Annotated in this window: 185 protein-coding genes, 5 tRNA genes and 1 pseudogene (2 of these 191 cut by a window edge); 99 read left to right on the forward strand and 92 right to left on the reverse strand. The window is 37.2% G+C overall.

Annotation, left to right across the window (positions count from 1 at the left end; all coding sequences use genetic code 11):
- Together DSM02_RS01990 and DSM02_RS01995 are read right to left on the reverse strand one after the other, a co-directional pair.
- A protein-coding gene (locus DSM02_RS01990) for a glycosyltransferase family 2 protein (protein ID WP_128764070.1) crosses the window boundary here: on the reverse strand, positions 1 to 734 show its 5' portion. The gene continues 37 nt to the left of window position 1, outside the view; 734 of the gene's 771 nt are visible here — the first part of the coding sequence; the start codon lies at positions 732 to 734; its stop codon lies off the left edge, out of view.
- Positions 712 to 2,064 carry an exopolysaccharide biosynthesis polyprenyl glycosylphosphotransferase gene (locus DSM02_RS01995; protein ID WP_128764071.1) on the reverse strand — a complete coding sequence of 451 codons (1,353 nt, stop codon included), beginning with the start codon at positions 2,062 to 2,064 and terminating at the stop codon, positions 712 to 714. The genes DSM02_RS01990 and DSM02_RS01995 overlap by 23 nt, the downstream gene beginning before the upstream one ends.
- 188 nt (positions 2,065 to 2,252) lie before the next feature.
- On the opposite strand from DSM02_RS01995, the gene DSM02_RS02000 reads away from it, so the two are divergent.
- A complete protein-coding gene (locus DSM02_RS02000; protein ID WP_128764072.1) occupies positions 2,253 to 3,332 on the forward strand; it encodes a glycosyltransferase in 1,080 nt (359 codons plus the stop codon).
- Here the strand turns inward: DSM02_RS02000 and DSM02_RS02005 are convergent.
- From DSM02_RS02005 to DSM02_RS02035, 7 genes are read right to left on the reverse strand one after another with little or no spacing between them, the layout of a single operon-like run.
- The gene (locus DSM02_RS02005; protein WP_128764073.1) at positions 3,310 to 4,593 is read right to left on the reverse strand and encodes an O-antigen ligase family protein; all 1,284 of its coding nucleotides are present in this window, start codon (positions 4,591 to 4,593) and stop codon (positions 3,310 to 3,312) included. The genes DSM02_RS02000 and DSM02_RS02005 overlap by 23 nt on opposite strands.
- A complete protein-coding gene (locus tag DSM02_RS02010; protein WP_128764074.1) occupies positions 4,562 to 5,629 on the reverse strand; it encodes a hypothetical protein in 1,068 nt (355 codons plus the stop codon). The genes DSM02_RS02005 and DSM02_RS02010 overlap by 32 nt, the downstream gene beginning before the upstream one ends.
- Entirely contained in the window at positions 5,629 to 6,939 is a 1,311-nt protein-coding gene (locus DSM02_RS02015) for an MATE family efflux transporter (RefSeq protein ID WP_128764075.1), read from the reverse strand. The genes DSM02_RS02010 and DSM02_RS02015 overlap by 1 nt, the downstream gene beginning before the upstream one ends.
- Before the next feature lie 42 nt (positions 6,940 to 6,981).
- On the reverse strand, positions 6,982 to 7,929 hold the full coding sequence (locus DSM02_RS02020) for a hypothetical protein (RefSeq protein WP_128764076.1): 948 nt from the start codon (positions 7,927 to 7,929) through the stop codon (positions 6,982 to 6,984).
- A complete protein-coding gene (locus DSM02_RS02025; RefSeq protein ID WP_128764077.1) occupies positions 7,930 to 9,621 on the reverse strand; it encodes a DUF6909 family protein in 1,692 nt (563 codons plus the stop codon).
- A gap of 18 nt (positions 9,622 to 9,639) precedes the next feature.
- Complete coding sequence (locus tag DSM02_RS02030) at positions 9,640 to 11,133, reverse strand: GH3 auxin-responsive promoter family protein (RefSeq protein ID WP_128764078.1); 1,494 nt, start codon at positions 11,131 to 11,133, stop codon at positions 9,640 to 9,642.
- Positions 11,133 to 11,999 (reverse strand): M23 family metallopeptidase, encoded by an 867-nt coding sequence (locus DSM02_RS02035; RefSeq protein WP_128764079.1) that lies wholly within the window; start codon positions 11,997 to 11,999, stop codon positions 11,133 to 11,135. Before DSM02_RS02035 ends, DSM02_RS02030 begins: the two co-directional genes overlap by 1 nt.
- A 119-nt stretch (positions 12,000 to 12,118) precedes the next feature.
- Here DSM02_RS02035 and DSM02_RS02040 point away from each other — a divergent pair, with 119 nt between their 5' ends.
- On the forward strand, positions 12,119 to 12,325 hold the full coding sequence (locus DSM02_RS02040) for a Sec-independent protein translocase subunit TatA/TatB (RefSeq protein WP_128759526.1): 207 nt from the start codon (positions 12,119 to 12,121) through the stop codon (positions 12,323 to 12,325).
- Positions 12,326 to 12,402: 77 nt separating this feature from the next.
- Here DSM02_RS02040 and DSM02_RS02045 read toward each other — a convergent pair whose 3' ends face one another.
- The 3 genes from DSM02_RS02045 to DSM02_RS02055 form a co-directional block, all read right to left on the reverse strand.
- A complete protein-coding gene (locus DSM02_RS02045; RefSeq protein WP_128764080.1) occupies positions 12,403 to 13,371 on the reverse strand; it encodes a DUF4837 family protein in 969 nt (322 codons plus the stop codon).
- A gap of 18 nt (positions 13,372 to 13,389) precedes the next feature.
- A complete protein-coding gene (locus DSM02_RS02050) occupies positions 13,390 to 15,000 on the reverse strand; it encodes a lytic transglycosylase domain-containing protein (protein ID WP_128764081.1) in 1,611 nt (536 codons plus the stop codon).
- Positions 15,001 to 15,085: 85 nt separating this feature from the next.
- Positions 15,086 to 16,273, reverse strand: coding sequence for a phosphoglycerate kinase (locus DSM02_RS02055; RefSeq protein ID WP_128764082.1), 1,188 nt, complete (start codon positions 16,271 to 16,273; stop codon positions 15,086 to 15,088).
- Between the two features lie 138 nt (positions 16,274 to 16,411).
- Here DSM02_RS02055 and DSM02_RS02060 point away from each other — a divergent pair, with 138 nt between their 5' ends.
- Positions 16,412 to 17,560 carry a DNA polymerase III subunit gene (locus tag DSM02_RS02060; protein WP_128764083.1) on the forward strand — a complete coding sequence of 383 codons (1,149 nt, stop codon included), beginning with the start codon at positions 16,412 to 16,414 and terminating at the stop codon, positions 17,558 to 17,560.
- 48 nt (positions 17,561 to 17,608) lie between these two features.
- Here the strand turns inward: DSM02_RS02060 and DSM02_RS02065 are convergent, their stop codons facing one another.
- The 5 genes from DSM02_RS02065 to DSM02_RS02085 all read right to left on the reverse strand — a co-directional run bounded on the left by DSM02_RS02065 (position 17,609) and on the right by DSM02_RS02085 (position 25,034).
- Positions 17,609 to 18,172, reverse strand: coding sequence for an OmpH family outer membrane protein (locus DSM02_RS02065; RefSeq protein WP_128764084.1), 564 nt, complete (start codon positions 18,170 to 18,172; stop codon positions 17,609 to 17,611).
- 211 nt (positions 18,173 to 18,383) lie between these two features.
- Positions 18,384 to 19,226 (reverse strand): class I SAM-dependent methyltransferase, encoded by an 843-nt coding sequence (locus DSM02_RS02070; protein ID WP_240673958.1) that lies wholly within the window; start codon positions 19,224 to 19,226, stop codon positions 18,384 to 18,386.
- A 55-nt stretch (positions 19,227 to 19,281) separates the two neighbouring features.
- Positions 19,282 to 21,159 carry a tRNA uridine-5-carboxymethylaminomethyl(34) synthesis enzyme MnmG gene (mnmG, locus tag DSM02_RS02075; RefSeq protein WP_128764085.1) on the reverse strand — a complete coding sequence of 626 codons (1,878 nt, stop codon included), beginning with the start codon at positions 21,157 to 21,159 and terminating at the stop codon, positions 19,282 to 19,284.
- A 79-nt stretch (positions 21,160 to 21,238) separates the two neighbouring features.
- A complete protein-coding gene (gene ybeY / locus DSM02_RS02080) occupies positions 21,239 to 21,652 on the reverse strand; it encodes an rRNA maturation RNase YbeY (RefSeq protein ID WP_128764086.1) in 414 nt (137 codons plus the stop codon).
- On the reverse strand, positions 21,645 to 25,034 hold the full coding sequence (locus DSM02_RS02085; protein WP_128764087.1) for a hypothetical protein: 3,390 nt from the start codon (positions 25,032 to 25,034) through the stop codon (positions 21,645 to 21,647). Before DSM02_RS02085 ends, ybeY begins: the two co-directional genes overlap by 8 nt.
- 213 nt (positions 25,035 to 25,247) lie before the next feature.
- Between DSM02_RS02085 and gltX the strand changes: the two genes are divergently transcribed.
- A complete protein-coding gene (gene gltX / locus DSM02_RS02090) occupies positions 25,248 to 26,762 on the forward strand; it encodes a glutamate--tRNA ligase (RefSeq protein ID WP_128764088.1) in 1,515 nt (504 codons plus the stop codon).
- On the opposite strand, the gene DSM02_RS02095 is transcribed toward gltX, so the two are convergent.
- A complete protein-coding gene (locus DSM02_RS02095) occupies positions 26,757 to 27,416 on the reverse strand; it encodes a hypothetical protein (protein WP_128764089.1) in 660 nt (219 codons plus the stop codon). The genes gltX and DSM02_RS02095 overlap by 6 nt on opposite strands.
- Before the next feature lie 90 nt (positions 27,417 to 27,506).
- On the opposite strand from DSM02_RS02095, the gene DSM02_RS02100 reads away from it, so the two are divergent.
- Entirely contained in the window at positions 27,507 to 28,526 is a 1,020-nt protein-coding gene (locus DSM02_RS02100) for an SPFH domain-containing protein (RefSeq protein ID WP_128764090.1), read from the forward strand.
- Positions 28,527 to 28,598: 72 nt separating this feature from the next.
- Here the strand turns inward: DSM02_RS02100 and DSM02_RS02105 are convergent, their stop codons facing one another.
- The 4 genes from DSM02_RS02105 to DSM02_RS02120 form a co-directional block, all read right to left on the reverse strand.
- Complete coding sequence (locus DSM02_RS02105; RefSeq protein WP_128759538.1) at positions 28,599 to 28,841, reverse strand: DUF6327 family protein; 243 nt, start codon at positions 28,839 to 28,841, stop codon at positions 28,599 to 28,601.
- A 2-nt stretch (positions 28,842 to 28,843) separates the two neighbouring features.
- Entirely contained in the window at positions 28,844 to 29,242 is a 399-nt protein-coding gene (locus DSM02_RS02110; RefSeq protein WP_128764091.1) for a hypothetical protein, read from the reverse strand.
- Positions 29,243 to 29,248: 6 nt separating this feature from the next.
- On the reverse strand, positions 29,249 to 29,623 hold the full coding sequence (locus tag DSM02_RS02115) for a YtxH domain-containing protein (protein WP_128764092.1): 375 nt from the start codon (positions 29,621 to 29,623) through the stop codon (positions 29,249 to 29,251).
- A 177-nt stretch (positions 29,624 to 29,800) separates the two neighbouring features.
- Positions 29,801 to 31,831, reverse strand: coding sequence for a glutamine--tRNA ligase/YqeY domain fusion protein (locus tag DSM02_RS02120; protein WP_128764093.1), 2,031 nt, complete (start codon positions 31,829 to 31,831; stop codon positions 29,801 to 29,803).
- Between the two features lie 277 nt (positions 31,832 to 32,108).
- Between DSM02_RS02120 and folB the strand changes: the two genes are divergently transcribed.
- Together folB and DSM02_RS02130 are read left to right on the forward strand one after the other, a co-directional pair.
- A complete protein-coding gene (gene folB, locus DSM02_RS02125) occupies positions 32,109 to 32,465 on the forward strand; it encodes a dihydroneopterin aldolase (RefSeq protein ID WP_128764094.1) in 357 nt (118 codons plus the stop codon).
- A 50-nt stretch (positions 32,466 to 32,515) separates the two neighbouring features.
- Positions 32,516 to 32,586 (forward strand) — tRNA-Cys (locus DSM02_RS02130).
- Positions 32,587 to 32,643: 57 nt separating this feature from the next.
- Here the strand turns inward: DSM02_RS02130 and DSM02_RS02135 are convergent.
- The 3 genes from DSM02_RS02135 to rnr form a co-directional block, all read right to left on the reverse strand.
- Positions 32,644 to 33,360: a LysE family translocator gene (locus DSM02_RS02135; protein WP_128764095.1), complete on the reverse strand. Its 717-nt coding sequence runs from the start codon at positions 33,358 to 33,360 to the stop codon at positions 32,644 to 32,646.
- A gap of 123 nt (positions 33,361 to 33,483) precedes the next feature.
- Positions 33,484 to 34,152 carry a head GIN domain-containing protein gene (locus tag DSM02_RS02140; protein WP_128764096.1) on the reverse strand — a complete coding sequence of 223 codons (669 nt, stop codon included), beginning with the start codon at positions 34,150 to 34,152 and terminating at the stop codon, positions 33,484 to 33,486.
- 148 nt (positions 34,153 to 34,300) lie between these two features.
- Positions 34,301 to 36,505, reverse strand: a complete 2,205-nt coding sequence (gene rnr, locus DSM02_RS02145) for a ribonuclease R (protein ID WP_128764097.1) — start codon at positions 36,503 to 36,505, stop codon at positions 34,301 to 34,303.
- Between the two features lie 1,106 nt (positions 36,506 to 37,611).
- On the opposite strand from rnr, the gene DSM02_RS02150 reads away from it, so the two are divergent.
- The gene (locus DSM02_RS02150) at positions 37,612 to 38,052 is read left to right on the forward strand and encodes a GNAT family N-acetyltransferase (protein ID WP_128764098.1); all 441 of its coding nucleotides are present in this window, start codon (positions 37,612 to 37,614) and stop codon (positions 38,050 to 38,052) included.
- 45 nt (positions 38,053 to 38,097) lie between these two features.
- Here the strand turns inward: DSM02_RS02150 and DSM02_RS02155 are convergent, their stop codons facing one another.
- The 8 genes from DSM02_RS02155 to DSM02_RS02190 all read right to left on the reverse strand — a co-directional run bounded on the left by DSM02_RS02155 (position 38,098) and on the right by DSM02_RS02190 (position 48,700).
- Positions 38,098 to 38,475: a hypothetical protein gene (locus tag DSM02_RS02155; RefSeq protein ID WP_128764099.1), complete on the reverse strand. Its 378-nt coding sequence runs from the start codon at positions 38,473 to 38,475 to the stop codon at positions 38,098 to 38,100.
- A gap of 143 nt (positions 38,476 to 38,618) precedes the next feature.
- Positions 38,619 to 40,244 carry a S41 family peptidase gene (locus DSM02_RS02160; RefSeq protein WP_128764100.1) on the reverse strand — a complete coding sequence of 542 codons (1,626 nt, stop codon included), beginning with the start codon at positions 40,242 to 40,244 and terminating at the stop codon, positions 38,619 to 38,621.
- A gap of 3 nt (positions 40,245 to 40,247) precedes the next feature.
- The gene (locus DSM02_RS02165) at positions 40,248 to 41,066 is read right to left on the reverse strand and encodes a DUF4349 domain-containing protein (RefSeq protein ID WP_128764101.1); all 819 of its coding nucleotides are present in this window, start codon (positions 41,064 to 41,066) and stop codon (positions 40,248 to 40,250) included.
- 17 nt (positions 41,067 to 41,083) lie between these two features.
- On the reverse strand, positions 41,084 to 41,467 hold the full coding sequence (gene rnpA / locus DSM02_RS02170) for a ribonuclease P protein component (protein ID WP_128764102.1): 384 nt from the start codon (positions 41,465 to 41,467) through the stop codon (positions 41,084 to 41,086).
- Positions 41,468 to 41,544: 77 nt separating this feature from the next.
- A complete protein-coding gene (locus DSM02_RS02175; protein WP_128764103.1) occupies positions 41,545 to 44,118 on the reverse strand; it encodes a M1 family metallopeptidase in 2,574 nt (857 codons plus the stop codon).
- Positions 44,119 to 44,245: 127 nt separating this feature from the next.
- On the reverse strand, positions 44,246 to 46,090 hold the full coding sequence (locus DSM02_RS02180; protein ID WP_128764104.1) for a M1 family metallopeptidase: 1,845 nt from the start codon (positions 46,088 to 46,090) through the stop codon (positions 44,246 to 44,248).
- A gap of 8 nt (positions 46,091 to 46,098) precedes the next feature.
- Positions 46,099 to 47,757, reverse strand: a complete 1,659-nt coding sequence (locus DSM02_RS02185) for a S8 family peptidase (protein ID WP_128764105.1) — start codon at positions 47,755 to 47,757, stop codon at positions 46,099 to 46,101.
- A gap of 85 nt (positions 47,758 to 47,842) precedes the next feature.
- A complete protein-coding gene (locus DSM02_RS02190) occupies positions 47,843 to 48,700 on the reverse strand; it encodes an MBL fold metallo-hydrolase (protein ID WP_128764106.1) in 858 nt (285 codons plus the stop codon).
- Positions 48,701 to 48,927: 227 nt separating this feature from the next.
- Between DSM02_RS02190 and DSM02_RS02195 the strand changes: the two genes are divergently transcribed.
- Positions 48,928 to 50,805, forward strand: coding sequence for a cation:proton antiporter (locus tag DSM02_RS02195; protein ID WP_128764107.1), 1,878 nt, complete (start codon positions 48,928 to 48,930; stop codon positions 50,803 to 50,805).
- Between the two features lie 148 nt (positions 50,806 to 50,953).
- A complete protein-coding gene (locus DSM02_RS02200) occupies positions 50,954 to 52,048 on the forward strand; it encodes a Gfo/Idh/MocA family protein (RefSeq protein ID WP_128764108.1) in 1,095 nt (364 codons plus the stop codon).
- A gap of 63 nt (positions 52,049 to 52,111) precedes the next feature.
- On the opposite strand, the gene DSM02_RS20280 is transcribed toward DSM02_RS02200, so the two are convergent.
- Both DSM02_RS20280 and lepA read right to left on the reverse strand, forming a co-directional pair.
- On the reverse strand, positions 52,112 to 52,279 hold the full coding sequence (locus DSM02_RS20280; RefSeq protein ID WP_161567043.1) for a hypothetical protein: 168 nt from the start codon (positions 52,277 to 52,279) through the stop codon (positions 52,112 to 52,114).
- Positions 52,280 to 54,076 carry a translation elongation factor 4 gene (gene lepA / locus DSM02_RS02205; protein WP_128764109.1) on the reverse strand — a complete coding sequence of 599 codons (1,797 nt, stop codon included), beginning with the start codon at positions 54,074 to 54,076 and terminating at the stop codon, positions 52,280 to 52,282.
- A 169-nt stretch (positions 54,077 to 54,245) separates the two neighbouring features.
- On the opposite strand from lepA, the gene DSM02_RS02210 reads away from it, so the two are divergent.
- Positions 54,246 to 56,657 carry an outer membrane beta-barrel protein gene (locus DSM02_RS02210; protein ID WP_128764110.1) on the forward strand — a complete coding sequence of 804 codons (2,412 nt, stop codon included), beginning with the start codon at positions 54,246 to 54,248 and terminating at the stop codon, positions 56,655 to 56,657.
- Positions 56,658 to 56,822: 165 nt separating this feature from the next.
- Entirely contained in the window at positions 56,823 to 57,827 is a 1,005-nt protein-coding gene (gene dusB, locus DSM02_RS02215) for a tRNA dihydrouridine synthase DusB (RefSeq protein WP_128764111.1), read from the forward strand.
- On the opposite strand, the gene DSM02_RS02220 is transcribed toward dusB, so the two are convergent.
- Entirely contained in the window at positions 57,824 to 59,026 is a 1,203-nt protein-coding gene (locus tag DSM02_RS02220) for an ABC transporter permease (RefSeq protein WP_128764112.1), read from the reverse strand. The two genes, dusB and DSM02_RS02220, sit on opposite strands and share 4 nt — an antisense overlap.
- A 10-nt stretch (positions 59,027 to 59,036) precedes the next feature.
- Positions 59,037 to 59,429 carry a 30S ribosome-binding factor RbfA gene (gene rbfA / locus DSM02_RS02225; RefSeq protein ID WP_073095826.1) on the reverse strand — a complete coding sequence of 131 codons (393 nt, stop codon included), beginning with the start codon at positions 59,427 to 59,429 and terminating at the stop codon, positions 59,037 to 59,039.
- A gap of 178 nt (positions 59,430 to 59,607) precedes the next feature.
- On the opposite strand from rbfA, the gene mce reads away from it, so the two are divergent.
- The 10 genes from mce to DSM02_RS02290 all read left to right on the forward strand — a co-directional run bounded on the left by mce (position 59,608) and on the right by DSM02_RS02290 (position 76,039).
- Positions 59,608 to 60,030: a methylmalonyl-CoA epimerase gene (mce, locus tag DSM02_RS02230; protein WP_128764113.1), complete on the forward strand. Its 423-nt coding sequence runs from the start codon at positions 59,608 to 59,610 to the stop codon at positions 60,028 to 60,030.
- A gap of 70 nt (positions 60,031 to 60,100) precedes the next feature.
- Positions 60,101 to 60,174, forward strand: a tRNA-Ile gene (locus DSM02_RS02235).
- Positions 60,175 to 60,726: 552 nt separating this feature from the next.
- On the forward strand, positions 60,727 to 61,845 hold the full coding sequence (locus DSM02_RS02245; protein ID WP_128764115.1) for a DUF2254 domain-containing protein: 1,119 nt from the start codon (positions 60,727 to 60,729) through the stop codon (positions 61,843 to 61,845).
- Positions 61,846 to 62,600: 755 nt separating this feature from the next.
- Positions 62,601 to 63,335 (forward strand): CPBP family intramembrane glutamic endopeptidase, encoded by a 735-nt coding sequence (locus DSM02_RS02255; protein ID WP_128764117.1) that lies wholly within the window; start codon positions 62,601 to 62,603, stop codon positions 63,333 to 63,335.
- A gap of 386 nt (positions 63,336 to 63,721) precedes the next feature.
- Positions 63,722 to 66,469 carry a glycoside hydrolase family 2 protein gene (locus tag DSM02_RS02265; protein ID WP_205875056.1) on the forward strand — a complete coding sequence of 916 codons (2,748 nt, stop codon included), beginning with the start codon at positions 63,722 to 63,724 and terminating at the stop codon, positions 66,467 to 66,469.
- Between the two features lie 26 nt (positions 66,470 to 66,495).
- The gene (locus DSM02_RS02270; protein WP_128764118.1) at positions 66,496 to 67,644 is read left to right on the forward strand and encodes a glycoside hydrolase family 130 protein; all 1,149 of its coding nucleotides are present in this window, start codon (positions 66,496 to 66,498) and stop codon (positions 67,642 to 67,644) included.
- A 12-nt stretch (positions 67,645 to 67,656) separates the two neighbouring features.
- Positions 67,657 to 69,528 (forward strand): FAD-dependent oxidoreductase, encoded by a 1,872-nt coding sequence (locus DSM02_RS02275; protein WP_128764119.1) that lies wholly within the window; start codon positions 67,657 to 67,659, stop codon positions 69,526 to 69,528.
- Positions 69,529 to 69,557: 29 nt separating this feature from the next.
- Positions 69,558 to 72,764: a SusC/RagA family TonB-linked outer membrane protein gene (locus tag DSM02_RS02280; protein WP_128764120.1), complete on the forward strand. Its 3,207-nt coding sequence runs from the start codon at positions 69,558 to 69,560 to the stop codon at positions 72,762 to 72,764.
- A 26-nt stretch (positions 72,765 to 72,790) separates the two neighbouring features.
- Entirely contained in the window at positions 72,791 to 74,827 is a 2,037-nt protein-coding gene (locus DSM02_RS02285; RefSeq protein WP_128764121.1) for a RagB/SusD family nutrient uptake outer membrane protein, read from the forward strand.
- 81 nt (positions 74,828 to 74,908) lie between these two features.
- Complete coding sequence (locus tag DSM02_RS02290; protein ID WP_128764122.1) at positions 74,909 to 76,039, forward strand: glycoside hydrolase family 43 protein; 1,131 nt, start codon at positions 74,909 to 74,911, stop codon at positions 76,037 to 76,039.
- Between the two features lie 83 nt (positions 76,040 to 76,122).
- On the opposite strand, the gene DSM02_RS02295 is transcribed toward DSM02_RS02290, so the two are convergent.
- The 3 genes from DSM02_RS02295 to DSM02_RS02305 all read right to left on the reverse strand — a co-directional run bounded on the left by DSM02_RS02295 (position 76,123) and on the right by DSM02_RS02305 (position 79,930).
- Positions 76,123 to 77,355: a glycoside hydrolase family 88/105 protein gene (locus DSM02_RS02295; RefSeq protein ID WP_128764123.1), complete on the reverse strand. Its 1,233-nt coding sequence runs from the start codon at positions 77,353 to 77,355 to the stop codon at positions 76,123 to 76,125.
- A 15-nt stretch (positions 77,356 to 77,370) separates the two neighbouring features.
- Positions 77,371 to 78,438, reverse strand: a complete 1,068-nt coding sequence (locus DSM02_RS02300) for a glycoside hydrolase family 88/105 protein (protein ID WP_205875060.1) — start codon at positions 78,436 to 78,438, stop codon at positions 77,371 to 77,373.
- A 121-nt stretch (positions 78,439 to 78,559) separates the two neighbouring features.
- Positions 78,560 to 79,930 (reverse strand): family 43 glycosylhydrolase, encoded by a 1,371-nt coding sequence (locus tag DSM02_RS02305; protein WP_128764125.1) that lies wholly within the window; start codon positions 79,928 to 79,930, stop codon positions 78,560 to 78,562.
- A 251-nt stretch (positions 79,931 to 80,181) separates the two neighbouring features.
- Between DSM02_RS02305 and DSM02_RS02310 the strand changes: the two genes are divergently transcribed.
- The 14 genes from DSM02_RS02310 (at position 80,182) to DSM02_RS02370 (ending at position 97,624) form a co-directional block, all read left to right on the forward strand.
- Entirely contained in the window at positions 80,182 to 84,300 is a 4,119-nt protein-coding gene (locus DSM02_RS02310) for a hybrid sensor histidine kinase/response regulator transcription factor (RefSeq protein WP_128764126.1), read from the forward strand.
- A gap of 39 nt (positions 84,301 to 84,339) precedes the next feature.
- Positions 84,340 to 85,503 carry an Ig-like domain-containing protein gene (locus DSM02_RS02315; RefSeq protein WP_128764127.1) on the forward strand — a complete coding sequence of 388 codons (1,164 nt, stop codon included), beginning with the start codon at positions 84,340 to 84,342 and terminating at the stop codon, positions 85,501 to 85,503.
- A 48-nt stretch (positions 85,504 to 85,551) separates the two neighbouring features.
- On the forward strand, positions 85,552 to 85,695 hold the full coding sequence (locus DSM02_RS20285; protein WP_164918210.1) for a hypothetical protein: 144 nt from the start codon (positions 85,552 to 85,554) through the stop codon (positions 85,693 to 85,695).
- A 120-nt stretch (positions 85,696 to 85,815) separates the two neighbouring features.
- Complete coding sequence (locus DSM02_RS02320) at positions 85,816 to 86,820, forward strand: DUF4861 family protein (RefSeq protein ID WP_128764128.1); 1,005 nt, start codon at positions 85,816 to 85,818, stop codon at positions 86,818 to 86,820.
- Positions 86,821 to 86,996: 176 nt separating this feature from the next.
- Entirely contained in the window at positions 86,997 to 87,830 is an 834-nt protein-coding gene (kduI, locus tag DSM02_RS02325; RefSeq protein ID WP_128764129.1) for a 5-dehydro-4-deoxy-D-glucuronate isomerase, read from the forward strand.
- A 6-nt stretch (positions 87,831 to 87,836) separates the two neighbouring features.
- A complete protein-coding gene (locus DSM02_RS02330; RefSeq protein ID WP_128764130.1) occupies positions 87,837 to 88,598 on the forward strand; it encodes an SDR family NAD(P)-dependent oxidoreductase in 762 nt (253 codons plus the stop codon).
- 52 nt (positions 88,599 to 88,650) lie between these two features.
- Positions 88,651 to 90,060, forward strand: coding sequence for a glucuronate isomerase (gene uxaC, locus DSM02_RS02335; RefSeq protein ID WP_128764333.1), 1,410 nt, complete (start codon positions 88,651 to 88,653; stop codon positions 90,058 to 90,060).
- Between the two features lie 6 nt (positions 90,061 to 90,066).
- Complete coding sequence (locus DSM02_RS02340; RefSeq protein WP_128764131.1) at positions 90,067 to 91,080, forward strand: sugar kinase; 1,014 nt, start codon at positions 90,067 to 90,069, stop codon at positions 91,078 to 91,080.
- Between the two features lie 11 nt (positions 91,081 to 91,091).
- Positions 91,092 to 91,763, forward strand: a complete 672-nt coding sequence (locus DSM02_RS02345; RefSeq protein ID WP_128764132.1) for a bifunctional 4-hydroxy-2-oxoglutarate aldolase/2-dehydro-3-deoxy-phosphogluconate aldolase — start codon at positions 91,092 to 91,094, stop codon at positions 91,761 to 91,763.
- Positions 91,760 to 92,752 (forward strand): TRAP transporter substrate-binding protein, encoded by a 993-nt coding sequence (locus tag DSM02_RS02350; RefSeq protein ID WP_128764133.1) that lies wholly within the window; start codon positions 91,760 to 91,762, stop codon positions 92,750 to 92,752. Before DSM02_RS02345 ends, DSM02_RS02350 begins: the two co-directional genes overlap by 4 nt.
- A 1-nt stretch (position 92,753) precedes the next feature.
- A complete protein-coding gene (locus tag DSM02_RS02355) occupies positions 92,754 to 93,224 on the forward strand; it encodes a TRAP transporter small permease (protein WP_128764134.1) in 471 nt (156 codons plus the stop codon).
- Positions 93,221 to 94,507: a TRAP transporter large permease gene (locus DSM02_RS02360; RefSeq protein ID WP_128764135.1), complete on the forward strand. Its 1,287-nt coding sequence runs from the start codon at positions 93,221 to 93,223 to the stop codon at positions 94,505 to 94,507. The genes DSM02_RS02355 and DSM02_RS02360 overlap by 4 nt, the downstream gene beginning before the upstream one ends.
- A 17-nt stretch (positions 94,508 to 94,524) precedes the next feature.
- A complete protein-coding gene (locus DSM02_RS02365) occupies positions 94,525 to 95,964 on the forward strand; it encodes a tagaturonate reductase (protein ID WP_128764136.1) in 1,440 nt (479 codons plus the stop codon).
- A gap of 43 nt (positions 95,965 to 96,007) precedes the next feature.
- On the forward strand, positions 96,008 to 97,624 hold the full coding sequence (locus tag DSM02_RS02370; protein WP_128764137.1) for a UxaA family hydrolase: 1,617 nt from the start codon (positions 96,008 to 96,010) through the stop codon (positions 97,622 to 97,624).
- Positions 97,625 to 97,660: 36 nt separating this feature from the next.
- Here DSM02_RS02370 and DSM02_RS02375 read toward each other — a convergent pair whose 3' ends face one another.
- The gene (locus DSM02_RS02375; protein WP_128764138.1) at positions 97,661 to 98,701 is read right to left on the reverse strand and encodes a LacI family DNA-binding transcriptional regulator; all 1,041 of its coding nucleotides are present in this window, start codon (positions 98,699 to 98,701) and stop codon (positions 97,661 to 97,663) included.
- A gap of 334 nt (positions 98,702 to 99,035) precedes the next feature.
- On the opposite strand from DSM02_RS02375, the gene DSM02_RS02380 reads away from it, so the two are divergent.
- From DSM02_RS02380 to DSM02_RS02455, 16 genes are all read left to right on the forward strand, one after another.
- Positions 99,036 to 100,427 carry a glycoside hydrolase family 28 protein gene (locus DSM02_RS02380; protein ID WP_240673959.1) on the forward strand — a complete coding sequence of 464 codons (1,392 nt, stop codon included), beginning with the start codon at positions 99,036 to 99,038 and terminating at the stop codon, positions 100,425 to 100,427.
- Between the two features lie 33 nt (positions 100,428 to 100,460).
- On the forward strand, positions 100,461 to 103,574 hold the full coding sequence (locus tag DSM02_RS02385) for a SusC/RagA family TonB-linked outer membrane protein (RefSeq protein WP_164918211.1): 3,114 nt from the start codon (positions 100,461 to 100,463) through the stop codon (positions 103,572 to 103,574).
- 4 nt (positions 103,575 to 103,578) lie between these two features.
- The gene (locus DSM02_RS02390) at positions 103,579 to 105,207 is read left to right on the forward strand and encodes a RagB/SusD family nutrient uptake outer membrane protein (RefSeq protein WP_128764140.1); all 1,629 of its coding nucleotides are present in this window, start codon (positions 103,579 to 103,581) and stop codon (positions 105,205 to 105,207) included.
- 92 nt (positions 105,208 to 105,299) lie between these two features.
- Positions 105,300 to 107,195, forward strand: a complete 1,896-nt coding sequence (locus DSM02_RS20535) for a pectinesterase family protein (RefSeq protein ID WP_240673960.1) — start codon at positions 105,300 to 105,302, stop codon at positions 107,193 to 107,195.
- 1 nt (position 107,196) lies between these two features.
- Positions 107,197 to 107,982, forward strand: coding sequence for a rhamnogalacturonan acetylesterase (locus DSM02_RS02400; RefSeq protein WP_240673961.1), 786 nt, complete (start codon positions 107,197 to 107,199; stop codon positions 107,980 to 107,982).
- Positions 107,983 to 108,003: 21 nt separating this feature from the next.
- Positions 108,004 to 108,819, forward strand: coding sequence for an SDR family oxidoreductase (locus tag DSM02_RS02405; protein WP_128764142.1), 816 nt, complete (start codon positions 108,004 to 108,006; stop codon positions 108,817 to 108,819).
- A 21-nt stretch (positions 108,820 to 108,840) separates the two neighbouring features.
- Positions 108,841 to 110,007, forward strand: coding sequence for a mannonate dehydratase (uxuA, locus tag DSM02_RS02410; RefSeq protein WP_128764143.1), 1,167 nt, complete (start codon positions 108,841 to 108,843; stop codon positions 110,005 to 110,007).
- A gap of 3 nt (positions 110,008 to 110,010) precedes the next feature.
- Positions 110,011 to 110,358 (forward strand): cupin domain-containing protein, encoded by a 348-nt coding sequence (locus tag DSM02_RS02415; protein WP_128764144.1) that lies wholly within the window; start codon positions 110,011 to 110,013, stop codon positions 110,356 to 110,358.
- 119 nt (positions 110,359 to 110,477) lie between these two features.
- Positions 110,478 to 111,185, forward strand: a complete 708-nt coding sequence (locus DSM02_RS02420) for a DsbA family oxidoreductase (RefSeq protein ID WP_240673962.1) — start codon at positions 110,478 to 110,480, stop codon at positions 111,183 to 111,185.
- A 160-nt stretch (positions 111,186 to 111,345) separates the two neighbouring features.
- The gene (locus DSM02_RS02425) at positions 111,346 to 111,831 is read left to right on the forward strand and encodes a MarR family winged helix-turn-helix transcriptional regulator (protein ID WP_128764145.1); all 486 of its coding nucleotides are present in this window, start codon (positions 111,346 to 111,348) and stop codon (positions 111,829 to 111,831) included.
- Between the two features lie 23 nt (positions 111,832 to 111,854).
- On the forward strand, positions 111,855 to 112,139 hold the full coding sequence (locus tag DSM02_RS02430) for a CBU_0592 family membrane protein (RefSeq protein WP_128764146.1): 285 nt from the start codon (positions 111,855 to 111,857) through the stop codon (positions 112,137 to 112,139).
- 42 nt (positions 112,140 to 112,181) lie between these two features.
- Complete coding sequence (locus DSM02_RS02435; RefSeq protein ID WP_128764147.1) at positions 112,182 to 112,592, forward strand: VOC family protein; 411 nt, start codon at positions 112,182 to 112,184, stop codon at positions 112,590 to 112,592.
- A 30-nt stretch (positions 112,593 to 112,622) separates the two neighbouring features.
- On the forward strand, positions 112,623 to 113,402 hold the full coding sequence (modA, locus tag DSM02_RS02440; RefSeq protein ID WP_128764148.1) for a molybdate ABC transporter substrate-binding protein: 780 nt from the start codon (positions 112,623 to 112,625) through the stop codon (positions 113,400 to 113,402).
- Positions 113,395 to 113,799, forward strand: a complete 405-nt coding sequence (locus DSM02_RS02445) for a TOBE domain-containing protein (RefSeq protein ID WP_128764149.1) — start codon at positions 113,395 to 113,397, stop codon at positions 113,797 to 113,799. The genes modA and DSM02_RS02445 overlap by 8 nt, the downstream gene beginning before the upstream one ends.
- Positions 113,796 to 114,467, forward strand: coding sequence for a molybdate ABC transporter permease subunit (gene modB / locus DSM02_RS02450; protein ID WP_128764150.1), 672 nt, complete (start codon positions 113,796 to 113,798; stop codon positions 114,465 to 114,467). Before DSM02_RS02445 ends, modB begins: the two co-directional genes overlap by 4 nt.
- Entirely contained in the window at positions 114,464 to 115,342 is an 879-nt protein-coding gene (locus DSM02_RS02455) for an ATP-binding cassette domain-containing protein (RefSeq protein ID WP_128764151.1), read from the forward strand. Before modB ends, DSM02_RS02455 begins: the two co-directional genes overlap by 4 nt.
- Before the next feature lie 77 nt (positions 115,343 to 115,419).
- Here the strand turns inward: DSM02_RS02455 and fbp are convergent, their stop codons facing one another.
- The gene (gene fbp / locus DSM02_RS02460) at positions 115,420 to 116,427 is read right to left on the reverse strand and encodes a class 1 fructose-bisphosphatase (RefSeq protein ID WP_128760175.1); all 1,008 of its coding nucleotides are present in this window, start codon (positions 116,425 to 116,427) and stop codon (positions 115,420 to 115,422) included.
- A 313-nt stretch (positions 116,428 to 116,740) separates the two neighbouring features.
- Between fbp and DSM02_RS02465 the strand changes: the two genes are divergently transcribed.
- From DSM02_RS02465 to DSM02_RS02480, 4 genes are all read left to right on the forward strand, one after another.
- Complete coding sequence (locus DSM02_RS02465; RefSeq protein WP_128764152.1) at positions 116,741 to 118,006, forward strand: NAD(P)/FAD-dependent oxidoreductase; 1,266 nt, start codon at positions 116,741 to 116,743, stop codon at positions 118,004 to 118,006.
- Positions 118,007 to 118,516: 510 nt separating this feature from the next.
- Positions 118,517 to 125,935 carry an Ig-like domain-containing protein gene (locus DSM02_RS02470; RefSeq protein WP_128764153.1) on the forward strand — a complete coding sequence of 2,473 codons (7,419 nt, stop codon included), beginning with the start codon at positions 118,517 to 118,519 and terminating at the stop codon, positions 125,933 to 125,935.
- A gap of 34 nt (positions 125,936 to 125,969) precedes the next feature.
- Positions 125,970 to 126,893 carry a PorP/SprF family type IX secretion system membrane protein gene (locus DSM02_RS02475; protein WP_128764154.1) on the forward strand — a complete coding sequence of 308 codons (924 nt, stop codon included), beginning with the start codon at positions 125,970 to 125,972 and terminating at the stop codon, positions 126,891 to 126,893.
- 12 nt (positions 126,894 to 126,905) lie between these two features.
- Complete coding sequence (locus DSM02_RS02480; RefSeq protein ID WP_128764155.1) at positions 126,906 to 128,825, forward strand: OmpA family protein; 1,920 nt, start codon at positions 126,906 to 126,908, stop codon at positions 128,823 to 128,825.
- A 905-nt stretch (positions 128,826 to 129,730) separates the two neighbouring features.
- Here the strand turns inward: DSM02_RS02480 and rpe are convergent.
- From rpe to tamL, 12 genes and pseudogenes are all read right to left on the reverse strand, one after another.
- Complete coding sequence (gene rpe, locus DSM02_RS02485) at positions 129,731 to 130,390, reverse strand: ribulose-phosphate 3-epimerase (RefSeq protein WP_128764156.1); 660 nt, start codon at positions 130,388 to 130,390, stop codon at positions 129,731 to 129,733.
- 42 nt (positions 130,391 to 130,432) lie between these two features.
- Positions 130,433 to 130,705 (reverse strand): annotated as a pseudogene (locus tag DSM02_RS02490) (BLUF domain-containing protein); the annotation flags it as partial.
- A 326-nt stretch (positions 130,706 to 131,031) separates the two neighbouring features.
- Positions 131,032 to 131,895, reverse strand: coding sequence for a sigma-70 family RNA polymerase sigma factor (locus tag DSM02_RS02495; RefSeq protein ID WP_128760182.1), 864 nt, complete (start codon positions 131,893 to 131,895; stop codon positions 131,032 to 131,034).
- Between the two features lie 234 nt (positions 131,896 to 132,129).
- A complete protein-coding gene (locus DSM02_RS02500; protein WP_128764158.1) occupies positions 132,130 to 134,853 on the reverse strand; it encodes an ATP-binding protein in 2,724 nt (907 codons plus the stop codon).
- 224 nt (positions 134,854 to 135,077) lie between these two features.
- Positions 135,078 to 136,277, reverse strand: coding sequence for a glutamate-5-semialdehyde dehydrogenase (locus DSM02_RS02505; RefSeq protein WP_128764159.1), 1,200 nt, complete (start codon positions 136,275 to 136,277; stop codon positions 135,078 to 135,080).
- Between the two features lie 57 nt (positions 136,278 to 136,334).
- On the reverse strand, positions 136,335 to 137,105 hold the full coding sequence (proB, locus tag DSM02_RS02510; RefSeq protein ID WP_128764160.1) for a glutamate 5-kinase: 771 nt from the start codon (positions 137,103 to 137,105) through the stop codon (positions 136,335 to 136,337).
- Positions 137,106 to 137,108: 3 nt separating this feature from the next.
- Positions 137,109 to 137,915, reverse strand: a complete 807-nt coding sequence (gene proC, locus DSM02_RS02515) for a pyrroline-5-carboxylate reductase (RefSeq protein ID WP_128760186.1) — start codon at positions 137,913 to 137,915, stop codon at positions 137,109 to 137,111.
- A 369-nt stretch (positions 137,916 to 138,284) separates the two neighbouring features.
- The gene (locus DSM02_RS02520; protein WP_128764161.1) at positions 138,285 to 140,507 is read right to left on the reverse strand and encodes a polyribonucleotide nucleotidyltransferase; all 2,223 of its coding nucleotides are present in this window, start codon (positions 140,505 to 140,507) and stop codon (positions 138,285 to 138,287) included.
- Between the two features lie 255 nt (positions 140,508 to 140,762).
- Positions 140,763 to 141,032: a 30S ribosomal protein S15 gene (rpsO, locus tag DSM02_RS02525; protein WP_128760188.1), complete on the reverse strand. Its 270-nt coding sequence runs from the start codon at positions 141,030 to 141,032 to the stop codon at positions 140,763 to 140,765.
- Between the two features lie 94 nt (positions 141,033 to 141,126).
- Positions 141,127 to 141,984: an acetyl-CoA carboxylase, carboxyltransferase subunit beta gene (gene accD, locus DSM02_RS02530; protein WP_128760189.1), complete on the reverse strand. Its 858-nt coding sequence runs from the start codon at positions 141,982 to 141,984 to the stop codon at positions 141,127 to 141,129.
- A 181-nt stretch (positions 141,985 to 142,165) separates the two neighbouring features.
- On the reverse strand, positions 142,166 to 143,233 hold the full coding sequence (gene fbaA / locus DSM02_RS02535; protein ID WP_128764162.1) for a class II fructose-bisphosphate aldolase: 1,068 nt from the start codon (positions 143,231 to 143,233) through the stop codon (positions 142,166 to 142,168).
- Positions 143,234 to 143,302: 69 nt separating this feature from the next.
- Positions 143,303 to 145,897: a translocation and assembly module lipoprotein TamL gene (gene tamL / locus DSM02_RS02540; RefSeq protein WP_128764163.1), complete on the reverse strand. Its 2,595-nt coding sequence runs from the start codon at positions 145,895 to 145,897 to the stop codon at positions 143,303 to 143,305.
- Between the two features lie 5 nt (positions 145,898 to 145,902).
- Between tamL and DSM02_RS02545 the strand changes: the two genes are divergently transcribed.
- The gene (locus DSM02_RS02545) at positions 145,903 to 146,616 is read left to right on the forward strand and encodes a TrmH family RNA methyltransferase (protein WP_128764164.1); all 714 of its coding nucleotides are present in this window, start codon (positions 145,903 to 145,905) and stop codon (positions 146,614 to 146,616) included.
- A 52-nt stretch (positions 146,617 to 146,668) separates the two neighbouring features.
- On the opposite strand, the gene DSM02_RS02550 is transcribed toward DSM02_RS02545, so the two are convergent.
- The 3 genes from DSM02_RS02550 to ubiE are packed head-to-tail and all read right to left on the reverse strand — an operon-like array spanning position 146,669 to position 148,852.
- Positions 146,669 to 147,418: a class I SAM-dependent methyltransferase gene (locus DSM02_RS02550; protein WP_128764165.1), complete on the reverse strand. Its 750-nt coding sequence runs from the start codon at positions 147,416 to 147,418 to the stop codon at positions 146,669 to 146,671.
- Entirely contained in the window at positions 147,418 to 148,119 is a 702-nt protein-coding gene (porT, locus tag DSM02_RS02555) for a type IX secretion/gliding motility protein PorT/SprT (RefSeq protein ID WP_128764166.1), read from the reverse strand. The genes DSM02_RS02550 and porT overlap by 1 nt, the downstream gene beginning before the upstream one ends.
- A gap of 4 nt (positions 148,120 to 148,123) precedes the next feature.
- The gene (gene ubiE, locus DSM02_RS02560) at positions 148,124 to 148,852 is read right to left on the reverse strand and encodes a bifunctional demethylmenaquinone methyltransferase/2-methoxy-6-polyprenyl-1,4-benzoquinol methylase UbiE (RefSeq protein WP_128764167.1); all 729 of its coding nucleotides are present in this window, start codon (positions 148,850 to 148,852) and stop codon (positions 148,124 to 148,126) included.
- A 217-nt stretch (positions 148,853 to 149,069) separates the two neighbouring features.
- Here ubiE and trkA point away from each other — a divergent pair, with 217 nt between their 5' ends.
- From trkA to DSM02_RS02580, 4 genes are all read left to right on the forward strand, one after another.
- Positions 149,070 to 150,419, forward strand: coding sequence for a Trk system potassium transporter TrkA (trkA, locus tag DSM02_RS02565; RefSeq protein ID WP_128760197.1), 1,350 nt, complete (start codon positions 149,070 to 149,072; stop codon positions 150,417 to 150,419).
- A 4-nt stretch (positions 150,420 to 150,423) separates the two neighbouring features.
- Positions 150,424 to 151,932: a TrkH family potassium uptake protein gene (locus DSM02_RS02570; protein ID WP_128764168.1), complete on the forward strand. Its 1,509-nt coding sequence runs from the start codon at positions 150,424 to 150,426 to the stop codon at positions 151,930 to 151,932.
- An 83-nt stretch (positions 151,933 to 152,015) separates the two neighbouring features.
- The gene (locus DSM02_RS02575; RefSeq protein ID WP_128764169.1) at positions 152,016 to 152,993 is read left to right on the forward strand and encodes a YpdA family putative bacillithiol disulfide reductase; all 978 of its coding nucleotides are present in this window, start codon (positions 152,016 to 152,018) and stop codon (positions 152,991 to 152,993) included.
- A 93-nt stretch (positions 152,994 to 153,086) separates the two neighbouring features.
- A complete protein-coding gene (locus DSM02_RS02580) occupies positions 153,087 to 153,647 on the forward strand; it encodes a fasciclin domain-containing protein (protein ID WP_128764170.1) in 561 nt (186 codons plus the stop codon).
- Positions 153,648 to 153,720: 73 nt separating this feature from the next.
- Here DSM02_RS02580 and DSM02_RS02585 read toward each other — a convergent pair whose 3' ends face one another.
- Both DSM02_RS02585 and DSM02_RS02590 read right to left on the reverse strand, forming a co-directional pair.
- Positions 153,721 to 154,917 carry a pyridoxal phosphate-dependent aminotransferase gene (locus tag DSM02_RS02585; RefSeq protein ID WP_128764171.1) on the reverse strand — a complete coding sequence of 399 codons (1,197 nt, stop codon included), beginning with the start codon at positions 154,915 to 154,917 and terminating at the stop codon, positions 153,721 to 153,723.
- 15 nt (positions 154,918 to 154,932) lie between these two features.
- Positions 154,933 to 156,039: a fatty acid desaturase family protein gene (locus tag DSM02_RS02590; RefSeq protein WP_128764172.1), complete on the reverse strand. Its 1,107-nt coding sequence runs from the start codon at positions 156,037 to 156,039 to the stop codon at positions 154,933 to 154,935.
- Positions 156,040 to 156,179: 140 nt separating this feature from the next.
- On the opposite strand from DSM02_RS02590, the gene rsmG reads away from it, so the two are divergent.
- A complete protein-coding gene (rsmG, locus tag DSM02_RS02595; protein WP_128764173.1) occupies positions 156,180 to 156,809 on the forward strand; it encodes a 16S rRNA (guanine(527)-N(7))-methyltransferase RsmG in 630 nt (209 codons plus the stop codon).
- A gap of 54 nt (positions 156,810 to 156,863) precedes the next feature.
- On the opposite strand, the gene DSM02_RS02600 is transcribed toward rsmG, so the two are convergent.
- From DSM02_RS02600 to DSM02_RS02620, 5 genes are all read right to left on the reverse strand, one after another.
- Entirely contained in the window at positions 156,864 to 157,142 is a 279-nt protein-coding gene (locus tag DSM02_RS02600) for a hypothetical protein (protein ID WP_128764174.1), read from the reverse strand.
- 151 nt (positions 157,143 to 157,293) lie between these two features.
- Positions 157,294 to 158,919 (reverse strand): L-glutamate gamma-semialdehyde dehydrogenase, encoded by a 1,626-nt coding sequence (pruA, locus tag DSM02_RS02605; protein WP_128764175.1) that lies wholly within the window; start codon positions 158,917 to 158,919, stop codon positions 157,294 to 157,296.
- Between the two features lie 132 nt (positions 158,920 to 159,051).
- Positions 159,052 to 159,438, reverse strand: coding sequence for a Co2+/Mg2+ efflux protein ApaG (apaG, locus tag DSM02_RS02610; RefSeq protein ID WP_128764176.1), 387 nt, complete (start codon positions 159,436 to 159,438; stop codon positions 159,052 to 159,054).
- Positions 159,439 to 159,440: 2 nt separating this feature from the next.
- On the reverse strand, positions 159,441 to 160,676 hold the full coding sequence (locus DSM02_RS02615) for a DUF3667 domain-containing protein (protein ID WP_164918212.1): 1,236 nt from the start codon (positions 160,674 to 160,676) through the stop codon (positions 159,441 to 159,443).
- Positions 160,677 to 160,775: 99 nt separating this feature from the next.
- A complete protein-coding gene (locus tag DSM02_RS02620; protein WP_128764178.1) occupies positions 160,776 to 162,035 on the reverse strand; it encodes a type IX secretion system plug protein in 1,260 nt (419 codons plus the stop codon).
- 243 nt (positions 162,036 to 162,278) lie between these two features.
- On the opposite strand from DSM02_RS02620, the gene DSM02_RS02625 reads away from it, so the two are divergent.
- From DSM02_RS02625 to DSM02_RS02660, 8 genes are all read left to right on the forward strand, one after another.
- Positions 162,279 to 163,631 carry a Na(+)-translocating NADH-quinone reductase subunit A gene (locus DSM02_RS02625; RefSeq protein WP_128764179.1) on the forward strand — a complete coding sequence of 451 codons (1,353 nt, stop codon included), beginning with the start codon at positions 162,279 to 162,281 and terminating at the stop codon, positions 163,629 to 163,631.
- 5 nt (positions 163,632 to 163,636) lie between these two features.
- Positions 163,637 to 164,848: an NADH:ubiquinone reductase (Na(+)-transporting) subunit B gene (locus tag DSM02_RS02630; RefSeq protein WP_128764180.1), complete on the forward strand. Its 1,212-nt coding sequence runs from the start codon at positions 163,637 to 163,639 to the stop codon at positions 164,846 to 164,848.
- The gene (locus tag DSM02_RS02635; RefSeq protein WP_128764181.1) at positions 164,848 to 165,585 is read left to right on the forward strand and encodes a Na(+)-translocating NADH-quinone reductase subunit C; all 738 of its coding nucleotides are present in this window, start codon (positions 164,848 to 164,850) and stop codon (positions 165,583 to 165,585) included. The genes DSM02_RS02630 and DSM02_RS02635 overlap by 1 nt, the downstream gene beginning before the upstream one ends.
- Before the next feature lie 2 nt (positions 165,586 to 165,587).
- A complete protein-coding gene (locus DSM02_RS02640) occupies positions 165,588 to 166,235 on the forward strand; it encodes an NADH:ubiquinone reductase (Na(+)-transporting) subunit D (protein WP_128760212.1) in 648 nt (215 codons plus the stop codon).
- Between the two features lie 51 nt (positions 166,236 to 166,286).
- The gene (gene nqrE / locus DSM02_RS02645; protein WP_128760213.1) at positions 166,287 to 167,018 is read left to right on the forward strand and encodes an NADH:ubiquinone reductase (Na(+)-transporting) subunit E; all 732 of its coding nucleotides are present in this window, start codon (positions 166,287 to 166,289) and stop codon (positions 167,016 to 167,018) included.
- Between the two features lies 1 nt (position 167,019).
- The gene (gene nqrF / locus DSM02_RS02650; RefSeq protein ID WP_128764182.1) at positions 167,020 to 168,327 is read left to right on the forward strand and encodes an NADH:ubiquinone reductase (Na(+)-transporting) subunit F; all 1,308 of its coding nucleotides are present in this window, start codon (positions 167,020 to 167,022) and stop codon (positions 168,325 to 168,327) included.
- Positions 168,328 to 168,413: 86 nt separating this feature from the next.
- Positions 168,414 to 168,773: a Na(+)-translocating NADH-quinone reductase subunit F gene (locus DSM02_RS02655; RefSeq protein ID WP_128764183.1), complete on the forward strand. Its 360-nt coding sequence runs from the start codon at positions 168,414 to 168,416 to the stop codon at positions 168,771 to 168,773.
- 3 nt (positions 168,774 to 168,776) lie between these two features.
- On the forward strand, positions 168,777 to 169,790 hold the full coding sequence (locus DSM02_RS02660; protein ID WP_128764184.1) for an FAD:protein FMN transferase: 1,014 nt from the start codon (positions 168,777 to 168,779) through the stop codon (positions 169,788 to 169,790).
- On the opposite strand, the gene DSM02_RS02665 is transcribed toward DSM02_RS02660, so the two are convergent.
- From DSM02_RS02665 to DSM02_RS02705, 9 genes are all read right to left on the reverse strand, one after another.
- Complete coding sequence (locus tag DSM02_RS02665; protein ID WP_164918213.1) at positions 169,783 to 171,873, reverse strand: T9SS type B sorting domain-containing protein; 2,091 nt, start codon at positions 171,871 to 171,873, stop codon at positions 169,783 to 169,785. The genes DSM02_RS02660 and DSM02_RS02665 overlap by 8 nt on opposite strands.
- 5 nt (positions 171,874 to 171,878) lie before the next feature.
- Positions 171,879 to 172,643, reverse strand: a complete 765-nt coding sequence (locus DSM02_RS02670) for a class I SAM-dependent methyltransferase (RefSeq protein ID WP_128764337.1) — start codon at positions 172,641 to 172,643, stop codon at positions 171,879 to 171,881.
- Positions 172,643 to 173,182 carry an HNH endonuclease gene (locus DSM02_RS02675; RefSeq protein ID WP_128764186.1) on the reverse strand — a complete coding sequence of 180 codons (540 nt, stop codon included), beginning with the start codon at positions 173,180 to 173,182 and terminating at the stop codon, positions 172,643 to 172,645. The genes DSM02_RS02670 and DSM02_RS02675 overlap by 1 nt, the downstream gene beginning before the upstream one ends.
- A 21-nt stretch (positions 173,183 to 173,203) precedes the next feature.
- On the reverse strand, positions 173,204 to 174,022 hold the full coding sequence (gene map / locus DSM02_RS02680) for a type I methionyl aminopeptidase (RefSeq protein WP_128764187.1): 819 nt from the start codon (positions 174,020 to 174,022) through the stop codon (positions 173,204 to 173,206).
- Between the two features lie 86 nt (positions 174,023 to 174,108).
- Positions 174,109 to 175,515 (reverse strand): TolC family protein, encoded by a 1,407-nt coding sequence (locus DSM02_RS02685; protein ID WP_128764188.1) that lies wholly within the window; start codon positions 175,513 to 175,515, stop codon positions 174,109 to 174,111.
- On the reverse strand, positions 175,512 to 176,861 hold the full coding sequence (locus DSM02_RS02690) for an HlyD family secretion protein (protein ID WP_128764189.1): 1,350 nt from the start codon (positions 176,859 to 176,861) through the stop codon (positions 175,512 to 175,514). The genes DSM02_RS02685 and DSM02_RS02690 overlap by 4 nt, the downstream gene beginning before the upstream one ends.
- Positions 176,862 to 176,866: 5 nt before the next feature.
- A complete protein-coding gene (locus tag DSM02_RS02695; protein WP_128764190.1) occupies positions 176,867 to 178,534 on the reverse strand; it encodes a peptidase domain-containing ABC transporter in 1,668 nt (555 codons plus the stop codon).
- Positions 178,535 to 178,540: 6 nt separating this feature from the next.
- On the reverse strand, positions 178,541 to 179,215 hold the full coding sequence (locus tag DSM02_RS02700; protein ID WP_128760223.1) for a TetR/AcrR family transcriptional regulator: 675 nt from the start codon (positions 179,213 to 179,215) through the stop codon (positions 178,541 to 178,543).
- Between the two features lie 139 nt (positions 179,216 to 179,354).
- Complete coding sequence (locus tag DSM02_RS02705) at positions 179,355 to 180,215, reverse strand: ChaN family lipoprotein (protein ID WP_128764191.1); 861 nt, start codon at positions 180,213 to 180,215, stop codon at positions 179,355 to 179,357.
- Between the two features lie 212 nt (positions 180,216 to 180,427).
- On the opposite strand from DSM02_RS02705, the gene DSM02_RS02710 reads away from it, so the two are divergent.
- Complete coding sequence (locus DSM02_RS02710; protein ID WP_128764192.1) at positions 180,428 to 181,546, forward strand: DEAD/DEAH box helicase; 1,119 nt, start codon at positions 180,428 to 180,430, stop codon at positions 181,544 to 181,546.
- A gap of 5 nt (positions 181,547 to 181,551) precedes the next feature.
- Here DSM02_RS02710 and trxA read toward each other — a convergent pair whose 3' ends face one another.
- Positions 181,552 to 181,848 carry a thioredoxin gene (gene trxA, locus DSM02_RS02715; protein ID WP_128760226.1) on the reverse strand — a complete coding sequence of 99 codons (297 nt, stop codon included), beginning with the start codon at positions 181,846 to 181,848 and terminating at the stop codon, positions 181,552 to 181,554.
- Positions 181,849 to 182,021: 173 nt separating this feature from the next.
- On the opposite strand from trxA, the gene DSM02_RS02720 reads away from it, so the two are divergent.
- Entirely contained in the window at positions 182,022 to 182,669 is a 648-nt protein-coding gene (locus DSM02_RS02720; RefSeq protein WP_128764193.1) for an SDR family oxidoreductase, read from the forward strand.
- 137 nt (positions 182,670 to 182,806) lie between these two features.
- Here DSM02_RS02720 and DSM02_RS02725 read toward each other — a convergent pair whose 3' ends face one another.
- Positions 182,807 to 183,433 carry a porin family protein gene (locus DSM02_RS02725; protein ID WP_128764194.1) on the reverse strand — a complete coding sequence of 209 codons (627 nt, stop codon included), beginning with the start codon at positions 183,431 to 183,433 and terminating at the stop codon, positions 182,807 to 182,809.
- Between the two features lie 502 nt (positions 183,434 to 183,935).
- Between DSM02_RS02725 and DSM02_RS02730 the strand changes: the two genes are divergently transcribed.
- Entirely contained in the window at positions 183,936 to 185,366 is a 1,431-nt protein-coding gene (locus DSM02_RS02730; protein WP_128764195.1) for a carbon starvation CstA family protein, read from the forward strand.
- Positions 185,367 to 185,720: 354 nt separating this feature from the next.
- Here DSM02_RS02730 and DSM02_RS02735 read toward each other — a convergent pair.
- From DSM02_RS02735 to DSM02_RS02745, 3 genes are all read right to left on the reverse strand, one after another.
- Positions 185,721 to 185,803: transfer RNA gene (locus DSM02_RS02735), tRNA-Leu, on the reverse strand.
- Between the two features lie 58 nt (positions 185,804 to 185,861).
- Positions 185,862 to 185,934 (reverse strand) — tRNA-Lys (locus DSM02_RS02740).
- A gap of 70 nt (positions 185,935 to 186,004) precedes the next feature.
- Positions 186,005 to 186,077: transfer RNA gene (locus DSM02_RS02745), tRNA-Lys, on the reverse strand.
- Positions 186,078 to 186,198: 121 nt separating this feature from the next.
- Between DSM02_RS02745 and DSM02_RS02750 the strand changes: the two genes are divergently transcribed.
- The gene (locus DSM02_RS02750; RefSeq protein ID WP_128764196.1) at positions 186,199 to 186,717 is read left to right on the forward strand and encodes a shikimate kinase; all 519 of its coding nucleotides are present in this window, start codon (positions 186,199 to 186,201) and stop codon (positions 186,715 to 186,717) included.
- Here DSM02_RS02750 and DSM02_RS02755 read toward each other — a convergent pair.
- From DSM02_RS02755 to DSM02_RS02765, 3 genes are read right to left on the reverse strand one after another with little or no spacing between them, the layout of a single operon-like run.
- Complete coding sequence (locus DSM02_RS02755; protein ID WP_128764197.1) at positions 186,709 to 187,212, reverse strand: phosphoribosyltransferase family protein; 504 nt, start codon at positions 187,210 to 187,212, stop codon at positions 186,709 to 186,711. The genes DSM02_RS02750 and DSM02_RS02755 overlap by 9 nt on opposite strands.
- On the reverse strand, positions 187,209 to 187,811 hold the full coding sequence (locus DSM02_RS02760; RefSeq protein ID WP_128764198.1) for a methyltransferase domain-containing protein: 603 nt from the start codon (positions 187,809 to 187,811) through the stop codon (positions 187,209 to 187,211). The genes DSM02_RS02755 and DSM02_RS02760 overlap by 4 nt, the downstream gene beginning before the upstream one ends.
- Positions 187,801 to 188,184: an RNA-binding S4 domain-containing protein gene (locus DSM02_RS02765; RefSeq protein ID WP_128764199.1), complete on the reverse strand. Its 384-nt coding sequence runs from the start codon at positions 188,182 to 188,184 to the stop codon at positions 187,801 to 187,803. Before DSM02_RS02765 ends, DSM02_RS02760 begins: the two co-directional genes overlap by 11 nt.
- A 49-nt stretch (positions 188,185 to 188,233) precedes the next feature.
- On the opposite strand from DSM02_RS02765, the gene DSM02_RS02770 reads away from it, so the two are divergent.
- Complete coding sequence (locus DSM02_RS02770) at positions 188,234 to 189,211, forward strand: FKBP-type peptidyl-prolyl cis-trans isomerase (protein WP_164918214.1); 978 nt, start codon at positions 188,234 to 188,236, stop codon at positions 189,209 to 189,211.
- A gap of 76 nt (positions 189,212 to 189,287) precedes the next feature.
- Here the strand turns inward: DSM02_RS02770 and DSM02_RS02775 are convergent, their stop codons facing one another.
- From DSM02_RS02775 to DSM02_RS02785, 3 genes are all read right to left on the reverse strand, one after another.
- Positions 189,288 to 189,872, reverse strand: coding sequence for an outer membrane beta-barrel protein (locus DSM02_RS02775; RefSeq protein WP_128764201.1), 585 nt, complete (start codon positions 189,870 to 189,872; stop codon positions 189,288 to 189,290).
- Between the two features lie 112 nt (positions 189,873 to 189,984).
- A complete protein-coding gene (locus tag DSM02_RS02780) occupies positions 189,985 to 190,938 on the reverse strand; it encodes a transketolase family protein (RefSeq protein ID WP_128764202.1) in 954 nt (317 codons plus the stop codon).
- Positions 190,939 to 191,021: 83 nt separating this feature from the next.
- Complete coding sequence (locus DSM02_RS02785) at positions 191,022 to 191,867, reverse strand: transketolase (RefSeq protein ID WP_128764203.1); 846 nt, start codon at positions 191,865 to 191,867, stop codon at positions 191,022 to 191,024.
- A 197-nt stretch (positions 191,868 to 192,064) separates the two neighbouring features.
- On the opposite strand from DSM02_RS02785, the gene tgt reads away from it, so the two are divergent.
- From tgt to DSM02_RS02835, 10 genes are all read left to right on the forward strand, one after another.
- Complete coding sequence (tgt, locus tag DSM02_RS02790; protein WP_128764204.1) at positions 192,065 to 193,195, forward strand: tRNA guanosine(34) transglycosylase Tgt; 1,131 nt, start codon at positions 192,065 to 192,067, stop codon at positions 193,193 to 193,195.
- Positions 193,196 to 194,272, forward strand: a complete 1,077-nt coding sequence (locus tag DSM02_RS02795; RefSeq protein WP_128764205.1) for an LptF/LptG family permease — start codon at positions 193,196 to 193,198, stop codon at positions 194,270 to 194,272.
- Positions 194,259 to 195,176, forward strand: coding sequence for a DMT family transporter (locus DSM02_RS02800; RefSeq protein ID WP_128764206.1), 918 nt, complete (start codon positions 194,259 to 194,261; stop codon positions 195,174 to 195,176). Before DSM02_RS02795 ends, DSM02_RS02800 begins: the two co-directional genes overlap by 14 nt.
- A gap of 94 nt (positions 195,177 to 195,270) precedes the next feature.
- Positions 195,271 to 196,224 carry an acetyl-CoA carboxylase carboxyltransferase subunit alpha gene (locus tag DSM02_RS02805; protein WP_128760253.1) on the forward strand — a complete coding sequence of 318 codons (954 nt, stop codon included), beginning with the start codon at positions 195,271 to 195,273 and terminating at the stop codon, positions 196,222 to 196,224.
- Between the two features lie 169 nt (positions 196,225 to 196,393).
- A complete protein-coding gene (dnaB, locus tag DSM02_RS02810; RefSeq protein ID WP_128764207.1) occupies positions 196,394 to 197,956 on the forward strand; it encodes a replicative DNA helicase in 1,563 nt (520 codons plus the stop codon).
- Between the two features lie 124 nt (positions 197,957 to 198,080).
- Positions 198,081 to 198,686 carry a hypothetical protein gene (locus DSM02_RS02815; protein ID WP_128764208.1) on the forward strand — a complete coding sequence of 202 codons (606 nt, stop codon included), beginning with the start codon at positions 198,081 to 198,083 and terminating at the stop codon, positions 198,684 to 198,686.
- A 96-nt stretch (positions 198,687 to 198,782) separates the two neighbouring features.
- On the forward strand, positions 198,783 to 200,033 hold the full coding sequence (locus tag DSM02_RS02820; protein ID WP_128764338.1) for an asparagine synthetase B: 1,251 nt from the start codon (positions 198,783 to 198,785) through the stop codon (positions 200,031 to 200,033).
- A complete protein-coding gene (locus DSM02_RS02825; RefSeq protein WP_128764209.1) occupies positions 200,033 to 200,569 on the forward strand; it encodes a DUF922 domain-containing protein in 537 nt (178 codons plus the stop codon). Before DSM02_RS02820 ends, DSM02_RS02825 begins: the two co-directional genes overlap by 1 nt.
- Before the next feature lie 94 nt (positions 200,570 to 200,663).
- Positions 200,664 to 200,873: a hypervirulence associated TUDOR domain-containing protein gene (locus DSM02_RS02830; protein WP_128764210.1), complete on the forward strand. Its 210-nt coding sequence runs from the start codon at positions 200,664 to 200,666 to the stop codon at positions 200,871 to 200,873.
- 3 nt (positions 200,874 to 200,876) lie between these two features.
- Positions 200,877 to 201,494: an L-threonylcarbamoyladenylate synthase gene (locus DSM02_RS02835; RefSeq protein ID WP_128764211.1), complete on the forward strand. Its 618-nt coding sequence runs from the start codon at positions 200,877 to 200,879 to the stop codon at positions 201,492 to 201,494.
- An 81-nt stretch (positions 201,495 to 201,575) separates the two neighbouring features.
- Here the strand turns inward: DSM02_RS02835 and DSM02_RS02840 are convergent, their stop codons facing one another.
- From DSM02_RS02840 to DSM02_RS02850, 3 genes are all read right to left on the reverse strand, one after another.
- A complete protein-coding gene (locus tag DSM02_RS02840) occupies positions 201,576 to 202,406 on the reverse strand; it encodes an OmpA family protein (protein WP_128764212.1) in 831 nt (276 codons plus the stop codon).
- Between the two features lie 90 nt (positions 202,407 to 202,496).
- On the reverse strand, positions 202,497 to 203,495 hold the full coding sequence (locus DSM02_RS02845; RefSeq protein WP_128764213.1) for a glycosyltransferase family 2 protein: 999 nt from the start codon (positions 203,493 to 203,495) through the stop codon (positions 202,497 to 202,499).
- 9 nt (positions 203,496 to 203,504) lie between these two features.
- A complete protein-coding gene (locus tag DSM02_RS02850) occupies positions 203,505 to 203,951 on the reverse strand; it encodes a type I restriction enzyme HsdR N-terminal domain-containing protein (protein ID WP_128764339.1) in 447 nt (148 codons plus the stop codon).
- 111 nt (positions 203,952 to 204,062) lie between these two features.
- Between DSM02_RS02850 and holA the strand changes: the two genes are divergently transcribed.
- Positions 204,063 to 205,091, forward strand: a complete 1,029-nt coding sequence (gene holA, locus DSM02_RS02855; RefSeq protein WP_128764214.1) for a DNA polymerase III subunit delta — start codon at positions 204,063 to 204,065, stop codon at positions 205,089 to 205,091.
- Between the two features lie 8 nt (positions 205,092 to 205,099).
- Here the strand turns inward: holA and DSM02_RS02860 are convergent, their stop codons facing one another.
- Both DSM02_RS02860 and tsaD read right to left on the reverse strand, forming a co-directional pair.
- A complete protein-coding gene (locus DSM02_RS02860) occupies positions 205,100 to 205,813 on the reverse strand; it encodes a 16S rRNA (uracil(1498)-N(3))-methyltransferase (RefSeq protein ID WP_128764215.1) in 714 nt (237 codons plus the stop codon).
- Between the two features lie 2 nt (positions 205,814 to 205,815).
- The gene (gene tsaD / locus DSM02_RS02865) at positions 205,816 to 206,853 is read right to left on the reverse strand and encodes a tRNA (adenosine(37)-N6)-threonylcarbamoyltransferase complex transferase subunit TsaD (RefSeq protein WP_128764216.1); all 1,038 of its coding nucleotides are present in this window, start codon (positions 206,851 to 206,853) and stop codon (positions 205,816 to 205,818) included.
- 250 nt (positions 206,854 to 207,103) lie between these two features.
- Here tsaD and DSM02_RS02870 point away from each other — a divergent pair, with 250 nt between their 5' ends.
- From DSM02_RS02870 to DSM02_RS02885, 4 genes are all read left to right on the forward strand, one after another.
- The gene (locus tag DSM02_RS02870) at positions 207,104 to 211,462 is read left to right on the forward strand and encodes a translocation/assembly module TamB domain-containing protein (protein WP_128764217.1); all 4,359 of its coding nucleotides are present in this window, start codon (positions 207,104 to 207,106) and stop codon (positions 211,460 to 211,462) included.
- Positions 211,463 to 211,683: 221 nt separating this feature from the next.
- Positions 211,684 to 212,670 (forward strand): 6-phosphofructokinase, encoded by a 987-nt coding sequence (pfkA, locus tag DSM02_RS02875; RefSeq protein WP_128764218.1) that lies wholly within the window; start codon positions 211,684 to 211,686, stop codon positions 212,668 to 212,670.
- A 29-nt stretch (positions 212,671 to 212,699) separates the two neighbouring features.
- On the forward strand, positions 212,700 to 213,701 hold the full coding sequence (gene gap, locus DSM02_RS02880) for a type I glyceraldehyde-3-phosphate dehydrogenase (RefSeq protein ID WP_128764219.1): 1,002 nt from the start codon (positions 212,700 to 212,702) through the stop codon (positions 213,699 to 213,701).
- Positions 213,702 to 213,768: 67 nt separating this feature from the next.
- Positions 213,769 to 214,629, forward strand: coding sequence for a BadF/BadG/BcrA/BcrD ATPase family protein (locus DSM02_RS02885; RefSeq protein WP_128764220.1), 861 nt, complete (start codon positions 213,769 to 213,771; stop codon positions 214,627 to 214,629).
- A 75-nt stretch (positions 214,630 to 214,704) separates the two neighbouring features.
- Here the strand turns inward: DSM02_RS02885 and DSM02_RS02890 are convergent, their stop codons facing one another.
- Both DSM02_RS02890 and DSM02_RS02895 read right to left on the reverse strand, forming a co-directional pair.
- A complete protein-coding gene (locus DSM02_RS02890; protein ID WP_128764221.1) occupies positions 214,705 to 215,085 on the reverse strand; it encodes a RidA family protein in 381 nt (126 codons plus the stop codon).
- 24 nt (positions 215,086 to 215,109) lie between these two features.
- Positions 215,110 to 217,827: a putative LPS assembly protein LptD gene (locus DSM02_RS02895; protein ID WP_240673964.1), complete on the reverse strand. Its 2,718-nt coding sequence runs from the start codon at positions 217,825 to 217,827 to the stop codon at positions 215,110 to 215,112.
- A gap of 229 nt (positions 217,828 to 218,056) precedes the next feature.
- On the opposite strand from DSM02_RS02895, the gene DSM02_RS02900 reads away from it, so the two are divergent.
- The 8 genes from DSM02_RS02900 to bshA all read left to right on the forward strand — a co-directional run bounded on the left by DSM02_RS02900 (position 218,057) and on the right by bshA (position 227,623).
- The gene (locus tag DSM02_RS02900; protein WP_128764222.1) at positions 218,057 to 219,154 is read left to right on the forward strand and encodes an N-acetylmuramoyl-L-alanine amidase family protein; all 1,098 of its coding nucleotides are present in this window, start codon (positions 218,057 to 218,059) and stop codon (positions 219,152 to 219,154) included.
- Between the two features lie 58 nt (positions 219,155 to 219,212).
- The gene (locus tag DSM02_RS02905; protein WP_128764223.1) at positions 219,213 to 220,163 is read left to right on the forward strand and encodes an MlaD family protein; all 951 of its coding nucleotides are present in this window, start codon (positions 219,213 to 219,215) and stop codon (positions 220,161 to 220,163) included.
- 5 nt (positions 220,164 to 220,168) lie between these two features.
- Positions 220,169 to 221,512: a (Fe-S)-binding protein gene (locus DSM02_RS02910; RefSeq protein ID WP_128764224.1), complete on the forward strand. Its 1,344-nt coding sequence runs from the start codon at positions 220,169 to 220,171 to the stop codon at positions 221,510 to 221,512.
- Positions 221,513 to 221,545: 33 nt separating this feature from the next.
- A complete protein-coding gene (locus tag DSM02_RS02915) occupies positions 221,546 to 221,980 on the forward strand; it encodes an LNS2 domain-containing protein (protein WP_073099969.1) in 435 nt (144 codons plus the stop codon).
- Between the two features lie 32 nt (positions 221,981 to 222,012).
- On the forward strand, positions 222,013 to 222,804 hold the full coding sequence (locus DSM02_RS02920; protein ID WP_128764225.1) for a (Fe-S)-binding protein: 792 nt from the start codon (positions 222,013 to 222,015) through the stop codon (positions 222,802 to 222,804).
- A 179-nt stretch (positions 222,805 to 222,983) separates the two neighbouring features.
- The gene (locus DSM02_RS02925) at positions 222,984 to 223,469 is read left to right on the forward strand and encodes an ABC transporter ATPase (RefSeq protein ID WP_128764226.1); all 486 of its coding nucleotides are present in this window, start codon (positions 222,984 to 222,986) and stop codon (positions 223,467 to 223,469) included.
- A gap of 10 nt (positions 223,470 to 223,479) precedes the next feature.
- Positions 223,480 to 226,395, forward strand: a complete 2,916-nt coding sequence (locus DSM02_RS02930; protein ID WP_128764227.1) for a glycoside hydrolase family 3 N-terminal domain-containing protein — start codon at positions 223,480 to 223,482, stop codon at positions 226,393 to 226,395.
- A 73-nt stretch (positions 226,396 to 226,468) separates the two neighbouring features.
- Positions 226,469 to 227,623 carry an N-acetyl-alpha-D-glucosaminyl L-malate synthase BshA gene (gene bshA / locus DSM02_RS02935; RefSeq protein ID WP_128764228.1) on the forward strand — a complete coding sequence of 385 codons (1,155 nt, stop codon included), beginning with the start codon at positions 226,469 to 226,471 and terminating at the stop codon, positions 227,621 to 227,623.
- 76 nt (positions 227,624 to 227,699) lie between these two features.
- Here bshA and DSM02_RS02940 read toward each other — a convergent pair whose 3' ends face one another.
- Entirely contained in the window at positions 227,700 to 228,191 is a 492-nt protein-coding gene (locus DSM02_RS02940; protein WP_128760276.1) for a hypothetical protein, read from the reverse strand.
- A gap of 140 nt (positions 228,192 to 228,331) precedes the next feature.
- Between DSM02_RS02940 and DSM02_RS02945 the strand changes: the two genes are divergently transcribed.
- Positions 228,332 to 230,686, forward strand: the 5' portion of a protein-coding gene (locus DSM02_RS02945; RefSeq protein WP_128764229.1) for an FAD-binding and (Fe-S)-binding domain-containing protein. 573 nt of this gene lie beyond the right edge of the window; only the first 2,355 of its 2,928 coding nucleotides appear in the window; the start codon lies at positions 228,332 to 228,334; the stop codon falls past the right edge of the window.

The following is a 230,686-nucleotide window of genomic DNA, read 5'->3' on the forward strand; positions in this document are numbered from 1 at the left end:
CAGATCATATAATAGGCAGATTCTACAACTGATAAATCTGCAACTTCCCGGTAAAATTTCCATTGATATTTGAGTAGGCTTTTTTTATTTCTGGAGAGCGAATTTCTTCTGATTCTATAAATCGCCAAAGGCTTTTGAATGCCGTAAGCAATATCTATTTCTTTTAAATATTGTAACCACAACCCCATATCCTGGCGTTTTTTAATAAGCGGCATATATTTTTTGCCCAACTTATCAATATCTAAAAAAGCCGTCAAACAACTGATGGAATTACTTTTTAAAATATCTGTGTAATTCACCTTTTTAGGCACGATAAAATCTGATAAATAAGGGTTCAGATTTTCATCTAAGCGTTGGTAGGAGGCAAAAACAAAATGGTGCTTTTTTGCTTCAGCAATGCTGGTTTCTAAAAACTCAGAAAACCAAATATCATCTGCATCTAGAAAAGTCAGGTATTTTCCCTGAGCATTTTTGATTCCTAAATTTCTAGCGTTAGCTGGACCTTTATTTTCAGTTAAGGGAAAACATTTTATCCGGACATCTTCAGTTTTTAATTTATTTATGTGCGTAACCGTATCATCTGACGAAGCATCATCAACAATGAGCAGTTCCCAGTCTGTGATCGTCTGATTTTGAACAGACGCAATGGTTTCAGCAATAAACTTTTCAGAATTAAAACTGGGTGTCACAATGGAAACCAACGGTGGGTCGCTAATAGGCTTTTTTATCGCCATAAATCACTTGGAAAAATGTTTTGGCTATAATACGCAGATCCATTAGAATAGACCAGTTTTCCACATAAAATATGTCAAAACGCACCCTGTTTTTAATATCTAGCTTGGTTTCTATTCCGCCGCGATAGCCGCTTACTTGTGCTAAGCCAGTAATTCCTGGTTTAACCAAATGACGCACCATAAACTTGTCTACCTGATTTTTAAAGGAATGTGTGTGACTTACCATATGCGGTCGTGGACCTACCACAGACATATCGCCTAGAAAAACATTGTAAAACTGGGGTAACTCATCAATACTGGTTCGTCTCAAAAATTTACCCAGTTTAGTGGTTCGCATATCATTTTTACAAGCCTGTAGATTATTAGCCTCTTTATTCACGGTCATAGACCGGAATTTATAACAGTAAAATTCTGTTCCGTCTATACCGTTACGCTTCTGCCTGAAGAAGAGTGGGCCTTTTGAAGTTGAAGGAATGATAATAGCCAACAACGGTGTAAGCCAAGATAGAATAAACACAATGACAAGAGATGAAACAACAATGTCCAAAAGACGTTTTAGAAATAAATTAATAGGCGTATCGATGGGCAAAGTTCTCAAGGCCAGTATGGGTGTGATTCCATAGTATTGGAAATCCATCTTTTTAGTAAAAATATCTTTGTTATCCGGTAGGAATTTTAATGCGACTAGATTGTTATCAGCAAACTGAATCAGTTTTTTTATTTCTTTATTCTTTAACTCTGCGACAGAACAATAGATCTGATGAACTGAATTCTTTACCGTAAAATTGATCACATCATCAACACTTACTTCTTTGCTTCTCAAATCAAAATTCTCAACAAACTGAAACCCGTATGCGGGGTTGTATCTGAAAAAGTTTTTGAGTTGTTCCGTTTTTGAGTTCTTGCCTAGAATAATTACCCGTATCGTATCTCTTCCTAATTGCTTTCGGTATTTCTTCCGCAGGTTAAATATTGAAATTTTTAGTAGTGTAATTATTCCCAGTGCTAAACACGCATATTCTAATACTGCTGAAGCAGCTATATCGATTTCGTTAAAGATGCCAAAAAAAGTAAACAGGCATAAAATCAATAGTAAAAATTGTCTAAAAAGCTTAGCAAGAATTTTTACTAAAGGTGTAAAGCGATATACTTTGTAAAAACCAAAACCCACCGTTGTGATCAGCCAAGCAAAAGTTATATATACCGCAAAAAGTTTATAATTAGCAGTAGAAAAGTCAAATAAAAGACTTAAAATGAGAAGGGTAACTATATCTATAAAACATACAACAGGTTGTAATAGATAATTATGCTTAGTTCCTTTTACGTTCATAAGCGGGCAGCTTGGAGCAAATTGGATTTGGTTAAACGAGTCAAATTTAATAAAAGAAATAGGTTTGTAAAGCTAATATTTGTCAATAGATAAAAAACGAAAGTTATCTATACTTATTTATTACTTGATTCTCTAGCAATCTTGTATGTTTACAGCAATAGAAACCCCAAAGATCTACCCTGTTTTACATGAATAAATTGAAAGTAGTTCATATTGTAGAAGCCTTAGGTGGTGGTGTTTACAGTTACTTTATCAATCTGACGCATGTACTGTGTAAAGATCCAAACCTTGAGGTTACGGTAATTTATAGCGATCAGCGTAAAGAAGTTAATCTCAAACAAATTGTGAAAGATTTTCATCCTGATACGCGATTAATCTGTTTGCCGATGCAACGCGAAATTAGTCTGAAAAAAGACTGGAATGCCTTTAAAGGTATCAGACAAGTCCTTCTTAAAATCAACCCAGATGTGTTGCACTTACATTCTTCTAAAGCGGGAATTCTTGGTAGATTTGCTCATATTTTTTTACCTTCAGTAAAGGCAAAATTATTTTATACACCACACGGATTTTCATTCTTGCGAAAAGATATTGGTGCTTTAAAAAGATCTGCTTTTTATCTCATCGAATTTTTGAGTCAAAAGTTAAGTGGCGGTACGCTCATCGCTTGTGGTGATACCGAATTAACTCATGCTAAAAAAATAGGATCTACGCTGCTGGTAAGAAATGGAATTAAGAACGATCCTGAACTCAGAAAGAATTTAAAGGTAAACACTGAAATTAAAACGATAGGTATTTTAGGCCGAATCACCTATGCCCGCAATCCTGATTTATTCAATCAAATTGCGCTTGCCTATCCCGATATTAAATTTATCTGGATAGGCGATGGCGAACTTAGAAAACGCTTAACTGCACCCAATATTAAAATCACAGGATGGTTTAACAAGCAAGCTGAAGGTTTACACAAATTGGAAAAGCTAGATCTGTATTTACAAACTTCCTTGTGGGAAGGTTTGCCCTTTGCGTTGCTTGAAGCTTCGGCACGTAAGATCCCTATTCTTGCAACAAATATTATTGGGAACAAAGACATTGTAGCTTCGGGGAAAACAGGATTTTTATTTGAAAATTTGGAGGAGTTTGATGAAGCTCTAAAGCTTCTAAAACCATTAGAAATACGAGAAAAAATGGGCAAAGCTGCGGCAAAGCGAACAAAACTTTTATTCAACAGCTGTATAAATTTTAAAAAGCTTATTTCAATTTATCAAGCTTAATATCTAAAGCATTTTTAGTGAAAATCGAAAGCCAGATTCCACTAAAAACAATACCGTCAAAACGAATTAAAAAATCATCTACAAAATTTGCGCTGGCAAAAAGTATAAAGAAGAATACACATAAAACCTGTCGCGAAGCAATACCTATGTACAAAAACAAGAACACATAAAGCAGGGAAACCGCAAGCCCGAGAATACCGAATTTTATCCAAAAATCAAGATACTGATTGTGAACAGGAAACTCATATTTTGCCAAAAACTGCTGGTTTGTATCTTTAAAATAGGCAACCACTTCCTGTTTCCCATCTGCTGCCCCTACTCCAATCACCGGATTTTTTAACGCAACTTCTAAACTGGATTTCCAAATGCTCAATCGGGTTACTAAGCCATTAAATGCTTCGGCTTCGGGATTTTCTAGCTGATCTAGTTTCCCCACCTTATCGAGATGTGCAAACGTAACATCAGAGAATTTTTGAATATTGTACGGAAAGAGTTTTACAAAACCGATTCCCAAAACTATAAAAACCGCTAAACCAACTGCTAGTTTTTTTAACGATTTAGCTGAAAAAACAGTTTTATTTCCGAAGAAACTGACTAAAATAATTCCGAAAAAAGCATTTACAATTGCCAGTCTAGTGTTAATATAAAACAACACGATTAATGAAAATAGAAAAAACACAAAACGCCAAACTATATGTGTTTTTCGAATCTGCCCCAGAGCTTCTTTAAAAAAGTAGAAGTTAATAACCATTACAAATGCCACGTGCATATTGAGTGCCGGCGCGTGCATATTTATCGATCTAGCAAATTCGTAGCCCATTTCCCAAAGGTCGATTCCGTTAAGGTATTTATTGAATAATTCCGGAGAAATTATCGCAAACCTAATCAGGCAAAAACTTAGAATTGCCGTAGTTGCCAAAGCGTAATAGCGTAAGATTAAAATTGTGTTGAGTCGGTGATTTTGGCTTAAAATAAATAATGGCAGAAGTAAGAGACTCACGCGCTTTTCGGCGTGCTTTATACCTTCAGTAAAGACCTCATTATTCCAAAAAAACAGGAGATCTAACAAAAACGGACTCGCAATCAGCAGCATAAAAAAGAGGCGTTTTCTGGTAAATTTCAGTCTCTTAAAAAACACAAGATTGTACACGATAAAAAGAATCAACAGTATCGTTGCCGGAACTCTAAAAATCAGAGAAACCGCAAGAATAGTAAGCCACGCATTGTAACTAAACCGGTATGTCCTTTCTGAAACTATCATAGTACAATGCAAAATAAAGCAACGGCAATATGCCTATTTTATGTTTAACTGCAGAACCTAAGTCGGGCTCAAAAATCCCTTGAATGATAAAATAAGCGAAAACAAGATAAAAAGCCCATATTTCATAGGAATAGCGTTTCCGCTTTGCAAGGCAATTTCGGTATAAAAACATCAGATACAGTGTAAGAATCAATTGCCAAAAAACAAACAACACGATTTGCGGCTCAAAAAGGTGTTTAAAACCATTTACAGGTACATTTACAGACACAAAACCATAAACGACACCGTAGGTCTCCCCATACCAGGTATCAGTCTTTAGCGGCGATGTAATTGCAGAATTTGTAGCTTCTTCTCCCAGACGTTCTTCATTAAGCGTTTCGCGAGTACTTTGAGACAAATATTCACCCTTTACAAGTCCGTATGACAGACTTAAAAAAATTGCGATTAACAATCCCGAAAAAATACCGGTAAGCACTTTTCGTTTAAAATTGATCAAACTCGTCACATAAATAACTCCTGCAATAATGGGTATCAAAACATAATACGGGCGATACCAAAAACCAAAAACAAACAGGCTCAAAAAAATTAAAATTATGGTTTTTGAAAAGCTGAAATACTGCTGTTTAAGAAGAAAAGGAACAAGCGCAATAAAGATAAATGTGATGAACTCTTTAGAAGGCATTGATACAAAAAAAGCCAGCATCAGTATCAAAGAATAGGCTAAAACATTACGTACAGTTAGCTTTGCAAAACGCTCAGGGATGCCCAATTTGTAAATGATTAACAACAACACCGGAAGCTGTAGCAATGCAACTAATGAAAAAGATAAACTACCCAACCCCGTAATATCGTAAAAGAGCATCGTCACCGGGTAACTGCGCCAAAAACCTTTCTCATTATAAAAATCTTCGGCAATAACTATTGCGTCATAAAAAAAGCGTTCGGGTAAATAAAAAGGTGCTAAAATACCAAGCATCAAAACCACTAGCCCTAAAAGCCAATAAACCAATTTTGATCTGGAAATTAAAAGCCTCATCAATGTAGAAAAAGTTTGATATTATCTTTTTTGTAAACCCAAAATGCCGCGAGTAAATTCCAAAAAATCACACTTAAAGCTGAAGCGATAGCAGCCCCTTCCATCCCATATTCTGATATCAATAAAAAATTTAAAAGCGCATTGAGCAACACAGCAAAAATTAAAATATACTGTAACGCTACTTGCTTCTTAGTCATATTGAGATACACCTGAGTTATACCAAATAAACTACTTAAAAAATGCCCAAAAATTAAAATTAATAAAGCACTATTGGCTTGTTCATAAGCATTCCCGAAAATGTGTAAAATAGGCTTTGAAAAAAGCATCAAAAAAACTGAAAGTACAGTTGTTAAAATCACAATAACACGTACTCCATTCTTTACCAATGCTTGTAATTTTTGCCTGTCTATCGCATACAAATTTGCAATTTTGACCGCGATAAACGAGCTGATCGTATTGACCACCGTAGAAATTAAAAAGATGATTTTTATAGAAGTCCCGTAATATGCAAGGGTTTCAAAATCTGTGTAGTGTTTCAAGAAAAAAACATCAATACTGATCAATAAATAAAAGCCCAGCGCACTTATTGCAATGGGAATCGTGGCTTTTAAAACGGTTTTAATAGGTATTTGTAAATTCTGAACGTGACGCTGAACACGTTTTTTATATTGAAAAAACACCTCTATCGAAGATATAATTGCCAGCACAAAATAACTGAGTAAAAACACCTCAACCACATACTGCTGCTCCCGAAGCAAAAATAGAATGAGTAAGCCAAGCCCAAATGGGAGTTGTTTAAAAATTCCGCGGTATAATTCTGATTTTTGATGCAATGCAAAACCCCTGAAAAATTCTGTATTCAACAGGGTGATGGCATAAAAAAACAAACACGCCGCTGCTTTAAGAATCAACGTGCCTGAAGTTTCATCATTAAAAATAGATTCATAAACTGAATCAGGAATATTCCAGGCTAAAATTAAAAGGACGATAGAACCTGCCAATAGCAGTAAAACCATTTTAAAATAAACCTTGAATAATGCGCCTAACTGTTCCTTTTTAGAAAACCTTCCGGAAAAAAATAAAATGGATTGATCTGTGCCAAGAATGGTAAAACCACCGATTAGGAAAAGTGCAGAACGTGTAAACTCATATGCTCCTACTTCTTCCGCAGGATAAAAATTGGTAAGAAAAACGGTAATCCCAAAAAGAAAAAGAACACCACAAACGCGTAATATCAACACTTCAAAACCACCCCGTAGAACCGAAAGACCTCCTAATTTGCTGAGCTGATTTTTGAATCCATTTCTCATAAAGTCTCATCAAATTATAAAAAGGTTTGGGGTTAGAATCTTTTACAATTCGTTTTTGAATCGCTTTTTAAATCGAATCAATAGGTGATAGCAAACAAACAAAAAAACCAGTAAAACCGGAATAATTAAAACTAATACACTTCTCAATGATGTCTTTTCAACCCAAGCCGATTTGGAATAAACCTTAAAAACAGCATCCAATTCGGGTATTTTTTGCTCTAAAATTCTATTCTCCAAAAGTAATTCTGTCTTAGAGTTGAGAATCGCACTTGTTGCAGAATTCTCATTTTTTGTTAAAACATTGAGGGATGTATTTCCTTGTTTTAAAGCTACTGACACATTGATAAGTACACTGTCTATCTGACGAATGGAAAAAGTATTGGCTTCAATTTTCTTTTTAATAGCTGCTAATGCTGCTGTTCTTTTTTGCTGTAAAAACGTATTGGACTCAAGATAGGCTGTTATTGCATCCAGGTCCATTAAAGAATCTGAAGCCACCACCACAATGCGATGAAGGTCATAAGCTGGTGCATATAAAGGCTTGTCATAAAATGCAGATTCATCTGAATAATTCTCAGAAATTCTGGGAATTATATCCTGCGGAAAGTCTTCAAGATTCTTTAAAACGCTCGTAATATCTTCAACGGGTTCAACCGAAATTTTCTTTAGATTCTCAGTTGAAAAATCAGCGGTTAGCTTGTAACCTTTATTTTTTAAGCTTTGATTGATTTGCTCAACTTTTCCGTAGAGATAAGCGGTGCTTTCTACGTTAGGAGCAACAAGGATTTCTGCAGTTTGTAAAGGTTTGATAAGCTTTGATAAGCCATACCCCACAACTACTCCCAGAACGAGCAGACCAATAATAATTAGTACATTTCTAACAATAAACCGACCAAAACGATAGGCATAAATCAAGCACTTTTTAAACAGATTGCGCATGCCTCTAAAAAGATCAAAAAGATCTATATCTTGGTTTGTGTCTTGGCTCATTTAGTCTTTAAATATCTGTTCTAGAATTTGCTCAGTGATCAAATAAGTGGGTTTTACACCCGTCGTTCCTAATCCGCCTGAAGCCAAAGTGCTACCGGTTTCTAACGGATTATCTGAAGCATAATACGCATAACGCACTTTAACCTCATCGCTGATGCTTCCGCGTAGTTTTGCAGCTGCCTGAATCGCTTTTTGATAATGCGCACCTTCCATCTCCAGACCTATAACATTCCATGTGCTTTCATAAAAGAAGCGTAAAATATCTCTGTTTTGAAGCGAAGTTCCCAGTACAGTTATCATGGCACCATCAAAAACCGAAATTCCATGACCTTCTAAGTCTTCTTTTTTCAGTTGGTTTTCAAATGGATAATTATCTGCCGTACCTTCAAATAAATGCGCAGAAGGAATCATAATATCGCCTTTCCCGCCTTCTAAAATTCCTGCTTTACCCATTATAGAAACCGACTTTACATCTAGATGTACCGTTTTACGTTTGTCTTCGTATGGTTTCAGCAACTCCTCCATAGTCTCATACGCCTGCTCGCCAAAAGCATAATCCATCACGATAATAACCGGCTCTTTTCCTTTAGGATATTCGGTTTTTGAACAGAAATTATTTTGATCTAAATCTAGCTTTGCCGTATCAAAAATCTGCACATCAATGTTGGTCCCACTCTGATCTGGAATGAAGATCATCCCATTTTGTTGAGCGGTTTTTTCTACACGAGAACGTAATTTACCACTACCGGCATTACTCAAGGTCTCGTAAATCTCCAGATTGTTCTTCTTAGCCATTTCTTTAGCTAATGCAACCGGAGCAAAAAGCGTATTCATCACACTGTGCATATTGGCACTTATGATGTGAATAGGTCTTCTTAAAAGATCTTTGCTTTCTAATTCTTTTTTGATGTTATCAGCCCAAACTTCACCGTGAATATGATGCCCTAAACGCTCCCTTAAAACCGGTGAAAACGTTACCAAACGCTTTTCATTCTCCACTATTTCTTCAATAGCACGTTTACCTAACCAATACACTAATTTTAAAAAGCGCTTTTCATTACTAGGTGCCGAAAATTTGCTGTAAATCGTAGAAACCTCGTGAAAGGTTCGGCCTAAAATATTTGCGGTATGGGTTAATGCAATCTCGCGGTCTTGCTGAGAAAGTGATTCTTCTGCAAGAACGGCTTTCTCGAGTTTTTGCCAATCGCGGGTGGTATGCCCTTCCTCATTGATCACCACCCTTTTCATAATCTTATGTGACTCTACAAAAAGAAACGTAAGGTGGGTCAAAATATCATAAATCTCAGAGCGTCCTCTGGTTATCTCTATATTCATCTGCTCATCGTCTATACGATAGCAATTGCGACGACGCTTAGGTGGAACAATAGGCTTAAAATGTGAATTTTTATAGCCTTCATCACTCGTGAGGTTGATGTACCTGCACTCTTCAATCCCTTCCGGAAGGCGGTCTATTACGTATAATAACCCATTCAATTCTACTTTTTCTTCGGCAATGGTGCCGTAGATCTCAGGACGCAGAATTAAAAGTGCTTCCCTTAAGGTTTCACCCGAAACACCCATAGGTTTATAAAAACCTCTGTTGAACAAATGCCGCATGGTAATGTACATACGCTCAATCGCAGCAGAGCTTTCTTGAGAACGGGTTCTATCTTGTTGTTTTATTAAACTCATTAAATCAAATATACTTTTTTAAAAATCAAGTTTGTTTAGGGCATCTGCAATACTGCGATCATTGGATAATCTAGGCAGTTTATTTTGACCGCCTAATTTTCCTTTTGACTTCATATACGCATTAAAGCCGCCCTGCGGAATTACTTTGATTTCTAATGTTTTTAAAATTTTTCCTGTTATTAAATCTTTATAATAACTGTTTTGTTTCTGAAGCTCTTTGTCAATCGCATTCGCGAATGCTTCTAAATTCTCTGGCTGTGAATCAAATTCTATAAACCACTCGTGATACGGTAAACCAGTTTCTGGGTTAATTTGTGGTGCTACGGTAAATTCACTCACCTGAGCCTTAAATTGACTCGCTGTGCTCGCCAGAGCTTCTTCTACCTCCTTGCCTATCACGTGCTCTCCAAAAGCCGAAATAAAGTGCTTTATACGCCCTGTAACTACAACTCTATGTGGTTTTATTGAAGTAAACATCACCGTGTCTCCTACATTGTAAGCCCATAAACCTGCTGTAGTAGAAATGATCATTACATAGTTTACACCAGTTTTGACTTCGCCAATGGTTAAACGCTGCGGATTCTCATTAAAAAATTCGTCTGCTTTTATAAACTCATAGAAAATACCCGAATTTAACAACAGCAACATTCCTTTTTCACGCTGTGAATCCTGAAAGGCAAAAAACCCTTCACTTGCTGGATACAGTTCAATACTGTCTACTTTGCGACCTATGAGGTTTTCAAACTTTTTACGGTATGGCTCGTAGTTCACACCGCCGTAAATAAACAGATTGAAATTAGGGAAAATGTCTCCTATTTCTTTTTCAGTTTTTGCCTGAAGTTTTTCAAAATACATTTGTACCCAAGGGGGAATACCGCTGATGACACTCATGTCTTCCGGTAGGGTTTCTGCTACAATCGCGTCAACTTTAGACTCCCAATCTTCAATACAATTGGTTTCCCAACTGGGCAGGCGGTTTTTCTGAAGATAACTCGGTACATAATGCGCCACAATCCCAGATAATCTTCCGGTTTTGATGCCGTTTTTTACCTGAAGTTTCGGACTTCCCTGTAAGAAAATCATCTTACCGTCTACAAATTTGCTGTTTCCGCTTTCTGCGATATAATGCAAAATTGCATCACGTGCTGCGTTAACATGCATCGGCATTGATTCACTCGTAATAGGAATATATTTTGCTCCGGAAGTAGTCCCCGAAGTTTTAGCAAAATACTCCGGTAATCCCGGCCATAAAACATCCCGTTTACCATTAACTACTTCTTCTACATAGTTTTTTAGAGCCTCATAATCCCTTAAAGGAACATGCTTTGCAAAATCTGAATAAGATTTTATTTTATCAAATTTATGGTCTTTTCCAAAGCTTGTATTTTTAGCATTTTTAATCAAATATTTAAAAACCTTCAGCTGGGTTTCTTTAGGATTTGCACTCCATTTTCGTGTCTGCTTAGCAATGTATTTAGCAAATATTTTTGCCGAAAAAGATTTAATAGACATTATTCAAATGAAATATAATTAGTAGGATCTACCGGGTACCCATTGTTCCAGAGTTCAAAATGCAGATGTGGCCCTGTAGATAATTTTCCGGTTGAGCCGGCAGTTGCGATTACCTCTCCAGCTTTTACCAAGTCGCCCTGATCTTTTGTGAGTGAAGCGTTGTGTTTATAAACCGAAATCAAATTATTACCGTGATCTAAAATAATCACATAACCGGTTTCTGCTGTCCATTCAGAAAAAATAACCGTTCCGTCTGCGGCTGCCTTTACTGCTTCATTCTTCGGTACAACTACGTCAACTCCATAATGCTTTTCTTCTGCATCATAACCTTCAGTAATATTTCCTTTTACCGGTGGAAATAATGAAAAGCTAACCGTTGAAGAGGCTGGTTCAAAAAGATTATAACGGTCTTCATTAGCAACCTGCTCTCGTAATAAACTATCTTCTTTAGAAATCTGCATATTGAGACCACCGGTATCTCTGGGTTCAATAAGTAAAATAGAATCTTTATTAAAATCAACCTCGTCTACATCACCGGTAAGAACCTTTTTTATACTCGCATAATATTGCTCGTTAATATCTAACTGGCGTTTTAAAGAATCGGTTTCAAACATCAATTCTGTCGCCTGGCGCTTCAGTTTTACAGAAGAATAACCGGGTATGTATTCGCGAAGTGGCGTATATGCAATCAAAATGGTGGTTAATGCAATAAGAATTATAATCGAAAAACCAACAACTATAAAAACATTGAGGCGCGTAAGTTTAAATGAAACACGTTCTTCAAACGTATCTTCATTAAGAATCAGCAACCTGTATTTGTGTAAGAGGCGCTTTTTAAACTTCTTTCTTTCTTTAGGTTTTGCCATAAAAATCAATAGTTAAGCAAATATAAAATTTAAAAGGCGTAACCCGACTGCTAAAGTTTTCAAAGGAAATGTCTATTCTTATGATTTCTTGTTATATTTACCATCTAAATTATCATGATATGAATGCATTAGCAATATTTTTAGGAATGATAGGGCCTTGGCAGATAGGACTTATCGTGGTTGTAATACTTTTACTTTTTGGAGGTAAGAAAATACCTGAGATGATGAGGGGATTAGGAAGCGGGATTAAAGAGTTTAAAGATGCTTCTAAAGATGACGATGCTCCACATAAATCTGACGAAACAATCGAAGAGAAAAAGTCTTAACCCTCACCAAGGTAAGAGTATAAAAAAAGTCCTTTAACTAAAACTTAAAGGACTTTTTTATTGTTTTCTATTTTAGGTTAGTCTACAAATTTTACTGAGCGTAAAATAGATTCTAATTCAAAAATATTATCTCTTTTATTTGCTGAAGGTTTAAACACAAAACCTTCTAAAACCAAATACCTGTCGTTCTCTTTATCATCAACAGTAAAGTTTACAAAAGGCCCTGCCATAAAGCGACCTTTTACTTCCCACATACCTTTCATTTGGTAAGCCGGTTTTCCGTCTATTGTAGTTTCGCTTAGATAAGGTGCAAAAGCTTCTTCTGTAATAAAACGCATTCCTTCGCTCACTGTAATGTTATCACCACCTATAGAATCACGCATTTTAATTAGTGAACCTATTGTATTAGAGTCCTTATCGATTAAGTTATAAGGCACTTCGTAAACCGTTATATTCATATCTCCGTTAGGAATATCTTTTCTAATCCAGTAGAAATTTGGATCTTCTTTTGCATAACGATACGCCGACGGAAACTTCATAGTAATCCCAAAAGCTTCAGTTAGAGGTTTATCATCTTTTAGCGATAAACTTATACGTCTGATTTTTTCTGTGAACTCTGTATCTTTATAGGTATCTACAATCTTCGCACTATCTTTTTTGATGAGATTTATAATGTCTTCTTCGGTAGGTCCTTTAAGAATAATACCCGTTTGAGGACGTGCATATTCATCGTGAACAATTTCTAATGATGCAGTATCTGCCTGCTCTACTTTTAAAAATGTACGTTGTTTTCGCATAAAACCAGAAAATGCCTCATTAGGCATCTGATTGATCTCAAACATAGGTTCTACCTGAGGCAACCCATTTACAGGACCTGCTAGTTTTTCTCTGATATTCTCCCCTACCTGCCCAGACCATAAATCATTAGGCATTACAACTGTAAGATTATTCAATCCACCAGAAGAAGCCGATAAAATCTTGCCTTGAGGTTTGTCATTACAAGCTACGAGAGCAAAAAGAAAGAAGGCTAAAAGTAATTTTTGCATAATAAAAATCTATTGTAGTTAGTTAGCTATAACCAAGGTCATTCCCGGTTTTAGTTTAGTACCACTAATATCGTTCCAAACTTTAAGATTTTCTGCACTTACACCTGGAAATTTACGGGCGATCTTCCACAAGCTATCACCACGCTGTACTACATATTTCTTTTCTCCACTACTTGTTACAGATTTTGAACTCCCTTTAGAAGAGCTTGTAGCAACCGGTTTATTTGGGTATAAGCTTAATCGCTGCCCTATTCTTAAATTATTAGATCTAAGATTGTTCCATCGTTTTATCTGCGAAACACCTACACCATAACGAGAAGCTATTTTTCCTAAATAATCACCGCTACGTACACGATAGGTAACGCTTGATGGAACTTCTAAATACTGCGGAAGTGTTTTCTCATCACGCTCAAGCTCTTTTTTGGCGGTATTGTAAATGTTTTCTTCATTAGCTACAAAAGGTCCAATTGCAGTAATAGGCAAGCGTAAATAATACTCTTTATCTTCAAGATAAGGAATCACATCTAACTTATAAGCCGGGTTTAAAAACTGAATTTCATCTAACGAAACTCCGGTATACGCTGAAACTTGTTGTAAAGTAATAGTTTCTTTAACCCGTATGGTATCAGTCTCAAAATAATTTACATCTGGTTGAGCCGGGTGATATCCATGCTCATCAGCGTATTCAAATATGTACATCGTGGCTAAAAATGCCGGAATATAACCTGCTGTTTCACGTGGTAAATGATGTCTAATATTCCAATAATTGGTGCGTCCACCACTACGACGTATCGCTTTACTCACATTACCAGGACCTGAGTTGTAAGAGGCTAATGCTAAATCCCAATCATCAAAAATCTCATAAAGCTTAGATAAATATTGTGCTGCAGCTTCAGTAGAAAGAATAGGGTCCATACGCTCATCAACATAAGAGCTAACATCTAAACCGTATAATTTACCGGTATTGAACATAAATTGCCACATACCTGTAGCTCCAACTCGAGATTTTGCGCGAGGTCTTAACGCAGATTCTACAATAGCCAAGTATTTTAATTCTAGTGGCATATTGTGCTTATCAAGCGTTTCTTCGAAACCCGGGAAATAGAATTGAGATAATCCCATTAAGCGCTCTAATGTGGGTTTATGGCGCTTTAAATAGCCTTTAATAACGTTTTCAAGAGAAGGATTGTACTCTACATTAAAAGGAGTACGTGCATCAAGCTCCGCTAAGCGTTCTTTAAGCACTTTAGTCGTGAGTTCTGGATAATCTACATCCTCATACTCCGTATCATCTACGAGAGCGGTGATAGAATCGTATAAGCTACCGTTTGTAAGCTCTTCCATCCAGAGTCTATCAATCTTTGCGGCGTATTTTCGATCATTCAGGTTTTGAAGGGTACTATCCCACTCCACTTCTTTATATAAAAAAGGCTGCTTTTTCCGGGCAGTATTGCTTCTCGCAATTTCCTGTTCCCTCAAAAGCAGCTTCTCTTTTAATTCTATAGTATCAACAACAGGAAGTGTTCTAGACACTTCATATGTTTCAAGATTTGACGATTTTTTCTGAGCATTTAAGCTCACTGCGGTCATGAGCATAAGTGCACAACCTAGACGATAACGTTTTTTCATACCTCTTTACAACGATAAAAACGCTAAAGTCGTATTTTTTAATCGAATTCTAAAACGCCAAATTTATTCTGTATGCTTATACTAATTAATCGCGTATAGCAGCAATACCCGGAAGCTCTTTACCTTCAAGCATTTCTAGCATTGCTCCACCACCTGTAGACACATAACTTACTTTATCTTCAAAGCCAAATTGTTTTACAGCAGCAACACTATCACCACCACCTACAAGAGAAAACGTTCCGTTTTTAGTAGCATCTGCAATTGCATTTCCTAAAGCGATTGTTCCTTTTGCAAAAGGTTCCATCTCAAAAACACCCAAAGGACCATTCCAAAGAATTGTTTTGCTGTTTGCAACAATCTGAGCAAAATTCTCTAAAGATTTTGGCCCAGCATCAAGACCTTGCCACCCGTCAGGAATGCTGTCTATAGGTTCTACTTTTGTGTTTGCGAATTCAGAAAAACTGTCTGCTGCAAGAACATCTACAGGCAAATGAACATTTACATTTTTCTCTTTTGCTTTTTTAAGAATTTCAAGAGCTAATTCTTGTTTATCATCTTCACAGATAGAACTTCCTATCTTTCCTCCTTGCGCTTTGATAAACGTATAAGCCATACCTCCACCTAAAATCAGGTCATCAACTTTATCCAGTACATTTTCAATAACTGTGATTTTAGAAGAAACTTTAGCTCCACCTAAAATAGCCAAAACCGGCTTTTCATTATCGTTAAGCACCTTATCTATACTCTCAATTTCTTTAGCTAAAAGATAGCCGAAACATTTATTTTCTGGAAAAAACTGAGCGATTATGGTTGTAGAAGCGTGTGCTCGGTGGGCTGTACCAAAGGCATCATTCACATAAATATCTCCTAATTTTGAAAGTTGTTCAGCAAAACCTTTATCTCCTTTTGTCTCTTCCTCGTGGTAACGCAGGTTTTCTAAAAGAAGAATCTCTCCCGGTTCTAATTCAGCAGCTGCTTTTTCAGCTGTTGCGCCTACACAGTTTTCAGCAAATTTAACCTGAACACCAATGATCTCAGAAACCTTAGCAGCGATATGCTTTAAAGAGAATTCTGGTTCGTTATCCTTCGGTCTACCTAAGTGAGACATTAAAATAGCAGAACCACCATCTTCTAAAACTTTTAAAATTGTAGGTTTTGCAGCTTCAATACGAGTAGCGTCTGTCACTTGGTGATTTTCATCTAAAGGAACATTAAAGTCTACACGTATTAGTGCTTTTTTATTTTCAAAATTAAAATCTTCGATGGTTTTCATGAATTCGTTATTTGTGATTTCAGTAATTAACTAGTTGTTTATCTTTATGGGAAAACACGGCATTAAGCACGTGATGTAGCTAACAAATATAACAGATAGGTTCAAAAAATACGTTACATTTCTGTTATATTTGAGCCCATGTTATTTCAATCTATACTCGGTCAGAATTTTATAAAAAAACACCTCACCACTAGTGTTGACCGCAAACGCGTGGCTCACGCCCAATTATTTATAGGTTCCAGCGGTAGCGGCGTCTTGCTCTGCGCCATCGCTTATGCTCAATATTTAATTTGTAGCAATACCAAAGGTGAGAATACCGGTGGCTCTACTTCGTGCAATTTAAAGTTTGACCATCTGGCACATCCTGATTTGCATTTTGCCTATCCTGTGGCAACCACAGATAGCATAAAATCTCATCCTGTCTCTGATAATTTTGCAAAAGAATGGCGCAGTTTTACAGAGCAAAACCCATACGGAAGCCTGTATGACTGGCATCAGCATATAGGTATTGAGAAAAAACAAGGAAAAATAGGTGTAGATGAAGCGCATGATATCGTAAAAAAACTTTCTTTAAAATCGTATGAAGGCGGTTTTAAAGTGATGATCATCTGGATGGCTGATAAGATGAATAGCGCTGCATCTAATAAATTGCTAAAGCTTATTGAAGAACCACCACAAAAAACAGTTTTTATACTCATTGCTGAAAATGAAGACCTCATATTAGACACGATAAAATCTCGCTGTCAAGTGCTACGATTTCCTCCTTTAGCTGCAGAAGCTTTAGAAGCAGCACTTATAAATGAGCACAATTGTAATGCTGCTGAAGCAAAAAAATTGGCAATAAAAGCACACGGAGACTACAACCTGGCAATGCATTTGCTAGATCACAGCAGTGATAAAGAAGAGTTTGAAACCTGGTTCGTAAGTTGGGTGCGTACCGCATTTAAAGCTCGCGGAAACAAGAAGTCTATAATTGATCTTATCTCCTGGAGTGAAAGCATTGCCTCAAAAGGAAGAGAAACTCAAAAGAACTTTTTAGGATACTGTGAAGATTTTTTTAGGCAAGCGATGTTATTGAATTATGGTGCTAAAGATCTCGTGTATTTACAACCGGTAACCCAGTTTGAACTTGCTAAATTTGCTCCATTTATTCATGGAAATAATATAGAATCACTTATTGAAGAACTGCAAACTGCTGCGTATCATATAGAACGCAATGGGAATGCTAAAATCATTCTTACCGATCTCTCGATAAAGCTTACTCGTTTATTGCATACTAAAGCATAAAAAAAGCAGCCAGTTGGCTGCTTTTTTAGTTATCTATTCTAAAACAAATTACTCTGCAGCTGTTGTATCTGCTGGAGATTCTGTTTTAACAGGTTCTGTTGATCCTGAAGAATATTCTTTATTTAAAGCTTCTAAAACTTTGTCTGTAATATCTAATTCAGATTTGCCATAAAGTACATTACCACTTTCATTTTTACCGTAAATAAAATCGTAACCGTTTTCTTCACCATAGGTATCAATAAACTTTCTCACTTTACTGATTACTGAATCTACAGCTGCCTGACTTTCTTGCTGAATCTGCCCACCACGATTTTGCTGCATTTGTTGAATTTCTTGTTGAAGTGCTCCAAGTTCCTGCTCCTTAGTCTGGCGTTCTGCCATACTCATAGATTGTGCATTTTTCTGATACAAATCTACTTTGATTTGAAATGCCTGAATTTTAGGTTGTAAATCAGCACGCACATCATCAGTAAGTTTTGTGTACTTATCTTGAACTTCTGTCATTTCTGTATAGTCCTCAAATAATTTTTGAGTATCAACAAAAGCTGATTTTGATTTTGAACAACCGATAAGGGTTAATGCAATTAATAAAATGCTAAATGTAGTTTTCATAAGTTTTCTAAAATTTGGCGTAAAAGTAATTAGTTGATTCAAATAAGAACGGAATTCTTCAGAAATAATAAATATTTATAAAATCTATAGTAATTAAATACTAAATAATAAATTTCTATTAAAAATAAATTCTTCAGCGCTTATTTAAGGGTCTTTTGAAATTTTCTAAACAAACGACAAGACTTAAACTTTAAAACGTCCTTAAATAGGCTTATTTAGCGAAATCGGTTCTTTTCAGTATATAAATTAAGGAAGAATACTCTCCAGAACTATTAGCCTTTAAATTGGAACGCAACCCATTAATAAATGCTGAAATAAATTTAAATTGAGATCCTTTATATTTTTCTGAAAGCAAGCTCACGTAAAATGAATCAAAGATTAAAGGTTTTTGATCTATCACTTCAAATCCATTTTTACTAAAAAGTGTTTTTATACTTTTTGCTGAAAGGTGATGCAAATGTCTAGGCACATCCCAGGCTGCCCAAAATTCTTTATACATTTTAGCGTCACAAGAATTAAAATTAGGAACTGCTATTATTAGTGTCCCATTTTTGTCAAGGTGCTCAGCTAACCAATTTATTTGTTTTTGAAGATTGGGTACATGTTCTAATACATGCCACATGGTAATCACATCAAAAGTTTGCTCCCCTACTCCACCTTCATCTGCATATAACAAAAGTTCTTTTGTCTCAGCATGAGTTCTTGCAATTTCGCTGGGTTCAATTCCTTCAACATCCCAACCTTTATTTTTTGCAACTTTTAAAAAATCACCGGTACCGGCACCAATATCTAAAAGCGATCCTGTTGCTGAATAATCAGAAACTAGTTTCAACTTTTTCTTCAGCATATAACTTTTTACTAGCTGATATAATTTTTCAACAATGCCCTTTTTAGAGTCTGTGTGAGAAATATAGTTTTCGCTTAAATAATACTTTTCTAAATTCTGAGGAATTGGATCTGTACTATACATATCTAATTCTTCATTATAAATAAGATCAAAATTCTCTTTAGTTACAGAGTGATCTTTGATATTGATTTTAGATTTTTTACTCAAGGAAGGCTTACTTTTTCTGAAATTTAATTTGATTGTTTCACGTGGAACTATAAAATTACCGCCCCATATAAACCAACATTACCGAAATATCGCTGGGTGAAACTCCACTAACCCGTGAAGCTTGTGAAATGGTTGTAGGTTGAATTTTGGTTAATTTTTCACGCGCTTCGTAAGACAATGATTTCAACTTAGTATAATCAAAATTATCAGGAATCTTTATATTCTCTAAGCGTTGCAATTTATCTGCGTTTGCTTTTTCTTTTGCGATATAACCAGAATATTTAATTCTGATTTCTGCTTGTTCCAAAACTTCAGTATCTAAATTATGTTCTGCAACATAATCTTGAACTTCATTAAAAGATAACATATCATCAAGATCAATCTGAGGGCGACTGAAGATTTTTACCATCTTATCAGATTGTTTCATTGGCGTTGTACCTTTTTCTGCTAAAACAGGATTTGCTTCTTCTGGAGTTATACTCGTGTTATTAAAGAAGTCAACAAGATTTTGAGCTTCGCTTTCTTTTTTATCCAATGCACGCATACGATCTTCACCTGCAAAACCTATAGCATAAGATAGAGGAGTTAATCTACTATCTGCATTATCTTGACGCAAAAGCGTTCTATATTCTGCCCGAGAAGTAAACATTCTATAGGGTTCTTTAGTTCCTTTAGTGATTAAATCATCAACTAAAACACCAATATAAGCTTCGTCTCTTTTTAAAATAAAAGGATCCTTTTCCTGAACTTTTAAACTAGCATTTACACCTGCAACTAATCCTTGAGAAGCTGCTTCTTCATAACCGGTGGTTCCGTTAATCTGACCTGCAAAATATAATCCTGAAACCAATTTTGTTTCTAAAGTATGACGCAATTGTGTAGGTGGAAAATAATCGTATTCTATTGCATAACCTGGTCTAAAAAACTTCACATTTTCAAAACCTGCAACTTGACGCAATGCTTTAAATTGAACTTCTTCAGGTAAGGAAGTAGAGAAACCATTTACATAATATTCAATCGTATTCCATCCTTCAGGTTCAACAAAAAGCTGGTGACGATCTTTATCTGCAAACCGATTAATTTTATCTTCGATCGAAGGACAATATCGAGGGCCTGTACTTTGAATTCTTCCGTTAAACATTGGAGACCGATCAAAGCCTTCACGAAGTAAATCATGAACTTCAGGACTTGTATAACTCATTTGACAAGAGCGTTGATTAGTGAGCGATTTAGTCACATTACTGAAACTAAACTTCTGTGGATTTTCATCCCCAGGTTGCTCAATCATTTTAGAAAAATCTAAACTTCTACCATCAACTCTCGGTGGTGTACCTGTCTTCATTCTACCAGAATCAAAGCCTAAATTAATAAGTTGTTCAGTAATTCCAGTTGAATTTCGTTCCCCTGCTCTTCCGCCTCCAAATTGCTTATCACCTATATGAATAAGTCCATTTAAAAAAGTACCATTAGTAAGAATAACGGACTTAGCTTTAATTTCAATTCCTAAAGAAGTACGAACACCAGTTACACGATCTCCTATAACTAAAAGACCATTTACCATCTCCTGATAAAAGTCAAGATTAGGTGTATTTTCTAACATCAAACGCCACTCTTCTGCAAAGCGCATACGATCACTTTGCACTCGAGGACTCCACATTGCGGGTCCTTTACTTTTATTGAGCATTTTAAATTGTATGGCCGTACGGTCTGAAACGATACCACTATAACCACCCATTGCATCGATCTCGCGTACAATTTGTCCCTTTGCGATACCTCCCATAGCAGGATTACAAGACATTTGTGCGATGTTTTGCAAATTCATAGTAACTAATAAGGTGCTGCTTCCAGTGTTTGCTGCGGCAGCTGCGGCTTCACAACCAGCGTGTCCCCCTCCTACTACAATAACGTCATATGTCTGATCAAAAAAACTCATTGTTCCACGTGAAACATTTAATTATACTTCCTTTAAAAATGGGCGCAAAGATACTTAAAATAAAGGCGCTAGCAATAAGCTAAGCATTCCAAAGAATAAGACACTCATCTTCCTTAGCACGCATCGTCTTCTTTTCTTCATCTGTTTTATCACCATAGCCACACATATGCAACAATCCGTGAGAGATTACACGTAATAATTCAGTATTAAATGATACTTTAAATTGCTCAGCGTTATCAGCTACACGATCTGTACTTATATAAATCTCACCATTTAAAATCTTGTCTTCTGTATAGTCAAAAGTCACTATATCGGTAAGTGTATCATGATCTAAAAACCGTTTATTAATGTCTAATAAGAAATCATCAGAACAAAAAATATAACCTAACGAATCGATACCATAAGACTCTTTAAGGGCGATCCCTTTTAACCATTTCTCGACGCGATCTTCATTATCAAGAACAAAATCATTTTGACTACTAAATTCAATCATTGCTTTCTTTAAAATATTCTTTTACTCTAAGTTTATAATATGGATCTAAAGGCAATTTATCACGGTTTAATATCTCTTGAGAATTGAAATAATTTTTCATTTCAGGAAGTTCATTATCCGTATTATTTTGAAATGATGACGTATTAGAATTAGACTCTCTTTGATTGTTTTTGTCCTTTTCATTTTCAGCATCGTTAAGTTTTAAAAATTGCTGAATAACATCACCCATACGTTTCTTTGCATTCTGAGAATTGCCCGATAAAAGATCTTCTTGAATCTGATCTAATTGTTCTAATGCCTTTTTTGCTTCTTCTCCTAAACCGTTCTTTTCAATCAAATCTTGTAATTGATTACGTATAGCTTCTTGCTGTTTATATACCTCATATTGTCTTGCTAATTCAGCTTCAGAAATACCATTTTCTCCTTCACCACCAGTACCATTTTGACCTCCCAATTTTTTTCCATTACTACCTTCCACTCCACTTCCATTGTCTCCAGAACTTCTTTTTTTTCCTTGTTCTTTACCGTCACCTTTTTTATTACCAGAGTCACTTTCTCCAAGTTTTTCTTGAAGCTCTTCTTGAGACATAATAATATCTGAAAGTTGTTTTCCTGCACCACCACCTTGTGGAAATGGCATAGGCATACCACTAGAACCAGAACCCATAGCTAGTGATAATTGCTGGTTCATATTATCTAAAATATCAGATAACATATCTGCTAATTTATTCGCGCCGGCAAAAACATACTGCTGACTAGAAACTCCTTTAACGACATCATTATCTGCTAATCGCTCTAAGGTGTGATCAAGATTATAAGTTATTGAAATCAATTCTTTATTGATATCTTCTTCTAGCATTGGGTTACGCAAAGAAAGTATAAACAAGCTATCATCTATATGCTTAAAATTCTCTTTCAACGTATTCTGACGAACCAGATATTTTGAGAATGCCGGATTTGAATTATTGATGTTTTGAAACTTATCTTTCAGATCTTCCTGATCAAAAGAGAACACCATAAGGTTATCTAATATTTGCCGAAGCATTTCAACATCTTCTTCTAATTGTTGAGCGCCTCCACCTCCAGCACTCATCTGTTGCATCATTTGCTCACCCATTTTTTGCATCTTCTTACCCGCATTTTTCTGGTTTGATTTTGCATCCTTTTGATCTTGTGATTGAGTATTCTTGGGATCAGACTCTAGTTTATCTAAAGCTTCCTGTTGTTCCTTTTCAATATCCTTTTTCTGATTTTCATTTTCAGGAAGCTTCATAGGTTGTTTCAACTCTTTATTTTCTGTATCAAGACTATTAAGTTCATCCTTTAAATCTTGAAATTCTTTATTTAATTCTTTTTGCTTTTCAGAAGAAGAAGCTTCTTTATTAAGACCTTCTTTAACTTGCTCTTCTCCTAATTTTTTAAGCTGTCTTCCTATACGATCAGCTTTAGTTTGAATAAAAAATCGCTTGGTTAATTCAAGTAATTGCTCCATACTTCTGCTGGAGTTTTTACTGTTCTTACTCATTTTATCAAGACGTTCTTTAAGCTCTTCGTTATCCATCATGTCTTGTAATTTATCGAGCTCTTCAAGTAATTTTTCTTGCTCTTCTAACTGCTTCTCATTATTCTCAATTCTCTTTTTTAAAAGTTGACTTGCAGGTGATTTTTCTTCACTTAGCTTATCAAGTTCGCTAAGACTATTCTTTAATTTCTCAGAATAGCTTTTCATTAAATCTTCCTGAGTTTTTTGTCGCTGTAAAAAAGACTTTAATTTGCGTTTATCATTAAAATCAAGACTGTTTTTTTCTTTTTGTAAATTTTGTAATTCCTTCAGATCGCGCTCCTGTTCCTGCATTTTAGAAACAGATTTATCTAAACCTTTAATACTGTTTTCCTGAAGTTCTAATTGTTTTTCTAGTGCTTCATCTTGAGACAAAGAAGCGTATGTTTGTACTTCTGAACGTGTAGCTTTATAACCGTGTGGTGCATCATTATCACGAACTTCAAAGTAATAACTATAGCTAACTCCTTTATCCAATTCTAAATTCCCAGGAAATGCAGCGTAAAATTGATCAACTGTACTTGGATTAATTGAAATAAGATTCGTTTTCTTACTATCTAATTGATTATCAATATAATAAACCATTTTCAAGTCTTTCAAGCCATAATCATCAGACACTATTCCTCTAAAATAGGTTTGAGTGTCATTAACACTATCTTTTTTTATAGTTAACTCCAACTCTGGATACGCATCTCTTATAACGTCAATTTTATAATTCAATTCTTCATAGCGCTGTAAGTTAGCATTGCTTGTTGCTATACTGTAAGTTGAATTATTGAAAAAACGTTTTGCAAAACCAAATGTTTCCTTTTGCTGATCAAACAAATAAATAGAATCACTAATCCATTCTAGCTTGTCAGCGTTACGTGTATAAATATTCCAAGAAATTTTAGTGCCTTCTGGTATCGTAACCGAACCTGTATTTTGAATAGTTTCTGAAATTCGATTTAAATAAGCCGGATAATCCAACTGCATTTTAAAATCTGAGATCAAAGGTGTTTTTACTACCGACAAATTAAAGGTAGAAGAATTAAAACCGTTACCAGAAAACTGAAAACTCAAATCTTCAGTAGCCTGTTCTACGGTATAAGCAAAACGACCTCCTCCTCTATTTTTCATTAAATACGTTATGCCATTAAGATCAAGACTTACCTCTTCAGGAATTTTATCGCCTTCAACTTTAGCGAGAATTTCAACAAACTTTCCTTCTATCACATTTCGTTCTTCATTCAATAACACAAATTGAAAAGGTGCCGGCGGAATATATTCGGTTTTATAATCCAGAACACGTTCTGCGCTTTCGCTAAAAAAAGAAGTGCCTTTGCTCAAACTGATCGCAACAAAAACCAAAACTGGAATCAGCGCATATTTAATATACTTTGCATTCTTTTTATAATTGATCGCAAGCGAAAAAGGAACGGGTTCAAGCTCTTTACTTTTTTGTAAAATGCTCGCCTCAATCAAATCTGAATCGCCAGATGTATTTTTAAGCTGTAAGGTATTTAATAATTTATCACGAACTTCAGGAAAATGATTTCCTATAAGTTTTGAAGCACTGTTGTAATCAATTCCTTTAGAAAGTTTGAATAATCTAAATAACGGAATTAAGATCAATCTAAAAATGAGAAGCAGTTCTACCCCAACAAAGGACCAAAACAAAAAGGCTCTTCCCCAAGTACTCAACCATAAAAAATATTCAATACCTACAACCAGTAAAACGTAAGTAAGCCCAATCGCAATAAAAAACAGCAAACCTCTAAGAATCTCATTCTTATAATATTTATTAATAAACTGTTCTAATTTTTGCTCTAAAGCTTCCATAAACCTCTTGGTTTTTATGCTTCGTTTATTTAATAACTAAAACTACAATTTTATAGTATAGCGAGTTATACTAAAAGTTACAAGATATTATTGCATAAAATGACTATAAAACATCCTTCCCTTTTTATAAATCTTGATTATCGTGCAAAACAGAAACGTTCTAGTGTGTGTCAATTAGGCTTATTAAGTACCTTTGCAGCCTAAAATTTTACTATGTCTCAAAATGTACGTGTGCGTTTTGCACCCAGTCCTACCGGTCCTTTGCATATAGGCGGTGTACGAACAGCTTTATATAATTATCTTTTTGCTAAAAAACACGGGGGAACCTTTGTTTTAAGAATAGAAGATACAGACCAGAACCGTTATGTTGAAGGTGCTGAAAATTATATCATTGAAGCTTTAAACTGGTGCGGAATTCCTTTTGAAGAAGGTCCTAGTAAAGAAGGTGGTTTTGGGCCATACAGACAGAGTGAACGTAAGGATAAATATTTCGCATTCGCGGAAAAATTAATCGCTTCTGGTGATGCATATTATGCATTTGATACTGCCGATGCCCTTGATGCGCATCGTAAAGAGCATGAAGAAAATGGTAAAACATTTATCTACAACTGGCATAACCGTAACAAATTAGATAATTCGCTTACGATTTCTGCTGAAGAAACACAGCAACGTATTGATGCAGGCGAAGACTATGTTATTCGTTTTAAATCTCCAGAAAATGAGATCTTAGAGTTAGAAGATATCATTAGAGGTTCTGTTGAAGTAGATACCAATCTTCTGGATGACAAAGTGCTTTTTAAAGCAGATGGGATGCCAACCTATCATCTGGCAAATATTGTAGATGACCATTTAATGGAAATCTCACACGTAATTCGTGGGGAAGAATGGTTACCCTCACTAGCCTTACATGTGATGTTATATCGTGCTTTTGGCTGGGAAGCGCCTCAATTTGCACACTTACCGTTAATAATGAAGCCGGTAGGAAAAGGAAAATTGAGTAAAAGAGATGGTGATAAAATGGGATTCCCTGTTTTTCCTTTAGAATGGAAAGATCCTAAAACAGGAGATACAGCTGCAGGCTACCGTGAAGATGGCTATTTACCGGAAGCGATGGTAAATATGCTGGCATTCTTAGGTTGGAATCCGGGAACTGAAAAGGAAATCTATACCCTTGAAGAACTGGTAAACGATTTTGATCTGGAACGTGTACATAAATCAGGAGCTAAATTTGATCCAGAAAAGACAAAATGGTTTCAACAGCAGCATTTGCATATAGCAACAGATGAATCTTTAGTTTCTGGTTTACAAGCTATTTTAACAGAAAAGCAAATAAGTTGTGATGATGCGTATGTACAACACGTTATTCATCTGGTAAAAGAGCGAGCAATTTTCATTGCAGATCTTTGGGAACAAGGTAGTTTCTTTTTTGAGAGACCTACATCTTATGATGAAAAAGCAGCTAAAAAAGCCTGGAAAGAAGATACCGGAATCATTATGACTTCCTTATCAAAAATCGTCGCAGAAACCGAAGATTTTACAGCAGAAAATCTATCTGCAAATGTAAAAGAATGGATTCAATCAGAAGGTCTTGGCTTTGGTAAAGTCATGCAACCGCTAAGACTGAGTCTTGTAGGATCTATGTCTGGACCAGATGTATTTGAGATTGCTTCAACTATAGGTCAAGAAAAGACCTTAGAACGCATCAGATTTGCAATAGAAACTTTATAGATACAAAACGATTCCTGCAGTTATAAGCCCTAGATTTCCTTTGAAGTTTGTTGCTGCAGGATCTTTTAATTGTAAATCCTGATCATTCAGTTTGTTCAATGCATTTGTAAATCCGTATTGATAATTTGCTGTCAAACGTACATGCGTAAATCCTACGCTTATACCAGCCATAACAATACCACTTACCCGAGACCATTCTTGTATATCTTCAGCTTGTAAGTTGGTATATCCCTTCACAATCAGATCGCTTTGGTCTGCATTGTCTAATTTCATTTTACTGTTTACCTGTAAAACATGTCCTGCTTCTATGCTTAAGTAATCTCCAGCAATCAAATAACTCAATATTAATTTTACCTGTGCCCCACTCCAAGTATATTCTACTTGTTCAATCGCTGTGGTATTTTCAGCATTCACAGCAATTGAAGTCTGCATAAAATCGACTCCAAAGATCAAATCAAAGTTGTTGTAAAAAGCAGAACGCTTAGATAAACCAACTAAAAATCCAGATTCTTGAATGGTTTCAAAATTAGACGTATTCAAGTCTAATAGAGCATATTGTCCTTGTAAACCTATTCTATTAGAAGAGTAATCTTTACGTTGAGCTTGAATTGAAATTGAACAGAAAATCAGTAGAAAAAAGAAAAATTGCTTCAAAGCGTTACATATTTTTAAAAAGGGCGACAAATGTATTGTATTATTGATAATTCTATTCTTTAATTTTTTCAATTAATTAAAACTTAAAATATGTCACCTACTTTTATCTTACCCATTATTCTCTTTTTTGGGTTAATCATTTTGATTTCAGCAGTATTCATTGTCAAGCAACAAACAGCTGCTATTATAGAGCGCTTCGGAAAATTTACCAGTGTACGTAATTCTGGTATTCAGTTAAAAATTCCTGTTATAGACAAAGTTGCCGGTCGTGTAAATTTGCGTATTCAGCAATTAGATGTGATCGTTGAAACCAAAACTAAAGATGACGTTTTTGTAAGACTGAAAATTTCGGTGCAATTTCAGGTGGTAAAATCTAATGTTTATGATGCTTTCTATAAACTTGAAGATCCTCAAAATCAGATAACATCTTATGTATTTGATGTGGTGCGTTCTGAGGTACCTAAAATGAAATTAGATGACGTTTTTGAACGCAAAGATGATATCGCAATTGCTGTAAAAAGTGAATTAAACCAGTCTATGACAGACTATGGTTACGACATCATTAAAACACTTGTTACCGATATTGATCCTGATCAACAAGTTAAAATCGCTATGAACCGTATTAATGCTTCTGAGCGGGAGAAAGTAGCTGCAGAGTATGAAGCGGAAGCAGAACGTATTAAAATAGTTGCTAAGGCGCGTGCAGAGGCCGAAAGTAAGCGTTTACAAGGTCAAGGGATAGCAGACCAACGTAGAGAGATTGCACGCGGTCTTGAAGAGTCTGTAGAGGTTTTAAACAATGTTGGTATCAATTCTCAAGAAGCTTCGGCTTTAATTGTAGTTACTCAGCATTATGATACGTTACAGTCTGTGGGAGAAAACACCAATTCTAATCTTATTTTAATGCCTAATTCTCCGCAAGCCGGTAGTGATATGCTCAACAATATGATCGCGAGTTTTGTCGCTTCTAACAAAATAGGAGAAGAAATGAAAAAGCGCAATGATGAATTAGGAATTAAAGCTAAAGCAAAAAAGAAATCTGAACCAAAACCACAATCGGGTTATGATGATGACTATACCGATCTAAATGATGATCTTTCAAGTCTATAGATTGATAAATATCCATAAAAAAACCGAGGCTTTCACCTCGGTTTTTTTATTTTTCTATTTTCAATAACAATTTTACTTATTCTCATCGATATTTTTGACCTTAACTTTTTTGATACCCAATATCTTATTTACTGCCTTTAAAACCACTGCTTTTTGAACAATAGCTCCTAATGAGCCTGCTACCAGACTTACAGGTGAGAAAGCATTTTTAGTATCATTTATACTCAGCTTCAGTTGCTCTTCATCAATCTGCTGTTGCAACTTTAGAATTTTAAGATCATTATCAATCTGATCAAATGATTTATATTCTTTCATACCTATTCTTTTAAGTGTTTAAATTCTTCATCTAAAACCTCTTCCTGAGTAGATTCATTAAAAAAGACTTTAGAGTATTTTCTTAAAACAATTTCTGTAATAAAAGATTTTCCAAAAAGTTTATAGAGTAGAAATATCAGTAGATATATTCCTGCAACAATAAAATAACCGTAGCTTAAACTTCCTAATGATTCCCCTATTGTGATTGCAACTCCAACAGAAATAAAAAGTATAAAAATAATAAATATACTACCGCTAACCATTAGGTTTACTAATGATACAGCACCATCCATCATTTTTTTAAAACTATCTAATTTGTAATATTCTAAACTACTATTTAGATATTTTTTTGCATCGTCTGATACTTTATTTATGTGTTCTGAAATATTGAATATAGACATGCACGCTTATGCTTTTGCAGTTGGTACGTCGATATCTTTTACTTCTTCAACAACCTCATCAGTTGCTTTAGCATTTTTCTTTCTCAATTCTTCTAATTTCCTTTCCATAGAAACTAAAATATTGTCTGCTTTAGAGCTTGCAGTCTTCAAAGTATCTTCTAATTTAGCATCAAAAGATTTTTTTGCATCTTTTGCAGAAGCAGACAAATGCTCAGAAGTTTCCTGAATTTGCTTTTCTAATTTCTTTTTAGCATCCTTAGCATTTTTAGAGATTTTTTTTCTTGTTTTATCTCCACTCTCTGGTGCATATAAAAGACCTAAACCTGCTCCGATTGCTGCTCCAGTTACTAATGCTAAAATGGTATTACTTGTTTTTGACATGGTGATTATTTTTTGTGATGACCAAAAGTAAGAATGTTAAAATCTAATCTCCGTTAATAACCGGTTAATAAATTGACTATTAACCTTAAAGGTATGCTAAAAAAGAGTCGTTATAGCTCTTTTTTAGTTGATACGATGATTTATAAGTAAAACTTAATGAAAATACTCTTAAGTTTATTAAAGCTGATTTAAAGATTCTAAGAGTAATTCATTATCAGACGTTTTCATTTCTTCTAAATAAGCTGCTACTTCTGATTCATTAGCATCTACTCTTTCTAATTTTATAAGTACAATCAATGTTTCTAAAACAGCTAAACGGGTACCTATCTTTTTTGCTGAAGTATTGAACAAGTCTTTTAATTCTTCAAAATCTACATCCTTTGCCAATTCTCTAATCCGAGTAATTGCTTTTACACGTTTTTCATCAGGAAGCTGAGCTAGTTTTTTACCTACTTTTTTTATTTCATTTAAAGCCGGTATCTGAGGAATATGCTTCTTTGGAGCTGCTTTTTGTTGATTTTGAGTAGTTGTCTTTGATTCGACCTTTGCCCAAGTATCCCGCAAACCTACCGTTCTGTTGAAAACTATATGATCTGTTGTACTATCCTTATCAACATTAAAATATCCTAAACGCTGAAATTGAAAAATATCACCCGGTTCTACATCACTTAAACTAGGCTCTACATAACCCGTAATCGTTTCTAGTGAATTAGGATTGAGATGTTGCATAAAATCAACATCTTTATCCCCATCTGGAGACTCGTGATTAAATAAACGGTCGTATAAACGTACTTCAGCTTTTACAGCTTGTTCGACAGAAACCCAATGCAACGTTCCTTTTACTTTGCGCAGGCTAGCTTCTGTACCGCTTCCACTTTGTGAATCAGGATCATAAGAACAATGTATTTCTGTGATCTTTCCTGCATCATCTTTAACTACAGATTCACCTTTTATGATATAAGCGTTTTTAAGACGAACTTCTTTACCTAAAGTAAGTCTAAAGTATTTGCTGTTTGCAGATTCCTTAAAGTCGTCTTTTTCTATATACAGTTCTTTAGAAAAAGGCACTTTTCTGTAACCTGCACGTTCATCTTCCTGATTATTTTCGGCATCTAACCATTCTACCTGATTTTCAGGATAATTATCTATAATCAGTTTTACAGGATCTAAAACCGCCATCACACGTGGAGCAGTCTTGTTTAGATCTTCGCGTACATTGAATTCTAGAAGCGAAACATCAATTACATTATCACGCTTTGCAACTCCTACGGTATCTATGAAATTACGTATTGCTGCCGGGGTATAACCCCGTCTGCGTATTCCCGAAATAGTAGGCATTCTAGGATCGTCCCAGCCGCTAACAATTCTCTCTTGTACGAGCTTAAGCAATTTACGCTTACTCATAATCGTATAGCTGAGATTTAAGCGCGCAAATTCACGTTGTTTAGGTTTTACCCCTTTTGTAAAAACATTGTCTACAAACCATTCATAAAGCGGTCTGTGCGGCTTAAATTCTAAGGAACATAAACTATGAGAAACTTGCTCAACATAATCACTTTCTCCATGAGCCCAATCATACATTGGGTAGATATTCCAGGTATTTCCGGTGCGGTGGTGTGCTTTGTTAATAACCCGATACATTATAGGATCACGTAAGAGCATATTAGGCGATTCCATATCTATTTTAGCACGTAAGACATGTACACCCTCAGCAAACTCACCTTTTGCCATTTTCTCAAACAACTCCAGATTTTCTGAAACAGAACGATCCCGGTACGGACTATTCTTACCCGGTTCTGTAGGAGTTCCTTTTTGTTCGGCCATCGCTTCACTAGATTGTGAGTCTATGTAGGCCTTCTTCTCTTTTATAAGCTGAATAGCCCAATCATATAATTGCTGAAAATAGTCTGAAGAATAACAAACTTTGTCCCATTTATAGCCTAGCCATTTAATATCTTCTTGAATAGCATCTACGTATTCTTGCTCTTCTTTTGAAGGATTAGTATCATCAAACCGAAGATTTACAGGAGCATTATATTTCTCACCAAGTCTAAAGCTTATACAAATCGCTTTACAATGGCCTAAATGTAAATAGCCGTTTGGCTCAGGAGGAAATCTAAATCGTAAATCAGACTTAGGAAAACCGTTGTTTATATCTTCTTCTACTATTTGCTCTAAAAAATTGAGCGCTACATATTCTTCTGCCATAGTTGTGTTGTGCTATACTTGAGCCCTTCTTAATTTTATTAAACTACCTCGGATCAAGCCCACGAAGCATCCCTTAAAAACAAATTTTCAATTTCAAGACAAGCCCCGGAGTATTAAACCCTTTGGCGGTGCCAATAAATTACAGACTCATTAAATGTGTAAAATTACTAAAAAATACACGTGTTTGCGGCTTTTAAAAAGGCTATTTAAAGCCATTCATTCTCTAATTTCTGTGATTAGAAATAATATCTTTACAGTCTTAAAGTGCTTAATAATTATGGGAACTATAAAACTAAACCGGGTAAAAGTATACGCCTATCACGGCTGTCTTATTGAAGAAGGACAGATAGGATCTGATTATCTGGTAGATTTAAAGATAAAAGCAGACCTTACTAAACCTGCCGTAACAGACAATTTAAGTGATACCGTAGATTATGTGCATCTCAATAAAATAATTAAAGAAGAAATGGCACAGCGCTCTAAACTTCTTGAACAGGTATGTGAAAGAATTCTAAATCGTTCATTATCAGAAATATTAGAAATAACTAAAGCTAAGGTTACGGTACGTAAAATAAACCCGCCTATAGGTGGAGATGTGGCTTCGGTAGGAGTTACTATGACTAAAAAACGTTAATAGCTTTTATATCTAAAGAAAAACCTTAAATTTGCAGTCCTAATAAAAAGGGTGTCGTGGCCGAGTGGCTAGGCAGTGGTCTGCAACACCATCTACAGCGGTTCGAATCCGCTCGACACCTCAACAAAGACTCTTCATTACTGAAGGGTCTTTTTTTATTTAATAAAGTTATAAATATTTAAAGCGTGATTGAATCAGTATCCAAATTAAACTGATTTTCTGGAGCAATCTCTTCAATACGCTTTTCTATCTCATGTATTTTAGAAGGAAACAAACCCTTTGAGATTAGTAACAATCCAAAAAGAAACATCAAAACACTGATAATTTTCTTGATCAATGCAATACGAGTAGGCGTTAATTTACTTCTCAACTTCTTAGCTAAAAGAATTTTAATGATATCTATAAATAGATAAGTAGCTAAAATTCCACCAAAAAATATAAGTAAGCGATCAGAATTCATATCGAGCTGTGGCCCGGCAGATATAAGGATAACCAGCCAAAATCCCAGAACTCCTATATTTATAAAATTCAATAGAAAACCTTTTACAAAAAGGCCTAAGTAATTGCGTTTACTCATTACAACGGTAGGATGCTCATCATCATCAAGTTTGTTTTTACGCACTCTTAAAAAGGAAATAACACCGTATACTGTTAGCAACATTCCTCCAAAAATGAACAAAGCCGGATCATCTTTGAGTTTATCAAGCAACTGATTGGTACTAAAATAGGCAATGAGAATAAAGATAGTATCTGCAGTTACAACACCTATATCAAATATAAAAGCTGCTCTAAAACCTTTTAAAGCAGCTGTTTCTAATAGTACAAAAAACACAGGTCCTACAAGAAATGCGAGTAGAAAACCCAGTGGTATTGCAGTTGATAAGTCTTGTAACATTTAGGAGTATGAAATCTTTTACCTGATTAGAGGTTAAAAGTATTCTAAGAATAATTCAGTTAAGATTCTCACTTCAGATAAACCTGAAGCCTATACTCACAAAAGTAACTAAATTGAATTAAATCACTTCATAACGGTCACACGACCTCCAATAAATTTATCTTTTATAAGCTCTGTAGGATTACCATAAACGTGTACATCACCACCGGCTCTGATCTTTACTTCTGCAGTTCTTCTAGCAAAAATATCTGCCTCTCCCCCTGCCTGAATACGTAAATAAGTATCTGTAGTCTCTAAAGATTTGCCTTCATAAATACCACCGGTATTCACTTCTACATTTTGATTTTTAGCAGTTCCACTAGCATTTATAATTCCGCCGGTTACAGCACGCATTTCGGCATTTTCTACTTCAAGACCAGCTTTTACTTGTGCTCCTTCCTGCACACGTATTTCTATTTTAGGTTGCTCTATAAGTTCGTTTACAACGATTTCTGCTCCTTCATTACCATCAATAACTCTTAAATTGTTATAATGTACTTCTACAAAAGTCTCATTACCATCAAATATTTTATCAATATCCATACGAATCTTGAGAACTCCGTCTTTGTTTACGAGTTCGATATCTTCAGTATCTTTTCCTTTTAAGATAACTTTATTCTCTAAAGATTTGATGAGATTTACACGCATACGGTCAAAAACTTTAACCTCGGTAAAATCTCCTACAGCCTTAGTTTCTTGTGCATAAGTAGCGGTTGTAGCAACCAGTAGTAATGCAATGATTAGTTTTTTCATAAGATTTTAATTTTAGTCAACTACCTCGAGGCAAGCCTACGAGACTTTGGTTAAAAACAAATTTTCAATTTTAAGGAAAGCCAAGGGAGCTAAACCCTTTGGCGGTGCCAATAGAGAGACAATACAAAACTCAATTTGTTACAGTTGCCTAAGCTTCTATTGCGCTCTTTACCTCTACTAACGTAAAATCTAAATGTTTCTTGACTAAATCTGCCTCTTTAACTTTCACTAACACTTCATCGCCTAACGTGATTACTTGTTTGGTCTTTCGACCTACTATTGCATATTGCTCCTGGTCAAAGTCAAAATGATCGCCTTTAATATCACGCAAGCGAATCATACCCTCACATTTATTATCTATGATCTCAACATAAATACCCCATTCTGTAACACCAGAAATAACCCCTAGGAAGGTTTCATCTTTGTGGTCTTGCATAAATTTGACCTGCATATACTTGATAGAATCACGCTCTGCACTAGTAGCTAGATATTCCATATCGCTGCTGTGCTTACATTTTTCTTCGTATTCTTCTTCATTTGCAGATTTTCCCTGATCCAGATAATGCTGTAATAATCTATGAACCATTACATCTGGATAACGACGTATGGGAGAAGTAAAGTGAGAATAATAATCAAAAGCCAAACCATAATGGCCAATATTATCTGTGCTGTACACCGCTTTACTCATCGTACGTATTGCAAGTGTATCTATTAAATTTTGTTCTTTTTTACCGGCAACATCAGTCAATAAATTATTTAAAGATGCTGTTGTGCTTTTTCGGTCTTTAAGATTCATTTTATAACCAAAACGACCTGCAATGGTTTGTAAAGCTGCAAGCTTTTCATCATTGGGTTCGTCGTGTATTCTATATACAAATGTTTTCTTAGGACTTTGCTTTCCTATAAATTCTGCTACTTTCTTATTGGCCAAAAGCATAAACTCTTCAATCAGTTTATTGGCATCTTTAGAAGTTTTAAAGAAAACTCCAACGGGATCATTTTCCTGATCCAATTCAAATTTAACTTCAACTTTATCAAAAGAAATAGCTCCATTTTTCATACGCTGTCTGCGCATAATTTTTGCTAATCTGTCTAATTCTAGAGTAGCATTAACAATAGCAGGATCTACGTTATATGATTTTCCGGTAAGGGAAATTTCTGCAGGAATGGTTGCTTCTCGAGTTTCTATAATTTGTTGCGCTTCTTCATAAGCAAAACGCGCATCGCTATACGTTACTGTACGACCAAACCACTGTTCTTTTACTTTACCTGAAGATTTATCTAATTCAAAAACTGCTGAAAATGTGTATTTTTCTTCATGAGGTCTCAACGAACACGCATTATTAGACAAAATCTCCGGAAGCATTGGAACCACACGATCTACCAGGTAAACCGAAGTAGCACGTTCATAAGCCTCATCATCTAAAATCGTTCCGGGAATTACGTAATGCGATACATCTGCAATGTGAATACCTACCTCATAATTTCCATTCTCTAAAACCTGAAAACTCAAAGCATCATCAAAATCTTTTGCATCCTTTGGGTCAATCGTAAAGGTGAGCACATCACGCATATCACGGCGTTTTGCAATCTCATCTGCTTTAATACTGGTATCTATATTATTAGCATATTCTTCTACCTCATTTGGGAAATCATGCGGTAAACCATACTGAGCTAAAATAGAGTGAATCTCTGTATTGTGCTCACCAGGCATCCCTAAAACCTTAATGACTTTGCCAAAGGGTGAATCTGCTTTCTCTGGCCAGTCTTCAATCTTTACTAAAACTTTCTCACCATCTTCAGCGCCATTCAATTTATTCTTCGGAACAAAAACATCAGTACGCATTTTTCCTTCTGCAGAAGTATTTACAAAGGCAAAGTTTTTTTGCATTTGAACTACACCTACAAATTCATCAGTCTTGCGTTCTACTATTTCTACAATCTCTCCTTCATGTTTCTTGCTTCTGCGTTGTTTGTAAACGTAAACTTTTACAATGTCACCGTTTAAGGCTTTATTCATGTTATTTTTAGGAATGTAAATATCATTTTCCATTCCTTCAACAATTACATAACCATCACCTTTACTGGTACAATCTAATTTACCAGTGTGATAATGAGATTCTGCGCTAAATACATATTTACCGCGTTCTTTCTCTTCGATATGTTTTTTTGCTGTAAGCTGTGCTAATTCTCTAACGATCTCATTGCGGCTGTTAGGATCGTCTACTTGAAGTTTTGCCGCAATCTGTTTATGGTTGAATAATTTACCGGGTTCCCGTTTTAAAATAGAGATAATTTTCTGAGTAAGGTTACCGATTTTTGTATTGGATCTTCGTCTTTTTTTATTTGGCATTCAATGCTTTGTATTAATTAGTGCAAAATTAGCTTTAAAAGCTGAAAAACTTAGATGTATTACGTGAACTTTAAGTTAATCTTAGTCCTTAAAAATCAAATAAATACAGATTTAACTGTTATATAACCAATATTTAATTTAAAAAAGGTCTCACTTGTTAAATAAATACTAAATTTGTTCTATTCATTAATCAAACTTTTTCGATATGAAAACGTTTTTGTTGAAGCGCTATACGGTCATCATCCTCTTTCTTAGTATTTTTATACTAGGATTCTTAGGAGTCTTATCGTACGTCAATTCAATTTTTTAAAAGATACATCAATTTTAAAGTCAAAAAAAGGAACTCTCTAAAAAGGGTTCTTTTTTTTTGAGTTCACTTTAAGTTTTCTAAAAAATTCAAATTTTCTTTCAATCTTATTTCAGTTGTTAACAGTATATATAATTATCATTTTTCTTTTTTAAAATTTAAATTAAAACTGATGCTTATTATTGTTTGTTAATAGCGGTATAAATTTACATATCTAAAGTTTGGATTTTTAATTATTGGTAGATATTAACGACTTATACAGATCTTTTCAGATTAGATAAGTCTTAATTATCAACGAATTTCAAAACGCTGTTAACAATTGTTGATAACAGTAATCAATAGTATTTTTTGAATAAAATCTTACTAACATTTATTAAAAATGAACGTTTGAATTGCTCATAAACTGCCAACAAAATTTAGAAAGATTTTCTTGCATGGTATTACCCATGATCTGCTTTGTAATTTTTTTGATAGAAAGCAATTTTGATTTTACTTTTTTGATGACAACTTATAAACATTTATGTTAACTAAGTGTTAACTCATTTGATTCGAGATCGTTAAGTTCAATAAAGAGCTGCAAGCCCTTTAGAACTAGTAATCAAAGTAAATACGGTTATTCACACAGTGTTTTACTCGATATTCGAGATTTAAATATTCCTAGGCTTGCTTCTATATATAAACTAGTTCGCCTTAATTCCTCACAGTATTACCTAAAACAGTTTTACCAGAGTTTAAAGCGTTGTTTTCTAAGGAATATTTTTAAAAGATGCAGATATTGCATCACCTCTAAAAGTAACTTATGGAAATTAAAATACTAAGCTTTGAGCAATTAACAATTCATTCACTATATGAATTACTACAGCTACGTGCTGAAGTATTTGTTGTTGAACAAAACTGCCCGTATCAAGATGTAGACGGTAAAGATCAGAAAGCTTTACATGTTTTAGGATATAAAGAAGGTTCACTAGTTGCTTATACGCGATTGTTTGAACCCGGTGCATATTTTAACAATGCAAGTATAGGTAGAGTTCTGGTTAAAGAAAACCAGCGTCAATATGGTTATGGTAAAGTAATAATGCAAGCTTCTATAACTCATATAGAAACTGATTTAAATACAAAAACTATAGAGTTATCTGCGCAAACGTATCTTAAGAAATTTTATAACGAACTCGGTTTTCAAGAAGTTGGAGAAGGATATCTCGAAGATGATATACCACACATACGTATGATTAAAGTATAAAAAAACCGCCAACTGGCGGTTTTTTTATGTTATGTAAGATGCCTTTTAAATCTTAACAGGGGTTTTATTTAAGTTGATACTATTTAAAGTCTCATCGGTAAATTTATAATGTCCTCTTGTGGTAAAAATTTTAAATTTAAAATTCTTCATACCGCTCAAAGTGTCTAAAAATAACCACTTAGACTTTAATAGTCTGGGTTTCTTAGATTTTAAACTCAATTCAAAAATGTGTTTCTCGCCATCGCGTTCAGCTACTATGTCTGGTGTTATAGACACTTCACTTCCGCGTCTGATATACGATTTAGGAGATTCAAATCCGTCTGTATCGGCTTTGATATTTTCAAATCCTCTATCTTCTAAATAGCTTATCGCGGTTCCTAAAATTTCTGTGTTCTTATCGGTATCCTTATCTATAGTTATCATAACTATAATGTAAGAGATAGGTATTAAATAACTCTTAAATTAAGGTTAAATACTTGATTTTCAATGTTAATTATTAAATTAATTATACTATATTCTAAAAAAATTCTAGTATATTTCACTTTTTTGGTTAATTAAGCATAGAATTAGCGATTCAATACTTTTAAGTATTTACTGCTATTATTTAAAATAGATTTAGCTTCGGCAATTTCTTCGTTGTGTGTAAGTTGATATTTATACAAACCTTCTCTGTAAAAATATCTTTTGACCAATTCGTCAATGATTAATTTTGAAATTTCGCGTTCCTTTTTATCCAACTGCTGTTTTTTAGCAGCATCTATTGTCTTCATGATATTGGCATATTCGGTACTGATGTCACTTTGTAGATTGTCTTTTTCAGCAATGATATACGCTTTTTCCAGATCTCTTTCGGTTTGGGTTTGATAGGCAAATCCTTGTTTATCGAGAAAATTTTTAAAGGCAGCATAATCTGAAGCAGAAAAATCAAAATCTTCCAAATTACTGTAATTATGCTTGTATAAGTAATCTGTAGCGAAATCAAAAATCGCCTGATCCCTTAATAAAGCTTCTGTAATGGCGCTCATTCCTGCAGATTCTATCTGAATATCCGGTAAGACTCCACCCCCATCGTAAACTTTTCTACCTGTACTGGTTTTAAACTCATTATAATCAGCCACATTTGTACGCACTGCGTTTCCGCTTTCATCACGATTCCAATAATCTAAGGCCTGTATGCAGCGTCCACTAGGTGTATAATATCTTGAGATAGTAATCTTCAATTGGGTGCCGTAAGTAAGCTCTTTAGGCCGTTGTACAAGACCTTTACCAAAACTACGAGCACCTACAATTACCGCACGGTCATAATCTTGCAGAGAACCCGAAACAATCTCACTTGCAGAGGCACTGCGACCATTTATTAACACAGCAACCGGTATTTGTGTATCTAAAGGCTCGTTGCGTGTATAATATTCCTGATTGTATTTCTCAATTACTGATTTTGTGGTGGTAATTAATTTTCCTTTTGGTAAAAATAAATTACTCACATTTATGGCTTCGGTTAATAAACCACCGGGATTTCCTCTCAGATCTAAAATGATCGAAGTTGCTCCTTCACTTTTCAATTCTTTTACTGCAGCAGCAGTTTCTGAAGATGCTTTTTTATTGAACTTAGACAAAACAATATATCCTACTTTAGTGTCAATAAGTGTGTAAAAAGGTACAGCTTCAATATCAATTTCTTCACGCTTCAAAGAGGTGGTTTGCAATTTTCCCTGGCGTTTATAGGTGATAGGAATACTGGTACCGGGAGCACCTTGTAAAAGGTCACCTGCATCATCTTCAAAATCTGCAATGTTGATATCTCCTATTTTTATCAACTCATCACCCGCTTGTAATCCGGCTTTATCAGCAGGATAATCTTTATAAGTTTCGAGAATAGTAATGGTTTTATTACGCGTCAACACCGAAGCACCAATGCCGGTATATTCACCGGTGTTGCTGATGCGAGCATCTTCTACTTCTTGTTCTGTCCAGTATTTAGTGTAGGGATCCAGATCTGCAAGCATACCTTCAATCGCGCTATCCATCAACTCAGCAGGGTTTACTTCATCAACATAATTCATGTTGAGTTCTTTAAACAGCGTGGTAAAAATTTCGATTTGCTTAGCGATTTCAAAAAAATCACTTTTAAAACTAACGGTCGTAAACAAGATCACTACAGCAGTTGCTGATATGAGTATGCGCTTTTTCATATATTATTTTTTTAATGCTTTTTTACGCTGCCAGCGTCGTATTAGAAAGATAGCAAGAATCAATAAGATTATAAAGGGCCATATATAAAGTATGCCCAATAAAAAGGTTGAAATACCTTGCCAGCCCCCTTTTAAAGCCTGAATAATTTTAGAACCATAAGAATGTGTTATGCCACTTTCTACAGTAGTTTTATAAAAATAAACAGTGAGCGTACTGTATGAAACCTGCTTTTTTAGGTAATTGAGTCTTCCTTCTTTGGCTTCTATTTCTTCACGTATTGTGGAAAGTTCCCGTTCAATTTCAAGGATTTCTTTTACTGATCTGGCTTTTTCTAAAAGTTGAAGATACCTGTTTTCAAGTTCTCGTTTTGCTTTTAAGCGCGCTTCTAAATCAATAAATTCTTCGGTTACATCACGTTGACTGATTGATTTCTCATCATAAAATTCAACGCCTTTTGAGATGATCGTTAATGCCTGCTGAAAATTTTTAGAAGGAATGCGTAACTGTAACTCCTGATAATTGCTTTGATAATCTTTACCCGAACGTTCATTCTGAATATATCCATCTGTAGCTTCAACTGCTTTTAAAATAGTTGATTTGGTTTCAGAAAGATTTTGAGTTTCAAAACGCAGATTACCGGTTTTGATAATTTGCTGCTCTAAATTTTTATCAGAATCTGTTGATGAATCGTGTTCTTGATACGATACATCATCATATGCAGCTTCTTCCATTTCCAGAGATGCAAGTTCAGTATTACTTTCTGAACCACCACTTGAGCACATATAAACCATACTCAACATTAAAAAACCAAGTATTTTCATAGGTGCTTCATTTTAATTTAAAGATTTTCGGGCAGGTGTAGTTTATTAAATTTCTCAGCTAGTTTCAACATCGCTTTATCAAGTTCTTCAATAGCCATCACTTCTCTGCCGGTATAGATAAACATAAACGCAAAAGTCTTGTCATTTGTTTGAAACTGTGTCTTGTTTTTTCGGTAAACTTCGCGCATTAAGCGTTTTATGCGGTTGCGGGTAACGGCAAGTTTGTGATTGCGTTTTGCTACCGAAACCCCGGCTTGTATAGCAATATTTTCTTCTGGCAATGGAGTTTCTACATAAAAAAGCAGCAGCGGATAAGCACTCACTTTTTTACCGGTACTGAATAATTCATCCAGCAATTTCTTACGCTTTAAATGCTCTTTTTTAGGAAAGGTTTGCTTCATTTTTTTGCCGAAGGCGAAATTTTAAAGTGTAAAGATAACCAACTTCCCGGGCAATCCTTAGAAGCTTGTATTGCTCATTAATCTTCAAGTTGTGAACGCATACGATGCAAACGGTCCAGATCATCAGTAGCTTGATACAATTTGTTTTTCAACACAGGATTTAAATCAGGATTATTCTCTAAAAACGCTTCTCGTATTTGATAGGCTTCTTCTGAAGAATAATTACCTATAGTTGCATTCAACCAGTTTTTAGGAAAGAAAATATCACCCGTCAATTGTATTTCTTCTAGCAATTCTAAGCTTGTTTTAAGATGTTTTATGCTGCTTTCTTGACGCAAGGGATGATTGATATACCCCAGAGCAGAAAGTACCCAGGATTCTTTTTCTCTATTTTTAGAATCCTTCAGGCTTTCAAAAAATCCATCTCGTGTAGCTTCATCAGCAGACAAGGCAAGTTGTAAAAACTGAAACCTTTTTTTCTTATCTGGATTTGTGATTGAAGCTTCTGCTTTTTGTAGAATTTCAGTTGTATTCTCGTGACCGTAAAGCGCCAGAGTCATTGCCATACTGGTATAATCGTCTTCGTTGAGTTTGAGATTAGTTATTTTAGTTTCTTGATTCCAGATAGCATACAAACGCTCTTTTCCACTTTTTGAAGAGGCCACAGATTTAAACAGACCAAAAAGTGTTTTTTTACTATTTGCAGGCAGGTCTTTTTGAAGTTGGTTATAAACTAAATCTTCCAGTTCTTGTTGATGACTTTCCCGTTGCATTTCGGTAAAATAAGTCCAGAATAAATTTTGAGTCTGACTTGAAATTCGGTTGAGGATCAGCGCATTTTTTTCGGCAATTAATCCATTTTTATACAGATCAAAAACTGCTACCGGATCAAGGCGATCATTCAATAGATTTTCGTGCGTGTTGATGTAGCTGTAACCGCGGGCCACCTCATCGTTTAAAGAAGTAATTTTTAATAAATCTTCTTCTTGCAGCGGAAAAACACCATAACCCATCCCGTCATAATTGTAGATGATCTGCTGAGGTTTGGGTAAACCTTCAGCTTTTTTCAACTGTAGTTTTTGATCAACAAATGTAGCAGTAATAACTTGAGTAGAGTCTAGGTATACCAAGCCTATTTTAAATGTTTGAGGCCAGATTTTGTCACTCCCATCTTCGGCTTGTTGCGTTAAATGAAAAGACTGAATACTTCCATCTTCAGCATAGATCAATTCTTCAGAAATAACAGGTCTTCCACTTTGATTAACCCAGACTTCACTCCATTTCTTGAGATCAATATCGGTCTTTGTATCTAGAATCGTAACGAGATCATTCCATACTGCATTGTCATTTGCATAGGTTTTTATATACGCTTGAATTCCTTCTTGAAATGCTTCTTTACCAGTTGCAAGTTCGAGCTGGCGCATCATAATTGGCGCTTTGTTGTAGATGATACTTCCGTATAAAGAACCGGCATTTTTTAGGTTATCCAGTTGCTGCCTTATGGGATTAGAACCTTGTGTGCGGTCTTCCCCATATGCACTGGGATAGTGGCTCAATACAAAAAGCAGCTCGTGATTCACATCAGGAAAAGCCGGATTCACAATTTTATCTGCCATAAAATTAGCAAAGACTTCTTTCATCCAGACGTCGTTAAACCAGTTCATCGTTACCAAGTCGCCAAACCACATATGTGAGGTTTCGTGGGCGATGAGTTTCGCTCTACTGAGTTTTTGACTTTCAGTAGCAGTATTGTCTAAAAACAACGAAGATTCGCGGTATTGAATAGCACCTACGTGTTCCATACCTCCGTATTGAAAAATAGGAATTGCAGCAAAATCTAATTTCTGAAATGGAAAATCATAAGCGGTATAATCTTCTAAAAAATCTACAGCACCGGCGTGAAGTTCAAAAATAGGATTGAGACTTGCTTGTATCTTGGCACTATCGGTCTCGCGGTAGAGCATGTTCATATCCAGATCAGCTATTTTCTGATTAGCTACGCTGAATTTACCGGCGACAAATGAAAACAAATACGAGCTCATTTTATCTGAAGTGCCAAAGTTGTGCGTTATAAAATCCCCTTCTGAAATTTGATCAACCTCAGGAGCTCCTGCCAGTACTTCCCAGTCTTTTGGTGCGGTAATGCTTAAGTTATAAACCGCTTTTAAATTAGGCTGATCAAAAACCGGAAACAACGTGCTCGCACGATCTGGAACCAATAAGGTGTATAAGAAATCTTCGTTACGGTTTAGGGATTGTTCGCCTGCAATAAATTCAATAATAACGTTATTAACACCGTTTTTTAAATGTTCTGAAGGAATGATAATGTGCTCTTCTTTATGCTGAATAGTGATTTCTTCAGCATTTGCCACTACTCTATTTACGTGACCTTTTTCAACATTAAAATCAAGATAAAGCAGTTGTGAAGTATCGCTAATAGTAACTTCTAAATCTAGTCTTGCCGGGATTGAATCTTCAATTTTTTCAGGAATGGAAAAACTCAAATTGTAGATAATAGCACTCAGTTGTTCTTTTCTAAAATCTGCCAGTTCTTTAGAAATACCGGGACTGAGAAGTGTTTTTACTTCTGAAGCATTCTGGCAAGAAAACAGGCTTAAAACTAAAATTGGAACTAAAATTCGGGTTATCATTAGGGAAGCATAAAGTTTAATGAGCTAAATATCGGGAAAACTCGTGGTTCTAAGAATTAAAAAAGCCGCTTTCAATTTTGAAAGCGGCTTTTAAATTATTTGCTAAAATAAATATCGATTACCGAGTTTACTCAGTTTCTTTTGACCAGCTGTTGTTAGTTCGGTCAATATCTGCCATCAATTGCTGTGCATCTATTGTCATTGCCTTGATCTCAGCAAGAGGTTTGTCTATCGTAAATGTATAAGTAGGACTAGCCCAAGTCCAATCTTCTAATTGCATACGCTTCATTTCAGGAAATGGATTTGCCTTCTCAGCACGCATCATACGTAAGGGAATATAATAAGCTTCATTCTCATCGTTTGTAGTGTTGATGTAAAAATCTATAGGCATAGGCATAAGCCCTTTGCGCTCCAGGGTTACCTGGGTTTTACCATCTACTTCTTCAACGTTTTTAATAGCATAATCTATGGTGTTTGTAGTCTGTGTCCAGTCTACTAAATACCAGTCTAACTGCATCCCGCTCACTTTTTCTGCTACACGCTTAAAATCGTTAGGCGTAGGATGTTTAAAATGCCATTTGTCAAAATATTGCTTGAGCGTTTCATCAAGGTTCTCTTTACCAATAATATAACCTAATTGTGCTAAAAAGACTGCACCTTTAGAATAAGCAGAAGCTCCATAAGCTGCATTTAAAGCATAACGATCTGCATAGGTAGTTTGTGGTTGTTCAAAACCACTTTTAGCCAATCTGAAGTATGAATTGTAATTACCTGCTTGAGGATTAGGGTTGTTTTGTTCCATAACGGTATTCATCGCTTCATCAGAAATGTAAGAAGTAAAGCCTTCGTCCATCCACTCATGTTTTTGCTCATTGGTAGCCATTAAAAACTGAAACCACGTATGCGCAAATTCGTGAGCAGTAACGCCTACTAAACTTCCAAAGCTTCTTTCACCGGTAATAAGTGTACACATTGCATACTCCATACCTCCATCACCACCTTGTATCACCGAATATTGATCGTAAGGATACTGACCAATATGCTCGTTGTAATAGGCTAAAAGTTCTGCAGTTTTAGGCTGTAATTTTTTCCAGTTATCAATAATCTCTTTATTGTCTTTGTAGAAAAAGTGTAGAACGGTACCGTCTTCAGCAGTTAGTTTATCATGAATATACTCAGGATCTGCCGCCCAGGTAAAATCGTGTACATTAGGCGCAACAAAATGCCAGGTATATTTTCCTTTTGTAGGCTTCACCGCTTTTTGACCCGGCTCGCCGTAACCGTGACCTATTTCCGTATTTTGTAAATACCCGGTACCTCCTATTGTATAATCTGAATCAATTGTGATCTTCACATCAAAATCTCCCCAAACTCCATGAAATTCACGCGCGATATAAGGATCTGCATGCCATCCTTCAAAATCATACTCCGCTAATTTAGGATACCATTGAGTCATAGACAGTGCTACACCTTCAGCGTTATTGCGACCACTTCTTCTGATTTGAACCGGCACCTGACCGTTAAAATCCATTTTAAAAGTAGTGCTTTCGCCGGGTGCGATAGGTTTTGCAAGATTTACTTCAAGAACAGTTCCGGCAACATTATACGTTAGCGCAGAGCCATCCTGAGAAAGTGTATTTACTTTTAAAAACCCAATTTCATCCGGCTCTAATTTAGAGATGCGATCTACCACACGACGATCTGGATCTTTGATCGTTAATGATCGTACATCCATCTCACTACCTGGCTGAAATGCATTAAAATATAAATGGTAAAACACCTGATCTAAGGTATCTGGAGAATTGTTAGTATAAACCAGTTCTTGTTTTCCGGTGTAATTATAGTCTTCAACATTCATATCAACTTCCATCTTATAGTCAACATGCTGTTGCCAGTAAGCGGTATTATTTTGTGCTTGCGTCAATGCGAAAACACTAAAGAACGAAAGACTTAATAACGTTTTTAGCTTCATATTACATTTTAGTTTTTACTTGATAATTCAGCCATTTTAAAGGCGTTATACATGTTAACCATTTTTCCTGATTTTGAAAGGCTAGAAAATGATTTTACATTTTCAGCATCGCCACCCGCAGCAACCTGAATGTTAGTACTTACACCGGTTTGCATAATGATTTGTTTGATCTGAGCTGCAGAAAACTGTGGGTAGTATGAGCGCAACATAGCTGCTACACCTGCAACTTCTGGAGCTGCCATTGAAGTACCTTGTAAAAAGCGATATTCATTTCCCGGTACTGTTGACCAGATTTGAACCCCCGGTGCAAAAACATCAACGTTAGATTTACCGTAGTTTGAGAAACTAGCAACCAACTTACCACCATAAATATCATTTAATGCACCTACCGAAATTACATTGTCAGCAAACTCGGTAACATTGTCTAACTGATCGTTAGGGTAAACAGTATCACCATTATCCAGGTCAACACCCTCATTACCGGCAGCATTTACAATCAACACATCTTTTTTAGCTGCATATTTGATTGCGTCATAAACCCACTCGGGATTGGTTGCAAAATACTTACCAAAACTGGTGTTGATCACTTTTGCCCCATTATCAACAGCATAACGTATTGCCAATGCGATGTCTTTATCACGCTCATCACCGTCTGGCACTGCACGTACACTCATGATCTGTACATTGTTTGCAACACCGTTCATCCCTACACCATTATCACGCTCTGCCGCAATAATACCGGCAACGTGCGTTCCGTGCATCGCAGATTCAGGATCTGGACCGATAACATTATTATTACCATAGTTGGTATCTTTTATATCATCAGGATTGTCTCCAAGAGCCGCACGGTAATTTCCGTTTAAATTGTAGTTGTTATTCAAACGATCTGCCATACTCTCTAATTGCTCACCTATCATAGTGATAAACTCAGGGATCGTATCTTCATAATTAAGCATCTGTGTTAAGATAGCTTGGTTACGCTGCTCCATATCTGTTGCAGCTTCTAAAGCCTCCACTTCTTCTGCAGTATAATCTTCTTTACCTAATTTTTGAGAAACAGCGGTATGCGCACTCTTAACAGCAGCAAGTATTTGCTCATATTGTGTTTTTTGCTGAATTAGCTCCTCTTTTTCGGTTTCAACTTCTTTTTTCGCTTTGGTATAGGTCTTAAAAACTTCTTTTTGTGCCGAAGGAATCTGTTCTAAAGTTTTCCCTTTAAACTGCGCATCGTATTTCTGAACGATTCTACTTTTTTCTAACTGCTCCTGAACGATATCTCCTAAGAAATTCCATCCATGTACGTCATCTATATATCCGTTTTTATCGTCATCGATTCCGTTTCCGGGAATTTCATCAGTATTGGTCCAGATTACTGCTTTAAGATCTTCATGCTCAATATCTACACCGCTATCAACAACTGCAACAATTACCGAAGCACCTTTTTCTTTTATAAGTTCGTCATAGGTTTTTTCAACACTCATTCCGGGGATGGTGTCTTCTTGAATGTCTTTTGCAGGCCAATCTTTAAGTTGATCTTCAGATAAATCTGAAACTTTTAAAGGAAGTTGATCTACGTTTTCTGCAGGGATGCTTATTAAAGGTGCTGTAGTATCACAGCTTGACATAAGCAAAGCAGCGCTAAAGGCTGCAAGAAATATTCTTTTCATTTCTTAGGGTTATTTGTTTAAATTTTGATTCTTAAACCTGAAATAGGTTGAGGTATTTTTCTATAATTTCTTTAAAGCCTCACTTTTAAAGAACTTCTGCAATATTAAATTTTTCAGATAAGCGCACGCCTTTTTCAGTATGTTTTACCGTTATTATAGGATTATGTGCATCGTGCTGTAACCAGAGGTAATACTCTTGATCTGCTGCTTTATTCAGAAAGGATTCTTTTTCGCCCAAAGTCAACAAAGGTCTGGTATCAAAACCCATCACATACGGTAAAGGTAAATGTCCTGCAGTAGGTAATAAATCTGCTGCAAAAACCAGAGTCATATCATTGTAGGTTATATGGGGAATCATTTGCTTATCAGTATGACCATCTATAAATAAGATACCAAAATCTAATTCTGACGTTTCGGTGAAGCCCTTTTCAGGCTTATCTACAAAACGAAGCTGGCCGCTTGCTTCGATAGGTAAAATGTTTTCTTTTAAGAAGGAAGCTTTCTCACGGGCATTGGGTTTTGTAGCCCATTCCCAATGATCTTTATTACTCCAGTAGATAGCATTTTTAAAAACAGGAACTAATGTTTTACCATCTTCTGCCCATTTTATACAACCGCCGGAGTGGTCAAAATGCAAATGTGTTAGAAAAACATCGGTAATATCATCTGGGTGAAACCCTTTTTCTTTCAGTGAATTTTCTAATGTAGCTCCACCCCAGGGATGATAATAACCAAAGAATTTTTCGCTTTGTTTATCACCCATTCCGGTATCTATTAAAATAAGTCTGTTGCTGTGTTCTATAAGCATACAACGTGCACCAATATCTATCATATTGTTGCTGTCTGCAGGATTTGTACGCGTCCACAACGTCTTAGGAACTACACCAAACATAGCACCGCCGTCTAATTTGAAGCTGCCGGCATCTATCTCGTGTATTGTCATAAAGTATTGATTCTAGAACTTATGATAAGTTCGTCTATTAGAAGTTTTATTTTTCTGAGGAAAACCTCAAATTATCCCTATTCACAAGGGTAAAGTCTTGCAAATTACTAAAACGGCGTTAAATCAAATTTTCTGACCGGTGTAATTAAGCTATATTTAACAAAGAATGAATCGTATGAGCTTTAAAATCGAGTAATAAAGCCGTATCATAGCAAAAAATTGAATTCATGTTAGAATTAGGAGGAATCATTATTTTGGGCATACTGGCTCAATGGGTTGCCTGGAAATTTAAAATACCGGCAATTTTACCCCTTATATTAATCGGACTTTTTGTGGGTCCTATATCCACACTTTTTACCTACGATGGGTCTAAGTGGATAGAACCGATCTGGGATGGTGAAGTAGGTATTTTTCCCGGGGAGCGGCTGTTTAACTTTGTATCACTCGCTATTGGAATAATACTTTTTGAAGGCGGACTTACCTTACGCTTTAGCGAGATTAAAAATGTAGGGCCGGTTATTACCAAACTTATTATCATAGGTTCGCTGGTTACCTTTTTTGGAGCCGGCGCTGCTGCGTATTATATTTTTGACCTAAGCTTAAGAATTTCTTTTCTTTTTGCAGCCTTGATCATTGTAACGGGACCTACCGTTATTACCCCCATTCTGCGTAACATTCCACTTAAAAAAGATATATCTACCATTTTAAAATGGGAAGGAATTCTCATAGATCCAATTGGTGCACTCGTTGCCGTATTGGTTTTTGAATTTATCAGCGTAGGTGCCGGTAGCGAGTTTACGTTGACGGCATTAGAAGAGTTTGGTAAGATTGTTCTTTTTGGTTTCACCTTCGGTTTTACGTTTGCACATGCTTTAGCGCTGTGTATCAAACGCAATGTGATTCCACATTATTTATTAAATGTATTTACGCTGGCTTGTGTGCTGGGCGTTTTTGTACTTTCAGATATGTTTGCCCATGAGAGTGGATTACTTTCTGTAGTAGTTATGGGGATGGTTATGGGAAATATGAAATTGCCCAACATCAAAGAACTGCTTTACTTTAAAGAATCATTGAGTGTTCTACTAATATCACTTTTATTCATCCTGCTTTCTGCTAATATTGAAATGCAAGACCTGTATCTGGTTTATACCTGGAAGGCAGCCTTGCTCTTTGCAGTTGTAGTTTTTGTACTTCGACCAATAGGAGTTTTCCTGAGTGCAAAAGGTTCTGGTTTAAAGTTTAATGAGAAACTTTTTGTGAGTTGGGTAGGACCACGTGGTATTGTTGCTGCGGGTATTGCTTCTCTCTTTGGTTTGCAACTGGTGAGCGAAGGTGTAGAAGGAGCAGAATACATCACACCATTAGTATTTATGATCGTGCTGGGAACCGTTTTATTAAATGCGACCACTGCCCGACTTTTTGCAAAAATAGTAGGTGTTTTCCTTACAGAATCTAAAGGTATTGTGATCATAGGTGCTTCTAAAGCTTCTCGTATTATAGGTGAATATCTAATGCAAAACGGGCGTCACGTTGTACTTGTAGACAGCAACAGTTATAATATCGAAAAAGCAAAAGAACGCGGTCTGGAAGCTATTGAAGAAAGTATTTATTCTGATAGTTTGATGAATAATATTGAGCTGAATGATGTGGGGTATTTAATGGCCTTGACCGGAAACGGAGATATTAACGATTATGCGATAAACCGCTTTAAAGATGTCTTTGGAGAAAACGGATCGTTTAGACTGATCACACCAGAAGAAATGAGAAGTTCTGATGCTTCCCCACAAGAAGGACTCTTCTCTCCTACTGACGATTTTATACGTCTTACTGAAGTTGCCCGTGCACATCCTACAATCCAGGAAATTGAAATCGAATCTAAAGAAGCCTTTGAAAGACTGGTCAAAAGCACGCGAGCTGACAAAAATAGTATTCCGATTTTCTTGAAGAAAGAATCTGGTGAACTCGAAATTCTTAAGTCTAATCTGGATGAGGTAGATGTAGATAGTTTTACGGATACGAAGTTGGTTTATTTGGGTAAACCTTTTGATCCTGAAAAAGTAGCCGTGGCTAAAAAAGAAGTTGAAGAGTCAGATATTGATTTGTAAGAAATAGATTGGCTTTGAAGTTTTAAAGGGTGCTCACGAGCATCCTTTTTTTGATATATCAGATTTTCAGTCTATTAAAATTTTATTAACGCTTGGTTTTTAAGTATTTGATTAAAAATAGTTGAGTAACTTTCTACAAAACATTGTCATGAAAAACAGACGTACTTTTCTTAAAAACACCACACTTGCGTTAGCCGCAACCACCTTGCCACTACCTTACTTTGCCTGTTCAAAACCTCAGAAAAAGCTTGGTATTGCGCTTTTAGGTTTAGGGGGTTATGCAACTAATAATCTCGCTCCTGCCTTGATGCAAACAGAGTATATAGAATTGCGCGGTATCGTAACCGGAAGCCCTGAAAAGATTCCGGTTTGGCAAGATAAATATGATATTAAAGATGAGAATATTTATAACTATGATACCTTACCTGAGATTGCAAACAATCCCGAAATAGATGTTGTGTATATTGTAACACCTACTTTTCTTCATAAAAAATACGCTGTGATGGCTGCTAACGCGGTTAAACATGTTTTTTGCGAAAAACCGATGGCAATGACGGTAGAAGAATGTGAGGAAATTATCGCAGCTTGTGATCAAAACAAAGTTAAGCTCGCTATCGGGTATCGTATGCAACATGAAGAGAATACCCAAACCATTATAAAATGGGCAGACACAAAACCTTATGGAACTTTAGAAAATGTACATACCGAAGCTGGATTTAGAATTGGTTCAAGCGGTGGCTGGCGTTTAGATGGTGCTAAAGGTGGTGGTGCGATTTATGATATGGGCGTATACCCTATAAATGCGATGCGTTACGCAACGGGATTAGAGCCTGTCTCCCTTACTGCCACACATGAAACAGAGCGACCCGATTTGTTCTTAAATGGTGCTCCTGAGATTACGTACTTTGATCTGGAATTTCCTAACGGAATAACAGCTAAAGGTCGGGTTACCTATGCAGATAACGTCAATTTTCTAAAAGTGAATTGTGCTGATGGAAACTATGAGTTATCACCTTTTCAGAGTTATAACGGCGTTCAGGGAAGTACAAGCGATGGTAAAACGCTGGCTCCGTGTAACTGCAATCAACAAGCGATACAAATGGATGACGATGCGCTGTCAATACTGAATGGTAAACCTGTGATAGCTCCCGGTATTGAAGGATTACGCGATATTCAAATTGTAGAAGCTGCTTTAGAATCCGGTCGTAATGGTGGTAAAAAAATAGAACTGAAACAGTACTAAATAGAAACACCCTTACAGAACTACCGTAAGGGTGTTTTTTTAGATTGTATTATTTCAAAAAGATTATTCTTTCTTAGCGGAAAAATATTCTGAGATTACCATTAAAATCCCCACTACTGCACCAATGGCTAATAACCAAACCGCAAGCTGATTTTGATTTGCAGCCGTCCATTGACTGATAGCTCCGCAAATAATGATCAGGCCAAGCCCTATGAGTTGAATACGCTTCATTTAATCGTTCAGTTTCAATACCGCCATAAATGCTTCCTGAGGAATTTCAACATTACCTACCTGACGCATACGTTTCTTACCTTTTTTCTGCTTTTCTAAGAGCTTTCGCTTACGCGAAATATCACCACCATAACATTTTGCGGTAACATCTTTACGAAGTGCTTTTACGGTCTCTCTTGCAATAATTTTTGCTCCGATAGCCGCCTGAATAGGAATATCAAATTGTTGACGTGGAATGAGTTCTTTCAATTTTTCACACATCTTTTTACCAATGTCGTATGCATTGTCTTTATGCAGTAAAGCCGAAAGAGCATCCACAACATTTGCATTCAACAGGACGTCAACTTTTACAAGGTGTGAAGCACGCATTCCTATTGGGGCGTAATCAAATGATGCATAGCCTTTAGACACCGTTTTAAGACGATCGTAGAAGTCAAAAACGATTTCTGCCAGAGGCATATCAAAGTTCAATTCAACACGCTCTGGAGTCAGATATGTTTGGTTTGTGATCTGGCCACGTTTTTCAATACAAAGTGACATAACGGGTCCTACAAAATCTGCTTTGGTAATGATCGAAGCTTTAATAAAAGGCTCCTCTACACGATCCATTCCAGAAGGGTCTGGTAGATCTGAAGGGTTATTAACCAGTATCGGTGTTTCTTTATCTTTTATAGTATAGGCTTGATACGATACGTTAGGTACCGTAGTGATCACGGTCATATCAAACTCACGTTCCAGACGTTCCTGAATGATTTCTAAGTGCAACATTCCTAAGAATCCACAACGGAAACCAAAACCTAAAGCAGCAGAACTTTCGGGTTGAAAAACCAGAGAAGCATCGTTTAGCTGTAGTTTTTCCATAGAAGAGCGTAAATCTTCATAATCTTCAGTATCTACAGGATAAATACCGGCAAATACCATAGGTTTTACGTCTTCAAAACCTTCAATCATATTGGTAGTAGGATTTTTAGCATCGGTGATGGTGTCCCCTACTTTTACTTCTTTTGCTTCTTTTATACCGGTAATGAGGTACCCCACATCACCTGTTTTAATCACTTTTTTAGGAGTTTGTTTCAGGTTTAACGTTCCTACTTCATCTGCATAATACGTTTTTCCGGTAGCCATAAACTTGATATGCTGCCCTTTTGTGATCTCCCCATTAAGCACTCTAAAATAAGTTTCTACTCCTCTAAACGGGTTGTAAACCGAATCAAAGATAAGCGCCTGCAAGGGTTCATCAACAACACCTTTAGGAGCCGGAATACGCTCGATAATAGCATTTAATATTTCCTGAATTCCCAAACCGGTTTTTGCACTGGCAGGTATCACATCTGAAGCATTACAACCTAGAAGATCTACAATATCATCGGTAACTTCTTCAGGATTTGCACTAGGTAAATCTACCTTGTTCAACACCGGAATAATTTCTAGATCATTCTCTAAAGCCAGGTATAAATTAGAAATAGTCTGCGCCTGTATACTTTGTGCAGCATCTACGATAAGCAACGCTCCTTCACAAGCAGCGATACTTCTAGAAACCTCATACGAGAAATCTACGTGACCCGGAGTGTCAATAAGATTTAAAATATAAGGCTCACCGTTGTGCATATAATTCATCTGAATGGCGTGCGATTTAATGGTAATACCGCGCTCACGCTCCAGATCCATACTATCTAATAATTGCTCTTGTTTTTCACGTACAGTTACAGAGCCGGTAGCATCGAGTAAGCGATCTGCCAGAGTACTTTTACCGTGATCAATGTGAGCGATAATGCAAAAATTGCGAATGTTCTTCATAGACGTTCTTCATCAATGTTCGCACTAAGCGAACTTTAGCCTGCAAATATACAGTTTAGGTTATGCATTTTCTAATAAATATATTTTCAAACGAAATAGGGGCTTTATTGCTAAAAATCTGTTGTTTAATTTTACTTTAACACTGATTTTACATTAGTTTTGAAAATATATGAAGTATCCCATATTATTCTCCATTTTCATTACGCCTTTTGCTCTTTTTGCTCAGTCAAATGATGTAGAAAGCAAGGTCTTAGATGATAAAAAAAAGGCCATTGGTTATGCAAACGTACTGCTCCTCAAGGCAGCAGATTCCAGTTTTGTTAAGGGTACTATTAGTGAAGAAAATGGAAGCTTTATTTTTAATGATATTGCTCAGGGTAGTTACATTATTAAAGCCAGTTTTATTGGCTACACAGATGTATATAGTGACATTTTTGAAGTTCAAAATACAGTTGAGCATCCTCCCTTAATTTTAGCAGAGAATCCAGAGTTTTTAGACGCTGTGACCGTTACAGCAAAACGCCCTGTGATACAGCGTAAAATTGACCGCTATATTTATAATGTTGAGAATACTGTTGTATCATCGGGTACTACTTTCGATATTTTAAAACGCACTCCCGGAGTTATCGTCAATCAGGGACAACTTTTAGTAAAAAACAGCCCAGCCCAGGTATATATAAATGATAGAAAGGTTTATTTAACCAGTGATGAATTGCAACAACTGTTAGAAGGTTTTGCAGGAGTTAATGTAAAATCTGTTGAGGTAATAACCACGCCTCCGGCAAAATACGATGCAGAAGGAGGAGCGATCCTAAATATTGTTACCTCAAAAAATCTTTCAATAGGCTATAAGGGAAGCATTAACGCTTCTAATACAGTTGGAATCAAACCAAAATATAATGCAGGAACCAGCCAGTACTACAAAACCGACTGGTTGAATGCGTATGCCAGTTATAATTTTAATTCGCGTTTTGACGTAAAAACAGACGAAGGATTTGTTCAGTTTTACAATGCTAACGGAAGTGAAAAAGCAACTTGGGTAGATCTTTTTAGACGGGATACCCGCACCATCTCGCACAGTTTAAATACGATTTTAGATTTCACATTGAGTAAGACCGAATTGTTGAGTTTTAGTGCCAATGTGTTACACACACCAAAGGCAAATTCAGACATTACCGGAAAAACCGAAACGTATAATCCGCAAGGACAATTAGATTCATTATACACTACGAAGAGCAGATTAGAGAATCAAAACGATAATTTGCTATTGAATCTGAGTTATGAAAAACAGTTGGGTGAAAACGGTGCGAGTTTATCTGCAATTGCCAATTATATAGATTATACTAACGACCAGACCCAAACTGTTGCTACGCGCTATCTTTCGCCGCAAGGCAATCTCTTAAATGCGAATGCATTCAATACCATACCTACTCAAAATTCTAAGATTTATACCGGTCAGTTAGATTATACCGGTAATTTAGGCAGCTGGGCATTTGAAGCCGGCGGAAAGTTTTCCGGGATTAATTCTGAAAGCAGACAAGAGTTTTTTAATACTGCAGGAAACGTAAGGGATACTGATGCGATACTCAATGATAATTTTGACTATACCGAAGCTATTTACGCATCCTATTTCAGCTTTGCTAAAGATTGGGAAAAATGGAGTATTAAAGCCGGTCTGCGCGGAGAATACACCGATGCAAACGGAAACTCCAGGACTCTGGGTATTGTAAATACTCAGGAATATTTTGAGCTTTTCCCAACTATTTACCTGATAAATACTCCTTCTGATAATCATTCTTTTGGAGTTGAATACAGCCGTAGAATTGACCGACCGCGTTTTCAGAGTTTAAACCCGTACCGGTATTTCTTAAATGAAAATAATTTTCAAGAAGGAAACCCTAATATTCAACCGGCAATCGCAAACAAAGTTAAACTATCGTATTCTTATAAAAACAAGTTGAGTTTTGAATTGTATTGGGATCGTATTGATAATGCAATGAGTGTATTGCCTTTTCAGGATAATGAGAATTTGGCACTAAGAAGTGTAAACACCAATCTTAATTATGAACAGCAATTTAGTTTTGATGTAAGGTATTCAGAATTTGTAAATAATTGGATGTGGATGAGCGTTTACGCATCATTTTTTAATATGGAAAATGAATTTGCTGCACTTGAGAGTAATGGTACAAATGTAAAGCAAGACATTAACGGAGCTTATTTACAGACTTTAAATTATTTTATACTTGAAGAGGGTTTGACAGCAACAATTACAAATGTTCTAACCTCAAACTTATTGGTAGGTTCTTATCAATACGATCGTCCGCAATATGCTTTAAATATTGATATTCAGAAGACTTTTATGAATGGTCGTTTAATAGTTAATTTAGGTTCTGAGGATGTTTTCAATACCAACAATATTCCGCTTACTTCAAGATATTTAAATCAGAATAATTCTTTTTTTGCAATGCCTGAATCTCAAAAGATACGCGTAGGATTGCGGTATAAATTCGGAAATTTTAAGTTGAACGATAACAGCAGAGAAACTTCTGTAGAAGAAGAAACGCGCCTTCAAACAAATTAGAAGGCTTCCTTATAATTTTTCAACTGCTATACTTACCGAAACATTGCTTAATTTTGCCCCCGATAATCGGGATTTAAATAGTTTAAGGTTGGTCTTGAACTAAAAACTTCACGGTATTAACAGCTTCGGCTCTGCGTCGAGGCATTTCATTTAAAAAGTATTGCTTTGGCTAAAATAGGAGATATAGATGTAGGAGACTTCCCGTTGCTTTTAGCACCGATGGAAGATGTGAGTGATCCACCTTTTCGTGCACTTTGTAAAGAACAGGGAGCAGATGTGGTGTATACAGAGTTTATTTCTAGTGAAGGTTTGATACGTGACGCGGCAAAAAGCGTTATGAAGCTAGATATCTATGAGAAAGAGCGCCCTGTGGGCATTCAGATTTTTGGAGCTAATCTGGAATCCATGCTTCAAAGCGTGGAGATTGTTGAAGCGTCAAAGCCAGATATTATTGATATCAACTTCGGTTGCCCGGTAAAGAAAGTAGTTTCTAAAGGTGCCGGCGCCGGAATTTTAAAAGACATCGATTTGATGGTTTCTCTAACGGAAGCTATGGTGAAACACACCAACTTACCCATAACCGTTAAAACCCGTTTAGGTTGGGATCACGACTCGATCAAAATCGTTGAGGTTGCTGAACGTTTACAAGACGTAGGTTGTAAAGCGATCGCTATTCACGGTCGTACGCGAGCCCAGATGTATAAAGGTGATGCCGACTGGAGACCAATTGCTGAAGTTAAAAACAATCAACGTATGCATATTCCGGTATTTGGTAACGGAGATGTTGATACTCCAGAACGTGCTGTAGCAATGCGCGATGAATATGGTTTAGATGGCGCAATGATAGGTCGTGCAAGTATTGGCTACCCTTGGTTTTTTAGAGAGGTTAAGCATTATTTTAATACCGGTGAGCATCTTGCTCCACCCACAATGCAAGAACGTGTAGACGCTGCCCGAAGACATTTACAAATGTCTATAGATTGGAAAGGAGAGAAGCTAGGTGTTTTTGAAACCCGTCGCCATTATACCAATTACTTTAAAGGCATTCCCGATTTTAAACCGTATCGTATGAAAATGGTGACCAGCGATGCTCCTGAAGATGTTTTTGCAGCTTTTGATGAAGTTGAAACGCTTTTTGCTGATTACGATTTTGCTCAACAAACTATTTAATCTACGAGCAATTTAGGTCGTATTGTAGACGAAGCCAAATACGAGGCTAGAATTCCTAAAATTGAAATGGTAAAGAAGACTGCTAAGAAGTTCATCAGTGTAAATTCCATAGGATAGGGAAGTGTAGGTGTGATCATTTTAAGCTGAAATTGTAATTGAGCCCCCACGATCAATGCCCCTAAAAAGATGCCTATAAGTCCACCAAAAACTGTCATCATAGCTCCTTGTAAAAAATAGATTTTCTTGATCTCTTTTAATGAGGCACCCAGACTGTGCAAGGTTTTGATATTCGCTTTCTTATCAATGATGATCATAATAATACTTCCCACAAGATTGAAGAGCGCAATAATCAATACCAGTGTAAAAATCAGATAAACCGCGAGGTTTTCAGCATTCAACATCTTATAAAGCTTGTCATTTAGCTGAAAGCGGGTTTTTACTTCAACTTGATCTCCAAAGAGTTTTTGAACGGAATCTTTAACCGCCAGTGGATCTGCATTTGGCTTGATTTTGAGTTCTAGTGCACTAAGTGTAGAATCATTATACCGCAACAATTGACGCACATATTCCAAATTGGTAAAGATGTATTTCTGGTCAATTTCTTCATTCACCTGAAAGATATCTGAAACTACTAATTGCGAACTGTTAAATGCCTGACTAGGGTCTGTAAACTGGCCGGTTCCCGGTTTAGGAACCATAATGCGTAGTAAGTCTGTATAATTATTAACGCCAAGTGAAAGTATACGAGAAATACCAAAACCTATAGCAGCTACAGGTTCTTCAGGCGTGATCCAGTTTCCGTAAAGTAAGGTACTGTCTATGTTATTGACACGCATATAATTTTCGTCAACACCTTTTACATAAGCGATGTGATTTTTTCCTCTAAATTCAAGAAAAGCCCGTTCTTCAATGATTTGCGTATAGTAAGCTACACCTTCAATATTCTTAAGATCTTCAGCTTGTTTTTTAGAAAAAGAAATGGTTTTTCCGCTTGCGGGAATCACTTTTAAATCCGGGTCAAAAATTGATGAAAAAGATAGGCTGAAATCTTTCAACCCTGAAAACCCAGATAACACGATAAATAGTGCAGCAGAGCCGGCAATAATACTTATAGCCGAAATCAGGGTAATGATATTTATAGCATTGTTACTGCTTTTTGTAAACAGGTAACGTTTTGCGATAAATACTGAAAACTTCAAAAATGTGGTCTTATGATTTTTTACGACGCGGAAGCAAATCGGGATTTTCTATAGGATCTTCAGTTCCTTTTAAAGACTTGTCAATACCGTCTATATACTCCAAAGAGTCATCTATAAAAAACTGAAGTTCAGGCATACGACGCAACTGATGTCTGGTACGGTTTGCAATTTCGTGTTTGATAAAAGGCTTTACAGCTTTAACCTCTTTGAGCATAGCTTCGGCCTGAGTATGCGGAAAAACACTCATATACACTTTAGCCTGAGATAAATCTGTAGTTACATTTACTTTACTAACAGAAACAATGATGCTTTTAGCGCCGGCTTGCATCAATGCTTTTTGAATCACATCTACCAAGTCACGTTGCAGAACACCTGCTACCTTTTTTTGTCTGTTTGTTTCCATACTGCAAAAGTACGTTTTTTCTTATTGCATTTACTTTTGCACTTGTGTCATTTACTCGATGATCGAGATTTAAATGCTCCGATTCCCAATAGCTACCGGTATGTTTCGTTCAATTTGATGTTTGGTGGGCTTGCTCTAATGTAGTTTACTATCTTTCTACAGTTTTAATACCGTCAAGATGAAAAAAATAGAACATATAGGGATTGCAGTAAAAAGTCTTAAGGACTCTAATTTGATGTATGAGAAGTTACTGGGGGTAAAGCCCTATAAAGTTGAAGAAGTTCCTTCTGAAGGCGTAAATACTTCGTTTTTTAAAATGGGAGAAAGCAAGATAGAATTGCTTGAAGCGACTGCAGATACTAGTGCAATAGCAAAATTTTTAGAAAAGCGTGGGCCTGGAGTACACCATATTGCCTATGCGGTAGAAGACATCAAGCGGGAGTTGAAACGCCTGAAATCTGAAGGTTTTGAATTGATTAACGATGAGCCTAAGAAAGGAGCAGATGATAAATGGGTAGCTTTTTTGCATCCCAAAAGTACAGATGGTGTTTTAATAGAATTATGCCAAGAAAGAACACCTGAAAAAGATAAGGACGAATAAATGCTTGTAGTAAATAAAAAATAATGTTATTTTTGCGCCCGCTTTGATGCTGAAATATGCATTGCAAGCTGGTCCTATAGCTCAGTTGGTTAGAGCACCTGACTCATAATCAGGTGGTCCCTGGTTCGAGCCCAGGTGGGACCACTAGTAAATACTAAGCCTCAGAAGATTTTGTCTTCTGAGGCTTTTTTCATGTGCAAGTGATTTGCAAACAACTTCATTTTTAATAAAAATCCAACTTATTTAGGGTCAATTGATTATTAATTCAATCAACTCTACTGAAAAGTTGATTTCACTTCTGTGGAATTACTACATTAGACTGGACATAGCGTTGAATGAATATTATTGCAAGTTGTTAATTTATTAATTAGGAGACGTAAAGCCAAACAGTACACCTTAGAGTTTAAGCAAAAAGCAGTAGAATTAAGTTATGCCTCATTAGTACCCCAGGCCTCAGACAGCCAAATGTCATTTCCAGTATCATTACCTTCCTCAAAACCCGGAATACTGCTGTGGAACCCGACACCAATGCTAAGCTTTAATTGGCTTTGTATTAACACCCAAAACGTTAGTAAGGATTATTTTTGATGCGCTCAGAAACCAAAAATTAAGGGATAGGGTAGTTTTAGAGCGGTCGTGCAAAAGGCTGTAGCTGTTTGCCGGGATCCCATCGAATAGAACGCTTAAAATACGGTTATGCTCTCGACGCTTAAGAAAATTTTAAACAGTATCGCTTTAATACCTTCGGTATTGGCACTGTGTTTTATGCTTATCGCGATTCTTCAAATTGGGATCGCTATTCCCGTCCCCGAGGATTCCATGTTGAGCGGTTTGGTTATTACCGAAAAGGCTGATGTACAGTTTATACTCGCGTTTATCATTGGAGGGATTTTTACCCTTACCATTTTTAGCTATACTATGGTGATGAATGTATTAAACCGAAACATCAGTAATTATTCGCCACGCCTTATTCCCCTGCTACTTGCTGAAAAACACCATCAGTTGGTTCTGGGTTTCAGTTCGGGTACCATCATTTACGCCTTGATCCTGGCAATCCCCATCGCCAGTTCCCATACCGACAGCTTTCCCAAACTGGCAGCGAGTCTGGGTGTATTTTTTGCCATTATCTGTGTGTTTTTGTTTATCTACTTTATACATACGGTTTCCCAGAGTATTCACATCAATTATGTTTTAAGTCAGGTATTTATACGTACCGAAAAAAACATGTTGAAGCAGCACAAGACCCACGAGGATTTTCGCATTCCCGCAGGAGACGCTCCCTATAAAAACAGGTTTTCTTTAGGGAAGGCAGGCTATCTGCATCAGCCGGAATTTGATAAACTCCTCACTTTTTGTCAAAAGGAAACTATTGAACTCTGCTTGCTCCCCTTCCCGGGTCAGTTTATAAATCGGGAGAAGGTGCTGTTTACCTATAAGGGCGATCTTTCCAGAGAAATATTGCAGCAGCTTTCTGAGTATTTTGCGGTAGATCACGAGGTGCCTTTAAGTGTTCCCGAAACCGGATTTAAACATCTGGTGGAAGTGGCGGTAAAAGCCATGTCCCCGGCCATTAACGATCCGGGAACTGCTAAATCGGCTCTGGATTACTTTGCGCAGCTGCTGGAGTTACGCAATGCCTATCCCTATTATGCTTACGATACCCTAAAAATATCTCAGGAGGTCACCCGTAGCCTGGTATCTCAACAGAAATTGTTGAAGTACTGCTTTACAGAACTGGAACCGTATTTAAAAGACGATCCTCTTCTGATGGATTATTTACAGCATATAAAACACCGCAACGACTTAGCGGAATAAAAACGGAAGGCCGATTAAAGTGATCTCCCCCTGAAGTTCGGTGTACATGCATCGCTTTATATCCATCCAATTGCGGGAACAGAAACTATGTTAATGAATTCTTAAATTCAGGCGTTTAAAATGCCGTTTTCATACACTCTTCATACACTATCCTAGGCTTTGCTATGCCTTTGCCTGGGAGTTGCCTTGCTTCAGCCTTGATTTTGACCTGTCTTTTACGCTAACCTGTTCTCTCATACACCAGCTCTGCAACAACCATCTCGAAGCCAGAAAACCACTATATGCTTCAACATTTTTACCATTATGAACCCACATTCACCCACAAAAAGTGTGGTAAGCTGTGGTTGGAGTGTGGTTGCACTGTGGTAGCAGTGTGGTTGCACTCGACCTTATCTAAGAAGTCAGATATCTCTAATCAGCTATCAAATCATCACGATGCGTTCATTATAACCGTCTAAAACCGTACTGGGTATGGGTTAAACAAATTTGGTAGTCATTAAACTAGTATGCCCTAGCATCTCCGATATTGCTTGCAACGGCACATCTTGAAGCATAGCCTCTGTGGCAAAGCTGTGTGGGGCTACGTATGCTGTTAATGTCTGTTGAATCTGGCTTTTTTTACCGATTTCTTGTGATCCTAATCTATAGATTCTCACTCACTGATGTAAAACAAATTCTTTTAGGTGATTTGGAAACTCCTGTAACAAAGAGCGGAGTGACTCGTCATAAGGATAGTACGAATAAAAAAAGAGTTTATGTCATTATGGACGCCAGTAATCTGGTTAAGCATTATCATTCCTTTATTACTTGTAGCACAACTTACCACAAAGCAAACCCAACCTAAATACATAATATTCTTTTGCGGGTACTTTCTTATCGATTCGTATACCCGAATATTGGGGTATAAATGGATAAAACTCGACGCAATGGGCTTAACCGGAAATTGGAGCGGAATGTTGTTAAGTCTTGCTATTGCTCTGGTTTTTATCTTATATCATTCGAAAGCTATTAGAAAAGATATAGGTTTTACCACCGTATTCAACAAAAGGACGATTAAGCTTGGGATTCTGATTTTTCTGGGGTTTCTCGTTTTTGATTTTGTCTTTAAAATGATATTGTTCCCAAAGGGAGGGGCGTTTGATCTGGAGCAGTTTGTATTTCAAGCTACCTTACCGGGGTTGACGGAGGAAATCGTTTACAGAGGGATTCTTTTATGGTTGTTGAGTAAAGCCTTTGTTCCCACGAAACAAGTGAAAGGTATATTTTTTGGCTGGGGATTTATAATCGTAACCTTTCTGTTCGCAATGATTCATGGTGTCGTATTAACGGAAGCTATGGAGTTTAAAGTAGATTCTATTACGATTGTCTACATTACCCTAATTACATCCCTGAGTTTGGGGATTCTGAGAAAATTCACGGGAAACTTGATTTTACCAACTGTAGGACATAATATGGTTAATTTGATGAATTTTTGTATTCGGTTACTCTAGTCCTAATTTTTAAAATGCCTGCTAAATCATCACAATCCGTTCATTATAGTCAACCAATACGGTACTTGGAAGCGATTTTAAATTAACCTGAGTGGTATTCAAGCTGGTATGCCCTAGTATCTCCGATATTGCTTGCAACGGCACATCCTGAAGCATAGCCTGTGTGGGGCTAGGTATGCTGATGAGCAAAGGTCTTTGGGGGTATACTTTATCAGATTAAACCCTGTCAAGATATAAATTCAAATTTTTGATTTAGCGTCTGGTGGTACTTTTCTTTTGCCAAAAGTGTTTTCAACCAAAATTATCCACAAGAGGTTAAGTTTGGCAAATACGAGAACAATTCTTAGCTGCGTGACTGTATATATTTGGCTGTATTAACTACAACTATGCCGAATAAGATTAAAAAAGTACTATTACTAATTGTATGTTCTGTTATAACGATTTCTTCTTTTTCACAAGAAGAGATTCAAGAACGTACGTATAATTATACGTTAAGTTCAGTGGAAGGTCATAACGGAATGTATGACTGGAAAATGAAAAAAGCCGATGAATTGCCTACGCGTTCTGAAGCTATTTCAACACTTGAAGTAAGCACAAAAGATTGGATGCCGGCTATAGTTCCGGGAACCGTTTTAAATTCTCTTGTCTACAACGATGTATATCCTGAACCTTACTATGGGTTGAATAATAAACTGGAGTCTCAACGCATTCCGGATTTATACCATGCCGGCAGGGATTTTTACACCTATTGGTTTCGAACCGAATTTAATGCTGATGAAAGCTTGTTTAAAAACCAAAAGGTTTGGATGCAGGTTGATGGTATTAACTATCGAGCTGAAATATGGTTAAACGGAAAGATGGTAGGCAATCTCTCGGGCATGTTTTTGCAAAAGCAACTTGAGATTACTGATTATTTGGTTTATGATCAGCAAAATGTACTTGCTGTAAAGGTTTATCCCGTGGATTCTCCGGGAACCATCAAGCCTAAAGGCGGAAAATCTTTCGGAGCTGAAGGAGAATTCCAAAACGGAGGGAATGGTGAGATAGGTAGAAATGTAACACAGTTAATGACTGTAGGTTGGGATTTTACCTTTCTGGATGGCATCAGGGATAGAAATACCGGTGTATGGAAAGACATCAAGATTTTCACAACCGGTAAAACCATTTTAAATCATCCTTTTGTAAAATCAGAACTGGCAAAACCTAATTACGATAGCTCCAAGCAGACGATTTCAGTAGAGGTGGCTTACCCTAATTATCTTCCCCAAAACAAGCGACAAAAAGTTAAAATTATCGGAGCGATCAAAGGGGAGAATATCCATTTTGAAAAAGAGGTAGCTCTCTATAGGGAAGAAGTAAAGGAGGTAGTATTTACCCCGGAAGAGTTTCCGCAACTAATCATAGCTAATCCCCGCTTGTGGTGGCCCGTAAATAAAGGAAAACAAGAATTATATGATTTGGTCTTAAAGACCGAAATCGATGGAGTAGTGACCGATTCTATTTTTACACGCTTTGGCATACGGGAAATTACCTCAACTACAGACACTCCAGACCAATCCAGGACTTTCCATGTTAACGGCAAACCTATGTTTATTAGAGGAACGAATTGGTTGCCTGAAAATATGCTGCGTACCTCAAAGGAGCGGACTTATGCTCAATTAAGATACTCCGCACAGTCTGGGATAAACCTCATTCGCTTTTGGGGAGGTGGCATTACTGAATCTGATTATTTTTTCCAGTTGTGTGATGAACTGGGTATACTGGTTTGGCAGGAGTTCTGGATGACAGGTGATACCCAACATCCGCAAGATGTGGGATTATACCTGTCTAATGTTACGTCAACGGTAAAAAGGATACGCAACCATCCCAGCCTTGCTTATTATGTGTCGTCTAATGAAAGCACACAAATGCCCCATATCGAATCGCTGCTGAATTATTTAGATGGTAGCAGAGGGTATCAAATGCAATCTGAAACTGATGGAATTCATGATGGAAGCCCTTATAAGCAGGTAAATATTATGAATCATTATGAAAATACCGCCTCAGAACGAGGAAGCCGTATTGATGGGTTCAATCCGGAATATGGAGCGCCTTGCCTTCCAACAGTAGAGTGTCTTCGAGAGATGATGGATGAAGAAGACCTTTGGCCCATTAACAAAGAAGTTTGGGATTATTTAGATGGTAATGGGTTTCACTTAATGACCTCCATGTATACAGATATGACCAATGAATACGGTGTATCTGGCAGCATTGATGAATTTGCCATGAAGGCTCAGTTTGTAGGAGCTATGAATTATAAGAGCATTTGGGAGGTCTGGAACTATAATAAATTGAATTATGGTGATCGATATGCTTCAGGTTTTCTGTACTGGTATCATAATTCTCCTATTCGGCAGGTATGTGGGCGTATGTGGGATTGGTCCTTAGAACCTACAGCGGCATTATACACCGCGCAAAATGCTTGTGAGCCGTTGCACCCCCAGTTTGATTATTTAAAAAACACCGTGTCAGTAGTTAATGACTACTACCAGTCTTTTGAAAATTATAGGGTGACAGCAGATGTGTATGATTTAAATATGAATAAACTATTTACCAAATCTGTAACAATAGATTTACCGGAGGCTGCTGTGGCAAATGATATTTTTAAAATTGAATTTCCGGCTAAAACAACTTCCATTCAATTTATTAAACTCAGGTTGTTTGATGCTCATAATAATCAGGTAGGAAGTAATTTTTATTGGCGATCAAGCAATACTTATAAAGGTCGAAATACACTTACCGGGCCCGCTACAGCTGGATTTCAGGATATCAATAAACTGGATCAAACCACAATAGATGTGAACTATACCACTTCGGTAGAATCCGGCAAACATTTCATCACTCTCGATTTAAAAAACACGGGAAAGACCCTTTCCTTTTTCACACAAATACAATGGTTGGATGACAAAGGGAGACCCGTAAGACCCTCTTTTTATTCCGATAATTTTATGAGTTTACTGCCAGGAGAGTCCCAATCTGTAACTATAGAAACAGCTGTTGCTAATCTTTCTGAAGCATCATACTCCCTGGTTGTAAAGGGAATTAATATCAGCACCAAAAAATTTAAGATAAAACCCTGTGCAGATTGCTTTTGATAAAATCAAACTAAGAATACAAGTACATGAAAAAGCAGATCATTTCTATTAGTGTTTCAATACTATTCTTACTCAGTGTTTCATGTACCACAATGAAACCAACTAAAGAGGAGAAAAGTGATCGTATACCCGCTTGGGCACTGGGTGAATTTGTTCGGCCTGATATAGATCATCCGGTCATTTCACCGGATCCTGCCAGTGCGTTTTATTGCCCTATGAATCAGGCTGAAGTTAAATGGGAAGAAAGTGAGACCTTCAATCCAGGGGCCATCACACATAATGGTAAAATAGTCGTTCTCTATCGGGCAGAAGATAATTCAGGGCAAGGGATCGGTAAACGTACTTCGCGTATAGGATATGCCGAAAGCAGTGATGGCATCAGTATGGAAAGAAGGGGAGAGCCGGTGCTTTTTCCTGCTAATGATGCTTATGCAGATTTAGAGTGGCGCGGAGGCTGTGAAGACCCCAGGGTTACCATGACTGAAGACGGTTTGTACGTGATGCTCTACACCGCCTGGAACCGTAAATTGGCCCGTTTAGCAGTGGCTACTTCAAGGGATCTCATTCATTGGGAAAAGCATGGTCTAGCATTTGAAAAGGCTTACAACGGGCGGTTTAAAAATCTGTTCTGTAAATCAGCCTCTATGTTAACAGCCATTAAGGATGACAAAATACGTATTCAAAAACTCAACGGCCAATACTTCATGTACTGGGGAGAACATGCAATCTACGCGGCTACATCGAAGGATCTGATCAACTGGGAGCCTGTATTAGATGATAATGAGGAGCTCAAGGTAATAGCGAAACCCCGTAAAGGCTTTTTTGACAGCATCTTTACAGAATGCGGCCCCCCTGCCTTGATGACTGATAACGGAATTGTTTTACTGTATAATGGTAAGAATGCACGAACTGATGGTAACGGGGATCCTAACTATCCTTCGGGCGCTTATTGCTCCGGTCAACTATTGATGGATGCCCGTGATCCCCTCAAAGTATTGGACCGTTTAGATAAACCGTTTTTCTATCCGGAAGCACCTTACGAAAAAAGCGGACAATATGCCCAGGGTACCGTATTCATTCAGGGCTTGGCTTATTTAAATAATACCCTGTATCTCTATTACGGTTGTGCCGATTCTAAAGTTGGGGTCGCTATGTGCAGCTATAGGAATAAGTAAAAACTAATTGAATTGAAACAGATAATCAACCTTATAATCATCTTAATCGTTTGCACGCACACTATGTTTGCATACGAGTATGATGTTGTTATTGTAGGCGGAACACCTGCTGGAATAACCGCAGCCATTGCAGCAGCCCGGGAAGGCAAACACTGTCTTATTTTAGAACGAACGGGACATATAGGAGGGCTTCCGGTAAATGGTCTGGGGGCAACTGATATCGCAACAAGAGATGCCACTACCGGTTTGTTTAAGCAATTTGTTAGCTTGAATAAAGAGTACTATAAAGCTCAATTTGGTATGGACTCCCCACAGGTAAAACAAAGTAGTGATGGCTACCATTTTGAGCCGCATGTGGCCGCTGCATCATTTGATAAAATGATAGGGATGGCCGGGCCGGGAAAGATAGAGGTTTTAGTATTCAGACAATTTGATTCTGCACCTAAATATGTAAACAAAGAAGGGAATACCATTCAATCCATTCGAATACTCAACAGGCAAACCGGACACGAGGAGTATTATAGTGCTCAAGTATTTATTGATGCAACTTATGAAGGGGATCTTGGAGCTGCTGCTGGTGTCCCGTATCGGTTAGGGAGAGAAGGAATAGATGAATTTGACGAACCTTGTGCGGGTAAAATTTACCGTTGGTGGAAACATGGACCTGATGAAGAGGGAACTACCTATCAAGGTGATAATGCCATACAGGCATATAATTACCGTTTATGCCTGACCAACAATCCTAATAATCGTTTGCCAGTGGTTAAACCAGAAGCTTATGACCGGGAAGAATTCGTGTCATTAATTGAAGATGTGCTTACCGGGCAAAACACCGATATCCGTTTCAGTCCGGTAGATAGTGCCCAAATACAGGCAAATAGAAGAAAAATTCTTGCAGGAGAGAAAACTGCCATTCCCGGAGACCCCTGGGGTATTTGGAAACTTTGCAGCATGACCTCCTTACCAAACAGAAAGGTAGATGCCAATAATCAGCACCTTGCCTTGCTATCTACAGATCTTCCCGAAGAAAATTGGCCTTGGCCCACATCGGGATGGGCATGGCGTGATCAATATGCTAAGCGACTTAAGTCATATACGTTAGGGTTATTGTGGTTTGCTCAAAATGATAAAGTCCTTCCTGAACATTTTCGGGAGGCATGTAAATCGTGGGGCTTTGCTAAAGATGAGTATCAGGATAATCATGGATTTCCACGTCAGGTTTATGTGCGCGAAGGCAGGCGCCTTGAAGGAATGCACCTCTTTACCGCCCATGATGCGCTACCTTTAGAGAAAGGAGGTCGACCACCTGTTTACAGTACCTCTGTCACTGCCAGTCATTATGCGCTCGATTCGCACGGGGTACGTAAGCGAGAGCCAGAGCGTGTGCATCTGGATGGGTTTTTTAGTCATCCATCAGCTCCTTATACCGTTCCTTATGGGGTGATGGTACCCAAGTTGATAAACAACTTGCTTTTTCCTGTTGCGGTATCTGGGAGTCACGTGGGTTTTTCAACCTTACGTATGGAACCCTGTTGGATGGCTCTGGGTGAAGCAGCAGGTATTGCAGCAGCTTTGACCATAAATAATGAGGTGAGCGTAAGGGAAATCCCCATTAATCTGCTCCAGGAAACGCTCCTCAATAACGGGGCTACATTAATTTATTTTAATGATCTCAAGGCTACAGATGTTGAGTTTAAAGAGATCCAGAAATTAGCTCTTCTTGGATTTTTTCCAGAATGGGAGGCCTCACTTGATGAAGATCTCGATATCAATACAGGGCATTTGTGGAATAAGCTAACACACAAAAACATACCGTATAACGGAAAAGCTAAAAGGGAATTAATTAAAACACTTCTAACAGAGTGGAGCCAAATTGAAAACTAAATATGATTACTAAACTTAAATTCAAATGTATGATTTCAAAAACAAAGTATTGTTTGCTTATGTTTCTCTGTATGTTTATGTGCGTTTCTGTAAAGGCGCAAACGGGAGATAAAGATATATCGGGTGTTGTTGTTGACGCAAACAACATGCCTTTGATGGGAGTAACTATTGCAATAAAGAACACTAATAAAGGTACCGTAACTGATTTTGACGGAGCCTTTAGTTTATCGGTTCCCGAAGATGCAACTCTTCTAGTTTCTTATGTGGGCTTCGCTACAAAGGAGGTTGAGGTAACTGAAAATGCTACCTATACGATAACGTTGGAGGAAGATTCATTTGATTTAAATGAAGTTGTCGTGGTAGGATATGGATCTATGAGAAAAAAAGATCTTACAGGAGCTATCACGCAGATTCGTCCTGATGATATAGCCAATGAAAATCCAAATACGGTTCAGGATATTTTAAGAGGAACTCCCGGTGTCCAGGTGGGTTTTAGCAATTCAGCAAAAGGAGGAGGAAGTATACAGATTCGAGGTCAACGCTCTGTTTATACTGCAGGAAATCATAACAGTCCATTACTGGTTCTTGATGGGATGATTTTTTATGGAGAGTTATCTGAAATTAATCCAGATGATATAGGGCAAATTGATATTCTAAAAGATGCTTCTGCGGCAGCTGTTTATGGAGCTAAAGCAGCTAACGGAGTTATTATTATCACCACTAAGAAAGGGAAAAAGGGCAAGCCCAAAATCAATTTGAGTATGAATACCGGAGTTTCACAGGTAGCAGCCCTACGGGATAGATGGGGGCCTGATGATTATTTGCGTCATCGTCAGGACTGGTTTGAAACGGCCACCTATGGGGTTAATTACCTGACTGAAGGTTATGAGAGGTATCAAGTAGGTCAGATGGCTTCTAAACCGGCATATTATACAAATCCAAATAACCTTCCGGGCGATGTTGCTGTAGAAGACTGGCGGGCCTATACTCAAAATGCTGGGGATGAGTCCGATTTAAGTATCTGGGCTCAAAGACTGGGCATCACCGGGAACGCCCTCGAGAATTTATTAGCAGGAAAAACAGTTGACTGGAAAGATCATGCTTTTAGAGCAGGCTTCAATCAGGATTATAATGTAAGTGTAAGTGGAGCCGGGGATAATGCAGATTACTATTTCTCTATGGGTTATTTAAGTAATGAAGGCGTTGTAAGAACCGATAATTACAGTGCGATACGAAGTAATTTAAAAGTGAACTTAGATGTTACAGACTGGTTACAGATTGGGGCTAATGTGAATTTTCAGGACAGATCTGATGATAATATTGGTTTGAATGTAGGGTCTACCTTAAACAATAGTCCATTTGCTGATTATGCTGATGAAAATGGTAACCCGGTTCAATATCCTTTTGATGATAGCTACAGCAGAAGAGGGTATAACTTTGATTTTGAAAGAAAATATGCCCAACAGGAAAGTGGTTATACTACGCTTAATAGCATTTTCAATGTTAAGGTCAAATTACCTCTCGATATTACGTATACATTTAATGCTTCACCTCGATATCAGTTCTATTATAATCGAAAGTTTACTTCAGCAGACTTACCTTTTTCAAACCCCAAAGACCGTGGTGTAGACAGGAACCAGGCAAAGCGTTTCAACTGGTCGTTGAACAATACAATAGAATGGAATCATATTTTTAACAAAAAACACCATTTCATTTTAACACTCGTGCAAGAAGCAGAAGAGCTTCAGTATTGGAGTGATGATATCTATGCACGCAATATACAGCCTTCTGATGCTTTGGGCTTTCATAATACACAAAACGGTACCAAAGAAGATAGTTCGTTCTCTTCTTCCGATAGTTACCAGACAGCAGACGCACTATTGGCACGCTTATTTTATTCTTTTGATAATCGTTATTTGATTACCGGATCTATACGTAGAGATGGTTATTCTGCTTTTGGATCATCTAATCCACACGCCATTTTTCCTTCTGTGTCTCTGGCATGGACATTTACCAATGAAAAGTTTTATAACTGGAATCGTATTATGGATTATGGGAAATTACGCCTTTCGTATGGTAAAAACGGAAACCGTTCATTAAGCAGTCCGTATTTGGCATTAGCAAATTTATCTTCCGGTGCTGGTAAAATGCAAGGATATCTAAACGGTAGCGGGGACGAAGAGCTTTATCGTTATTTAATTGTTGACCGTATGGCAAATCCTGGCTTGCAATGGGAAAAGACAGCTTCATGGAATGTTGGTCTCGATTTTGGCTTTTTGGATGGCCGCATAGGAGGTAGCCTGGATTTGTATTATGCAGAAACTCAAGATATGATTATGGCACAGCGCCTACCTGAGTTTACCGGATTCTCTGATATTACAACAAACTTAGGACAGGTTAATAACTCTGGTATTGAATTCACACTGAATACAAGAAATATTGATAAAGAAAACTTTCAATGGAATACTACTGTAGGCTTTTTCTATAATAAAAATGAAATCAAGCACCTGTATTACGAATATGAAAATGGGGTAGAAGTAGATGACGTGAGTAACGGTTGGTTTATTGGAGAACCTATTAGCGCAATCTGGGATTATAAAGTAACCGGTATCTGGCAAAAAGATGAAGTGGAAGCAGCAGCGGAGTTCGGACAAAAACCGGGAGATCCTAAAGTTGCCAATATTTATACTGAAGATGATATCATAAACAGCGACGGTTCTGTAACACCGGTATATAACGATAACGATAAAGTAATCCTGGGTCAGTCTGCGCCACCTATTAACTGGTCGTTACGCAATGATTTTACATTCTGGAAAAATCTGACAGTCTCCTTTAATATGTATTCCTATATGGGACATAAAAGTTTAAATAACGAATATTTAAATGATGATGATCACGGTTCTAATATGTCTTTAGGTTTTATAAATCTTCCTGAAAAAGAATATTGGACAGTCGATAACCCTTCAAACACTTACGGACGGATTGGAGCAGTAGGTCCCACTGGTGCTCAAGCACCTGGAAGACTTATTGATCGTTCGTTTATTCGTCTCGAAAATATCACTGTAGGATATTCATTCCCAAAAAAGATGATATCAAAATATAGTTTAGATCGGCTTAAAGTTTACGCCGCTGTACGTAATGTGGCAACCTGGGAGAAAGAATGGGAATATGGAGACCCCGAAACCGGATCATTTGCACCCCGCATTGGAACTTTAGGATTGAATATTACTTTTTAAAACTTAATTAAAATAAGATATAGAGTATGAAAAATAGAATAAAAAAAACAAAATATGCAGTAGTGCTGTTGGCCTTAGTGGGCTTTCTGGTAGTGCTTAACGGGTGTTCTGATGATTTCCTGGAACCCGATCCCGTATCTATCTATGAACCGGGCCAAACCTTTTCGACAGAGTCAGGATTAAGATCCCTATTAGCTTTTTGTGATCGCCATTTAAAACTGTTCTACACTTCAGGAGATAATAATGCAATAAACCCAATTGGAACGGAGTATATTTTCTCTGATTTGATGGTTCCTGGAGCACATAATTATGAAACGATGCTACACAATATGGCAGAGGGTCTTACACCTACTAGTGTTGGCATTGGTAGCGGAAGATTATTTACATCTTTACAACAAAACCATAGTATATGGCATTTTTGGCATGAGAGTTATTATACCATAATGCAGGCCAATACCATCATTCAATATGTAGATGATATAGAGTCTCTGGATGAGGAAACCCGAAATGCTTACAAAGGAAGGGCCTATTTTCATCGTGCTTTCCGTTACTATAATTTGGTATTTCAGTTTGGAGATGTACCCTTGTTAACTAAGGTTACCGAAGTTCCTAAGCAGAATTACAGGAGTACTGAGCGGGAAGAGATATTGGAGATGTTGATTCAGGATATGGAAAAGGCTGTTGAATGGGTTCCAAACCAGTCTGAAATGGCCTTGGTGGGTATGGTTAATAAAGGAGCTTGCCGCATGTTGCTGTCTAAATTATATTTGGCGATGGGTGAGTATGGCTTAGCTGAAGATCAACTCGACGTGTTGATTGATGGCTCCCAATATGCATTGATTAGAGGGGATAGTTTTGGTTCGTTTAATGATGGAGGTGAGCCAGAGGCCTGGCCAATTGAGCGTAATGTAATTTGGGACATGCACCGGGCAGAAAACAAATTAATTCCTTCAAATAGTGAGGTAATATTGGGAATTGTAAATCGGGGATCAGATACCGAAGGTTTTGTTCCTATGCATACTATGCGTATCTATTACCCATTTTATTTTGAAAATACCACAAGCGCCCCCAAAACCAAAGATGGTAAGCAGGCGTTGTTAAATCTATCCAGAACTAATGGAGACTATGTTGAGGAGTATGATTATTTACGGGCTTTAGGTCGTGGTATAGGGACATTTCGCCCTACGTATTATCAAACCCATACACTGTGGAAAGTTAATGGCATAATGGATGCTACTGACTTACGTCACAGCTCTGAAACTGGAAACTGGGTGCGTATGGAAAATCTTAAGGTTAATAACAAAGCATCCGCTCAGTATGGGCAACCGCTAACCTTACGTGATGATTCTGGAAATCTACTATGTACAGATACCATTAGACGCTGGTATGATGTGCCGCATTACAAATTTTTTCTTAATGATCCCATAAATGAAGCTCAATTGAACAGCACGAGTTATAATGGTGCGACCAACGGAGGTAATGCCGATTGGTATTTGTACCGTTTGGCAGAGGCCTATCTGTTACGTGCAGAGGCTAAATTTTATCAGGGTAATCTGGGTGGCGCAGCATCAGATGTGAATGAAATTCGTATGCGGGCACAATGTACCGAGCTTTATCAAGGTTCGGTTACCATAGGCGATATTATGGATGAACGCGCTCGTGAATTATACATGGAAGAATGGCGTAATGTTGAATTAACCCGGGTATCATTGTGTCTTGCCCGTAGCGGTATGCCAGACGAGTGGGGCAATACCTATAGTCTGGATAATTTTGATAAACAACAGGGAACAGATCCTAATGGGGGTAGCTATTGGTATCAGCGGGTTACTAGATGTGGTAAAATTTATAATGGAGAACCCATTAGTGTAGAAGGTGGAAAAATAAACCCGATAAATTATACTATGGATAAGAAAAATATTTACTGGCCTATTTTTAATCAATCTATTACCGCTAACAGAAAGGGTAATCTGGCACAAAATTATGGCTATGACGGTTATAACCCTGCTACTCCTAAATGGAATACGTGGGAGGAAGCCATTGCAGATGAAGATAAAATAGAGTAGATAGAAAATTATAATACTATATAAAATAGACTGGCCATTCAGAGATGTGGCCAGTCTATTTTGTAACTAATCTAAAAATAAATGAATAAATTAAAGAACTCACTGAGATTACTTGTTCTAATAACTATATCTACATTCGTCATATCTTGTGGAAATAGGAAGAATAATAAGAACGATAGCGGAGTAACCTACTCAAATCCATTAGATGTCAAATATGGCGACCCTTTTATACTTAAAGCCTCTGATGGTAAATACTATATGTACGGAACCGATGGCAGCGCTCCGGGCTTTAAGGTTTATGAGTCTCAGGACTTGGCAGCGTGGAAATATGTAAAAATGGCTTATGAGGGTGGTAAAGAAGACTCTTGGACTAAAGATAGTTATTGGGCACCTGAAGTTTATGAACGCAAGGGTAAATATTATATGTTTTTTAGTGCTAATTGGAAATACAATCCCAATAATGAAGAAGAAGTATTTAGGATAGGTGTTGCAGTATCTAATACTCCTACCGGCCCTTTTAAAGATTTGGGAGATCGCCCCATATTTGATCCCGGCTACCCCATTATAGATGCAAATGTTTTATTTGACGACGTTCATAATAAAACCTATTTGTATTATTCCAGATGTTGTTACAAACACCCTGTTGAGAGCGAGATTGCCGATTGGGCAAAAGACAAAGGCTGGTATGATGAAATTGAAGAAAGTTGGGTTTATGGTGTTGAAATGGCTTCTGATTTTTCGGGTGTTATTGGCGAACCCGAACTACTGTTACGTCCTCCGCTTAAAATGAATAATGTTCAGGCAGAATGGGAAAGTCGTTCCGTAACGGCCAGAGAGACCAACCGCAGATGGACCGAAGGCTCCTATATTTTTGAACATCAGGATACCTATTATATGCTTTACTCTGCAAACTATTTTGGGGGGCAGTATTATGCCATGGGTTACGCGACATCCAAAAATCCATTGGGTCCATTTAAAAAGGCTGAGAATAACCCGATACTACAGAAAAACAATGACCAAGGAGGTGGCGTTACCGGTACCGGACATGGTATGGTACTCGATGTAGCAGATTCAAAAAAGTTGTGTGTATATCACGCTCGTACAGCAGAAACCGGAAATGATCGGGTTGTATTTATGGATGAGTTGGAGATTTTAGAAGATGGTACATTAGTGGTTCACGGTCCAAAAAGTGGTAATGTAGCTGTAAAATAAATAGAAAAATGAAATCAAAGAAATTCAAAAAGCCATTCTTAATTCTAAAGAATGGCTTTTTGAATTAAGCGTAAAACCAAAAATCAAGGTTTATCTAATAAAGCATAGGCACACCATATCAAGGCTGCCTGTCCATGAAGATCGCCCACCCATCTGCGACGGTCTCTATAGTATTCATAAGAGTAGCCTATACCTGTTCCTTCACATACTTCGGTTATATCATTTTTGCTATCAAGATACGTAAGTAATGCTAACCAACCCTTACGTGCAACCGTTCCATATTTTTCTTCTTCAAGCCAACCTTTTTTCACTCCCGTAATCATTGCATATGTAAACATAGCGCTTCCGGAGCTCTCGGCCCACATGTCACTGGTATTGGGGTGATCTACCAGCTGTGACCACATCCCATCAGGACGTTGATATTTTGCCAATTCGCTCATCATTTTGAGGTAGGCATTCATAATTCTTGAACGGTCAGGATGATTTTCGGGGAGTAATTTAAGCACTTCTACCATACCTACAGCCATCCAGCCATTCCCTCTTGCCCAATAATACGGAGCAGAAGGAGCGTGATAAAACAAGCCATTATCCCGTTGTATTCGGTCAAGATAGAGTACCATTTCATCGGCTGTTCGCTCCCTGTATTTCTCATCTTTAGTAACCTGATAGGCCTGAGCTTGTAGTGCGGTAATCATAAACATATCATCAATCCATAGACGTGTTTGCCACGAGAACCCCTGGTCATGCCATTCTTTTTCTGTTGAGCTGGCGTTGTTGGGTAAAGTCCACTGCCGGTCTGCATACGTCATCCCCAAATCAAAATAGTTGGCTTCTTTCTTTCGCTGATATATCTGTAAAGGAATAGCTCCAAAAACATAGTAATCTACTTTGTTACTAGCCGTAGGTGTTAGCGTGGGTTGTAGATCTTTATCTGTTGTAAAAAGAGGGGCAAATTTGTTAACCACATCATTATACAACAAATCATCGTCTACAGCATCTGCAAACCACAATGCGCCGAGCCAGGCGCAGGCATCTGGGTAAGTGACGTGGTCTGCAGTATAATTAGAGTATATGTTTCCCCAAAAAGAATAGTCAACATTTATAAATCTTTGGGTCAACTTTTTGCCTACTTCTACAGGTCCCTGACCTTTACGGAAATCAATTAGATTGTAACTGGTAGTATCTTTCTCTTCTACGATGGGGGTGTCATCATCAGTAGCTATGGGTTCATCTGTTGAATCACTGCCGCAAGCACCCAATAGCAATAATAAGTGCAAAACGATAATTATCGAGGCTAATAATTTTATAGTTTTCATGGGGTCAGCTTATCGTTACTTGCTTAACGCGTATGAACACCAGATCAGGGCTGCCTGACCGTGAAGGTCTCCGGTTAATTTTTTACGGTTGAGGTAATAATCATAATCATTCTTAGTTCCTGTACCTTCACAAACATTCCGCAGATTATAATCCTCGTCCAGGTAGGTCAACAATGCAGACCATCCTTTACGTGCTGCCGCCCCATACACTTTTTTGTCAAGCCACCCGTTTTTAACACCGGTAATCATGGCATAAGTAAACATCCCCGTACATGATGTTTCTTTCCAAGAATTAGGATCGTCTATTAACTGGTGCCACATCCCGTCATAACTTTGATAGCGCAGCAACGTCTGCATCATGCTTTTATATGCTGTTTCTATTTTTTCTCGGTTAGGATTGTCTTTAGGCATTAGACGTAGCATCTCGGTCATTCCAACCGCCATCCAGCCATTACCCCGCCCCCAAAAAAACGGAGCATCTGGTGCGTGATAGAAAAGACCATTGGGGCGTTGTATATTATCTAAGTACAGCACCATTTCATCGACAGCCCGATTTATGTATTTCTCATCACCTGTAACCAGATAAGCTTGGGCTTGTACGGCAGTAATCATGAACATATCGTCAATCCAAAGACGTGTTTGCCAGGAATGCCCCTGGTCATGCCATTTTTTTTCATCTCCCCTGGGAGTGTCAGGAAGTATCCATTGTTTATCTGCATAAGCTAACCCCAGATCCAAATATTTCTTATCTTTTTCTTTCTTATATATCTCTAAAGGAACAGCGCCAAAAACATACCAATCCACTACATTATGAGGTTTAGGACGAAATTCGGGTAGCATATCCTTTTGTGTGTTAAAGAGGGGATCAAACCGATCTACTAATTGGTCATATAAAACTTCATTATCAGTAGCTTTTGTGAACCATAGACCTCCCAACCAGGCACATACATCTGGATAGGTGACAAATGGGGCTTCGTTTTTTGAGTTGATGCGTCCCCAGTCAGAGAAAGGTGTCTCAAGTAAATGCTCAACAAGTTTAGCACCTATTTCTTCCGGCTGACTACCTTTAGGAAATTTATTCAAATCTGAACTTTGAGAGTGAGCACTGAAAACAACCGTGACGAAAAATAAAATGTTTAGAATAAGAGGACGAATTTTCATTTTTAGGAATATAATGTGTTTAATAGTATTGATTAATAGGTTTCTAGCGACTTTCTCCAGAGGGTAAGGCTATGGGCTCTTCCCATCCTACGGGTCTGCCAAAATAGGGAGTACCGTCTTGCTCATCCCATGTAAATCTCTGAAGAAAGGTATACCGGTTAGACCATCCACTTTCATTGAAAGCTTTAACGTGGTAAGCAATCCAATCTTCAGTACCGTCGGGTGACTTGGTAAAACTGCAATGTCCTACTCCATTTACTCCGCTGGTAGGGTTTACGGTTTCATCATTACGGAAGAAGACTTCGTTGGCCGATTTTGTCCAGTTGGAAGCAACAAGAGGATCAGATAGAGTATCACTAAGTTGTAAATAACCTAGTCTGTATTGTTTTGTCCAGGACCCGTTAGTGGAGTACACGACAAAGAATTTTCCTTTCTCCTTATTTTTAAGAAATGCAGGTCCTTCATTTACTTTCCCGGAAAAAAGTTCCCAGGGTTTATCTGGTTTTGATATGGCAACTCGAGAAGATGATATCGTATAGGGGTTGTCCATTTTTGCTATATAGAGCCATTGGTCCCCGCTATCTTCCGGGTTTCCAGACCATACAGCATATAACTGGTTGTTTAATTTAAAAACACCTAAATCAATAGCATAATTGGTGTTTTCGGTGGTAGCTATAATTCCTGGCTCATAATTATCTCCTGTATAAAGCATTCCTAAATCTTCCCATTCACCCTGCGGGTCATTAGTTTTAGACCTTAGAACCCCACTGCGTTGCTTGGTATAGGAACCGTTAGATTCACTGGTAGGCCTGCCAGCGGCATAGTAAATGTACCATTGCCCTTCAATGAAATGCAGCTCGGGTGCCCAAATATTGGTAGGGTTCCATACTTTATTGTCATTAGAATCAGTAGGGGCATCCCACACCTTACTGGTTAATGGGAAGCTGGTAAGTTTATCCGATTTAGCAATGTTGATACCATTACCCTGAGCTTTGCATATATAGTAACTGGTGCCATTTTTAATAATCCACGGGTCTGGGATGCCTGCAATAGGATTTGTGAAAGTAAGTTCAGTCTGAATAATTTCAAGTTCAACAGCAGGTAATCCGTTCGTAGTAAATTTTACTATGCCCGAACGCTCGTTCGTAGTATTATCACTATAACTAATCTTAACAGCCATTTCACCTTCTCCTTTGTTCTTATCAGGCGTCAACCAGTTGGCCTCTGATTCAACCGTCCAAGAAGTATTAGAAACCACATAGACGGTTATGTTTCCTGAAGAGTTGGTTATAGTTAGATTAGTATCGCTTAATCGCAGGCTGGGATCTGGGATGTTTTCTGATAGTTCGTCACCACCACACGATCCTACTGCTAGAGCTATCAAAAAAATAAAAAGGGAATGGACATTTTTCATAAGTACCTATTTAGTTTACGGGTATTAATTACCGTGATTTGTGCATGCTCATTTTATTCTCTAACGATTTCGAGTATAGTGTAAAGCACGAAAGACGAATATAGGTTGAACTCCTAAAAACCTATAATCTCGTTTTTGCCAAATGTGCTCTATCTAGTATAATTGTATTCAAGGACACTTTTGGCTATAAACGGTACGTTTTAGGGCTTTGAAAACATCCTATTAACCTATAATTCTTTATTTATTTGCGTATGGCTCAGTATAGACCTAAAATATCTATTGCTTTTGTGAAAGGCTTTAAGTTGATATTAGTAGTTATTATTTCCATAGGTCAGTCATATGGAAATAACATACGAAATATCAACAGTAGGCATGGTTTGTCTAATAGTGCGGTGACCTGTCTGTTTCAAGATAGTGAGCGGTACTTATGGATGGGGACTTATGACGGTCTCAATAAGTATAATGGTATTGATATAAAAGTATATAAACCAAGTATTAATAATACTCATAGTCTTTCTGGCAATATTGTGAAATCTATAATAGAGTCAAAAGATGGGTATTTATGGGTATTAACCAAATCTGGCTTAGATCGATATTCAAAGAAAAGCGACCGGGTGGAAGCTCATTTTTCAGACTTTGGCGTAAACAGCTTGATGGCCATCGACGGCGATGGAACATTTTATGTAATGACTCAAGAGGGTAAGCTGTATTGGTTTGATTTAGAAGAGGAGGTATTTAATGAAATAAGGCTTCCAGATACGAAACAATATAAAAATTGCGAAAATTTTATTATTGATTCACATAATAACATCTGGATTTCTAATAATGGGATTATCAAAAAATTTGCTATTGGCTATTCTCAAAATTCAAAACCTCTTTTGACCCCAATGGATGATTTTAGACATGACCAAGCCATTTCTGACACATTCTATGATGCCGCTGAAGAGCGTGTCATTTTCATTGATGAAAAAAGAGATCTATATGTTGTTAGGCCAGGTGGTGTGGAGTATATCAAGAATATTTCATCTTTAATTGCTCAATATGGAGGTATAACATCTATTCTATATGATGGTAACGATATATTAATAGCATTTAGGGTAAGCGGATTAATCAAGCTGATCCATAAAAATGGTTATCAGGTAGAAAAAATGCTTATGAACTGCGGTGTTTTTTCATTATTGATAGATAAAACACAAGATATAATATGGGTGGGGACAGATGGACATGGGGTCTACGCTTATATAAATGAGGAGTTTGTATTTAATGGGATTAATTTTAATGAGTTACCCATAAATATACAGAGACCCGTACGTGCTATTTATACCGATAGTAATGATGACTTATGGCTGGGTACTAAAGGAAATGGTATTGTAAGGATAGAAGATTATGAGAAAGGTATAGGAGCAGACAATAGATCAAATACTGAACACATTACAACTGCTGAGGGTTTAAGCGGCAATGCTGTTTACGCGTTTGAAATGAGTACAAAAAACAATTTGCTATGGATCGGCTCAAATGGCCCCCAACTTGACTATTATTCTTATAAAGACCGAAAAATCCACCGCCTTATAAACAAGACTTCCACTCGGTTTGTTGACGTACACAGTTTACTTGAAACATCTGATTCTACACTGTGGGTAGCCTCATATTATGATTTGCTAAGGGTTAAAATTCAAAAAAGAGGTAATGAATTAGAAGTTAGTGAAGTTAAGAAATATGAATTTGACAGGGCTAAAGGACATCAATACAATCAGGTATTTTCAATTAAACAGGAAAACGATTCTATTTTGTGGCTTGGAATGCGCGGTAGTGGAGCTTTACGGCTAAACTATAATACCGGTAATTATCGACTCGTGACTTTTGAAAAAAATGGAATTGCACCTATGAATGATATTTTGAGTGTATGTGTGGGCAGGGATGGCAGTAAATGGTTTGGGTCTAGTTATGGTCTCGTTGAAATAGAAAAAAATCATGAGAGTGTTTTTCAATATAACAATTACAATGAAAGCGATGGATTGCCAAACAATACTATACATGGAATACTTGAAAACACTGATGGTAAGCTATGGTTAAGTACAAATTCAGGTATTGTACTTTATAATCCAGAAGAACACGCTTTTAGAAATTTTGACCAAAGAACAGGCTTAAAAGTCATTGAGTTTAGTGATAATGCCTACTATGAAGATAAAGCGGCATCAACTTATTTCTTTGGAGGCATTGATGGTGTAGTTTGGGTAAAACACGGACAAAAACCTGAAAACGATTATGTGCCGCCTGTATATTTCACGAATCTTCGATTTTTTAATGAAGACCATAATATAAATGATTTTATGGTCGATGAAGATAATCAAGAACAGCTTCGGTTGAACTATAGTCAAAACTTCTTTACCGTTTCATTTGTAGTAAATGACTTTATCAATGGGAAGAATGGGAAATACTCTTATAAATTAGAAAATTTCAGTGAGACCTGGATGGATGCAAAGAACAGAGAAGCTCAATTTACAAATATACCTCCAGGAGACTATGTTTTAAAAGTTAAATATCAGGGCGGTGTTACCGGTCAAACCCAGAAAGCCAGTTTGCATATTTCTATATTACCGCCGTGGTATTTAAGTATCTATGCAAAAATTGCGTATGGCTTAGTGTTAATAAGCTTGTTATTTTTATTTGATTACTATAAAAGAAGTAAATACGAAGAAAAGCAGCGTAAGATAGCGCAGGTTTTAGATCAAAAGTACAAGGAAAAGGCCTATGAAAGTAAGCTTCGCTTTTTTACAAACATAACTCACGAGTTTTGTACTCCTCTAACTCTTATTAATACTCCTAGTGAACGAATCATAAGTTATGAAGGAAGTGATTCTTTCATAAAAAAACATGCTTTAACTATAAAAGCTAATGCAGCAAGGCTCAATAATTTAGTTCAGGAAATTATTGATTTTCGGCGTATTGAAACAGGCAATAGAGTTTATATAATAAAGAGTTGCAATATCAATACGATCTGCAATGAAATAGTAGAATCTTTTGCTGATTTGGCAGAGGAAAATAATGTAACACTAAGTTTGAACTTGGAGTCCGATATTATATGGAATCTGGATCAAAACAGTTTGACCAAAACCCTTACCAACCTCATTTCGAATGCTTTCAAATATACTCCTAAAAATGGTTTGATACGTGTAGAGGGGTTTACCGAGAAAAATCAGCTCATTTTGAAAGTCTATAATACAGGGAAGGGTATTGATTCTAAAGATATACCTTATATTTTTAATAGATACTCTGTCTTGGACAATGTTGATTCTAACTCAATTCAAGGCATTTCTTCTAGAAACGGTTTAGGACTTGCGATTTGTAAAAGTCTAGTAACTAAGCTTGGTGGTTCTATAGATGTAAAAAGTCAGATTGGGCAGTATGCTGAGTTTATAGTAAAGCTACCTGTAGCAAAACCATCTATAGTGACGGGAAAAGATACCTCAGTACAAGTGAGGGAACAAGTTGAAGTAAATGATTTGAAACACCAAGTTCCGCAATCGTTTGAGCAATCTGTTGATAGCACCCCTCTCAGAAAGCCTTCAGAACATATTAAGAACTCCTCCACTATACTCATCGTAGACGATAATAAAGAGGTTGTTGAAATATTACACGAGATCTTATCTGAGGGCTATAATATAGAGGTGGCTGAAAGTGGAAATGTAGCGTTTGAAAAATTAAAAAAAGAGACTCCTGATCTTGTTATTACAGATGTGATGATGCCAGATATGGATGGAATATCGTTCACAAAAAAAATAAAAGGTAATCCCCATATTAATCACATCCCTGTTATTATGCTCTCAGCAAAAACTGCACTTAATGATAAAATTGTCGGTATAGAATCTGGGGCTGATGCATACATAGCAAAGCCTTTTGATACACACTATTTAAAAAGTGTAGTGCAGCAATTGTTAGATAAAAATTTAAACCTCAAAAAGTATTATAACAGTGCAGTAAGCGGGTATGACTATCTCAATGGGCAGCTATTGGCTAGAGAAGATAAGGATTTTATTAGTTCAGCTGTGGAAATAATAGAGGACAATATCAGTAATGGTGATTTTAACCAAGATGACCTGGCTGCGAGTTTAAGAGTGAGTTTGAGAAGCCTGTATAGGAAATTTAAGGAGCTTGACCTTCCTTCCCCTAAAGATTTTATAAAAGAGCAACGTATAACCTATGCGGCTAAAATCATCTTAAAAACAAACCTCACCATTCAGGAAATCATGTACAATACAGGATTTACCACACGCTCCCATTTTTATAACGAATTCAAAAAAAGATATAAACAATCCCCCACAAAATATAGAAAAAGCGGAGGTGTCAAAACCCCCGAAAAAAAAGTGTAATCTAAAAACAATCAATTAAACTAAACTTTTAAGAATATTATGAAAACAATTAGACTCGAAAGAAAAAGGAATTTTCCAACATTTTTTTTATTCACGCTTATGTTTTGTGTATTAGCCTTTATGAGTTGTGATACAGAGGATGAGGGAAATTTTACAGAAGAAAATGAAGAGAATATCAGGGTTGATAATGTAGAATGGAAAAGTGACCTAAAAAGCGGATATGAGATCGCTATTGATGATAAATCATTGAATATCGCTAACAGAGTTACTATTTCTCCGGAAGATGCATCAAATCAGGAGCAAGCATTTTCGTCTTCCAATCAAAGTATTGCTACTGTTTCAGAGCAAGGACAGGTAACACCCTTGTCTTTGGGCACCACAACAATCACAGTGACTGTTGATGAAATGACCGATGAATTTACTTTAAAAGTGATGGCTCAAAAAGTAATAAATGTTTCTTCCATAACCGTGGAGGAAGCCAATATAGAATTGGAATTAAACGCTACTGTTAATTTAGCTTCTAAGTACAACATATTACCTGTTGATGCAACCAACAAAGAGGTTACCTACAGCTCTTCAGAGCCATCCATAGTATCTATTGATGATCAAGGGGTTATTGAAGGTCTTGAAAAAGGATCGACAACTATTACCGTAACCTCAGTAGATAACCCTGCTGCTAAAGGAGAATTTAATGTAACCGTAATTGAAGTTTCTTTTAAAGGGGATTATTCAAGAGAAGGATGGACATTAAAGTCTTCGCAGGATGTTTTTGACGAAGGAAGCAATTCACTAACTAGTCCATTAGACGATGATATTGATACCTGGTTTGGCTTAGTAAAACCCGGAAAGTCTTGGAAAGAAGTTTCTATCCCAGATAGCGAGGGCGTCTATTTTATTGTAGATATGAAAGAGGAAAAGACTGTTAATTACTTCAAAATACGCCATAGAAATGATAGTCAAATCTTCTTACGATACAGACTTATTGAAGAGGTTTACGGAAGCAATGATGGAGAGAATTTTACTCTTATAGCAAGTGATGTTTCTGTTACAGACTATGAGCTGCCGGAGCCTATGTCTCCTAATCTGTCAATACCAGAATCTACATACAGATATTTTAAATTCTATTGTAAAAAAGAGGCTTGTTTTGATCCTTCACGTGGATCTACTGCTCAAATGTCTGAGTTCTATTTGGGAGTTGAATAAGACTATTTAAAAACAGCTTAATGGGTCAATAAGATTCATTTATTACCTATGGATTCACAAAATGATGAATCTATAAATCTGTCTTTAATAAAATGGTCAGAACAAATGGGAGAATCTATTAAGTATCGTAATGCCTGTAATTACCGGATTGACGTTGAAGATGCTGATTACGTTTACGATTTGGTGTTATAGGCATTTCTTTACCTAATAGTGATACTTGGGTTCAACCTATTTCAACTCGGCAGCAGAATGTGCAGATGTTCTTATTAACGATTACAATTAGATCGCTAACCACAACAAAAAAAAACAGAAATGAATTCCAGAATTGTTTTAGGAGCATTGGCTCTAACTGCACTAGTAGCTTGTAAAGAGAAAGAAAATAAAAATGTAGTTGAAGAAATTATTGAAATAGAAGAAGTACAACCCGCTACTTACGCAGAGATATCTGTTAAAGAAGGAGGAAGCTGGAAGGAAGGTACCCGTGAATACATTGACGGAAGTTTTGTAAATGTTGAGGAGATGGAAGTTCCAGAGCAACACACAGATCACTCTTGGTATATTCGCTACGAAGGGCCGGGTTGGGAAAATAAGCAAACCGCATATCGCCTGTATTTAGACTGGAGAAACGCTATAGATATTTTTGGTAAAAAGGTAGATACTCTTGTTTTACCCTATGTAGGTACAGATGGTTTTGATTCTTATCATAATGATGCGCCTTGGGGACAAGATATTTTAAAGGCAGGTCAATCTATGGGTATAGGCGGCTATGGTCGCTTTACGGGAGATACCATCGCGCATTTTAATGAAGTCGAAAAAACACAGGTTAAGGTTGATAATTCTAACTCCAGTTCTAGTATAACAATAGATTATAAAGGTTGGAAGACCGGCGATGTAACAACAGATTTAGAATCTGTGATTCGTATTTTTCCTGAAGATCGGTTCTTAAAAGCCGAATTGACACCGAGTGTTTCTTTTGACGGTCTGGCTACAGGGATTGTGAAATTTGATGATGTTCCATTAATGCAAGAGACCAGTGAGACTGGAGAGTGGGCATATATCGCGACGTATGGAGTGCAAACTTTAGCAGGTGAAAATGATAAGCTGGGTATGGCTATTTTTTATAAAACAGATGAGGCAAAGGCTGTTGAAGGGCCACACGATCATTTGGTGGTATTTAACCCTTCAACAGAAAAACAGACTTATTACATTCATAGCGCCTGGGACCAAGAAAAAGATGGTATTAAATCTGAAGAAGCTTTTAAGCAAGATTTACAGGCTAAGTTGTCAGAGTTAGATAACAACGGCAAATTAGAATAAACTCTACCATATAGTACAGGATAAGTTTGAGAAAGGAGCTCTTTAATTTTGAGTACGATCCCTATTTGATATAAAATCTTTTCAGAAATTTTAAAATGTAAGTTTTACGTTTAAAAATAGGAATCGTAAGTTTGAGAAGTAACATTTTTAATTTTTATCCAAAAAACATATCAAAAATGACAAAGTCAGAATTTAGATACGCACATCATCCAGAAGATGTAAAAAGATATACAACCAGTGAATTACGAGAACATTTCTTGATTCCTGAGTTATTTGTTAAGAATGAGATCAACCTTACCTATACAATGTACGATCGCTATATCGCAGGTGGTGCATTTCCAGTAGATAAAGCGTTAAAGCTAGAAGCTATTGATGAGCTCAAAGCCGAAAACTTCTTAGATCGTCGTGAATTAGGTGTGATCAATGTGGGAGGAAAAGGTAAAGTGACCGTTGATGGAGAGACTTACGAACTAGGTCACCGTGAAGCAATCTATGTAGGTAGAGGAGCTAAAGATGTTACTTTTGAAGCAACTGAAGAGCAACCGTATTTTTATATAAATTCTGCTCCGGCTCACAAATCTTACCCTACTAAAAAGGTTACTAAAGCTGATGCAGAAGTAGTAGAGTTAGGAGATACAAAAACTTCTAACAAACGTGTGATCAATAAATTGCTCGTGAACAGTGTTGTTGAAACTTGCCAACTTCAAATGGGAATGACTGAGCTTCAGGAAGGTAATGTTTGGAATACAATGCCTCCACATACACACGAGCGCCGTATGGAAGTTTACTTCTATTTCGATCTGGAAGAAGGTCAGTCTATCAGTCACTTTATGGGGCAGCCACACGAGACCCGTCATATTTTTATGAAAAATCATCAAGCTGTAATTTCTCCGGAATGGTCTATTCACGCAGGAGCAGGGACTTCAAATTACACATTTATTTGGGGTATGGCCGGTGAGAATTTAGATTATGGTGATATGGATAAAGTAACTCCAGACGAATTAAAATAAGAATATATGAGTCTATTTAATTTAGAAGGAAAAACAGCATTAGTTACCGGTTGTAAGCGTGGTATTGGTTTCGCAATGGCAGAAGCTTTAGCAGAAGCCGGAGCTGATATTCTTGGGGTTTCAGCATCATTAGAAACCTCAGGGTCAGCTATACAAAAAGCAGTTGAAGCAACTGGTAAATCTTTTAAAGGGTATCAGTGTGATTTTTCAGATCGTAAATCACTTTATGCTTTTATTGAAAAAGTAAAGTCAGAAAATCCAACCATAGATATTCTAGTGAATAATGCAGGTACAATTTTACGTGCACCAGCAGCAGAGCACAGCGATGAATATTGGGATAAAGTGATTGAAGTTAACCAAAACGCTCAGTTTATTCTGAGTCGTGAGCTGGGGAAAGAGATGATTAAAAGAGGTAGTGGTAAAGTGATATTTACAGCATCTCTTTTAACATTCCAAGGAGGTATTACTGTTCCGGGATATGCAGCTTCTAAAGGAGCAATTGGGCAGTTGACTATGGCATTGTCTAACGAATGGGCCGGAAAAGGTGTGCAGGTAAATGCTATCGCTCCGGGTTATATAGCTACAGACAATACTGAAGCATTACGTGATGATCCTGATCGCAGTTCTTCTATTCTTGCCAGAATTCCGGCAGGTAGATGGGGGAAGCCAGAGGATTTTAAAGGACCAATTACTTTTTTAGCTTCTAAAGCTAGTGATTATATGAGTGGGACTGTTATGACCGTAGATGGCGGTTGGATGGGTAGATAATTTAAATCTACAAAGCATAAAAATAGAAAATAGTATTAGTACAGCAGATACAATGGCACAGGAAAATAACACATTCATAAAAGACAGCTTTCTTTTATCAAACAAATATGCAGAAGAGCTTTATCATAAGTATGCTGCTCCCCAGCCTATAATAGATTACCACAATCATCTGTTACCTGCAGAGATTGTGGCCGATCGTCAGTTTGAGAATATTTCTAAAGTATGGCTAAGTGGCGATCATTATAAATGGCGGGCTATGCGTGCGTTGGGTGTGAATGAGCTTTTTATTACCGGTGAGGCCTCTGATGAAGAGAAATTTTTAGCTTGGGCTAAAACTGTTCCGCACACATTACGCAATCCATTGTTTCACTGGACACACTTAGAATTGAAGCGTTATTTCGGTATTGATGAATTGCTCAATGAAAAGTCGGGTCCTGAAATTTATAAAGAAGTAAACCGCCAATTGCAACTTAAAGAGAACAGCTGCCGCGGACTTCTAAAGCAAATGAATGTAGAGGCGGTGTGTACTACCGAAGATCCATTGGATACACTAGATCAGCACAGAGCTTATGATAGTAAAGTTGGTGGTGTTAAAATGAGTACTGCTTTTCGTCCTGATAAAGCAATTTTAATTGATGCCGAAGGGTTCAACGACTATCTCAATCAGCTCGAAGAAGTTTCCGGGATTACTATAGCCACGTATGATGATCTAAAGGAAGCACTGCGTCAACGTATAGATTTCTTTAATGAAAACGGTTGCAGATTGTGTGATCACGGCTTAAATCAAATCTCGTGGGTTACAGCTACTGAAACCGAGATCAAAGAATTCTTTAAAAAACGAAGAGGCGGAGCAAGCCTTTCAGCAAAAGAAGCAGAGCAATTTAAAACAGCTATTCTGTTGTTTTTAGGAGAAACGTATCATGAGCTTGGGTGGGTGCAACAGTTTCATTTAGGCGCGCTGCGTAACAATAATAAGCGTATGCTGGCTCAGTTAGGCCCAGATACAGGTTGGGATTCTATTGGTGATTATACACAAGCTGAATCCTTATCAAATTTCTTAAATGCATTAGACAGCAAAGATAAACTCACTAAAACCATTATTTATAACTTGAATCCTTCAGATAACGAAGTGATGGCTACGATGATTGGTAATTTTAATGATGGTAGTGTAAAAGGTAAAGTACAGTTGGGTTCCGGCTGGTGGTTTTTAGACCAGAAAGACGGTATGGAAAAGCAAATGAATGCGCTTTCTAACATGGGGCTTATCAGTTGTTTTGTAGGTATGCTTACAGACAGCCGAAGCTTTTTATCATTTCCACGTCATGAATATTTCAGACGCGTGCTGTGTAATCTTTTTGGTAAAGAGATGGCTTCTGGTGAATTGCCTAACGATATGGATCTTGTAGGTAAAACCATTGCAGATGTCAGTTATAATAATGCTAAAGAATACTTCAATTTTTAAGGTTCTATGGCTAAAGCTCAAAAAATAATAACATTTGGAGAAGTATTACTGCGCCTCTCTCCTGCTGAGAATCGTAAATTATCTCAGGCCAAATCCTTAGACTTTTTCTTTGGAGGTACCGAAATGAACGTAGGTGCTTCCCTTGCAGTTATGGGAGAATCAGTAAAACACATCACTGCGGTATCTAATGATATTGTGGGAGATGCAGCACTGAGCAGTATGCTTCAATACGGCCTTGATGTTTCTTCAGTGCAACAGGTTGATCATCCTATTGGTCAGTATTTGCTAGAAGTAGGTTCTGGTATGCGTAGTAGTCAGATTGCTTACAATCGGTTAAACGGCTCGTTTGCTAATATCCAGCCAGATCAAATAAACTGGAATTTTGAATTTGAAGATGCAAGTCTTTTTCATTGGACGGGTATTACCCCTGCTATTTCAGAGAATGCATATCAAGCATTAAAAGCAGCTTTGATTTCTGCGAATGCAAAAGGATTAGATATTACAGCAGACCCGGCCTATCGAAGCAATCTTTGGCAATACGGTCGTAATGGTCAAGAGGTTTTAAAAGAACTGGTAAGTTTGTCAACCATATTCATTGGAGGGGTTAACGAGATCAATGAAATCTTAGGAACCAGCTTTGGTTTAGATAGGGATGGATTTATTGAGGCGAGTAAATATCTAATGACAGAATGTCCCAATATCAAACAGGTTTTTGACAAGATCAGAACAGGTTTGAGTGCTTCCTGGCAAAAGATTTACGGGAGAGCATTTGTAGATAATACCTACCTGGAAACAGACGAACTGGAAATCACACAAGTGATTGATCGTATAGGAACAGGAGATGCCTATGCAGCCGGTTTGATTTATGGTTTGCATCATCTTAATGCAGAAAAAGCCCTGAATTTCGCTAATGCAGCCTGCGCTTTAAAACATACGATTCTGGGAGATGTAAATCTGGTTTCTGTAGCAGAAATAACTGAAGTTATGCAAGGAAATATCGGAGGACGAATTAAAAGATAAAACACAAATTAATGGCAAAATATACCCGAATAGAGGTGGTGCTTCAGATGAAAGAAAACGGAATCGTTCCGGTTTTTTACAATCCTGATGTTGAAGTTTGTAAACAGGTTTTAAAAGCTTGTTATGATGGCGGCTTGCGCACCTTTGAGTTTACCAACCGTGGCGATTATGCGCACGAGGTTTTTAGTGAGCTCAACAAATATGCTAAAGCAGAATTAAACGGAATGATGATGGGGGTAGGCTCTGTTCTGGACGCCGGCACATCATCGTTATACCTTCAGTTGGGAGCAGATTTTATCGTGTCTCCTGTTGTAAATGCAGAAATGGCAAAGGCATGTAATCGTCGTAAGGTAGCCTGGATGCCGGGTTGTGGTTCAGTTACGGAAATTTCATTTGCTGAAGAACTAGGAGCCGAAGTAGTTAAGATATTTCCTGGAGCACAAGTAGGAGGCCCTGCCTTTGTAAAAGGTGTAAAAGGTCCGTTGCCGTGGGCAAGTATAATGCCTACTGGTGGAGTAAGTCCTACGGAAGAAAATCTAAAAACTTGGTTTGATGCAGGAGTACATTGCGTAGGTATTGGCTCTAAACTTTTTGTAAAAGACGCTTCAGGTAAATATGATCTGGACGCTGTGACTTCGACTATAAAAAATGCGCTGGATATTGTTAAAAAACTACGCGCATGAGAAGTATTCAAAACTATTATTTGATTGCTTTAAGCTTTGTTCTATTACTAGCAGTAACGAGTTGCGGCGAAGTATCTGATAAACGAGTTATAAAATTAGCACATGGTTTAGATGTGACGCATCCGGTTCATAAAGCGATGGTTTTTATGGGCGAGCGCCTTGAGGAAAAGTCAGGCGGTAAAATGAGTTTAGATATCTATCCCAGTCAGCAATTGGGATCAGAGCGTGAATGTCTGGAGCTTTTACAAATAGGAAGTCTTGGAATGACTAAAGTTTCAACAGGAGTATTAGAGAATTTTGCACCACAGCTTAAAGTTTTTGGTCTTCCGTTCTTATTTAGAGATGCAGAACATCGTTTTGAAGTTTTAGAGGGACAAATAGGAGAAGAATTACTCAACTCGAGCGTCAAGCAACGTCTTAAAGGGCTAACCTTTTACGATGCAGGAAGCCGTAGTTTTTATACTAAAGAGCCCGTACAAACACCTGAAGATCTTAAAGGTCTTAAACTTCGTGTTATGGAGAGCCAAACAGCTATAAATATGGTTAAAAATCTGGGAGGCTCACCCACACCCATTGCTTGGGGAGAATTATACACAGCCCTGCAACAAGGTGTTGTGGATGGCGCAGAAAACAATTTACCCAGTTTTTACCTATCTCATCATTATGAAGTGTGTAAGTACTATATCGTTGATGAACATACGGCTTTACCAGATGAGTTATTGATCAGCACATTGATCTGGGATGATCTTTCTGACCAAGAACAAAAGTGGGTTAAAGAAGCAGCGATGGAGTCTCTGGAGTTTGAAAAGAAAATTTGGCATGAGGCAGAAATGGAAGCACTCGCGGAAATTAAGAAAGCTGGAGTAGAGGTCATTTACCCGGACAAAGAGCCTTTTCGCAATCGTGTGAAATCTATGTATGAAGAGTTTTCTGAGAATGAAGAGATGAAGAATTTGATTGAAAAAATACAAGCGGTTAAATCCAATTAATATGAAAAAAAGACTCGATAAAATATTAGGGGCTATTTTGGTTTTCCTAATGGCTTCAATCGTTATAGCTGTTTTGTGGCAAGTTTTTTCACGATACGTATTACAATCTGCAAGTTCGTTTACCGAAGAAATAGCTCGGTTTTTATTGATTTGGATAGGAATTTTAGGAGCTGCGTATGCTGCAGGTCAGCAAGATCATTTAGCTATTAATGTGCTGCCTCCAAAACTTAATGAGTCAAACCGAATCAAACTGAGAATAGGTATCAATATTCTTATTATGCTTTTTTCATTTTTCGCTTTAATAATAGGCGGTGGAAATCTGGTGTATGTCAATTTTGAACTGGGACAAAACTCAGCGGCTTTAGGCATTCCGTTAGGTTATGTTTATGTAGTACTTCCCTTAAGTGGAGCCTTAATAATCTGGTATAAAGCAATCGAACTGGCAAACCCTAAAAAATATTTAGCATCATGATAGAAGTTTTAATTCTCGTACTGGTATTTTTTGTGTTGCTGGGAATAGGTGTACCGGTAGCCTGGTCTATAGGTATTTCTTGTTTGCTAACCATAATGGTATCGATAGATTCACTGGCCAGTTTTACAACAATCGCTCAGCGAATGGCGACCGGTCTAGATAGTTTTTCTCTCTTGGCAATACCGTTATTTGTGCTTGCAGGTCAAATTATGAATCAAGGGGGAATCGCCCTGCGGCTCATTAATTTTGCAAAAGCTTTAATCGGTTCACTTCCTGGTGGACTCATTTATGTAAATGTAATTGCAGCGATGCTTTTTGGAGCGATTTCTGGTTCGGCAGTAGCGGCTACTTCGGCGATAGGAGGTATTTTAGGTCCATTTATGGAAAAAGAAAACTATTCTAAGGAGTTTGGAGCTGCAATCAATATAACAGCATCTACCACCGGACTTATTATTCCACCATCTAATGTTTTAATTGTGTATTCATTAGCCAGTGGTGGTGTTTCAATCGCGTCTTTGTTTTTAGCGGGATATGTTCCCGGTATTTTAATGGGGCTTGCATTGATGCTGGTAGCAGCTTTTTGGATCAAGAAAAAAGGATATCCTGCTGGTGAACGCAGCAGTATGAAAACTGTAATTAAAACCTTTTTAGATGCCTTTCCTAGTTTATTGCTTTTAGTTGTTGTGATCGGCGGTATTGTTACGGGTATTTTTACAGCAACAGAAGCTTCTGGGATTGCTGTTTTATATTGCTTGGCGTTATCATTTTTGTATCGTGAACTTAAAGTTTCAAGCTTAAAAAGTATTTTCCTGAGTTCTGTAGGAACCACAGCAATTGTGATGTTACTTATTGCAACATCAATGAGTATGTCTTGGGTAATGTCTTTTGAAAACATCCCTCAAAATGTAAGTTCGGCTTTGCTTTCACTTAGCGAGAACAAATTTGTGATTCTTATCATCATCAACATTCTACTCTTATTTGTAGGGACGTTTATGGATATGACCCCTGCAGTACTGATTTTTACACCTATATTTTTACCGGTGGTAACCAGTATGGGGGTAGAGCCGGTTCAGTTTGGGATTATGATGGTAATGAATCTTTGTGTAGGCTTGTGTACGCCTCCTGTAGGAGCTGTATTATTTATTGGGGTTGGTGTGGCAAAAACATCAATTCAAAAAATTATGAAGCCACTTTTGCCACTTTACGCCGTGATGGCACTTGTTTTACTTATGGTAACTTTTATACCGGCAATCAGCCTGTGGTTACCTTCACTTTTTGAATAATTTATCAATTACAACCTATGAAAAACCTTAACAGAGCAAATGCTGGTTATAAAGAGAGTTTACCCTTAAAAGTCATTCAATACGGCGAGGGAAATTTTTTACGAGCCTTTGTAGATTATATTATAGATAAGCTGAATAAAGAAGCTGATTTTAATGCTGGTGTAGCAGTTGTTCAACCCTTAGCCAATGGTTTAATTAATGTGCTTAATGAACAGGATGGTTTATACAATCTGTTTTTACGTGGAATAAAAAACGGGGAAGAAACTGAAGAGATTCATACTATTTCTTGTGTTCAGAAAGGAATCAATCCTTATGAGGATTATGATAAATATTTAGCTCTTGCTACAGAAGAAGAACTGCAGTTTTTGATCTCTAATACAACTGAAGCAGGTATTAGTTTTGACGAGAAAGATACGCTTGACGGGAAACCTCATAATAGTTTTCCTGCAAAAGTTACCGCTTTATTATACAAGCGTTTCAATCATTTTGAGGGTGCTTCAGATATGGGATTAACGATTATTCCATGCGAATTGATCAATCATAATGCAGATACGCTTAAGAATATAATTTTGCAATATGCAGATTTGTGGGAGCTGGGTGATGTATTTAAATCCTGGGTCGAGACAAGTAATAGTTTCCACAATACATTGGTAGATCGCATCGTGCCAGGCTACCCTAAAGATGATATCGAGACTTATCAAAGTCAGTTAAAATTTAAAGATAACCTTATTGTTTCCGCAGAAACCTTTTTATTGTGGGTGATTGAAGGTGATGATAAATTAAAAGCAAAGATTCCTTTTGATAAGATAGATGAGAATGTGCTTGTTGTCAAAGATATGCAACCATATCGTACGCGTAAAGTGCGTATTTTAAATGGTGCTCATACTACAATGGTTCCGTTTTCTATTCTCTACGGAAATGAAACTGTAAAGGAAACGGTAGATAATGATTTCACCGGGAAATTTGTAAGAGATGCAGTTTTTAAAGAAATCAATCCTACACTAGACCTCTCTGAAGAAGAATTGAATGTTTTTGCTGAAGCAGTATTTGATCGGTTTAGAAATCCGTTTATCAAGCATCAATTATCAAGTATAGCACTCAATACGGTGTCTAAATTTAAAGTTCGTGTTCTTCCTAGTTTATTAGCTTTTGAGAAAGAATACAATCGATTACCTGAAAGGCTTACTTTTGCATTGGCTTGCTTGATACGATTCTATAAAGGAACCTGGAATGGAAAGGACTTACCGGTACAGGATGATGCAGCGGTAGTTGCAGAGTTTAAAGTCGCCTGGGATCAAGGAGATTATAATGCTATTGCAAAAAGAATTTTGAGTAATACAACGTATTGGGATCAGGATCTCACTCAAATTTCAGATTTAGAATCCTGTATCGCTCAGGCATTAGAATTGATAGAAGAGCACGGTGTAGAAGCCGCTTATAAAAAGTTTACGGCCTAAGTAAATAACTAGATTATTGAATAGACCTTTTAAAGTAAGAACTATGAAAAGCAAACTGATTAAAGTACATCCCGAAGATAATGTTGCGGTAGCGCTGGTAGATTTGTATGTGGGGGATACTGTAGAATTTGAAGGGCAAAAGCTTAATATTTTAACTGATTCTAAAGCAAAGCATAAGATCGCTTTGGTTGATTTAGCTGTAGAAGATGCGATTTGTATGTATGGGGTTTTAGTGGGTAAAGCCTTGAATCCAATTAAAGCAGGTGGTTTGCTAACTACAGAAAATGTAAAACATCAAGCAAGTTCAGTTTCTCAAAAGACAGAAACAACTTCGTGGACTGCTCCAGATATCACAAAGTGGAAAGACCGAACATTTATGGGATACCACCGTGAAGATGGACAAGTAGGAACGCAAAATGTATGGTTGTTTTTTCCACTTGTATTTTGTGAAAACCGAAATATCGAATTGTTGAAAGATGTTTTTGAAAAAGAATTGTCTTTCCATAAAGCAAGTAAACAAAGGCAGTTGTTACGTAATTTAATTACAGGAGCCCCCGAGGATACTGAAGTTGCAGAAATTGAAGAAGAACAAGCCATTTTTGACAATATAGAGGTTAAATTTATTACTCATCAAGGTGGTTGTGGTGGTATTCGTCAGGATTCAGTTTCTTTGTCAAAACTTTTAGCAGGTTATGTAAATAACCCCAATGTAGCAGGCGCGACGGTTTTGAGTTTAGGATGCCAAAATTTGCAAATAGATATCTTCAAAAATGCGTTAGCTGAAAAAAGTTCTGAAATTAAAAAGCCTGTCTTGATTTATGAACAACAACAGGAAGGAACTGTTGACGATATGCTTTCAAAAATCATAAAAGATTCCTTTGAAGGAATTAAAAAAGCCAATCAAATTAAGCGTCAACCCGCGTCCATTTCAAAATTAAAAATGGGATTAGAGTGTGGCGGTTCTGATGGTTTTTCAGGTATTTCTGCTAACCCGGCATTGGGTTATGCATCAGATATTCTGGCAGCAGTAGGAGGTTCACCCATTCTTTCAGAATTCCCTGAACTTTGTGGTGTAGAGCAGGAGTTGGTAAATCGTTGTGTTAACGACTACGATGCCCAACGCTTTATGAAGTTGATGAAAGCTTATGAAAAATCTGCTATTGACGCCGGTTCTGGTTTTGATATGAATCCGTCACCGGGTAACATAAAAGATGGTTTAATTACAGACGCGATGAAGTCAGCAGGAGCTGCTAAAAAAGGCGGAACCTCACCTATACAGGCAATTTTAGACTATGGGGAATACGTTACAAAACCCGGTTTAAATTTACTCTGTACACCTGGTAATGATGTGGAGAGCACCACAGCAATGGTAGGAGCTGGGGCAAACGTAGTTGTTTTTACTACCGGTCTGGGAACACCAACAGGAAATCCTATAGCTCCGGTTTTAAAAGTAGCTTCAAATAGCACATTGGCTCGCAGGATGCCAGATATTATAGATATTGATAGCGGTGGTGTTATCCGCGGAGAAAAAAACATTAAAGAAATGGGAGAAGAAATTCTAGAACATGTTATACAGGTTGCCAGTGGTGAAATAGAATCTAAAGCAGATGCCTTAGGACAGGATGACTTCATCCCCTGGAAACGCGGAGTGTCACTTTAAAGATTTTCAAAATAAAGAATATTAAAAAGGAAGTATTTAGTGGGTACTTCCTTTTTTTAAGGAGGTTTCGCGCTCGTAAAGTTCTGGCATAAGCACTACTCTTTTTTCAACCTGAACGCTTTTATTTTTTTCCTTTATTTGTTCTAAAAATACCTGAGCTGCAATTTGTCCCATAAGAACGGGAGTCTGACCAACAGTAGTAAGTGGTCGCTCCAGATATTTAGTGAAGGGTTCGTTACTAAAGCCTACAATACCTACATCTTGTGGTATTTTAAAATCTCTGCTTCTCAATTCTCGCATTGCGCCTAGCGCTACATAATCACTGGCAGAGAATATTGCGTCAAATTCTGTTTTCTTATTCAGAAGATCTTGTACAGCTGCAATGCCAGCTTCAACAGTACTGCTCACTTCAAGAATTCGGCTTTCATCAATAGCAATGTTATTTACTTTAAGAGCTGCAATATACCCATCGTAGCGGTGTTTATAGATCTGAAGTTTAGGGTCGCCACCTATATGTGCAATTTTAGTATAGCCTTGTTTGATAAGGTGTTCTGTTGCTGCAAAAGCTCCTTCGTAGTCATTAATAGTAACCGAACTTACGCCCGAAATGTCCATTTTACGGTCAAAAAAGATAAGCGGAACGCCTTCGTCCCGAACTGCTTCAATATGCTTTATATCTTCAGTAGTTTTAGAAACTGAAATAAAAATGCCATCAATATGAGTATTGAGCAAGGCTTTGATTTGTTTAGCTTCATTTTCCACATTTTCGTGCGATTGACATATTATCACATGATACCCTTTAGGCTCAAGTTCTTCCTCAATACCACGTATAACCGAAGCAAAAAACGTGTGATTAATATAGGGAACAACAACACCTACATTAAAGGTTCTCCCGCTTTTTAAAGCCAAAGCCAGGGTGTTTTGTTGATAGTTAAGATCCTTAGCTGTTTTTAAAACCAGCTCTTTAGTCTTAAGACTAACTCGGTTGCTGTTATTTAAAGCTCTTGAAACGGTAGCAGCACTGATATTCAACTTTTTTGAAATATCATAAATTGTGACTTTTTCTTTTTGGCGCATCTTTAGTTTGGAGTGTTGTAATCGTTTACAATTTAAAATTTTTTTGATAAAAGCTTTATATTTTACTCGATTTAATAATCTTAATGTGTGATTTTTTGACGATTTACGTTCTAAAATTGAAGTTTTAATTGTTAAAAAATGATTTTTTGCTAATTATTAGTACATTTTATTTGGATACTGATAATTAATAATTATTTTCGTGCAATCGATTGTATTTTGTTATTGGTAGGGTTCAAGTTTTCAAGAGTTGAATTTTTATAAAAATCTATATATGTTGAATTTTAAAAGAAATCGTTTTCGTAGCTGTGTTTTAGTCTTGTTGAACTGTTTTTTGTTGGTATTTATTTTTTGTAAAAACAATGAGCAGAAAAATAAATCAAGTGAGTTAGCAAAAAAGACAGTTTGGAGTGAAGCAGATGCTATTATTGAAAAAATAGGCATTATAGAATTTCCGGATGCAATATTCAATATAGCAGATTATGGTGCAATTGCAGATGGGGTTAGCCTAAACAGCAAAGCATTTTCTGATGCAATAGCTGCCTGTAGTGAAGCAGGTGGAGGTAAAGTTGTTGTTCCTGCGGGCAAATATCTAACAGGTCCAATTCAATTAAAAAGTAACATAAATCTGCATTTAAAAGCTGGCTCTGAAATACTTTTTACAACAGACAAGAGTGCCTATCTCCCTGCTGTTCATACTTCATACGAAGGGATGGAACTTATGAATTACTCCCCGCTAATCTATGCAAAAGGTCAAAAGAATATTGCTGTTACCGGTAAAGGAATTTTAAATGGACAAGCAGATAAAGCGAACTGGTGGCCTTGGTGTGGTGCAGATAAATATGGGCATCAAGAGGGAGCTCCACAACAAAAGGATGAGCATAATTTACCCACATTATTTAAAATGATTGAAGACGGTACTCCTGTTGAGCAACGTATTTTTGGCGAAGGGCATCAACTCCGTCCATTATTTCTACAGACTTTAGAGTGTGAGCGTGTTCTTATTGAGGGAGTGACTTTTACTAATGCTCCATTTTGGGTAATTCATCCGCTAAAGTCTAGCTATGTGAAAGTTGATGGAGTAACGGTTAACAGTCACGGTCCTAATAATGACGGTTGCGATCCTGAATATTCAAAATATGTACACATTACCAATTGCAATTTTAATACAGGTGATGACTGTATAGCGATCAAATCTGGTCGCAATGGCGATGGCCGACGCGTTAATATTCCCAGTGAAAATATAGTTGTTGAAAATTGTGACATGAAAGATGGTCACGGCGGGGTCGTTATGGGAAGCGAGATATCTGCAGGAGTACGTAATGTTTTTGTGCGTAATTGTACGATGAACAGCCCTAATCTGGATCGTGCTATACGTATTAAAACAAACACTTTGCGAGGCGGGTTTGTGGAGAATGTATATGTCAAAGATATAGAAGTAGGTCAAGTGAAAGAAGCCGTTTTAAAGATCAATACTTATTACGGTATATATGGCGTGCAAGAGGGTGAATTTATACCCAGCATAAGTAATATAAACTTAGAAAATATTACAGTTGAAAATGGAGGGGAGTACGGCTTGTTGATAAGAGGTAGAGAAGAAAAGCCGGTTACAGGAATAAGCCTGAAAAATGTGACTATTAAAAATGCTGAAACACCTCTTTTAGTTGAGAACTGTGAACCTATCAATTATATAAACACAACAATTAATGAAGTGAACTACAACGAATAAATTCGATTAAAACTTAAAAACAAACAATTTAAAATGAAGAGAAATACACACACAAATTTTCTTATCCGAAATAAAATGACTCTGTTCTTATTACTAGCGAGTTTTTTAATTTCGGCGAATGTCTTTAGCCAGGGAGGACGAACGATCACGGGTACTATTACTTCAGTAGATGACAATATGCCTTTGCCTGGTGTAAACATTGTAGTAGAAGGTACTTCTGCTGCAACGGTAACAGATTTTGACGGAAACTTTCAACTTAGCGTTCCCGGGAATGATGCAGTACTTGTAATTAGTTATGTAGGTTTTCTTACTAAAAACGTACCCGTAGGCTCTCAAACAAACTTTACGATATCGTTGGAGACAGATGTTCAGTCGCTAAGTGAAGTAGTTGTAGTAGGATACGGAACGGTGAAAAAATCAGATTTAACTGGAGCTGTAGGTACAATTGATTCAGAAAGTCTAACCGAACGTAATATCACAAATCCGGTAGAATCTTTACAAGGTTTGGTTCCCGGTGTTCAGGTAAGCAACTCTACTGGTAGAATAGGTGATGGTTTTAATATCACAATACGTGGTCAAAATTCAATTGGTGGCGGGGGTGACCCACTATTTGTTGTTGATGGGGTACCTACAGATAATATCGACTTTTTGAATCCACAGGATATAGAACGTATGGATATCTTAAAGGATGCATCTTCTACCGCAATTTATGGTTCAAGAGGATCTAATGGTGTTGTAATTGTTACAACTCGTAGTGGTGCCGGAGCAAAGGGAGGTTTAACCGTAAGCGTTGAATCTTTTGTAGGTGTTAAAGATGTTGCAAGATTACCTGATCTTATGGCTCCACAGACTTGGTGGGATTACCACCAGTCTGCGTATTTAGCAACTGCCGGTACAGATCCTAATACCGGTACGGTTACAGCTGCAACGCTTGCTGATGCTGTGGGTGGCGGCGGTAGCAATTCTGAATTATTAAGACGTGTGGCAGCTAACGAATCTTTTGATTGGTATGATGCTGTTTTAAAAACAGGTGTTCAACAAAATACTTACGTTAATGCTTCAGGAAGAGCAGAAAACGGTCTAGGTTATAACTTGGGAATAGGGTATCAGAACGAAACCGGAAATATTGATAATGAAGAACTCAATAAATACACCTTAAAATTAGGAGTGGATCACAAGATCAATGAGAAATTTACTTTAGGTACAAATGCAACGGTTACATTAATCAATCAAGATCAGGGATCTGATGTTGCGATGCGAGAAGCATTTAGATTAAATCCTTTTTTAGATCCATATGATTTAGATGGGGTGACTCTTTTTCCACAGCCAGGGAAACTGGTAGATGAGAACGGTGATTTTATTATTAATAAAACGAGTACCTACAACCCTATTTTAGAGATCAACAACTCAATCGATAACGTACGCCGTTGGAATGTGATTGGGAACACATATTTTCAATATCAACCTGTGGAATGGCTATCTTTTAAAACCTCTCTTGCAGCAGGATATTCTCATACGCGACGGGGTAGATCTTGGGGGGCACTTACAAATACAGGAGCAAGCAATAATAATTTACCTTCTGCTCGACTGGATCAAAGGCAGAATTTTAACTATACCTGGGACAATCAGTTTAACATCACTAAAACTTTTGATGAGAAGCACAATTTCAACTTATTAGGACTTTATAGTATGTTCTCTAATCGAAATGAAAGTTCGTTTTCGTCATCCCGAAATATGCCTTTTGATACCAGTTTTTATAACATAGGTAGTGGTGAGCAAAGTACTTACGATCTAGGTTCAGGTTTTAATAAAAATACATTGAGATCTTATGCATTGCGTTTAAACTATTCTTACGATGATAAATACCTTTTAACACTGTCAAATAGATGGGATGGTTCATCAGTGTTTCCTAAAGAAAACCGCTGGGATTCTTTCCCTTCTGCTGCTCTAGGTTGGAATATTTCTAACGAAGATTTCTTAGCCGAATCGGCGACTGTAAATAATTTAAAACTGAGAATGAGTTTTGGGTATACAGGTAACAATATTATTAGTCCTTATTCTTCTCTGAATACTTTAGATTCTCAAACCTATTATGATTATGCAGGTTCTGTTTCAAACGGATTTGTATCTACTCAGATTGCAAACGCGCAACTTAAGTGGGAGCGTACCCGTGAATTTAACGTTGGGGTAGATTTCGGTTTATGGAGAGATCGCATTACCGGTAGTGTTGATGTATACGATCGTTTATCAGATGATTTATTATTTACACAAGATTTACCTAGTGAAACCGGTTTTTCTAATATCAACGCAAATGTTGCCTCAGTAAGCAATAGGGGAGTTGAGCTAGCCATAACAACACGTAACATTCAGACCGAAGATGTAACATGGACGACATCTTTAACTTTCACTAAAAACACCAATGAATTGAAGTCTATTTATGGTCAAAGTGAAGTAGATGATATAGGTAATAACTTGTTTATAGGCGAATCTCTTGATGCGATTTACAACTACAAATTTACCGGAATCTGGCAAGCAGATGAAGTAGCTGAAGCAGCTGGTTACGGAATGCAAGAAGGCCAGGAAAAATTACTTGATGTAAACAATGACGGGCAATACACACCAGACGGTGACCGTATAATTTTAGGTTCTTCAAACCCAGATTGGACTGGGAGTTTCTTTAGTTCGTTGCGCGTAAAAAACTTTGATTTATCAACTTCTGTGATCATTACTCAAGGAGTTTTAGTGTATAGTAATTTCCATTCTAATTTTGCTGATACACGCGATCGCGGTCGTCAGAAATTAGATATAGACTGGTATGTTCCTGCAAATGATGCCGGCTTGCCTGCAAGAGCTTCTAATACTTATCCGCAGCCGCGTAATGAAGGTTCTTTCTGGAGAAATAATGGCGTGGGGTATTACAAGGATGCTTCTTTTGTGAAGGTTAAAAATATCGCACTAGGTTATAATCTGGGCGGTGAATCATTAGAGAAGTTAGGCATTAATGCCCTGAGAGTGTATGCAAACGTATTAAACCCATTTGTGTTTACAGATTATGAAGGATATGATCCCGAGTGGGCTGGAGCAAGTTTAAACACGGGTAGACCCAGTTCTGTAACTTATCAGTTGGGCTTTAATTTAAAATTTTAAGAAGATGAAAAAGATACAATATATTACAAGTTGTTTACTCGTACTTCTTACAGTAACAAGTTGTCAGGATTTTTTAGAAGAAGAAAATGAGTCTTTTGCAGTAGCTGAAGAATTTTATTTAACCGAAGAAGGTTATCAATCCTTATTAAATGCAAACTACGCGCAGTTGCGCGAAATTTATGGAAACGAACCGTGGATTTATGTTTGCGGTACAGATCTTTTTGCTGAAGGTCGTGACGCAGAACCTACAGGTTTGAGTAGGTATACAGATCTCAATCCTTCATCAACAGGAGTGGCAGGACTTTATGATAACGCATATAAAGCTATTCAAACTGCAAATACAGCTATTTATTATGCAGATCTAACTGAAGCTACAGATATATTAGATCAACAATTAGGAGAGGTGCGCTATTTGCGCGCTAATGCCTATTTCCTTTTAGTGCAAACTTACGGAGGTGTTCCTTTGGTAACAGATTATTTTAGAGAACCCGTATTAGAGTTTTCAAGAGAAAGTGCTGAAGATATCTATAGTTTTATCATTTCAGAATTAGAAGCTGCCGTTAATCAAGTGAGTTCGGGTGCATATCAGGGTAAAGTAAACGAACGTGCCGTAAACCATTTGTTAGCAAAAGTTTATTTAACGCGCGGATATGAGAGTTTTGGCTCCACAGCAGATTTTACAACTGCAGCTTCCTATGCAGAAGCTGCAATAGCAGGCCAGGGTCTTAACTTGTCTTTTGAAGAATTATGGGCACCAGGAAATCCTACCTATCCTATTAATGAAGAGACTCTGTTTTCGGTTCAATACGATCCTGCTTCTGTAAGTACAGATCCATTCAATTTAGGACATCAGCAAACGGCTTATTTTGGTCCTTATCAAGGCGGTAGCGAGGTTGCAGGAGATGCACCATATAGAACATACACACTATGTCCTACACAATTTGCAATAGATTTATTTACTGAAGATGATGAGCGTTATCAGGTAACATTTATGACAGAAGTTTATGAGCGCTATTTTGATTTTTATGATGTAGACGATACCAGTACTTTAACTGTAAATCATTATTACGCTCCGGCATGGGAAGCAACACAAGCAGATCAAGATGCTTATATGGCAGAACATCCAGAAGCAACTTACCACCAGTATGGTACTTATGTACCTTCTGCAAACCCCACTAATGATTATCAAACTATTCCATTGAAAAAATTTGATGATCCTGAAGCTCCTTTTGGTCAAAATACCAGTAGAAGAGATATCGTTCTTTCTCGTTTAGGAGAAACCTATTTAATTGCTGCAGAGGCTTATTTGCAAGCCGGTCAGCCGGATGTAGGTCTTAACTTTATAAATGATGTACGGGAGCGAGCAGATGTTGATGATGCGACTTTAGCAGAATTTGATATCGATTATATTTTAGATGAACGCGGCCGCGAGTTAATAGGAGAGTATCACCGTTGGTTTGATTTAAAACGTACAGGTAAACTGGTAGAACGCGCTTCTGCTTACCATTATCTTGTAGAGGAAGGAAATTTTGACGGAGCCAACGGAGTCTTAAAGATTCTAAGACCCATCCCACAAAGTGCACTGGATCTAAATCAAAATAATGACTTTGAACAGAACCCAGCATACCAGTAATTTTTAAATATTAGTAGAAACAGAAAAAAGCTTACCAATTTACGGTTAAGCTTTTTTCTATTTAAAATATGGAGATGTTTAAAACTAAAATTATGAGTCGATTTGCACATACAATATTCATTCTAAGTTTCCTTCTAGGAGGAGTCTGTTTAGCTCAGAAAAAAACCATTAATAAAATTGAATATTCTATAGCGACAACTTATGAGAAATTAAAGGCAGACTATCTATTTATCAAACCTATTGAAGAATTAAAAACTGGAGATTTTAATAAAAATGAAGATATTATATATAAATCGATTGACGGGAAGGATTTAAAAGCAGATGTATATTTTCCTAAAAATGTTTTGAAAAAAAAACCAGCCCTTTTATTGGTATTTGGAGGAGGTTGGATGAGTGGCAGTAAAGAGAATGTTAGGCCTTTGGCGCAGTACTTTGCAAATAATGGTTATGTGGCTGTTACGGCAAATTATCGGTTAAGTACAGATGCGGTTTATCCTGCTGCGGTTTTAGATTTAAAAGCAGCCGTTAGATGGATGCGTCAACACGCTCACAGGTATGGTATAGATTCAAATAAAATAGCTATTTTGGGTAATTCAGCGGGTGCACAGTTAGCAACTTTAGTAGGTGTAACTGGAGGATCTTCGGTCTACAATAGTGAGAACTTTAAAATTTCTGACTCTATTCAAGCTATTATTAATGTAGACGGGATTGTTTCATTCACCCATCCTGAAAGTGAAGAAGGCGAAGTAGCAGCAAAATGGCTTAATGGTTCAAAATATCAGAATCCCAAAAATTGGAAAGAAGCCTCTCCACTTAATTATGTTGATGCAAACACACCGCCAACGCTTTTTATTAATAGTACGCAGCCACGTTTTCACGCCGGGCGGGTTGATATGATTTCGATATTAAACCAAAATCATATCTACAACGAAGTGCATACCATCCCAGATACGCCGCATTCTTTTTGGTTGATGCAGCCGTGGTTTAATAAAACAGCGCAATACAGTTTAGCTTTTTTAGATCGGATTTTTAAGGCGGAAGATTCAAAAGTTTATCGGGAAATTAAAGTTGCATTAGACGGCAGCGGAGACTTTAATAGTATTCAGAAAGCGATTGCAAGTACACGAGATTTAGGTCCGGCTTATGTTAAGATTTATGTTAAAAATGGCATTTACAAAGAGAAAATAGAGGTGCCTGCTTGGAAGCGTAAAATTGCATTAATTGGTGAAAGTCGGGACGGAGTAATCCTTGTTAATGATGATTATTCGGGTAAGGTAGATTCAGTATCTGGGACGGTTCATAATACCTTTACATCCTATACATTGAAGGTTGAAGGTTTAGATTTTTATGCTGAAAATTTAACCATACAAAACACCTGGTGTGACCGCGGTCAGGCTGTAGCCTTACATACTGCGGGTGATCGCTCTATTTTTAATAATTGCCGGATTTTAGGATGTCAGGATACGGTTTACACAGCTGGTGAAGACAATAGAGTATTGTTTGAGAACTGTTATATAGAAGGTACTACCGATTTTATTTTTGGTCAGGCGACTGCATTTTTTGAAGAATGCGAAATCAAAAGCCTTACTAACTCTTACGTAACAGCAGCCTCAACACCAGCAATGCAAGATTATGGTTATGTCTTTCTGAATTGTAAGCTAACTGCTGCTGCAGGAGTGAATCAAGCTTATCTGGGCAGACCCTGGAGGCCATATGCTAAAACAGTATTTATCAATTCAGTTTTAGGAGCTCATATTTTGCCGGAAGGCTGGGAAGTTTGGGATGGAGATGCAATGTTTCCGCATAAAGAGCGTACTGTTTTCTATGCAGAATATAAGAGCAAAGGAGCAGGAGCAAATGCTGAGAAACGTGTGTGGTGGTCGCACCAATTGTATGAAGAAGAGGTGAATTTATATACTAAAGATTTGGTTTTAGGAGGACACGATAACTGGAAACCTGAACTTGTTTCTTCAATTTTAAATGAATAGTATGAAGATTTTTAAAATTTTTATGGTCGTCTTTTTTGTTTTATCCGGGATGCTTTCTGCTCAGGAGAAACCAACAATTCACTTGATTGGAGATTCTACAATGGCAGACAAGAAAAACCCGGAAACCAATCCAGAGCACGGGTGGGGACAAGTTTTGCCAGAACTTTTAGATCAGAATATACAGGTGAGTAATCATGCGTTAAATGGACGCAGTAGCAAAAGTTTTATTACTGAAGGCCACTGGGAACGTGTTTTAGATTCTTTAAAAAAGGGAGATTTTGTATTCATACAGTTTGGTCATAACGATCAGAAGTTTAAAGATAGTACACGATTTACTAATCCATTTACTCAGTATCGATACAATCTGAAACGATTTGTAGTCGAGACCAGAAAAGCAGGAGCGACTCCCGTCTTGTTATCATCTATTGTGCGTAGAAAATTTAATGAATACGGAACTCTTGAAGATACCCATGGTAATTACCCGCTGGTTGTAAGAATGGTTGCTAAAGATCTGAATGTAAAATTTATTGATATGCAATTTTTAACCGAAAGGTTGGAGCGCAAATGGGGTCCAAAAGAATCTAAAAAGCTTCATCTGCATTTTAAACCAGGAGAACACTCATATTACCCAGATGGCAAAAATGATGATACACACTTGTCATACTTAGGAGCAAAGTTGGTAGCAAGTTTAGCATTGCAGGAAATAGCACGTCAAAATTTACAAATAGAAAAATATATTAAACCTGAGGTTTTAGCACGAGATATCTGTAATTTTAAAATGTATTGAAAACATTTAAAAAGAAAATCCATGAAGTTACTTATTTCAGTAAAAAATAAGATTATAGTTATTAGTGGTGCAACTGGTGTTTTGGGAGAATCTATGACCCGATCTCTTGCTGAATGCGGTGCACACGTAGTCATATTAGGTAGAACAAAAACTAAAGTTGATAATCTTGTAGATGATCTAAAACAGCAAGGATATCAAGCTTCAGGAGTACTGGCTGATGTGACAAGTAAAGAAGCTTTGAATGCTGCAAAAGCTGAGATAGAAGATCATTTAGGGTATATAGATGTTTTAATTAACGCTGCAGGCGGTAATATGAAGGGGGCGTTAATTTTACCAGAGCAGTCGCTGGCAGATGCAGATGCTGAAGAGATGCGCAAGGTGATGGATCTTAATTATATAGGGACCTTTCTACCCACACAGGTTTTTCTTCCGTTATTAGAAAAATCAAAATCCGGAAGCGTGCTCAATATTTCTTCGGTTGCGGCACATTTACCGCTTACACGTGTAATGGGATATGCTTCTGCAAAAGCTGCAATTGAAAATCTAACGCAATTTCTTGCGGTAGAATTTGCTCAAAAACAAGAGAATCCTATTCGCGTAAATGCATTGGCTCCGGGTTTTTTCTTAACAGAACAAAATAGGGATTTACTGACCAATAAAGATGGAAGTTTAACCAACCGTGGAGAAAAAATAATAGACAATACTCCTCTAGGTAAATTTGGTGATCCACAGGATTTAAATGGTGCGATACACTGGTTGTGTAGCGATGCAGCGTCTTTTGTAACCGGTACTGTAGTTACTGTAGATGGGGGGTTCAAGGCATTCTCAGGTGTTTAATTTCAATAGAAAATTTAAGAAATGATTCAAACAATGCGTTGGTACGGGCCTAAAGACCCCGTATCACTTCAAGATATTCGTCAGGCGGGTGCGTCTGGTGTGGTTCATGCAATGCACGAAATTAAGAATGGAAAAGTCTGGTCTCTGGATGCTCTTCAAAAAAGAAAAGCTGAAATAGAAGCTGCTGGCTTAACATGGAAAGTGGTCGAAAGTTTACCGGTCACTGAGGCAATGAAAACCCGCACAGGAACATTTCAAGAGCATATAGATAATTATAAGACCTCTTTAATAAACTTAGGTAAAATAGGCGTTGAGGTTGTGTGTTATAATTTTATGCCTGTTTTAGACTGGACGCGTACACAGTTGGCTTACCCGCTAGAAAATGGAGCAACTGCACTGCGTTTTGACTGGTCTCATTTGGCTGCTTTTGATTGTTTTATTTTAAAACGAAAAAATGCTGAAAAAGATTATAGTCAAGCACTTTTGGCGGAAGCTAAACGGTTTTTTAAACAATCAACACAAGATGATAAACAGCAGTTGGAAGAAGCTATTATTGCTGGGCTTCCGGGTTCTGAAGAAGGCTATACTTTAGCTGGATTACAGAAAGCAATTGATACTTATGTGGCAATAGACGAGCAAAAAGCTCAAGAACATTTAAAGCTCTTTTTAGACGAAATTTTACCTACCGCTGAGTCAGCAGGTGTGGCTATGGCAATTCATCCGGATGATCCGCCACATGCCTTTTTTGGCTTGCCCAGAATTATGAGTAAAGCTTCAGATATTAAGCGTTTATTGTCAGATAATGATAGCGTATATAATGGGGTTACTTTTTGTACCGGTTCTTTCGGCGCACGAGCAGATAATGATTTGGTACAAATGGTTAAAGATTATGGTAAGCATATTCATTTTGTGCATTTAAGAAGTACAAAAAGAGATGCTAGCGGTAGTTTTTATGAAGACAATCATCTGGAAGGAGATGTGCCAATGGCAGCGGTTATTTATGAGCTATTAGAAGTTGAAAAACAGTATGGTAGGCAACTGCCTATGCGTCCAGATCACGGGCATCAAATGCTGGATGATCTTAAGAAACCTCTTGCGCATCCCGGTTACACAGGGATAGGTAGACTTAAAGGTTTAGCTGAAATACGAGGTGTTATTAACGGAATAGAATTTATGCATAATAGATAAGAGATGAGTATTACAAAAGAAAGCGACGTGTTTTTTAAAACAAATAAAACTGAATGGGATCAGGCTGATGCCGGTATTACCCGTCAGATCGTTGCACATAACAAAGATCTGATGATCGTGAGTGTGAAGTTTGAAAAGGGGGCCATAGGTACGGTACATGATCATATTCATACACAAGGAAGCTATGTGGTTTCAGGTAAATTTGAAATTACCATTAACGGAAATAGTGAAATTCTAGAAGCCGGTGATGGATTTTATGTTCCGCCAAATGCACCACACGGAGCTAAATGTCTGGAGCCGGGTATTTTAATAGATGCTTTTAACCCTGCAAGAGAAGATTTTTTGAACTAAAATAAAAGCAGCTGAAAGGCTTTTATTTTAGTTAAACAACAGTATTTTGTGTTAGCTAAAGTCATAATTTACGACCAATTGTCTGAACCCTTGAATTAAAGATGATGGAATTTGAAAAGATGAAAGTAGAGATTTGGAGTGATATCATGTGCCCTTTTTGCTATATTGGAAAACGAAAATTTGATAAGGCTCTTGAGCAGTTCTCCCACCGCGATAAAGTTGAAGTAATATGGAAGAGCTTTGATCTGGCACCAAATTTAAAGACTCATACGTTTATTAGCAGTGTTGATTTTTTACAGAAACATAAAGGAATGAGCAAAGCCCAGGCTGAGCAGGCCATTGAGGGGGTAACCGCTTTTGCTAAAGAAACTGACCTTGATTATGATTATGACAAAGTGGTTGTAGCCAATACTCACAGAGGACACCAACTCATACACTTGGCTGGCCAGGAAGGACTTCAAAATGAAATGAAAGAACGTCTTTTAAAAGCCTATTTTATTGAAGGCCGAAATGTAGATGATGTAGCAACACTCATTCAATTAGGTCAGGAAGTAGGTCTCGAAAAGGCCGCAATAGAGAGCGAATTGAACGAAAGTCAGTTTGCAGCACATATTGAGCAGGATATTCTGGAAGCCCGAAAAATTGGGGTTAGCGGAGTTCCGTTTTTTGTTTTTGACCGAAAATATGCCGTTTCTGGTGCACAGCCCGAAAAACAATTTTTAAACGTACTTGGTAAAGCTTATATCGAGTGGTATGCTAAGCAAGAGACACCTCAGTTTGAAGTGCTTGAAGGTCAAAACTGTGATGTTTCAGGTAATTGTAATTAATAATTTATACTATTATAATCTAAAAAGCTCCCAAAACACTGGTTTGGGAGCTTTTTTGGTTTTTTTGAAAATGACTTTTTTTTGATTAAAATTTAACAGACAATTTACTTACACATTCGTCATAAATTTTAGATTTGCGTAACCAGTTACGTTTATTATTATGAGTGAAGATTTTTTAATTGAAATGGGGTATGCCGGTCTAACCGGAAGACTCAAACGCCTCAGTGATGCGTTTATTTATCAAACACGCGATTTTTACAGGGAGCACGAGTCTGATATTGAGCCCAACTGGCATATGATTTTTATGTTATTGCAGAAAAACGAGAAGATGACCGTAACCGAGATAGCTGACGCTTTACAGCTTTCGCATCCTGCAATCGTAAAACTGATTAATAAAATGAAAAAAAGAGGCTATGTCGATGCTGAAATCGACTCTCAGGACAACCGAAAATATCAATTAATGTTATCGCAGAAAGCAAAACAAAAACTTCCGGTGCTACAAGACTATTGGACTGCAGGTGAAAAAGCCCTTGAAGAATTATTAGGTTTTAATACCCGTCTGCTTGAAGAAATCCAAAAGCTGGAAGACCGTATGGCAGAAGCTGATTTCAGAACCCGTATGGATAAACTACTTGTAAACGAATAGAAGACACAAAAATTCAAAAGGCTATGAAAATATTCATCGATGTTGCAGGATGGCTAGGCTCCTTTTTAATCGTATTCTCTTACGCACTAACACTTGTAAAAAGTAAAGACTTCTCTGGGTGGTGTATTTTAATGAATCTTCTGGGAGGAATTTTAATAGCCGTTAATTGTTTCTACTATAATGCAATACCATCTTTAGTAACTAATGTGATTTGGAGTTTTATTGCACTTTTCTCCATTTACAGAGCAAAGAAGCATACGTTTCAAAACCGTAGGTTTACTAAAAAACAACATCGTTTTAGACTTTAATCCTGTTAAATAGTTAATTTAATAGCATTTTAAAATAGATTCATGGCTTTTAAAATTTCTAAAATTCAACACGTTGGGATCCCGGTGACCAACTTAAAAAAGTCTATATCCTTTTATAAAGATTTAGGCTTTGAAGAGGTTATGATATCACAGTTTGATCACAATAAGGAGAAAGGAAATGTGGCAATGCTTCAAAGTGGCGAGGTGATAATGGAGTTATATGAATTTCCGAGAAAAGATCTGGAAGAAATACGAAGCAGATCGCACGGTCATATTGACCATATCGCTTTTGATGTTACTGATATTGATGTAGTTTTTAACGAGCTCAAAGAAAAAGATTATAAAATTCAAGAAGAGGCTCCGGTATTTTTACCTTTTTGGAAAAACGGCTGTAAATACTTCAACATTACCGGCCCAGATAATGAGCGCTTAGAGTTTAATCAGATTTTATAAATAAAGTGTTTCTGGCGCTTCTGGAATTTTATGAAAAACTTCAAAACTCATTTTAAAAATATCTTTTTTGCAGTATCTCTTATTTTTCTGTTTTCCGCTTGCTCAAAAGGATTAAAACAGAATTCCATCACAATCGCTACGGCTGCTAATATGCAGTTTGCAATTCAAAAGTTAGCAGATAAATTTTCTCATCAAACCGGAATTACGTGTGAGTTTATCGTCGCTTCATCGGGTAAATTAACGGCACAAATACAAGAAGGTGCTCCATATGATGTGTTTGTAGCTGCCGATACCAGATACCCAAAAGCAGTTTATGATGCTGGTTTCAGTGATGATCAACCAAAGATTTACGCGTATGGGAAATTGGTTATTTGGTCTTTAGACAAAACACTTCAGCCATCCTTTAAAACCTTATTAAATTCTCAAATAAAGCATATCGCTTTAGCAAATCCCAAAACCGCACCCTATGGCGAGGCTGCGATCAATGCACTTCAAAAAAAAGGTTTATATGAGGTATTAGAAAAAAAACTTGTTTACGGTGAAAGTATCTCTCAGACCAATCAATTCATTGTTTCCGGTGCTGCCGAAATTGGCTTTACAGCACTTTCTGTGGTTAAGGCTCTGCAAACTGAAAAACAAGGAAATTGGATTTTAGTCGAAGAAAGTTTGTATGCTCCCATTGAGCAAGCGGCCGTTTTGATAAATAGGGAAGGGCAGGTAAATGAAGCCGCCAAAGCTTTTTATGAATATATTTTTACCGAAGAAGCACAAGAAATTCTTTTAGAATTTGGATATTCGGTAGATGAATAGCTTCAACGGAAACATATCGAAATTAGAAGTTAGTGGTAATCTTACATTGGCACACGTTGAAGTCACCCCCCAACTCCTTTTAAAAGCTATTGTAATTGACACTCCAAAAACAGCTGCTTACCTAAAATTAGGGCAGCAAGTAGCTTTAGTATTCAAAGAAACGGAAGTCATAATCAGCACCGATTCTCAAATTAAAATAAGCTTACAAAATCAAATACCTGCATCAATTATAGACATTGAGCCTGGTCAATTACTCAGCAAGCTAAATCTTTCTACAAAAGCTGGTGAGCTGAACGCAATTATAAGCACAAACGCTGTTAAAACCTTAGCTTTAAAAGCTGGGATTTCCGTGGTTGCTATGGTTAAATTAAACGAAGTAATGCTGCAGGCGCTATGAATTGGGAACCGCTACTTTTAACTTTTAAACTTGCGCTGTTCACTACAGTAATTTTGATCTTAATAGGTATTCCTGTCGCATACTGGTTAAGCAATACGAAGTCTCGGTTAAAACCTGTTTTTGAAACTTTGGTAAGTATGCCGCTGGTTTTACCACCCACCGTTTTAGGTTTTTATTTTTTGATGGCTTTTAGTCCTAATAATACATTTGGTAACTGGCTTGACGAATGGTTGGGAATCAAATTGGTTTTTTCATTCAGCGGTCTGGTAATTGCATCTGTAATTTACAGTTTGCCATTTATGGTTCATCCAGTACAATCAGGTTTAAGCGGTATTTCAAGATCTATAACCGAAGCTTCTTTTGTTATGGGAAAGTCTAAATGGGAAACACTTTTAAAAGTTCAATTACCTCAAATCAAACCAGCTTTGCTTACTGGTATTGTGCTGTCTTTTGCGCATACGGTGGGGGAGTTTGGCGTGGTGCTAATGATAGGCGGTAATATTCCCGGAAAGACTAAAGTTGCATCAATTGCGATTTATGATGAGGTAGAAGCGTTGAATTATGACGCGGCTAATTTTTATTCACTCGTTTTATTTGCCATAACTTTTTGCATTCTCTTATCGGTTTATCTGGTTAATGGTAATTACTTTAAAGGCTTTTGGAAATGATAAAACTAGATATTAGTAAAGAATTGCGGGGCGCTACGGGAACGATGATACTTCGGTTAAATTTAAATATCAAAAGTGAGCAATTTATTACGCTATACGGTCCGTCAGGAGTAGGAAAAACATCTGTGTTAAGAATGATAAGTGGTTTGATGCAACCCGATTTTGGACAGATTTGTGTTGAAGAGGAAACATGGTTTGATACCAAAACTAAAGTCAATTTTAGTCCGCAAAAGCGGAAGGTGGGTTACGTATTTCAAGATTATGCATTGTTTCCGCATATGACGGTTTTAGAGAATTTAAATTTCGCGAAAGCGAAAAATCAAAACAATAGTTCAATTTCAGATCTCATAGAAATAATGGAATTGGAGCAACTGCAAACCCGCAAACCCGAAACCCTAAGTGGTGGACAAAAACAACGCGTAGCACTGGCACGCGCATTAGTACAAAAACCGAAGATTTTATTATTAGATGAACCACTAGCTGCTTTAGACAGCGCAATACGTCACAAACTACAAGGGTATTTAAAAAAAGTACATCAAGAATTTAAGCTCACAACAATTTTAGTCTCTCATGATGTAGGGGAGATTGTGAAGCTGACAGATTATGTCTATCAGTTAGAAGAAGGAAAAGTACTCAAGCAAGGAACACCTGAAGCTATTTTTATAGACCAAAGCCTGAGTGGAAAATTTAAGTTTACCGGCGAAGTTTTAAAAATTCAACAAGAAGAGATTATAAGTGTTGTAACGGTGCGAATTCACACAGATGTGGTCAAGGTTGTCGTTCAGCACGAAGAAGCATCAAATCTAACCATAGGTGACAAGGTATTGGTTCTTTCTAAAGCATTCAAGCCTTTGCTTTATAAAATAGAAGCATAAATGTTCAAGTTGTAATAATGAAAAAATCCGGAATGCCTTTCAACATACCGGATTCTCAAAATTGATTTGAACGCTAATTAATCTTCCTGGTTTAAAAACCATTCTATTTTTTCAACTTCTGTTTTACAGCCGCAATAAAAAGGAGCACGCTCGTGCAATTCAGAAGGTATTCTTTCCATAATACGGCCATAACCGTCAGAGCATTTTCCCCCGGCCTGCTCTGCTAAAAAAGCCATAGGGTTACATTCATACAGCAAACGTAGTTTTCCGTTAGGAGACTTGGTGCCTTCCGGGTATAAAAATACACCACCTTGAATCATATTTCGGTGAAAGTCTGCAACCATAGAGCCGCAATAACGCGCCGAGAAAGGCCTGTTGTCTTCCTCATCTAATTCCTGAACCCACTTTATAAACTTTTTAATTCCACCGGGAAAATGCACATAATTACCTTCATTAATTGAGTAAGTTCTTCCAGATTCTGGAAACATCATGTCTGGATGCGATAAAAAGAAAGATCCTATTCCCGGATCAAAAGTAAAACCGTGTGTACCACTGCCTGTAGTATAAACCAACATCGTAGAAGTGCCATAGATGATGTAGCCGGCAGCAACTTGATTGATACCGGGTTGAATAAAATCTTCTAAAGTCACTGGAGTTCCCAAAGGACTAATGCGACGATAGATACTAAAAATTGTACCCACAGTGATATCTACATCAATATTTGAAGAACCGTCAAGCGGGTCTATGAGCACTACATAGTTGGCATTTTTATGACGCTCTTCGTTAAAAACGATAAAATCTTCAAGCTCTTCAGAGGCCAGGCCACAAATATCTCCACGATCACGTAACGTGCTAATGAACATGTCGTTTGCAAGAATGTCTAACTTAGCTTGTACTTCGCCTTGCACATTTTCTTTACCTGCTTTTCCGCGTATTTCTGCCAGTCCGGCTTTATTGATTTCCTGATTTACCATTTTTCCCGCAAGTCTGATCGCACTTAAAAGCGAGGTGAGTTCGCCTTTTGCGTAGGGAAAATCTTTTTGGTTTTGAATGATAAACTCGCCTAAAGTGATGTGTCTTTCCATAGTTTCTGGTGATCGTAGTTGGTGTAGAATAACAAGTATTTAAACTGATACATTATAAAAAATGTTTTTTGCAATCGATTACAAGTTGATTTTTATGTGAATTTTGCAATAATTCATACAGTAAATTTAATTTAAAGTTTTGGGATTTCAGGTTAATTTGTCACACAATTATCCTAATCTAGAATGAATTTTTATAGCAGAACTAAAGTTGAAGGGTTTTTATAAATAGAGAGTTCATATAAGTTTTAAAATAAGCATAAAACGGAAGCTATCTTTTTAAAAACCACTAATTTCGAAGGTAATTAATCATGCTATGAGTAAACACGTCGTAATAATAGGAGGAGGCTTCGCAGGGATCAATCTTGCTAAAAAACTTTGTAAGTCTTCAGCCTTTGAAATCACTTTGGTAGATAAAAACAATTACAATTTTTTTCCTCCATTATTGTATCAGGTGTCAACCGGTTTTTTAGACCCATCAAGTATTACGTTTCCATTTAGAAATCTGTTTAGAGATCAAAAGAATTTCAGATTTAGAATGGGTACTTTTTTAGAGGTTAATCCACAAGCAAAGACGATTACTTTAGATAATGGTGAACTCACTTATGATTATTTGGTACTAGCTACGGGTACGCAAACTAACTTTTTTGGTCTTGATCAGATAGAGAAGCATGCGATACCAATGAAAACTCTTGAAGATGCTCTTCATATGCGTAATTTATTATTGCAGCGTCTTGAAGAGGCCACGCGCATAGACGATAAATCACAGCGCTTACCTTATTTAAATATGGTGATTGCAGGAGGAGGGCCTACCGGTGTTGAGATTTCTGGTGTATTTGCTGAGTTGCGCAACAACACAATACGTAAAGAATTCCCAGAATTAGTAGGTAGTGGTTCTAGAATTTATTTAATAAATGGAGGTGGGGAGTTATTATCACCAATGAGTGAAAAGAGTCAAAAGTATACTCTCAAAGAATTGGAAGGAATGGGGGTTGAGGTGCTACTCAATACGCGCGTGGTAGATTTTGATGGAGAAAAAGTAATGATGAAAGACGGCTCGCATATCTACAGTAAAAACCTGATATGGGCAACGGGTGTTACCGCTTATCGCTTTAACGGTTTACCTGAAGAGATTTATCAACGTGGTAATCGCATACAAGTTAATGGTATCAATCAGGTACATGGCTTTGAAACTATTTATGCCTTAGGGGATTCATCTATAAGCACTTCAGATCCTAATTTTCCTACGGGGCATCCGCAATTAGCTCAGGTAGCTATGCAACAGGGAAGAGCATTAGCTAAAAACTTAAAAGCACTGGAAGCCGGAAAACAAATAAAAACATTTAAGTATACAGATAAAGGATCTATGGCTATTATAGGAAGTAGTAAGGCGGTAGCAGATCTACCGAAACCCAATTTACACTTTAATGGATTCATTGCGTGGTTCATTTGGTTGTTTGTTCATCTATTTGCGCTAATCGATTATCGAAACCGTGTACGAACTTTTTACAATTGGTCTACAGAGTACCTGAGTAAAAATCAAGATCTTCGTTTAATAATCCGACCTATTAAAAATAAATAATTTTTAATAGGTTAAATCTTACAAGTGTTTATAAGCTTAACGCTAAGTGGATTTAATTGAATCTATCACGTACTATAAATTCCATTTTGTCGGTTAAAATATAAATATATCTGATTATCAGAATTTTAAAACAATTTGTACTTGTAAATAGCTACTGAAAATGTTTTAAACTCACTAATTTTTTGATGATTATCAAAAAAATAAACTTGTACAAAATTATTAATTTACCCAACTAAAACGATAAACGTTTTGCTTTTTATCGATGTTAATTTCATTTTGTGGATTGATTTCCTAATTTTATTCTAAATAATTTGAATTACTCATTCTCCAGAGTAAACGTTCAACCTTTAGCCCAACTTTAAATTTCCATTTAAAGATTTAAGGTTTTTACCCCTAAGTAAAAAAAGAACGCCAACTGACTGGCTGATAAGTGCTTACGCTTTTCGGCATAGGGTTCTTTTGTTCAGATTTTAATGTTTTTGAAACCTCTCAAACCAAAACACTTGTATTATGGTGAACTTTACTTACCGAAATTTTTATTTCAGAATTACAATTTTACTGCTATTGTTATGTAGTGGTGAGATTGCTGCTCAAACACGGACTTTTGCGACTCAACTGGTTGATGTCGACCCGGTAGCCGGACATGTGACTAATGCTTCTGCAGCACATGATGGAAATCTAGCAACAGCTGCAACAGTGAGGGCCTCCTCTGGTATTTTGGCAGGTATTGGCGCATATAGTGGCTATATTGAAGTAGGATATGCCTCGCCAGTACCGGCAAATACGACAAGTTTTATAAGAATTGATACCGAAGATGATTTGTTGCGAGTTCTCCTTGGTGGTGGCTTGGGCGAATTGCTGAGTGATGTTTTAGGAGCAGTACTTATAGGCAATCAAGAATTTACAGTTGAAGCAAAAAGTAGCTCAACTACAGTTCTAAGTGCAGATTCAACAGATCCTAATACTTTTGACACCCCTAGAGTACGGGTTGTTACTAATGCCGCTGGAGAAATGTTTATAGCAATGACTCCTTCGGTATCGTACAGCAGTATCCGTATTACAAATAGTATAGGTTCCTTATTAGGTTTGGGAAATACCAGAACGCTAGATGTAAGAGGTGTGTTTTATTCCTCAGGAGTGGGTGTTTGTAATGAGCCTGCATATACTTCCTATGATGGAGATGGTTTGAGCCTTGATTTATTAGAGTTAGGCGGTGCAGGAGTAATTGATCCTCAGAATGGAATTGATTCAGATCCATTAACCTTTTCTCAATTAAGCCTAGGAGTTCTTGATGTTGCAGCTTCTATAGAACAGATAATATATTTTGATACACCATCTCAACCTACAGAAGATTTTAAGATTAGTTTAAAAATTGATCCTACATTATTAGCTGTGGGTGTTGCTAATAATATAGAATTTGAAGCGTATAATGGATCTACTTTAGTTTCTACGTCAAGTCTTTCATCCCTATTAAATCTTGATTTATTAGGACTATTGCAAGGCGGTGCTGTCGCGCAGGTTCCCTTTAATGTTTCAGGCCCTGCAGACCGCATTGTTGTTCGTTATAATTCCCTTTTAGGGGTAAACCTTTTTCAACGATTAGATTTATACGATGTAGCCATCACTTCTGGTATCCCTATAATTGCTGCTGCTTCTCAGGATGTAGAAGTTTGTGAGGGAGGTACTGCAGATCTGGTAGCGACAACTGCTACTGCAGGTGCAGAATTACGCTGGTATGATGCGCCAACAGGCGGTAATTTATTAGCAACAGTAGCCAGTGGAGATGCTTTTACTACACCGGTTTTAACTGAAGATACAAGCTTTTATGTCTCTTCATTTGTAACAGGCTGTGCCGAAGAATCAGCTCGTGTAGCTGTTGAAGTTACAGTGAATCCGTTACCGGAATCCGAAGATATCACCGTACTTGGTTTAGATCTTCCTATTTGTATTCCTGAAATCTTAAACATTGTACCCACTACTACTTTAAACGGAAGCTTCAATTATTATCTGGATGCAAACGGAACCTTACCGATCACAGATGGGTTGGTAGATGACGGAATCACGTATACCATCAATGCTGATGGAGAATTAGAAGTAGAAGGATTGACCGAAGCTGATAGTCCGTTTACGGTTTATGTAAGTTTAGTAGACGCAGCAACCGGTTGTGAGAATGCACCGGGCGATCTAAAAGTGGTTGAAGTAACTCTGGATGGCGGACCGCAACCCACAATAACATTAGATCCTGTAACTGCAGACAACATCATCAATGCAACAGAGGCCGGGACTACAATTACCTTAAGCGGTAGTATAGGAGGTGATGCAGAAGTAGGTGATGCTGTTATAGTAACGGTTAACACTTTTGAGTATCCAACAACCGTAGCTACAGGTTTAGTCTTTTCAGTAGATGTACCAGGTACACAACTGGTAGCAGATGATGATTTGACCGTAGAGGCTGAAGTTACCGCTCAAAATGTACTCTTATGTGAGACAACAGTTGCTACGACTCAGGTTTATACAGTAGACCTTATCGATCCTACAACTCCCACAGTTGATTTCTTAACTACGAATGATAATACACCTACAATTACCGGAACTGCAGATTCAACAGATGACTTAACAGTAACTGTAGATGGTATAACGTATAGTGAGGGAGATGGTAATTTAATAGACAATGGTGATGACACCTGGAGTCTGACCATACCGGCAGCAAATGCTTTAGCCGATGCGACTTATGATGTAGTGGCAGTAGCTTCAGATACAGCAGGTAACACTGCTGCCGATGGAACTACTGATGAACTTATCATCGACACAACGCCTCCTACGGTACCAACTGTAGATTTCTTAACGACGAATGATAGTACTCCGACTATTACGGGAACAGCTGATTCCGCAGATGATTTGACTGTTGTGGTTGATGGAGTAACCTATACTGAGGGTGATGGAAATCTTATAGATAATGGCAACGATACGTGGAGATTAATAATTCCGGCAGGAAATGCTTTAGCTGACGGAACTTACGATGTGATGGCCACTGCAACCGATACGGCGGGTAATACTTCAATGGATGTGACAGTTGATGAATTGGTTATTGACCCAACCGCCCCAACGATTCCTACTGTAGATTTCTTAACTACTAATGATACAACCCCAACCATTACGGGAACTGCAGATTCAGTAGATGACTTGACTGTTGTGGTTGATGGAGTAACGTACACTGAGGGTGATGAAAACTTAACCGATAATGGAGATGATACGTGGAGTTTAACTATTCCTAGTCCGTTATCAGAAGGTGTTTATGATGTAATGGCCAGTACTACTGATGTAGCTAGTAATGTTTCAGTAGATGCAACTTTTGATGAGCTAACAATAGATTTAACAGCCCCAACAGTTCCCACAGTTGATTTTTTAACCACCAATGATACTACTCCGACGATTACCGGAACTGCAGACTCAGTAGATGACTTGACTGTTATGGTTGATGGAGTAACCTATACTGAAGGGGATGGAAACTTAACCGATAACGACGATAATACATGGACGTTAGTTATTCCGGCAGGAAATGCTTTAGCTGATGGTACGTATGATGTGATGGCAACCGCCACCGATGCAGCTGGTAATACTTCGATGGATGCTACAGTTGATGAGTTGACTATCGATACGATGGCACCTACTGTTCCTACTGTTGATCTTTTAACCACAAATGATAATACACCTACCATAACAGGAACAGCTGATTCCGCTGATGATTTGACTGTTGTGGTTGATGGAGTAACCTATACTGAAGGAGACGGCAACTTAACCGATAACGGCGATAATACGTGGACGTTGGTTATTCCGGCAGGAAATGCTTTAGCAGATGGTACGTATGATGTGATGGTTACTGCGACTGATACCGCTGGTAATACTTCGACGGATGCTACAGTGGATGAATTGACCATTGATACGATGGCCCCAACGATTCCAACTGTAGATTTCTTAACTACAAATGATACTACTCCGACGATTACGGGGACAGCAGATTCTATAGATGATTTGACCGTTGTGGTTGATGGAGTAACCTATACTGAAGGAGACGGCAACTTAACCGATAACGGTGATGATACCTGGACATTGGTTATTCCGGCAGGAAATGCTTTAGCTGATGGGACTTATGATGTAATGGCTACTGCTACTGATGCTGCTGGCAATACTTCGATGGATGCAACTACCGATGAATTGACCATTGATACAATGGTGCCTACGGTTCCTACTGTAGATTTCTTGACTACGAATGATAATACACCTACCATAACAGGAACAGCTGATTCTATTGATGATTTGACTGTTGTGGTTGATGGAGTAACCTATACTGAGGGTGATGGAAATCTTATAGATAATGGCAACGATACGTGGAGATTAATAATTCCGGCAGGAAATGCTTTAGCTGATGGCACTTACGATGTGATGGCTACTGCGACTGATGCCGCAGGTAACAGTTCTTCAGACGCAACTACCGATGAATTGACTATCGATGCAATGGCACCTACGGTTCCAACAGTAGATTTCTTAACTACAAATGATAATACACCTACTATAACAGGAACTGCTGATTCTGTAGATGTGTTGACTGTTGTGGTTGATGGAGTAACCTATACCGAAGGTGATGGAAACTTAACCGATAATGGCGATGATACCTGGACATTGGTTATTCCGACAGGAAATGCTTTAGCAGATGGTACGTATGATGTGATGGCTACTGCGACTGATGCTGCTGGTAATACCTCAATGGATGCAACAGTTGATGAATTGACCATTGATACTGCTGCGCCTACGATTCCTACTGTTGATCTTTTAACTACAAATGATACTACTCCAACAATTACCGGAACAGCTGATTCCGCAGATGATTTGACTGTTGTGGTTGATGGAGTAACCTATACCGAAGGTGATGGAAACTTAACCGATAATGGCGATGATACCTGGACATTGGTTATTCCGGCAGGAAATGCTTTAGCTGATGGCACGTATGATGTGATGGCTACTGCGACTGATGCTGCGGGCAATACCTCGATGGATGCGACAGTAGATGAATTGACCATTGATACTGCTGCGCCTATGATTCCAACAGTAGATTTCTTAACTACAAATGATAATACACCTACCATAACAGGAACAGCTGATTCCGCAGATGATTTGACTGTTGTGGTTGATGGAGTAACCTATACTGAAGGAGACGGAAACTTAACCGATAACGGCGATGATACGTGGACGTTGGTTATTCCGGCAGGAAATGCTTTAGCAGATGGTACGTATGATGTGATGGCTACAGCTACTGATGCGGCAGGTAACAGTTCGTCAGATGCAACAGTTGATGAATTGACCATTGATACGATGGCCCCAACGATTCTAACAGTAGATTTCTTAACTACAAATGATACTACTCCGACGATTACCGGAACAGCTGATTCTGTAGATGAGTTGGCTGTTGTGATTGATGGAGTAACCTATACCGAAGGAGACGGCAACTTAACCGATAATGGTGATGATACCTGGACGTTGGTTATTCCGGCAGGAAATGCTTTAACTGCTGGAACTTATGATGTTATGGCTACAGCTACTGATGCGGCAGGTAACAGTTCGTCAGATGCAACAGTTGATGAATTGACCATTGATACGATGGCCCCAACGATTCCAACAGTAGATTTCTTAACTACAAATGATACTACTCCGACGATTACCGGAACAGCTGATTCTGTAGATGAGTTGACTGTTGTGGTTGATGGAGTAACCTATACCGAAGGAGACGGCAACTTAACCGATAATGGTGATGATACCTGGACGTTGGTTATTCCGGCAGGAAATGCTTTAACTGATGGAATTTATGATGTGATGGCTACAGCTACTGATGCTGCTGGCAATACTTCAATGGATGCTACAGTAGATGAATTGACCATTGATACTGCTGCGCCTAAGATTCCTACTGTTGATCTTTTAACTACGAATGATACTACTCCGACTATTACCGGAACTGCTGATTCCGAAGATGATTTGACTGTTGTGGTTGATGGAGTAACCTATACTGAAGGAGACGGCAACTTAACCGATAACGGCGATGATACCTGGACGTTAGTTATTCCGGCAGGAAATGCTTTAGCCGATGGTACGTATGATGTAATGGCCACTGCGACTGATGCTGCTGGTAATACTTCGATGGATGCAACAGTTGATGAGTTGACTATCGATGCAATGGCACCTACGGATCCTACCGTTGATCTTTTAACTACAAATGATATTACTCCGACGATTACGGGGACAGCTGATTCAGCAGATGATTTGACTGTTGTGGTTGATGGGGTAACCTATACTGAAGGAGACGGCAACTTAACCGACAATGGTGACGATACGTGGACGTTGGTTATTCCAGCAGGAAATGCTTTAGCTGATGGAACTTATGATGTAATGGCCACTGCGACTGATGCTGCGGGCAATACTTCTATGGATGCGACAGTAGATGAAGTTACGATCGATACTTCAGGGTTAACAGTGCCTACTGTGAACTCACTTACTACGGCTGATGTCACTCCAATATTAACAGGTACTGCAGATTCAGCAGGTGACCTAACCGTTAGTGTAAATGGACAAACCTATGCTGAGGGAGACGGAGATTTAGTAGATAATGGTGATGGTACATGGACGTTAACGGTTCCGGCAGGAGATGAAATTCCAGAAGGTGTTTATGATGTTGTAGCAACACTTGCTGATGCTTTAGGAAATGTTTCAACAGACGCTACAATAGATGAGTTAACCATAGATTTAGGTATGCCAACCGGCGAGATGAATCAAATGTTTTGTACTACAGATCAACCTACGTTAATGGATATCGTTTTAGATCAGCCTAATGTAGTATGGTTTGCTGAAGAAACCAACGGAGCGGTTTTAGATATTAATACACCGCTTCAGAATGGAGTTACGTATTATGCGGCTCTCATTCTAGATGGTGTGATAGGTAATAGCAGACTTGCTGTAACAACAACCTTAATGCAACCCACATCTGCTAGTATAGAGGCTTCAGAACCAACTGCTTGTTTAGGAACGGAAATAATGTATACCACTCAGTCTGGTATGACTAATTATGTATGGGCAATTACTTCTGGAGGAAGCATTGTTTCAGGAGGTGGTACTTCAGATAACTTTGTAATTGTAGTATGGGATGCAGCAGGAGATAACAGTGTAAGTGTGGATTATGACACAACGTTAAGTTGTATCGTAAACACTTCAGCTACGCTAAATGTTACAACGACTGCTTGTTCAGATCTTACCATTTCTAAAACAGTAAATATCTTAACTCCGGTAATAGGGGAGACCATAGTGTATTCAATCGAAGTTACAAATAATGGTCAGACCGATATTACCTCAATAATGGTAGGGGAAGCATTACCGTCAGGACTTCAGTTTGAAAGTTTTACAGCTCCTATTGGTGATTACAATCCGTTAACCGGTGAGTGGTCAATTCCACAACTCGCGGCTAATACAACTACTGTTTTAACTATTACCGTGACTGTATTAGAAACCGGTAACTACCGAAATGTAGCAACTATTCTGAATTCAAATCCTGTAGATAGTAATTCAGATAATAATTCTTCTGAAGTAGAAATAGATCCAGATTGCTTGATGGTCTTCAATGAATTCTCACCAAACGGTGATGGTATGAATGATCTCTTTAAGATAAGATGTATAGAAAATTTCCCAAATAATGAGCTCAATATTTTTAACAGAGTAGGGCAGTTAGTCTATACGGCAAGCGGTTATAACAATAGCTGGAATGGCGTTTCTAACGTTTCCAGTTCTATTAATAAGTCAGTAGGCTTACCGGTAGGTACATATTATTACGCTCTTGAATTGGGCGACGGAGAGCGTACGCTTACCGGATGGATTTATATAGCACGATAATTAAAAATTCTCTCATTTTTAAAATTTAATTACCATGACAAAAATAGTAACTTATATAATCGAAATTTCTTTGATTGCCTTTGGGACTTTGAATCTCTACGGGCAACAAGAACCAAACTATACGCAGTATATGTACAACACGATGACCATTAATCCAGCTTACGCGGGGTCATCAGATAATTTTAATATTATCACTGATTACAAAGCTCAGTTTACCGGAGTTGATGGAGCTCCCGAAACTATTAATCTTGGGTTAGAGACACCGGTAACTTATAACATTGGCCTGGGCTTGAACATTACACGGGATGTTTTGGGTCCTTCTGAAGATTTAAATATCGACGGAAATTTCTCATATGCCATTCAACTAGGAGCACAGACCTATTTATCCTTTGGTCTTAAGGCTGGTTTTAGAGTTTTAAATGTAGATTTTAGAAAGGGAATGTTTGATAATCCTAATGACCCACAGTTTATGAATAACATAAACAATCAATTTTTAGGAGTTCTAGGAGCGGGATCTTATTTATACACAGACCGGTGGTATCTGGGACTTTCTACACCTAATTTTTTCACTCAAGAGTATTTTAATGAAGAAGAGGTGATGGTTAATACCGAAGAGCTTCATATGTACTTAATAGGGGGGTATATTTTTGATATTGGTTTAAATACCAAGTTTAAGCCAGCGGTGCTTTTTGATTATGTTGAAGGAGCTCCTTTAAAAGCAAACTTGTCTGCTAACTTTTTATTCCTTGAGAAATTTACAGCAGGTGTTTCTTATAGCGTAGATGCTGCAGTGAGTGGGCTTGCAGGTTTTCAGATAACAGACAACATCTTTATAGGTTATGCTTATGATTATAATACTTCAGACTTTAACCAGTATAACAATGGGAGTCATGAGATCTTGATTAAGTTCTCTCTGGCTCGTAAGCGTGGTGCAACTTTTTCTCCCAGATTCTTTTAAAAATCCCTCTCTATGAAACGTATATATTTAATCATTGCTTGTTTAATAAGTCTCACTGTAGTTGCTCAAAACCATTTGGAAAAAGCAAATGAGTTTTATGACCGCTTAGTTTATATTGATGCAGCAAAAGAGTTTGAGGCTTATGTAGAAAATGCAAATTATATAGAACCCGAAACCTATATGAAAATAGGTGATACATATTACAACCTAAAGAATTTTGCTCAATCAAAAGAAGCATATCAAAAATGGTACAAGGCAGTGGGATCTAATACAAATGCTACTCAGGGATATCAGTATTATGATTCCTTAAGAAGATTAAAACTCTATGATGAAGCTGAGAAAGTTGCAGAACGCTATTTTAAGGCAAAATCTGTTGAAGCTTTAAACAATCATTATGAAGAACGAGATCGTTTTGAAGAACTCCTGAAAGGGGATACCTTATATAAGGTTCGTAATTTAGATTTTAACTCTCAATATGCTGATTTTGGCGGGAGTTTTAATCAAACTAGTTTTGTATTTACCTCTGGAAGAAATTATGTAAACAAAGGATTGTATGAGCGTGACAATACACCTTATTTGGCAATATATAAAATTGAAAACCCTGAGGCAGATAGTGCAGATGCAGTACAATTATTTAGTAAAGAATTGACTACTGAATTTCACGACGGAACGGCCACTTTTTCACCAAATAGTAAATATCTATACTATGCTTCTAGTTATCAAACCGGAAATCGAAAAGTGTTTGAAGAAGATAAAAAGAATCATTTTAAAATTTATAGGGTAGACATGTCTGCTAAAAAATATAAGAAAGAATTGCTTCCCTTTAATGGAGATGCTTATTCTGCGGGGCAGCCTTATGTAACTCCAAATGGGAAAAAATTGTTTTTTGCATCAGATATGCCGGGTGGTTATGGTAAAGCAGATATTTATGTTTGTGATATTTATGAAGATGGAACTTATTCAGCACCCATGAATTTAGGACCTAATATCAATACAATTGCAGATGATTTTTTTCCATATTTTAAAGATGATATACTTTATTTTTCATCCGCAGGTCATGTGGGTTTTGGAGGTCTAGATATGTATAAATCTTATTACAGAGATGGTATATATGGAGCTGCAATTAATCTGGGACCGATTATAAATACAAATGCAGATGATTTTGCATACTTAGAAGGTAGTGTTTCTAACACCGGTTATTTTTCATCAGACAGAGCAGGAGGTAAAGGAGGAGATGATATTTATGCTTTTGAGTACAACTTGGCTAAGTGTGTTCAATATATATCAGGAACTGTTTATGATATAGAAACTAATGAGCCTATTCCAGATGCATACGTTACCGTTTACGATGAATCAAATACTGAATATCTCAAGGTTAAAACAAATGAAAAAGGTGGTTATGCTGTAGAATTAACTTGTGAGTCTACTTATAAAATTGAAGCTCGTAAAGCAGGATTTAGTGAAGACCAATTAAATTTCACTACAGATGTTTTACCAGACCGTAAAATGAATATGCTTGACTTTAGGCTAAAAGATCTTTCAGAGATTTTTGTTACAGAAGGAGAAGTAGAAAAAATTAGAATTGACCCTATTTATTTTGAGTATTACAGATATAACATCACAGATGTTGCAGCAATACAACTTCGCAAAGTAGTAGATGTAATGGAAGCTTATCCTGAAATGATTATAAAAATTGAATCGCATACAGATCAGCGAGGTACAGATTATTTCAATAAGACATTGTCTACAAATAGAGCTCTATCTACAAAAGAATGGCTTTTAGAACATGGGATAGAACCTTCAAGAATAGAAAGTGCTATAGGTTACGGCGAGTCTAGGCCTATTAATATTTGCGATGAAGATGGTAAAACGTGTACAGAATTAGAATATTCAGAAAACAGACGATCAGAATTTATTGTTGTGAGTAGGTAATGAGAGGCGTTAAAATCAATTCGATTTAGATTTTAACGTAGAAACTCCCTCAGTAGAGGGAGTTTCTTAGTTTATATCATGAATTCTTTGTCAAAATATTAATGATATTCTTGTTTTTTTGTTAAAACTGTTTATTAAAAAATATAGCTTAGTACCTTTAATTATAATTTATAGCAGACTTATCTATACTTATATGCAGCAGCTGTAGGGGGCTGATGCTTATTTTAAAGTAGGATGGTCTGCTTTTCTATTTTTGATATTAATGCTGCTATTACCACAGGTATTTTGTTGTTCACAATAATCTTAAGACGCTTAAAAAAAGAGATTTCTTAACTGAGAAAATGTAGTGAAGATGGTTTACGGAATTATTTTACTTTGAGATGGGATGGTTTTAGCTTCCGGTTGAGGAAACCGATCTGTATAATAGTTTGGTCTACAAATAATATTGTTGGAAAGATTGCCGCTATTTCTATTGGTAATATTAGCAATAACTTTATTACAGCGCTCACTTGAAATTGGGTGACAAAGGCAATGATTTTAACCATTTTATCTTCTACCACTTTATAGTTTAATCTTAATACATCTTTAGTAGTGACAAAAGTTGCTGTCTTTTTGATCTTTTTAACTTTAGTCTTTAGTTTAAATTGAAACTGTAAATCAGATAATTTAAGGAAAGACAAATTCTTGAATCCTTTAAAAAAAACATATTTTAAATGTTAAATATTAGATGAAATAAGGAATTCCGTAAAGTAATATAAAACCTATTTAGTTTCTTTGAGTAGAATTTAAAAGTGCAGTTTTGCAATTTTAAAGACAAGCAGACTTGGAGACTAAATATAGACAAGATTCGTATGCTGTAGGGGGCGTTACGAGTATGTTAATTTAGAATCTAGTCTGCTTTTTTTTTATGAAATTATCGTTTTCATATTTGCAATAGTCTTAGCAGCATCTTCAGATTTAAAGATATAACTACCGGCGACTAGGATGTCTGCTCCACAATCTACCAGCTCTCTTGCGTTCTTATTTGTGACACCACCATCAATTTCAATAAGCGTGTCTGCATTATGAGTTAAAATTATTTCTTTTAGCTCTCTGATTTTTCTATACGTATTATCTATAAAAGACTGTCCGCCAAAGCCGGGATTTACACTCATAATCAGAACCTGGTCGATATCATTGATAACATCTTTTAATAAATTCACCGGAGTATGTGGATTGAGAGCTACTCCTGTTTTCATACCGGCAACTTTAATAGCTTGAATTGTGCGATGTAAATGGGTGCAGGCTTCATAATGTACTGTAAGGCGATTACTCCCCAGCTTTGCAAAAGTCTCTATATAGCGATCAGGATCTACAATCATTAAATGTACATCTATAGTCTTTTCTGCGTGTTTGGTAATGGCTTCTAAAACCGGCATTCCAAAAGATATATTAGGAACAAAAAGACCGTCCATAATATCGATATGAAACCAGTCTGCCTTGCTGTTATTGACCATTTTAATATCACGTTCAAGATTAGCAAAATCTGCAGCAAGAACTGAAGGGGCTAAGTAAATAGGTTTCATAAATGTGTTTTTATTCAAATTTTTAATGAGTTAAAAATACCATTACATTTTAAAAATGATAGACTCAAGGATAGAAATTGTATTATTAATTTCGTCATTCTCCAGTAGTTTTAAGTAACTGAGATAATCGTTTAGCTTTTGGTATTGCTTTTTATCCTTCGGAACCAGAAAACCAGATTCATAGTCGTTAAAAACGCGATGCTCTATTTTATTCTCTACTATAACTGTCACATTTGTATGCCTGTCATCTTCTATGATCTTATGAAACAAGGTGTTTACCATTTTAAAATCACCTTCGAGAAGCTGTAAATAGGTGCCATCTTTATACTATAAAAATCCTGAAATACCTTGATCTTTATTTTTTTGAGCCACCTGATTAATTACACTGCTAAGCATTCCAATATCTGTAGGATTGCAAGCTGTGCTAATGTAAACCAAAAAATAGACCATATAAATAAGGTGTAAAATATTTTAAACTAAAAATCCCCGGTAATCAGCCGGGGATTCATTCATCAATCAAAAAACGAACAGTTATGATGAACTGTTGTCGAGTTAAATATTTTATCTGGAGTTTAATTCTACTGCAATTTATAAAAAAACTACCTTATACCCCCGTTTTTAACGAATTCTTGTAAAAAATACTAACCTAGGTAGGTTTTTAAGATTTTACTGCGAGAGGTATGTTTTAATCTTCTAATCGCTTTTTCTTTAATTTGTCTAACACGCTCACGTGTAAGATCAAAAGTTTCCCCTATTTCTTCTAAGGTCATAGGATGTTGATTCCCTAAACCAAAATATAGTCTAACGACATCAGCTTCGCGAGGTGTAAGTGTGTCAAGAGCGCGCTCTATTTCGGTGCTGAGAGACTCATTTAGAAGTTCACGATCAGGATTAGGAGATTCTCCAAAACGCAATACATCATATAGGTTAGAATCTTCACCTTGTATAAGAGGTGCATCCATACTTACGTGACGGCCGGCATTTTTTAGAGACTCTTTTACGTCATTCACTGTCATGTCTAGCTCTTTGGCTATTTCATCAGGACTAGGAGGACGCTCATTAGCTTGTTCTAAAAATGCAAAAGCTTTATTGATTTTATTGATGCTTCCTATTTTGTTGAGCGGAAGACGTACGATACGTGATTGCTCAGCAAGCGCCTGAAGTATAGACTGTCTGATCCACCATACAGCATAAGAAATAAACTTAAAACCACGTGTTTCATCAAAGCGTCTTGCGGCTTTTATAAGACCCAGGTTTCCTTCGTTAATAAGGTCAGGAAGCGTTAAGCCTTGATTTTGATATTGTTTTGCAACAGATACCACAAATCTTAGGTTAGCCTTAGTAAGTTTTTCTAGAGCAATCTGATCGCCGGCTTTGATACGCTGAGCCAACTCTACTTCTTCATCTGCTGTAATAAGATCTACTTTACCTATCTCTTGAAGATATTTATCAAGAGAAGCGGTTTCTCTGTTAGTAACCTGTTTTGTGATTTTAAGCTGTCTCATAAAACATTACGTATTTAAATTAATTAGTAAAAGGCTTTAGCACTTGCGGTAATAACCACATTAAATCAATTTTAAACCATCGCTTTATAAGAAATTTGAGAGCGATATACTAGTTATACGTAATTAAACAAGGAAAGGTTACAAAAAAAAGAATAAATTTTTAGAAAAAATTAACATTTTTAGTCATTGTATAGAGAACGTAATTGTTATATGTTTGATTTTCAATGTGTTATTTTAATTGTTTTTAAGCTTAATTAACTGAAGATTTACATCAACTAACACTCTATCGTAAAGTTCTTCAAAAGATTCCAAACTTTTTTTTGCTTTTTTAACTTTATCTGGATCGTTTATACTGGCTTCAATTTGTTGTAAATAATGCCCAGGTTTTGTGAGGCCAAGATTCATAAAACTTGATTTCATTTTATGGGCTAAAGTACTTGCTCTAGGATAGTATTCTTTTGCTACACAATTTCTTAAGCTATTTAGATCTTTCGGTGTTTCCTCAATAAATACTTCTAAAAGAGAGATTATAAATTCTTTATCTCCATCAAAAATTTCAAAAAGATTTTTTATATCTACTGAAACAGAAGTATCTGTAGTTTCTTCAGTTTTAGTATTGCCAATGACTGGTTTAGTTTTCATTCCTTCATCTGCAACCAGCCAATACAATACTTCTTTAAGAGCATCTTCTTTTAGAGGTTTAGTAAGGTAAAAATCAATCCCAGCTTTAATTGCATTTTTACGAGCTTCTGGGAAAACATCTGCAGAGCAGGCAACAATAGGTACTTTATTTAGACTGTCTTTATTAGATTCTCGTATTAAAGATATGGCTTCTAAGCCATTCATTACGGGCATATGCATATCCATTAAAATTAAATCATAATTAGCTTTAGCATCCTGATAAATAGCAACGGCTTCTTGACCATTCTCTGCAATGTCTGCCTGCACATTGAGCCCTTGTAATAATTGCCTGATGTAGAATTGATTCATTTTATTGTCTTCTGCAACAAGAACTCTTAGTCCTTTAAGGCTTAGATTTTGATTTTTAAAGTCCTGCTCAATATCTTTCAATTTTTTAAGGTGACTGATTTTGAAATCTAATGTGAACTCAAAGGTAGAACCTTTACCAAGCGTACTTTTTGCTTCAAGCTTTCCCTTCTTCAAAGTTATAAGCTCTCGAGTTATGGTTAACCCGAGTCCTGAGCCGTTTATTTTAGCAAGTTCAGGTTCGTCAACTTGATAAAAACTATTAAAAATACTTTCTAGCTTATCTTCTGCGATACCTATGCCGGTATCACTAACGCTAAATTTGATCTTTACAGTTTCAGTATTCTTTTCAATGAACTGAAGTTTGAGACTAATGCTTCCGCGTTTTGTGAATTTTATGGCATTACCTACTAAGTTGGTAATTATTTGATTAAGCCTGTACTGATCTCCAATAACAATATCAGGAATTTGCTCATCTATTTCAGCAATAAACTGAACGCCCATTTCACGAGCCTTTATTTCAAAACCGGTAGCCAGATTGTCTACAACTTCTCTCAAGTTGAAATCTAAAGATTGCAAAGTCAATTTTCCAGCTTCAATCTTAGAGAAATCTAAAATATCATTAACAATTGAAAGCAAATTTTTAGCAGAGAAAGATATTCCATCTAAATTTTTCTTTATTGTTTTTTGGTCTTTGAGATTTCCATTAGATAAGATTTCTGACAGACCTAAAATAACATTTAACGGAGTCCTAATCTCGTGACTCATATTTGATAAAAAAGTAGATTTTGCCTCTGCAGTACGCTCTGCATTAATTTTAGCTTTTAAAGAATCTTTACGATGCGAAATATCTTTTATAAAAAGCGTAAAAGTATCAGCTGGTTCAGAAAAATTATTACTAAAAGAAAGTTCACAAGGCAATTTCTTACTTGAGGCGGTAGATATATCCAGTTCAACACAAGTCCCAATAATTTCACTTTCTACACCCTTATACAGATTAGAAATATCGTATTTAATATCCCTGCTTACTGCTGAAGGTAATAATGAATAAATCGATTTTTGAACAAGCTCATTTTTGTTTAGATTAAACATAATCGAAGCCTTACTGTTGCAATCTTTAATAACACCGTTTGTGTCAAAAAGGAGATATGCATCCAGAATATTTTCTAAAATATCAATATTTGCAGTGTCAATTTTGACAGGTTCTTCTATAATTTTATTTTCCTCATTATTTAGTATGGGGTCTTTAGGTTTGTCAAAAAATAGGGTGGTAGGACTCTGATTTAATAAAGAAGTAAACAACTGTGGTATTATATCAGATATACTTGTTACTGCTGGCGTAAGTTTATAATAGTTGAAAAATTCTTCTTTCGTGGTAGAATAAACAGAGTCTACAAAGTCTTGACCAAAAATTTCACCAAACTCCTGATTGATCTTTAAAGAATCATCTTTTATTTTTCTAAACGCGCTAATCTGTTTAATTAAGTCTGCACTAACAGGCTCTTTAAACTGGTTTTCTATAATTTTAATCCACGCATTTGTAGTGTTCAGATCTAGATCCTCATCTTTAAATTTTTTAAGAATTATAAGTAAAAAGAGCCTTGAAATGATGATTTCCTGATTTTTTCCGGAATGGTATAGTGGTAAAAATGCGTCAGATTTTGTTACATCGGGGAAATTTATTTTTATTTCTGAACGAAGGTTTGCTTCGGTATTAATATATCTAGAATCGTGATGGATGAGGTAATTTTCTAATTCTAGATAAAAATGAGCGACTTGTAATTCTCTGATGTATGTGTCTTCAGAAAATTCATATCCTTTAATTTTAGACTCTATTAACGTAAGCTGAGCTCCAAAAGAACCTAAATCAAATAAATATTTGAAAAAATCAGCAATGGGATTTTCATTTGCTAAGGTAGGTTTAATTTTACTTGCCCTATGATTTAGAAGGCGTTCTATAAATGAGCTCATTGGGTGTCAGGAACTTATAGTTGGTCACATATTGTTCGATTAAATGCTAAATTAATCATTTATAATGAATAATATTGAATTTCACTTGTAGGAAACCGCCTTATGTATCTAGAGCCTTGGAATAGTTAGATTTCAAATAAATTTTCTCAGCTCATTCTATTTATAACGTAAAAAAGGACTCAATATTTGAGCCCTTTTTACGTGTTGTCAAAATATAAAATCAATTATACTCTTATGTGTCCATCTCCATAGACGTAATACTTGTTTGTTACAAGTTGTTTAAGCCCTAATGGTCCTCTGTGATGTAATTTATCAGTGCTTATTGCCAGTTCTGCGCCCACGCCCATTTGACCACCATCGGTAAATCGAGTTGAAGCATTGTGATAAACTGCAGCAGTATCAATATTCTCCATGAAAGTTGTTGCAGCTTCATTATCTGTTGTCATAATAGCACTAGAATGACCACCACTATAGGTATTGATTTTATGCATAGCTTCATCCATATCTTCCACAGCTCCTAGTACAATTTTCATTGCTAAAAATTCTTCATACCAAGTATCTTCATTTGGAATGACATCATTGTCAGATAGAACGGCTTTAGAAGTATTATCTGCCAGAACTTCAACACCTTTTTCTTTTAAAATCTCGTTCAATTCTTTTATACGAGATTCATATTCCGGAAGATTTTTATCTACTAATACTTTATCTAAAGCATTACATCCCGAAATCTTATCAGTCTTAGCATTGATGATAACTTCTATTGTTTTTGCCCAATTTGCTTTGGGGTGTACATATAAAAAGTTATTTCCTCTACCACTTACAAGTACAGCACATTTAGCATGTTCTTTAACAAAACCAATAAGACGTTCTCCTCCTCTTGGTACGATTAAATCTAAAGGTTGGTCTGGGTTTCTTAGGAATTCCTGAGTTTCCTCACGATTCATTTGTAACATCGTGATCCAAGATTCGTCAAGATCATTTTCTTTTAAAGCCTGTTTCCAGCAATCAACAAGAACAACGTTACTATTGAAAGCTTCTTTACCACCTTTAAGCAAAATTTTGTTATTCGCTTTAAATGCTAATACAGCTGCTTCAATAGTTACATCTGGTCTAGATTCATAAATAATCATTATGGTACCAAATGGAGCTGTTTTATTGATGATCTTCAGTCCGCTATCAAGAGTATCATTAGAAATTTCCTGACTTACAGGATCGTCCTGATTACGCACTTCGCGAATCGCTTGAATCATTCCTTCAATCTTGGCATCATTTACAACTAATCTGTCATAAAGTGCCTGATCGTCTCTATTAAAAGCTTCAAGATCTTTTTTGTTAGCTTCTAGTATTTCTACTTTTCTCGCTTCTATAATCTGCATCATAGAGTCGAGTACTTTGTTTTTTATATTTGAATTTAGTAATTGCATATTACTTGTTTTCTTTGTTAATAATTAGAATTGAGTACGAACTATTCAGTTAATTGCTTAAGCCTGAAATTTTGTTCCGATCTCTTTTCCTTCTAAAAGGTCAACAATCACATTATGTTTTTTACCATTTGCTATATAGCATGTGATGTTTTTTCGAGCCGCATCTTTAGCTATTTTAAGCTTAGACTTCATTCCGCCACGACCTTCACCTTCAGCTTTATCACTTTCCTGAACATATTGTTCAACTTTTTGTTCTGGGTGTACTTCTGTAAGCTTTTCTGAATCGTCATCATCAGGATGACCCGTATACAACCCGTCTGTATCAGTTAATAAAATTAATGCGTCTGCATTAATCAATTCTGCCACAAGACTTGCTAATTCATCATTATCTGTAAACATAGACATAGTCAGAGATACTGCATCATCTTCATTTGCGATAGGGACAATTCCTTCAGCTAATAATCCTTCATAGCAGTTTATCATATTCTCACGATGTTTACCTGGAGCAAAATCTCGCTTTGTTGCTAATAGCTGTGCACAATGCATTCCGAAACTATTAAACATTGTATAATAATGGCGCATCATACGAGGTTGACCTACCGAAGAAAAAATTTGTCTTCTTGTAGATGGGTCTTTAAAATTACAATCACCCAATACCTCTTTACCAGCAATTGCAGAACCTGAAGAAACTAATACAGGCTGATAACCTTTTTCATAGAGTTCGGCAATTTGTCTGACTAACTCATGAAGAACAGGACCTACGATTCGGTTATTCCTGTTAGTCATTACATTTGTTCCTACTTTTATAACTACACGTTTTGTGCTCATAATTTATTTTTCTTTACCAAGTTCTGTTGCCCGGTCAAAAGCTGCGTAAGCTGCTTCTTTAATTAATTCTTTTACGTTATTATCTTCCATAGAATCTAGCGCTGCACGCGTTGTGCCTCCTTTAGAAGCTACACGATCCATCCATTTTTCCGGAGTTAAATCGGACTCATTAAAGAGCTTTACAGCACCTTCAAAAGTTTGAGAAACCAATACTTTTGAATCGTTGCCAGAGAAGCCCATCTTAAGAGCAGCTTCTAGCATAGATTGCATAAAATAAAATACATATGCCGGTCCACTCCCAGAAATACCTGTAGAAGCATCAATAAATTGTTCTGTTTCTACATGGATTGAAGCACCAGTTGTATCTAATAAACTTCTTACTGTAAGCAATTCAATTCTGCTTACTTCTTTAGATTCTGTAAATGATGTAACTCCTTTACCTACTTTGGCAGGTAGATTAGGCATTGTTCTTATAACTTTTTTTATCCCCAATCCTTCCTGAATAGTATTAATTGTAACACCAGCCATAAGAGAAACAAATAATTGTTCTTGGTTGATGTATGGTTTAATATTTTCAAATAATGATTGGCTGTGGTAAGGTTTTACCGCGATAAAAATAACATCTGCTTTTGGCACACATTCTTCAATACTATCATAAGCATCAAACTGAGCCATGGTTGATAAAGCTTCTGTTTTTTGAGGTGAGACATCAAAGATCATAAGCTTGCGCTTATTTAAAAATGGAGAACTTGCCATACCTTCTGCGTAGGTAAGTCCCATATTGCCAGCACCTAATACTAATACTTTCATTAAATAGTTTTTAATTAATTAGTTCGCTTTATTAGCTGCAAGTACCATACGAGACTTCATGAAATAGGGGATATCTCTTTTTTCAGATTGAAAAAAGCTTCTCATGCTACAGTAGATGGTAGCTAGCGAGGGAATATTAAGTAAATGTTAAAAAAAGAGTAAAAAACCTTTATTCCAGAATTGGCAGTAAAACTGACAAATACTGTATATGTGTCAGTTTTATGGCAGTTCTAGCACAATATAGTTGATAATTATCAATTGCTAAATATAATTTATAATGGTATTTTAAATTATGAAGATTCAAATTCAAATAATGCGGAATAAAAAAGGAGCCATTTTGGCTCCTTTTCTGAATTGTAAATCAAGAAATTAATCTCTTTTACGATCTCTATTTCTGTTGTCACGACCACGATTATCTCGTGAACCACGATCTTTATTATCAGGTCTAGGAGCACGTTCTTTGTAACCTTCAGGTTTTTCAAGTAATGCTTTACGCGATACTTTTTCCTTACGGGTACGTGAATCAACACCGAAATATTTTACTTCAAAAACATCTCCCATATTGACAACATCACTTACGTTTTCAGTGCGTTCCCAAGCTAGTTCAGATACGTGTAAAAGAACCTCGTTACCTGGAGCTTCAAGATATTCTACAACAGCACCAAAATCTAACATCTTGATCACTTTTACTTCGTAGCTGTTTCCAACCACAGGCTTAAAGGTGATAGAGTCAATTTTAGCAAGAACTGCGTTGATACCTTCTTGACCGGTTCCTAAGATTTCTACAACACCTTCTTCAGTTACAGGATCTTCGTTAATAACGATAGTTGTTCCTGTTTCTTTTTGAAGTTCTTGTATCACTTTTCCTCCTGGTCCTATAAGTGCACCAATGTACTCATTAGGAATGCGTACAGAAACCATTTTAGGAGCATACTCTTTCACGTCTTCACGTGGAGTAGCAATAGTATTAGTGATTTTTTCTAAAATATGTAAACGACCTTCGCGAGCTTGTTTTAAAGCATTTACAAGAATTTCGTAAGAAAGACCTTTTACTTTAATATCCATTTGGCAAGCTGTGATACCGTCTGCTGTACCGGTAACTTTAAAGTCCATATCTCCTAAGTGATCTTCATCACCTAAAATATCAGAAAGAACTGCATATTTACCAGATTCACCATCAGAAATTAATCCCATAGCGATACCAGAAACCGGTTTCTTGAGTTGAACACCAGCATCCATCATTGCCATTGTACCTGCACAAACGGTTGCCATAGAAGAAGAACCGTTAGATTCTAAAATTTCTGAAACAACACGTACAGTATATGGGCAATCAGCAGGAACCATTCCTTTTAAAGCACGTTGTGCTAAGTTACCGTGACCTACCTCACGACGAGAAGTACCTCTAATTGGGCGAGCCTCACCAGTTGAGAAAGGAGGGAAGTTATAATGTAAATAGAATGTCTCTTCACCTTCAAAGGATGGCATATCTATTTGATTTGCTTCCCTAGATGTACCTAAAGTTACAGTAGCTAAAGCTTGAGTTTCCCCACGTGTGAAAATTGAAGAACCATGCACAGATGGTAAATAATCAGTCTCACACCAGATTGGGCGAATCTCTGTAGTCTTACGACCATCAAGGCGTAGACCTTCATTTAACGTAAGATCACGTACGGCTGCTTTTTCTGCTTTGTAATAATATTTAGATACTAATGCACCAAAATCTTCTAATTCTTCATCAGAAAAATTAGACTTGATCTCTTCTTTAATTTCAGAAAACGCAGCGCTACGTTCATGTTTAGCTGATCCTGCCTGAGCAATTGAATAGACTTTATCATAAGCCATATCATAGATTTTTTTCTCAAGATCTTTATCCTCACGCTCTGCATCGTACTCGCGTACTTCTTTTTTACCAAAAGCTTCAGCTAATCTGATTTGAGCAGCACATTGAACTTTGATAGCCTCGTGAGCAGCTTTGATAGCTTCTGTCATTTCTTCTTCAGAAATCTCATCCATCTCACCTTCTACCATCATTACTGAATCTGCAGAAGCACCAATTACCATATCGATATCAGATTCGGCAAGTTGTGTTCTTGATGGGTTGATGATAAACTCACCGTTTATACGACCTACACGAACTTCAGAAATAGCACATTCAAATGGGAAATCTGAAAGTTGAATTGCTGCAGAAGCGGCAAGACCTGCCATTGCATCAGGCATAACATCATCATCATGAGACATTAACTGAATCATAACCTGAGTTTCTGCGTGATAATCTTTAGGGAAAAGTGGGCGTAGTACACGGTCAACAAGACGCATAGTTAATACTTCACCATCACTAGGGCGTGCTTCTCTTTTGAAGAAACCACCAGGATAACGGCCTGCTGCCGCAAATTTTTCGCGATAATCTACCGTTAACGGAAGAAAATCAACATCACTCTGCTTGTAGTTAGAAACTACAGTACACAGCAACATACATTTACCGGATTGAACAACAACAGAACCGTGAGCCTGTTTTGCAAGTTTTCCGGTCTCGATAGAGATTTCTCTACCATCACCAAGGTCTATGACCTCTTTAAAAGTCTTTGGAATCATATTTTGATTTTTCATCTGTATCTATAAAGATACTGTTAAACATTAGCTGCAAAACCATTAAGGTTAGCGGCAGGGTCGTTGTGTTGTTGTGTGTAGTGTTTGACCAATGAAAAACCTAAGGATAGCTTTCTTTGCCCTTACGGGACTTTAACCAAAAGTATGGTTTTTATTTTACTGAATGTTCAAAACTTGATTGAAACAATCAGTTTTAAAAATAAACGGGGCTGAAAAGTCAGCCCCGTTTAAAAATAAGAATTATTTTCTTAAACCTAATTCTTTAACAATAGCACGATATCTATTAATATCTTTCTTAGTTAAATAGTCAAGTAAAGCTCTACGCTTACCTACTAATTTTACTAGAGAACGCTCTGTGTTAAAATCTTTGCGGTTATTTTTTAAGTGTCCTGTTAAGTGGTTAATGCGGTGTGTGAACAACGCAATTTGCCCTTCTGCAGATCCAGTATCGTTTTTGTCTTTACCGAACTGACTAAAAATTTCATCTTTCTTTTCTTGAGTAAGATACATGCCAATATTATTTAAATAGTTTTTATGTATTCAACGAGGCTATCCCGTTGAGCCGGCAAATATACAATTAATTCTCAAATGAGAACTAAATTTTTTAATTGCGAATTGCCTGGTTAAGAATCAAGTCAATATAAAGATTGATGTTTTTCTTAAGTTCTTTACGATGTGTAATAAAATCTAAGAAACCGTGCTCTTTTAAGAACTCTGCAGTTTGAAAATCTTCTGGTAATTCTTGACCAGTTGTATCTCTAACCACACGAGGACCGGCAAATCCTATAAGCGCACCAGGCTCTGAAATATTGATGTCTCCTAGCATTGCAAATGAAGCAGTAGTACCACCTGTTGTAGGATCTGTACAAAGTGAGATGTATGGTATTTTAGCTTCGGCTAACTGAGCTAATTTAGCAGATGTTTTTGCTAATTGCATTAATGATAATGCAGCTTCCATCATACGGGCACCTCCAGATTTTGAGATGATCACTAAAGGCACATTGTTTTTTAAAGAATAGTCTGCAGCACGTGCTATTTTTTCACCTACAACAGATCCCATAGAACCACCTATAAATTTAAAATCCATAGCAGCGATAACAAGATCTTTACCAAAACTTTTACCTACAGCCGTACGCACAGCATCTTTGAGGCCGGTTTTTGCTTCAGCATCTTTAAGGCGATCTACATATTTTTTAGTATCCTCAAATCCTAATGGATCTTTAGAAGTAAGGTTTTTGTCTAGTTCTTTGTATTTACCTTCATCAAAAAGGATCGAAAAATACTCATTACTACCTATTCTAACGTGGTAATCATCTTCCGGACTTACATAAAAGTTTTTTGCAAGTTCGTCTGCATCAATGATTTTACCGGTAGGGGATTTGTACCAAAGTCCTTTGGGTACATCTTTTTTGTTTTCAGTAGCGGTTTGTATTCCTTTTTCTTTCCGTTTAAACCAAGCCATAATTTGTGCTTTTTAATTTGTAAGCTACTCACAACTGTGAGATTTAAATACTGTTAAGGGACGCCCTCAAATTACTAAATGACCAAAACTAGCATTCTAAAATGAGCCCGTTAATTTATAGGTCGAAAAAACCTCAGAAAATCAATTCTGAGGTTTCAATATTATTTTCGCGAAAGCGAAATTACAAAGTATTTACGTTATTTAAATCTTCAAATGCTTTTTCTAAACGAGCAATGAAAGATTCTTCTCCTTTACGCAACCAAACACGAGGGTCATAATATTTTTTATTAGGGCTGTCTGCACCTGAAGGGTTACCTATCTGAGCTTGAAGATAATCTGCATTAGCGTCAAAATATTTACGAATACCTTCAGTAAATGCCCATTGTAAATCTGTATCAATATTCATTTTAATCACACCGTAGCTAATACCTTCACGTATTTCTTCTACAGTAGAACCACTTCCTCCGTGAAATACAAAGTCAATATGGTTTTCTTCTACACCATATTTTTCAGTGATATATTCTTGAGAATTCTTAAGAATTTTAGGAGTTAATTTTACGTTACCAGGCTTGTAAACCCCGTGAACGTTACCAAAAGCAGCAGCAATAGTAAACTGATCACTTACTTTGCTTAGTTCTTCATAGGCATAAGCAACTTCCTCTGGCTGTGTGTAAAGTTTAGAAACATCAACATCAGAGTTGTCTACACCATCTTCTTCACCACCAGTGATCCCTAATTCAATTTCAAGAGTCATTTCCATTTTGCTCATACGCTCAAGGTATTTTTTGCAAAGTTCAATGTTCTCTTCAATAGGCTCTTCACTCAAGTCGATCATATGTGAGCTAAAAAGTGAGTGACCGTGTTCTTTATAATACTCTTCTGAAGCATCAAGAAGTCCGTCAATCCAAGGCAATAGTTTTTTAGCACAATGGTCTGTATGTAAAATTACAGTTGCACCGTAACGTTTTGCAAGCTCATGAACGTGTTTTGCTCCTGCGATACCACCAGCAATTGCAGCTTGTTGGTTTTCGTTAGAATAGCCTTTACCAGCGTTGAACTGAGCACCACCGTTAGAGAACTGAAGAATAACCGGAGCTTTAAGTTTTGCAGCAGTTTCTAAAACACCATTAATCGTGTTAGAACCTATTACGTTTACTGCTGGCAAAGCATAACCGTTTTCTTTAGCGTGTTTAAAAATTGCTTGAACTTCTTTTCCGGTCGCAACTCCCGGTTTGATACTATGACTCATTATTTGTTTGTTTACTTAGTTAGAGGGCATAAAATTAATAAATAATTAGGGTTTGACCTCTTAATTCTATTAGAAAGGATAGTTAATACCCACATTGTAGACTGCGTTTGCAAAGTTTGTATTCTTAAACCAGCGTTCACCTTCTGCTAAAGCAGGGTCGTATGTTTTAAAACCTAAATCAAAACGCAAAACAAAAAAGCTGAAATCATAGCGTAAACCGAAGCCAGTACCGACTGCAATATCTTCAAGACTGCTTATACCGGTAAAGGTCGCTTGTGGATCATCTACATTATCTAGTGCATTCCAAATATTACCCACATCTGCGAAAATAGCACCTTTTAAATCACCTAAAAATGTAAAGCGTTGCTCTATATTAAAAGCAAGTTTCATATTTGCTTCATTAAAATCGTTAGGACTGTTAGTGCTTCCGGGGCCCAATCGATATGCTTGCCAAGCTCTATTATCATTAGACCCCCCGCCGAAAAAACTTCTTATGAATGGAATGCTATTTGAATTTCCGTACGGGATTGCAATACCGCCATAGGCTCTAAAAGCTAAAATGTTATCCTTACCAAAATCCCAGTGCTTGATAAAATCAAGTTCGGTTTTAACATACTGAGAGAATTTAACACCTAAAACTCTAGATGATCCATCATCATTTTTCTCAAGACCAATCAAGTCGCTTATTCCACTCAGCGTGTTACCTGCGAGCTCTAACTTAGCCCTAAAGCTGGTGAACTCATCATCAAATAGATTCTTACGCGTATTCTTAAAATAGGTAAAACTTGTCGCTAATATAAGGTTGTCTTCTGTTAGACGCTGGCGACGTTCTTCAATATTTACCACATCACTAAACTCTGAATTTGTGAGTGTAATTGTACTATTTTGAACGGCATTTATAAAAGCTAAAGATCCATCTGGTATAGAAAGATTTCCGTTCTCGTTGAGAAAGCTGGTAACTTGGCTTGGATAATTTAAAGCTATATTATTAAGCTCTTCATAAGAGTTCTCATAAACATTAAAGTAGTTAGAGACATTGAGGTTACGCACATATTGAATATCAAAGAGGTCAAAACGGTAATTCAAATTTTCTGAAGGCGTCCATTTATAATTTATGCCACCGGTAATGTTTTGCTTGTCTAAACCTATATTTTGCTGAATACCTATACCGGTTGTAAAACTGGTAGATGGTGACATTTCTGGAGCGATAAAATTGGTGCGAATAGGGAAGAAGATCCTTGGTATGGTAAGACTTACATCAGCGCCAATTTCAGTAATGTCAAAAAGCTCAGGACTGTTACTCCCTGCTGCCGTTCTGGAGTCTCCTATACTTGCTCTACCTGAAATCTGTAAGGTTTCCATCCCGCCAAAAACATTACGTATTCTTAAAGAACCACCGCCTGCGATACCAAAACGTTGAATATTTGAGGTAGAAACATCAAAATCTGCTCTAAGATTAAACTTAGGCAAGGGGGTAAGCATAATATTTGCAATAAGGTCTGTCCCTTCTGGATCATCAGGATCTTCAGAAAACCGCAAATCTGGATATCTAAATGTTCCTAACTGACTAAGGCGTATTAAGGTCTGGTTACGCGACTCATCACTATAGGTATCGCCGGGTTCTATAAAAACGGCATCGGTAAGGTATTTAGGCTTGTACCTTATTTTATCATAAGCGTAGAGATGGTGATCATTCAGTTCAATACTGTCTGAATATTCAGTATCTCTCAATGCATAACCATAATCTGTCGTGATATTAACCTTACTTATTTTATGCACTTTTAAAGGAAGCTCATAAATAGAATCGCGAGCGCGAATTTCGCGGTTTCGTATATTCAATTCAAGATTTACTTTATGATTTGTGTTTACAGAGTCTCCCACAAAACTGATGAGTTCCTGATCAAAATGAAACAAGCCGTTATTCCGCATTAAATCTGTGATACGGCTGGTTTCTGCATTAATATCTAACAATTTATATTGTGAACCTTGTTTGATATACGAAGCGTTTTTATGCTTTTCATAAATAGAATCTGCAGCCGGAGATTTTATAAAGGTTTTTAAAGAATCTATAATGTAAGGTTTGCCGGTTGCTACTTCATAAATAACCTGACCGCGTTTTTCTAAACTATCTTTTTGTATTGAATAAGTAGTTTTAGCATTAAACCATCCTTTGCTATTGTAATACTCTGTAAGACGATTAGCAGAACGCCCGCTGTAATTATCAGAAATGATAGTGGGTTCTTCTCCAAAATTTTTCAGAACATCGTTAAAATCTAATTTAAATTCAATGTATTTATCCAGCTGTTTACGTGAAAGAATCGCAGACCAGAATTTTAACGTACGTTGATCGTTGTCATTCAGTTTTGCTTGTAAAATAGAGTCTAGATCGGTACGTGCCCAGTTATAGATATAAAGTCTTAGTGGAGAACCCAGTAACGGTAATTTAGTGTTGGGCTGCTGGTAGGGGATATTATTGATGTTGTAAGCATCGTTCTCCTCACCATTAACCAAAATGGTATTTTTGGTAAGTAATAGCTTTCCGTCGGGAACGCGCTTGACAGCATCACATCCTGCCAGTATAAGTAGCAGTATGATAATAAATCCTATTTTTGCGGAAAGTTGTTGCAAGGGCTTCTTTATAAAAATAACTTCAAAAATACACATTAGCCGTGGTTAGCAAAAGCCAAATAAAATTAATAACGAGTCTGGCTCAAAAAAAGTACCGACAACAACATGGTCTATTTGTTGTTGAAGGTTTAAAAGGTATTTCTGAATTTTTGGAATCCAACTTTAACTTGCAAAGTCTCTTTGCGCTTGAGGGGTGTTTTAAGGATGAAAGGCCCACTGAAGTTACTGCTGCAGAGCTAAAAAAAATAAGTTTTCTCAAGACGCCTCAAAAGGCTTTGGCTCTATTTGAAATTCCCGAAGATCTAAATAAAGTAGAAGCGGGATTTCAGCTGGTTTTGGATGATGTACGTGATCCCGGCAATCTGGGAACCTTAATTCGTTTGTGCGATTGGTACGGTATTAAAAATCTTATATGTTCTAAAGAGACGGTAGATTGTTTTAATCCTAAAGTTGTTCAGGCAACAATGGGTTCGCTTACTAGAGTTAATCTGATTTATACTGATTTATCTCATCATTTGGCAGCACAAGACCTGCCGGTTTATGCCGCATTTATGGATGGAAAATCTGTCTATAAAGAAGGGCTTCCGCAAGATGCAATCTTAATTTTGGGCAACGAAGCAAATGGGATTTCTGATGTGGTTGCTGAAAATATTCAGCATAAAATAAGTATACCTCAGTTTGGACAAAGCACTACAGAAAGTCTAAATGTTGCAGTCGCCGGGGCAATACTTGTAAGTGAGTTTAAACGTAATTAATATTTACTTGATAATCGAGATTTAAATGCTCTAAGGCTTGTCTCAATGTTGTTTACTTCAAAGCACAAATACGTAAGCGCTTATAGTCTGCGTAGTAAAATCCATCTTTATATAAACTTTCGTGAACACGCTGTTGTGTGATTTTTCGTATTTCAGCTGCATCGTTTTCCGGGATGTCTGTAAAATACTTTCCGGCAAACATTTTTAGCCAATCAATTATTCCGGTTTCAGGATCTTTCAGTTTTGTTGGGCGTTCATATAAATGCGCAAAAGTAACTTGAAAACCACGCTGTTCTAGAAAGTGGCAGTATGTTCCTAATTTTGGAAAGTACCAATTGATGGTGCGAGATTGTTTGAGATATCCCTTTTCTTTAAGAACAGCACTCAAAGCGGATATTATCGTTTCAATATTACCGTTTCCACCCATTTCAAGAAGTAATCTTCCGTCTGGTTTTAAATTACTATACATGGCAGAAATAGCAGCTTCAGGATTTAAAATCCAGTGTAGTGTAGCATTGCTGAAAATAGCATCATACTGTTCAGAGTCTATAAAGCTCTCGCCACGCGCCTCAATAAATTTGATTTTGCTGAATTTATCTTGTGCAGCCTTAATCATCTCAACTGAAGCATCAATACCTACTAGATCAGCACCGCTTTCAGCAATTTCTGCTGTAAGCTCACCGGTACCACAGCCTAAATCAAGAATGCGTTCGCCGTTTTTAGGGTTCAACATACTGATGAGGTCTTTTCCGTAATCAAAGACAAACCCGTGCTTTTCTCTGTATAAATCTGCTTCCCACATTATTGAAAGGTAAAGTTTAAGAATATTCCGCGTGACTGCATAACTTCTATATTTGAAGTATATAAGCTATTAGGATTTTCATCTCTAACTAGCTCATCACTAAGTGCAAAGACACTGCGTATACTTGGTGAAAATTTAAAATAAGGTAAATAAAAATCGATGCCAAAGCCCACCTCATAATAGTAGGTGTTGTTTGTCATTCTAAATTGTCCTGCGCTGTTGTCATCAGGATTCTTTTCATTACTAGATAAGTTGTATGACCAACTAAAACCACCCTCTACAAAAGGTCTGAAGTTGTTAAGCCTTTTAGTTGAAAACTTCAATAGTAAAGGAATATGAATATAGGTCGAATTTAATTCGCGCATTTTGTCATTATCCTCTCCGGGAATGTCTAAATAAAATAAAGTACGGGCATTGTAAACCAGACCCGGCATCAGGCGTAAATCTAGATAATCATTGATACGCTTGTTGCCCAATAAACCTACATTGAAGCCATAATTTTGTTCTACAAAAATGTCTGGGCGATTTTCTTTATAATCAAAATTGAAATCATATCTGTTTATCCCAAAGTAGTATCCCCAGCTCCAAGGTTTTTTGTCAAAGTTCTCATCGTTGAGAATTCGCTCGCGGGTTAAAAATTGAGCATTAGTTGTAGAAAAGAGCCCAATAGTCAGGAATAAAAAGATAAAAATGATACGCATAGAATTACTTTGATGCCGAATATATGGTAGCGACCCCCATAGTTTGTGGATGGTCTTTAACATGAGTAAACCCTATTTTGCGTAAAATATTGTTGAGTTTTTCGCCATAAGGAAAAACCGAAGCACTTTCACTCAAGTAAGCATAAGCTTCTCGATCTTTCGAAAAGGCACGACCTATAAGAGGGAGTAAGGTTTTAGTATAAATACCATAACCTTGTTTAAATGGAGTCTTTGTAGGAACTGAAGTTTCTAAAATAACAAAAATCCCTCCCGGTTTTAAAACTCTTAGAATTTCGGCAAGACCTTTTTCTAAAGTTTCAAAATTACGAATACCAAAGGCTACGGTTATCGCGTCAAAATAGTTGTCTTCAAAGGGTAAATTTTCAGAATCTCCCTGAACCATTTCTATAGTTTGATCCAGATTTTTAGCGCTGATCTTTTCTTTACCTACGTTGAGCATTCCTGCAGAAATGTCAAGTCCGATTATTTTTTCGGCTTTAGTTTCAGCAAGATTTATAGCAAGATCACCCGTGCCTGTAGCCACATCAAGAATGCGTTGAGGTTGGGTAGCGGCTACCATCTTCACTACTTTTTTACGCCATTTTATATCTATGCCAAAAGAGATTACCCGGTTAAGCCCATCATACTCACCAGAAATAGTATCAAACATTTGCTCTACCTGTTCCCGTTTTGATCTATCAGAATTTTTATAGGGGTTCACGCTGCCGCTCATAACTTATTTTTAATGGCAAATATAGTATTTGTAAATCTGTTAGCGCTTTTATTTTAGAAGGCTGTTATATTTAAAGTTATCTCTATTAAATCTAGTATCTTTGCAAGGTTTTACTCACCAATTGGGTAGTGAACTTGAGGAAAAACCTCTTAGATATATTGTTGTCATATTGCTACTTAGTAGACTTGCTTCTGAGTAGATTACTTCAAACTCAACTATGAAGATTGTTATTGCAGGTGCCGGTGAAGTAGGTTTTCATTTGGCTAAATTACTGTCTTTTGAATCTCAAGACATCACGCTTATTGATGTAGATAAAGATAGGATTGCTTATGCAGATACGCATCTTGATATCCGTACAATACGAGGAGACACTACATCAATAGCTGTTCTTAAAGAGGCTCGTATAGATAGTACAGACTTGATTATTGCTGTTACAGCTAGCGAAACGACAAATATTACCGTTTGTGTACTCGCCAAACAAATGGGCGCAAAGCGTACTATTGCTCGTATTTCTAATACTGAATTTATAGCAAATCAAGAGGTAGCCGGGTTTAAGAAATTTGGTATAGATGAATTGATATCTCCCGAAAGTTTAGCCGCTTCAGAAATAGAGTTATTGCTTAATCAATCTGCATTTAACGACAGTTATGAGTTTGAGAACGGAGCTTTGACTATGGTGGGGACTTCATTAAGTCGTACTGCTTCTTTTGTGGGGAAAAGTGTAAAAGAAGCCGCGCGTATCTTCCCGAGTTTGCATTTTATGCCTATCGCGATACAACGAGAAGGAACGCAATATACTTTGATACCTCGTGGAGATACGATCTTTAAAGAAGGAGATCAGGTTTATTTTATGACGGTTAAAGGTGGGGTAGAAGAACTTTACAAGTTGACCGGTAAGGCAAAGCAGCAGATTAAGAATGTGATGATTTTAGGCGGAAGTAAAATAGGTTATAAAACCGCCCGTGATTTGTGTTCGCATAATTTTAATGTGAAGTTGGTAGAGAAAGACAGTGATAAAGCATTTGATCTCGCCGAAAAACTGCCTAAAACTTTGGTGATTAACGGTGACGGAAGAAACGTAGAATTGCTAGAGGAAGAGAATATTTATGATATGGACGCTTTTATTGCTGTAACCGGCAATAGCGAAACCAACATTATGTCTTGCCTTGTTGCAAAGTCTAAGAGTGTTAAGAAGACAATTGCCTTAGTTGAAAATATGGATTATTTTCAGCTATCGCACAGTATCGGTATAGATACGTTGATTAATAAAAAATTACTAGCGGCGAATAATATCTTCAGATATATTAGAAAAGGAGATGTAGTAGCAATGACTAAGCTCAACAATATGAATGCAGAATTGCTAGAGTTTATCGCTAAACCTAATTCTAAAGTTATAGGTAAACGCATAAAAGATCTTGACTTTCCGAGGTCTGCTACTATAGGTGGTATTGTGCGAGACGGAGAAGGAATTATTGCTTTAGGAGAAAATAAAATTCAGGTAGGTGATCGCATTGTTGTATGTTGCCTGCTGCGCTCTATAAATAAAGTAGAACGTATGTTTATATAACTACATGCCTAACAGAGTCAGACTTAATTACAAGATCATTTTTCACCTAATGGGTGTATTACTGCTTTTCAATGGCGGTTTTATGCTTATTTCTGCGTTAGTAGGTTATTTCTATGATGATGTTTCAGTAGCATTGGGGATAATCTCTTCGGGGCTGATCACATTATTTTTGGGAATGCTTTTTATGTTTTTCACACGAGATCATAAAAAGGAAATTCAAAAACGAGAAGGATACGTTGTTGTTACCTTTGGATGGATTTTTATGTCGCTGAGTGGCTGTCTTCCGTATTTGATTACTGGAGCAATCCCTTCTTTTACAAATGCTTTTTTTGAAACGATGAGTGGTTATACAACCACAGGAGCATCTATTTTAAATGATATTGAAGCCATACCTAATGGAATTCTATTTTGGCGTAGTACTACGCACTGGATAGGTGGTATGGGAATTATTGTACTTGCTATTGCGATTCTTCCTTTGTTGGGAATTGGTGGAATGCAGCTTTTTGCTGCGGAAGCTCCAGGGCCTAATGCAGATAAATTGCATCCCAGAATTACAGATACTGCAAAGCGTCTCTGGCTCATTTATTTTGGGTATACGGTGGCCGAAACCATTTTGCTTAAAATTGCAGGAATGTCTTTTTTTGATGCAATCAATCATGCGATGAGTACACTGTCAACTGGTGGTTTTAGTACAAAGAATGCCAGTGTTGCTTACTGGAATGATAATCCCGCGATACAATGGATTATCATCGTATTTATGTTTCTAGCAGGTACAAACTTTATACTCAGTTATTTCGCTTTTAAAGGAAAATTACGCTCCGTATGGAAAGACGAGGAATTTAAATTGTATACAGCTTTTACGGTAGGTTTTACAATATTAGTGGTTCTCATTATTATACTGCGTGCAGATGTTTCAGTCTCTTCGATAGACCACCCTATGGTTTTAGGAAAATATGAGAGTGCTATAAGGCACGGGTTATTTCAGGTGATTTCTGTGATTACTACCACGGGATTTGTTTCAGCAGATTTCACAATGTGGGCACCTTTTGCGACAGTAATCTTTTTTGGATTGATGTTCTTAGGAGGTTCTGCCGGTTCTACTTCAGGGGGTATTAAGGTTGTACGGCATTTGATGATTGTAAGAAATGGCGTGCTTGAGTTTAAGCGTACGTTGCATCCTAATGCAATTCTTCCTGTGCGTCATAATGGTAAAGCAGTCTCTAAAGAAATTGTATTTAATATATTAGGATTTTTCATATTATACCTACTAGCATGGATCATAGGTGCTTGCGGTCTTGCGGCTTTAGGTCTCGATTTTGCAACCGCTTTGGGAGGTTCTGCTTCTTCGCTAGGTAATGTAGGTCCTGCATTTGGAATTTTGAGTCCGGTTAATAATTTTGATGCATTGCCACTAGTAGGGAAGTGGTGGTGTGCATTTTTAATGATGATAGGTCGTCTGGAGCTGTTTACTGTTTTGATACTGTTAACGCCGTTCTTTTGGCGTAATCGCTAGTAACGTTTAACTTTACTGCTTATTAGAATTAAAGCCTAAAGAGACTTTTTTAAAGCTAAAATTCTACAAAAAAAAATAGTGTCTTGAAAAATTACGATCTCATTATAATAGGTGGTGGTCCTATAGGTTTAGCCTGTGGTATTGCAGCAACAAAAGCAAAACTCAACTACATCATTCTTGAAAAAGGAGTGCTGGTAAACTCTCTCTATAATTTCCCAGAACAGATGACCTTTTTCTCGACTTCAAACCTGCTCGAGATTGGTGATGTGCCTTTTGTGGCGCATAATGATAAGCCTACACGTAAAGAAGCTTTAGAGTACTACCGCAGGGTTTATGAGAGTTGGAAATTAAATGTACGGCTCTATACGCCTGTATCTGGAATGCAACAAATTGAAGGTGGTTATATTCTAGATACTCCAAAAGAGCAGTTTAATACTAAAGCTGTAATTGTTTCTACAGGTTTCTATGATACCGCTCGTAAATTGAATATTCCGGGAGAAGATCTTCCTAAGGTTAAGCATTTTTATGATAGTCCGCATCCGTATGTGAATCAAAAGCTTTTAGTAATTGGGGCTGCAAATTCGGCGTGTGATGTAGCTTTGGAGACTTATTATAAAGGTGCTGAGGTCACAATGGCTATCCGTAGTAATGAGATTTACCCTAAAACTAAATATTGGATCAAGCCAAATATCGAAAATCGAATCAAGGAAGGTTCTATCAATGCATATTTTGAAACTTCGGTAACTGAAATTAAACCTCATTCTGTTGTGTTGAATACTCCTGAAGGTGAGGTTGAAATAGAAAATGATTTTGTTTTGGCAATGATAGGGTATATGCCAGATTATTCCTTATTTGAAAATTTAGGAATTCCTGTAGATGAGGAAAATCATAAAAAGCCTATTCATAATCCAGAAACTTTAGAAACACCGTTACCCAATGTTTATGTTGCCGGTGTTATTAATAGTGGGCTCAAAACAAGTAAATTGTTTATAGAAAACACACGTGTTCATGCAGATATGATCTTAGAGCATCTTAAAAGTAAAATCTCTCAGATGGCTTAGTTTAGTTAATATTTTCCTAAAGGAATGTATTACAAAAACCTTTTAATGAATTTGTTTCGTATGTGTAACTGTAACTAAAAAAAAACTTACACTATGAAAAAGAGAAATTCACTATCAACACTTTTTATCGCATTATTTATCACTGCAACAACTGTTGTAACTGCACAAGAAACTAAAATGGTAGGAGGAGCAGAAATGTATCCTACAAAAAATATAGTTGAGAATGCAGTAAACTCAAAAGATCACACAACTCTGGTAGCTGCAGTGAAAGCCGCAGATTTAGTAGAGACTTTACAAAGTGATGGTCCTTTTACTGTTTTAGCTCCAACAAATGCAGCTTTTGACAAATTACCAGAAGGAACCGTAGCTACTCTTCTTGAGCCAGAAAACAGACCAGCATTACAAGGTGTACTTACGTATCACGTAATTGCAGGAAAGCATTCTGCAGCAGATATTATGAAAGATATTAAAGATGCAGGAGGAACTGCTGAGTGGACAACCGTTAACGGTCAAAAACTATGGGGAATGATTGATGGAGGTATGGTTAAAATTAAAGACCAGGCCGGTAATATTGCAACTGTAACTATCGCTGATGTAAACCAATCAAATGGTGTTATTCACGTAATTGATACGGTTCTCCTTCCTGAAATGTAAAATTCAGATAAGCTATGAAATAAGAAAAGCGACCTAAACAGGTCGCTTTTTGTTTGTTATATGAATGCTGAAATTAAGAAACAGCTTTCTTTATTCTAGCAAGAGCTTCTCTAATTTGATCCTGACTCGCAGCGTAAGAAATACGTATACAGTTAGGGTTTCCAAATGCTTCACCGGTAACGGTAGCAACATTTGCTTGCTCTAGAATGTATAAAGCAAAATCTGAAGCGTTGTTAATTGTCGTGCCGTTTAAGGTTTTTCCAAAATAGTGAGAAATATTAGGGAATACATAAAATGCACCTTCTGGCTCATTACACTCAAAACCTTCGATGTCTTTTAAAAGACCTAGAATTAATTTTCTACGCTCTTTAAATTCATCAACCATATATTGAATTTTGCTCACAGGAGCTTCAAGAGCAGTGATCACTGCGCGCTGAGCGATACAGTTAGCACCACTGGTAACCTGACCTTGTATTTTATTACAAGCACGAGCGATGTAAGTAGGAGCGCCAATATAACCTATTCTCCATCCGGTCATAGCAAAAGCTTTTGCAACACCATTTACAGTAACTACGCGATCATACATATCTTCAAACTGAGCCATACTCGCATGACCACCTACGTAATTAATATGCTCATAAATCTCATCACTAACCACAACGATTTGAGGATGCTTTTGAAGTACATCTGCAAGAGCGCGCAATTCAGCTTCGCTGTAAATAGATCCACTTGGGTTGCAAGGAGAACTATACCAAAGCATTTTTGTTTTAGGAGTAATAGCAGCTTCTAGTTGTTCTGGAGTCATTTTAAAATCGGTATCCAAAGAAGTTTCAACTTCAACCGGAACACCCTCTGCAAGTTGTACAATGTCTGAATAACTCACCCAGTAAGGGCAAGGTAAAAGCACTTCGTCTCCAGGATTAAGACATACCTGTGCTACGTTATATAAAGACTGTTTTGCTCCAGTAGAAACTACGATTTGAGAACGATCGTAAGTTAATTTATTATCACGCTTAAATTTATTAATAATTGCGTCTTTCAATTCTACATATCCGTCTACGGGAGTGTATGAATTGTAATTGTCATTTACAGCTTGTATAGCGGCATCTTTGATAAAATCTGGCGTGTTGAAGTCTGGTTCTCCAAGGCTAAGACCTATGATGTCTTTGCCTTCAGCACGCAATTCACGAGCCTTTGCAGCCATAGCAAGTGTAGCAGATGCTGCTAAATTATTAATTCGGTCAGATAGTTGATTGGTAAGTGTTTCCATTTAAAAATGTAAAAATTAAGCTGATTGAAGAGCGGGTTGCATCCCCATCTCTTTTAAATATTTAAAATGAGCAATAATCGCTTTGCGTGTAGTCTTATACTCATTGTATGGTAAATTAAATTCATTAGCCGTTTCGCGAACGATTTTAGAAATCTTAGTGTAGTGAATATGGCTAATGTGTGGAAAAATATGATGCTCTACCTGATGGTTAAGTCCGCCGGTGAACCAGTTTACAACTCTGTTTTTTGTTGAAAAATTAACGGTGGTGAATAACTGGTGAATTGCCCAGGTATTTTTCATCGTTCCGGATTGATCTGGCAATGGCATATCTGCTTCGTCAATAACGTGCGCTAATTGAAACACAACGCTTAGGATTACCCCGGCAGTATAATGCATTACAAAAAAGCCAATTAGTATTTTCCACCAGGCAACATCCAAAACAAGAATAGGAAGGACGATCCAGATACTTATATAAATAAGTTTTGTGATAACAAGTTTTGTCCATTCTAATTTAGGATTCGGAAACTCACCATAAGAAAGCTTGCGTTTCAAATAGCGCTTCATCTGAAGGAAATCTGTTGTAATCGCCCAGTTGAAAGTTAAAAGTCCATAAAGAAAAATTGAATAATAGTGTTGAAAACGATGGTGCTTATACCAAGGAGCATGTTTAGAAAACCTCAGCACTCTTCCTGCTTCTAAATCTTCATCGTGACCGTGTATATTGGTGTAGGTATGGTGCAATACATTATGCTGAACCTGCCAGTTATAAACATTTCCCGCAAGGATATAAATACTGCTACCCATGATTTTGTTAACCCATTTTTTCTTAGAAAAAGAGCCGTGATTACCATCATGCATAACATTCATACCTACGCCGGCCATACCTACTCCCATAACAATGGTTAATAAAAGTTGAGCCCAGCCCGGAAGATCTAATGTTAAGAGTATGAAGTAAGGAGCAAGAAATAAAGAGAACATCACGGCAGTTTTGAAATACAGTTTCCAGTTACCGGTGCGTTCTACATTATTTTCTTTGAAATACGTGTTAACACGCTTGTTGAGTGTTCGGAAAAACTTAGCCGAATCTACTCTTGAAAATTTTATTGTTTTAATATTTTCCATAAACTTTCTGCTTTATGTAAGCAACACTTTAGAGGGTGTTTACAATGCAACCTCAAAAATAAGATTTATATCTTTTTAAGGTCTGTAAATACCTTAATTTAACGCCTTAAATCCTAATTTTGTTGCTATAAAAGTTGAATATGGAACTTATTAAGCATTATTTTTCAGATCTAGATGATAATCAGCTACTTCAGTTTGAGAAGCTGAATGAATTATATCAAGACTGGAACCTTAAAATCAATGTCGTGTCTAGAAAAGACATTGATGAAATTTATTTACGCCACGTTTTACATTCATTAGGAATTGCTAAAGTGCAAGCTTTTAAGTCTGGAGCATCAATACTAGACGTTGGTACAGGGGGTGGTTTTCCGGGTATTCCGCTTGCTATACTTTTTCCGGAAACTCAGTTTCATTTGGTTGATAGTATCGGTAAAAAGATAAAAGTGGTTGAAGAAGTTTCTGAAGGATTAGGACTTAAAAATGTAAAAGTTACGAATGACCGCGTCGAAAATATTAATGGTCAGTATGATTTTATCGTGAGTAGAGCAGTAGCTCAGATGGAAACTTTTGTGAGATGGGTGAAAGGAAAAATTGCTAAGAAAAGTGAGCACGAATTGAAAAACGGAATTCTTTACCTTAAAGGCGGGGATCTCACTGAAGAGTTAGCGCTGTATACATCTTCAAAAATCTATAACCTAAAGGATTATTTTGACGAGGAATTTTATGAGACTAAAAAAGTGGTCCATCTTCCTTTAAAGTATAAAGGGTGAAATTGGCGCACATTAAAGCATAAAAAAGCGACTATTTAAGTCGCTTTTTTTGTTTTAAGTTCTAAGCATATTTAAGTACGTTCTGTTACATCTGGTTCCAAAACTTCTCAAAAATTCTTGTGCTCTGTTTAAGAGTGTGGTGCGTTCTTCTTGATCGATTTCTAATAAAGAATCTTCTAATTCTTTAAGTTTTTCATCAATACTTTCAGGATCACGCACTAGATACAACTTTTCTTTCTTGCGTGTTATCTTTCTGTTACTCTTCTTTTTGGAAACATCTATAACTGAATATTTCACTTTCAGTACATACATTTTTTTATCCTCCGTCGTCATAGTCATGATATTTTATATAAAGTAAAGATAAGAAAATAGATTCAATTAACCTTAAAAATACGTTTACGTAACATTAAGTTAACTTTGAGAAGCGCGTAATAAAAAAGCTACCGATTTACTGGTAGCTTTTTAAAGTACTTAAAGAGGGTATTTATTCTCCTAAAAAAGGATATCTGTAATCTGCTGGAGTTACAAATGTTTCTTTTATTAGACGTGGAGAAACCCATCTTAGTAAGTTAAGAATACTACCTGCTTTATCGTTTGTTCCTGAAGCTCTTGCTCCACCAAATGGTTGCTGACCTACAACAGCTCCCGTAGGCTTGTCGTTGATGTAGAAGTTACCGGCAGCATTTTGTAATGCTTGTGTAGCTTCAGTGATCGCGTAACGGTCTTTTGCTAAAACAGCACCTGTTAACGCATATTCACAATCGTCAACTAGTTTTAAAGTTTCGCTCCAGTTTTCGTCTTCATAAACATAAATCGTAACAACCGGGCCAAAAAGCTCGGTAGTCATCGTAGTATATTTAGGATTTGTTGTTAAGATAACAGTGGGTTCTACAAAGTAACCAGTAGATTTGTCACAGTTACCACCTGCAATGATTTCTGCTTCTGAATCATTTTTAGCTTGATCAATATACTTGGCTAATTTGTCAAAAGAGCCTTCGTGAATAACAGCAGTGATGAAGTTACTCATATCTTCCGGAGATCCCATTTTAAAAGACTTAATATCTTCTAAAAGGAAATCTTTTACTTCATTCCATATTGATTTTGCTACATAAACACGGCTTGCAGCACTACATTTCTGACCTTGAAATTCAAATGCTCCACGAGAAATAGCAGTGGCAACTTGTTTAGGGTTTGCTGTAGGGTGTGCTAATATAAAATCTTTACCACCAGTCTCACCTACAATGCGTGGGTATGTTTTATAGTTGTGAATATTTGCACCTATTTTTGCCCAGATGTCTTTAAATACATGAGTAGAACCTGTAAAGTGAACCCCAGCAAAATCAGGACTAGCCAATACCGTGTCAGTAATCATGGCAGGATCACCGGTTACCATATTGATAACACCTTCAGGAACACCAGCTTCTTCAAAAACTTCCATAATTACTTGTGCAGAATACACCTGGCTATCGCTAGGTTTCCAGACAACAGTGTTGCCCATAAGAGCAGGAGCTGCAGGTAAATTCCCGGCAATTGCAGTAAAATTAAATGGAGTAATCGCGTAAATAAACCCTTCTAATGGACGATGTTCTACACGGTTCCAAGCTGCAGAAGAAGACTCTGGCTGTTCTGTGTAAATCTCACTCATATACTGTACATTAAAACGTAAAAAGTCAATGAGCTCACAAGCTGAATCAATCTCAGCTTGATAAATATTTTTAGACTGCGCAAGCATTGTAGCTGCATTAATTTTATAACGGTAAGGACCTTGAATTAATTCTGCAGCTTTTAAAAAGATTGCTGCACGATGTTCCCAAGGCATTTGTGACCACTTCTTACGAGCTTCAAGAGCTCCAGAAATAGCATCTTCTACATTAGATTTTTCAGCTAATTGGTATGTTCCTAATGTGTGTTTGTGATCGTGAGGAGGAGACATCGTACGTGTATTTCCTGTTTCTATTTTCTCACCATTAATATATAGAGGCACATTTACTGTACTGTTGTATAAATCTTTGTAAGTTTTTAATACTTCTTCGCGTTCTGGAGTTCCGGGAGCGTAGCTTTTAACAGGCTCGTTTATAGCAACCGGTACTTCAAAAAATCCTTTTGACATAGTTGTTTATTTTTTTGTGTTCTTATTGAATTCTAAGCCGCGGAAGTTACAAAATAATAAAGGCAACACCTGAATGCTAGGGGGGTGTATTTTCTTTAAAAAATATAAGGTGAATTTGGCTTTATGTACGTCTTAATTGAGAACGTGTGTAGCACTCAGTTTAAATGTAGGAATCATTACCTGAAACTGACCAGAGTTTGAAAAGTTAATCATTGTATAGTGGCCGTTCATAGCTCCAAAAGGAGATTTGAGTAAACAACCAGAATTGTAGGTGTGGGTCTCGCCGGGTTTTAATACAGGTTTTTTTCCTATAACGCCTTCTCCCACTACTTGTTCTCTCACGTTGAGTGCGTCATAGATAAACCAGGATCTGCTAAGTAATTGCACAGTATCTTGACTATTGTTTGTAATACTTACCCGGTAGCCAAACGCATAAAATATTTCATTGTTCTTTGTGAAAGAACCTTCAAAATAGGTATCTACAGATACGCGTATGCCTTTTGTGACTTGTTCTACCATGTTTAATACAAAGCTGCAGTGAGTATAAAAAACAGTGCTCCTGCAAATGTTCCTAGCATTAAAAATACAATATTTAATATGAAAAACTTAATAATAGTGCGTAATCGGCTTTCTTGGTAAAAGTTACGCAGCGCTTTGTAGAAGTAAAATGGAGCTACAAATATTATAAAAATACCAGAAAGAGAATCTCCATTCAGTAAATATTCAGGAAGTAATAAGAGCACTAATACTAAAAACAGAAATGTGAAAATATGGAAAATGAAAATCACGTGTTCCATATAATTATAATTGCGCTTTACGATGAATAATTTTTTGAATCCGGCAATTAAATAAAGAGATATTCTACCTAGATAGGGTATTTTAAAAAAACGAAGAAGCTTAGGGTTTGAAGTGTTTGTAAGCTCTGATAGAATAGATTTGAAAGAATATCTTTTAAAGTAAATCAATAAAAAGAAGCAGGCAAAAACAGGTGCTAGAAAGAATAAGAATAGAGGAATTTTTTGGGTAAGATATTTAGCAAATTCAATGGGATTATCTAGTATTCGTTCAAAACTTTTCTCTTTTTCATAAATCCAAATATTGAGTCTGGTCTTTGAGTAATCAAGACTGTCCATAGCTTGTGCGGGACTCTTGATTTTAGTTTTGATTGAGAAGTCTTGAAATAAATTAAATTTTCTAGTCGTTCGTTTAAAAAAGTTAATAGTATCTAAGCTGCTTTCTCTTATATATGCAAAGGGTAGCCTTTTAAGGCTGTCTTTATCTTTAACTTTTAAACCTAGCTCTTTATAATAGCTAATAGAATCAAATGGTATTTCTGGATTCTCAGAGTTGACATTTAAATTAAAAATGTTCTTCAGCGATTGATTATTAGCATCTACTTCATTGATTTTTACAAAGTCTAAAAAACCGCTTAAAAGAAAGTAGATGATGCTTACGCTTAGGAAAAATCTAAAAGGGTTCGCGTAACGCATACGCTGTCCTTTAGCGTAATTACGTGTGATAACACCTGGCTTGAAGAGCAAGTCTTTTATGGTGTATCTAAATCTGGAGTCGTAATTAACTACGCTAATAATAAATTCACCAAAATAATCATTTAGCGAAATCTTTTTTGTGGAATTTAATTGACCACAATAGGGGCAATAACGGTCACTTAAATCTAAGGGGTGATTGCAGTTGAGGCATTCGTTACCGCGGTAGTTGAGTGATTTTCGAGAAGATTGTTGTAGTTTTTCTTTCACAATCTAAATATAAAACGATTATTCTAAAATGGAGATTAAAATACTACGGTCTCCCTTTAAACTTGATTTTTAAGAACTTCACAAGAGTAAATCGTGTTGTTAATTTCTACGCACGTTTGATATTGAAGTAGATAAAGCGTTGCCTACTCCTATGAGTTCATCAAAACGACCTCCCGGTGGTTTGTAATAAATAAGCACATCGTAATTGTTTTCGGTTTGCCAGAAGTCTCCATCAACAGGATTGTAAGGTAGCTTCTCTCCATTTTTTGTGACGGTATATTTGTAGTTGTAATATCCTTGTTTGAGTAATAAAGCTAGTTCATAGCGCTCGCTTTCTGGATTGTAGAGCATTTTAGTCGCCTCTTCGAGAGTGTAATTATTGAAATTTCCATAGATATGAATTTCTTCATCTTCAGGGCGTATGGGGTGATCTAAGCTAAAATGAATCCAGGCATATTCTGAATTTACTTTAGGCTCATTTCCTTGAATGGTATTGATCGCGAAATTCCCATTAAGATCGGGGTTATAGGTGTAAACCTTGTCTGCACGGGTGGTATTTCCATATAAATAATTATGATAAAGATTGATGAGCTCTATGTACTGTACGCGATTTGTTGCTGCCCGAATGTCTTTATTGTCAAAATCAAAAAATTCATTGCCGGCATAAAACGAAGCTTCTTCATCATAACGATATTGAAGTTGGTTGCCTATATTGTATTGTGGAGTAAGGTTAGATATGGTATTATTGAGATTATTGTTTTGAATGATAAGCGGTTTTATAGTTTTTTCTGGATTGATCAAAACAGATTCGCCGGAGTCCACATTAAAATTTACAACTTGTTTCTGTTCGATAAACTCTAGATTTCGTGTACGTAAAATTTCTACACCCACCGTTACCTGAGGGTCATAGATCATGAATTTTCTAGAAAAAATAAGTTCATCATCTGTATCAAAAACCTGCAATAAATAATTTCCAGATTTTACAATAGCAGTAGTATACTGATTGGGTATCTGTAATTCGTAATGAGTGTAAAGTTGAAGTGTGCTTACAGAATTTGTATAATCCATAATACGTATATCATCAATACCTTTTAGATATTCGGTTTTTGCAAGAACTGAAGGGGTCCAGTCGTAATTGTAGTGCGTGATGGTGTAGTAATAGTCAGCTTCATCACCTATTATATCATCAAAACTTAAATTTAACGGGTCACCCAGTCGTAACAACGGCAATTGACTTTGCGCTGTATTTCCATAAAACTGAACGGTTTTGATATAGGCTGGAGCAGGAGTTTCTGTTGCTACCTGAGCAAACCCTTTTACGAAGAAAAATAACATGCAATAAACCGAAAACGTTTTCATTTTAAAAATTCAAGTGTAATGAAGCAAATTTACTGGCGTCAAACATTATTTGGAAACAGTCTCAATAAGAGATAAAACTAGTTGTTATAAGCGGTTTGAGCGCCTTCAAATGTAACAAAAATTATCCCGCCAGATTTTTATATTATTGTTTGTGTTATAAGCTTCTAAAATTTGTAAATTTGCACACCTCAATTCAAGCATATAAAGGGTTGAGGATAACAAGAACTTTAACATATACTTCCTATGTCAAAAGACATTAAGATCAAAAAGGGTCTTGATATTAAGTTAGTGGGTGAAGCCGAGCAAACTATTGCCGATGCACCCAAATCAAGAACCTATGTGATCAAGCCTTCAGATTTTCATCTTGTAACTCCAAAGATGCTGTTTAAAGAAGGAACTAGCTTTAAAGCAGGAGAGCCACTTTTCTATGCTAAGAAAGATGAGAGCATCAAATTTGTTTCACCAGTTAGTGGAACACTCACTGAAATCAAACGAGGCGCCAAGCGTGTTATTACACATTTAGTTATTGAAGCAGATGGTACAGAGGATTCTGTAGTGCATTCAAACATTGATGTCAATACCGCAAGTGCAGAAGCCATTAAAGAGCGTATGCTAGAATCTGGCTTATGGCCATTTATTAAGCAGAGGCCTTATGATGTCATCGCGAGTACAAAAACTACTCCTGATGCTGTCTTTATTTCTGGTCACAACAGTGCTCCTTTGGCTCCTGATTATAACTTTAGTTTAAAAGGAAAAGAAGCGCAATTACAGGCCGCAATTACTGCGTTGAGCAAGCTAACTTCTGGTAAAGTTTATCTTGGTGTTGCTAAGGTTTCAAACTCTGTTTTTGAAAATCTTAGTGAAGTTGAGATGCATACTGTTTCTGGCCCACACCCTAGTGGTAACGTAGGTACGCAGATTAACAAGATTGCTCCGGTAAATAAAGGGGAGACTGTATGGACAATTACTCCAGAAAACCTTGTTGTAATAGGAGAGCTTTTCCTTACCGGTAAATTCAACCCAGAGCGTGTTATTTCTGTTTCTGGTTCTGAGGTTAAAGCACCAAAATATTACAAAACAAAAATAGGAGCAGAGGTTTCTACTTTTGCGTATTCTGCAGGTATTAATAATGACAATGTGAGAATGATCTCCGGGAATGTTTTAACCGGAAATCAAGTTGCAGCAGATGGTCATCTAGGATACTACCACAATGAGTTTGTTGTGATCCCTGAGGGTGATGATTATGAACTTTTTGGATGGAATAAACCTGTTTTTAATAAAATTTCTTCTTCTAGAGCATTAACCTTCTCTTGGTTATTCCCAAATAAGAAATACGATTTAGATACAAATACAAACGGTGAACACAGAGCATTTGTGGTGACTGGTAATTATGAAGAGGTTTTTCCTCTTGATATTTACCCACTTCAATTGCTTAAGGCTTGTATGGTACAAGATCTTGATGCAATGGAAGCGTTAGGTATGTATGAAGTAGCTCCTGAAGATTTTGCACTTACCGAATTTGTATGTGTGTCAAAGCAACCACACCAGGCAATCATTCGCAAGGGACTTGATTTAATGCACGAAGAAATAGGATAAAAGCTATGGGATTAAAAGAAAAACTACACGGAATTAAAGAGGATTTCAAGGGTAAGAAAATGGCGCCTGCTTTTAATGCGCTTCATACTTTTCTTTATACACCTAATGAAACTACTCATAACGGTTCTCACATTAGAGCCGTAGACGATTTAAAGCGTACCATGAACACGGTGATTATGGCGCTTATCCCTGTTTTGATATGGGGGATATTTAATGCAGGTTATCAGCATTATGCTGCTGTAGACGCTGCAAACGGAATTATAAGAGAGGCAAGCCTTTTTGGTAATTTCTTCACTTGGGATAATTTTGCAATGGGTGCTATTACAGTGCTTCCGCTTGTGATTGTTTCTTACTTAGTAGGTCTTGGAGTAGAATTTATTTTTGCTGTTATTAAAGGTCATGAGGTAGAAGAAGGTTATTTAGTTACCGGGATGCTTGTGCCATTAATTGTTCCTGTTGATATCCCATTATGGATGCTAGCAGTTGCTGTTGTTTTTGGTGTTGTAATTGGTAAAGAAGTTTTTGGAGGAACAGGAATGAACATTCTTAACCCTGCATTAACTATTAGAGCCTTTCTATTCTTTGCATATCCTACTTGGATGAGTGGTGATAAAGTTTGGGTTCACGGTGCAAAAGATGTTGTGGGTACTCCTGACGCTATTTCTGGTGAGACTATCTTAGGAGCTTATGCTCAGAACTCTTCTGTAGTATATGATTTTGCTGATAAGTTTTTTGGCTTTATACCGGGGTCTGTAGGAGAAACTTCGACCTTCTTAATCATTTTAGGAGGTCTGTTTTTAATGTTCACTAAGATTGCAAGCTGGAGAATTATTTTTAGTGCAATTGTAGGTGCGGCTGTAATGGGGCTTATTTTTAACGGTGTTGTCTATCAAGGGTGGATTGCAGAAGGAAGTAAGTTTTACGGTCTTATGAACACACCTTTCTGGGAGCACTTAATAATAGGTGGTATCGCTTTTGGTATTGTATATATGGCAACTGATCCTGTGTCTGGAGCGCAAACCAATACTGGTAAATACTGGTACGGTTTCTTAATTGGTTTTTTCTCGATTATGATACGTGTGTTTAATCCGGCTTACCCTGAAGGAGTATTTTTAGCAATTCTTTTGATGAATGTTTTTGCTCCTACTATTGATCACTATGTGGTACAGGCGAATGTGAAAAAGCGTATGAAACGTTTAAAACTTAAAACTGCTTAATAATGGCAAATACAGATAAAAATAGTTACACGATAATCTTTGCTGTAGTTATGGTGCTTGTTGTTGGGGCATTGTTAGCCTTCACAGCATCTAGCTTGAAGCCTACGATTACTGAAAACGAACGCTTTGAAAAACAGCAAAACATTCTTTACGCAATGGGCGTCAATGAGAATGTTGAAGGTTCTGTGAATTTTATTCCTACTAGTGAAGTAGAAGCTGAATTCTCAAAATATATCAAAGAGCAATTGGTGATACAGAATGGTCAAGTTACAAAAGACAGCTCTGCATATCTTATAGACCTTAAAGGAGAACTGGCAAAAGATATGTCTGAACGCAGACTACCTTTATTTGTCGGAGAAAAAGAAGGTAAAGATTATTACATCATTCCTTTATATGGTAAAGGGCTTTGGGATGCAATCTGGGGTTTTGTTGCTTTAGATGCTGACTATGTGGTTCAAGGTGTTTATTTTGACCATAAGGGGGAAACTCCTGGTCTTGGAGCAAACATTAAAGAGCGCTACTTTATGGATGACTTTACCGGAGAAGAGATCATGAGCGGTACTCAATATGAAGGAATTACGGTGGCAAAAGGAAACAATGATCCGCTTAACGAACGTAAAGATGATGGTAAAGTAGATGCCTTAGCAGGAGCTACTATTACAGGTAATGGTGTAACTGCAATGATTAACAGCACTGTTAAGCTTTACATTCCTTACATTAAAGACTTAAAATTATAATTATGGCATTATTATCTAAAAAAGATACCGGGCTTTTATTAGACCCGTTAGCAGATAACAACCCGATTACAATTCAAGTATTAGGTATCTGTTCTGCTCTGGCGATTACAGCTCAGCTTAAAGCTTCTATTGTAATGGCGCTTTCAGTAGTGTTTGTATTAGCTGTAGGTAACGTGGTGATTTCGCTTATGCGAAATATCATACCTTCTAAAATTAGAATTATTGTTCAGCTCGTAGTAGTTGCAGCTTTGGTAATTATAGTGGATCAGGTTCTTAAAGCTTTTGCTTATGAACTGAGTAAGACTCTTTCAGTTTTTGTAGGTCTTATTATCACAAACTGTATTATTATGGGGCGTTTTGAAGCTTTTGCTTTAGGAAACGGGCCTTACAGATCTTTTCTTGATGGTATTGGTAACGCTGCGGGATACGGTTTGATTCTTATCATAGTAGGATTCTTTAGAGAGCTTTTAGGTTCTGGAACATTATTAGGCTTTAAAGTTTTAGGAGATCCTATCGCTAAAACAGGATTGTATGCAATAGGTTATGAGAACAATGGTTTTATGCTGCTTTCTCCAATGGCCCTAATTGTTGTTGGAATTATCATCTGGATTCAGCGCTCTAGAAACAGTGCATTAATCGAAGAAAACTAAAGATTACGATTGGAGCTTTAAAACTCCTTTCTAACTTTTTATTATAAAAAAATGGAACACGTAGAGTTATTTTTTAAATCAATTTTTATAGACAATATGGTTTTTGCCACGTTCTTAGGGATGTGTTCTTACCTTGCTGTTTCTAAAAAAGTTTCTACCGCTGTAGGTTTGGGTGCTGCTGTAATCTTTGTATTAGCAGTTACTGTGCCTATGAACTGGTTATTGGATCAATATGTATTACGCCCCGGAGCTCTTACCTGGTTAGGTGCTGAGTATGCAGACTACGATTTGAGTTTCCTTTCTTTCATTCTCTTTATTGCTACCATTGCGACCATGGTTCAGCTTGTGGAGATTGTAGTTGAGAAATTTGCTCCAGCATTATATACTTCACTTGGTATATTCTTGCCGCTTATTGCTGTAAACTGTGCGATACTTGGTGGATCACTTTTTATGCAATCAAGAGATATTCAAACTTTAGGTTTGGCATTTAACTATGGTTTAGCATCAGGGATCGGCTGGTTTCTTGCAATTCTTGCAATTGCTGCAATCCGTGAGAAAATCAGATATTCTAATGTACCTGCCCCTTTGAGGGGTCTGGGGATCACCTTTATCATTACCGGTCTTATGGCGATTGGTTTTATGAGTTTTGGAGGAATGCTTACTGGTGGTGAAGAGAAAACTGAAACTACTGATGAAGTAGCTAAAGTAGAAGTTCAAAAACAAGATGCGGCAACAGAAGATGAATCTTTAGCTGAAGTATCTCAAGAAATAAATAACAAGTAATATGTTTTTAGCAGCAAGTACAGGAGGAGTTATAGCCGCAACTGTAGTAGCGTTTTTAGTACTAACCCTTGTGTTAGTAGGATTACTACTTTTTGCAAAAGAAAAATTATCTCCGTCAGGTCCGGTAAAAATTACCATCAATGGCGAAAAAGAAATCGAAGTTGATTCTGGTAGTTCACTACTCTCAACTTTAGGAGGCAAAAAAGTATTCTTACCATCTGCTTGTGGTGGTGGTGGTACGTGTATTCAATGTGAGTGTCACGTAATGTCTGGTGGTGGCGAAGCGCTTCCTACTGAAACGCCACACTTTACGCGAAAAGAATTAGCAGCTGGTGCTCGTTTAGCTTGTCAGGTTAAAGTAAAGCAAGACATGAACATCCAGATTCCTGAAGAGGTATTTGGTATTAAAAAATGGGAAGCAACTGTTGTACGTAACTATAACGTAGCATCTTTTATTAAAGAATTCGTAGTTGAGATTCCTGAAGATATGGATTACAAAGCGGGTGGTTACATTCAGATAGAAATACCTGAAACTACTGTTAAGTTTTCTGATATGGACATTACTGCGCATCCTGATGAGCATGAGACTCCAGATAAGTTTCAAGAGGAATGGGAGAAGTTTAAGCTTTGGCCACTTGTAATGAAGAACACTGAAACTGTAGAGCGTGCCTACTCAATGGCTTCTTATCCTGCAGAAGGAAGAGAGATTATGTTGAACGTGCGTATTGCAACTCCACCTTTTGATCGTGCTAAAGGCGGTTGGATGGATGTAAATCCTGGTATTGCTTCTTCTTATATTTTCAGTAGAAAGAAAGGTGATAAAGTAACAATTTCTGGTCCTTATGGGGAATTCTTTATTAACGAGTCTGAGTCAGAAATGCTTTATGTAGGTGGGGGGGCAGGTATGGCACCAATGCGTTCGCATTTGTACCACTTATTCAAAACCTTAAAGACAGGTCGTAAAGTTACTTATTGGTACGGTGGTCGTTCTAAGCGTGAATTGTTTTATTTAAAACACTTCCGTGACTTAGAAGAAGAATTTGAGAACTTTAAGTTTTACTTAGTTCTTTCTGAACCTTTAGAAGAAGATAACTGGAAAGTAAAAGAAGATATAAACAGTCCTGGTGATGGTTTCACAGGGTTTGTTCACAATGCTGTAATTGAGCAGTATTTAGAAAAACACGATGAGCCAGAAGAAATCGAATTGTATTTCTGTGGACCGCCTTTAATGAACAAAGCTGTTCAGAAAATGGGTGAGGATTTTGGTATTCCTGATGAGAACATCCGTTTTGATGACTTTGGAGGATAATCAAATTCTAATAAATTTTAAAAAAAGCTGTTACGAAAGTAGCAGCTTTTTTTCTGCCCTAATTTCAGGCATACTATCTTTGCAAAATGGTAGAATTATTAAGCGAACAAGAGCTTCATAACCTTGCGATGAATATCGTAGGTAAAGATCTTGAAGAACAAGGGTTTGAATTTTTAGGAGTTAATTCAGAATTGAAACGTAACCCACAATTTGTAGCTCTACGAGATAAGAAGCTTCATTTTGTAATAGTACGAGTTAAGAAGTATCCTGAAAATGTTTCTGAATACAACCCTGTTTTTATGCAGAAAATAAAAGAACATGCTGCCAAGTTTAATGCCAGAACATTTTACGCGGGAGTAGGCTTAGGTAGCGCTTCGGATTATGGCAAACCCGTTGAAAAAGGAAATGAGTATACGGTAATATATAACGGACTTCAAGAGATTTGACATATGCGATTTATTTATAGTTTTATTGTTTTTACATTAATGGCAAGTTGCAAGCCAGATCCCAAGTTGGTTGTGCTCTCTGGTCAGGCATTAGGAACTGGGTATCAGGTTCAGTTTTATAGTGCAGAGCGTTTTGAAGTAGCCAAACAGTTTGATTCAACACTTGCTGTTATTAATAAATCGATGAGCACCTATCAAACAGATTCAGATATTTCCCGTATAAATGCCGGAGATACTTCTGTGGTTGTGGATGCAATGTTTAAAGAAGTTTTAGAGCTGTCTAAAAAGGTGTATAAAGCCACTGACGGAGTCTATGATCCTACAGTAGGTATTTTGGTGAACGCGTATGGTTTCGGTCCAGAAAAGCGCTTGAATCAACTTGATTCAGTAACCTTAGATTCTTTAAAACAATATGTTGGTTTGAATAAGATCAGGATTACTTCCGAGGGGAAAATTCAGAAAGATAATAAGTCGGTTTATCTCGATTTCAACAGTATAGCAAAAGGCTATTGTATAGATCGTATAGGTAAAATGCTCGAGGCTAATGGTGTCGAAAATTATTTGATTGAATTGGGAGGCGAACTTCTTGCGCGAGGTCAAAACCTAGATAAACAACAAGAATGGCGTGTAGGTATTGAAAACATAAATGCACCGGTTACAGACCGTGATTATACTGAAGCCGTTTCACTGCACAATAAAGGGATGGCAGGTTCTGGTAATTACCGGAAATTTAGAATAGATTCTATTACTGGTCAACGATTTGTACACACTGTAAATCCTATTACCGGCCTTGCGGAAAAAAGTGATGTTCTTAGCGCAACAGTGATTGCTAATTCTTGTGCAGAAGCAGATGCTTTTGCTACTGCTTTTATGGCATTGGGTTTTGAAAAATCTAAAGCAGTTTTATATAAAACAAGCGGAGTAGATGCTTATCTAATGTACACGAGAACAGCAGAAGATAGCATTAAAATCTATATGTCAGATTCTTTTAAAGATTATTTAGTGCCTGTCAATTAATCAGACTAAAATGACCTGTAACGCGCTCGCCTTCGAGTAAAATTAGTTCAAACCAATAGTCGTCTGGTTTTAAAAGGGTACCTAAATAAGTGCCATCCCATCCGTTACTATTAGCGCCCAATTCTTTCAATAATTTACCGTAACGATTATAGACTCTTATGACTGCCCCGGGGTATTCATCCAGACCTATTAACTGCCACGTATCGTGATAACCATCACCGTTGGGAGTAAAATACCTTGGATAGTCTAGAATTAAAAAAGGCTCTGAAATGGTAGTGGCGCAGCCTTGTGTGTCTTTTACAGCAATAGTATGATACCCTCTGGATAAACCGGTAAAAGTTGTGTTTGTTGTATACGGTCCTCCGTCAATAGCAAACTCATAGGCGCCAGTTCCGGTAACTGTAATAGTAGCTTCGTTTCTGGGGTAGTTTAGTCCGGTAATTTCAATACCGGTAATCGTTGCAGCTTCAGAAGATCGTACTTCTGTAGTTTTTGTGTTTGAACAACCAAAGCTGTTATAGGCTGTTACGCTATAGGTTCCTGTTTGTGTAATTTCAATCTCATTTAATGTAGAGCCACTTTCCCCGGTACTCCACTCATAAAAATCAAAACCGCTATCAATGCTTAAGATTTTTGGATTGGGCGCATCAATACATAAATATTGAATTTCTTCAAATGTATAATCTGGAGACTCTACAACTTGAACTTCAAAAGATTCATCAGCAAAACAACCCGTAATACTATTAATGCTTCTTAAGAATACAGTTTTAGAAATAGCTTCTGTATCCCAGAGTAAAGGCAAGCGATTGGCATCATTATTTCGGTCAGCGTCTGTTTCGTAGAAGTACGTGTCAAAATCTTCAGGATTTAATCCATCTAAAGCTTCTTCTTCAATATTAGAAAGATCGAAAGTAAGCATCATATTATCATCCCGGCAATAGATAAGTTGTGCCGGCTGCACCAGAGCCGGACTGTTTTGATAGCTGATGTCAAATTCATCAAAAATAAAACAGTTGGTAGCAGTGTTTCTCACGAAAAAGTGAACAGTAGTTCCACTTAGCGGTACGTTAATATCCTGTATTGGGTTTTGATTCATTAGAGCCTCGATGGCAGATCTATAATAAGAGATGACCAGATTAGATGAAGTGTTAATAATACCTTCGTTGAGAGCTATTAGATCATAATTAACGATACCTGTGGCATTGCAGATATACAAGTCGTTGGGATTGTTGTAGGAAGGAAGCGGATTGACAATGAGATCAAACAAAGTTATTTCAGTACAAGGCCCAATTACACTTGAAACACGTGCGTAGATCCTTTGGCTGTTTACTTTTGTATTTGTGTAGGTTGTTGCGGGTATAGAATTTTGATTTAAGTTGGCGTCATTTAAAGTTTCGTGAAAGCTCACTCGTGAGTTAGGAAAGTTTCTGGTAATTGCTGAAGCTTGACTTAATAGATTAAAACGAGCAAAGCCATCTTCAGTACCATCATCGTCACAGGTTTCGAGATTCTGTGGTGTGTTAAAGTCTGGGCTTTGAGGTAGAACTGCTGTTCCATTCAAATTGATTTGAAATCCTGAAGCTCCGTGAGCTCTATCTAATAAAATATAGTATGTTTCTCCGGCTTGTGTGTCAAGTTCTTTTAAGTAACCATTGCCATTTGGACCGGGACCTTCAGATAAATCGGCTTCAGTGGCATTTAAACCCGTATTGGCACTAACTCCTGCTGCGAGTGGATTGGTGCTGCTGCATCTTATAGACATATCTAAATTAGCGCAATCACTTACAGGTCCATAAACTGCGAAATCGTAATCATCGGTTCCATTGTCTGGTATGACGTCAAAACCTAAAGTTCCTCCTTGATCAATTTCTACCCTAAACCAAACTGTTTGATTATTGAAGCTGTAACAAGGAGGTGCAAAATTACCTGGCAAACTGAATTCGTCAAAACCTACTCCTTGTGGTTCAATTCCAACGGGTGTATTTCCGCAAAGTAAAATAGCATCAGTACAATCATTTGCTTGGCTAAAAATCCAATTACTGAACGTTAAAAATGCAATAAGGATTAAGTAGCTTTTTTTCATAAAGATCATTTATAACACACCGGAAGAATCTCATCTTTTGCCAGTCTGTACCTGTCAATTTCTGAAGCAGAAAGTTTTTTAGTATAATCAACTTCTTCAACCTTAAAACCTATACTGCGTAATTTATCAAAATAATCTCTTCCATAAACACGTACGTGGTCGTATTGACCAAAAATTGCTGCGCGTTCTTTTGGGTCTGTAATCGTGTCATCTGCAAAAGTTGTTGCTCGTGACATTTCTTGTGGAATTTGCAAAACAGCCATTCCACCTGGTTTTAAAACCCTATAGAGTTCTTGCATCGCTTTAGTATCGTCTGATATGTGTTCTAAAACGTGATTGCATAAAATGACATCATAAGTATTGTCATCAAAAGGCAGATCGCAAATATCTGCTTTTACATCAGCCAGAGGCGAAAACAGATCGGTAGTCGTATAATCCAGGTTTTTCAGATTTCTAAAAAGTTTGTAAAATGCTTGTTCCGGAGCAAAATGTAGCACTTTTGCAGGTATCGAAAAAAAGTCGGTTTCCTTTTTTAAAAAAAGCCAAAGTAACCGGTGACGTTCTAAAGATAGGGTAGAAGGGGAAAGTACATTTTCGCGCGGACTCCCATAACCATAAGGCAAGAATTTACGAAAGGTTTTACCATCAATAGGATCTTCGTAACAATCACCTTTTAAGCTAAATGCTAAAAAAGGTCGTGCCACATAACTTAAACGGATCAATAAAGGTCTGGGAACGAGATTTAAAATTCGTTTAAAAAGACTTGCAATCATACTTTTAGGTCACCCCAATTTTCACCGGTTTTTATACGGTGCAATTGCATTTCTGAAATACCAAATTGCTTAGCTAAAACTTTTAGACGAGTACGCCTATTAGGATCAAGTAGTTTTTTCTTGAGAACTTTTGCTTCGGCATAAGAGAGTTTAGTATAATGACGCTCTCCAGAAGTACGCCTTTTTATATCTAACGGACTGGTTTTTTGATGCGCATAACGCTCTTTATGTGTTGCCCATTTTAGATTAGCTACCCGGTTATCTGTTTTATCATGATTGAGGTGTAAAACAGCTTTTTCGTTTTCACCGGGCGTTAAGAATGCTTTTGCTAAAAGTTTATGCAGATAAAAATTACGTCGCTTTCCGTTTGCTAGTTTTACGTTCACAGTAACATAACCATTAATGTGACCGCCTTTAATCAAATTCCCTTTAGGGTCTTTGCTATAGCTACGTACTCTTCCGTAGTTGGAAAGCCCTATTTTATAATCTTCCTCCCAGTTTGCTTCACTGTAGTCTATCCAAGTTTCTAACTGCATGGCACTTGGTGGTATTTTTGGTTAGTTGGTAATTGGTTGTGCTCTAAAAGCGTCTTCTTCATCACTGGTGACGCCTAAGGCATCATAAATATACTTAAAAGTTGAAAGAAGCTCAGGTTTTCCGTCAACTAAAGCAACATCGTGTTCAAAATGAGCACTAGGTTCATTATCACGGGTTGTAATTGTCCATCCGTCACGATGCTGTTTGATGCGATGCGTACCACGATTTACCATAGGTTCTATTGCTACAACCATCCCTTCAATAAATTTCTTTCCACGACCGCGTCTTCCGTAGTTAGGCATTTCAGGATCTTCGTGCATTGTAGCTCCTACACCGTGACCTACTAATTCGCGTACGATACCATAACCGTGATCTTCACAATATTTTTGTATTGCATATCCCACGTCACCTACGCGGTTACCAAATTTAAATTCAGCGATACCTTTGTACAATGATTCTTTAGTGATCTGGAGTAATTTTTTGGTTTCCGGTTCTACCTCACCTACTTCAAAAGTATAGGCGTGATCTCCGTAAAAGCCATTTTTTAAAGCACCACAATCTATAGAAATAATGTCACCATCTTCTAATGGATTGTTATTAGGAATCCCGTGAACGACCTGCTCATTAGGACTCATACACAATGTGTTTGGGAAATCATATAAACCCAAAAATCCTGGTATAGCACCGTGATCACGTATACAAGTTTCTGCGATTTTATCAAGTTCAAGTGTGGTTACACCGGGTTTAACTTCTGCTGCTAGTGCACCAAGGGTTTTAGAAACAATAATGGCACTCTCGCGCATCAATTCTATCTCTTCCCTTGTTTTAACTATAATCATGTCTCTTTTTTAGGAGGCACAAAGGTACAAAGTTTAGCTTATTAGATGGCTTTTAAATAGAAACTAAAACAGCATTAAATAGCACTTTAAAGACTATCAGGATTGTTTGCAATGGTTTTAAAGAGTTTAGCCTTTGCTTTGTAAAATTTATTAGTGATTTCAATCTGTTTTAATTGAGAATCTATGAGTTTTAATTCTCGCGAGTTTATGAGGAAGATTGAACTTTCACCTACTTGATATTTACGCTCTTCTGCAGTTAACATCGCATCATAATTAATTACTAATTCAGACACTAAATCATTTTGTTCTTCAAGGGTATTAAGTTCTGTGTTAACAGCTAAAATCTTATTCTTAAGTTGTAAGCGGGTATTGGTTAACTCGTATTCTGTGTCTCTCAATTTCAATTGAGCTAGTTTTAAATCACCGCGCTCTTTTCGAAGAAATAAGGGCATTTTAAAACGTAAACCGGCTTTATAATTTTGTGTATAAAATGTGTTGAGATCATCGGGCTCTGAAGTGATAAAATTATAGTTGACATCAATTACAGGTAAAAGCTTATTGCCTTTAAATTGTTTATCGATTTCTAAGCCTTGCACTTTATAAGAAAGCGAGCGCATTTTAGGATGTTCTTCAACTTCAAAATTTGCAAGATCAAAACCTGTGATGTTTAAGGTTTCATCAATTACAAAATCTAAATCTCTCTGCGGAAAAACTCCCGGCTGTAATTCAACAGGGATATTATTTCCCACCCATAAAAAATTAGAAAGTTCAAGTTTTTTTTGAATGAACTCCAGCTGAACTTCTTTCAGGCTCAACTCTCTGCTTTGTACACTTATTTTAGCTTCAGTGGTATCAATTAACGGAATGTCTCCGGCAAGCGCGCTGGTTTTAATTCCTTTAAATCTGATTATCGTATTCTCAAGAAATCGTTCATAAAGCCTTACTTTTTTATAAGCCTGAAGCCATTCAAAATACGCGACTGATGCATCATAAAGAATGGTGTTCACTGCGATATCGAGATCTGCTTTAGTTTGCTCCCGGTATAATTTGGCTTGTTTAAGGGTAGCCATACGTTCATTAATCCATAAGCCCTGACCTAAAGATGCCGAGATTCCCGCAGTGTAAAGACCATTTTCTGGTACTGTCTTCTGCGGATTTAAATAGTAACCATCATTTTGCTCAAACTGTGCTTTAAGATCAATACCATACCAAGTGGGGATTTTAAAAGTAGCATTAAGCAGATTGTAATACTCGGTCTCTTTAAAAACTTTCTGATCAAAATCAACTTCAACTTTAGGATCAAAACCACCGCGAGCCTTTAATAATTTTGCTTCACCGGTTTCACCTATGAGTTGCGCCTGTTTTGCTACCGGATGGTTTTGCTTTACCAGGCTCATATATTCTTTAAAGCTTAGTATTTGCAATTCATCTTCCTGAGCAAAAAGGCTAAAACAACCTGTCAAAAATAAAAGTAAAACTAGCGTGTTTTTCATTTCTTTTTAGTTTCAGGTGAGCTGGCAGGTGTGTAGTAATTAGGAGGGAATCCGTTGAGTTTTCGCCATAATTCATACCAAATAGGCACATCTTCCAGAAGAGCCAGTGTATTTGCTCCGGCTCCTATGCGCAATTCTTCTGGCCAGGGCTGTTCTTCTTCATCAGGAGCAAGTAATACTCGGTATTTTCCGTTAGCACTAATAAAGCGTTCAATAGCAACTACTTTACCTCCAAAGGTTCCGAAGGAGTTGTAAGGCCATCCGCTAAATACAATAGAAGGCCATCCATCAAATTGAATACGTACTTTTTCACCGGGATGAATCAATGGTAAATCTATAGGCTTCACATAGGTTTCTACGGCAATGTCAAAGTTAGATGGCATTATACTTACTAATTGCTGCCCTTCTTTAAATGTTTCTCCCAGACCACCTATAATGGCTTTATTGATGAAACCATCCTGAGGGGCACGTACATAATAGAGCGCATTACGTATCTCATAATTTGTGCGGCTATTCTCTAGTTTGCTTACCGCAGCTTCTGTGTCATATTGAGTAGAAAGCGCCGTAGCTTGATCACTTTGTGCTTTTGAAATTTTATCAGCGTAGGTAGCTTCGAGACGGTTAAGCTCAATCTTTGCATTTAAAAGTTCATTCCTGCTAGCAAGTAGTTTATTCTCTTGAGAAATTATTTTAGCTTGACTTTCCTGAAGTTTCAGTCGCTTTTCTTCAACATCTGTAACTGCTTTTAAACCTTCTTGCTGAAGCGCTAAAGTTCGCTCATACTGACGTTCTGCAATGCGTAAGTTTGTTTTTGTGGCCTCATAATCTATGCTATCACTTTTAATTTTTAAACCAGCCTGAATACGTTTGTTTTCGGCTTGTTGCAATTTTAAAGTACGCTCATTTCTTAAAGCTCCTATCTGGTTGCCTAAAGCATTTACTTTGTTCTTATAAGAGGCTACAGAACTTGTCTTTGCCCGTACCTGTTGATCTGTGCGCTCTATTAGGTTAGGGTCAAAGTACTCGTTTTTGATTTCGGTAATAAATAAGATTGTATCTCCTTTTTTTACAAAATCTCCTTCTCGTACATACCATTTCTCAACACGCCCGGGAATAGGTGATTGAATGGTTTGCGGTCTTTGCTCAGGAGTCAAGGTCGTTACATATCCAATCCCTGAAATGGTCTGCGTCCAAGGTAAAAAGAGAATGACGATCAGGATAACTGAAAACACTTTTAAAAAACGGTTGAAGTAGGTGTAGTGCTTTTTATTTAAAACCTTTTTAGAAGCTTTATAGCCCGAAATATCAACCTTTTCGTTCAGTTTATCGTGTGATATATTAAGCATAGCTTTTAGTTTAAGTTTGAAATTTTACCACCATCTAACCATAATGTGCGTTCGCAGCAATTTTGCCAAGCCCGGTCTTTACTGGCCACAATTACGGCCCAACTGTTAGACTTGTCAAAAATGAAATTAACGATGCGCTCTTTTTCTTCAGCAGAAAATTTAGTTAGAGGTTCTTTTAAAATCAGGACTTTGGGCTTGCGTACAATACTGCGCGCCATAACGATTTTATCTGCGATAGTACGAGATAATCGCTGCGCTTCAGGTTTAATCACAGTGTGAAGCCCTTTAGGCTGTTCTTTGATAAATTCTGAAAGCCCCATGTTTTTAACCGCCCAATCCACGTCTTTTTCAGGTACTGTAGGATCGCCAAAAGTAATGTTTTCTAAAATGGTTCCCTCAAATGGTGATTCTTCAGGGAAAGACTGTCCCAATAAAGAACGGTAATGATTCGGGTTAATCCCTTTAAACGATTTGTTATTGATGTAAAACTCACCGGCTGTAGGTTCAAGGATCCCTGCGATAATCTTTAATAAGGTGCTCTTTCCACTTCCGTTAGGACCATTGATCAGAAGATGCTCTCCTGGGTTCACAGTAAGCGAAATGTCTTTAAGAATAGTTTTATTGTCTGTTGTATCTACATAGCTGATATCTTTCAGTTCAAGAGTAAAATTATCTGTATCAGTAAAGGGTTTATCAAGATCTTGAGGCTCTAATTCTTTGTCTACAACCTGACCTACTTTTTCTAATGCAGTAAGTAAATCATAAAAATTCTCCAGTCCCAGAATCAGTTTTTCAACAGAATTTATAATGAGTAGAATGATGATTTCTGCAGCGACAAACTGACCAATATTCATCTGTTGATTGAGTACCAGAATACCACCTATTAATAAAAGACCGGCGGTAACAAGAACTTTAAACCCTATCATTTGCATAAACTGAATACGCAAAATTCTAAAGTGACTTTCTCGAGAATCAATATAATCACTAACTAGGGCATCATTCTTATTGATGGCAAGACTGGAGCGACCCGAAAGTTTAAAACTCACAAGCGTTCGCGCAATTTCCTGAATCCAATGTGCGATTTTGTATTTGTATTTGGATTCGCTAAGACTGGTTTGCAGTCCGGTATTTCCTGTAAATTTAAAAACCAGATAGATCAAAATGATCAGAAGCAATCCATAAAAAATAAAGAATGGATGGTAAAAAGACAGTAAGATCAGTCCAAATACAATTTGTACCAAAGCTGCCGGAAAATCAAGAACCAGTTTATATAATCCTTTTTGAATAGTAAGAATATCAAAAAAACGGTTTGCCAATTCTGGTGGGTAGTAATCATTGAGTTCGCTCATTTTTATCTTCGGAAAGCGATAGGTGAACTCAAAAGAGGCACGGGTAAATATTTTTTGCTGAATGTTTTCAACGATACGTATCTGCATCAATTGAAGCGCACCAACAAAGGCCACTCCTAATGTTACTAAAATAACGAGAATAATCCACGACGTGGTAATCTGTGCTCCCTGAATTAGGTTTACAATCGCCTGAATTCCTAATGGAAGCGATAAACTCACAATACCGGCAAAAATGGCGTAGTAAAGAATCTGAAGAAAATCTTGTTTTTCTAACTGCAGCAGACGTATAAAACGTTGCCAGGGCGTTAATGATTTATTATCCATAAAATTCTAGGAGTTTAATAAGTTTGATGTCAGGTGGATGAAATATTGAGAAGGGGAGGTTTTTGCTCCGCAATCTGTCAATGAAGTAAAATGATCTTTCAAAAAGTGTTGATGTAATGAACCTGCAAGAATGGTACTTGCAAGACTCGACGGGTAAGGATAACCCTCATTTACATCTGCGATCATTTCTTTGAGACGATTAGATAGCCTCTTATAAATCAGAAAATAACCTTCTTTGTTCTCGTCGTCAACTTCTTTAGTGAGATACGATTTAGAATATTCATTAATCACAATCTTATTTAATGCTACCTCATTAATATGATTAAAGGATTGATCTTCTTCTACTTCACGTGTAAGGATTTCTATTGCTTGATTAAGCTTGTGTTTAGGATCTTTGATATTTATAGTCGCAAATGCCAGTTGGTATTCTTTCCAACCCCAATACCAATTAGTAAGGTATATTAAGAATTTGTGCTTATTCTCAAAATACCGGTAAATAGAGCTCTCGTTAGACTGTATATGTTCACCCAGTTTTTTGAATGTAAAATTGTCAAAACCCAACTCATTGATTAATAGAATCCCGTGTTCTACTATACGTTTACCTAAATCTGAAGACTCAGGATCTTTTAAATAGATGCTTTCATTAATTGAGATCTTCAGGTTTCGAAGTAAATCATTCATAAAAAATATATTTATTCGCAAAAGTAATAGTAACACTATCAATTTTTAAAATTTTACGATTTTTTTAAGCTATATCGTTATAGTTATTTGATATAGTTTTTTATTTATAAATGATAATCGGTTGAAATTGAGTTGCTAATTAGTAGGTGGTTGTCATATCCTCATCAATAACGATTATAAAATCTGCTTGATTTAAATATTCTTCTTCAAGATTTTCTAATCTTTTTTGGGAAACGCTGCTAATAGTTGTGTAGTTAAGGTTAGGTTCAGCTTGTTGCAAATACCATAAAATCCCCTCGTGAAAATCACTATGATAGGAACCGTTGTAGTGAATAAATACGTGATCAGGCTTTCGATTTTTTAGAATAAAATATGCCATTGTCGCATCTTTTAAAGCTTGGGCCATTACGAGATTTGGAGAGCCGTGATCCCCCATCATTTTTAGGATCTCGCGATAGCGTGGTAATTGCGAATCAAATGGTATGGGTAGAGGGGCAATCCATTGTTTTTCTTCAGAAGGAAGACTGTCTAAAGCTTCAAAGCCTTGTTTGTAAACCATACTTGCATAACGTCGCGGAACATTCGTCGCGATAAATTTTAATTTTTCCGTTTTAGCAAAATCAACAAGCGGTTGATAATCTGTTTTATGATTTATCCAAAGTCGGGCTGTCGAGTCTAATTGTTGGAGGTCTATGTTATCATTTAAATAAGCATTGATTTGAGCTTGGTTATCAGCTTCAATCATTTCTGCACCCAGAGTAAGTTTTTGAGTCTCCAACAGATCTTTAGTAACCTCTAACTCTAACCAATGAGCGATAGGGTTGTCGTGTATTTCACCAAAAAGAATAACATCTTTTTTATGCTGAAGAGAGTCAAGCATCGTTTGATATGTCACTGAATTGCCTGAAGCATCAAACAAGGTGTAAGCTGGCTTATCCTGAGCGATAATCGAAACAGGAAGAAATACAGATGTTATGATAAGCAGAAGATGTTTGAACATGGCTCAGTTTTAATTCTAAAAATACAACTTTATGTAAAGTGAGAGTATGGGTAACTTAATACAGTTTAGTCGCAAAGGCCATAAATCGAAGCAAGATTTTAGCTTTACTGAGAGCTGAAATTATCTTGTCTGAATCTCTGTTTAAATCTTAATTTTTTAATTAATCTAAATCGCTGTTGGGTTGCCTATCTTTGCAACTCTAAATAGAAACAATGGCACAGAATTTTAAAGAGCTTGGATTAAGTAATGGTTTGATCAAAGGATTGAATGAATTAGGCATCGTAACTCCAACAGCAATACAAGCTGAAGTAATTCCTCTTCTACTGGAAAGTAAAACGCATTTGGTAGGACAGGCACAAACCGGTACGGGAAAAACTGCTGCGTATGGATTGCCTATTCTTGAGCAGGTAAACCCCAAACAAAAAAGCATTCAGGCGTTGATTTTGTGTCCCACTCGTGAATTGAGTCAACAGGTGGCAAAGCAGTTGTTTCGATTTACAAAATACACTGATAAGATTTTTACAGAAGCCGTGTATGGTGGAGAGAAAATAGATATTCAGATTAAAAATCTGACGCGACCTACGCATATTATCGTGGCAACTCCTGGGAGGCTTATTGATCTGCTTAATCGTAAAGCGATAGACCTTTCTCAGGTGGAAACCGTTGTTCTGGACGAAGCTGATGAAATGCTTAGTATGGGATTTAAGCAACAACTTGATGAGATTTTAGGATTTGTGCGGGGTGTGGGGAGCAAGTGGTTGTTTTCGGCGACAATGCCTCATGGTATTAAGCAAATTGTAAATGAGCATATGAATGCTGATGCGCATCGCATTCAGATAAGTAGAGATGTTGTAAATAAGAACATCGATCACAAGTTTTTACAATGCGATGAAACAGAAAAATTACCCATTTTGCTTGATTTTCTAAAAAGGAAAGGAGGAGAGCGTGGAATTATTTTTTGTAAGACCAAAGCAGCCACAGCAAAATTAGCAAAACAGTTAGCTGCAAAAAATATTGCTGCGGAAGCTTTACAAGGGGATATGTTGCAGAAAGAGCGTGATAAAGTGATGCGTGCTTTTAAAAATGAAAGTCTTCGGTTATTAGTAGCTACAGACATAGCTGCGCGCGGTCTGGATGTTCAAGACCTTACATTTGTAATTCATTACCAGATGCCAGATCAGGAAGAATACTATACACATCGAAGCGGTAGAACTGCACGTGCCGGTAAAGAAGGGCTTTCACTGGCACTTGTAACTTCAAAAGAACTGCGTATTCTTAGAAATTATGAGAAAGCTTTGGGAATAGGTTTTGGAGAAATTAAAAGCCGTTAATTCAATTAATAACTTTCAATAACCTTTTTTAGGTCAGCGCGGGTTAGTACTCCGCTCTGACGCCATACTTGTTTTCCGTCTTTAAAAAGCATTAAAGTGGGCACACCACGCACTTGAAATTTTTGAGCGAGGGTTTGGTTTTTGTCTACATCTACTTTGATAATTTTTACTTTTTCGCCCATATCCTTTTTCACATCCTCAAGAATAGGAGCAAGGGTTTGACATGGACCACACCATGTCGCAAAGAAATCTATTAAAACCGGGATTTCTGAATCTGTAAGGTTGCCAAAGCTTGTTTTCATACTGCAAAACTAGAAGTATTATATCGATTAGGAAAATGCTTTAACTACATCTTAATACTATGCTAAGATGTCTTGTTATACGCGTTAAAGGGCGTTAATACTTTGTATAGGGCTTCGCCTGCGTTGTAACTTGCAAATGAACAAATTAACAGACCACACTTAAAAAAAATACTATGGAAAAGAATAAAGAAAATGTACTGGTAGCTGGAGCAAACGGTACAACTGGAAAACAAATTGTTTCTTATTTAAAAGAGTCTCAATATTTTAATCCTGTTGCTATGGTGCGAAAAGAGGAACAGCAAGAGCAATTTAAAATTCAAGATATAGATACAGTTTTGGGTGATCTGGAAAAAGATCTATCTCACGTGGTTAAAGATATAGATAAAGTGATTTTTGCCGCTGGTTCTGGCGGTAATACCGGACCAGATAAAACCACAGCTGTAGATCAGGAAGGTGCAAAAAGCCTTGTAGACGCCGCTAAAAATGCCGGAGTGAAAAAATTTGTAATGCTTAGTTCTATAAATGCGGACAATCCTGAAAGTAGTGATAGTCTGCGCCATTATCTAGAAGCAAAAAGAAATGCAGATAATTATCTAAAGAAAAGCGGATTGGCTTACACCATTGTACGTCCAGGAACTTTAAAAAACGAAACCGGTACTCGTAAAATTGAAGCAGCAATAGACGTAGAACCCGGAAAAATTACAAGAGATGATGTGGCATATACGTTAGTGCACGTTCTTAATGATGATGTTGCTCAAAATGCCGTTTTTGAAATGATAGAAGGAGACGAGCGAATTGAGGATGCGATCAAAGCATTTTAAAGCAAATATTTTAAAAAATAAAACCCTGTATAGCGAGAGCCTTACAGGGTTTTGTTGTTTTACTCGATAATAACCGAGGTTGAATGCTTTGAGGATTGCTTCAAGGTGGTTTACTTTAAAAAGGTATCTCTAATTATCTAGTTCAGGTAGAATAAAACCCCAAAGTTGAGACTGCTGCGGCCATTACGAATGGTTTGGCCAACGTCATTTTGATTAAAAACATCAGTAACACCAGACTGAGCGTCATATTCAATAAATAAGATGGTGCTTCTATTTATTTCAAATTTATAGCCTACCCCCAGAGAAATACCAAAGTCTGTAGAGCTAAACACCTCTTTAATGTCCATATTCAGTTCAGAATCTGTAGCGCTCACTAGAAAGCCTGCATAGGGACCAAAGTGTAAATACCAATTTTTACGTGACCCAAAATGCCAGCTTGCCAGTAGCGGTAAGGTGACATAATTTAATCGGAAATCTGTGGTAATTCTATTGAAATTTTCGTCTTCGATAAAAGCGTCACTCCAGCCTTTATTATCGTAGATCAATTTAGCTTTAATTCCCCAGCTTTCGGAGAAGTAGTATTCTCCGGTTGCAGCTACGTTAAATGAAATACGTGAACTTGTATTGCTCTGCCCATCTGCTGTAGATACATTAGCCAGGTTAAGACCTGCATGTAAACCCATTTGAAAATCTCCTTGGCGTTGCGCGTTTATGGTGTAAAGTCCTAAAAAGGTTAGGGAAATAAAAAGTAAAAATTTATTCATTCAAAAAGTGTTAAGATGTGATTTCCAGGCATAATTAATTGTTTGTTATCCCGGGAATTAAAAATTGGTTAAATGATTTTTAGCAATCGGGAGCTAAAATACTAAAGTTTAGAGGTAGGATTTTATGGTTTTCCGTAATAAATATAACTTTTGACTGTTTGGTAGTACTAAAGTTTTATAACAGACTATAAATCAACAAAAAGAAGAGTGTTAAATTTTTAACTTTTTTGTACTTTGGATAAAATGTGATTATAAGTCAAGCAAATAGGAACGATTGACAAAAGAAGGCAATTCAATTATTAGGGCTTACGTACTCTAGAATACGCAAAGCTTACGATTAAGCCCGAAACCCGTATTGGCTATCCGTTTTATAGACCGTAGACTGCTTAGAACAGGAGGACTATTAATTTAAATTAACGAGATTCCCCCCATAATTTTAAATGACTTGTCTTGGCAAGAAACTAAATTTAGATTATTTTATCCGCTAAAGATTACTCCATTTATGTTCACGTTTATCGCTTCTATTCTTTTATTAATTCTGGGATATTTTACCTATGGGAAATTTGTCGAAAAAGTATTTGGAGTACGGGACATCGAGGAAAATACACCATCTCATACCGAAAACGATGGAGTAGATTTTATACCCTTAAAAAAGCAAAAAAATGCCTTTATACAATTGTTGAATATTGCGGGTGTAGGTCCTATTTTTGGACCCATACTTGGAGCTCTTTATGGACCTGCAGCTTTTTTATGGATTGTATTGGGATGTATTTTTGCGGGTGGGGTACACGATTACCTTACCGGAATGATATCGGTACGGAACAAGGGTTTACAACTTCCTGCGCTTGCTGCAAAATATATCGGCAAACCCTTTAGTCACCTGGTAAACCTGTTTGCATTAATACTGTTGCTACTGGTAGGAACCGTATTTGTAGTGGCACCATCAGAAATGATTAGTGAATTGCTAGGTGGTAGTCAGCAAACCCTGCTGATTATTACCGGGGTGATTTTCCTGTATTATACCGTGGCCACGATATTACCTATTGATAAAATTATAGGTCGTATATATCCTTTTTTGGGAGCTATGCTTTTATTTAGTGCATTAGCTATTGGGATCGGGATATTTTTTAGCAGTAACCCTATACCAGAAATTAATTTTGAAAACCTGCACCCCGATGCTATTCCCTTTTATCCGGTAATTTTTCTAACCATATCCTGCGGGGCGCTTTCGGGATTTCATGCGACCCAAACCCCTATAATTTCCAGAACCCTTAATAATGAGAAAGACGGGCGTTACGTATTTTATGGAATGATGATCGCCGAAGGGATTATTGCTATGGTTTGGGCTGCTGCCGCCATGACGATAACAGATCAGCAGGAAATGGCCCAACTTCTAGAAGTAGGAGGACCCGGTCTGGTGGTAAACCGTTTGGCAACTATTATATTGGGTTCTGTGGGAGGAACTGTTGCTGTGATTGGTATTATCGTATTGCCTATAACTTCTGGAGATACTTCATTTAGAGCAGCGCGAATGATTATCGCTGAATATATTAATCTGCCACAGAAAAAAATTAAAAATAGATTCGTGATTGCCATACCCATTTTTGCAGTTTCTTTTCTCTTACTTACCATTGTAGATTTTGAGATGTTATGGCGTTATTTTTCTTGGGCGAATCAGGTTACTGCGGCAATAGCACTCTGGACTGGTACCGCTTATTTGTATCAGAAGGGAAATTATTATTGGATTGCGCTGGTACCGGCAGTTTTTATTACCAGTGTGGTGGGTTCCTATATTTTTTATGATAGTGACTTAGGATTTGGCCTGGGGTTGACATTGAGTAAATGGATTGGTATTGGCTTTTCGGCTAGTTGTGCACTACTCATTCTTTTTGGGTCAGGCCTAAAAAAAGCTATGAATTTCAATTCAAAATAGAAACCGGCTACAGCTTTATAGGAGAATAGGCTTTTATTTTAAGTGGAGATGGCCCTTAGGTGGAGTATCAAAATCTAGATTTTATGAATATCTACGTATAGCCAATAAGCTATCAAAACAGGAATTTGCTAATACTGAATCTGTATTAGCCTAGGGTGAAAATTACGTTAGTGTTCTAGCTACGAAATAAAAAACGTAATACAGGAAACAATTAAGATCTGTAGCTACAGCTTCTAGCTAAGGATAAGTAGGTCTACTAATTTATAGTAGAGGCAGCGTTGTTTTTTAGGCAGTCCTTCTTAACTAGTGTAAAACAAAAAACCCTAGAAATCAGTAAGATATCTAAGGTTAGAGTACCCGGAATGGGACTTGAACCCACACGTACGAAGTACACACGGCCCTCAACCGTGCCTGTCTACCAATTTCAGCATCCGGGTTTATTTAATTTAAAAATACATTAAAATTAAAACCAACTGTTGCTTTGGTTTTGATTTGTGACTTGGCTGGGGCTCGAACCCAGGACCCTCTCCTTAAAAGGGAGATGCTCTGCCAACTGAGCTACCAAGTCGGTAATCTTAGTTCAATTCAAAACAATCTTAAAAAATAAAACCAGACGTTGAGATCTGGTTTGTATTTTGTGACTTGGCTGGGGCTCGAACCCAGGACCCTCTCCTTAAAAGGGAGATGCTCTGCCAACTGAGCTACCAAGTCTTTCCTTAAATGCGGGTGCAAATATACATCCATTTTTTTTATCTACACAAGACTTTTTATGATAAATTTGAATAAAAATAAAGAGGCAGTTATAGGCTTCTGAAAATCAGTAAATTTAATAATGAAAATATATTTAATTGGCTATATGGGATCGGGAAAATCTACTTTAGGGAAGATTTTAGCCCGAGAAAAGAATATGAATTTCATCGATTTTGATGAATACCTTGAAGAAAAAGAAGGAAAACGTATAGCTGACCTATTCAAAGAAAGAGGAGAAATCTACTTTAGAAAGCAAGAAGCTTATTATCTACAAGAGCTTTTAGATGGCTTTGATAATACAATTATAAGTCTTGGTGGTGGTACACCTTGCTATGGTGATGCTATGCAGCGTATAAAAGCCGCTGAAGGAACTTCAGTATATATAAATGTAAAAGTTGAAGAATTAACTAATCGTTTGTGGTCACAACGCGATCACAGGCCTGTGTTAAAACATCAGGATACACCAGAGAAGTTAGAAGAGTTTGTACGTAAGCATTTATTTGAGCGCAGTTTTTACTACAATCAGGCAGCTATAAAAATTAGAGTTGAGGGACACACAATAGCCCAATTGATAAGTGAACTCGACGAAAAACTATTCTAGTACCGCAGAATCATTACCCGGCTTAAAGCGCACCTTAACGCGTTCTTGTAAAGAAGTGCTAAGAGAAATTCCTTTAAAATCTGCTTTAACGGGATATTTTTTATGGTTTCTGTTGACCAGTACTGCAGTTTTGAACTTTTTTAGCGGAACGTCAAGAAAATGTTTAACTCCATAAATGAGTGTGGTTCCCGAATTCAAAACATCATCAATCAATACAAGGGATTTATCCTGATAGTCTTTTGATTCTAATGAAGTCTCAACAGTACCTTGTGGGGCCATTTTATTCATAGTCACTTTACAAAGTGTACAGTTGAGGTCGGATACCTCTTCTAGAATCGCTTTAAGGCGCTCTGCGATCACATAGCCGTTTAGAGTAATACCGGCAAGAATGATTTCCTGCTCGTCTACATTACTCTCGTAAATTTGATACGCAATACGGCGTATTTTATTTTGAATATCCTCATGATTGAGTATGGTCTGCACAGCAGTTTTCATCGGGTCGTTGTTGTTAATTTTTCAAAGATAAAAAAGAGTTCTTTGCCATCTCGCGGTTTTATAGAATTATAACACCGTTCTAAAGTTTTTATGCCGAAGTATTCAGAAAAAAGTTTTTGATACTCCATAAAGCTTCCTCCAAACGGAGGACCGTTTTCTGTTAATGGGAAATCAAAAAGCACCCCTGCTAGTTTTCCGTTAGGCTTTAATATATCAGAACACTTTTTAGCGTAGTCTGTTCTCAGTTCTGGCTGAAGAGCACAGAAAAAGGTTTGTTCAAGAATCAGGTCATAACACCCTGTATGGTCAAAGAAATTTCCCTCTATGAAATGAGAAGATGAAACTTGAGGTAAAGACTCTTGAAGTTGGTTTAAAGCAGGCCTAGAAAGATCAATCACCGTTACATTTTGAAAACCATTTTTAATTAGATACTGAGCCTCGTGACCAAAACCAGCACCCGGAATTAAAATCTTCAGACTTTTATTAGCAAGTTGATCAACATAAGTTTTTAAAGGCGTTGATATATTACCAATATTCCAACCGGTTTCCTGATTTAGATATCTGTTTTCCCAATATTCCTTATTTAAATCAGTCTTCAAAAAAGTCGTCGTTTTCGTGAAAATCGTCTAGGTCGCGGCGGTCTTTTTTAGTAGGCCTTCCGGTACCTTTTTTACGGTAATAATCCTTAGAGTATTTTAACAGATCTAATTTTTCAAGATTTTCTGCAGGTGTTTTATCTACACAATACAAACCTACCAGTTTAGCGCCAACTCGGCTGGAGGGGTGGGCTAAAACCTCAATAACATAGTTGATCTGGTTTTTTCTTACCTGTATGGTATCTGAAGGAAAAACTTCTCTTGAGGGTTTTACTGCAACATCATTTATTTTTACCTGTCCTTTTTTACAGGCATTTGTAGCGATAGAACGGGTTTTAAAGTACCGTATACACCACAAATATTTATCAACACGCATAATCTATTGCTTTAAAGCTCGTTTTTAACAATACAAAAATAGCGTAAAATTGTATCTTGCGCGACCTAAAAGCAATATGATGAATATGGTAAGGAATGTATTAGTGGCTGCTCTGGGCCTTTTAATTATTGTCTCTTGTAAAAAAGATGATGACGGAGGTCCAACAGTTGAACCTCCTCGTGATTTTGGTGAGGTTGCATTAGAGAGTCAAGAGATTTTTGAAGCTTTTTTAAGTACTCACTTTTATAACTATGAGGAGTTTGAAACTGAAGCTCAAGATTTTGATTATAAAATTAGGTTTGATACCATAAGTGGGGCTAATTCAGACAAGACATCTTTAATGGAGCAAGTTATCGTAAAAACTATAAAGCGAGGCGGTGTTGATCATAAACTTTATGTGCTTGTAGCCAGAGAAGGTGAGGGTGTAAAACCTCATTTTGCAGATTCTACCTTAGTCAACTACGAAGGGAATGTGCCTTATAAAAATAAGTTTGATTTTTCAGTGACTCCTGTTTGGGAAGACCTTGCTTCTGCAGCACCTGCTGCAGAACTGTACACGCAAACTCCTAATTATTTAGATGGTTTTGCTAATGCTTTACCGGAATTTGGCGTAGCTACTGAGGTTGGTATTGGTGCTGATGGTTCTACCACATATAGTAATGATTATGGGATAGGTGCTATTTTTATTCCAACAGGTTTAGCTTATTACAACTCTAGATCTGGTACTATTGCTCCTTACGAAAATCTTATTTTTAAAATAGAACTGATCGCATTTAAAGAGACTGATCACGATAGAGACGGAATACCATCCTACCTAGAAGATATTAATGGTAATAATTATGTGAATGATTTGGGAGATGATACAGATGGAGATCGAGTTCCTGATTATTTGGATACCGATGATGACGGTGATGGGACCCCCACCCGGGAAGAAATTAATTTAGATGAAGATGGAAACCTAATATTGCCATTTCCTGATAGCGACAATGATGGAGTTCCGGATTATCTGGATCCAGATATTAGCTAGATTCAAAATAAATACATAATAAAAATCCCGCTATTCAAATTGAATAGCGGGATTTTTATTATGTATTAAAGAGGCTCTATAGGTTTAGTGAAAAACTTAAGATCAATTGATCTGGTCTTGTGTCTATGCGGTCACCGCTTGTAATGATACCGTTGTTGTCTAAGAACTCAGCCTCGTTATCTCCAAAGCCACGTTCATAGCGTAAATCGATACCTATTTTACCTAATGCTAAACCAGCACCGATATTTAAACCTACCGTAAAATCATTTTTTACATCCCCTAAAGTGATACCGTCATATTCAGTATCTAAAATGTATTGAAATGCAGGACCTGCAAAAACATTAAGTGGACCTATTACTTCTAAACCTACTAGTAGTGGCATGTCTAGCTTTTGCATACTAAAATTATCATCCTCGTAAGTAGAGTTTAATTTTGTATAAACAAGTTCTGGTCGGAAATAGAGTTTTTCACCGGTACGACCAAAAACTCCAACGTGGTAACCAATATCACTACTGGGATCTTGGTAAGCGTTTTCTGCAGAGTCTGAAATATCTCCAGTTCCTCCGTAGTTAAGACCGGCTTTTATACCAAAGCCCGGGTCTGATTGTGCGTGCGCATAAGACACGACTAAAAATAAAATTCCTAAAAATACTTTTTTCATATCAAGTTAAGTTGTGCTCAAATTGAGCAGTTATAATTAAAAATGCCCAGCTAAAGACTGCTTAATTTTGGTTGATAAAAGCAAGCATTTTTAGGAATATATCTAAAAGTGCTTACTTCTTAGCTAGCACTTTATTAACGGCCTTTACTATAGATTTAGTATTTAGACCGTATTTTTCCATTAATTGAGCGGGTGTACCACTTTCACCAAAAGTGTCATTGGTAGCAACAAACTCTTGGTAAACAGGATCATTTTTAGCTAAAAGACCAGAAACACTCTCACCTAGCCCACCTAAATAATTGTGCTCCTCACAAGTCACAACGCAACGTGTTTTCTTGATAGAATTGAGAATTGCCTCGTCATCAAGTGGCTTGATGGTGTGTATATTAATTACTTCGGCGCTGATGCCTTTTTCTTCTAATTCTTCAGCAGCTTCTAACGCATGCCATACTAAGTGACCGGTAGCAAGAATAGTTACATCAGAACCTTCAACAAGGTGTAATGCTTTTCCTATCTCAAATTTCCCGTCAGCTTCGGTAAAATTAGGAACGCTAGGTCTGCCAAAACGCAGGTAAACAGGTCCTTCATGATCTGCGATAGCTTTTGTAGCAGCTTTTGTCTGATTGAAGTCACAAGGATTGATCACTGTCATTCCCGGTAACATTTTCATCAAACCTAGATCTTCTAAGATCTGGTGCGTTGCACCATCTTCTCCTAATGTTAAACCTGCGTGAGATGCACAGATCTTTACATTTTTGTTTGAATAAGCAACACTCTGACGTATTTGATCGTAAACACGACCAGTAGCAAAGTTTGCAAAAGAAGTAGCGTAGGGTACTTTGCCTCCTATAGTCATACCAGCAGCCATACCTATCATATTAGCTTCTGCAATACCGGTTTGAAAAAAGCGCTCCGGGTGATTTTTTGCAAAATCGTTCAGTTTTAAAGAACCGGTAAGGTCGGCACATAAGGCAACTACATTTTCATGAGTTTCTCCCAGTTCGTCCATACCTGCTCCAAAACCAGAACGTGTATCTATATTTCCTGAATTTGTGAATTTTTTCATATTTCTGACCCCATTTTAATCTAAAGACTAAAACAAATAGGGGTGGTTTTTAAATTAATAGATTGTTTTAAAGATACGCCCAATTAATAGTCGCCTAAAGTCTCTGGATTTTGAGCTAGAGCTTTTTCTAATTGCTCATCATTAGGAGCTTTACCGTGCCAAGCGTGACCGTCCATCATAAAGTCTACACCGTGTCCCATAATGGTATGTAACAAGATGCAAACCGGCTTACCTTTTCCGGTACGGGATTTAGCTTCATTTAGACCAGCTACAATCGCTTCAATGTCATTACCTTTTTCGATATCTAAAACATCCCAGCCAAAAGCTTCAAACTTAGCGCGTACGCTACCCATATTAAGAACGTCGTCTGTACTACCATCAATCTGTTGACCATTAAGGTCTATTGTAGAAATTAGGTTATCAATCTTATTACCGGCAGCATAAAGAATAGCTTCCCAGTTTTGACCTTCTTGTAATTCACCATCTCCGTGGAGAGAATATACAAGGTTATCATCACCATTTAATGTTTTTGCTTGAGCAGCACCAAGTGCAACACTCATTCCCTGACCTAAAGATCCCGAAGCAATACGAATACCTGGTAGGCCTTCGTGAGTAGTAGGGTGGCCTTGAAGGCGAGAATCTATTTTTCTAAATGTTTTTAATTCTTCAACAGGAAAATAGCCAGAACGAGCCAAAACGCTGTAAAAAACTGGAGAAATGTGACCGTTAGACAAGAAGAATAAATCTTCGTCTTTTCCGTCCATATCAAAACCTTCTTTACGTTTCATTACTTCTTGGTATAAGGCTACAAAGAATTCAGCACACCCTAAAGAACCTCCTGGGTGGCCAGAACTTACTCCGTGCACTTGCCTTACGATGTCTCTTCTTACCTGAGAGACAAAATCTTCTAATTGTTTTGTGTTTGGCATTTTGATTAAGTTAAAATTTGAAATTCAAAAATACCCATTTTAGGCAGGTATTACAATCAATAACCCATATATTACTAAGGTTTTAAGGAAATTTAAGAAGTTTTGAGTTTTAAGTGTAAAAAATGCATTTATTATGATCGTTTTGTGCCAGACACTATCTCTTAAATAGTTTTATCTTTGCCGCTCTAAATTATACTATGCGATTTAATCTTGTTACAAAAGACGCTGCCAGTAAGGCGCGTGCTGGAGCAATCATTACAGATCACGGAACCATTGACACCCCCATTTTTATGCCAGTGGGTACAGTTGCCACTGTAAAAGGGGTTCATCAGCGGGAGCTAGAACAAGATATAAATCCAGATATTATCTTAGGAAATACCTATCATTTGTATCTGAGACCACAAACTGAAATCCTGGAAAAGGCTGGAGGGTTGCATAAGTTTATGAATTGGGATCGAAACATTCTTACTGATAGTGGAGGGTACCAGGTTTATTCTTTATCTGCAAATCGAAAAATCAAAGAGGAAGGGGTAAAGTTTAAATCACATATAGATGGCTCGTTTCATATGTTTACGCCAGAGCGGGTGATGGAAATTCAGCGGACTATAGGTGCAGATATCATTATGGCATTTGATGAATGTACACCTTATCCTTGTGACTATAATTACGCAAAAAGATCGATGCATATGACGCATCGCTGGTTAGACAGATGTATTAGTCATCTTGAGAAAACACCAGTGAAGTACGGGTATGATCAGGCATTTTTCCCGATAGTTCAAGGAAGTACTTACAAAGACCTTAGAAAACAATCTGCAGAATACATAGCGAATTCAGGAGCGGTAGGTAACGCTATTGGTGGACTTTCAGTAGGTGAGCCCGCTGAAGAAATGTATGCCATGACAGAGATTGTTACCGAAATCCTTCCGGAAGATAAACCGCGTTATTTAATGGGGGTGGGAACTCCTATCAATATATTAGAGAATATTGCGTTAGGTGTAGATATGTTTGATTGTGTAATGCCTACACGTAATGGTCGTAATGGAACTTTGTTTACCCAGCACGGAACCATAAATATTAAAAATAAGAAATGGGAAGACGACTTTTCCCCGTTAGATCCAGACGGCACGACTTGGGTTGATGCGGCATATTCTAAAGCATATGTACGTCACTTATTTACTGTAAGCGAAGCCTTGGGCCGTCAGATAGGGACCTTGCATAATCTAGGCTTTTATATGTGGTTAGTGCGTGAAGCACGTAAACATATTATTGCCGGTGATTTTTATACATGGAAAGAAAAAATGGTAAAACAAATGGATAAAAGACTCTAGATGAAAATTCTTGATTGGTACATTCTCAAGCGTTATCTAGGTACTTTTATTACCATGCTCGTACTGTTTATTCCTATTGGGATAACCGTAAACCTTGCAGAGAAGATAGATAAAATGCTAGCTAACGAGGTGCCTTTTCTGGAGGTGGCTATTTACTACCTGAATTTTACGATCTATTTTGCCAATCTTCTTTTTCCGTTATTTCTGTTTTTATCGGTGATCTGGTTTACTTCAAAGTTGGCAAACAATACAGAGGTTATTGCTTTTTTGAGTAGTGGCGTTTCTTTCTACCGTTTTTTAAGACCTTATGTAATAGGAGCTTCTATTGTTTGTGTGGGAGCTTATATTTTAGGAACCTATTTAGCACCTAATGCCAGCAGAGGTTTCAACGAATTTACTTATGAATACCTGAAGAATGGAAAAGCAGCTCGAGAAACCCGAAATGTATACCGCCAGATAAATGATAATGACTATATCTATGTAAGCAGGTTTACACCTTCTAGTAAAATGGGACAAAATTTTACATTAGAGCACTTTGAGGATAATACCCTAAAATATAAGATTCAGGCACGCAGTATTGTATACAGACCTGAAGATACTCTTTACCGACTCAATGGATATAAGAAACGCATTATAGGTAAAGAGGGGGATATTCTTATATCTGAATCTAAACTAGACACCTTGTTTTCTTTTGATTTAGAAGATTTAACACCGTTAGAATATATTGCTGAAACACTTACCACTCCACGATTGCGAGAATTTATTGCTAAAGAAAAGGCGAGGGGATCCTCAGCGATTAATAGATATGAAGTAACACTTTACAAACGCTTCAGTTTACCGGTAAGCGCCTATATCTTAACTATTATTGCAGTGGCTGTTTCTTCAATGAAACGCCGCGGCGGAATGGGAATCAACTTGGCGCTAGGTATCTCACTCGCATTTATTTTTATCTTTTTTGATAAAGTCTTTGGTACAATTTCAGAACAATCAGACTTTTCGCCTATGGTAGCTGTATGGCTTCCTAATGTATTATTTGGAATCTTAGCCATTTACTTACTCAACCGTGCGAAACGATAATCTCAAGAGTTACCTGCATCTACACTTCATAGTTTTTATATGGGGTTTTACAGCTGTTTTAGGAGCGCTTATAAGTATAGGTGCCACAGAACTCGTCTGGTATCGTATGCTTATTGCTTCGGCAGTTTTGTTTGTATATATAAAATTTAAAGGCATTTCGCTAAAAGCTAATCGAAAAACCCAATTGGGACTAACAGCTGCAGGAATCATAATTGCACTGCATTGGCTAACATTTTTTGGAGCGGTAAAAATTTCAAATGTTTCTATTACGTTAGCAATGATGAGTACCGGTGCATTTTTTACCAGTATTCTGGAGCCTGTTTTTTATAAACGGAAAGTAATCTGGTATGAGATTATTTTTGGTTTGCTGGTAATTTGCGGATTGTATTTAATCTTTGAGGTAGAGACTCGGTATACTGAAGGTATTATCGTTGCGCTTATCTCAGCTTTGCTTTCGGCTGTATTTACACTGATCAACGGTAAATATGCACAGAAACACAATCCTGTTGTAATTTCATTTTATGAGCTGTTTACAGGAGCGCTATTTATAACTGTATTCCTTGCGTTCACAGCACGGTTTGATGCAGAATTTTTTCAGCTGGAACAGCTAGATTGGTTGTATTTAATTATTCTGGCCACAGTTTGTACTGCCTATGCATTTTTTGCTTCGGTAAAAGTGATGAAGCACCTCACACCATACACCATAATGCTAACCACAAACATGGAACCCGTTTACGGAATCATCCTTGCATTTCTAATTTTAGGCGATGCTGAGCAGATGAATACAGGTTTTTATCTAGGAGCTATCTTGATTTTATGCACGGTAATTCTTAATGGGATTTTAAAAAACGTACGTAAAAGAAAGACAAGCAGGGTATTGAGTGCTGTAAAGACCATAGAATAAATTTTTTTATTGACCGGTTTAAAAACCGATAAGGGTTTGGGAGAAGCTTTTTAAAACCTTTATATTTGTCAGCTAACTAAAAATTTCCCCTATAATGGAATATTTAGAATTTGAACAACCTATTAAAGAGCTAGAAGAACAGCTCCAGAAATGCTCACTTATTGGTGAAGAGAGTGATGTAGATGTCACCAATACTTGTAAGCAGATTGAGAAAAAACTTAAAGAGACTAAGAAAGAGATTTATAAGAACTTAACGCCTTGGCAGCGAGTTCAACTCTCGCGTCATCCTAACCGTCCCTATACTTTAGATTATATCAAAGCTTTGTGCGGCGATACCTTTCTTGAGCTTCATGGAGACCGCAATGTTAAAGATGACAAAGCGATGATAGGTGGTTTGGGGAAAATAGGTGATCAAAGTTTTATGCTTATTGGTCAGCAAAAAGGTTATAATACTAAGACCCGTCAATACCGCAATTTTGGTATGGCAAACCCAGAAGGCTATCGCAAAGCATTACGTTTGATGAAAAGTGCAGAGAAATTCGGTATTCCTGTAGTTTGTTTTATTGATACTCCAGGAGCATATCCCGGGCTTGAAGCAGAAGAACGTGGTCAGGGGGAAGCTATTGCTCGTAATATTCTAGAAATGACGCGTCTTAAAGTGCCTATTACTGTTGTGATCATTGGCGAAGGAGCCAGTGGTGGAGCTTTAGGTATAGGTGTTGGTGATAAGGTACTGATGTTAGAAAACACTTGGTATTCTGTGATTTCGCCAGAATCTTGTTCTTCTATCTTATGGAGGAGCTGGGAGTTCAAAGAACAGGCAGCAGAAGCTTTAAAACTTACTGCAAAAGATATGAAAAAGCAGAAGATCATTGATGAGATCGTAAAAGAACCTTTAGGAGGTGCACATAGCGACCGCGAAGCGACCTTCTCTACAATAAAAGAAGAGATTTTGAAAGCGTATAATGAGTTTAAAAACTTATCACCAAAAGATTTGGTTGAAAAACGTATGGATAAATATTCTAATATGGGTGTGTTTAAAGGCTAATACACTTAAACATCACTTGCGACTAAATTCCGGAGTTTTGTGCTTCGGATTTTTTTATGGTTGTTAACAAGATTATTTAGTTATCAACAAGCTAATTGTTAACTTATGGTGAACAATGGCTACGTGGAAAAGTTGATTCTGCCTTAACAAATTTTTTACATTCGCTCTAATGGAAAATCTGAAAACTAAACCTAATTATATTAAACCCAACAAAGATGTGATCTCTTTGGAACGTGGTAAGTTGCCACCTCAAGCTGTTGATTTAGAGCAAGTTGTCCTGGGAGCTATGATGATTGATAAGAAAGGCGTAGATGAAATTATAGATATTCTTAGCCCTGAAGTATTTTACAAAGAAGCGCATCAACATATTTATGATGCTGTACGTGCGTTATTTGAAAATGGCGAGCCAATTGACTTATTAACTGTTTCTGAGCAATTGAAGCAAATGGCTAAACTCGACCAAGCTGGTGGAGACTATTACCTTATACAATTGACTCAAAAAGTGTCGTCTTCTGCACATATTGAGTATCATGCGCGTATCATACTTCAGAAATACATTCAGCGTAGTTTGATTAAGATTTCTAACGAAATCATCGAGGAAGCTTATGACGAGACAACAGATGTATTCGACCTGTTAGATAATGCTGAGAGTAAACTTTATGAGGTTACTCAAGGAAATATTAAAAGAAGTTCTGAAACTGCACAGAGTTTGGTAATTCAGGCTAAAAAGAAAATTGAAGAGATTTCTAATAAAGAAGGTCTTTCAGGTATTCCTTCCGGGTTTGACCGTCTTGATAAATTAACTTCCGGGTGGCAGGCCAGTGACTTGATTATTGTTGCGGCTCGTCCGGGTATGGGTAAAACAGCTCTTACACTTTCTATGGCGCGTAATATCGCTGTTGGGCAAGGTATTCCGGTGGCTTTCTTCTCTTTGGAGATGGCTTCGGTACAGTTGATAACCCGTTTGATATCTTCAGAAACCGGACTTTCTTCAGAAAAATTACGTACCGGTAAATTAGAAAAGCATGAGTGGGAACAACTCAATGTAAAAGTAAAAGGGCTTGAAAAAGCACCTTTGTTTATTGATGATACTCCATCACTTTCCATCTTTGACTTACGTGCAAAAGCCCGCCGACTGGCTTCTCAACACGGCATCAAAATGATTATTATTGACTACCTGCAGTTAATGACCGCAGGAGGCAGCCAAAAAGGAGGAAACCGGGAACAAGAGATCTCGATGATCTCGCGTAACCTCAAGGCGCTTGCAAAAGAGTTGATGGTGCCGGTGATTGCACTTTCTCAGTTATCGCGAGCGGTTGAAACGCGTGGGGGTAGTAAAAGACCGTTGCTTTCTGACCTTCGTGAATCTGGAGCGATTGAGCAGGATGCAGATATTGTGTCGTTTATCTACCGTCCTGAATATTATAAAATTGACGAGTGGGATGATGAAGAGCGTAGCCCCACAGACGGTCAGGCAGAATTTATTATTGCAAAACACCGTAACGGTGGTCTAGAAAATATACGATTGAAGTTCTTAGGACACTTAGGTAAGTTTGACAACCTGGATGACTTTAATACACCGTATCAATTTGAATCTGCGATGAATCAAAACGCAGCAGCTCATGATGATACGTTTACACCAGATACATTCCCAACGCCAGATCAGGCATTTGGAAGCTCTATGAATGATGGTGGTTTTGACAGAAGCGGAGAAGATGAGGTTCCGTTTTAATTGAACTAAAAAATATTTTGAATAAAAAAGGAAGCTGATAAAGCTTCCTTTTTTTTATGGTATCTAATTTAGAAATTAAAGCAACCTTTTTTTATTAATTTCATCTTGTTATAAATGTTGATTTATGAAGAGCAAGATTCTTATAATATTTTCAATCAGTCTAATAACTCATATAGCAAAAGCTCAGTTTGCAGAAAAAAATTGGATTTATGGAACATTAGGTGCCTTTGTAGGTTCACATCTTGGTGCTTCTTTTACTGCGGATTATGTTTACAACAATAAATACTCATTTGAGCTAGGTTGGGAACAAAACCTTAGATCTTCTCGAAATAAACCTGACGATTATTCTTCAGGGTTAGCAAATTTACTTTTGTTGAATTTAGCGCAACCCTATGAGAAAAGCGATGTTTTTCAGCTTCAGGTTGGAAGGGTGTTTAATTTAAATGAAACAAAAAGTATTCGTTTAAATGTTATGTGCGGCCTCGCATTTACAAAAATTGAAGATGCATTTAACTTCAATCCTGTAGATGATGCATTCCTAACTGAGAATTATACATTTGAATACAGAAAGTATAATAATATAAGCTTAGTGTTATCTCCGCGAATAGAGTTTGCAACACGTTATTATGGACTAAGCCTATCTCCTAAATTCATTTACAATAAAGATATAACCTATTTTGGTTTGAGTATTAATCATATGATAGGTGTACTAAGACCAAAATCCGAATAGCTAAAAATATACTAGGCATAATCTTTGAATCGTTGTAAATTGAACAGGATAAAAAAATAACTCTTGAGACTAAAAAGCGACACTTATTTTTCAAAAATTATACTAATAGCCTTCTTGTGTTTTGTTAACACTTCAGCATTTGCTTCCTATGTTTTAATACCTATGGATGCTGAAAGTCAAAAGGAACATCTAAAAGCGTACGGAATAACCTACTGGACGCTTGCTAAGCAAGAAAAAGTGAAGTGGTTACTCAATTACCGCGGGGGTTCATTCCTTTTGCCAGATACTGAAGCGCTACGCAAAGAATGCCAGATACGGGGTGTTTCTTTTGAAGTTCTAAGCGACGCTAAAACCGAAAGTATATTAAAAGAGATTGAGAGTCCGTCGCAAAATATGGAAGCGGTCGTACTCGAGAAAGCACCTAAAATAGCAGTATATACTCCAGATGGATCGGTGCCGTGGGATGATGCAGTGACGATGGTACTAGAGTATGCAGAAATTCCTTATGAAAAAATCTACGACCGGGAAGTGTTGGCAGATGAATTGGTTTTATACGACTGGCTGCATTTGCATCATGAGGATTTTACAGGTCAGTATGGTAAATTTTACGGGCGTTATCGTGCCGCACCCTGGTATATTCAGGAAAAGAAAGACGCTGAAGCTTTGGCAACAGCTTTGGGTTATGATAAAGTCTCACAAGAGAAGCTTGCGGTTGCAACTAAAATAAGTGATTATGTCATTGGAGGCGGTTTTATGTTTGCGATGTGCAGTGCCACAGACAGCTTTGATATCGCACTGTCTGCAGCAGGGGTAGATATTTGTGAGCCTATGTTTGACGGTGACGCTTCTGAGGCAAATTATCAGACAAAAATAGATTTTAACAGTACGTTTGCTTTTAGAGATTTTGACCTTGAGAAAAACCCGGAACGGTATGAGTTTTCAAATATAGATACCACGCCGTTTAGAAGAGTTAATAACGATGCAGATTATTTCAGCTTAAAAAGCTTTTCTGCTAAGTGGGACCCTGTTCCTACCATGTTGTGTCAAAATCATACTGCGCTGGTTAAAGGCTTTATGGGGCAAACTACTGCCTATAATTCTGAAGTTTTAAAACCTACTGTTCTGGTTTTAGGTGAAAATAAATCAAATGGCGAGGCACGTTATATTCACGGTGTAAAAGGCAAAGGTTTCTTTACCTTTTACGGTGGTCACGATCCCGAAGATTATCAACATTTAGTGGGGGATCCCAAAACAGAGTTGAAACTGCATCCTACCAGTCCGGGATATCGTCTTATTTTAAACAATATTTTGTTTCCGGCAGCTAAAAAGAAAAAGCAAAAAACCTGATGATCCGCGTTTTGTCTTTGTTGATTTGCGCTGCACTTTTATTAGGTGTTCAGAAAAAATCTTATCGTTTCCCTTGGCAGGAAAATAAGATGCTGCAATGGTCAGATTTTAAAGGAAGACCAGACCGTTCAACCAGCTATGCCGCTACTGTAAACACCGGAATTAGTCACAGATACACAATAAGTAAAGGCTATTTAGTAAAAGAGAAATCGATCATTCAAGCTAATTTCTATCCAAAACTTTCTTGGTATAAGCCTAACCTGATTGATGAGCATACGCTAGCCCACGAGCAGACTCACTTTGATATTTCTGAAGTTTACGCCCGGATATTGCGTAAAGCGATCGCTGAATTTAAATTTTCGAAGAATTCCCAGAAAGAAGTAGATGCAATTTATAAACCTATAGAACGCTCCCGTAGAGCAATGCAAACTCGGTTTGATATCGAAACGGAACACTCTCAAAATATAGAAGCCGAAGCAAAATGGGAACGTAAAGTGCGAAATCTGTTGCACATATACGGACGATGGGCGCACTAACGTCTTATATTTCGTTTTAGTCTAATCTTCGCGTTAATCTTCTGTTAGAAATTCGTTTTAAAAAGTATCTGTCGATTAACTTTAAGAAAAAAACATGATACGAGAAGGAAGCGAAGTAAAATGGAAATGGGGAAACGGTATTGCAACCGGAAAGGTTAAAGAAAGTTTTTCTAAAGAAATTACCCGTATGATAGCCGGTAGCAAAATTACCCGTAAAGGAGAAGAAGGGAACAAAGCACTTGTTATTGAGCAAGAAGATGGGTCTGAAATTCTCAAATTAGAAAGCGAAGTTGAAAAGGCATAGCCAATGGCAGAGTTTATAAAATTATATGATGAGAACCCTAACGAGCGAGATATAAAACGCATTGTAGAGGTTTTGAAAAATGATGGGATAATTATTTATCCTACTGATACAGTTTACGGTTTGGGTTGCGACATTACCAGCAACAGGGCTTTAGAACGGGTAGCTCAATTACGGGGGATCAAATTGGCAAAAGCCAACTTTTCATTTGTATGTGAAGATCTTAGTAATTTATCTGATTACACCCGCCAGATTGATACGCCTACTTTTAAGCTGTTGAAACGTGCCTTACCCGGTCCTTATACTTTTATACTACAAGGCAATAATAACTTACCCACAGTGTTTAAAAAGAAGAAAACCGTAGGTATTCGTGTGCCTGATAATAATATTGCGCGGGCAATTGTGAGACATCTGGGGAATCCTATTATTTCAACTTCGATTTATGACGAGGATGATGTGATAGAATACACTACAGATCCCGAACTTATTTTAGAGAAGTGGGATAAGCTTGTAGATGTTGTGATTGATGGTGGGTATGGAGGTAATATTCCTTCCACAGTTATTGATTTAACTAGTGGGGAAGCAGTGTTGATTAGAGAGGGAAAAGGTGATTTGACAATTTAAGCAGTTAATTGTAGAAAAACCGAATACATAAAAAAACCCGGTCGCAAGACCGGGTTTTTAATATTTTAAAACTAAATCTAATTAGTTTTTAGGCATTCCGTCTTCAATCATTTTGTAGAACTGGTCTAACTTAGGAAGAACTACGATACGTGTTCTACGGTTGCGAGCACGACCTTCTGCAGTATCATTGCTAGCTAAAGGAACGTAGTAACTTCTACCTGCTGCTACCATACGCTCTGGTGGTACACCAAATTCTTCTTGCAAAATACGTACTACTGAAGTTGCACGCTTAACACTTAAATCCCAGTTATCTTCAATTACTGAAGTACTAATAGGCTTGCTGTCTGTATGACCCTCAACCATAAACTCGATTTCAGGCTTGTTTTTTACAACAGTAGCAACTTTACCTAAAACTTCTTTAGCACGGTTAGTTACATCCCAACGACCACTGTTAAATAATAACTTGTCTGATATAGATACATAAACCACTCCTTTTTCAACATTGATTTCAATATCATCGTCATTAAGGTTTCCTATAGCACCTTTAAGGCTGGTAACCAATGCAAGCGTTACAGAGTCTTTTTTGTTGATAGCATCACGGAAAGTTTTGATCTGAAGATCTTTCTCTTTCATCTGCTCCAAAGACTTCTCTAAGTTTTCTGCACCTTTAGCAGAAAGTGTAGTAAGATTTCCTTGCGTATTTATAAGGCTGTTATTGGTACTTCTAAGATCTGTGATCTGCTCCTTCATCGTTTCACTTTGTGCTAAACAAGCATTTAGTTTTACGGTTGCTGAATTAAGCATATCCTGGGTTTCTTTTTGTTTAGCCTCTAATGCCGCATATTTTTTCTGAGACACACAAGAGGAAAGAAGTATCAAGGCTGAAGCCGATACAATCATTAATTTTCTCATAATTATAGTTGTTATCTTTAATTTTTAGTAACGTCAAATGTATTAAAATTAGTATCCAAAATCCCAACCTTAACAATACTTTAAAATTTGTTAAAATAAGTCGGTATAATACTTTTTATGACGGATGAAGTACTTGTATACAATGGAGTTTATAGCAGCATAGTTCTTAGTTCCTGCAGTTTGCTCCCTGTTTTTAAGTAGTTTCGGAATCAGTGAATAAAAGTTAAAATGTGCTCTAAGAATTGCAAGAAAATGTTTTGGTTTTCCTTCTGCTAAAAACTTTAGTGCGGCAATACCGTCTAAGCAAAGTCTTGCGAATAAAATTAAATAGACTTGAGCACCTGAAATATTTTTGAGCAAAAGCATCAGATTATTTCTGAAATTCAAAAAGGTTTTCTGTGGATTCATCTGTTCCAGAGTAGCTCCGCCCAAATGATAAACCTCACTCGTTCCAATAGCTTTTATGCTATAGCCCAGATTTTGAATACGCCAGCATAAATCTATTTCTTCCTGATGAGCAAAAAAGAGTTCATCTAAACCGCCGGCTTGCCAAAAGACTTCTTTACGCACTGTTAAACAAGCGCCACTCGCCCAGAAAACAGCTTTTATATCATTATACTGGCCAATGTCTTCTTCGCAAGTTTCAAAAATACGCCCTCTACAAAATGGATATCCTAAAGCATCTAAATAGCCACCAGCAGCACCGGCATATTCAAAATGCGTTTTCTTTTTGAGGTCTTTGATTTTGGGTTGTGCAGCGCCCAGTCTTTTGTCTGATGAAAATGAAGCAATAACAGGTTGTAACCAACCCGGGGTAGTCTGTATATCACTATTCATTAAAATGAAAAGTTCTTCATCAAGACCTTCTAGTGCATCATTATACCCTTTAGCATACCCTCCATTGGTAGTATTTTGAATAATCTGAACTTGAGGAAAATTTTGCTTTACAAAGCTTACAGAATCATCAGTTGAAGCATTATCGGCAACATAAATAGTAGCTAGTGCTTCACTATGAGTAATCACAGTTTGTAAAAAGCGCTCGAGTAGCTTTTTACCATTCCAGTTGAGTATGACAATTGCAGTTTTCAAAGGCAAGTATTATGGAGTGTAAACGGGAAAGTCCGGTAAAAAAATATACTTTTTAGCTTCATAATCCATTTGGCAATAATAGTGGTTTAATCCGTTTGTAACCATCAGATAATCGGATTTTAAAGCCAGATTGTACCGGGCTATCTGGTCAAAGGTTTTTTGATTGATCTTAATTTTTGGCGCTTTGCATTCTACAATAAGCTGAATGTTTCCGTTAGGTTTAAAAACCACCACGTCGTAACGTTTAGAAACCTGATTCAGCTTTAATTCTTTTTCAACATTTACAAGCGAAATAGGGTAGTGATACACATTTAAAATATGAGCGACGGTGTGTTGACGCACCCATTCTTCGGGCGTTAGCCTCACGAATTTTTTGCGGATCTCATCAAATATAAGCGGTTTATTTTCGCTACTTTTGAGCCTGAAGGGATATTGAGGAAAGTTTAATTCTTGCATCGATTCAAAGGTAATCAACCTATAGAATTTAAGCACTCAACAAGATTTAAATCTTCTGGCCAATTCTTCTATTTTTCCTTCAGACAATAGAAAAATTTCAACTCAGACTTTGTGGAAGAGGTTACACGTATTGTAAAAGATATCAAGAATAAAAATCTGAAACCCATCTATTTTTTGATGGGCGAAGAGCCCTATTATATTGATCAATTAGCAGATTTTATCGCAGATAATGTGCTGACCGAAGAAGAACGCGGTTTTAATCAGATGGTGTTGTACGGTCGTGATGTGAGCTTAGATGATGTGGTATCGCAAGCTAAGCGCTTCCCGATGATGGCAGAGCGACAGGTTGTTATTGTTAAAGAAGCTCAAGATCTTTCTCGAGCTATTTTAGCACAGTCTGATAAGAATAAAAATACTTTAGAGGCTTATGCAGAAAACCCACAACCTACCACGGTTTTGGTTTTTTGCTATAAATATAAAAAGCTTGATAAACGAAAGAAGGTTTATAAAGCTATCTCAAAAAGTGGCCTCCTATTTGAAAGTAAAAAGCTTTACGAGAATCAAGTTGGGGATTGGATTCGCCGGGTGATGACGGGTAAAGGCTATACGGTTGAACCGAAAGCGGCTCATATGCTTGTTGAATTTTTAGGTACAGATTTGTCTAAAATTAATAATGAACTTGAAAAGTTGCGTTTGATACTTCCGGAAGGAAGCACAATCACTCCGCTTGCGGTAGAGCAAAATATCGGGATTAGTAAAGACTTCAATAATTTTGAGTTGCAGCGTGCCATTGGCGATAAAGATGTGGTAAAAGCGCATCGCATCATCAATTACTTTGCACAAAACCCAAAGGACAACCCAATGGTTGTCACTATTGCTTTACTGTTTAGTTTCTTCCAAAATTTATTGATTTATCACGGGTTGCCCAGTAAAGACAAATCTTCGGTAGCAAAAGCGCTCAAGGTGAATCCGTATTTTGTGGGTCAATATGTAGATGCAGCTCGCAATTACCCGATGAAAAAAGTAAGCCACGTAGTAAATTTATTGCGTACAGCAGATGTGAAAAGCAAAGGTGTAGGAGCTTATAATATTCCGCAAGGCGATTTGCTCAAAGAGTTACTTGTGCAGATTATGGCGTAGCTAATTCTTTAAACCTCATTTACAAACGCAACACTGTGAGTAGCTACTACAGCAGCAGTTTCAGTTCGTAGTCTGCTTTCTCCCAGCATTACAGGTGTAAAACCTGAATGAATGGCTGTTTCAATTTCTGAAGTAGAAAAATCACCCTCAGGACCTATAAGAATGAGAATATCTTGTTTTGGCTGAATTTTTTGCTTGAGTGAAAACCGATTAGTTTTTTCACAATGTGCAATAAAGCGGTGCCCATTAAATTCGGTTTGCTTCGCGATAAATTCTGAAAAAGTAACAGCAGGATTTAGTTTTGGTATAAAGGCTTTTAAAGATTGTTTCATCGCGCTTTGTAAAATACGCTCATAGCGTTCTTCTTTAATCACTTTCCGCTCACTGTGGTCGCAAATAATAGGAGAGATCTCTGAAATGCCTATTTCAGTAGCTTTTTCTAAAAACCATTCAAAACGATCGTTGAGTTTGGTAGGTGCAACGGCAAGATGTAAATGGTACGGCAACGATTTTTCGGTAGTAACTTCTAGGATTTTTACCGTACATTTTGACGGGCTAGCAGCACTTATTTCAGCCTTAAAAAAATTCCCATTTCCATTAGTGATATTTAAGATATCTCCGGTACGTTTCCGTAGCACCTTTATAATATGTTTACTCTCGTCTTTAGGAAAAGTAGCTTCTACTGCATCTGCAGTAATATCCGGACTGTAAAATAATTGCATACTTAGAGTTTTAGACGAGATTGAGCCATTACCTGCGTGTTTGCGTATCCTGTTGCTTCAAGCTCATTTTGGGTGTATTTTAGATAGCCTACAATGCCTATCATTGCAGCGTTATCTGTGGTGTATTCAAATTTTGGAACAAATGTTTTCCAGCCGTATTTACTTTCGGCATCTTTTAACGCTTTACGAATACCGCTGTTTGCAGAAACGCCACCGCCAATAGCAACCTGAGTGATTCCCGTTTGTTTAACGGCTTTTTTTAGCTTATCCATCAGGATATTTACAATAGTATATTGAATAGAGGCGCAAATGTCGTTGCGATTCTTTTCAACAAAATCTGGGTCTGCAGCAAGTTCTCTTTGGTAGAAATATAGAACCGCAGTTTTTAATCCGCTAAAACTAAAATCGAGATCGCCTACTTTAGGCTTAGTGAACTTATAAGCTTTAGGGTTCCCTAATTGCGCATATTTATCAATTAAAGGTCCGCCGGGATAAGGTAATCCTAATATTTTTGCACTTTTATCAAAAGCTTCACCCACGGCATCATCAAGTGTTTGACCTAAAACTGTCATCTCAAAATAGCTGTCTACGCGTACAATTTGCGTATGACCGCCAGAGATCGTCATCGCCAGAAATGGAAATTGCGGTTTGTCAAAACCTTCTTCGTCAATAAAATGAGCCAGAATATGCGCTTGCATATGATTAACATCAATCAGCGGGATGTTGAGTCCCATTGCCAAAGATTTTGCAAAAGATGTACCTACTAAAAGTGAACCCATAAGTCCCGGTCCACTTGTAAAAGCTACTGCGTTAAGCTGTTCTTTTTTTACATTTGCCTTTCGTAACGCCTCGTGTACAACAGGAACAATATTTTGCTGATGTGCGCGTGAAGCCAGCTCCGGCACAACGCCACCGTATTGCTCATGTACCGCCTGACCGGCAACAACATTTGCAAGGGTTTTGTCGTTGTAGAGCACAGCTGCCGCTGTATCGTCACAAGAAGATTCTATAGCAAGTATATAGGTGTTATTTTTTGACATTATGGCGCTAGGTATAGGGAATGTTAATGTACTTTTACTCGATAAAAGCTAAGTTACTTCCGTAGTAGTTAGTAGCGTTTACATCGGTATTAGCTGTTGTATCACTAAGTGTTTGTTAATCAATTTTATAATATGCTGTTGCTTTATTTGCATAATTAAAGCGAGTGGCAAAGTTAAAACTTAAAAACGTATCAGAAAATTAAGAAAAATAGTTACGCGAATCCTGTTCATTCTAATAGGTGCTTTTGCGTTGCTATTAATCATATTTTCTATACCTGCAGTACAAACTGCGATTGCAGATAAAGTTACCCGTTCTATTAACGAGACTTACGGGACTTCAATCTCTATTAAGCGAATCAGTCTAAAATATAACGGTAATGCTTTGATCAAGCAGGTTTGTATAAAAGATCATCATCAGGATACGCTTATTTATTCAAAAGAAGTAGAAACCAGTTTGCTAAGCATTCGGGCTTTAATCAATAACCAGATGAATCTGGGATATGTGCATTTAAATGGTGCAAAGCTCTTTGTTAAAAAATATGCAGGGGAGGAGAATGATAACTTGTATGTGTTTTCTCAGAAATTCAATTCCGGTAAACCGCCGGGTACTCCGTTTAAGCTTTCTTCTTCTGAAGTAGAGTTGAGTGATATGCATTTTAGATTTACAGATGAGGATTTAGACAGTCCGGTTGTTGTAGATTATAAAAACTTGCATTTACTAGCTGAAGATTTTAAACTACACGACGTTGAGGTAACGGCTCAGATTTATGATTTGCAGTTTGACGCAGATCGTGGCTATAATTTAAGAGGCCTTAAAACAGACATTAAATACAATCCAGAAGAGATAGTTTTAAAAGATATGGAGCTCTCTACAGAGCATTCAGTGATTCGTGGAAATGCTTATTTAGATACAAGAAATGATGCCTTTCAAGATTTTAATAATAAAGTAACTTTTAATATTGATTTTGCGCAAAGCGAAATATCCACAACAGATTTACAAGCCTTCTACTCAGAATTTGGAGTAGACCATAAACTATTGCTTTCCGGAAAAATGCTGGGAACTCTGAACGATTTCACAGTAACTGATTTTGATCTGGCAGGTTTTAGTAATAGTCGTATTGTAGGAAATGTGCGTTTCCGTCGCTTATTGGGTGATGATAATACCTTTACTATAGAAGGAGATTACAGACAATTAAAAACCAACTATCTAGACCTAACAGCACTTCTACCCAATATTTTAGGAACTAACCTTCCTGAAGAATTGGTGCGTTTAGGAACTGTTGATTTAAACGGAATTGTAAATGTTACCGAAAATACGGTTTACACAAAAAGTATTATTCAGACCGATCTGGGTTTTCTGGAAACCGATATAGACCTGCAGAATACTCAGAATATGTCACAGGCTTCTTATGTAGGTATGCTGCAGGCTAAAGAATTCAATATGGGAAGGCTTTTAAAAGTTCCGGAGCTGGGTACGATGACTTTTAATATGCGAGTAAATGGATCTGGAGTTGAAGCCGAAACTTTAGATACGCGCTTAGAAGGAATCATACGTAATGTTACGTATCAAGGATACACCTATAAAGGAATTACCGTTTCCGGAAATTTAAAGAATCCCATCTTTGACGGAAAACTAAGTGTTAGAGATCCTAATGCAGATTTTACTTTTGATGGTCTAGTAGATGTTTCAGAAGAGATACATAACTATGATTTTACCGCAGAAATCAATCAAATAGATTTAGGTAAACTCCATTTTCTTAAAGATTCTTCTGCAGTATTAAAAGGGAAAGTAGTAATGGATATGCGCGGTACAAACATAGATGATACCGGCGGAGTCATTGCGTTTTCAAATGCAAGTTTTGAAAATGCAAATGACCTATATGAGTTTCAGGATTTTGTGATTACTTCTGGTTTTAGACGCGGAATCCGTACAATAACTATGAATTCGCCTGATATTATTTCAGGACAGATTTCAGGTGTTTTTAAGTTAGAGGATGTAAGAGCCTTGTTTCAGAATGCTGTAGGTAGCTTGTATACAAATTATGAACCCGAAACGATCACCGAAAATCAATTCATGGATTTTGATATTCAGATCTATAGCAAGATTGTAGAAGTTTTGGTGCCTGATGTTGAACTAGAACCCGATACTTATTTAAGAGGTAGTGTAGTTTCAGATGATTCTGATTTTAAATTAACCTTTAGGTCTCCTAAAATTAAAGCTTATGGTGTTATGGCAGAAGCTGTAAACGTGCGAGTAGATAATAAGAATCCACTTTTTAACGCATACGTAGAAGCAGATAGTATAGGGAGTGGTGCTTATGGAGTGAGCGATTTTAATCTGATTAATGTTACATTAAAAGATACGCTGTTTGTTCGTTCAGAATTTAAAGGAGGGCCTGATAAGCAAGATGTTTTTGATTTGAGTTTTTATCATACTATTAATGAGGAGAATAACTCTGTAGTAGGATTTAAGAAAAGTAGCCTCAAGTTTAAGAATAACTTGTGGTGGTTGAATGAGGATGATAACAAGAATAACAAGGTTGTTTTTGATAATAACTTTCTGGATTGGGATATAAAAGAATTGATCTTATCTCACGATAAAGAACGTATTTCGCTTGAGGGGGTTGTACGAGACAGTACCTTTAAAGATATTAAAACCAATTTCGAAAGCGTCCGTTTGTCGCATATTATGCCGTATGTAGACAGCTTAGATATGCGTGGTCTGGTAAATGGTAATCTTGATATTCTGCAGAAAGAAGGCGTATACTTGCCTAATAGCACTGTTAATATTTCAAATTTTACAGTTAACGATATTTTGATGGGAGACCTCGACCTCTCCGTTTCGGGGAATGAAAGTCTCACCAGTTATGATATCAATACCCGCCTTATTAATGAAGATGTGGAGGTTTTAACTGCACTGGGGAGTATTAATGTGAATGAAGCAACTCCTGCAATAGATCTGGATGTTCAAATGCGAAAATTGAATTTAAAAGCATTTAGTCCATTAGGTGGTGAAGTGATTTCTTCGATACGGGGCTTGGCTAGCGGAAGAGCTTCAGTGACGGGAGATTACAGGAACCCAGATATTGATGGTGAAATTCTATTACGAGAAGCTGGTTTGGAGATTCCTTATTTGAATACAGATTATGATTTTAGAGGTACGGCGAGAATCAGTCTTAGTGATCAGGATTTTAGATTTGGTTCAGTATCACTTGAAGATACCAAATACAAAACGACAGGAACACTTTCGGGGACTATAAGTCATCAGTTTTTTAGAGATTGGGAGCTTGATCTTGATGTAAATACAGATCGGCTTTTAGTTTTAGATACAGAGCCGGATGATTTTGCGCTATATTATGGTACAGCTTTTATTAGTGGAAGTGCTCAGTTGCAGGGACCTACAGATGAACTTGTTATTGATGTTGAAGCTACAACTGAAGAAGGCACGGTATTTAAAATTCCTTTAAGTGATACTGAGTCGTTTGGAGATAATAGTAAAATTTATTTCTTAAGTCCCGAAGAAAAAGCAGCACGTTTAAAAGGTGAAGAAGTCGTTATTGAAGAAATTAAAGGGCTCGAGCTCAATTTTGATCTAGAAGTTACTCGTGATGCTGAAGTAGAAATCGTAGTTGATGAAGTGAACGGAAGTACACTCAAAGGAAGAGGTGCAGGTTTCTTGCTAATACAGATTAATACAAACGGTAAGTTTAATATGTTTGGTGACTTTACACCCTATCAAGGTTCTTACAATTTTAGGTATAGTGGGGTTGTGCAAAAACAATTTGATATCCTTCCGGAAGGAAAAATAAGTTGGGATGGGAATCCTGCCGAAGCCTTGCTCGATATTAGTGCGGTTTATAAAACACAGGCAAATCCTTCTATATTATTAGACAATCCATCTATTAACCGTAAAATACCGGTAAGTGTCATCATCAATCTTGACGGAGAGCTGGTTCAACCGGAGATAACGTTTGATTTTGAATTCCCCAATACGAGTTCTATTGTGACTTCTGAGTTGGCTTATCGTTTAGATAACCGTGCGACACGGGAACTTCAGGCGTTCTCGTTAGTGACTCAGGGTTCCTTCTTTAGTCAAAATGGGATTGACGCCCAATCAGCCGCTTATGGTAACCTTATAGAGACTGCTTCAGGAATTTTTAATGATTTACTTTCTGATGAAGATGGGAAATTTAATGTAGGTCTCGACTATGTGCAGGCAGATAATCGTCCAGATTTACAGACTTCAGGTCGTTTTGGCTTTACGCTTTCGACCCAGATATCGCAAAAAGTGATCATAAACGGTAAAGTGGGAGTACCGGTAGGAGGGATTAGCGAGCAAGCCGTTGTGGGGGATGTAGAGGTTAATTTCTTACTAAATGAAGATGGAAGTCTGCGCGCGACTATTTTTAACCGTCAAACAGATATTCAATTTGTGGCCCGAAACAATGAGGGGTATACTCAAGGAGCCGGGTTATCCTATTCGGTAGATTTTAATACATTCAAAGAGCTTATTCAGAAAATCTTCAAAGGAAAAGCTCGCGAGGTTGAAGAAGAAATAAAAGTCATTCAGCCAGATTCAGAAATTCCATATAACGGTTTAGAGCAGTAATACAATTCCTATATTCCTTTGAGAATATGATATTTTGAGGTTAATTAAATTTTTGATCTCATAAAAAGGAGGTATTTAGATTATAAATCCGCCAATTTTATCCTTTTTAAAAAAATAGTTGTTAACGATAACGATTGAAATTGCGAATGCCGCCAAATTCATCAAGATTGGCTTAGGAAAATGCAATTCAATTGCTATTTTTACTTCTCATTCAACAGTAAATGACACAAAAAATTAGAAAAATCGGAGTTTTGACTTCCGGAGGTGATTCCCCGGGAATGAATGCAGCAGTTCGTTCAGTAGTTCGTACATGTGCATTTCACAAAATTGAATGCGTAGGTGTTTACAGAGGATATGAAGGGTTGATTGATGGGGATTTTGAGCCGATGGATGCGCGTAGTGTAAGAGATATAATTAATAGAGGAGGGACGATGCTTAAATCTGCTCGTTCTGATCGCTTTAGAACCACTGAAGGCAGAAAAATTGCGTTTGATAATCTGAAGGAAAATAAAATTGACGGTCTTGTTGTAATAGGTGGTGATGGTACATTTACCGGTGGACTTGTTTTCAATCAAGAATACGGCTTTCCGGTGATTGGGATTCCGGGTACAATTGATAACGACATAAGTGGTACTGATAAAACCTTAGGTTACGACACAGCTTTGAATACAGCGGTAGAAGCGATTGATAAAATCCGTGATACGGCAAGTTCTCATAACCGCTTGTTTTTCGTTGAGGTTATGGGGCGCGACGTGGGTCATATCGCCTTAAATGCAGGGGTAGGTGCAGGAGCCGAAGAAATATTGATCCCTGAAGAGAATTTAGGCCTAGATCGATTATTGGAATCTTTGCTACGCAGTAAAGCCAGTGGTAAAACATCAAGTATTGTTGTTGTTGCGGAAGGTGATAAGACAGGTAAAAATGTTTTTGAACTTAAAGACTATGTAGATGAAAATCTTGAGGGTTATGACGTTCGTGTTGCTGTTTTAGGGCATATGCAACGCGGTGGTTCTCCTAGCTGTTATGATCGGGTTCTCGCAAGTAGAATGGGTGTAAAAGCGGTAGAATCTCTTCTTGAAGGACAAAGCAACTATATGGTAGGTATTCAGCATGAAAAAATGAAGCTCTACCCACTTGAGAAAGCAATTAAAGGAAAAACACATATTAATAAAGAACTTGTTCGTGTGTCTGAAATAATGACCACATAATTAGTAATAGAAATCAAATAGTAAATAAGATGGGAAATTTAAAATTAGGTATTAATGGTTTTGGCCGTATTGGTCGTATCGTTTTTAGAGCAACTGTAAAACGTGATAACGTAGATGTTGTGGCGATTAATGACCTACTCGATGTAGAACACTTAGCATACCTTTTAAAATACGATTCAGTACACGGTAATTTTGACGGAACTGTTGAAGTAAAAGACGGAAATCTTGTTGTAGATGGTAAAACTGTACGTATCACTGCTGAGCGTGATCCTAAAAACCTTAAGTGGGATGAAGTAGGAGCTGATGTTGTTGCAGAGTGTACAGGTATTTTTACTTCTATGGAAACTGCAGATTACCACATTCAAGCTGGTGCTAAGAAAGTAGTTATTTCTGCTCCTTCTAAAGATGTACCTATGTTTGTTATGGGTGTTAACCATAAAGATGTAACTGCAAGTGATAAGATCGTTTCTAATGCTTCTTGTACTACAAACTGTCTTGCTCCATTAGCAAAAGTTCTTAATGATGCTTACGGTATCGAAGAAGCTTTAATGACAACTGTACACGCAACCACTGCTACTCAAATGACAGTAGATGGTCCTTCTAAGAAAGATTGGAGAGGTGGTCGTTCTGCAATGGCAAATATTATACCTGCAAGTACTGGTGCTGCTGTAGCAGTAACTAAAGTGATTCCTGAATTGAAAGGAAAATTAACAGGTATGGCTTTTCGTGTTCCTACTACAGATGTATCAGTAGTAGATTTAACCGTGAAACTTTCTAAAGATACAAGCTACGAAGATATCAAGAAGACTTTTAAAGCAGCTTCTGAAGGGGAGATGGCTGGAGTTCTTGGTTATACTGAAGAAGCAGTTGTTTCTCAAGATTTTGTAGGTGATGCACGCACCAGTATTTTTGATGCAGGTGCTGGTATTGAGTTGAATTCTAAATTCTTCAAGATCGTATCTTGGTATGATAATGAGTTTGGATATTCTAATAAATTGGTAGACTTAGCGGAATACGTTAACGCTCTATAATCGCTTTAACTGAATACAAGCCCTTTGACTCAACAGGTTTAAGGGCTTTTTTAAACTCTTATAACACATGATATTATTAGTAGATAGCGGGTCGACAAAGACAGATTGGATCGCATTAAATGCTGAAGGCGCAGAGATTTTTCAAACACAAACTTTTGGATTAAATCCACAGGTTTTGTCTGCAGAGATCTTAACAGAACGTATCATTAACAATTACGAGCTGTATAAACATCGTCATGATGTGACACACGTGCACTTTTATGGTGCAGGATGCGGGACTCACAAGCCCAAAGAATTAATCAAGGGTGTTTTTGAAGACTTTTTTGATAAAGCTCAGGAAATTGATATCAAAGAAGATACGTATGCTGCACTTTATGCTACTACTAAGAGAAACGAGGCAGGTATTGTTTGTATCATAGGTACAGGTTCTAACTGCAGTTTATATGATGGGGAGAATATAGAGCAAAAAGTTACCTCTTTAGGCTACATCCTTATGGATGATGGTAGTGGTAATTATTTTGGACGTCAACTTTTACGTGATTTTCATTTTAATAAAATACCTAAAGAACTGGCTTACGAGTTTGCTAAACAGTTTGATCTTACAGCAGAAAGTATAAAAAATCATTTGTACAAAATGCCTAATCCAAATACGTATTTAGCACAATTCGCTCGTTTTATAATAACAAATAAAGATCATGATTACTGTAAAAAGTTAATTCGAAAAGGTTTTAAACTTTTTATTGAACACCAGATTCTTCAGTTTGATAATGCTAAAGAAATTCCGATTCATTTTGTAGGATCGATATCATTTTATCTTCAAGATGAGTTGAAGTCGCTTTTAAGTGAGTATGACTTGAAAATAGGTAAAGTTTTAAAAAGACCTATCGAAGGACTTGTAGCATATCACAAAAACTACATGATGGTTTAGTGAGAACAAGCTTTAAATTAAAAAAACCTGAAAGAATTATTCTTTCAGGTTTTTTTAATTTAATAAAGGTTTTATCTACTTAATAGCAATCATAGAGATCTCTACATTTACAAATTTCGGGAGATTTGCAACTTCTACAGTTTCACGTGCAGGAGCAGTTTGCTCGTCAAAATAAGTACCATAAACTTCGTTTACAGCAGCAAAACTATTCATATCGCTTAAGAAAATTGAACTCTTAACTACGTTTTCAAAAGTAAGTCCGGCTTCGGTAAGAATTGCTTTTAGGTTTTGCATAACCATTTTAGTTTCTGCGGCGATGTCGCCACTTACTAATTCCCCGGTTTCCGGATTGAGTGGAATTTGACCACTAATGTAAAGGGTTTCGCTAGCAAAAACAGCTTGGTTGTATGGACCTATTGGTGCTGGAGCGTTTGAAGTGCTGATTATTTTTTTCATAATTTAAAAGGTTTTCAGGTTAGGTTAAAGACGTTGATCTGGTGTGCGGCGTTGCTCGTATTTTAGATCGCTCAAGACGCTAGATTTAATACCTATAAAGAAGTTCCACGATGCATAGGTTCCAAAAGGAGTCCAGGCAAAAGTCATGTTGAAGCTCTCCAGATCTCTAGCAAATCTTAATTGTGTAGGTGTGAATTTTCCGGTAGTAAGATCTATACCGGAAGAAGCTCCAACAAACCATTTTTCGCCCAACTCAACATCTCCACTAAAGTTTATCGCATGAGAGGTAATCAGATCTTGTCGTGCTGCATTACCATAATTCACATTATAGTTTACGCGTAGATTCCAAGGGATGGTGTAATTGTATAATTTTTGTTTTTCATCAGGATCTTCTTCTGCACCTTCGGTATCATTAAATTTATTCTGAAGCTGCCTGCTGTCTTCACCTAACAAGTTATCCCGCCTACCACCATTTCGGGAAGTTTGAGTATTTTCATCCTCCAAGTCGTCATTTTCTTTACCAAAACTTTTGCTGCTGAACGAATACCCGAAGTTGGCACTGGCATTAGTAAGCCTAAAAAGGCTTCCGCCATTTGCGATATTGAGTTTGTCAATACGTTTGTTGTTGTTGTTTAACGCGTAAGGGTCAAGTGTCATATTAAAATTGACGCTCAATTTACTCTGAATAATGGGGATTGTTCCTCTCACAGAAACCGGACTCAATCTCAAGCTATCTGCTAGAAAATTATAGTTTGTAGAGATAGCCAGATTGCTAATAAGATCTATTTTTTTCGGTTCAATAGCGGTACTGTCTTTATCACGCACTTTAGCTTCAAGCGTGTTGTTTACGCTAAAGCTGATACCACTAGAACTAAAATTACTAGGAGCCCCATAAAAACCACCTTCAAATCGAGAATAGGTAACCTCGCGTGTTAAATCGCCATTAGGATCATCCAATTCAGGAGCAAGATACGTCTCGTAATATTGATCAAATGCCGGATTGTAGTTAAAAGAAACCGATGGTTTCATCGTGTGACGTATTGCCTGAATCTTTTTATCATCCCCAAAATTAGCCTGACCATAAACTGTTGTACCTAAGCTGGTACTGAAGTTATATGTTCTAAAAGAATCAAAGCCATTAACTGTGTCAAGCACAACTTTGCGAAGGTTCGGGTCGTACCCTTGATTTATCGTTTCAAAAACCCAACTTTCCTGATAATTAGTACTTGCAGAAACACTAAAATGTTTAAAAAGTTTAAAGTTGGTAGTAATGGGAATACTGTGGCGAATACCCAGATCTGCATCTCTAAACATCTGTGCAGTAAAGAATAAGCTATCTGTAGTTACAATACGATTTTCACCGCTACCGCTGTAGTTGAAATTTATATTTTGAATAAACCCTTTTTTAGAACCGCTTTTGGGAGCAAAAGGATAAATACGGTCTACATTTAACTGTAAGCTAGGTAAGGTCATATTTATAGCCTGCGTCTGGGTATTTTGTGAATGTCTGGCAGTTAAAGCGAGGTTGACCTGAGGCACAGTCTGAAAGGTTTTAGAATAGGATACCGATGAACTCAGGGTGTTTGTTAACCTACTTGCGGTGTTGTCAATATTCGTCGACTGCGTGAAATAATTACTACTACCTAAGTTAACCGATGCAGAAAATCGAGAATTAGGGCTCGCTTTAGAGTCTTGACTATGTGACCATTGTATGTTGTAGGTGTTTGTTTCAGCAAAATTAGGGAGACCTCGCTCCCCGTTTAAGAGTCTTTCGTAACGTATGTTTACATTACCGCTGAACTTGTAGCGCTTCCTGTATGAGCTACTTCCTCTTAACGCATAACTACCATTTGTGTAATAATCTCCCGTTAAGGTGAGGTCCATATAATCGTTAACAGCAAAATAGTACCCACCATTTTGTAGAAAATATCCCCTTTCATTGGTTTGCCCTGGGGATGGCATTATAAAACCAGAAACACTGGTTTCTTTTTCCATTGGGAAATAAGAAAAAGGCACTCCAAGTGGAATAGGTACATCGTAAACAAACATGTTTACAAGACCGGTTACGATTTTCTTTCCGGGAACAAATTTTACTTTTCTGGCGTAAAAATAATATTCAGGATCCTCCTCATTTTCACTGGTGGTGAAACGGACATTTTTCATAAAAACGACCGAATCATTTACCCGCTTACTCACTTCGTTTTTAATATAGAATTCCTGTTGCTGCGTACGCGAACCGTAAATGAGTGCTTTTTCAGTTTTGAAATTATACTTAATAGAATCAGGTTCTACGGTGTTTGCTCCCTGAACGAAAACAGGTCCTTGTGTATAGCCTGTAGAATCTTTAATTCCTTTAGCAAAAACCGTATTGGTATTGTTGTCTACGATTATTTGCCCCGCAGTAATGTTTATGTCTGTATAGTTGATCTGTGCTTCGTTATATAAATAGAGTTTATTTTCTCTTCTATTGAATTTAGAATAATCAGTGGCACTGTATTTGACAATATCGGTTAATGCTTCTCTGGGAGTAGCGATACTATCTTGTGAAGTGCTGTCTTGCTGCGATTCTGGTTTTTGTTCCGTTAATAGGGTTCCCTTAGGTTTTAAGCGGGAGTTAACGCCAGATGTGTCTGCAGGTATCTTATTAAGCGTGTTAACCGGTAGTTCCTGAGACCATAAAGACCCACAGTATAAAAGGCTTAAGCCTAGAACTAGCAGTACTGAAAGGATCTTTGTTTGCAATGGGATTAATACTATTTTTGTAAATGTAAGGGCAAAAATCAAAGTGCCAAAATTACATCTATTTTTTAGAAGCCCTAAAGTATTACCATTAAATATGGACGAATTAAACTCAGGGGAAAAATCTTTGATTTCAAATTCTAAAAGACTATAATTTCTAAGCTCTGGCTGCAAGTATACAAATCCCAGGCAGTATATAAAATAGTTAGACTTTAATTGACGTTACCCAAATATGAGAACGACCGCAATCTATATATTAGTATTTCTTTTTATAATTCCTTCAAAAAAGGGTTTTGCCAACCTCAAGCCCGATGATTTTAAAAAATTTATCGTCGTCATTGATGCCGGTCATGGCGGTCACGACCCCGGGAAAAACACGAGAAATGGCATCAAAGAAAAAGATATAGCCCTTAAGATTGCTTTATTAATAGGTGATGAGCTTCAAAAGCGAAAGGATATAGAAGTGATTTATACCCGTAAAACAGATGTTTTTATAGGTCTTGAAGAACGTGGGCATATTGCGAACCGTGCTGAAGCAGATTTATTTATTTCGGTACATTGCAACGCCCACAATTCACAAGCATCCGGAGCAGAAACATACGTATTGGGATTGCATCGTAATAAAACAAACTTTGAGGTGGCTAAGGCCGAAAACGAAGTGATCTATCTAGAGGATAATTATGAAGAAAAATATGCTCAGTATAATTTGAATTCACCAGAATCTGTAATCGGGCTTACGCTAATGCAGGAAGAGTTTTTAGACCAGAGTATACAGCTCGCGAGTTATGTTCAGGATAATTTTAGACAGAAACTGAAGCGAAAAGATCGTAGTGTAAAGCAAGCAGGATTTGTGGTTTTGCACCAAACCGTTATGCCTAGTATTCTTATCGAGACTGGTTTTATAACCAATAATGACGAAGGTAGATTTTTAAATTCTTCAAGTGGTCAGAGAGAAATAGCTCATGCCATAGCGCAAGCTGTTGAAAAATATAAAGAGAATGTATTAACCAATAACTTCTTAGGGCTTCAAAAGGAGGTGCCCGTTGCCGAAGTAAAAGATGTGGTTGTAGCTGGTGCGATCTTTAAAGTTCAAATTGCGGCGAGTAGTAAAAGTGTTGATCCCAAGCCGTATAACTTTAAAGGGTTGCGCGGAATCTCTAGATCTAAAGAAGGTAAACTGTATAAGTATTATTATGGTGACACCTCAAATTATACAGAAATAGAGCGTATGTTGCGTGAAGCTCAGGCTAAAGGATATAAGACAGCATACATTGTCGCTTTTAAAAATGGTATTAAGCAAAACGCTAATGATTTTATAAATAAAAGTTAGCGTACGAAGCCCTAATAGAATTTATTCCTAAATTTGAGGCTCATCAAAAAATATTACATTGAACATTTCTAGAGAGGTAAAAACAGGTCTTTTAGCAGTTGTTGCTATTGCTCTGCTAATCTTTGGCTATAGCTTTTTAAAAGGCAATAACCTGTTGAACAACGACCGTACCTATTACGCCATCTACGATAATGTAGAAGGTTTATCGCCAGGTTCTAATGTCACTATAAATGGTCTTAGTGTAGGTAAGGTTCTATCTATAGATTTTGCAGATTCTAAGGGAGATTTGTTAGTGACCTTTAATATTCAAAATGATTTTCAGTTTTCTAAAGCGAGTAAAGCTCAGATTTATGGAGGTGGGCTGATAGGTGGTAAAAACTTATCTATCGTTCCGGACTATGAGCAGGGAGAAGCAGCAGAATCTGGAGATACACTTGAAGGTACCATTGATGAAGGTATTTTTGAGCTTGTAAATGAGCGTCTTACTCCCCTTCAGGCTAAGGTAGAATCTGTGATAAACAGTACAGACTCTGTACTGACTGGTGTTTCTGATGTTTTAGATCAGAAAACGCGTAAGAATCTTAGAGAAACCATAGAAGATATTAATGCAACTGCTACCAACTTTAAACAGGCTTCTTCTAGTTTAAATCAGCTACTTGCAGATAATGATCAGAAGTTGTCAAGAACGTTTACTAATCTAGATGAAATGTCTGCCAATTTTAATAAAGTGAGTGATAGTCTTTCTAAAGTAGATATCAACGCTTTAGTTATGAGAATGGAAAGTGTTCTTGCAGACTTTGAAAGCATATCATCTAAAATAGAACGCGGAGAGGGAACGCTTGGTCAATTTATCAATGACGACCAGATGTATAACAATTTAGAGCGTGCTACAAAACAGATGGAAGAGTTGATGCAAGACATAAAGCTTAATCCTAAGCGTTACGTGCATTTTTCAGTCTTTGGTAAAAATCCAGGTTCTTATGAGCAGCCAAAAGATTCACTTAAATAAAACTAATGCAGTATCTGCCTAATATTTTGTTTGTTATTGCTCTTGCAGCAGGAGTTGGTTTTTTTGTGCTGAATATTAAAAAACTCATTCGCAATATCAAGTTAGGTCGTGATGAAGACCGTAGCGATAACAAGCCGCAACGTTTAAAGAATATGGCCAAAATTGCTCTAGGGCAATATAAAATGGTTAGAAGACCAGTTTCAGGTATCGTTCACGTATTGGTATATTTAGGTTTTGTTATTATTAATATCGAAGTTCTTGAGATTATCATCGACGGGATTTTTGGTACACATAGAATTTTTAGTTTCTTAGGAGGATTTTACGATTTTTTAATTGCTGTTTTTGAAATTTTTGCATTGCTTGTTTTAGTAGGTGTTATCATTTTTTGGGTACGCCGAAACATTCTACATATACAACGGTTTCTCAATCGCGAGATGAAAGGTTGGCCCAAATTAGACGCCAACTTAATATTGTATTTTGAAGTGGTTTTGATGGTATTATTTTTGACCATGAATGCTGCAGATTTAACGCTTCAGGCTAAAGGAGCTGAGCACTACGCTAACACTTCGGGTATTATTGGGTCTTTTCCTGTTAGCCAGTTTATTGCACCTTTATTTGAAAACTTAAGCATTTCAACCCTAATACTTATTGAGCGTACCGCTTGGTGGATTCACATTTTAGGAATCTTGGTATTCCTTAATTATTTATACTATTCAAAGCACCTGCATATCTTATTGGCTTTTCCCAATACCTATTTTGCACGTTTGAAGCCACAAGGTCAATTTGATAATTTGGAAGCTGTAACTAATGAGGTGAAATTGATGATGGATCCTGATGCAGACCCGTATGCAATGCCCGAAGAAGGTGCAGAAGAAGAGGTTCCTGCTAAGTTTGGTGCCAGTGAAGCTACAGATTTAAGTTGGGTACAATTACTCAATTCTTACACGTGTACAGAGTGTGGTAGATGTACGAGCGAGTGTCCGGCAAATCAAACAGGTAAAAAATTATCGCCGCGTAGAATTATGATGGCAACCCGTGATCGTATAGAAGATATCGGTAAAAATATAGATGCTAATAAAGGATCGTTTAAAGATGACGGCAAACAATTATTAGATGATTATATTAGCCGTGAAGAATTATGGGCGTGTACTACGTGTAATGCATGTGTAGAAGCTTGCCCCGTAGGTATTAATCCGTTGTCTATAATTATGGATATGCGTCAATATCTTGTGATGGAGCAGAGTGCTGCGCCAACAGATTTAAATAACGCGATGACCAATATCGAAAATAATGCAGCGCCGTGGCCATTTAACCAAATGGACAGGGCAAATTGGATTAACGAGAACTAGTAACCAACCAGTAAATATCAAAATAGAGAACTCATGAAAAAAGAGGAAGTAGACAAAATGTTAAGTGAAAAACTTCAAGATGGGGAGCACGTAAGTCCTGTGTTACCTGATGGAGTTAAGAACTACCTCATTGACATAGACGGAACAATTACTGAAGATGTTCCTAACGAAGAACCAGAGCGTATGGGGACTTGTGAGCCGTTTCCTGATGCTTTAGCTACCTTAAACAAATGGTACGATGAGGGTCATATCATTTGCTTCTTTACATCACGTACAGAAGAGCACCGTGAAGTAACCGAAAATTGGTTAAACAAACACGGCTTTAATTATCACAGCTTATTAATGGGTAAACCTCGTGGCGGCAATTACCATTGGATTGACAATCACCTGGTAAGAGCTACCCGTTATAAAGGGAAGTTTACAGATCTTGTAGAAAAAGATGTAACTATAGAAGTGTTTAAAGACTAAGTTTTAGACACTAACGCATAAAACAATTATCTATGGCAGAAGCTATCAAAGTACCTACGATGGCAGAATATATGGCACAGGGCAAATCACCAGAAGTTTTATTCTGGGTGGGCTGCGCCGGAAGTTTTGACGACCGTGCAAAAAAGATCACTAAAGCATTTGTTAAGTTATTGGCAAAAGCAGGGGTAGATTTTGCGGTTTTAGGTACCGAAGAAAGCTGCACCGGTGATCCGGCAAAGCGTGCAGGTAATGAGTTTTTATTTCAAATGCAAGCGGTCACTAATATCGAAGTGCTTAATGCGTATGAAGTAAAAAAAATTGTCACAGCTTGCCCGCATTGTTTCAATACAATTGCTAATGAATATCCCGGTTTGGGAGGTAATTACGAGGTTTTGCATCATACCCAATTTCTAAAAGCGTTAATCGAAGAAGGTCGTTTAACGGTAGAAGGAGGGAAGTTTAAAGGGAAACGTATAACCTTTCACGATCCGTGTTATTTAGCACGAGCTAATCGCATCTATGAAGCTCCACGAGATTTGCTAAAGAAGCTCGAGGTAGAACTTATAGAAATGAAACGTTGCAAGACTAAAGGTTTCTGTTGTGGTGCAGGTGGAGCTCAAATGTTTAAAGAGCCTGAACCCGGTACTAAAGATGTAAACATCGAGCGTACTGAAGAAGCCTTAGAAACAAAACCAGAAGTTATTGCAGCCGGTTGCCCGTTTTGCAATACGATGATGACAGACGGTGTTAAAAATAAAGAACAAGAAGGCAAAGTTGAAGTTCTGGATATTGCAGAGATGATAGCCAGTGCTGAAGATTTATAATTAAAACTTATTATTTAATTATAAAAAGCCACTCTATTTAGGGTGGTTTTTTTATGCTCTTTGAATTTATTGCGTATGCTTATATATAAAGCTTTGATTTTAGAGCCTTTTAACACTATCTTTTTTAAAGGCATGCTATATAAACCTTAAGTTTGTGAGAATAAATTTCTCTTAACTTTATGTTGACTCCTTTTAAAGAATTACCAGATAATGCACGCTTATGGATTTACCAAAGCGACCGTAAATTTTCAGAAGAAGAACTTCCTAAACTTCAGCAATATTTGACTGAGTTTCTACAGCAGTGGACGGCTCACGGAGCAAGTCTTAATGCGGGTTTCGAAATAAAATACGATCGTTTTATCGCTATTGCACTAGACCAAAGCGCCAGCTCAGCAAGTGGCTGTTCTATAGATGCGCAAGTACATTTTATACAACAGTTGGAGAAGGAGTTTGATATTTCTCTTCTCGATAAAATGAATGTGACCTATATTCAAAATGATCGACTACACTTTAAACCGCTTGCAGATTTTAAAAAAATGGCAAAAGATGGTGCTGTAGGTAAAAACACTACTGTTTTCAATAATTTAGTGAATACTAAAGAGGAATATTTAGAACATTGGGAAGTGCCTGCAATAGAAAGCTGGCACAGCCGTTTCTTTAAATAAAAAGAATTATATGCTAAAAGATCGTTTACTCTTAGGAGTAGTACTCATAATGGCCTTTACGGGCTACTCACAAACCAAGAATCCATTAATTGCAAAAGAACTCTCTGAACAACAAGCTTGGGTAGATAGCATTTACGACTCCATGACCTTAAAAGAAAAAATAGGTCAGTTGTTTATGGTTGATGTTTTTAGTAGCGACCCAAAGTCTAAGACTGACGCTATAAAGACCTTGATCAAAAACAACCATATAGGTGGCGTTATTTTTTCAAAAGGTGGTCCTATGCGTCAGGCAAAACTCAATAATGAGTTTCAAGAGGCAAGTAAAGTTCCATTAATGATTGCGATGGATGCTGAATGGGGGCTTGCCATGCGCTTAGACTCTACTTATGCATTCCCTTGGAATATGACCTTGGGTGCTATCCAAGACAATAAGATAGTTGAGCAGGTGGGACGCCAGATCGGCTTACACAATAAAAGAATGGGAGTACATATCAATTTTGCTCCGGTTGTAGATATCAATGTAAATCCAGAAAATCCAATAATTGGTAATCGCTCTTTTGGAGAAGACCGCGATAATGTTACCCATAAAAGTGTAGCCTTTATAAGAGGTATGCAGGGAGCTGGAGTTCTGGGGAGTGCAAAACATTTCCCGGGACACGGGGATACCAATCAGGATTCGCATAAAACGTTACCTACAATACCATTCACACGCAAGCGACTAGATTCTATCGAGATGTATCCCTATAAAAAGGTGATCGATGCGGGTATCGCGAGCATTATGGTCGCGCATCTTAACGTTCCGGCATTAGAAAGTAGAAAAGGTTTCCCAACTTCTCTTTCTCAAAAAGTGGTTACCGGTTTGCTAAAGGATAGCCTCAAATTTCAAGGTCTGATCTTTACTGATGCATTGAATATGAAAGGAGCTTCCAATTATAAAGAGCCCGGATTGATTGATCTGGAGGCTTTTAAAGCCGGAAATGATATTTTGCTTATTAGCGAAAATGTACCCAAAGCGGTTGCGAAAATAGAAGAAGCTTATACTAAAGGTGAAATCACAGAAACCCGTTTATCACGTTCAGTAAAGAAGATTTTATTTGCAAAGTTTAAGGTAGGTTTAAATAAGTATCAGCCGGTTGAAACTGCAAATCTTTACGGAGATCTCAACAAACCTGAAGATGAAGTGGTTTACCGCAAAGCAATGGCCAGCGCTCTTACCGTTCTGAAAAACAATCAGGCGATTTTGCCGGTAAAAGATCTTGATGATAAGAAGATCGCCTATGTGGAATTAGGAGATGATAGCGGTGATGCATTTTTTCAATCTTTAAAAAAATATGCTGAGATAACAAAAATCAGCGGTTCTTCTGCAACAGAGCTACTTCCAAAACTAAAAGACTTTAATTATGTGATTATCGGTTTTCACCGTTCTAATGATAATCCGTGGAAATCTTATTCTTTTTCAGCTCAAGACATAGCAACTATTGAAGCAATTGCAACTGAGAAAAAAACAGTTTTAGATGTTTTCGTGAGGCCATATGCGCTTTTAAAATTGAAAAACACTCAGCATATTGAAGGCGTGATTATGTCTTACCAAAATAGTGAGATCGCCCAGGATTTGAGTGCTCAACTTATTTTTGGCGCTATTGGTGCCGAGGGGAAGCTTCCGGTTTCTATAGGAGATGAGTTCAAGATCAATACCAGTTACGAGACCGGAACGCTGCGCCGGTTAAAATATGGCATTCCTGAAGAGGAAGGGATGGATTCTAAAAAACTAGGAGGCATTGATAAGCTGATGCAAGAAGGTCTTACCGATATTATGTTTCCTGGAGCACAGGTCCTGGTAGCACGTCATGGTAAAGTGATCTATGAGAAAGGCTTTGGGTACCATACTTATACTAAAAAGCAAAAAGTATCGCTTGATGATGTGTACGATCTGGCTTCGATGACAAAAGTTCTGGCTACATTACCGCTTCTTATGAAGCGTTATGATGAAGAAAAACTGACTTTAGATGACAAATTAGGAACCTTACTTCCGGTATTGCAAGGGTCTAATAAACAAAATATCACTGTAAAACAGGTCTTGTCGCATTATGGCAGACTCAAACCCTGGATACCTTTTTACACGGCAACGTTTGATGAATCCGGAAAGCTTTCAAAAAAATACTATCGTACCCGATCTGAAGATAATTTTGATATAAAAATCGCAGAAGATATGTATTTGCGCAATGATTACCCGGATACGATTGTAAAAATTATTGCAGACTCAGACTTGTTGAGCAGGCGCGTTTATAAGTACAGCGATCTGTCTTATTTTCTATTTAAAAAATATCTTGAAGATACAGAAGGAGATGATTTGAACGGCTTGACGCAGAGCTATTATTACAATTCTCTGGGAGCAAATAAAATGGGGTATAAACCTCTTGAGCGTATTGCAAAAAATACTATTGTACCTTCAGAGAATGATACGTATTGGCGTATGCAGCAGGTACAAGGTTATGTGCATGATATGGGTGCAGCTATGGAAGATAATATAGGCGGTCACGCCGGTCTCTTTAGTAATGCTAATGATGTTGCCAAGATGATGCAAATGTATCTGCAAAATGGATATTATGGAGGGAAACGCTATTTCTCAAAAGCTACTATGGATGCCTTTAATACCTGTTATTATTGTTCTGAAGGCGTGCGTAGAGGTGTAGGTTTTGATAAACCTCAGCTGGGTACAGCCGGGCCTACCTGCGGTTGTGTCTCTAAGTCGAGCTTTGGTCATAGTGGTTTTACCGGTACGTTTACTTGGGCAGACCCCAATACAGAAATCATTTATGTGTTTCTTTCAAATCGTACTTTTCCTACCGCAGATAACAGAAAGCTAATTTCCTCAAACTTGAGAACACGTATTCAAGAAGTCATTGAAAATGCTGTAATGCCATGATTCTGGCTATAAATAATGATTAAAACCAGAATTTTAATTCTTGAGCTGACGTAATAATTGGTAATTTTACGTCATGAAAATTGCTATAGTTTGTTATCCCACTTTTGGAGGTAGTGGTGTTGTTGCTACAGAGCTGGGTATCGCGTTATCTAAACGCGGTCATGAAGTTCATTTTATTACCTATAAACAGCCCGTTAGGCTTGATCTTCTTAATGAGAAAATATTTTTTCACGAGGTAAATGTACCGGAGTATCCGCTGTTTCACTTTCAACCTTATGAGTTAGCACTTTCCAGCAAACTGGTTACGATTATCAAAGCCTATCATATAGATGTGCTGCACGTGCATTATGCCATACCGCATGCATATGCGGGTTACATGGCAAAGAAAATGCTTCAGCAAGAAGGAATAACCATACCTATGGTGACAACCTTGCATGGAACCGATATTACTTTAGTAGGAAATCATCCTTTTTACAAACCGGCAGTAACTTTCAGTATCAATAAAAGTGATGTGGTGACTTCGGTTTCGCAGAGTTTAAAAGACGATACCAATCGTTTATTTGATATCAAAAGAAAGATCAAGGTCATACCTAATTTTATAGACCTCAGTACGGTTAAGAATTCGTTTACAGATTGTCAACGCGGATTAATGGCTTCTGAAAATGAACGTATAATTACACATATCAGTAATATGCGGGAGGTAAAGTGTATTCCTGATGTGATTAAGACATTTTATGCTATTCAAAAGAAAATACCAGCAAAACTTATTATGGTAGGAGAGGGGCCAGAACGAGCTCCTGCGGAGATTCTTGCGGAAAAATTAGGTATTGCTTCAAAAGTGATTTTTTTAGGAAACAGTAATGAGATCGATAAGATTCTTTGTTTTTCTGATCTGTTTTTGCTTCCTTCTAAGGCAGAGAGTTTTGGTCTTGCTGCGCTTGAAGCGATGTCGCACGGAGTGCCGGTGATTTCCTCAAATGCTGGGGGACTTTCAGAAGTAAATACGGAAGGTTTTTCAGGCTTTTTAAGTGATGTAGGAGCTGTTGATAATATGGCGAGTAATGCGCTTAAAATTCTAAAAACAAATGATAGTCTGGCTCAATTTAAATTGCAGGCAAGACAGCAAGCAACGCAGTTTGGTATAGAAAAAATTGTACCGATGTATGAAGAGGTTTATGCTAAAGCAATTACTAAAAACCAACCCAAAACTAAAGAGTCTTTAACCTAGAAGAACTCATGATGACGCATAAAAAAGCCGAGAATTTTAAAATTCTCGGCTTTTTTATATTTCTATTTTTGATTGATTAAAACTGATAACGTATACCTAGTGCGATATCAAAATCTAAATCGTCGTTGTCATAATAATCATTACCGTCACCAAAACCTATCTCAGGTCTAAAGTCTAAAGAAAGAACTAACGGGATATCAAAATTATATTCTATACCTATATCACCTGCTGCAAATACAAAAGTGTCGTCATCATAACGATTGTCATCATAACCATAAGATGCAAGACCACCACCGGCACCAGCATACCAGTTGAAACCTCCGTCAATATTCCATACCCATTGGTAAAGACCTGCAAGTTTAAATCCGTCATAGTTATTTCCGTCTCTAATACCTAAATCCAATTCTAAACGGTTGTTATCACCTAAGCCTCTTTGGTAAGATATCTCGGCACCAAAACCATCATTATCACCCAATCTAAGACCTAATGCATTTTTTGCAATATCCTGAGCTTGTGATGTAAATGAAAACCCTGCAATAAGTACAAACGCTATTAATACTTTTTTCATAATTGTAATTATTTTAAATGTTAGTACTGCAAATGTAATTCTAGAAAACCGCTGTGCTTACACGTACTGCGCCAATATTTTGTTAAGCTTATCTAATCATTTGTTAATGGCTTCAAGAGGAATAATTGTAACTTTAGCCTATGATTTCAAACCTGTCAGAAGCTTTAAAAACACTTGCCAATTCTTTAGAAGGAAACCTGGTTCACGATGATTTGTACAAGCATTTATATGCTACAGATGCCTCAGTGTATCGCAGGTTGCCGCTGGCTGTTGCTTTTCCAAAAAATGAAAATGATCTAAAGCATCTCATTTTATTTGCAGGTGCTCATCAGGTTGGTTTAATACCGCGAACAGCAGGGACTTCGCTTGCCGGTCAATGCGTAGGAGATGGTATTGTGGTTGACGTTTCTAAACATTTTACTGAGATCATTTCTTTTGATAAAGTCAATAAAACGGTTACTGTTCAACCGGGAGTGATTCGGGACGAACTCAATAGATTTCTGGAACCGCACGGCTTATTTTTTGGGCCGAATACCTCAACATCAAATCGCTGTATGATAGGCGGTATGGTGGGAAATAATTCTTCGGGAACAACCTCTATTCAATATGGAGTAACGCGTGATAAAGTAGTTCAGCTTAAAACGCTACTGAGTGACGGAAAGGAAGCGGTTTTTGCCGAAATCACACCTGAAGAATTTTCGCAAAAGCGTAAACTAAAAAGTAGAGAAGGTGATGTATACCGAAGCATTTTTGAAGAATTAAAAAATCCTGAATCCCGAAAGGATATTCGGGAGCATTATCCCAAGCCTGAAATACATCGCAGAAACACCGGTTATGCATTAGACGCATTGCTTGATAATTCAGTTTTTGAAGCAAGTAGCTCTGAGCATTTTAATATGTGCAAACTACTGGCAGGAAGCGAAGGTACTTTAGCTTTTACAACAGCAATCACTTTAAAACTTGATGAATTACCACCAGCAAACGGAGTAATGGTCGCGGCTCATTTTAAAAGTATCGAAGCCTGTTTAGAGGCTGTTGTCCCTGCTATGAAGCATAAGCTATACGCTTGTGAGATGATGGATAAGGTTATTTTAGATTGCACGCTTAACAACCGCGAACAACAAAAAAACCGCTTTTTTATAGCAGGTGATCCACAAGCGATTTTAATGCTTGAAGTACGCGCTGAAACACTTGATATGGCTCGCAAAGCAGCTATAGAATTGATTGCGACCATAGAAGCTTCAGGCTTGAGTTATGCTTATCCTACTTTAGAAGGGTCTGAGATTATGCAAGCTCTGGAGTTGCGTAAAGCCGGCTTGGGCTTATTGGGTAACATCGTAGGCGATCGCAAGGCAGTGGCGTGTATAGAAGATACTGCAGTAGCTTTGGAGGATCTTGCACCCTACATTAAAGAGTTTAGTGCGTTAATGGCAAAATTTAAACAGGATGCGGTATACTATGCACACGCTGGAGCCGGAGAATTGCACTTGCGACCTATTTTAAATTTAAAAAAAGCCGATGATGTTGTTTTATTTCGGCAGATAACTACTGCGGTCGCACAGTTGGTAAAGAACTATAAAGGCTCTATGAGCGGCGAGCACGGTGACGGTATCGTGCGCGGAGAGTTTGTAGCGTTGATGTTAGGCAGTGCCAATTATGAGCGCTTAAAACGCATTAAAAACAGTTTTGATCCTCAGCATATTTTCAATCCCGGAAAGCTGGTAAACTCAGAACCTATGGATGTGCATTTACGGTATACACCAGATCGTGACGAGCCGGAAATTGAAACGCTGATGGACTTTAGTGATACTCAGGGAATTTTAAGAGCTGCAGAGCAATGCAACGGTTCTGGTGATTGTAGAAAGATGCCGGAAGCCGGTGGAACAATGTGTCCCAGTTATCGTGCAACCCGTGATGAGAAAGATTCTACGCGTGGCAGAGCTAACGCACTCCGTGAAATTTTAACGAGTTCTGAGCGTAGAAACAGCTTCAATCATAAGGAATTGAAAGCCGTATTTGATCTTTGTCTCAGCTGTAAAGCTTGCGCGAGTGAATGTCCCAGTAATGTAGATGTCGCTACTCTTAAAGCAGAGTTTGAATATCAATATAAAAAAGAAAATGGAAGTTCGTTAAGAACGCGTGCTTTTGCATTTAATGCGTATTTAAACAAATTTGCTGCGGTGCTTCCCGGTATCACAAACGGATTGTACAAAGCCAAATTGAGCGGTAAATTCATCAGAAAAACTTTAGAAGTAGCTCCAGAGCGTAGTCTTCCGCCTTTGGCAAAAAGAACCTTACGGAAGCGCTTTAAAAAGCTCAGAGCATTCAATCCAAAAAATCCTATAAAGACCGTTTATCTATTTGCCGATGAGTTTACTAATTATCTGGATGCTCAGATAGGGGAAGATGCAGTGATCTTATTGCAGCGGTTGAATTATGAAGTACGCATTGTAACCCACGCAGAAAGTGGCAGGTCTTTTATATCAAAAGGTTTT

The organism is Leeuwenhoekiella polynyae (assembly GCF_004104075.1).
Taxonomy (GTDB): Bacteria; Bacteroidota; Bacteroidia; order Flavobacteriales; family Flavobacteriaceae; genus Leeuwenhoekiella; species Leeuwenhoekiella polynyae.

Excerpts from the sequence above, each read along its gene's own strand:
- DSM02_RS01995 (WP_128764071.1), bottom strand. The coding sequence starts at position 2,064 with ATGAACGTAAAAGGAACTAAGCATAATTATCTATTACAACCTGTTGTA.
- DSM02_RS02000 (WP_128764072.1), top strand. The coding sequence starts at position 2,253 with ATGAATAAATTGAAAGTAGTTCATATTGTAGAAGCCTTAGGTGGTGGT.
- DSM02_RS02005 (WP_128764073.1), bottom strand. The coding sequence starts at position 4,593 with ATGATAGTTTCAGAAAGGACATACCGGTTTAGTTACAATGCGTGGCTT.
- DSM02_RS02010 (WP_128764074.1), bottom strand. The coding sequence starts at position 5,629 with ATGAGGCTTTTAATTTCCAGATCAAAATTGGTTTATTGGCTTTTAGGG.
- DSM02_RS02015 (WP_128764075.1), bottom strand. The coding sequence starts at position 6,939 with ATGAGAAATGGATTCAAAAATCAGCTCAGCAAATTAGGAGGTCTTTCG.
- DSM02_RS02020 (WP_128764076.1), bottom strand. The coding sequence starts at position 7,929 with ATGAGCCAAGACACAAACCAAGATATAGATCTTTTTGATCTTTTTAGA.
- DSM02_RS02025 (WP_128764077.1), bottom strand. The coding sequence starts at position 9,621 with ATGAGTTTAATAAAACAACAAGATAGAACCCGTTCTCAAGAAAGCTCT.
- DSM02_RS02030 (WP_128764078.1), bottom strand. The coding sequence starts at position 11,133 with ATGTCTATTAAATCTTTTTCGGCAAAAATATTTGCTAAATACATTGCT.
- DSM02_RS02035 (WP_128764079.1), bottom strand. The coding sequence starts at position 11,999 with ATGGCAAAACCTAAAGAAAGAAAGAAGTTTAAAAAGCGCCTCTTACAC.
- DSM02_RS02040 (WP_128759526.1), top strand. The coding sequence starts at position 12,119 with ATGAATGCATTAGCAATATTTTTAGGAATGATAGGGCCTTGGCAGATA.
- DSM02_RS02045 (WP_128764080.1), bottom strand. The coding sequence starts at position 13,371 with ATGCAAAAATTACTTTTAGCCTTCTTTCTTTTTGCTCTCGTAGCTTGT.
- DSM02_RS02050 (WP_128764081.1), bottom strand. The coding sequence starts at position 15,000 with ATGAAAAAACGTTATCGTCTAGGTTGTGCACTTATGCTCATGACCGCA.
- DSM02_RS02055 (WP_128764082.1), bottom strand. The coding sequence starts at position 16,273 with ATGAAAACCATCGAAGATTTTAATTTTGAAAATAAAAAAGCACTAATA.
- DSM02_RS02060 (WP_128764083.1), top strand. The coding sequence starts at position 16,412 with ATGTTATTTCAATCTATACTCGGTCAGAATTTTATAAAAAAACACCTC.
- DSM02_RS02065 (WP_128764084.1), bottom strand. The coding sequence starts at position 18,172 with ATGAAAACTACATTTAGCATTTTATTAATTGCATTAACCCTTATCGGT.
- mnmG (WP_128764085.1), bottom strand. The coding sequence starts at position 21,159 with ATGAGTTTTTTTGATCAGACATATGACGTTATTGTAGTAGGAGGGGGA.
- ybeY (WP_128764086.1), bottom strand. The coding sequence starts at position 21,652 with ATGATTGAATTTAGTAGTCAAAATGATTTTGTTCTTGATAATGAAGAT.
- DSM02_RS02085 (WP_128764087.1), bottom strand. The coding sequence starts at position 25,034 with ATGGAAGCTTTAGAGCAAAAATTAGAACAGTTTATTAATAAATATTAT.
- gltX (WP_128764088.1), top strand. The coding sequence starts at position 25,248 with ATGTCTCAAAATGTACGTGTGCGTTTTGCACCCAGTCCTACCGGTCCT.
- DSM02_RS02100 (WP_128764090.1), top strand. The coding sequence starts at position 27,507 with ATGTCACCTACTTTTATCTTACCCATTATTCTCTTTTTTGGGTTAATC.
- DSM02_RS02105 (WP_128759538.1), bottom strand. The coding sequence starts at position 28,841 with ATGAAAGAATATAAATCATTTGATCAGATTGATAATGATCTTAAAATT.
- DSM02_RS02110 (WP_128764091.1), bottom strand. The coding sequence starts at position 29,242 with ATGTCTATATTCAATATTTCAGAACACATAAATAAAGTATCAGACGAT.
- DSM02_RS02115 (WP_128764092.1), bottom strand. The coding sequence starts at position 29,623 with ATGTCAAAAACAAGTAATACCATTTTAGCATTAGTAACTGGAGCAGCA.
- DSM02_RS02120 (WP_128764093.1), bottom strand. The coding sequence starts at position 31,831 with ATGGCAGAAGAATATGTAGCGCTCAATTTTTTAGAGCAAATAGTAGAA.
- folB (WP_128764094.1), top strand. The coding sequence starts at position 32,109 with ATGGGAACTATAAAACTAAACCGGGTAAAAGTATACGCCTATCACGGC.
- DSM02_RS02135 (WP_128764095.1), bottom strand. The coding sequence starts at position 33,360 with ATGTTACAAGACTTATCAACTGCAATACCACTGGGTTTTCTACTCGCA.
- DSM02_RS02140 (WP_128764096.1), bottom strand. The coding sequence starts at position 34,152 with ATGAAAAAACTAATCATTGCATTACTACTGGTTGCTACAACCGCTACT.
- rnr (WP_128764097.1), bottom strand. The coding sequence starts at position 36,505 with ATGCCAAATAAAAAAAGACGAAGATCCAATACAAAAATCGGTAACCTT.
- DSM02_RS02150 (WP_128764098.1), top strand. The coding sequence starts at position 37,612 with ATGGAAATTAAAATACTAAGCTTTGAGCAATTAACAATTCATTCACTA.
- DSM02_RS02155 (WP_128764099.1), bottom strand. The coding sequence starts at position 38,475 with ATGATAACTATAGATAAGGATACCGATAAGAACACAGAAATTTTAGGA.
- DSM02_RS02160 (WP_128764100.1), bottom strand. The coding sequence starts at position 40,244 with ATGAAAAAGCGCATACTCATATCAGCAACTGCTGTAGTGATCTTGTTT.
- DSM02_RS02165 (WP_128764101.1), bottom strand. The coding sequence starts at position 41,066 with ATGAAAATACTTGGTTTTTTAATGTTGAGTATGGTTTATATGTGCTCA.
- rnpA (WP_128764102.1), bottom strand. The coding sequence starts at position 41,467 with ATGAAGCAAACCTTTCCTAAAAAAGAGCATTTAAAGCGTAAGAAATTG.
- DSM02_RS02175 (WP_128764103.1), bottom strand. The coding sequence starts at position 44,118 with ATGATAACCCGAATTTTAGTTCCAATTTTAGTTTTAAGCCTGTTTTCT.
- DSM02_RS02180 (WP_128764104.1), bottom strand. The coding sequence starts at position 46,090 with ATGAAGCTAAAAACGTTATTAAGTCTTTCGTTCTTTAGTGTTTTCGCA.
- DSM02_RS02185 (WP_128764105.1), bottom strand. The coding sequence starts at position 47,757 with ATGAAAAGAATATTTCTTGCAGCCTTTAGCGCTGCTTTGCTTATGTCA.
- DSM02_RS02190 (WP_128764106.1), bottom strand. The coding sequence starts at position 48,700 with ATGACAATACACGAGATAGATGCCGGCAGCTTCAAATTAGACGGCGGT.
- DSM02_RS02195 (WP_128764107.1), top strand. The coding sequence starts at position 48,928 with ATGTTAGAATTAGGAGGAATCATTATTTTGGGCATACTGGCTCAATGG.
- DSM02_RS02200 (WP_128764108.1), top strand. The coding sequence starts at position 50,954 with ATGAAAAACAGACGTACTTTTCTTAAAAACACCACACTTGCGTTAGCC.
- DSM02_RS20280 (WP_161567043.1), bottom strand. The coding sequence starts at position 52,279 with ATGAAGCGTATTCAACTCATAGGGCTTGGCCTGATCATTATTTGCGGA.
- lepA (WP_128764109.1), bottom strand. The coding sequence starts at position 54,076 with ATGAAGAACATTCGCAATTTTTGCATTATCGCTCACATTGATCACGGT.
- DSM02_RS02210 (WP_128764110.1), top strand. The coding sequence starts at position 54,246 with ATGAAGTATCCCATATTATTCTCCATTTTCATTACGCCTTTTGCTCTT.
- rbfA (WP_073095826.1), bottom strand. The coding sequence starts at position 59,429 with ATGGAAACAAACAGACAAAAAAAGGTAGCAGGTGTTCTGCAACGTGAC.
- mce (WP_128764113.1), top strand. The coding sequence starts at position 59,608 with ATGAAAAAAATAGAACATATAGGGATTGCAGTAAAAAGTCTTAAGGAC.
- DSM02_RS02245 (WP_128764115.1), top strand. The coding sequence starts at position 60,727 with ATGCTCTCGACGCTTAAGAAAATTTTAAACAGTATCGCTTTAATACCT.
- DSM02_RS02255 (WP_128764117.1), top strand. The coding sequence starts at position 62,601 with ATGTCATTATGGACGCCAGTAATCTGGTTAAGCATTATCATTCCTTTA.
- DSM02_RS02265 (WP_205875056.1), top strand. The coding sequence starts at position 63,722 with ATGCCGAATAAGATTAAAAAAGTACTATTACTAATTGTATGTTCTGTT.
- DSM02_RS02270 (WP_128764118.1), top strand. The coding sequence starts at position 66,496 with ATGAAAAAGCAGATCATTTCTATTAGTGTTTCAATACTATTCTTACTC.
- DSM02_RS02280 (WP_128764120.1), top strand. The coding sequence starts at position 69,558 with ATGATTTCAAAAACAAAGTATTGTTTGCTTATGTTTCTCTGTATGTTT.
- DSM02_RS02285 (WP_128764121.1), top strand. The coding sequence starts at position 72,791 with ATGAAAAATAGAATAAAAAAAACAAAATATGCAGTAGTGCTGTTGGCC.
- DSM02_RS02290 (WP_128764122.1), top strand. The coding sequence starts at position 74,909 with ATGAATAAATTAAAGAACTCACTGAGATTACTTGTTCTAATAACTATA.
- DSM02_RS02295 (WP_128764123.1), bottom strand. The coding sequence starts at position 77,355 with ATGAAAACTATAAAATTATTAGCCTCGATAATTATCGTTTTGCACTTA.
- DSM02_RS02305 (WP_128764125.1), bottom strand. The coding sequence starts at position 79,930 with ATGAAAAATGTCCATTCCCTTTTTATTTTTTTGATAGCTCTAGCAGTA.
- DSM02_RS02310 (WP_128764126.1), top strand. The coding sequence starts at position 80,182 with ATGGCTCAGTATAGACCTAAAATATCTATTGCTTTTGTGAAAGGCTTT.
- DSM02_RS02315 (WP_128764127.1), top strand. The coding sequence starts at position 84,340 with ATGAAAACAATTAGACTCGAAAGAAAAAGGAATTTTCCAACATTTTTT.
- DSM02_RS20285 (WP_164918210.1), top strand. The coding sequence starts at position 85,552 with ATGGATTCACAAAATGATGAATCTATAAATCTGTCTTTAATAAAATGG.
- DSM02_RS02320 (WP_128764128.1), top strand. The coding sequence starts at position 85,816 with ATGAATTCCAGAATTGTTTTAGGAGCATTGGCTCTAACTGCACTAGTA.
- kduI (WP_128764129.1), top strand. The coding sequence starts at position 86,997 with ATGACAAAGTCAGAATTTAGATACGCACATCATCCAGAAGATGTAAAA.
- DSM02_RS02330 (WP_128764130.1), top strand. The coding sequence starts at position 87,837 with ATGAGTCTATTTAATTTAGAAGGAAAAACAGCATTAGTTACCGGTTGT.
- uxaC (WP_128764333.1), top strand. The coding sequence starts at position 88,651 with ATGGCACAGGAAAATAACACATTCATAAAAGACAGCTTTCTTTTATCA.
- DSM02_RS02340 (WP_128764131.1), top strand. The coding sequence starts at position 90,067 with ATGGCTAAAGCTCAAAAAATAATAACATTTGGAGAAGTATTACTGCGC.
- DSM02_RS02345 (WP_128764132.1), top strand. The coding sequence starts at position 91,092 with ATGGCAAAATATACCCGAATAGAGGTGGTGCTTCAGATGAAAGAAAAC.
- DSM02_RS02350 (WP_128764133.1), top strand. The coding sequence starts at position 91,760 with ATGAGAAGTATTCAAAACTATTATTTGATTGCTTTAAGCTTTGTTCTA.
- DSM02_RS02355 (WP_128764134.1), top strand. The coding sequence starts at position 92,754 with ATGAAAAAAAGACTCGATAAAATATTAGGGGCTATTTTGGTTTTCCTA.
- DSM02_RS02360 (WP_128764135.1), top strand. The coding sequence starts at position 93,221 with ATGATAGAAGTTTTAATTCTCGTACTGGTATTTTTTGTGTTGCTGGGA.
- DSM02_RS02365 (WP_128764136.1), top strand. The coding sequence starts at position 94,525 with ATGAAAAACCTTAACAGAGCAAATGCTGGTTATAAAGAGAGTTTACCC.
- DSM02_RS02370 (WP_128764137.1), top strand. The coding sequence starts at position 96,008 with ATGAAAAGCAAACTGATTAAAGTACATCCCGAAGATAATGTTGCGGTA.
- DSM02_RS02375 (WP_128764138.1), bottom strand. The coding sequence starts at position 98,701 with ATGCGCCAAAAAGAAAAAGTCACAATTTATGATATTTCAAAAAAGTTG.
- DSM02_RS02385 (WP_164918211.1), top strand. The coding sequence starts at position 100,461 with ATGAAGAGAAATACACACACAAATTTTCTTATCCGAAATAAAATGACT.
- DSM02_RS02390 (WP_128764140.1), top strand. The coding sequence starts at position 103,579 with ATGAAAAAGATACAATATATTACAAGTTGTTTACTCGTACTTCTTACA.
- DSM02_RS20535 (WP_240673960.1), top strand. The coding sequence starts at position 105,300 with ATGAGTCGATTTGCACATACAATATTCATTCTAAGTTTCCTTCTAGGA.
- DSM02_RS02400 (WP_240673961.1), top strand. The coding sequence starts at position 107,197 with ATGAAGATTTTTAAAATTTTTATGGTCGTCTTTTTTGTTTTATCCGGG.
- DSM02_RS02405 (WP_128764142.1), top strand. The coding sequence starts at position 108,004 with ATGAAGTTACTTATTTCAGTAAAAAATAAGATTATAGTTATTAGTGGT.
- uxuA (WP_128764143.1), top strand. The coding sequence starts at position 108,841 with ATGATTCAAACAATGCGTTGGTACGGGCCTAAAGACCCCGTATCACTT.
- DSM02_RS02415 (WP_128764144.1), top strand. The coding sequence starts at position 110,011 with ATGAGTATTACAAAAGAAAGCGACGTGTTTTTTAAAACAAATAAAACT.
- DSM02_RS02420 (WP_240673962.1), top strand. The coding sequence starts at position 110,478 with ATGAAAGTAGAGATTTGGAGTGATATCATGTGCCCTTTTTGCTATATT.
- DSM02_RS02425 (WP_128764145.1), top strand. The coding sequence starts at position 111,346 with ATGAGTGAAGATTTTTTAATTGAAATGGGGTATGCCGGTCTAACCGGA.
- DSM02_RS02430 (WP_128764146.1), top strand. The coding sequence starts at position 111,855 with ATGAAAATATTCATCGATGTTGCAGGATGGCTAGGCTCCTTTTTAATC.
- DSM02_RS02435 (WP_128764147.1), top strand. The coding sequence starts at position 112,182 with ATGGCTTTTAAAATTTCTAAAATTCAACACGTTGGGATCCCGGTGACC.
- modA (WP_128764148.1), top strand. The coding sequence starts at position 112,623 with ATGAAAAACTTCAAAACTCATTTTAAAAATATCTTTTTTGCAGTATCT.
- DSM02_RS02445 (WP_128764149.1), top strand. The coding sequence starts at position 113,395 with ATGAATAGCTTCAACGGAAACATATCGAAATTAGAAGTTAGTGGTAAT.
- modB (WP_128764150.1), top strand. The coding sequence starts at position 113,796 with ATGAATTGGGAACCGCTACTTTTAACTTTTAAACTTGCGCTGTTCACT.
- DSM02_RS02455 (WP_128764151.1), top strand. The coding sequence starts at position 114,464 with ATGATAAAACTAGATATTAGTAAAGAATTGCGGGGCGCTACGGGAACG.
- fbp (WP_128760175.1), bottom strand. The coding sequence starts at position 116,427 with ATGGAAAGACACATCACTTTAGGCGAGTTTATCATTCAAAACCAAAAA.
- DSM02_RS02465 (WP_128764152.1), top strand. The coding sequence starts at position 116,741 with ATGAGTAAACACGTCGTAATAATAGGAGGAGGCTTCGCAGGGATCAAT.
- DSM02_RS02470 (WP_128764153.1), top strand. The coding sequence starts at position 118,517 with ATGGTGAACTTTACTTACCGAAATTTTTATTTCAGAATTACAATTTTA.
- DSM02_RS02475 (WP_128764154.1), top strand. The coding sequence starts at position 125,970 with ATGACAAAAATAGTAACTTATATAATCGAAATTTCTTTGATTGCCTTT.
- DSM02_RS02480 (WP_128764155.1), top strand. The coding sequence starts at position 126,906 with ATGAAACGTATATATTTAATCATTGCTTGTTTAATAAGTCTCACTGTA.
- rpe (WP_128764156.1), bottom strand. The coding sequence starts at position 130,390 with ATGAAACCTATTTACTTAGCCCCTTCAGTTCTTGCTGCAGATTTTGCT.
- DSM02_RS02495 (WP_128760182.1), bottom strand. The coding sequence starts at position 131,895 with ATGAGACAGCTTAAAATCACAAAACAGGTTACTAACAGAGAAACCGCT.
- DSM02_RS02500 (WP_128764158.1), bottom strand. The coding sequence starts at position 134,853 with ATGAGCTCATTTATAGAACGCCTTCTAAATCATAGGGCAAGTAAAATT.
- DSM02_RS02505 (WP_128764159.1), bottom strand. The coding sequence starts at position 136,277 with ATGCAATTACTAAATTCAAATATAAAAAACAAAGTACTCGACTCTATG.
- proB (WP_128764160.1), bottom strand. The coding sequence starts at position 137,105 with ATGAGCACAAAACGTGTAGTTATAAAAGTAGGAACAAATGTAATGACT.
- proC (WP_128760186.1), bottom strand. The coding sequence starts at position 137,915 with ATGAAAGTATTAGTATTAGGTGCTGGCAATATGGGACTTACCTACGCA.
- DSM02_RS02520 (WP_128764161.1), bottom strand. The coding sequence starts at position 140,507 with ATGATTCCAAAGACTTTTAAAGAGGTCATAGACCTTGGTGATGGTAGA.
- rpsO (WP_128760188.1), bottom strand. The coding sequence starts at position 141,032 with ATGTATCTTACTCAAGAAAAGAAAGATGAAATTTTTAGTCAGTTCGGT.
- accD (WP_128760189.1), bottom strand. The coding sequence starts at position 141,984 with ATGGCTTGGTTTAAACGGAAAGAAAAAGGAATACAAACCGCTACTGAA.
- fbaA (WP_128764162.1), bottom strand. The coding sequence starts at position 143,233 with ATGAGTCATAGTATCAAACCGGGAGTTGCGACCGGAAAAGAAGTTCAA.
- tamL (WP_128764163.1), bottom strand. The coding sequence starts at position 145,897 with ATGTGTATTTTTGAAGTTATTTTTATAAAGAAGCCCTTGCAACAACTT.
- DSM02_RS02550 (WP_128764165.1), bottom strand. The coding sequence starts at position 147,418 with ATGTGGGAAGCAGATTTATACAGAGAAAAGCACGGGTTTGTCTTTGAT.
- porT (WP_128764166.1), bottom strand. The coding sequence starts at position 148,119 with ATGCGTATCATTTTTATCTTTTTATTCCTGACTATTGGGCTCTTTTCT.
- ubiE (WP_128764167.1), bottom strand. The coding sequence starts at position 148,852 with ATGAGCGGCAGCGTGAACCCCTATAAAAATTCTGATAGATCAAAACGG.
- trkA (WP_128760197.1), top strand. The coding sequence starts at position 149,070 with ATGAAGATTGTTATTGCAGGTGCCGGTGAAGTAGGTTTTCATTTGGCT.
- DSM02_RS02570 (WP_128764168.1), top strand. The coding sequence starts at position 150,424 with ATGCCTAACAGAGTCAGACTTAATTACAAGATCATTTTTCACCTAATG.
- DSM02_RS02580 (WP_128764170.1), top strand. The coding sequence starts at position 153,087 with ATGAAAAAGAGAAATTCACTATCAACACTTTTTATCGCATTATTTATC.
- DSM02_RS02585 (WP_128764171.1), bottom strand. The coding sequence starts at position 154,917 with ATGGAAACACTTACCAATCAACTATCTGACCGAATTAATAATTTAGCA.
- DSM02_RS02590 (WP_128764172.1), bottom strand. The coding sequence starts at position 156,039 with ATGGAAAATATTAAAACAATAAAATTTTCAAGAGTAGATTCGGCTAAG.
- rsmG (WP_128764173.1), top strand. The coding sequence starts at position 156,180 with ATGGAACTTATTAAGCATTATTTTTCAGATCTAGATGATAATCAGCTA.
- DSM02_RS02600 (WP_128764174.1), bottom strand. The coding sequence starts at position 157,142 with ATGACGACGGAGGATAAAAAAATGTATGTACTGAAAGTGAAATATTCA.
- pruA (WP_128764175.1), bottom strand. The coding sequence starts at position 158,919 with ATGTCAAAAGGATTTTTTGAAGTACCGGTTGCTATAAACGAGCCTGTT.
- apaG (WP_128764176.1), bottom strand. The coding sequence starts at position 159,438 with ATGGTAGAACAAGTCACAAAAGGCATACGCGTATCTGTAGATACCTAT.
- DSM02_RS02620 (WP_128764178.1), bottom strand. The coding sequence starts at position 162,035 with ATGAAAACGTTTTCGGTTTATTGCATGTTATTTTTCTTCGTAAAAGGG.
- DSM02_RS02625 (WP_128764179.1), top strand. The coding sequence starts at position 162,279 with ATGTCAAAAGACATTAAGATCAAAAAGGGTCTTGATATTAAGTTAGTG.
- DSM02_RS02630 (WP_128764180.1), top strand. The coding sequence starts at position 163,637 with ATGGGATTAAAAGAAAAACTACACGGAATTAAAGAGGATTTCAAGGGT.
- DSM02_RS02640 (WP_128760212.1), top strand. The coding sequence starts at position 165,588 with ATGGCATTATTATCTAAAAAAGATACCGGGCTTTTATTAGACCCGTTA.
- nqrE (WP_128760213.1), top strand. The coding sequence starts at position 166,287 with ATGGAACACGTAGAGTTATTTTTTAAATCAATTTTTATAGACAATATG.
- nqrF (WP_128764182.1), top strand. The coding sequence starts at position 167,020 with ATGTTTTTAGCAGCAAGTACAGGAGGAGTTATAGCCGCAACTGTAGTA.
- DSM02_RS02655 (WP_128764183.1), top strand. The coding sequence starts at position 168,414 with ATGGTAGAATTATTAAGCGAACAAGAGCTTCATAACCTTGCGATGAAT.
- DSM02_RS02660 (WP_128764184.1), top strand. The coding sequence starts at position 168,777 with ATGCGATTTATTTATAGTTTTATTGTTTTTACATTAATGGCAAGTTGC.
- DSM02_RS02665 (WP_164918213.1), bottom strand. The coding sequence starts at position 171,873 with ATGAAAAAAAGCTACTTAATCCTTATTGCATTTTTAACGTTCAGTAAT.
- DSM02_RS02675 (WP_128764186.1), bottom strand. The coding sequence starts at position 173,182 with ATGCAGTTAGAAACTTGGATAGACTACAGTGAAGCAAACTGGGAGGAA.
- map (WP_128764187.1), bottom strand. The coding sequence starts at position 174,022 with ATGATTATAGTTAAAACAAGGGAAGAGATAGAATTGATGCGCGAGAGT.
- DSM02_RS02685 (WP_128764188.1), bottom strand. The coding sequence starts at position 175,515 with ATGAAAAACACGCTAGTTTTACTTTTATTTTTGACAGGTTGTTTTAGC.
- DSM02_RS02690 (WP_128764189.1), bottom strand. The coding sequence starts at position 176,861 with ATGCTTAATATATCACACGATAAACTGAACGAAAAGGTTGATATTTCG.
- DSM02_RS02695 (WP_128764190.1), bottom strand. The coding sequence starts at position 178,534 with ATGGATAATAAATCATTAACGCCCTGGCAACGTTTTATACGTCTGCTG.
- DSM02_RS02700 (WP_128760223.1), bottom strand. The coding sequence starts at position 179,215 with ATGAATGATTTACTTCGAAACCTGAAGATCTCAATTAATGAAAGCATC.
- DSM02_RS02705 (WP_128764191.1), bottom strand. The coding sequence starts at position 180,215 with ATGTTCAAACATCTTCTGCTTATCATAACATCTGTATTTCTTCCTGTT.
- DSM02_RS02710 (WP_128764192.1), top strand. The coding sequence starts at position 180,428 with ATGGCACAGAATTTTAAAGAGCTTGGATTAAGTAATGGTTTGATCAAA.
- trxA (WP_128760226.1), bottom strand. The coding sequence starts at position 181,848 with ATGAAAACAAGCTTTGGCAACCTTACAGATTCAGAAATCCCGGTTTTA.
- DSM02_RS02720 (WP_128764193.1), top strand. The coding sequence starts at position 182,022 with ATGGAAAAGAATAAAGAAAATGTACTGGTAGCTGGAGCAAACGGTACA.
- DSM02_RS02725 (WP_128764194.1), bottom strand. The coding sequence starts at position 183,433 with ATGAATAAATTTTTACTTTTTATTTCCCTAACCTTTTTAGGACTTTAC.
- DSM02_RS02730 (WP_128764195.1), top strand. The coding sequence starts at position 183,936 with ATGTTCACGTTTATCGCTTCTATTCTTTTATTAATTCTGGGATATTTT.
- DSM02_RS02750 (WP_128764196.1), top strand. The coding sequence starts at position 186,199 with ATGAAAATATATTTAATTGGCTATATGGGATCGGGAAAATCTACTTTA.
- DSM02_RS02755 (WP_128764197.1), bottom strand. The coding sequence starts at position 187,212 with ATGAAAACTGCTGTGCAGACCATACTCAATCATGAGGATATTCAAAAT.
- DSM02_RS02765 (WP_128764199.1), bottom strand. The coding sequence starts at position 188,184 with ATGCGTGTTGATAAATATTTGTGGTGTATACGGTACTTTAAAACCCGT.
- DSM02_RS02775 (WP_128764201.1), bottom strand. The coding sequence starts at position 189,872 with ATGAAAAAAGTATTTTTAGGAATTTTATTTTTAGTCGTGTCTTATGCG.
- DSM02_RS02780 (WP_128764202.1), bottom strand. The coding sequence starts at position 190,938 with ATGAAAAAATTCACAAATTCAGGAAATATAGATACACGTTCTGGTTTT.
- DSM02_RS02785 (WP_128764203.1), bottom strand. The coding sequence starts at position 191,867 with ATGCCAAACACAAAACAATTAGAAGATTTTGTCTCTCAGGTAAGAAGA.
- tgt (WP_128764204.1), top strand. The coding sequence starts at position 192,065 with ATGCGATTTAATCTTGTTACAAAAGACGCTGCCAGTAAGGCGCGTGCT.
- DSM02_RS02795 (WP_128764205.1), top strand. The coding sequence starts at position 193,196 with ATGAAAATTCTTGATTGGTACATTCTCAAGCGTTATCTAGGTACTTTT.
- DSM02_RS02805 (WP_128760253.1), top strand. The coding sequence starts at position 195,271 with ATGGAATATTTAGAATTTGAACAACCTATTAAAGAGCTAGAAGAACAG.
- dnaB (WP_128764207.1), top strand. The coding sequence starts at position 196,394 with ATGGAAAATCTGAAAACTAAACCTAATTATATTAAACCCAACAAAGAT.
- DSM02_RS02815 (WP_128764208.1), top strand. The coding sequence starts at position 198,081 with ATGAAGAGCAAGATTCTTATAATATTTTCAATCAGTCTAATAACTCAT.
- DSM02_RS02825 (WP_128764209.1), top strand. The coding sequence starts at position 200,033 with ATGATCCGCGTTTTGTCTTTGTTGATTTGCGCTGCACTTTTATTAGGT.
- DSM02_RS02830 (WP_128764210.1), top strand. The coding sequence starts at position 200,664 with ATGATACGAGAAGGAAGCGAAGTAAAATGGAAATGGGGAAACGGTATT.
- DSM02_RS02835 (WP_128764211.1), top strand. The coding sequence starts at position 200,877 with ATGGCAGAGTTTATAAAATTATATGATGAGAACCCTAACGAGCGAGAT.
- DSM02_RS02840 (WP_128764212.1), bottom strand. The coding sequence starts at position 202,406 with ATGAGAAAATTAATGATTGTATCGGCTTCAGCCTTGATACTTCTTTCC.
- DSM02_RS02850 (WP_128764339.1), bottom strand. The coding sequence starts at position 203,951 with ATGCAAGAATTAAACTTTCCTCAATATCCCTTCAGGCTCAAAAGTAGC.
- DSM02_RS02860 (WP_128764215.1), bottom strand. The coding sequence starts at position 205,813 with ATGCAATTATTTTACAGTCCGGATATTACTGCAGATGCAGTAGAAGCT.
- tsaD (WP_128764216.1), bottom strand. The coding sequence starts at position 206,853 with ATGTCAAAAAATAACACCTATATACTTGCTATAGAATCTTCTTGTGAC.
- pfkA (WP_128764218.1), top strand. The coding sequence starts at position 211,684 with ATGACACAAAAAATTAGAAAAATCGGAGTTTTGACTTCCGGAGGTGAT.
- gap (WP_128764219.1), top strand. The coding sequence starts at position 212,700 with ATGGGAAATTTAAAATTAGGTATTAATGGTTTTGGCCGTATTGGTCGT.
- DSM02_RS02885 (WP_128764220.1), top strand. The coding sequence starts at position 213,769 with ATGATATTATTAGTAGATAGCGGGTCGACAAAGACAGATTGGATCGCA.
- DSM02_RS02890 (WP_128764221.1), bottom strand. The coding sequence starts at position 215,085 with ATGAAAAAAATAATCAGCACTTCAAACGCTCCAGCACCAATAGGTCCA.
- DSM02_RS02900 (WP_128764222.1), top strand. The coding sequence starts at position 218,057 with ATGAGAACGACCGCAATCTATATATTAGTATTTCTTTTTATAATTCCT.
- DSM02_RS02910 (WP_128764224.1), top strand. The coding sequence starts at position 220,169 with ATGCAGTATCTGCCTAATATTTTGTTTGTTATTGCTCTTGCAGCAGGA.
- DSM02_RS02915 (WP_073099969.1), top strand. The coding sequence starts at position 221,546 with ATGAAAAAAGAGGAAGTAGACAAAATGTTAAGTGAAAAACTTCAAGAT.
- DSM02_RS02920 (WP_128764225.1), top strand. The coding sequence starts at position 222,013 with ATGGCAGAAGCTATCAAAGTACCTACGATGGCAGAATATATGGCACAG.
- DSM02_RS02925 (WP_128764226.1), top strand. The coding sequence starts at position 222,984 with ATGTTGACTCCTTTTAAAGAATTACCAGATAATGCACGCTTATGGATT.
- DSM02_RS02930 (WP_128764227.1), top strand. The coding sequence starts at position 223,480 with ATGCTAAAAGATCGTTTACTCTTAGGAGTAGTACTCATAATGGCCTTT.
- bshA (WP_128764228.1), top strand. The coding sequence starts at position 226,469 with ATGAAAATTGCTATAGTTTGTTATCCCACTTTTGGAGGTAGTGGTGTT.
- DSM02_RS02940 (WP_128760276.1), bottom strand. The coding sequence starts at position 228,191 with ATGAAAAAAGTATTAATAGCGTTTGTACTTATTGCAGGGTTTTCATTT.